Raw genomic sequence first — 230,686 nt, forward strand, 5'->3', positions numbered from 1 at the left:
TTTAATCTCTGTGGTTGTCCCGTCTTGCGACGAGACCGATTGTGTCTCAAAGAAAAATTCAGAGTTACACAAGGTAATTCTTCATCTTTCGTTTGTGAGCACTTGATACAAACTTGTGGCGATCCCCGAAGGGTTCGACTCGCTCATTCCAAGCGCCCACACTTATCGGCTGTTAATTGTTAAAGAGCAGTGACAGTTGCCTGTCGTTCTACTGACTAACCCGGCTGGCTTGTCGCGCTTAGCGCTTCGTGCCTTGCTGTGTTAGCAGCAGAGAAACGAGATTATGAAGCAGATCAGGCAGTGTGTCAAGCGTTTTTTTGAAGAAGCTAGAAAGTTTTAAAACCGTCTAACCTATCCCGCTTAAACCAGAACTTTCGTTCTGTCCTACCTACTGAACAATCAACCGTGAGGCTAACCATCCAACTTCACAAACAAGGGTAAATTTTCAAATTCGTTTCAACCTTCGAAACCGCTTAAAAACTTAACGCTGCGTTCTCTGGAGCAGAACCTAGAACTTTAACACAGAATTTTCTGATTTGTCAAGCTCCGGGTTTTACACCCTGTCAGTTTCCTGACCAGTCATTCAAGCTTCGGTGCGGGCCTCTTGGCCAAGGCGGTGAAACTTGTCTAACTGCTCTCTGCGGCGCTTCGGGGAAAACCCTGTGTGCTGCAGCGAGAAAAGAACTATAGCACGACGATTTTCCGCTTTGCAAGCGTTTCATGGGGTTTTTCTAGGTATTTCAGGAGAGAAAACTCCGTAAAACGATGTAGCTGATTGATAACTATGAAGAATAACTATAAAAATAATTTTTAGCTTATTTCGACTTTTTGCCTTCAGGCAGGAGGCTTCAAGCTTCTTCAGAGCAAAATATGAACAGAAAGCTATTTTCCTCACGGAAATTCGTTAAATCATCTCGCCCGTCCTCTGACCATTCCTCCCTCTATCCTCCTTCTATATTGATAGGGGAGCCCCCCCTCCCAAAAATAGTCGCCAGTCGATGGGTTGGTTGGTTGGTTGGTTGGTTGGTTGGTTGGTTGGTTGGTTGGTTGGTTGGTTGGTTGGTTGGTTGGTTGGTTGGTTGGTTGGTTGCTGGATGGATGGATGGATGGATGGCGGACAAAAGAACGGCCACACGAACACTGCATCGGCCCTGTGCCTTCAACCAACAGTGTCTATATATAGATAACGAGTTGAATGGCCTCCAAGATCGAGCATTATGCAGGGCTGCTAGCCACTCGGGGCCCCGGGACCGGGTGTTGGGGCGAGTCAGAGTACTTGCCGCAGTCGGAGTCACAATCGGGGATGCAAGCAGTCTGCTGTTTGAGTCCAAAGTTTGTGATTGGTCCGGGGGACCAATCACTGGGCGAGTTCAGACTGCGCCCCGATTGTGACTCCGACAAGGGGACCGGCGCATTGCGCCGGCAAGTAGTCCGCCCCAACACCCGGTCCCGGGGCCTCGAGTGGCGACCTACATAGAGCGGCTAGCATCATAAACATCCCCAAGCAGTCTCCGAAACAAAGACAAGCGAAGCATTCATCCTCCCTAAACTCTCTATATAGTCATAAAGGCATAGCAGCCTCACCGACTTGGCCCTACACTAGCCCGGAACAGATATTCCTGAGCGAAATTACTATGCATGAAGACATCCTGATTAACGTCACTCCGTTTGAAACCCGTGTTGCCCTGGTCGAGCAAGGTGCTGTCCAGGAAATTCATATCGAACGCAGCATCCAACGCGGTTATGTGGGGAACGTCTATCTGGGAAAAGTGGCGCGGGTTTTGCCCGGCATGCAAAGTGCCTTTATTGATATTGGCCTGGAACGCGCGGCGTTTATCCATGTCGCGGACTTACGCCAGAATCGCACCGAGCGTAATCAGGGTAGTCCCACCACGCCGATTGAAAAGCTCTTGTACGAAGGTCAGTCTCTATTAGTACAAGTCATCAAGGATCCATTGGGTACCAAGGGTGCTCGTGTATCAACACAAATCAGTATTGCGGGCCGCATGTTGGTGTATCTGCCTTTTGATCCTCATATTGGCGTATCGCAACGGATTGGTTCGGATGCAGACAGGATCGAGCTGCGCGAGCGTGTCAGTCGTCTTATGCCCAAGGATGAGAAAGGCGGTTTCATCGTACGGACTCAGGCCGAATGCGCGACGGATGAAGAGATCAGTGCAGACCAGCAGTATCTGCGTACTTTGTGGACACGTATTCAGGAACGTATCCGCGAGCAAGGCGCCCCCTCTGTTCTTTATACGGACTTGAGCCTGGCGCAACGTGTTTTACGCGATATGGTGACGCCCAACACCCAATCCATCATCGTGGACTCACGCACCGTCGTGCAGGAGATGAAGGAGTGGGCACAGATTTACACGCCCTCGGTGCTTGAGCGCATCAGTCACCACAAAGGCAGTCGCGCTCTGTTTGATACAGCCCATGTGGATGAAGAAATCAATCGCGCCCTGTCGCGTCGGGTGGATTTGAAGTCCGGCGGCTATTTGATTATCGATCAGACCGAAGCACTCACTACGGTGGATGTGAATACCGGCGGTTTCGTCGGTGGTCGCAACTTTGACGACACGATCTTCAAAACAAACCTGGAAGCAGCGATTGCCCTGGCCCGCCAGCTGCGTCTGCGCAATCTGGGTGGCATCATCATCCTGGACTTTATTGATATGGACGACCCTGCTCACCGGGAGTCTGTCTTGCAGGAGCTGCAAAAAGCGCTGGCCAAAGACCGCACTCGCGTGACGATCAATGGCTTTAGTCAATTAGGTCTGGTGGAAATGACGCGCAAACGTACGCGTGACTCTTTGGCGCACCAACTATGCGAGCCCTGCCCCACCTGCCAATCGCGAGGTTCCGTCCGCACGGCCCGCACAGTCTGCTATGAAATCTTGCGCGAGGTCCTGCGCGAAGCCAAACAATTCAATCCCAAAGAATTTCGTATTTTGGCGGCTCAAGAGGTCGTGGACCTGTTTCTGGAAGAAGAAAGCCAGCACCTGGCCGTGGCGGGCGACTTTATTGGCAAGCCCATTTCCCTGGAAGTAGATCCACACTACTCCCAGGAACAGTACGATATTATTTTGCTGTAATTGGTCAGCGTTGGGGTTGGCTGAGTAGCCAATCCCCTGCATTAGCTCTTGTACGGCAAGTCTACGGCCTGCTCGGACACGCTCCTACACTCGCAAAGCTCAGGCACAGATACAAGCAAACCAGCAAACATCTTCTGGCACGCGGCAACTACCAGCAGAAAAACACGCCCCGGCTTATTCGCTAATCTGATGGCGAATGATATGAAAGCCCTCTGACTCCTGAGGTGCCACAAAGTAAGAGCTGAACAAATCAAACTGCGCTTCGGTCGTCTCAAAGGGATGCTCACCACTGGCATTACGGGCATGCAAACGTGCTTTGCACAGTTCATCTGCCACATCCAGATAATGCAGTTCATGAGCCACAGCCGATTTTTCAATCAGCTCCCGCGCCCAAGCGCGTGTTGCCAAGGTATTGGACGGAAAATCCAGCACTACAGACATCCCAGCCTGCAACAAAGCAGTAATATGCGGTGCCATGGCCGCCCGCAACTGCGCTGAACAGCGCGCGTAATCTTCCAAAGACGCAATTTGACCGGGGTATACGTTAGCCAGCCAAACGTCTTCGCTGATTAGTACGGTCTTGGGCTGCTCGGACAGCTTTTTAGCAAGGGTGGATTTACCCGCCGCAATCTTGCCGCAAATCAGATAAAGCATCGCTGCTGTCGAGGCTGTCTGTCTGACTGGGGGTGCAGAGGCAAGATCCATAATCATCTCTGTTCATTGAGAGGGACTGAAAACAATAAACCCGCCTGAAAAAGCGGGTCACGAGCAGGACAGATTTGTCCTGCGATCAGGGCGCCTCATGTGCTGAGCGAGTTGCCCAGCACAAAGCTTGAACACTTACAGCGGCGCAACCGGTACAAAATCATCCTCGGGCAGCACTTCTTTTGGTGCATCGTCCGGATTGCACACACCTGGAGCACGAATTGAAGTGAAGATCTCCTGAATCTCTCGCTTCACATCAGCGCGGTAAGCGTAAACCTTTGCGTCTACCCAACCCTTTTGCATCATGGTCAGATCGATCAGGATACTTTTATCCCAGCCCGCCCCCGGTTCCAGTTCGTAGCGCAAAGTGCCGTAGCTGGCCTGACGCTCATCCATTTTGAAAACCGCTGCTTTGCCACACTCGGCCTGATGCTTGAACAAGGCACGCTGAATACCCACAAAGTCCGTATTGATGCGGCGCTCCGTCTTGAAGTAACTGGGACGACGCAAATCCTGTTCTCGCAGTTCCGCACCCTGCTTGGCACACCCTGCCAACACAGCCAGCCCGGCCAGCGCAAGAATGATTTTCTTCATGATGTTCCTTATCGTGCAGCCCCAGGCTGCTTATTCGTTGAACTGAAACTGCATTTGGTAGAAACCGGCGTACACACCGTTGCGGGCCAGCAATTCGTCGTGACGGCCCTGCTCAATAATCCGCCCTTCGTCCAGCACCAGGATTTGATCCGCATTTTGTACGGTAGACAGACGATGCGCAATCACCAAGGTACTGCGGCCCTTCATCAGGGTCTCCAGCGACATCTGAACCTGACGCTCGGACTCATTATCCAGAGCCGAGGTGGCTTCATCCAGAATCAGAATGGGAGCATTTTTAATCAAGGCACGGGCAATGGCCAGACGCTGACGCTGGCCGCCAGACAGGGAATTGGCATTCTCGCCCACCATCGTATCCAGACCTTGTGGCAAGCCTTCCACGAACTCGCGCAGATTGGCTGCCTCCAGCGCTTCCCAGATACGCTCCGGCGTAACATCGGCTCCTGCACCATAGGCCACGTTTTGGCCAATCGTCGCCTCAAACAGCACCACGTCCTGGCTGACCAAAGAAATCTGGCTACGCAAGCTACGCAAGGTCAGCTCTTCGGAGGGAATGCCATCTACCCGCACTTGCCCACTGCTAGGAATCAAGAAACGCGGCAACATATTGGCCAGTGTGGTCTTGCCACTACCGGAACGGCCAACCAGGGCAATGGTCTGGCCGGGCTGCACCGCAAAACTGACCTCGGACAAGGTATCGCGATGCGCGTTGGGGAAACGATGTGACACCGAGTCGAACTCGATATGCCCATGCACAGGCTGCGTGAACTCTCGAGTCCCGGTATCGGGCTCAGGGTCCTGGTCAACCAGCTTGAAGACACTTTCTGCCGCCACCAGCATGCGCTGCATCGTGCCGGTGATATTGGTCAAACGCTTGATAGGGTCAAAAATCTGTCCCAGGGCAGCCATGAAAGCAGCAAAGCTACCGATAGTCAGCGTGCCGGTATTGGCCTGGTAAAGAGCGACAAAAATCACTCCGGCCACGGCAATCGACACAAACAACTGTGTGATGGGCGACAAAGCGGCATCCGCAGAAGCTGCACGCATGGCGAAGCGGCGCAGGCGCGCATTCACATACATGAAACGGGTGTTTTCACGCTCGTAGCCATCAAACAGCTTGATGACACGTTGGGCATCGATAGCTTCACTGACCACACGAGTCAGCTCGGCATTCATGTTCACGGTATCGCGGTTGATGCGGCGCAGGCGACGCGACACCAGTTTGGCCACAAAGACCGAGGCGGGCATGACCAGAAACACGATCACGGTCAATTGCCAGGACATGTAAAGCAAAACACCCAACAAGGCGATCACGGTCAAGGTTTCACGCACTACGACGGTGACCACCTCGGTGGCCACACCAGTCATGGTGCCGGCATCAATCGTGAAGCGGTTCAGCAAACGGCCAGTATCCCCCTGCTTGAACTCCGAATCGGACAATCCCAGCAAGCGGGAGAACATGTCACCACGTAAAGTCAGCAACATTTTGTTGGCGATCCAGGCAAACAAATAAGAACTGCCGTAACTGGTCACGCCGCGCACAAACATCAGCCCGATCACCGCCAGCGGGATGGACCACATATAGTCCGGATTGGCACCCGTAAAGCCATCATCCAGCAAAGGCTTCATGATCACCGCCAGCACTGGCTGGGTAGCCGAGGAGATACTGACCAGGATCAGCGCCAGCACCGCCACCTTCCAATAAGGCAGCAAACGGCTATAAATGCGCTTCCAGAGATCGGATTTGACAGGATCGTGCCCAGCAGGCTTGATTTTGGTTTCTATGGCGTTGGACAACGAGGACACCCTATATACTATCTAATTGTGTTTATTCTAACGCTCATTGCCTGAGTCGAGCGCCTCCGCACTTGTTGGTTCTGCCTAGTTGTCCTGTTCATGTCTGATCCCTCTGCCCTTTATTTACGATTGCCTAATTGGCTAGGCGATGTATGCATGAGCCTGCCGTGTTTACAGGCTCTGCTGGATACCGGTTTGCCCGTCGTGGTTTGCGCCCGTCCCTGGGCCCGCGAACTGCTGTCGGCTTACCCCTTGCATGGCTTCATCCCCATGAGCAGCCACTGGCACCAGGATGCCAAGGCCATACGCCGTTATCGTCGCCAACACGGCCATCGCCAAGCGTATGGCCTGCTGCTGCCCGATTCGCTGAGTAGTGCCCTCAGCTTCAAACTGGCAGGTCTGCCAGCCTGCGGTTACCGGGACGACGGCCGTAGCCTTTTATTACGATGGCCGTTAAATAAGCCGCAAAAGCAGTTGCATGCGGTGCAATCCTGGTTCTATATTGTTCAGCAGGCTTTGGCGCTGTGGAAATTGAACCCGGCGCCTGAACAAGCCCCAGCCACCCTGGATTTGACGCTCAGCCCCCTGCAACGGCAAGAAGGCGACAACAGTCTGCGCCAAGCCGCCCTGCGCCCCGGTGACTATATTCTGATCGCCCCTACCGCAACGGGACTGCACAAAGGCCGCGTCAAAGTCTGGCCGTATTTCGACCAACTGACCCGCCATCTGCAAGCCCAAGGCAAAACCGTCATTATGTGCCCCCCGCCCAACGAGCATGAGGCTGCCCTGCAAAATGCGCCCAGCGCACGTTGCCTGCCGCCCCTGCCTTTAGGAGCGTTTGCGCGGCTTTGCCAACAGGCGCAGTGGGTTATTTGCAATGACTCTGGCGTCTCCCATGTCGCGGCAGCCATCAAGGCCCAGCAGCTGACCTTATGTGGCGTCACCAACCCTGAAGACACCGGTCCCTGGTCGCCACGGGCGATTTGCCTGGGGCGCGATGGCCAATGGCCAACGCTGGACGAGGTGGTGCAAGTGCTGGAGTCAGAGCGGGAGCACCCATGAATGTATCGAGCATCCTGACCAGCCTGGTCATTCCGCTGAATTTGTTTGCCGCCCTACTACTTGTGGCGGTGCTGCTCTTTATCTTGCGCCTGCGCAAAACCGCCGCCGCTCTGGCCTTGGCCGGACTGCTCTGGACCGGCGCCTGGTCCCTGCCTGCCACCAGTCTGTATGCGGGCGGTTATCTGGAAAAAATGTATCCCTATCAGCCGGCTGAGCAGGTAACGCAAGCCGATGCCATTGTGGTTCTGGGCGGCCACACCGCTCAAAACCGCAGCAATTGGTTCTTGCCCCAAACAGCACAGAAAACATCGGCGCGGGTAGAACGAGCGGCCGATCTGTATAAAGCGGGCCGTGCACCTTACATTGTCTTGTCGGGAGCCGCGCTGGACGGCGGCATCAGTGAAGCCAAGGTCATGGCCAACACCCTGACTAATCTGGATGTGCCCGCCTCGGCCACACTGATGGAAAACGAAAGCCTGACCACCCAGCAAAATGGTGCATACACCGCCCAGCTACTGCAAGAAAAGCAGGCCAAGAAAGTCTTGTTGGTAACCTCTGCCCTGCACATGCCACGCGCCATGGCAATTTTCCGCAAGCAAGGGGTCGATGTCATTGCGGCTGGTGCCGCCCCACAGCTAACGGTTCCGAACAGCCCCGAGTTTTCCATGTGGAAACCCAATCTGATGGCCTTGCAATCCAGCCGCTCCATCATCAAGGAATATGTCGGGATTCTGGTGTACTGGTCCCGAGGCTGGGCATGATTTGCCGTTCTGAATGTGGGGCCTGCTGTATCGCCCCCTCTATCTCCAGTCCTATCCCCGGCATGCCCCACGGCAAGCCTGCGGGTGTGCCCTGTATTCAGCTGGACGAACAGCTACGTTGTCGGATTTTTGGCCAACCCGAACGCCCTGCCTGTTGCTCGGGCTTACAAGCCTCGCCGGAAATGTGTGGAGAAAAGCGGGAAGATGCCTTGATCTGGCTGACGGAGCTGGAAACACTCACTGCTCCGTCCCTCAACAACTAAGCATAAAAAAAGCGTTCTGAAATACACTCAGAACGCTTTTTACTACAGGCTTGGCCTCTGCATCTGACTTTATAGCGCCCGCGCCTTCAAATAGGCCTGATAAGTATCCACCGAAAAACGCTGCGCATCAAAACGATTTTCTGCGCGCTGCCTGGCACGCTTGCCCACGGTATGCAAGCAGTACTTCTGACATAACATGTCTCGAACATGCGCCTCAATGGCTGCCACGTCTCCACAAGGCACCACCCAACCCTCATGCAGATGCTCGATGCTTTCCGGTAGACCACCCGCATTGGAGATCAAGACGGGCAGCCCCAAAGCCAAGGATTCGTAGCACGCGTACGAGGCCGACTCTTTGTATGAAAGCACAAACCCCACATCACAGGCAGCCAGGATCGACCGCACATCCTTAACCAAGCCGGGGAAAACCAATTGTTCGGCACAGCTCAAAGCCTGCACTTGCTCCCGAACAGCCTGCGCAGGTGGATCACCTGCTACCACAACCCGAACGCGCTGCTTGAGTTCCGGCTCCAGACGGGACACTGCTTCAACCAGCAGCAACCAACCTTTTTCCAGATCCGTGCCACCCACTGAGCCCAGCACCAAACTGTTCTCTGCCAAATCAGCGCCGAAAAGTGCTTGGCGTGCAGCCTGCTTTTCCTGCGCGGAAACCGGGGAATAATGCGCCAAGTCCAGACCGTGATAAATCCGCTCAACGTTGCAACGCCGATAATCAGAATTGGCGAGTTGGCGGGCAACATAATCGCTGACAGCAATGCAAAGATCAGTCCCAAAGCGCGCCCGCAAACGGTTACCCATGCTGTGTAGACGCTTGGTATTGTGTTTGGTCCAGATAATAACGGGAGGATTCGACAAGGTTTTGCAGGCGATCATGACATGACGATGATCGGTACTGCCATTGCAATGCACGATATCGAAGGCTTCGCGCTGCAAAAAACGGCGCAGGTTCCAGATTTCCGACAAGGCCGTCCCGATACGGGCGGTATACAGGCCTGGCAACACTCTTACACCGGGTATCTGCGACGCTTCCCGATACAGTCGGCCCGTTGCCGGTGCCGCCAGAGTGAATTCACACTGATGGGCCAAACCGCGCAACAAACCCAGAATATAGGTGACATGGCCACCGCCATTACCATGGTGAATATCAGTGATCAGGACCTTCAAAACTCGCTCCGTCAGCGGCTGTGAATGACAGACAAATACTCAGATCGAGCATCTACAGGCCACAAAGTGTATCCGCTATTGCGTAAGCTGAACAATGACTGAACAGCAGTTTTGACGATTTAATCTCGGTAAAAGAGAAAACCTGGCTGCACCTGCCTTTAATCTTGGCGGCGAAGCAACACTTTTTGATACAGGTCCTGATAGCGAGTCGCGACGGCAGGCCAGCTGAATTGCACCAATAACTCACGCGAGTTCTCGATCAGGTTCCTGGCCATGGCCGGGTCCTTGCTGATTTTCTCAATCGCCTGAGCCAGTTCCTGAGCATCCTCCGGATGGCTGAGCAGCAGTGCGTGATAGCCGCCCTGCACATATTGGGCAAAGCCGCACCACGGAGCCGGGCTCAGGACAACCGGCAAGCCATAGGACATGGCTTCCAGCGGTGCCATGCCAAAGCTGTCATTCAGGGTGGGATGCACGTAAATATCGGCAGCGCGATAAAAAGGTTCGACGTTAGAGGTTTCACCCTGCAGGATAACGCGATCCTGCATATTCAGAGTCTGAAGCTGCTGGCGTATCTGGTCACGCAAACCCGGTTTTCCGCCCACCACCAGCAATCGATAATGAGAAGGCAGTTTCGCCAAGGCTTCCAGCACCGTATTCAAGCCTTTACGCAGCGGATTACGAGCCACCAACAGGCAGACAACCTGATCGTTCGCAAAACCCAAAGACTCGCGAACCTGGGTGCGCTCCTGGCCTTGGGCATCGGCTTGCGGCAAGGCCACACCGGGAGCAATGACGGGATAGTCGTGCACGCTGCCATAGGCTTGCTGCAATTGTTCGGCAATCAGGCCCGAAACGGCGACTACGGCATGAGGACCAGGGCGCAAACGACGTTTTTCCAGGCCCAGATACCCCCAGACCCTGGGGCTGAAGTAGGAGCCCAGTTTTTTCAATAAAGGCAAAGGCCGCACGCGCCAGTTAAACCGCACGGGGGTGACATGCACTACTTCCACGTCCCCGCACCAGCCGTTCATGTGCGAGTGCACAATATCAAAACCTTGCGCCGTGGCCTTGGCGGCCTGACGGGCAAACAGGATGCCGCGTATCCAGCCCGGCCAATGCGACCAATGTCGAATAGGCACATAGGCCAGCTTCAAATCACAGCGACTGTCATATTCGCGCGCAAACACGGTGATTTCGTGTTTTTCGGCCAGCTCGCGCATCAGTTCCACCCCATACGCTTCAGCGCCGCCAAAGCGGTTACCGAAACGGTCGACCACAAAAGCGATGCGCAGGCGCTCGGGAATCGCAGCGGAAGTGTCGCGGGTTTGATCTGAGCTCATGAGCGGGAAACCGTACGACGCTTGTCTTCCAGGCGTGTCACGCACTTTTGCACGAAGCGCAAAATATTGGTGGAACGCGAGACCGTCACACGGGGCAAGTCAAATAAATCATCGTCTGAACGGGCCAGACCGCGATTGGTCGTGGTGGCATTCAGATAACCAGCCTGACGCACCTGCTCACGAATAGCCTGATTCTGATCGCCATAGGGATAGCAAAACGCGCTGACTTCCACTTGCAGCACGTCTTGCAGCTCTGCCTTGGATTGCACGATCTGGTAATGGGCGATTTCCGAGGACACATCGGTCAGATGCACATGGTCCAGCGTATGCGAACCGGCTTCATGACCGGCGTTCACCCAGGCGCGCAGTTCTGGCAAGGACATCAGACCGGAATGCGGCACTCCTTTGGGTTGGTCCCAGAAGTTCGAACCGTCCAGATGCCGCGCCACAATGTAATTGGTCGCCGTAAAGCCCAATTCATCCAGCACCGGCATGGCGTTCTGAAAGACGTTACGGTAGCCATCATCAAAGCTGATTCCCACAACCTTGCCCTGCTTTTCACCCCGCAGGTACGGCATCAGTTGCGCCATGGATAAACCACGGTAACCCAAGCGCTTGAGCCAAGTCATCTGGCGCCGAAAATCAGTAGGATGCACGGTCAAACCACGGTAAGGCGAGCCCTTGGGAGCAGGCACCCCGACCTGGTGGTACATAAGAATCGGAATCATAGGCGGCATTATAAGGGGCTAATCAGACTTCTGACGGGTGTAATACCACAGCTTACTATATCGAAACAGGCTGCCAGAAGCGGCCATACACGCCAGAATGAAGCCTTGCGGGCCATCCAGAAATCCCCGTCGAACAATATAGTGACGCACGAAGGTCCAGCTGGCATGGCCAGCAATGCCCGGCAGGCTGGTGGTCTTGCCCTTGGCCTGCATTTGACGGGCCGCATCCGAGGAATAACGGTTGATCTTGTCGATAAAGACTTCAAGGCTGGCGTAGGGGTAATGCAGAAAATGCCCATCCAAGATCAGGACTGGATGCTCGGTCTGCACGCTTTCATGGACTTTGGCGTCGTTAAAGCGGGCTGTACCACGCTTGAACAGTCGTAATACCCGGTCTGGCCACCAACCGCTATGGCGCATCCAGCGGCCAGCGAACTCTGACAGGCGGGCAATCCGGTAAGCCGCACCACGCGGCTGGATCATTTCCTGCTGAATCAGTTGTGCAAGCTCGGGCGTAACGCGCTCGTCCGCGTCAATGGACAGCACCCACTCGCCCGTGGCCTGATCCAGTGCCCGATTCTTCTGCGGCCCAAAACCGGGCCAATCCGGGGTGACCGTCACGTTCGCTCCCATGGAACGGGCGATTTCCACCGTCTCATCCGTACTGCCCGAGTCCACCACAATAATCTCGTCCGCAAAGGCAACGGATTCCAGGCAGGCACGAATATGCGCCTGCTCGTTTTTCGTAATCAGGATAACGGACAGGCGCTTGCCAGAACTCGACGCGGCGCTTTGCCCTATTTCTGTCGTTGACGACGACGCCATGCTTTCCACCAGTTGAAAATCGGACCGATCACGGGATGTACCGCAACATTCAGCCTGCGTCCTACCGATACGCCCGTCGTGTCACGCACGGCGAAACGATAAATGTGCAAAGGATCGCTACCAGGCTGGTTGGAGCCGAAGGCGCGCGTTGTATACAGATAGCGGAAACCGGCTTGCTGGGCGACCTGCACATAATCAGGATCAAAATAGCCTTGCGGCCAACACAGCTGGTCAGAGACCATACCCATATTGGCCTTCAAGGTCTGACGGGATTGCTCCAGTTCCCAACGCATCTTGTCGTTCTTTTGATCGCGCTGTTCGCTCAGGTCCCAGCGAGTATGGGTATGAGTATGACTGTGGAACTCGAACACACCATCAGCCTGCATGGCGTGGATTTCACTCCAGCGCAAAATCACCTCGTCGCTGCGACCTTGCTCGATACGCGCTTCACATTCACGATGATCCGGGCATTCGGGCACGTCCTGGCCCTGGCCCAGATAAGGGCGCACAAGCCCCTCATTGATCCAGCTTGTCACCAGGAAAATCACGGCATTGAAGCCATATTTTTTCAACAAGGGATAAGCGTAGACCCAGTTATCCAGGTAGCCGTCATCAAAGGTAATCAGCACCGATTTGGGCGGTACGCCCTGCCCTTGCAAATGGCCTACAAATTGCTCAGTTGTCAGGCTGGTCCAGCCGTTTTTCTTCAACCATTGCAAATGCTGCTCGAAATGCTCGGGACTGGCATTGATCATGCCCCCTTCCGGGGTGACATGGTGGTACATCATGACGGGCACAGTGCTTGCCACTTTCATCCCTGAAGCTCCTTTAACCAAGCATAATAAGCGCCTTCCAGCCGGTCGCCCATGGCAACCGGGGTAAAGCGCTCGTCGCTACGACAAAACAGGCGCCCTGCGGCTCCCATTTCCTGACGCAACTCCGTGCTCCGGATCATTTTTTCCAAGGCGGCACGCCACTGCTCCGGGTCGTGCAAATCCGCCAGCAAACCGCTGCGGCCTTCTTGCATCATCTCCGGGACCCCGCCAACGCGGCTGCCCAGCACAGGAATGCCGGCGCTTCCAGCCTCTACAAAAACAGTGCCCGACGCTTCCATATGGGTCGCCAAGGCAAAAATATCCAGATTGGGCAGAATCGAGGGCACATCTGCACGAGCGCCCAGCATATGAATCCGCCCTTGCAGTCCCAGCTCCGCGATCAAGGCCTGCAACTGTTCATAACCCGGAGAGCCGCCCCCCACCAGCACCAAGTGCAATTGAGGGTAGCGATCAAATAAAGGCTGCATGGCGGCGATCAGTTCATGATGGCCTTTTTCGCGCCGCAATACGGCAACGCAACCTACCAGCAAGGTATCAGACGCCAAACCCAACTGGGCACGCAAATCCAGGAGGGGCGCTGAATCAATCACGCTGGGATCGACACAGGGATAGACCACCCGAACATGCCCAGGTTTCACGCCCCGCTCGATCAGGTGATCGCGCACATAATCGCTGGGCGTAATCACCCGTTTGGGCACGATGGTGTAAGACATCAAGGAGCCCACTTTCTTGGCCAGATGGCGCGTACGCACAATCAAGGGGGTTCCCGCCAGGCGCCCGGCCACACCGGCCAGCATGGTGTCACGGCGGCTATGGCTGTTCAGCACATCAAACTGACCTTGGCGCAATACCCGACGCAACTGGCGCACACCGCGCATGTAATTGGCCGGGCCATCCATCAACAGGGTATGAACCACAAAACCCTCGTCGCGCAGGCGCTCGGTCAACTGGGCGTGGGGTTGGCAGGCGGCCTCCACCTGATGCCCCCTTTCGCGCAAGATGCGCATGGCTCGCAGGATGTAGTTTTCCTGACCACCAAAGCTGGTGGCAGCTTCCGAGTGCAGAATGCGCAAGGGCCTCATCGGTAGCTGATCTCCACCTCGCGCGTGGCGTCCCAGCCTTCCAGCTGCTCCAGCAAGGAATCCGCCAGACGAACACGCCACTGCGGGCCCAACTGCACCACGCACTCATAATCGGGACGCAGCAGTTGTACCTCGACCGGCACCCCGCCCTGCTCCTGGGCACGGTGTGGTGCCAACAAGGTTTGCAGACGCTGTGCGTCGGCATTATTGTTCAGGCCGATGCTCAGGCAACTGGCACGGGCTTCACGGGCGAGCTGCAAGTCAAAAATAGCATCAGCATTGATACGCAAGCCGCCGGTGTAATCGTCGTTGCTGACCTTGCCCTGGATGATGATCAACTGGTCTTCTTTCAGACGCTGGCGATGCTCTTCAAACAGCTCATTGAAGATGGCCACTTCCAGCTGCGCCGAGCCGTCATCCAGCATGGCGTAAAGCATCTTGCCGCGACGTGTCATGCGTACACGCACCGCTGACAGCACACCGGCAAACCACTGCGGACTGCGCGACGCTTCCAAACGTGCCAACGGTGTCGGTGCAAAACGGCGGACCTCATCACGCCAGGCGTCAAACAAATGGCCGCTGAAGTAAAAGCCCAGTGCCGTCTTTTCCTGACGCAAGCGATCTTGCAGGCTCCAGGGAGCCACTTTCGCAACCTCGCCTTCCACAATATCGTTGGAGTCGTCATCAAACAGCGAAGACTGGTTGGCGCTACGTTCGGCCTGTTCGGCAGCTTCGGTAGCGGCACCGATACTGGCCAGCAAAGCGGCGCGGTTTTCATCAATCGTGTCAAAAGCGCCGGCACGCACCAAGGCTTCAATGGTGCGCTTGTTCACCTGATGGCGGTCTACACGACGGCAGAAATCAAACAGGCTGGTGAAAGGACCGCCTTGCTTGCGAGCATCCACAATTGCTTCAACCGCAGCCTGACCGGTCCCCTTCACGGCGCCCAGACCGTAGCGCATGGTGCGTGGCGGCAAGCCTTTTTCCGTATAGCTGTCCTGCACAGGCTCAAAGCGATAGTTGGACGCATTGATATCTGGCGGCAAGACTTCCACGCCGTTGGCCAGCGCGTCTTTCCAGAAAATCTGGACCTTGTCGGTATCGTCCATATCGGACAACAAAGTCGCGGCCAGGAACTCGGCCGGATGGTGGGCTTTGAGCCAGGCCGTCTGATAGGCAATGAGAGCATAAGCAGCGGAGTGACTCTTGTTAAAGCCATAGCCCGCAAACTTTTCCATCAGGTCAAACAGCTTGACCGCCAATTCAGGGTCGTGGCCTTTCTTGACCGCCCCTTCCTCAAACAGAACCCGGTGCTTGGCCATCTCCTCGGGCTTTTTCTTGCCCATGGCACGGCGCAGCAAGTCGGCACCACCCAGCGAGTAGCCACCGATAATCTGCGAGATCAGCATCACCTGTTCCTGGTAGACGATGACTCCGTAGGTGCTGCTCAAGGTGCTTTCCAGATCCGGGTGGAAGTAATCGACCTCGGCTCGACCGTGTTTACGGTTCACGAAGTCCACCACCATGCCCGACTCCAGCGGCCCCGGACGATACAGGGCCAGCATGGCGATAATGTCTTCAAAAGTGGAAGGCCGCAGACTGCGCAGCAGCTCCTTCATCCCACGCGATTCCAGCTGGAACACCGCTGTCGTATTACCTTCGCACAACAGCTTGTAGGAGGCGTCGTCATCCAATGGCAAGGCCATGATGTCGAACTCGCGCTTGTCCGCATTGAACTGGCGTACATAGCGCACGGCCCAGTCCAGAATCGTCAGGTTACGCAGCCCCAGAAAGTCGAACTTGACCAGGCCGGCAGCCTCCACGTCGTCCTTGTCGTATTGCGACACGGCGTTGGCGTCCGGGCCAGACTGGGCATACAGCGGGCAAAAATCGATCAATTTGCCGGGCGCAATCAAGACCCCCCCGGCGTGCATGCCCACACTACGGGTCAGGCCTTCCAAGGGACGGGCCAGATCGATCAGGGCTTTGACTTCCTCGTCGTTCTCGTAACGCTCGCGAAAGGCCGGCTCATCGGCCAGCGCACGTTCCAGCGTCCAGGGATCGGCGGGGTTGAAAGGAATCAGTTTGGACAAGCCATCGCACAGGCTGTAAGGCAATTCCAGCACACGGCCTACGTCGCGCACCACGGCTTTTGCGCCCAGAGTACCGAACGTGGCGATCTGGCTGACGGCCTGACGGCCATATTTCTGTTTAACGTAATCAATAACGCGTTCGCGGTTGTCCTGACAAAAGTCCACGTCAAAGTCAGGCATGGATACCCGCTCGGGGTTCAGGAAACGTTCGAACAGCAAGTCATAGCGCAAGGGATCCAGATCAGTAATCCCCATGCTGTAAGCCACCAGGGAACCCGCCCCCGAACCCCGGCCCGGCCCTACGGGCACGCCATTGTGCTTGCCCCAGTTAATGAAGTCCGCCACGATCAGGAAGTAGCCGGGAAAGCCCATGGAAATAATGGTGTTGCACTCCCACATCAAACGCTCTTCGTAAGTGGGGCGTTGCTTCTCGCGCTCCTCGGGGTCGGCATACAGCTGCTTCAAGCGGATTTCCAGACCGTCTTTGGCCTGTTGAATCAGGAAGTCGCCCAGCGACATGCCATCGGGCGTGGGAAAATCGGGCAGATAGGGTTTGCCCAGTTCCAGCTCCAGGTTGCAACGCTTGGCAATTTCCAACGTGTTTTCCAGCGCAGCAGGAACGTCCGCAAAGCGCTGCTGCATTTCGTCCGAGCTTAGAAAATATTGCTCTTGCGTAAAACGCTTCACACGCTTGGGGTTGGCCAGCTGTTCGCCTTCGGCAATACACACCCGCACCTCATGCGCGCGGAAATCGTCCGGGGCAATAAACTGAATCGGGTGCGTAGCAACGACAGGCAGGTCCATCTCTGCTGCCAAACGCATGGCAGCTTGTACATACAGCTCATCGCCGTCCGCACCGCTGCGCTGCAGTTCAATATAGAAGGTGCCGGGAAACAGGTCTGCCCAATGACGGGCGCAATCACGGGCCAAATCCAGATTGCCATCGGCCAGAGCCTGGCCTACATCACCCATACGAGCACCGGACAAGGCAATCAAGCCACTACATTCTTTCAGCCAGGCGCGCTGTACCTCTGCCCGCCCCTTGTATTGGTTCCCCAACCAGGCGCGGGTCAGAATGTCACACAGGCTCAAGTAACCGGCCTCGTTTTGCACCAGCAATAGCAAGCGCGACGGTTTTTCGCGGTCTTCCTCGTTTTGCAGCCAGATATCACAGCCCATGATGGCTTTCAGCCCGGCTTTACGCGCCGAGGTATAGAACTTGATCTGTCCAAACAAGTTGCACAAGTCCGTCAAAGCCAGTGCAGGCTGCCCATAAGCCTGCGCTTTCTTGATCATTTCGGGAATACGGGCGATGCCGTCCACCACGGAGAACTCCGAGTGGGATCGCAAATGGACAAAGGAAGGGGTGGTTTCGCTCATGATGGAATTGTACTGAAGCCTATGGACATTGTTGAGGCTGAAATGGCGCTACGGGTGAATACCTTGAAACGTATTGCAAGGCATTCAAACCCAAAGCACATGATCTGCAAGGGCGCATCCCAATGCCCAATATCGCCCTGCAGATCTCAAACGGCTACCGTCTTAGCGTTGCAGCGCCGCCCAGGCTTTTTCCAGACGCTTGACCGAAACCGGCATGGGGGTGCGTAACTCTTGCGCAAACAAGGACACGCGCAGTTCCTCCAGCATCCAGCGAAAATCCCGCAAACCGCTATCGGTCGCACCTTTCAGCGCGGCAACGGCACGCTGGTACTTGGTCAGCAGAACCGACATATCCTGCATCAGGCGTTGATCGCGAGCCGGATCGGCACGCAGCTTGTCCACCCGTGTTTGTACCGCTTTCAAGTAACGCGGCATATGCGCCAACTGCGCGTATTCATTGCTTTCCAGAAACAAGGTCGGCATCAAGGCGTTCAATTGCTGCTGTATGTCTTTCAAAGCCTCGGGGTGGGCCTTGATTTGCGCCAGTTTCTTCTGGGCGGCACTCCATTCAGTCAGAATCTGCCCGGCCAGACGCGCCACTTCCTGGGCCACCAGACCCAGACGGCTGCGGCCCTCCTGCACGCGAGCCTCGAACTCGGCCTGGTTCTTGGGCCAGGGCTCCATCATGCAGGACTGCTCCAGAGCCACATCAATGATCTGATCACGCAATTGTTCCTGCGTCCCCAGATTGATGTACAGCATGCTGATACGAGTCAGGTCCGTAATGTTCTTTTCCAGAAAGCGCACCTGCTCGCGCAGGGCCAAACGGAACAAGCGGCGCAAACCCTGACGGTGCTGACGCTGGGCCTTAGCCGGGTCATCGAACACATCCAGATCGCAATGGGTTTTCTTGTCGATCAAGGCCGGGTAGCCAATAAAGCTGCGCCCCTTGCGTTTGATTTCCATCAGCTCGGGCAGTTCACCAAAGCTCCAGCTGGTCAGTTGCTCGTGATCCAGCACTTGCGCTACCTGTTCGTCGCTGGCGGCCATTTGCTGGAAGGAGGCCTGGGCCTGACGGCCATGCTCGGCCTTGAGCTGATCCAGATTGCGCCCGCCCGACAACATGCGGCCATGCTCGTCAATGACCCGGAAGTTCATGAACAAGTGCGTCGCCAGCGTCTCGGGTTTGAAGTCACTGCGCTGCGGCCTTTGCTTGAGCTGAGTCCACATATCCTGCGAAATGGCGTCCAGCAGGCTCATGCCCGGATCGGCTGCTTTTTCAAACCAGCGTTGGTGAAAGGCGGCAGCATAATCGGGCAGCGGCACACAATGGCGGCGGATGCGTTGTGGCAAGGATTTCAGCAAAGCCAGCACTTTTTCTTTCAGCATGCCGGGCACCAGCCACTCGCAACGCGCAGCGTCGATCTGATTCAAGGCGAACAAGGGAACACTCAAGGTCACCCCATCGCGCACCGAGCCCGGCTCGAAGTGATAATCCAGCGCCATCTTCACGCCCTGCCATTCAACGGAGCGCGGAAAGACCTCGGTGGTGATACCCGCTGCGTCGTGCTGCATCAGCTCGTCGCGGTTCAGCTCCAGGCCCTTGGCCTCCTCTTTGGACAAGCCCTTGAACCACTTTTCCAATGTGGCGGTCTGGTACACGTCCTTGGGGATGCGCTGATCGTAAAAGGCGTAGATCAGTTCCTCATCCACCAGAATGTCAGGACGGCGAGATTGGTGTTCCAAACGCTCTACCGCCTGTATCTGCTGACGGTTATGACGCAGGAAAGGCAGGTTGGAGTCGATCTCGCCTGGCACCAGAGCCTGGCGCAAGAACAACTCGCGGGCCTGCACCGGATCAATGCGGCCAAAGTGAATGCGACGGCCACTGTAAATCAGCAAGCCATATAAGGTAGCGCGCTCATTGGCCACTACCTGCCCGGCTTTCTTCTCCCAGCGCGGATCGCCCCAGGTTTTGCGCAGCAAATGGGCACCGACTTTTTCAATCCACTGCGGCTCGATACGCGCCACACAGCGGGCAAAGAGCCGCGTAGTTTCCATCAGCTCGCCCGCAAGTATCCAACGGCCTGCTTTCTTGACCAGCTTGGAGCCGGGGTGAATCACAAAGCGCAATTCACGCGTGCCTTGGTAGACACCCGTTTCTTCACTCTTGTAGCCAATATTGCCGATCAAGCCCGTCAACAAGGCCAGATGCACCTGCTCATACGTGGCTGCCGAGGGGTTGGCGACCCAGCGCTGCTCCTGTACCAGACTGCGTAATTGGGTATGAACATCTCGCCATTCACGAATACGCAAAGGGGACAGCAAAGCCTGTTTGACGCTATTGGCAAACTTGCGCTGCGAGCTTTGTTCCTGCGACAGCTCTTCCAACCAGTTCCATAGCTTCACATAGGACAGGAACTCGGACTTGTCGTCATTGAAACGGGCATGGGCCTGATTGGCTGCTTCACGCTCATGGACAGGACGATCACGCGGATCTTGCACGGACATGGCCGAGGCCACGATCAGCATTTCCGTCAAACAATGATGTTCATGACCGGCCAGAATCATGCGGGCCACACGCGGGTCCACGGGCAGCTTGGCCAGGGAACGGCCCACCTTGGTCAGGCGCTGCTGTTCATCCAGCGCACCCAGCTCTTGCAAAATTTGATAGCCATCGGCAATCGCCCGGCCAGTGGGCGGCTCCACAAAGGGGAAGGTTTCCACATCGTCCAGATGCAAGGCCTTCATGCGCAGAATCACCGAGGCCAGCGAGGAACGCAGAATCTCGGGATCCGTAAAGGGGGGGCGGCTCTTGAAATCCTGCTCGTCATACAGACGAATACAGATACCGGGCCCAATACGACCGCAACGCCCTGCCCGCTGGCTGGCCGAGGCCTGACTGATCGCTTCAATACGCAGTTGCTCGACCTTGTTGCGCCAGGAATAGCGCTTGATACGCGCCAGACCACTATCGACCACAAAGCGAATGCCGGGCACGGTCAGCGAGGTTTCTGCCACATTGGTCGCCAGCACCACACGGCGCGCATTGCCTTTGGGTCGGAAAATACGTTCCTGATCCGCCTGCGACAGACGCGCAAACAAGGGCAGGATCACGGTATTGATGGGCTTTTCTTTTTCCAGCGCCTCGGTGGCTTCGCGGATTTCACGCTCACCAGGCAGGAAGACCAGAATGTCGCCCGTACCATGCCGGGCACATTCCTGCACCGCATCCACAATGCCTTGCATCAGATCCCGCTCCTCCTCGGAGGCGGAACGGCGTTCTTCGGCATCGACCAAAGACGGGTCCAGAATCGGGCGGTACACAATATCGACGGGATACAGACGGCCCGACACTTCAATGACAGGCGCCTTCCTGCTCTTGTGGGCAAAGTGCTGCGCGAAACGCTCGGCATCAATTGTGGCCGAGGTAATAATCAGCTTCAGGTCCGGACGACGTGGCAACAGTTGCTTTAAAAAGCCCAGCAGAAAGTCGATGTTCAGACTGCGTTCATGGGCCTCGTCAATAATGATGGTGTCATAGCGGCTTAACAGGGGATCGCGCTGGGACTCGGCCAGCAAGATCCCGTCTGTCATCAATTTGATGGCTGAGCGCGGTCCGGTCTTGTCGTTAAAGCGGATTTGGTACCCTACCCAGTCACCAATCTCCGATTGCAGCTCCTGGGCAATACGCTTGGCGACCGACGTGGCGGCCAGACGGCGCGGCTGAGTATGACCAATAATCTTGCCCTGCAGGCCACGGCCCAGCTCCAGACAGATTTTGGGTAATTGGGTGGTTTTGCCCGAGCCGGTTTCACCACACACAATGACCACCTGATGGTCTTTGATCGCCTGCGCAATTTCGGCCCGTCGGGCGCTGACTGGCAGGTCATCAGGGTACGAAATTGTTGGTAAAGAGTGTGGGTTTTCAGTCAATTCGTCGGACTCGTGCATGAAAGGTAGTTTCTGGTACAGACATCATTATAATTTTGGCTTGAAACCATTTGGACGCAAAGATCCCCCGCAATGAACACAGACATCCCCGACTCGTACAACGCCATCGAACCACCTGATGAATCCCAGGCACAATTTGTGCGATGGTTCAGGGAAGTGGCGCCTTATGTACACGATTTTCGTGGCAAGACGTTCGTGGTGGCCTTTGGGGGCGAGCTCATCAACGATGGACTGCTCTACACCCTGATCCCGGATTTGTCGCTGCTGTCAGCACTGGGCATCAAGCTGGTGCTGGTGCATGGCTCCCGCCCCCAGGTCAATGAGCAACTGCGCCTGAAAGGCGAAACCACGCAATTTGGTCGCGGTACCGAGCCAACCAGTGCGGTCGCTCTGGAATGCGCCAAAGAAGCCGCTGGTGAAATTCGCCTGGACATTGAAGCCGCATTCAGCCAGGGTTTGCCCAACACCCCCATGTCACATGCCCAGATTCGCATCATTTCGGGCAACTTTGTGACCGCGCGTCCGGTGGGCGTGATTGATGGCCTGGACTTCAAGCATTCTGGCGCGGTACGCAAGCTGGACGTGGACGCCATGCGGCTGATCATGAGCCAAGGAGCGCTTATTCTACTCTCCCCATTGGGTTTTTCTCCAACTGGCGAGGCCTTTACCCTGGACATGGAAGATCTGGCCACCAGCACGGCCATCGCCCTGCGCGCTGAAAAGCTGATTTTCCTGACCCCGGAGCATATCGGGCACTCCAATAATCTGGATATCGATTCGGAGCTGGCTCGTGCCGATGCCGACTCCCTGCTGGCCTCGGGCAAGCTGGACGAGGACTGCTCCACCTTCCTGCGCTACGCCTCGCAAGCCGTCAAACGCGGTATTGCCCGTGCGCACCTGGTGCCCTACAAGCAGGACGGCAGCATTTTGCTGGAGATCTTCACCCACGATGGGGTGGGCACCATGGTGGTGGAAGACACACTGGACGATTTGCGCCCGGCCAATCTGGACGATGTGGGTGCAATCGTGCAACTGATCGAACCCCTTGAAATTGACGGCACCCTGGTCCCCCGCGGCCGTTCGGTCATCGAGCGCGAGGTGGAGCAGTTCACGGTTCTGGAGCACGACGGCATTATTTACGGCTGTGTGGCATTAATTCCGTACGAAGAAGAAAGCATGGCCGAAATGGCCTGTCTCATCGTGCACCCGGAATGGCAAGGCTCGGGCGAAGGTGAAATTCTCTTGCGCCATACCGAAGCCAAGGCCCGTGCGGCCGGCTTCAAGCGTCTTTTTGTGCTGACCACCCGCACGTCTCACTGGTTTATCAAGCGTGGCTTTGTACAAGGTGGCGTGTCCGATCTGCCCAAGGGCAAGCAGTCCCATTACAACCGTTCGCGCAACAGCATGGTCTTTATTAAAAAGCTGTAAGCCGGTTTGACCCTCCTGCGCCCCTAAGTACAATACGCCCATCCAAGCATTTGATTGAAAAGGAACACATATGGCACGCATGATTCACTGTGTGAAGCTGAAACAGGAAGCCGAGGGCCTGGAGTTTCCCCCCTACCCCGGCGAGCTGGGCACCAAGATCTGGCACTCGATTTCCAAACAGGCCTGGGCCAACTGGATGGACGTGCAAACCCGTCTGGTGAACGAGAACCGCCTGAACCTGGCCGATGCCCGTGCCCGCACGTATTTGAAAGAACAGATGGAGCAGTATCTGTTTGAAGACAAGGACGTGGAAGCCGACGGTTTTACCGCCCCTTCCGCTTAAGTCCCGATTCAGGACACGCACGCAAACCCCGGAGCATTACCATCGTGCTCCGGGGTTTCTTTATTTTTGCCCCCGCCTTTCCCCGCATTCTTATCAAATAGCCCCACCTTCAGCACGCAGCCAAAACGTAATTAAATGAAACGCTGCGCGACAAGTTAGTTTCAGACTGGTCAAAAATCAAAAGAAATGGGATTTTTCTACAGTTACCTGAAGCCCTAAGGCACAAAATCACGGCTGGCCTTGATGCGCATACAGTGCCCAAGCCACACCGGCCCATCACGTGTCCATGTCTGAGCAGCCTTGCGCCGAGCCCTGCACAGCACCGCCGCTTACTGCTTTACCCACAGGAAAAGAAGTTCATGTGCCGCCTAGACCTACCCGAGATTGACCAGTACTCCACTCACTTGCGCCTGTGGCTGGTCAACCTGAGCTATTTGGAGGCTTTGTATGGGCCGCAGTTTCATGCTTTTGTGCTGGATACCGTGCAGCAAAGGCTGCTGGACTGTGGGCTGACTGCCAATGAAATCTTTATCCGGGGAGATTTTGTCCTGATTGCCTTGAAGCAGTTGGGCAAGCAACACCGCTTTCAGCGTACCCATCCCAATGCCCTGGCCCAATTGCTGGGTGCGGCACTGGAGTGTGACCCCATCACCCAGGATGAGCACCGCATCTACCTGCACACCCAGATGGCTTACCACTACGATAGCCGTCAGTACGACACGAATCAGCTCCACCCTCCCGCTCCCAACCCCTGCTCTCATAATCACCCAGCCACGCTGGCCGCCTGGCACAAGGTCTGGGCCAAGACGTACCGGGACGATATGAGTCTGGCAGTTCGCATGCTGGATGATTTACAGAATGGGCTGCTGGCCCTGGCCTTTCAGCCCATCTATCACCTGGGCGAAAAACACAAGAACAAGAACTTTTATGAAGAAGCCTTGATTCGTCACTGCGGCACGGCGGATTACTCTTTACCCGAGGCCATCGCCGCTCTGGAGCGGCTAGGTCTGGTGTCCCGGCTGGATCGCAGTGTCTTGGGCAGTGTGGTGGAGCTGCTCAGTACAAAACCCGGTCTTTGTCTGGGAGTGAATATCTCCGCAGGCTCCCTGCAGGACGATTTGTGGTGGCAGGATCTGTTCAGCTATCTGGACAGTCGCCCGGATGTGGCCCAGCGCCTGATTCTGGAGGTGACGGAAACCGGCACCATCGCCCACAAGCCCACGGCGCTGCGCCTGATTGCCCAACTGCAAAACCTGGGGGTACGGATTGCTCTGGACGACACGGGATCGGGTAATAGTACCCTGGCCTTTCTGGTGCAGACCCATGCCGACATTATCAAAATTGACCGCTCGATCTTGCTGCGGGCACGCAGCCCCGGTCAGCCAGCCCATTTGCTGCGCAATCTGGTCAATGTCTGCGCCGATTACAGCCCCTACGTGGTAATCGAAGGTGTCGAGGACGAGGCTGATCTGGAGTTTGTGCGCCAGTCCGGTGCGCACGGCGTGCAGGGCTATCTGCTGGCCTTGCCAACGCTGACCCCGCCCTGGTGGAACTCAGCAGTATTGATTACGGTGCAGGATGCGGTACTGCTACGTACCCAGTTCTATCCTGACCGAGCCCCCCAAGGCTACGGCTTTAGTTTTTGAAAAGCAAACAAGCCTTGCATGGTGTCATGCAAGGCTTGCAGCAAGAAGGCCCGGGTCGGAATCAGGCTTTGTCTTCGGATTCCGGTTCTGGCAAGGGTTCACCACGTGCAGTACGCTCGGTGTTCTTCACACCGGTGTGACGCACGTCGTCACCACGCACCATGTAGATCACGCGTTCAGCCATGTTCTTGGCGTGGTCGCCAATACGCTCCAGCGCACGGGCGATAAAGATCAGATCAATGGAGTGCGAAATCGTGCGTGGATCTTCAATCATGTAAGTGATGATGTGACGCAGCGAACCCTTCCACTCACGATCCACTTCCTTGTCGCTACGCACAATCTGTGCTGCGTGTACGGCATCCTGGCGCGCAAAGGCGTCCAGCACATCGTTGATCATGCCAGCGACTGAGGAGCTCATGTGGCGCAGTTCCACCACGGGCTCGTAGCCAGCGGTACCTTCGTGCAGACGGCGAGCCATCTTGGCGATGCGCTCGGCCTCGTCCCCGCAGCGTTCCATATCGGTCAGCATTTTGGAGATGGACAGCAGCATGCGCAAGTCAATGGCAGTGGGTTGATTACGGGCGATCAGGTTGGTGATACGCTCGTCAATTTCCACTTCCAGGCGGTTGATTTCTTTTTCACGCTCGCGAACCTGGTCAACCAGCGACATATCCCCGGTTTGCAGGGCTTCGGTCGCACTGCGAACCATAGATTCAACAATACCGCCCATCTGCAAGAACAGCGAACGGGTGGCCTCCAGATCGGAGTGAAACTGCTTATTGGTATGTTCGTTCATAGTGGCCTTCTGTAACAGCAAAATGGCTCGCGCCAGCGCTTAATCCGTGCATAGATTAAGCACCGATTATGACAGAGACATTAAAATTCAGAAACCGTCGCCAGGCAGGGTACGCACACCCTGTTGACCGGCAATCAAGGCCACGCTGGCTGGGGTAATCGCGAACAGGCCACAGCACACCACACCGGGCATATTGTTGATCTGGGCTTCCAGAGCAGCCGGGTCTGCAATCGACAAACCGGACACGTCCAGAATCAGGCCACCGTTATCGGTGACAAAGCCCGTACGCTCGACGGGATTACCGCCCAAGGCGCGCAATTGGCGAGCCACGGCATTCTTGGCCATGGGGATGACTTCCACCGGCAAGGGGAACGCACCCAGGCGATCCACCAGTTTGGAATCGTCCACAATGCACAGGAACTTGTCCGAGACCGAAGCCACGATTTTCTCGCGGGTCAAAGCGCCACCACCGCCCTTGGTCATGTTCAACGCCGCATCGATTTCGTCGGCACCGTCCACATACCAGTCCATGCGTTCGATGGTGTTCAAGTCTTGCACTGCAATACCCAGACTTTGCAGGCGAGCGGTCGAGCGCTCCGAGCTGGAAGCAGCAGCCTTGAAGGCATGTTTGTGCGCCGCCAGAGCATCAATAAACAAATCAACCGTGGAACCCGTACCCACACCCAGAATGGAATCCGGGGTCAGGAAAGGAAGGACGTAATCAACCGCAGCCTGAGCCACCTGTTGTTTGAGTTCGGTCTGTGTGTACATGGCAGATATAAAAATGGGGGGGCTTGGCCCCCCTTGGTTTACTTAAGAAAACGAGCGGCAAATTTGCCTTCGTTGAAACCCACGCTGACCTCGCCCTCGGGCGTAATCAGCAAGGGGCGGCGCACCAGCGCCGGAAATTCAGCAATCAAGGCCAGCCATTGGGCATCGTCCTGCGGCTCTTTACGTTCTGCAGGCAGATTACGCCAGGTCATGGAGGCACGGTTGACCAGCTTGGGCCAGCCACCCAGCTCCTGCGCCCATTGTTGCAGGCGGGCCGCTTCCAAGGGATGTTCGCGGTAATCCACAAAGTTCAAAGGCAGACCGTTTTGCTCAAACCAGGCAATCGCCTTTTGGCAGGTGCTGCAATTTTTCAAACCATACATCGTGAACACGGCAATACTCCTTATCAATCAGGCGCGACGCTCGCGGCGTACCTGCAAGCGGCTGGCGACCACAACAAAAATACCAATCACCAAAATCAGCAGGGTCGCCAACGCGTTGATCTCGGGCTTGAGACCCAAGCGTACGCGCGAAAACACTTCCACCGGCAAGGTGGTAAAGCCCGGACCGGACAGGAAGGAGGCGATCACCACATCGTCCAGCGACAAGGTAAAGGCCAGCAACCAGGCCGCCATCAAGGCAGGCACGATCGAAGGCAGGACCACCTGGAAAAACGCCCTCAAGGGGGTGGCACCCAAATCAAGCGCCGCTTCTTCCTGAGAGCGATCCAGCTCACGCATACGCGATTGCAGAATCACGGTCGCGTACGCGGTGCACAGCACCACGTGACCAATCCAGATAGTGAAGATACCGTTCTGTTCCGGCCAGCCAAACAGGGAGTTCAGCTCCACAAACATCAGCAGCAGGGAAATACCCAGCACCACTTCCGGGATGACCAGCGGTGCACTGACCAGACCGATATACAGAGCGAAGCCCTTGAAGCGTCCCATACGGGCCAGTACATAGGCGGCCCAGGTGCCCAGAATGGTGGCCATGGTCGCGGTCAGCACGGCTATCAGGAAAGACAGCTTGGCAGCACTGAGCAGCGCTTTATCCTGAAACAGGGACTCGTACCAGCGGAAGGAAAAACCCGACCAGGACGTCATGATGGCCGATTCATTAAATGAAAAGACGATCAGGAACAGGATAGGAATGTACAGAAAACCAAAGCCCAGCGTCAGGACGATGGCACGCAGCCAGGGATTAGGCTTGGTCATGAGCGGCCTCCCCGTTGCGCTTCCATCTGTCGCATCTGGCTGTACTGGAAGAAAATCAAGGGAATGATCAAGAGCAGGACCATCACGCAAGTAACGGCAGCAGCCATCGGCCAGTCCGCATTATTGAAGAACTCGGTCCACATGACACGGCCCATCATCAAGGTGTCAGCCCCACCCAGCATTTCCGGAATCACGTACTCACCTACGGCCGGAATAAACACCAGCATGGCACCGGCAATCACGCCGGACATGGACATGGGCAAGGTGACATTCCAGAACGCCGACCAGGGACGCGCGCCCAGATCGTAAGCCGCTTCCAGCAAGCGCATATCCAGCTTTACCAGATTCGCATACAAAGGCAGGATGAAAAATGGCAGATAGGCATAGATCAAACCGATATAGACGGCCAGATCGGTGCGGTAGATTTCCAGCGGCGCATCAATAATACCTATCCACAGCAAGACCTGATTGAGCAGGCCATCGCCACGCAAAATGCCTACCCAGGCGTAGACACGCAGCAGCATGGAGGTCCAGAAAGGCAGAATCACCGCCAGCAACAACAGACTACGCACGGCGGGTGAAGAGCGCGCAATGTAGTAAGCCACCGGGTAGCCGATCAAGATACAAAAGATCGTGGTGACGGCAGCCATCTTCAAGGAGCTGACGTAGGTGGCCAAATACAGATTGTCGCTGAACAGCAGGATATAGCCGCGCAGGTTCAGTACAAAGGAAATGCTTTCCTCGGCAAACTGAGCCAAGGGCGTATACGGCGGCACCCCGAAATCAAGATCGGCAAAACTGATCTTGAGCACGAGCAAAAATGGCACCAGCAGAAACAGGATCATCCACAGGAATGTGGGTGCGACCACCAGCGTGCGACTGGTAGGCAGCAGTTTGCGCCAGGACAGGTTCTTCATGTGCTCAGTACCGTTGCGCTATCGTCGGACCAGGACACGTAGACCTCTTCGTCCACGCCGGGAGCATCTGGCTGGGCCAAGGTGCCACTGGGCATTTGCGCTTCGATCAGCATGCCGGCGTCCAGACGAATCTGGTAGCGGGTGTAGCTCCCCATCCAGGACACGTGGGTCACAATGCCGTGGCCCCAGTTGGTGTCCTCGGAAGGCAACTCACGACTCACCTTGATCTGCTCGGGACGAATGGACACATACACGTCCATGCCCAGCGGTTCGCTGATCCCGTGGCTGACATACAAGGGGCGGTTTAACTCCTCGCACTCGATATGAACGTGGTCCGGTTCGTCCACCGTCACTACGCCGGTGAACAAATTGGTGGAACCGATAAAGCCCGCTACAAAGCGCGAGTTCGGGAAGGAGTACACATCGTAAGGCGTACCGGACTGGATGATCTGCCCATCGGACATTACCGCCAGTCGGCTGGCCATGGTCATGGCCTCTTCCTGGTCGTGAGTCACCATAATGCAGGTCACTCCCACACGCTCCAGAATCTTGACCAGCTCAATCTGGGTTTTCTGACGAATCTGCTTGTCCAATGCGGACATGGGTTCGTCCAGCAAGAGCAGCTTGGGACGCTTGACCAGGCTACGCGCCAAAGCGACACGCTGTTGCTGCCCGCCTGACAACTGATTGGGTTTGCGGCGTGAAAAACCCGCCATCTGCACCAGATCCAGGGCTTCAAATACGCGTTCGTGGATTTCGTTGCGGGGCACGCCTTCCTGCTTCAAGCCAAAAGCCACATTGGCCTCAACCGACATGTGCGGAAACAGCGCGTAGGACTGGAACATCATATTGACCGGCCGCCGGTAAGGCGGCAGGTCGGTAATATCCTCGTTGTCCAGATAAATCCGACCGGAAGTCGGCTCCTCGAAACCTGCCAGCATACGCAGCAAGGTGGATTTGCCACTGCCTGAACTACCCAGCAGCGCAAAAATTTCGTGACGGGCGACGTCCAGACTTACAGACTGGACGGCCACCGTATCGCCAAAAATCTTGACGACTTCGTCCACACGCACGAAAGCATCCTCGCCATCCATCCAGGGCGAGGTTCCGGTACGGATATCTTGCATGATGCCTTAACGTCCAGACTTGAGTTCAGCCCACAGGCGCGTTTGCAGACGCTGCACCTTCAGTGGCTGTGGTTTGATGACGAACAAAGTCTTGGAGACTTCGGGCGAAGGGTAAATCATGGGGTTGTCAGCTACTTCCTTGACCACGAACTCGCGCGCATCTTTATTGGCGTTCGGGTAGAACATGGTGTTGGTAATGGCGGCATGGACTTCCGGCGTTTCAATGTAGTTGATGAAGGCGTGAGCCTCTTTCACATTGTTCGCGCTCTTGGGAATGGCCATGGTGTCAAACCAGACCGGCGCCCCGCCTTGCGGAATGTAGTAGTCGATGGCGTACGGCTTTTTAGCCTGGCGCGCACGGTCAGCCGAAATCATCACGTCGCCGGAGAAACCGTAGACCATGCACAGATCACCCGCAGCCAGCTCGTCGATATAGCCCGAGGAGCTGAACTGACGCACGTAAGGACGGATTTGCTTGAGCAAGTCCAGGGCTTCGCGATAATCGGCTTCATTGCTGCTGTTGGGGTCTTTGCCAATGTAGTGCAGCACGGCCGGGAACACCTGGGCGGCTTCGTCCAGAATGGAAATGCCACAGCCTTTCAGCTTCTCGGCGTTTTCAGGCTTGAACAGCATGTCCCAGTTGCCCAGGTCCACCTGCTCGCCCATGATTTCCTTGACCTTGGTCACGTTGTAGCCCAGGCCATTGGTGCCGTAGCCCCAGGGAATCAGGTATTCATTGCCGGGGTCCACATCGGAGAGCAGCGCCATGATGTCCGGGTCCAGATGGGACCAGTTGGGAATCTGACTTTTATCCAGCTTCTGGAACAAACCGCCTTCGATCTGACGCGCTGCGTAATGCGTGGAGGGAACCACCACGTCGTACCCCGACTTGCCCGTCAACAACTTGGCTTGCAAGGTGTCGTTATTATCGTAAACGTCATAACGCACGGTAATGCCCGTGGCTTTCTGAAAGCCGGACAAGGTATCGGGGGCCGTATATTCAGCCCAGTTATAGACGTTAACAACCTGATTTTGTGCCTGTGCAACAGGCATGATGGCAGCAGCGGCCAGCAGGCCGGCGAGTACCTGTGGTGTGTTCATCCCAAAAGACATCACGAGTCCCCTTCCTATCGAAAGCGAAAAACCCAAAAGGCGAGATGATAAAGCTTTTTTAAAGCCCGTAGTCGTAATTAACGCTGCGTTTGGTGACGGTAAGCAGAAAACATCTGCTGCCACCACTGATCGCCACGCGGCCCACACACTTTGAGCAAAGATCGTCTCAGGCGTTGCACATTACCCAGCGCCTGGGCGGGGCTGACGGGCCCCTGTCGTGCACGGTCAAAATCGATCAGCCAGACTTTGTCATTCGCATCCAGCAAAATATTGTAGGCGTTAAGGTCAGCGTGCCAAACCTCGAATTGGTGCATGCGGACAATCTCGTGTGCCACCGCTTCGGGGGAGGCACGGTCCAGGCACAAAGTCAAAGGCTGCACATCGGGCACACGCTGGCTTATCAGGGCCGCATGGTACCAAAAACCCTGTTGCCACCATGCGCCCGCCAGCACTTTGGGGACGGCCAAGCCCTTGTTGTGCAAATAAGACATCACCTGAAATTCTCGCCAGCTGCGAGTCCGCGATGCCCCTTGCCACAAGTAGGAAGACTCATTGAAGCGAGCCACCAGGCCACCACGGCGGTAGTGACGCAGCACCGCCTGACCAAAGGGCCCGTTCACAAACCAGGCTGCCTGACGACCGCCCTGTCCCACCTTGCTGGCCTGGTCGCCATACGAGGCGGCCTCGAACCAGCGCTGCAAGGCCTCGGGTTCCAGATCCAGCTGATTGGCCAGCTCCGGAGCCAACAAGGCACCGCCACCGGGCAAAGAATAGACAGTTTCGGATTGGGTGCTCACAGCAGCTCCTCAGGCACGAACCAGCAACAGGGCCATGATCAATACCAGCATGCAGGCAAAAATAAACTTCAGACGATTCTCGGGCAAACGATAGGCCAAGCGCACGCCAAACGGCACCAGCAGCAGGCTGCCTATCGCCATCGGTATGCCGACCTGCCAGGTAGCCTGACCATGAAACGCGTACGTCGCCAAGGCGACCAATGTGCCGGGAATAATCATGGACAGTGCCAAGCCTTGCGCACCGGTCTGGCTATAACCCATACGGCTGGTCAGGAACGGCACCACCAGCACCGCACCGCCCACACCAAACACGCCTCCGGCCAAGCCCGCCATCATGCCTACCGCGATATACCACAGCTGGCCAAACGACTCCGGGTCCGGACGCGGCTTGTCACTGCGACGACGCCGCCGGGAAAAACCCAAACTCTGGTCGAAATAATACAGGGCAATGGCCATCACAAATACAGAGTAAATGCGACGCAGCAAGATCGCATCCATGCCCAGAGCCAGACGTGCGCCCAGCCAGGTAAAGATGATGGAGGAGATCGCCCCCAATGCTGCCCGACGAAAATCAATATGGTTGCGACGATGGTACTGACGCACGGTCAGCAGCACCGCAGGCACCACCATGATCAAAGCCGTACCTTGAGCGGTTTGCTGATCCATACCCAGAATCAGGCCCAGCAATGGAATAGCCAGCAAGCCGCCACCGATCCCCAGGACCCCGCCGGTATAGCCAATAAGCGCGCCTCCCAGCAAGCAGGCCAGGATCAACTCAATACTTATCATGGCGGTTACAGATTACGCAGACGGTCGACAGCGTCTTCCACCCGGTCTACCGCCCAGATTTCCAGGCCTTCGATCGCCTGACGCGGGGCGTTGCTCTTGGGAATCAAGGCAATGCTGAAGCCTAATTTGGCCGCTTCGCGCAAACGCTCCTGCCCACGCGGGGCCGGACGAATTTCACCGGCCAGGCCGATTTCCCCAAACACGACCAGGCCACGTGGCAAGGGGCGGTTATTCAGGGAGGACAAAATAGCCAGCAACACCGCCAAGTCAGCGGCTGGCTCGGTAATCTTGACGCCCCCTACAGCGTTCACGAACACGTCCTGATCGTAAGTGACCACGCCAGCATGACGATGCATCACCGCCAGCAGCATGGCCAGACGGGAGCTTTCCAGCCCCACAGACAGGCGACGCGGATTGGGTACATGGGCCGAGTCCACCAAAGCCTGAATTTCCACCAGCAAAGGCCGTGTGCCTTCCTGAGTAGCCATGACGCAGGAACCGGCTACTGACTGGGAATGCTGGGACAAGAACAGGGCCGAAGGATTGCTGACTCCTTTCAAGCCTTTTTCCGTCATGGCAAACACGCCCAATTCATTTACCGCACCAAAGCGGTTCTTGAACGCGCGCACCATGCGGAAGGAGGAATGGGTATCCCCCTCGAAATACAGCACCGTATCCACAATGTGCTCCAGCACACGCGGACCGGCCAAGGTCCCGTCTTTGGTGACGTGACCGATAAAAATCATGGAAGTACCGCTCTGCTTGGCCAGACGGGTGAGCTGGGCCGCACATTCACGCACCTGCGATACCGAGCCTGGGGCCGCACTGAGCTGATCGGAATACAGGGTTTGAATCGAATCGATTACCACCACGCTAGGCTGGTGCGACTGCAAGGCCTGGCTGATGGATTCCAGACGAATTTCAGCCAGCAGATCCACACCTTCGGTAGGCACGCCCAAACGGCGAGCACGCAAGGCGACCTGCTCGGCGGACTCCTCGCCCGTCACATACAGAACTTTGGTTTGCTGGGCCAAGGCTGCCATGGCCTGCAGCAGCAGCGTGGATTTACCGACACCGGGATCGCCCCCGATCAGGATCACGCCGCCTTCCACCAGGCCACCGCCCAGGACACGATCGAACTCGCCTATGCCTGTGGGCACACGCGGCAGTTCCCGTGCCTGCACATCGGAAAGACTTTGGACCGGGCTGGAGCCAGCCAGGGAAGCAAAACGATGCGCACTGGCCGCAGCCGGTGTCTCTACCGTTTCCTGCAAACTGTTCCAAGCCCCGCAGGCCGGGCATTTGCCCGCCCACTTGGGTGTATCTGCCCCGCACTCCGTGCAAACAAATACAACTTTGGCCTTGCGGGCCGCACGAGTACTGGTGGCCATAGAAATTCCTTAACGTCCGGCCAAGCTGCCACCGCCATCCACGCCCAGGTTCTGGCCGGTGATATAAGCGGCTTCATCGCTTAGCAAGAAGGTAACCGCAGCAGCCACTTCGGCCGCCTGCCCAAAACGTCCCAAAGGAATGGAGGACAGGCTGCGCTGTTCGGCTTCGCTGCCGACGGGATGATTGGCACGGAACAATTCGGTTTCGATCGGACCAGGAGAGACCGCATTGACGGTAATGCCGTAAGGAGCCAATTCCAGTGCCCAGGTGCGGGTACAACCCAGCAAGGCACTTTTGGCCGCGGCATAGCTGGTGCGATCGGAACCGCCGTGCACAACACGACTGCAAATATTGACGATGCGGCCTTCCTTGCGCGCTTTCATCGAAGGGATGAAAGCCTGGGCCACTTGCACCGCCACACGTACATTCAGGTCAAACACCTGATAAAGATTGCCCAGGTCCACCTGACCAATCGGTTCGGGCGCGACCATACCTACGTTGTTCACTACCGCATCAACGGGATATTTTTCGCGGATAACGCGCAGCATTTCCTCGGTTTCGCCTGCATTGCTCAAATCGCAGGAGTACAGATATCCGGGGAAATCAATGCTTTCGGTGTGGCGGGCCAGACCCACAACGTGGGCCCCGGCATCGGCCAGCCTTTGGCTGATTGCCCAGCCGATTCCTTTGGTAGCACCGGTAACGAGTACACATTTATTTTTCATGGCTATGCCTTGTTGTTGTTAATCCTGGATGACGCGCGGCACGCGTGGGGCGACCGCGCAAATCAATTCGTAGCCCAGGGTTCCGGCTGCCGCAGCAACCTCATCCACACTGGGCCCGCCTTGACCGAACAACACCGCCTGACTGCCTACACCGGCGGCGGGCACCGGGGTCAGGTCGACTGCCAGCATGTCCATGGACACACGACCGAGCAAACGAGTGCGCACCCCATTCACGGTAATCGGGGTGCCAGTTCCCGCGTGACGCGGGTAACCGTCGGCATAGCCACAAGCCACCACGCCAATACGCATGGCCTGCTCGGCAATGTACGTATGGCCGTAGCCAATGCCCTCGCCCTGCTTGACGCCGCGCACGCTGATCAGCTCTGCGGCCAGAGTCATACCAGGCTGCAGGCCGAAGTCCTCGGCGCTGATGTCCGCAAAAGGAGAGCTGCCGTACAGACAGATACCGGGGCGTACCCAGTGATCCGGACCGGAGGGCATGTATGCACCCAGGTCAGGGCTTAGTGTTGCCGCTGAATTACACACACTGACCGGGCCCGGCAAGCCGTCGGTGATCCGGTTAAAGCAGCGAATCTGCTCCAGCGTGGCGTCGATATTGTCGTCAGCGCGCGCAAAGTGCGTCATGCGCCCCACGGTTCCCAGCTTACCTGCCTTTTGCAGACGCTGAGCGCGCTCGAAGGCGGCGGGGTAATCGTCCACGCTGAAACCCAGACGGTTCATGCCGCTATTGAGCTTGACCATGGCATTCAAGGCCACCCCGCCCTTCCACTGCTCCAGCATCTTGAGCTGCTCGTGGCAATGAATGACAGTGGTCAGGCCGAACTCGGCCAGCACATCCAGATCTTCAGGCTGGAAAAAACCTTCCAGCAACATGATGGGGCCGGTCCAACCGGCAGCCCGACAACGTATGGCTTCTTTCAGGTCCAGCATCGCCATGCCTTCGGCGGCACTGAATGCCCGCACTGCATTTTCGATGTCATGACCGTAAGCATTGGCCTTCATGACGGCCCAGATATGGGGCCGTTTTACGCCGGATGGAGCCGTGGCGTTATTCAGGCTCTGAATAACCATATCGAGATTGTGACGCAGTGACGCAATATGAATGGTGGCCGAGATAGGACGTGGCATGGTTCTCCCCGAAGCAATACGAAAGTCTAAACCAGCCCTAGTGGAAACGAAAGCCGTATACTGGCGGACTATGTCTATCGAGCACTATGAAAACTTCCCTGTCGCCTCTGTGCTGCTACCTCGTCGGCTACGCCGACCGGTCACCGATATTTATCGTTTTGCCCGCAGCGCCGACGACATTGCTGATGAAGGCGATTTAAGCGCTGCCGAGCGCCTGGAACTGCTGGCGCAGTTCGAAGCCGGAATAGAACAACTGCAATATCACCAGCCCGTCCTGGCCGATACCCAGCACAGTGAAATTTTTGTCCCTCTGGCCAGCAGCATCAGCAACTTCCAGTTGCCTCTCAAGCCTTTTCTGGACCTGCTGTCTGCGTTTCGCCAGGATGTCACCACTCATCGCTATAGCGATATGGCCCAGGTGCTGGATTACTGTACCCGCTCGGCCAATCCGGTCGGCCGTTTGATGCTGCATCTGTATCAAGCCCACAGCCCGGAGCTGGTCGAGATGGCCGACTCCACCTGTACCGGGCTGCAACTGGTTAATTTCTGGCAGGACGTGGCACTGGACTGGCACAAGAACCGTGTCTATATCCCGCAAGACCTGCTGGCCCAATATGATCTGGATGATGATTACATCCAGGCCCGTACCCAGCTGCTGCGTCAGCCCGAGGCCGATGCCCGCTGGCAGGAAATGATGCAGTTGCTGGTTACCGATGCCCGTCAACGCCTGCAAGCCGGGCTGCTGCTGTCCAGCCATCTGTCCGGGCGCATCAGCCTGGAACTGAAAATGATGGTATTGGGCGGCCTGCGTATTCTGGAACGCCTGGAAGCGGTAAAGTTTGATGTCTTCAGCCATCGTCCCACCCTGTCCCGCCTGGACTGGCTACGCCTGATTACCCGCGGCTTGAGCCGTACCCCTTACCGACCCTGAACGTCCATGAGCCCAGACGAGTATTGTCAGAACAAGGCAGCCCAGAGCGGCTCCAGTTTTTACTACGCCTTTTTGTTTCTGCCGCCTGAACGCCGCCGTGCCATCACGGCGCTGTACGCGTTTTGCCGCGAGGTGGACGACGTGGTGGACGAGGTTCACGAGGAATCGGTTGCCCGCATGAAGCTGGTCTGGTGGCGCACGCAAGTGGCCGATCTGTACGAAGGCCGTGCCCATCACCCGGTCATGCAGGCTCTGGCGCCCCATATCAAAGCGTTCGACCTGCCTCAGGACGAACTGCTGGCCGTGATTGACGGCATGGAAATGGATCTGGACCAGGTGCGCTACCAAAGCTGGAGCGAGCTGGAACGCTACTGTTGGCACGCCGCCAGCGTGGTGGGACTGCTGTCGGCGCGTATTTTTGGCCAAACCCAGGAACAGACCAGCGATTATGCCCAAAAACTGGGCCTGGCTTTTCAGTTGACCAATATCATCCGTGATGTGGGCGATGACGCTCGTCGTGGCCGCATCTACCTACCCCAGGAAGATCTGGACAAGTTTGGTGTGTCACCTCACGAGATCCTGGATCAACAGCATTCGGAGCGCTTCGAGGCCCTGATGGCCTTTCAAACCGAACGCGCCCAGGACTTGTACCGCCAGGCCATGCGTGCCCTGCCCGCTGTGGATCGCCGGGCACAACGCCCAGGCCTGTTGATGGCCGCCATCTACCATGCCCTGCTGGTGGAAATTGCCAATGATCGTTGGCATGTGCTGGAACAGCGCATTTCGCTGACACCCATTCGTAAATTCTGGTTGGCCTGGAAAACCTGGGTATCGGGCGGCCGCAGCTTGCAACGCAAACTGGGCCGATGAAAGTCGCGGTTATCGGGGCGGGCTGGGCGGGCTGTGCTGCCGCCTGGCGGCTGAAGACGCAAGGCCATCAGGTCAGTGTCTTTGAAGCCTCGCGCCATATAGGCGGGCGTGCCCGCCGCATCCACAGCCCCAATCTGGGGCGTGATACCGATAATGGCCAGCACATCATGCTGGGCGCCTACTCCGTCATTCTGGGTTTGATGGGGGAAATCGGACTGGACGAAGCATCCCGTCTGGAACGCAAGGATCTGGACGTGATCTCGGCCGATGGGCGCTTTCGCCTGCGCAATCGCCCCTTGCCTGCCCCCTTCCATTTATTGACTGGCCTGCTGGGCGCCCAGGGCCTGAGCTGGTCGCAGAAAATCAAGCTGGCACGTTTTTGCCGCTGGCTGATGAAACAGCAATGGCGCACCCCGGATGGTCTGACGGTTTTGCAGCTCCTGGAGCAGCATCAGCAAGACAGCCATGTCATCCGTTTGTTCTGGCAGCCGCTCTGCGTGGCGGCCATGAACACGCCCATTGAGCAAGCCTGCGCCCAACTCTTTGCCCATGTCTTGCGCGACAGCCTGGGCGGTCCCCGGCAAGCCAGCCAAACCTTGATTCCCTTGATGGATTTAAGCCAGCTCTGGTGCGAGCCCGCCCTGCGTGACATTCAGCTACAGCTGGGCCACAGAGTACAAAGACTGGAACTGACAGAGTCAGGTGTACAAATTGACGGCCTGCAGTTTGATGCAGCCATTGTGGCCTGCCCGCCCGTCCAGGCTGCGCGCCTGCTGCATAGCCTACCCAGCAGCCCGGCCAGCGAACAACTGCTGGCCGATCTGGAAGCCTTCAGCTACATCCCTATTGCCACCCTGTATCTGGACTTGGAACAGGCCTGGAATCTGCCCCATTCCATGTTGATGCTGGACGATAAAAGCGGCAGTGGTGGCCAATGGCTGTTTGATCACAGCGCCCTGAAACCGGGCAGCGGTGAAACGCTGGTGGGGATCGTCATCAGCGATGCTGTGCGCCTGCAAGCGCTGGACCGCGAGCAAGCCATTGCCGCGATCATCGAGCAGGTACGCAGCCAGACCCGGCACCTGAAAGCCATGCCTGCCATACGGGCCAGCGAGCTGATTATCGAAAAACGGGCCACGTTTGCGGCTGTGCCCGGTCTGCGTCGCCCTTCGGTAGCGACACCTTGGCCAGCTATTCGCCTGGCAGGCGACTGGACCGATACCGGCTACCCCGGTGTGCTGGAAGGCGCTGTGCGCAGCGGTCTGAAAGCGGCACATCTATAAGCACCAGCTCTGAGCGCATCACAGCTGGAAAGAATCTGCCGAGTAACCGTCTTCCCTGCCACCCGTTTATCCAGCTCTTGCTCTACCGCCGACCGAGCTCTGCTTGGTGTAGCCTGGCTTGAACCGTGGGCTCGGCTTTGGCAACTACTCTGACTATTACGACATCCGACCTTTGCAAAGCGGTCCTGCACAAACCAGCAAACACTCACTACGCATCAAGGCAATCAAACAGAGTCATGCCCAGAAACCCGGCCATCAGCGAAGGCCTCGTTTAAGACACCCGTAACACAAGCGCTATTGAGGCAAAACACTATTGTGCCGACGGTGTCAGCAAAGTTTGCGCAGGCTTATGAGCGGCCAGAAACTCCGATTGAAACAGGCACATGCGCACCACATCCCGATATTGGCCGTTAATGAAGAATTCGTGCTTGAGCTCGCCTTCCACCTGAAAACCAAACTTCTGATAAATGTGAATGGCCTTGTGGTTTTCCTTGTCTACAATCAGCACGATCTTGTACAGGTTCAGCACTCCAAAGCCGTACTCGATAGCCAGCTTGGTCGCCCGCGAGGCAATGCCCTTGCCCTGGAACTCCGGCGCAATAATGATCTGGAACTCTGCCCGGCGGTGTACATAATCAATTTCCACCAGTTCCACCACGCCGGACGGCTGCCCTTCCCACTCCACAACGAAACGACGTTCACGCTGATCGTGAATATGCTCATCGTACAGAGCCGCCAGCTCGCCATAGGTTTCGTAAGGTTCCTCGAACCAGTAGCGCATCACGCTGGCGTTATTGTCCAGCAAATGCACAAAGCGCAAATCTTCGCGCTCCAGCGGGCGTAATTTAACGTGAGTCGTTTTACTCATGATTTTTCTATCCTTTCTCTATGTTCGATAGACGAGCCGCCTATCTGCCTATACCAAAGGCCATAGACATCATGCCCGCATATCGTGTGTTTTTGATGAAGGCCTGATAGAAAAAGTTCAGTTGGCTGCAAAACCGCAGCCCGACCAGTCTTGCGGCAAAACCGGCCAAAAACGCAAAAACCCCGATTTCTGCTTTCCTGCATAGCAAACTGAACATCAGTCAGGCCAGCAGGAATATCAAAATCGGGGTTTGAAACTACTACCTAGCCGCTATGGCTGCGCCAGCCCGGAGCTAGCGCAGGTAGCGGGCATCAGGTTGGGGCGTGTTCCTCGATGTAGCGACGTACTTGAGCTACATCCGAATCCATCACCACCACCTTCTGTGGCAAGTCTGCCAGACCGGTCAGGTGCGCAGGCACCGGAGCGGGCTGACCAATCGCTTCTTCGATTGTCTCGGAGAACTTGGCAGGCAGCGCGGTTTCCAGCACCAGCATGGGGATGCCTTCTTCGCGGAAGTTCTGAGCCACCTTGACGGCGTCTGCCGTGTGCGGGTCGATCAGAGTCTGGTACTGCTTGTTCACCTGAGCAATGGTGTTCAGACGATCCTGGTGCGAGCTGGCACCAGCCACAAAGCCGAACTCTTCCTGGAAGCGTGGCAGATGCTCGCTCAGGTCGAATTGGCCTTCTTTGGCCAGCTGCTCCCACAATGCCTTGACCTTGCTACCATCACGGCCCAGCAAATCAAACACAAAGCGCTCGAAGTTGGAGGCACGGGAAATGTCCATGGATGGGCTGGACGTGGCGTAAGTTTGCTCGGAACCACGGGGACGATAAATACCGGTGCGGAAGAACTCTTCCAGCACGTTGTTTTCGTTGGTGGCCAGAACCAGCTTGGCGATAGGCAGCCCCATCTGACGAGCAATGTGGCCCGACAGAATATTGCCGAAGTTACCCGAAGGAACGGCAAAAGAGACTTTCTGACCCGCCTGGCTGGTGCTTCGCAGCCAGCCCCAGAAGTAGTACACCACCTGAGCCGAAATGCGGGCCCAGTTAATGGAGTTCACGGCGCCCAAATGCCATTTGGACTTGAACTCCAGATCACCCGCCAAGGCCTTGACGATGTCCTGGCAATCATCGAACACACCTTTCACCGACAGGTTGTGGATGTTTTCGTCTTGCAAGGAGTACATCTGAGCGCGTTGGAAAGCACTCATGCGACCGTAAGGCGAGAGCATGAACACGCTGACGCCACGCTTGCCGCGCAAGGCGTATTCAGCCGCCGAACCCGTGTCGCCAGACGTGGCACCCACAATGTTCAAGGTGCTGTTGCGCTGTGTCAGCACGTATTCGAAAACCTGGCCCAGGAACTGCATGGCCATGTCTTTAAAAGCCAGGGTTGGGCCTTGGGACAAGCCCAGCAAGGAGAAACCGGGTTCCAGTTCCTTGACCGGTACCACCTGCTCGCTGTCGAACACGCCGGGGGCATAAGCACGTGCCGTCAAGGCGGACAGTTCATCAGCCGGAATATCGGTGACGAACAGGCCCAGCACTTTGGCGGCCAGTTCGGGGTAGCTCAGGGCGCGCCAGGACTCCAGCGTTTCTGCACTGACTTGAGGGTAGCTCTCTGGCATGGCCAAACCGCCATCCGGAGCCAAGCCTTCCAGCAAGATGTCCGAAAATGGCTGGGCCTTCATGCCGCCACGAGTAGAGATGTAATTCATTACAGGTTCTCCACGCGCAGACGGGTCACGGCAGACTGAACAAAAGGCAGATTCTGAATCTGGCTGATCGCGCCATTGATGGCACCTTCACGCGCTTCATGCGTCAGGAAGATGATGTCAGCCTGTTCACCGGCTGGCTCCTGGAACATGGAACCGATCGAGATCGAGGCTTGCGCCAGAATGCGAGCCACGTCAGCCAGCACGCCAGGACGGTCATCCACACGCAAGCGCAGGTAGTACGAGGACACCACTTCATCCATAGGCAGGATGGGCGTATCGGACATGGCGTTGTGCTGGAAGGCCAGGTAAGGCACGCGATGTTCCGGTTCTGCCGTTTGCAGACGGGTCACATCCACCAGGTCCGCCACCACCGCCGAGGCGGTTGGCAAGGCGCCGGCACCGGCACCGTAGTAAACGGTTTGGCCCACGGCATCGCCATGCACCAGCACCGCGTTCATGGCACCTTGGACATTGGCCAGCATGCTTTGCAGTGGAACCAGTGTGGGGTGAACGCGCAGTTCGATACCTTCTTCACGGGCGCGGGTAATACCCAGCAGCTTGATGTTGTAGCCCAGGCGTTGTGCGTGTTGCAGGTCTTCCAGTGCCAGGCTGGTAATGCCTTCCACGTGAGCCTTGCTAAATTGCACGGGGATACCAAAGGCCAGGGAGGCTAGCAGGCTCAGCTTGTGCGCAGCGTCCACACCTTCAATGTCGAAAGTAGGATCGGCTTCGGCGTAACCCAGACGCTGGGCATCGGCCAGGGCTTCAGCAAAGCTGACACCACGGTTGCGCATTTCGGACAGGATGTAGTTGGTGGTGCCGTTGATAATGCCGGCCAGCCACTGAATACGGTTGGCCGTCAGGCCTTCGCGAATTGCCTTGATGATAGGAATACCACCGGCCACAGCGGCTTCGAAGGCCACCATGACGCTACGCTCGTGAGCAGCGGCAAAAATCTTGTTGCCATGCTTGGCCAGCAGCGCCTTGTTGGCGGTGACCACGTGCTTGCCCTGGGCAATGGCTTCCATGACCCACTCGCGTGCCAGGGTGTCGCCACCCACCAGCTCGACCACAATATCGATCTCGGGGTTGCGCACCACATCCATGCCGTCTGTGGTCAGGGTGACGTCGTCCCCAACCAGCGCACGTGCCTTTTCCAGGTCACGCACAGCAATAGCGACCACCTCAATACGGCGACCGGCGCGGCGAGCAATTTCATCTGCATTGCGTTTCAATACGTTCCAGGTGCCGCTGCCAACCACACCCAAACCCAGCAAACCTACTTTGATAGGACTCATTGAACAAATCCGTCCTTACGGAACATTTCTTTGATGCCGCGTACCGCCTGACGGGTACGTTGCTCGTTTTCGATCAGCGCAAAGCGCACATAGTTGTCGCCATACTCACCAAAGCCGATGCCGGGGGATACGGCTACTTTGGCATCGCTCAGTAAGCGCTTGGCAAACTCCAGCGAACCGATGTCCTTGTAGAACTCGGGAATCTTGGCCCAGATATACATTGATGCCTTGGGGACATCGACCATCCAGCCTGCTTCATGCAGGCCCTTGGCCAATACGTCGCGACGGCGGCGGTACTGCTCCACCACCTCGCTGACACAATCTTGTGGTCCTTCCAGCGCCGCAATGGCGGCCACCTGAATCGGTGTGAAGGTACCGTAGTCGTGATAGCTCTTGATACGTGCCAGGGCATTGACCAAGGACTCGTTCCCCACCATGAAGCCAATACGCCAGCCGGCCATATTGTAGCTTTTGCTCATGGTAAAAAACTCGACCGCGACATCGCGCGCACCATCCACCTGCATGATGGAGGGGGCCACGTAGCCGTCAAAGGTAATGTCGGCATAGGCCAGATCGTGCACCACCAGAATATTGTGCTCGCGTGCCAGCGCCACAATACGCTCAAAAAAGGACAGTTCCACACACTGGGCCGTCGGATTGCTGGGAAAACCCAGAATCATCATTTTGGGCTTGGGAATGGACTCCCGCACGGCTTTTTCGATTTCCTCGAAAAAGTCCACGCCGGGGACCATGGGCACCGAACGGATATTCGCGCCGGCAATGACGGCACCATATATATGAATCGGGTAGCTGGGGTTGGGCACCAGAACGGTGTCGCCCTTGTCCAGGGTTGCCAGCATCAAGTGGGCCAGACCTTCTTTGGAACCGATGGTAACGATCGCTTCACTATCAGGATCCAAGTGCACATTGTAGCGGCGCTCGTACCAATTGGTCACGGCTCGGCGCAGACGCGGAATGCCTTTGGAGACAGAATAACCATGAGTGTCCGGGCGGGTGGCCGCCTCGACCAGCTTTTCCACGATGTGCGCCGGTGTCGCGCCGTCCGGGTTCCCCATGGACATGTCGATAATGTCCTCGCCACGACGGCGGGCGGCCATTTTCAGCTCGCCTGTAATGTTGAACACGTAAGGCGGCAAACGCTCGATGCGCGGAAAGCGAATCATGACATTCCTTGAGAAGAAAACAGCGAAGACCCAAACCAAAAGGTGCGAAGTAAATCAAAGAGTTTAATCCATGATTGACTTACTGAGAATCACTGCAAACAGATCAGGTGCCGCATCGTCCCTGACTCTTTGCGCTATCATCGACCCTGTAACGGGAGAGACTCATCGTGCAACTGCAACGCGAACACAATCCAGCCATGAATGCCATCACCGCTTACGGTGAGGACTATGTGGCAATCAACTTTCAAAACCACGATCATTCCATCTTCTTTAGCCCTGAAGGTCCTGTGCAGGACCTGGCCATTCAAAGCGCAACCGAGCTGACAGCCCCGTTGCTGCGCCGGATTGCCGGACTGGAATCGGTCAAGCAAGACCCCATGGCCTTTCTGGACGACGCCCCACCGGCGCGCCCTGACAACGCCCCCGAATTGATTTTGATTGGGACTGGCCAGCGCCAACACTTCTTGCACCCGGCTGTCACGCAGGAAATGCTGCAGTGGGGCATAGGTGTGGAAATCATGGATACCCAGGCCGCCGCCAGAACCTACAATATCCTCATGTCCGAAGGCCGCAAAGTTGTCGCCGCCTTACTCATACAGGAAAAAGCATGACAGCCCTACAAATTGGTGCCCCCATCCCCGACTTTTCCGTGCCCTCCACCCAGGGCGAGTTCAGCGCCGCTGACCTGAAAGGAAAAATGACAGTGTTGTACTTTTACCCCAAAGACAACACGCCGGGCTGCACCACCGAGTCCCAGAATTTCCGCGATGCCCTGCCCGAATTTCAGGCTGCAGGCGCACAAATCATTGGCGTTTCGCGCGACTCGCTCAGTTCGCACGAACGTTTTATCGACAAGCAAGCCCTGACTTTCCCTTTGCTTGCCGACACCGAAGAGCGCTTGTGCGAACTGTTTGGGGTCATGAAAATGAAAAACATGTACGGTAAACAGGTACGTGGCATCGAGCGCAGCACCTTTTTGATCGACGCCCAAGGTGTGTTGATTCAAGAATGGCGTGGCATCAAAGTGCCCGGCCACGTCCAGGCTGTATTACAGGCTGTTCAGCAAGCCGCCTGAAACCTTACCGTGCCGACTTGCAGGTCGGCACACAACCAGGAGTACGTGTTATATGCCGCTACCAACGTTGCCCACCAAGCTGGGAACCCTGCTTAGCGAAAAAGATGACAGTGTCATCCTTGCCGATCCACCCGTACCACTAGACGAACCCGACACTCCCCCCGCCAGCCCCAAAGCCGCCCCCAGTAAAGCGGCTGCTACGCCACGCTCCAAAAAGCCTGCGCCCGTCAAAACGGCGCCCGCGGCCCCCGCAGCAGCGCCTGCGCCCGCCAGTGTGGCCAAAGCAGCTCCCAGCAAAAGCGCTGCCGCCAGCCCTGCCCAGGCTCCCAAGCCTGTCGCCGGCGCAGCCAGCAAACGCACCCGTCTGGCCCCCACCCAGCGCAAATTGTTTGTGCTGGATACCAACGTCTTGCTGCACGACTCCAATTCGCTGTTCAAATTTGAAGAGCACGACATCTTCCTGCCCATGATGGTGCTCGAAGAGCTGGATCACCAGAAAAAGGGCCTGTCCGAAGTGGCCCGCAATGCGCGTCAGGTCAGCCGCTCCCTGGAAGGTCTGGTGGGCGATCATGGTCTGGACAAACCCATCAATCTGGATGGCATCGGCAATACCGAAGCGCGTGGCGCCGTCACCTTCCAGACCAGCGCTCTGGATACCACCCTGCCTATCCAGCTGCCGCTGGGCAAGGCGGACAACGCCATTTTGGCCGTGGTCAATGCCCTGACCCAGAGCATGCCCAAACGCGAAGTGGTGCTGGTGTCCAAAGACATCAATATGCGCCTGAAGGCCAAGGCACTGGGCCTGCTGGCCGAAGACTACCGCCACGATCACGTTCTGGATGACTCCGACCTGCTGTATGACGGCGTCATGCCCTTGCCGGACAATTTCTGGACCAAGCACGGCAAGAACATGGAGTCCTGGCAACAGGGCGGCACCACCTTCTACCGTATCAGCGGACCGCTGTGCAGCCAGTTCATGGTCAACCAGTTCGTATTTACCGAAGGCGACGATCCCTTGTATGCCCAGGTACGCGAAACCGCTGGCAATACCGCAGTACTGGCCACCTTGCGCGACTACAGTCACGGCAAGAACAACGTCTGGGGCATTACGGCTCGCAACCGCGAACAGAACTTTGCCCTGAACCTGTTGATGAACCCGGATTTTGATTTCGTGTCCCTGCTAGGCCATGCCGGTACGGGTAAAACGCTGCTGGCCCTGGCCAGTGCGCTGACCCAAACCCTGGAGACCAAGCGCTACAACGAGATCATCATCACCCGTGCCACCGTGCCTGTCGGAGATGACATCGGCTTCCTGCCCGGTACCGAGGAAGAGAAAATGCAGCCCTGGATGGGTGCGCTGGAAGACAACCTGGAAGTCCTGCACCTGGGCACCGGCAAGTCCTCCAGCAACCTGAACAACCCACAAGGCACCGAGGCTCCGCGCAACTCCACCATGGAACTGGTGCGCTCCAAGATCAAGGTCAAATCCCTGAGCTTCATGCGCGGTCGTACCTTCATGAACAAGTTCCTGATCATCGACGAGGCGCAGAACCTGACGCCCAAGCAGATGAAAACACTGGTGACGCGCGCCGGTCCAGGAACTAAAATCGTCTGCTTGGGCAATATTGCCCAGATCGACACGCCCTACCTGACCGAGGGCAGTTCGGGGCTGACCTACGTAGTAGATCGATTCAAAGGCTGGCCGCATGCAGGCCACATTACCTTGCAACGTGGTGAGCGCTCCCGTCTGGCCGATTACGCCAGCGACGCACTCTAAACCGAATCTCTACTCACTCAAACCGGGTCCTGGACCCGGTTTTTTTTTACCGCCAGGCTGCATCAAGGCCAACAAGCACAGCAAAGACGCAGCGTGGGGGATTTTTAATGACTGTTATGAAACGTACCGCACAGCCCATCGGGCTTACCATGGGCGATGCCGCTGGCATAGGCCCGGAAATTATTGCCCGCCTGATTGTTGAAGGCCTGCCCCACCCCGCCGTAGTCTATGGCGATGCGGGTGCGCTGCGCCGTGCCCTGACGCTGATTGGCGCCGACCAGGACTGGCACGTCGAGGAGGTGGAGCAGCCTGTTTGCACACCCAAGGGGCTCATTGCCGTCCTGAATCGCTGGCAAGCCCTGCCCGACGATCTTCCCTATGGCGAAGTTAACGCTCAGGCCGGACGCGGCGCCTACGAATACCTGTGCCACGCTATTGATGATGCCCAAGCCGGTCTGATCCGTGCCATCGTCACCGCCCCACTGAACAAGCTGGCCATGCAAAAAGGCGGTATCGATGCCCCTGGCCACACCGAGATTCTGGCCGAGCGCAGCCACACCGAGCACTACGCCATGATGCTGGCTAACGAACACTTGCGCTCCATTCTGGTCACCATTCACGAACCGCTGGCCCATGTCCCCTCCCTGATTACTAAAGAACGAGTCTTGCAAACCATTCGGCTGGCACAATTGGCCTGCACCCAGGCCGGGATCGCCAAGCCCCGTGTGGCTGTGGCAGGCTTGAACCCACATGCCGGTGAGGGTGGCAAATTCGGCTCTGAAGATATTGAGCAAATCACACCAGCCATTGAACAAGCCTGCGCCGAAGGCATCCAGGCCAGCGGCCCCTGGCCTGGCGATACGATTTTCATGCGAGCTCGTCAGGGAGAGTTCGATATTGTGGTGGCCCAGTACCATGACCAAGGGCTGATTCCCATCAAGCTGCTGGGTCTGGACGAAGGCGTGAACGTGACAGTGGGCCTGCCCTTTATCCGCACCAGTGTCGACCACGGCACCGCGTACGACATTGCCGGACAGGGTAAGGCCGACGCCTCCTCCCTGGGCTACGCCTACCGTATGGCTCTTTCCATGAGCGCGCATCAAGCATGATCAAGCGCTTACCAATTGACCCGTTTTTGCTGAAGCTGTTTGCCACTGTTGCTCTTGCCAGTCTGCTGCCCGCCCAAGGTTGGGGCGTGCCTCTGTTCCAACACATCACGCAGATCGCGATTGCCCTGCTGTTCTTTCTGCATGGTGCCCGCCTGTCTCGTGAGGCTATCTGGGGCGGCTTGTCCCACTGGCGTTTGCACCTGTTGATTCTGTCCGTCACCTTTGTGCTCTTCCCGATTCTCGGCAGTGGCGTGGCTGCCGTGCTGCGTCCCTGGCTAACCGACAATCTGTACCTGGGAATTCTGTTTCTGGCTTGCCTGCCCAGCACCGTGCAATCTGCGGTGGCGCTGACCGCAATGGCTAGAGGGAATGTGCCGGTGTCGATTTGCAGCGCCTCGGCCTCCACCTTGCTGGGGGTGTTCATCACTCCCCTTCTGGTCGGCATCATGCTGGCAGGTGCCACCAGCGCCCAGGCCACCGTGTCGCTGGAGGCGGTGGGAAAGATCATGCTGCAGCTATTTTTCCCCTTTGTCTTCGGGCATATGCTGCGTCCCCTGATCGGAGCCTGGGTCATGAAGCACCAGCAACTGCTGAAAGTCGTGGATCAGGGATCGATTCTGCTGGTGGTGTATACGGCCTTTTCGGGCGCGGTGGTGGGCGGCCTGTGGTCCTCCACCCCATTGAGTGCCTTGGGACTGATTGTGCTGTCCAACGCCGTTCTGCTGACCTTGGCGCAAGTGCTGGCCTGGAACCTGGGGCGCTGGCTGGGCTTTTCCTTTGAGGACCGTGTCAGCCTGCTGATGTGTGGTTCCAATAAAAGCCTGAGCAGCGGCATCCCGATTGCCAATGTCATTTTCCCCAGTGCCATGGTCGGGCCTATCATCTTGCCGATCATGTTGTTTCACCAGTGGCAGCTACTGGTGTGTGCATGGCTGGCGAAACGGCTGGCGGCTCGGAGTGAAAACTAAGAGAACGACGAACCTCTTCGCCTGACTACCCATACACGCTGAACGATGAATAAAAAAGAGGCATACCAAGGTATGCCTCTTTTTTGTCCTGACATGTGGCAAACGGCCTCGAAAGCCCGCGCACTGAAGCAGCCACTGTGCTTCTTAATTGGGCATGTAATCCAGAAAGCGCGTGCTGGCTCCGGCGAAGGTCAAGCGAACCGAACCAATAGGACCGTTACGCTGTTTACCAATAATAATTTCAGCCGTGCCTTTATCGGGCGAGTCCGGGTTGTAGACCTCGTCACGGTAAATAAACAAGATCAAGTCAGCATCCTGCTCAATAGCGCCGGATTCGCGCAAGTCACTCATCACTGGGCGCTTGTTGGGCCGTTGCTCCAGGCTTCGGTTCAACTGCGACAAAGCAATCAAGGGACAGTTCAATTCTTTGGCCAGACCTTTCAAGGAACGACTGATTTCAGAAATTTCCGTTGCCCGGTTCTCGCCACCGCTTGAGGACATCAGCTGCAAATAGTCGATGATGATCAAGCCCAGTTGGCCACACTGTCGTGCCAGACGTCGAGCCCGTGCACGCACTTCCATGGACGACAGGCCGGGCGTTTCATCAATGTAAATCTGGGCTTCCTGCACCTGCTGCACGGCATGTGTCAGACGTGGCCAATCGTCGGCTGTCAGCTTGCCGGTACGCATACGGTGCTGGTCCAGCAAACCGACCGAACCGACCATACGCATGGCCAACTGTACCGCGCCCATTTCCATGGAGAACACGGCAACGGGCAAACCCTGGGCAATCGCAACGTGCTCGCCAATATTCATGGAGAACGAAGTTTTACCCATGGAAGGACGACCCGCCACAATCACCAGGTCGCCTGGCTGCAAGCCTGACGTCATCTTGTCCAGGTCAATAAAGCCAGTTGGGACCCCGGTTACTTCCGAATCGCCTTCGCGGTGATACAGCTCGTCAATACGTTCCACCACCTGGCTTAGCAGGGGCTGGATTTCCAGAAAGCCCTGCGAACCACGCGCCCCTTCCTGGGCAATCTGAAACACACGGGTTTCCGCCTCGTCCAGAATCTGCCGGGCCTCCTTGCCCTGCGGATTGAAAGCGGCCGAGGAAATATCATCAGCAACGGTGACCAGCTTGCGCAGCGTGGAACGTTCGCGAACGATCTCGGCGTAGCGACGAATATTAGCCGCCGATGGCGTGTTGTGAGCCAGCGCATTCAAATAGGCCAGCCCACCCACCTCTTCCTGCTTGCCTGCAACCGACAAGGACTCAAAGACCGTGACGACGTCAGCAGGACGGGCCAGACCAATCAAACGGGTAATGTGTTGCCAGATCAGCTTGTGATCAAAACGATAAAAATCCTCGTCGGTGACAATATCGGCCACCCGGTCAAACGCGGCATTATCGAGCAACAAGCCACCGAGCACCGACTGCTCCGCCTCAATGGAATGAGGCGGGACCCTGAGGTAATCCAGCGTTGAATCGGATTTGGCTGACTTGCTTTCCATGCATATACCTTCAAATCAAGGAAAAAAATCGACGCCGCAGCCAACAGAATGTGTTGTGCGGGCTTGAACAGTATGTGTATCTGGGGTCAGAACAGTCAGGCTCAACAGCGTGCTGGGCCGACAGGACCGAATGCGGCAATACAGTCACGCCGCAGGCGTGCTGGCTCTCTTCAAACAGAATGAAGAGAAAACAAAAAAGCCGGCTTGCACCGGCTTTTTTGAGCTTGGCAGATACACTCCATGAAAGAATGTACCATGCGTCAACGCGCTAGGCTTAGGCTACGTCGCCTTGAACCACAACGTTGATTTCAGCGATCACGTCAGGGTGCAGAACAACCTGAACGGGGTACTCGCCAATGGCTTTCAGGTGACCGTCTGGCAGACGAACCTGAGTCTTGACCAGGTCGGCAAAGCCGGCATTTTGCAATGCATTGGCGATGTCCATGGTGGTCACGGAACCAAACAAACGACCGTCCACGCCGGCTTTTTGAACCAGGGTGAAAGCTTGGCCGTTCAACTTTTCGTTCTGAGCCTGAGCAGCGGCCAGCTTTTCAGCTTGCAGCTTTTCCAGTTCGGCACGGCGTGCTTCGAACTCTTGCAGAGCGGCAGCCGTAGCACGGCGAGCAACTTTGCGTGGCAGCAGGAAATTACGGGCGTAACCATCACGTACGCGCACAACGTCACCCAGATTACCCAGGTTGGCGACTTTTTCGAGCAAAATAACTTGCATGACTAAGGTTCCTCTGGATTATTTGTGGTTGTCGGTGTACGGCAACAGAGCCAGGAAACGAGCGCGCTTGACAGCGGTGTCCAGCTGACGCTGGTAGTGAGCTTTGGTGCCCGTCAAACGTGCAGGGATGATCTTGCCATTTTCCTGGATGAAATCACGCAGGGTGTCCAGATCTTTGTAATCAATTTCTTCAACGCCAGCGACGGTGAAGCGGCAGAATTTGCGGCGCTTGAACAGTGGGTTCTGTTGTGCAAATTTGCGTTTTTTGTCTTTGCCTCTACGGAAAGCCATTTTGTGCCTCGTTAGTAACCGGGCTATACCCGGAAGAATTCAGTGTGAAGCGAGGTGTTGAACACTTCGCGACGATCGAGCCAGACCAGTCAAACCGTAACAGAGCCTTGTCCCGGAAAGTGACGCTGATATTGCTGTACATGCAGCACCAGACGCGTCGAACCTTTACGGGCTGGGGCAATAAAACCTTGTAGCTGCAAACGGGCTCCCAAAGGAGTGTCTGCCAGACCCAGTGCATTATTCCCCAATGCCACTACCTGCATCGTCAAAGCGATTTGCCGGGAGTGACCGGCTTCCATTACGGAAGATTCGTGTTCCAGGACCAATTCCAGAGCTGGGACACCAGCCGGCGTATAACGCAAGGGCTTGATGTCGACAAGCTGACCGGCAAGAGAGAACTGGTTCACGTAGTCGGAGCTATTACTCTTCAGCTTGAGCTTCGGCTTCAGCAGCTGCAGGAGCGCTGGCTTCAGTACTTGCTTTACGTGCTTCTTCGCGTTCGACGGACTTCATCATGACCGAAGCGCCTTCAGGGGCTTTCTTCGTGCCAGCGACGAGGTAACGCAAGATAGCGTCGTTGTAGCGGAAGGAATGCTCCAGCTCGTCCAGGGTGGACTGACCGCATTCGATGTTCAGGCACACGTAGTGAGCCTTGACCAGTTTCTGGATTGGGTAAGCCAGTTGACGGCGGCCCCAGTCTTCCAGACGATGAATAGCACCGCCTTCGGAAGTAACAATCGCCGAATAGCGCTCGATCATGGCGGGCACTTGCTCGCTTTGATCGGGATGCACAATGAACACTACTTCGTAGTGACGCATGGAACAACTCCTTGTGGATATCGCCTACTACCCGCTGTAAAACCAGTCAGGCACCAAGCGCGACAGCCCGCCCATTCAATCCGGGTCGAGCAAGAAACCATAGATACTAGCACCAAGAAAGGCTGGCTGACAAGCCAAAAGCCTTAGCCCTGCACGCTTGCGTAGGCAGAGTGATTATGAATCGACTCAAAATTCTCGGCTTCGATGCTATAACGCAACACTCCGGGCAAGCTGCGCACGCTGACGGCTACATCACGCACCAGGTCTTCGACGAATTTGGGATTGTCGTACGCGTATTCGGTAACGTACTTTTCGTCAGTGCGCTTGAGCAAGCCCCACAGCTGGCAGGACGCCTGCTCTTCAACCGATTTGATCAGCGTAGGCAAGTCCAGCGCAGCCGGATCCGCAAACACGGCCTGCACGGTAACGTGCGAGCGCTGATTATGCGCACCGTACTCTGAAATTGCCTTGGAGCACGGGCACAGGCTGGTCACCGGAACCAGCACGGACAACTCAAATTCGGGCTGGGCATCCACACCGACACGTGCTGTCCAGCTGACGGTGTAATCCATCAGGCTGGCCACACCGGATACGGGCGCCACTTTTTCCAGGAAAACGGGGAAGGTGGCTGTCATGTCGCCACGCCCGGCATTGAGCAAAGGCAACATGGCCTGGGCCATCTGCACAAAACCGGCGGGCGTCATGGCTTGACGGCGGTACTCTTCCAGCAAAGCCACAAAGCGCGACATATGGGTGCCTTTTTCTTCGGGCGGCAAGGCCACCGTCAACTCCCATTGCGCCACGGTGGGCACGGCCTGCCCTTGCAGGTCCAGCATCATCGGATGCCGCACCCCGCGCACACCCACGCGCTGAATCGCAACACGGCGTGTATCCGTGCTGCTTTGCACATCTGGCATGGCCAAAGGCGATTCCGACACTGTATTCATATCCATCAGGTTCAGCTACGACAGAGCCGCAACCGTAAATAAAAACAATAATGAATTATTATCTTACGCTTATCGCAAGCGAGGTTCGATAACCTTAATAAGAACGCGCATATTGGGGTATTTAAACCCTAAACTGTGCAGAAATTGCCTCACGCCTCAAGCAAACTTGAGAAACGTTCACGAATGGAGCGCTCGATGCCTGCGGCATCCAGGCCCAGATCCTGAGCAATTTTTTTCTGATCGCCGTGGTCGATGAACTCGTCGGGGTAGCCCAGTTGCAATACCGGCATTACCAGCGCTTCACGACTGACAAACTCCAGCACCGCGCTGCCTGCGCCCCCCATCAAACAGCCCTCTTCCACAGTCACAAAAGCCTGATGGCCTTGTGCCAGCTCTTGCAGCAAGGCTTCGTCCATAGGTTTTACAAAACGCATGTCTACCACGGTAGCGTCCAGAACCTCGGCTGCTTTCAGCGCCTCGTGCAACACGGGACCAAAAGCCAGAATGGCCAAGCTCTTGCCCTGACGGCGCAGATTGGCCTTGCCCAGCGGCACGGTATGGAGCTCCTGATCCACTTCAGCACCGATACCCGCTCCGCGCGGATAGCGCACCGAGCTGGGCCCTGGGTGCTGATAACAACAGGTCAGCAGCAAGCGGGTTTCGTTTTCGTCCGACGGCGTGGCCACCACCATGTTCGGAATGCAGCGCAGAAAGGCGATGTCGTAATTACCGGCATGCGTTGCCCCGTCTGCGCCCACAATACCGGCGCGATCCAGCGCAAAAGTGACATCCAGATTCTGCAGGGCTACATCATGAATCAGTTGATCGTAGCCGCGCTGCAGGAAGGTGGAGTAAATCGCCACCACTGGCTTTTGCCCCTCACAGGCCAAACCACCGGCAAAGGTCACGGCGTGCTGTTCGGCGATACCCACATCGAAATAACGACGAGGGAATTGTTGCTCGAACTCCACCATGCCACTGCCTTCACGCATGGCGGGGGTAATACCGTACAGACGCTGATCCTGCCTGGCCATATCGCACAGCCACTGACCGAAGATCTGTGTAAAGGTAGGGCGCGGCTTGGTCGTAGGCGTCACCAAACCCACAGAAGGATCGAATTTGCCTGGACCGTGGTAGAGCACCGGATCGGCTTCAGCCAGCTTGTAGCCCTGCCCTTTACGGGTCACCACATGCAGGAACTGCAAACCACCCAGATCACGCAGATTGCTCAAGGTAGAGACCAGCGCATCCAGATCGTGGCCATCAATCGGGCCTACGTAGTTAAAACCCAGCTCTTCAAAAAGCGTGGCCGGAGACAGAATCCCCTTGGCGTGGCCTTCAAACTTGCGCGCCAGTTCCAGCACAGGCGGGACATGCTGCAAGACAGTACGGCCTACATTCTTGGCAGCGGCATAGAATCGGCCCGACATCAGGCGAGCCAGATAATGATTCAGGGCCCCTACAGGCGGCGAGATCGACATGTCGTTGTCGTTCAACACCACCAGCACATTTACATCGGGCGTCACACCGGCATTGTTCAGGGCCTCAAACGCCATACCGGCCGTCATCGCGCCATCACCGATCACGGCAATGTGCTGACGCTCGATCCCGGCATTGCGCGAGGCCACGGCCATACCCAGCACTGCGGAAATCGAGGTTGAGGAATGTGCCGTACCAAAGTCGTCATACTCGGACTCGGAACGCTTGGGAAAACCGGAGATGCCATCTTGCTGACGCAAGCTACCCATCTGATCGCGGCGGCCAGTCAGAATTTTGTGTGGATAGGACTGGTGACCCACATCCCACACAATACGATCGTGGGGAGTCTCGAACACATAGTGCAAGGCAGTGGTCAATTCAACCGTGCCCAGATTGGACGACAAATGCCCACCGGTTTTGGATACGGATTGCAGAACAAACTCGCGCAGTTGTCGTGCCAGCTCGGGAAGATCACGTTGATCAAGCTGGCGCAAGTCGGCGGGAGACTGGATCTGCTCTAGGGAAACGGTTGTCATACTAAAGACGTCTATCCGGGCAAATAAGTGAAACGACTGTCTAAAAACAATCGCCAATCGGCTATTGTAAAACGCTTCGCGGCCTGTGCCAAAGTAGCACAGGCCCGCGTCGCTTAATGATTGCGACCCACGATGTAATCAGCCAGTTGCGTCAGACGTGCCGCAGCAGGTCCCAAAGGACGCAAGGCCAACTGGGCCTGCTCATTCAGAGCACCGAGCAACTCGCGCGATCCGTCCATACCCAGGATGGAGACATAGGTGGGCTTGTTATCGGCGGCATCTTTGCCAGCCGTCTTGCCCAGCGTGGCGGTGTCAGCCGTCACATCCAGAATATCGTCCACGACCTGGAAGGCCAGACCCACAGCCTGGGCGTACTCTTCCAAACCATTACGCACGGTAGAGGAAGCACCCGCCACAATACCACCCAGCAAAACGCTGGCTTGCAACATGGCGCCAGTTTTCATGCTGTGCATCTCTTGCAACTGATCACGGTCCAGGGCAATGCCCACGCTGGCGCAATCAATAGCCTGACCACCGGCCATACCGGCACTGCCGGCGGCCTGCGCCAACTGGGTAATGGCTTGCACAATCAGCGCAGGGGCAATCGGCATTTGTGCCAACAACTCAAAGGCCAAGGGCTGCAAGGCATCGCCAGCCAGCATGGCGCACGCTTCATCAAACTGAACATGGGTGGTTGGGCGACCACGCCGCAATTTGTCGTCATCCATGCACGGCAAGTCGTCGTGAACCAGCGAGTAGGCGTGGATCAATTCCACCGCTGCCGCTGCCAGCTCCAGGGCTTTCAGTTGGGCAGCCGCCATGGGCTTGCCTTGCAAGGCGGCCTCACCGGCGGCGTAGACCAAAGCGGCGCGCACGCGCTTGCCGCCACCCAGCACCGAGTAGCGCATGGCTTCGTGCAAACGAGCAGGTTCCTGGCTGACAGGGGGCAGCAATTGTTCCAGTACGGTCTCAGTCTGCTCAACCCGCGCCTGCAGCCAATCAGAAAAACTGGTAGAACTCATCTTAACTATCTCCAACAGCTTCATCCCCGGACAAGGGGCGCAGCAGATTGCCTTGCAATACGCTGACTTGTTCTTGTGCAAGGTCCAGCTTGCGCTGACACAATTGGGCTAACTCCACGCCCTGCTCGTAAGCCTGCAAAGCCTGCTCCAGCGGCAATGCCCCGCTTTCCATGCGAGCGACCAGCGCTTCCAGTTGTGCCAGAGCGGACTCGAAATCCTGCTGGGCTGGCGCCTGGGCGCTTTGATTATCATCGCGAGATTTAACCATAACTATTCCTGATCAATGAGGGCCGTCAGGACTGGCTGAGACCCAATTGGAAGTGGCATTGTACGGGAGGCGGCGGCTTGCTGCCCTTCCCAAGGAGTACTTTCTACTTTGGGACCGCTCCACAGCAAAAAAGCCGCTCCGGAGCGGCTTTCTCAGCACCAGAAACTCAGGGCATTGAACTAGCTGCGCGCAACAGGTCGGCTGGCGTCACTCACCCATTCACTCCAGGAGCCGGGATAAATGCTGGAGCCAGACAAACCGGCCAACTCCATGGCAAAAAGATTGTGACAAGCTGTAATACCGGAACCACACTGGTGCACAACCATCTCTGCCGAAATCGCTCCCAGCAAGTCCTGAAACTCCTGGCGCAGCTGATCGGCCGGTTTGAAACGCCCCTGTTCACCCAGATTATTCAGGTGCGACCGATTAAGCGCATCGGGGATATGACCTGCGACCGGGTCCATCGGTTCCACGTCACCGCGATATCGCTCGGCAGCACGTGCGTCCAATACGGTAAAGATAGGTTTGGACAGGTTTTTCAGTACCTGCTCGGTCTGCACAGTAGGCATGGCAGCCTGCTCAGGCACACTCAATTTAGCAGTTGCTGGTACAGGCTTGGCCGGGCCGCTTTCTTCGGCTCCGCCCAACTGCTGCCAGGCCTGCCAGCCCCCATCCAGAATGGCGACTTGAGGATGCCCCAACCAGCGCAACATCCACCACATATGGCTGGCGAATAAAGAACCTTGGGCGTCGTAGACCACGACCTGCATACCATCACGCAAGCCGTTTTTCTGCAAAAGCTGCGCCAGCTCCTGACGGCTGGGCAAAGGATGACGGCCATTCAGACCCGTCTTGGGTGCAGCCAGATCCAGCTCATGATCCAGAAACACGGCACCCGGAATATGCCCCTGTTCGTAAGCGCGTCGTCCTGCCTGATGGTCGGCCAAATCATGGCGTACATCCAGAATCAGCCACTCCGAATTATTCAGATTGGCCTGGACCTGCTCTGCGCTAATCAGAAATTCAAACACGTTCTGCCTCCTTGACGGGAGCCTGCTCCGCTGTCGCGGCCTGACCTCGCAAGATACGATCCTCGCTGTAGGTACGCCAGGCCGACAACAGACCAGACCCAATAATCAATGCCATACCTGCCCAGGCTAACCAGTCAGGCACATCCCCCCAGAAAGCAATGCCAATCAGGGCGGCGAAAATAATGGTGGTGTATTGCAAGGCTGCGGTCAACAAGGCCGAGCCCAAGCCAAAAGCACGCGTCATGGTCAATTGCCCGAACAAGCCGGACAGGCCCACGCCCAGCAAGGCCAGCCACGCGCGCCAGCTCAGCTCGCGCCAGCCTTCCCACAAAAGTCCAACCAGGCTGGAACAGACGACAAAACAGGAGAACAGCAGCACGGTGCGCCATTCCGGCTCGCCAGAGCGCCCCAGGGCACGTACCTGCATCATGGCCACCGCGCTCAAGGCGCCGGCACACAGGCCCAGCATGGCGGCCCACCATTGGTCTGGCGTAATGCTGGGGCGCAGGACACCGATCACGCCCATAAAGCCCAGCAACACGGCAATCAGACGCACAGGGTCACGCTGGGTGCCACCCCAGGCAAGCATCCAGAAAGCAATAAACAAGGGAGCGGTGTAGTTCAGGCTGACCGCGGTGGACAAGGGCAGATTAGCCAGAGCCAGAAAGCCCAGCCACATGGAACTGACCCCGGAGACATTACGCCGGACATGCAGTTTCCAACTTTGAGGAGCCAGCCTCAAACCACGGCTTTTAGCCCAGAACACCAGAAGAAGAACCGAGGGCACACCCCGGAACAAAACAATTTGCGCCATCGACGCCCCGGCATCGGCGGACACTTTGACACAGGCCCCCATAATGGCAAACATGGCGCAGGCTACCAGCATCCATAATGACTGCATGTGATCAAACCAGATTCAGTAATAAGGGAAAGCCATTACTATACTCCCCACCTTGTAAAAGTGGACCGGTAACCCCATATCCAGACCACTTACGCAACAGCAAGAACCTCGGCGCAAGAAACTATCTTGCCCGGAAGCTGACTAAAAGCTGAATATTTTATTTTCACGCCTGGAATCAAGGCTAAAATTCGCGCAGATCGTGTTCTCACGATCACGATTTTTTCTGTTACACCGGAATCCGCATTCATGAAACGAATTGTCCTTTTCTTAATCACCAACCTGGCCGTCATGCTGGTGCTCAGCGCCTCCATGAATATTTTGGGTGTGGGACGTTACCTGAACGCGCAAGGTCTGGACCTGACTCAATTGCTGATCTTCTCGGCTTTGGTCGGTTTTACCGGCGCCATTATCTCCTTGCTGATGAGCAAATGGATGGCCAAGCAAAGCGTGAACGCCCGTGTCATTGACCCGAATGCCCCCGCCAATGCCGAAGAGGCCTGGCTGGTCGATACCGTGCACCAACTGGCCGACCGTGCCGGTATTGGCCGCCCCGAAGTGGCCATTTACGAAGGCGAGCCCAATGCCTTTGCCACCGGCGCTTTCAAGAATGATGCTCTGGTCGCCGTGTCCACCGGCTTGCTGCGCGGCATGACCGAAGAAGAAGTCATGGCGGTGCTCGGCCACGAAGTTGCCCACATTGCCAATGGCGACATGGTCACCCTGACCTTGATCCAAGGCGTGGTGAACACCTTTGTGATCTTTCTGGCCCGTCTGGCCGGCTACTTTGTTGACCGCGTGCTACTGCGCAATGATCGCGATGTGGGCATGGGTTACTACGCCTCGGTCTTTGTGTTTGAGCTGATTTTTGGCGTGCTGGCCTCCATCATCGTGGCCTGGTTCTCGCGTCAGCGTGAATACCGTGCTGATGCCGGTTCCGCTCAGTTGCTGGGTTCGCGTCAGCCCATGATTCACGCGCTGGCCCGTCTGGGCGGCATGGCTCCTGGCGAACTGCCCAAGAACTTTGAAGCCTCCGGTATTTCGGGTGGTCGTTCGATCAGTGCGATCTTCGCCTCCCACCCTCCTATCGCTGCACGTATTCAGGCTTTGCAAAGCGCTCAATCAGTCTAAGATCCCAGGCGGCCTGAACGGCACAGCCAAATAAAATGCCCCAAAAGCCTGTGTGCTTTTGGGGCATTTTTTATGCCTTGGCGCAAAGTTAGCGTATGGGCTGCCGGACAATCATCTTGTGCCGACTCGACGACGCTTTGCTCCAATCACTCAGATAGATCTCGTGATACACGCCCAAAGGCTCCAGCCCTTCCTGCGGCAGGAACTTCGTATAGAGCTGCGACAACAAAGCTGACAGATCGGCTGGGGAGCCCACATGCATCACCTGCACGCACTTGCCCTCCGTCACGGCTTCCCACCTGGGAGCTGGAGCGTTCCCCAACTGAGCACGCATCTGGGCCACCGCGCCTTCCAGACCCGCCTTATCGGTCCATACAGGCAAGGTCACTTGTACACGCCACTGCCAGTTTTCCCGCCGCCCTGCTTCCACATCTTTCGGATCCGCAGCCCAGTACAGAACTTCGACCGGCGCTTCCATAAAGTCACGCCCCATGCGTTGGCGTGCCTCTCGACGGATAGGCTCAATAGCAAGCTGCAAGGTCTTGATAGCCGCCCCCACCGCAACAGGCTCGGGAGCACCTTTGCCATCCAGAATGGCAAACGGCAAAGTGGGCACATCCAGCACCCGAAAATGGTGCTGCAAAGGCGCATACAACATCTTCAGGGCTGGGATATCCTGGCTTAAATCGATCATGTTTTCGTAAGCCATAAAAAGGTCTCACCTAACTCCAAACCTAATCAGCAAAGTGATATTCCAAAATATCGTCACCGAACTCATCACGCTGGCCGCTTTCGGTCCAGCCTAAATGACGATAGAAACCATAGGAGCGCACCTGAGGATCACTATTACAAGCCAGGAACAGGCGCGTAAAACCACGCCCCTGCAAGTCCTGCATCATCTGTGTCAGCAAACGACGGCCCAGACCCAGGCTTTCATAGTCGGGCAACAGCGCCAGCACCATGATCTCGCCGCTCTCGCTATCACCGAAGCAATAGCCAGCCATCTGCTCATCGACCAGGGCCACATAGCCGGGGCAACTACCATCCTCAATACCTGCGGCCCAGCTTTCTGCGGTAACTCCCAAGGCGGCCAGATCCTCTTCAGAAAAAGCATTTTCACGAGTCAGTCCCCGGATACGCAGGCATTCGCGGGCGTCATCAGGCACTGCAGCGCGCAAGACTATCTTGCTCATTCACTACTCCAATATAAAAAGGGCAATGACGGCAAATCATCACGTCATCGACCATACAAAAGACTTAAGGGGTGTCAGTGTTGAGTTGACTCAACCACTGGGCAATGTCGCCCACGACCTGGGGCATGGCCGAGCTGCCATCGGCCTGCGTCATGACGTGATCCAGATCGGGATAGCTGCGCCACACCACATGCGGGTTATCCACCTGTGCCACCATCTGGGCAGCGGCTTGCGGCGAGACCGAGGTATCGCGCCCGGACTGAATCACCAGAGTGGGGATAGCAACCCGTCGCAGCACCTCGGCCTGATCCAGATTCAGCATCTGCTGCCACCAATCGCGTCCATGTCCGCTCATCCGAGTATCCAGGCCGGCCCTGGCCTGCCTCAAAAATTCGCCCAAGCCATCAAGCATGGTTTGCTTGTCGGCAGCCGGCATCTCTTGGATTGAGGCGCTATAGAGCACATCATCCTGGAACCAGCGCCCGCCGCCATTAAAACTGATGGCCGCATCCAGATGCGAAGTCTGGGCCGCCAGCAAATGAACAATCACCGCTCCCTCGCTGCCACCCAAGGCAAAAAGCTTGTCATAGCGGGTCTGACTTTGCAGCTGTTTTAAAACCGCATCCAGATCAGCCACACGCTGTTGGGGCTGGTCGCGCTGAATATAGTCTGTCGGGCAGTCGCTACGCTCGGGATCGTCGCTATCAGGCAGCGCGGCCGTCAGCGCATATTTTTCCACCGCCAGCACCTGGGCTTGTGGACGAGCCTTGGCCAGGGTTTCCCAAACAACTTTCTTGTGCGCCACGCTATTGCAATCCGAGCCTTGCACAATCAGAAGCAGCTCATGCACACCTTCTTGAGGGGCGATGGCAGGCTGGACGTAATAATGAATGGTGCTGCCATCTGCACGCGCCAATTCATGTAGCTGCGTTTGAGCATGAGCCTGGCTGCCCAAGACCCCAGAGATAGCAAGGCCCGCCAGGCGGGCCAGAGAAATTGAATAATCCATGCCGCACTGTGGCACAGAATGATGAAGATTTGATGGAGAAAAATGGCGGACTCGCCGCCATGAAAAGGGACCAGCAAGCAAAGAGCTGACCTGACCGGGGGAGACATCAAGCCATCACACCCTTTGCTGGCTGGTGTTCCGCCGCCGGTCGCCATTTGCCCAAAAAGACGACCGGACTGGCAAGACTCAAGGCTTCATGGGATTGGTCTTTTCTGGATTGATTTGATAGCGCTGCAAAGCATCGCTGACCAGCGAGCGAGGCACCGAACCTTCGTCGGCCAAGGCCTTCAAGGCCGAGACCACGATAAAGTGCCGGTCCACTTCAAAGAACTCGCGCAGCGAGGCCCGTGTGTCGGAACGCCCAAAGCCGTCCGTCCCTAGAACCAGCAAACGACGCTCCGGCAAAAAGGGCCGGATCTGCTCGCCCACAATCTTCATATAATCCGTGGCAACCACAATCGGGCCTGCATGCCCTTCCAGGCAAGACTGCACATAAGGGATACGCGGCTCGCTTTCCGGGTGCAAGGTGTTCCAGCGCTCCGTATCCAGGCCATCACGACGCAGTTGGTTCAGGCTGGGCGCACTCCACACATCGCTGGCCACACCAAAGTCCTCTTGCAGCAATTGTGCGGCAGCCAGCACCTCCATCAAGATAGAGCCACTGCCCATCAACTGCACACGCGGGGCCTTGGCTTTTTGCTGCGGTCCCGCCTGCAAGAGATACAGCCCTTTGATAATGCCCTGCTCCACCCCTTCCGGCATCTCGGGATGCGGGTAGTTTTCATTGAGCACGGTAATGTAATAGAACACGTCCTCCTGATCCTGATACATGCGACGAATACCATCCTGCATGATCACGGCCAGCTCATAGGAGAAGGTGGGGTCGTAAGAGCAGCAGCTAGGCACCACGCTGGAGAGCACATGGCTATGACCATCATCGTGCTGCAAACCTTCGCCCATCAAGGTGGTGCGACCCGACGTTGCACCAAACAAGAAGCCTCGTGTCCGTGCATCCGCCGCAGCCCAGATAAAGTCCCCTACTCGCTGAAAACCGAACATGGAGTAGAAGATAAAGAGCGGAATCGTGGGCACACCATGATTGCTGTAGGCCGTGCCTGCTGCAATCCAGGAGGAGATTGCCCCGGACTCATTCAGGCCTTCCTGCAAGATCTGCCCGTCCTTGGCTTCTTTGTAATAGCTCAACTGGCCAGCATCCTGTGGCGTGTACAGCTGCCCCAAGTACGAGTGAATACCAATCTGGCGGAACAGACCTTCCATACCAAAGGTGCGCGACTCATCCGGCACGATGGGCACAATCAATTTGCCCAGTACCGGGTCTTTCAACAAGGTGCTCAAAATACGCACAAAGGCCATGGTCGTGGACAAACCACGCTCCCCTGTGCCTTTCAACTGGGCCGCAAAGCTGTCCAGCGTGGGCACCGTCAAGGCCGGAACAGAGGTTCTTCGCGATGGCACAAAGCCACCCAAGGCAGCACGACGCTGCTGCAAGTACACCGCTTCCGGGCTGCCTGGCTCGGGGCGCAGATAAGGCAGCTCTTCCAGTTGTTCATCCGTAACGGGTAGCTGGAAACGATCCCGGAAGGCACGCACTGCATCTGCGCTCATTTTCTTGAGCTGGTGATTGATGTTCTGGCCTTCACCAGCCTCGCCCATACCAAAACCCTTCACGGTTTTCACCAGAATTGCGGTCGGCCCGCCATGGCTGTTACGTGCGGCTTGGGCATAAGCGGCGTAGACCTTGTCGGGATCGTGACCACCACGGGCCAGGGCCCAGATGTCGTCGTCCGACAAATCCGCTACCAGTTCCAGCAGCTCGGGATATTTGCCAAAGAAATGCTCACGTACATAAGCGCCACTTTGGGATTTGAAGGTCTGATAATCCCCGTCCACGCATTCCATCATGCGCTTGCGCAACAGACCGGTTTTATCCTTGGCAAGCAGCTCATCCCAGCCCGCGCCCCAAATTACCTTGATGACATTCCAGCCTGCCGCACGGAAGTTCGCTTCCAGTTCCTGAATGACTTTACTATTGCCACGCACAGGGCCGTCCAGACGTTGCAAATTGCAGTTGACCACGAAGATCAGGTTATCCAGCTTCTCACGCCCACCCACGGCAATGGCGGACAGGGACTCGGCCTGATCCATTTCCCCATCCCCCAGGAACGCCCAGACCTTGCGACCATCCATAGGCTTCAAACCACGGAAATCCAGATAGCGCATATAGCGTGCCTGATAGGCAGCCATCAAAGGCCCCAGGCCCATGGACACCGTGGGAAATTGCCAGAACTCGGGCATCAGGCGTGGATGCGGGTAAGACGACAAGCCACGACGCCCCGCCTCACGACGGAAGTTGTCCATCTGTTCATCATCCAGACGCCCTTCCACATAAGCACGGCCATAAATACCGGGGGCGGAGTGACCCTGTATATAGACCAGGTCACCATCAAAGCTTTCTGTGCGGCCCCGGAAAAAATGGTCAAAGCCCACGTCGTACAGAACGGCCGCGGACTGATAAGTAGCAATGTGTCCGCCCACATTGGAGTGCCGACCGGCACGCAGCACCATGACCATGGCGTTCCAGCGCACATAGGCATTGAGCTTGCGCTCCAGTTCCTTGTCACCGGGATACGGGGTTTGCTGATGCACCGGAATGGTATTCACATACGAGGTGGTCACGCGTGTGTACAGGTCACCGTGATGACGCGCATCGAAATCCAGCAATTGATCAATCAGATAGTGGGCACGGGGGCGTCCTACTGCCGCCGTGACCGATTCCAGGGCATCCAGCCACTCGGTCGTCTCTTGCGGGTCCACATCCGCGATCTGCAAAGCGTGATTCATAACAATCTCCAGGTGGATAGGCCGGATCCGCCACGCGACGTCCTCACGGCCTGAACAAGACGCAGGGCAGGACAGACCCTCACCCATACGATTGCAATTGCAACTACTTTATGAGCGCATCTTATCCGCGTATAATTGCATTTGCAACTAAAAAATAAATTCCTGGGGGAAAGAACGATGAGTCGCTCCGACACTGATCTGTGGTTTTCCTTTGTGCGCGCGCACCGCAGCATCCTGAAAGAAATCGAACGCAGACTGGCTGCCGAAAAGTTGCCACCCTATGCCTGGTACGACGTGTTGTGGGGACTGGAAAGCGGGCCGGAGGGAACCCGACGCATGCATGAACTGGCCGATCGACTGGTCATAGAACGCTATAACCTGACGCGACTGATCGACCGGCTGGAAGCCCAGGGGCTGGTCCAGCGCAGTCGTTCCTCGGAAGATGGCCGGGCCGCCTTTGCCAGCATCACGGATGAAGGCCGGGCCTTGCGCAAACAGATGTGGCAGATCTACCAAAGCGCTGTGCAGGAACTGTTTCTGTCGGCCTTTTCCGATCAGGAACAAACGCAGTTTGCACACGGGCTGGATCAGGCTGCCCGACAAGCACGGCAATCCTCCAACACCTAGATGTGTCTAACTGATACCTGAGGCTCACGCTTGTAAGAGGCGCTGGGCTATTATTTAGCAATGAAAGAAATCTTCGCACTTCTCGATTTCGGGGGTTATATCGCCTTGCTCCTGTGGGGTATCCACATGGTGCAAAGCGGTGTGCAACGTGCCTTCGGTGCCGAACTGGGCATCTGGATGGGTCATGCCCTGGGGCGTCCCCGCCGTGCTTTTGTTGCCGGAGCGGCCATTACGGCCGCCATCCAAAGCAGTACCGCCACCGGGCTGATGATTACCAGCTTTGCCGCCACCGGCATGGTCGCCCTGGTTCCGGCCCTGGCCGCCATGCTGGGCGCCAATGTGGGTACGACGCTGATCGTGCAACTGCTGTCCTTCAAAATGACCGCACTGGCCCCGGCCCTGATTCTTCTGGGAGTCTGGCTGTTCCGCTCGCAGGAGCCTGGACGCCGTCGTGACCTGGGTCGCGTCTTTATTGGTCTGGGCCTCTTGCTGCTATCCCTGCATGAACTGGTGGGCTTGTTCTCCCCAATTCAGGACGCCCCCCTGCTGCAAACCATTCTGGAAGCGCTGGCAGGCAGTCCCATGACGGGCATGTTGCTGGCCGCTTTGCTGACCTGGGCCGCACACTCCAGTGTGGCCATTGTGGTGCTGATCATCTCGCTGGCCAGTCACCAGCATATGGACCCGCAACTGACCTACGCATTGGTGCTGGGTGCCAATGTGGGTACCGCTATCAACCCGATTCTGGAAGGGGCTGGCGGCTCCAAGGACCCAGCCAACAAACGTCTGCCCATCGGCAACTTGGGCACACGTGTGTTTGGTTGTCTGGTCGGCATGATTTTGCTGCCCTGGATTCCGGATTTGATGAGCTGGTTCACCAATGACCCAGCTCGTGCTGTGGCCAACTTCCATACCTTCTTCAACCTGGCCGTGGCAGCCTTGTTCCTGCCTTTACTCAAACCCTATTCGCGTCTGCTGAGCCGTTATCTGCCCCGCCGCACCGACCCGGATGATCCCGGCCTGCCCTTGTATCTGGACCAGTCCGCTCAGGAAGTGCCTGCCGTGGCCTTGGGCAATGCAGCGCGTGAAGCGCTGCGTCTGTCCGATATGCTGCAGGAAATCCTGGATACGGCCCGTCAGAACATGCTGAACAATAGCGCCCAAAGCATTAACCATGCGCGCTATATCAGTAATGCCGTCAACCGTCTGGAGCCGCTGATCACCACCTATCTGGCCAGTATGGACCAGGAAAACCTCAGCAAGAAAGATACCCGTCGTCTGAACGATATTCTGACGTTCTCCACCAATATCTCGCACGCCGCCACGATCAGCGTCAATGGCTTGCTCAGCCACACGGCCAAGCTGCGTAAACAAGGCTGGATACTGCAATCGGAAGAACAGGCCGAAATCGGCAAAGTCATGGACAGGCTGATTCGCAACCAGCGTCAGGCAGCAGCCCTGTTTGTGGCCGAAGATGTAAAAACCGCCCGCTTCCTGGCCTTTGAAAAAGACTTCTTCCGCGAACTGGAAGTAGCGGCGGGAGATCGTCATATTCGCAAGATCAAGGCCGGTCAGCTGGACTCCGCCGAGCAGGGCTCCTTGTACCTGGAGATTTTGCGCGACGTGCGTACCATCAACTCCTATCTGGTCAGCGCCGCCGCCTATCCAATTCTGGCCAAGCACGACGAGTTGCTGCCCAACCGAGTACGCTCCAACGAGGAATAAACAGACTGCAGCCAGGCGGTGAAAACAAGCCGCTCTGCTACTTAAAAAAAAGGCGACCATCAGGTCGCCTTTTCCTTTAGCTTGCCAGGAAGCCTTAGTGAGCCTGTTCCCAGTTATCACCCACGCCGACTTCAGCCACCAGCGGCACATCCAGCTTGGCTACATTGCACATCAGGCCCGGCAGGTTTTCACGCAGGACATCCAGCTCGTCTTCGGGTACATCGAATACCAGCTCGTCATGTACCTGCATCACCATCTGCGTGCGCAGCCCTTTTTCTTCCAGCCAGCGCTGCACAGCCACCATGGCCATCTTGATCAGGTCGGCCGACGTGCCCTGCATCGGCGCGTTAATGGCGGCACGCTCTGCACCGGCCATGCGTGGCCCTTTCGCGCCCTTCAGTTCAGGTAGCCACAGACGGCGACCAAACACGGTTTCCACATAACCCTGCTCATGCGCCTGCGCCTTGATGCGCGTCATGTAGCTGGCCACGCCAGGATAGCGGGCGAAGTAGCGATCAATATAGGCACGGGCTGCATCACGAGTAATGCCCAGATTGCTGGCCAGACCAAATTCGCCCATGCCGTAGATCAGACCAAAGTTGATCGCCTTGGCCGCACGACGCTGGTCCGAGCTGACGTCCTTGGCATCCACACCGAAGATCTCGGCAGCGGTTGCCGTGTGCACGTCCCCACCCTGCTCAAACACCTGCTGCAGATTCTCGTCGCCCGATACATGGGCCATGACACGCAATTCGATCTGGGAATAGTCAGCCGACACCACTTTGCCCAGTTCAGACACGAAAGCGGCGCGAACACGGCGGCCTTCTGCGGTACGCACTGGAATGTTCTGCAAGTTGGGATCGGAGGAAGCCAGACGTCCGGTAATGACAGCAGCCTGTGCGTAACGAGTATGCACACGGCCACTGTCCGGGTTCACCATTTTGGGCAGTTTGTCCGTATAGGTGGACTTGAGCTTGGCCAGGCCACGATATTCCAGCAGTACCTGGGGCAAGGGGTAATCCTGAGCCAAACGGGTCAGCACATCCTCATCGGTAGAGGGGGCACCGCTGGCGGTTTTACGAACCACCGGAATACCCAGCTTGCCGAACAGAATCTCGCCCACTTGCTTGGGGGAGTTCATATTAAAAGGTTGGTCGGCCAGCTCGTAAGCCTTGTTTTCCAGTTCCAGCATTTTCTGGCCCAGCTCGTGGCTTTGGCGCGCCAGAGTAGGCACATCAATCTTGACGCCATTGCGCTCCACAATGGTCAGCACGTCCGACGCCTGCACTTCCAGCAAATAGATACGCTCCAGCCCCTCTTCCTTGGCTACTTGAGGGCGCAGGCACTGATGCAGACGCAAGGTGTAATCCGCGTCTTCACAAGCGTATTGCGAGGCCACGGGAATATCCACCTCGTCAAAGCCGATCTGCTTGGCCCCCTTGCCGCAAATATCCTCGTAAGACGCGCCTTTCAGACCCAACCATTGCAAGGCCAGCTCTTCCATGCCGACACGCTTGTGCGATTGCAGAACATAAGCCTGCAACATGGTGTCCTCGCGAATACCGCGCAGGCTGACTTTTTCATTCAGCAGGACATGGGTATCGTATTTGGCGTTATGCAGGACCTTGGCCGCCTCTGCGCTTTCCAACCAGGGGCGCAGCGTTTCCAAGACATAGTCTTTATCCAACTGTTCTACATCCAGCGAGCCACGATGAGCCACCGGCACATAAAAAGCCTGCCCCGCCTTGACCGACACCGACAAGCCCACCAGACGCGCCATCAAGGGGTCCAGGGAGGTGGTTTCGGTATCCAAGGCCACCAGCTCGGCCTTTTCCAGCAGGCCTAGCAGGGTCTGTAATTGTTCTTTCGTCGTGACGGTCTGGTAATCCAGCTCGGCAGGCGCAGCAGGTGTTTCAGCCTCGACACGGGCATCCTGGGCGGGAACGCGCTTGGGATCATCTGTCAATTCACGCAACCAGGTGCGGAAACCGAAGGTCTCGTAGATATCCTGCAACACGGCGTTATCACGGGGCTCTGGCTCCAGCGCCTCGAAATCCCCCGTAAACCCAGGCACTTCGCAATCAAGTTTGACGGTGACCAGTTTGCGCGTCATTTCAAAGTTGGAGCTGAAGTCGCGCAGATTCTGGCCGGCCACCCCCTTGATTTTGTCGGCATGCTGCAACAGTTCATCCAGACTGCCATATTCGCCCAACCACTTGACAGCCGTCTTGGGCCCCACCTTGGGAACGCCGGGAATATTGTCCGAGGTGTCGCCAATCAACATCAAATAATCGATAATCTGATCTGGGCGTACCCCATACTTGCTGGTAACGCCTTCTACATCCAGCTTTTCGTTACTCATGGTGTTGACCAGCTGCACATGCTCATTGACCAGCTGGGCCAGGTCCTTGTCCCCGGTAGACACCACGGTCTCGATGCCATTTTCTGCCGCCAGACGGGAAAGCGTGCCGATGATATCGTCGGCCTCTACGCCAGGCTGACAAATCAGATGCCAGCCCATGGCGCGTACCGCTTTATGAATAGGCTCTATTTGCACCGCCATATCTTCGGGCATGGAGGGCCGGTTAGCCTTGTATTGATCGTACAGATCGTCCCGGAATGTGCGGCCTTTGGCATCAAATACGCATACCATATAGTCCGCTTGATAATCCTGTAGCAGACGGCGCAGCATATTGATGACCCCGTACAAGGCGCCTGTGGGCTGGCCTTGCGCGTTTCGCAGATCGGGCATCGCATGGTACGCTCGGTACAGATAGCTGGAACCATCAACGAGCAACAAGGTTTTTTTCATGTCTAACAATAAAATCGTCCGTTTACCGGCCTCTGAGCAGATTCCTACCATCATGAAGGAGCTGCAAACTGCGGTCGATACATTAAAAGAAATGGGTGCTGGCGTTAGTGTTTTCGGCAGCGCACGCATCAAACCCGGTCATCCTTACTACGAACTGGCCCAGGAACTGGGCCGTCGTCTGGCCGAAGCGGGCGTCACCCTGATTGCTGGCGGTGGCCCTGGCCTGATGGAAGCCGCCAATAAAGGCGCGTACGAAGCAGGCGGGCAAAGTATTGGCCTGAATATACGCTTGCCTCACGAAACCACCAACAACCCTTACCAGACACAAAGTCTGCAGTTCGAGTACTTCTACTCGCGCAAGGCCACCTTTTTCATGCACAGCTGGGCCTACATTGCCCTGCCTGGCGGTTTCGGTACCCTGGACGAGCTGTTTGAAGTCATGACCCTGGTTCAAACAGGCAAAGTCCCACCCGCACCCATTGTACTGATCGGCACTTCCTTTTGGTCCGGCCTGATCGAATGGATTGGTGACCAATTGATGGAGATGGGCCTGATTGGTCCGAAAGACCTGAATTTGCTGGTCCTGACCGACGATCTGGACGAGGTCATGGGCTACATCAACCAGTGCTGCGTACTGCCTAGGGCGGAACCCGCATTGCCCCAGTAAGGCGTACGGGTTAAATTTGCAGTCTTTCTTCGGCCCTCCATCAGCAGGGCCGAATTTGTATTGAATGCCACAAGCTAGTCGATATTTGCCGGAGTCCTCCACATGAACAAAATGCTTGCCCGCCTCCTGATGGTGGCTTTTTGCAGTGCCTTGGTGCCCGCTGCTGCCCATGCAGCCGGGCCGTCCGAAATCCGTTTTGCCACTGAGGCGGGTTATCCCCCCTTCGAGTTTCTGGACCCCAGTGGCGAGCTGCAAGGCTTTGACATCGACATCGGCAACGAAATCTGTAAGCGCCTGCAAGCCAAGTGCGTGTGGATCGATCAGTCCTTTGACAGCTTGATCCCCGGCCTGCAAGCCCGCAAATTCGATCTGGCCAACTCCACCATGACCGCCACCGAGGCACGCGCCAAGGTGATCGACTTTAGCGAGCCCATGTATATCGTGCCGGTTCGCCTGGCCGCCCGCAAAGGCAGCGGTCTGGAGCCCACCGCCGAATCCCTGAAAGGCAAGCGTGTCGGTGTGCAGCAAGGCACCACCATGGAAACCTATGCGCGCCAGAACTGGGCCAACAACGGTGTCACCATCGTGGCTTACCCCAGCTACACCGACGCCTTCAATGACCTGGCCGGTGGCCGCGTGGACGCCACCTTCCAGGAAGCCCAGAATGCCGTTGAAGGCTTTTTGACCAAGCCTGCCGGTGCCGACTTTGAGCTGACCGGCAGCACCGTGGACGACAGCCCCATCCTGAACGAGCCTATCGCCATGGGTATTCGCAAGGGCAACAAGAAACTCAAGAAAACTGTTGATGAAGTTCTGCGTGAAATGAAGGCCGATGGCACCATGCAGACCTTTGCCGACAAATACTTCCAAAAAGAAAACATTCGCATCGCGCCCTGACCTGGATACCTGAACCATGTTGCTTTACGGTTATGGGCCGCAGTTGCTGGTCGGCACCTGGGAAACCATCAAACTGGCAGTGCTCTCGCTGCTGGTTTCCCTGGTGCTGGGTCTGGTCGCTGCCCTGATGAAACTATCCCGCACCTCGCTGCTGCGATGGGTGGGCGGTTTGTATACCACCTTGATCCGGGGCGTCCCGGATCTGGTGCTTTTGATGTTGTTCTTTTTCAGCTTGCAAATCTGGCTGAACGAACTGACTGACTGGCTGGAATGGGACATGATCGAGATCGATCCCTTCGGAGCCGGTGTGGTCACGCTGGGCTTTATTTATGGTGCTTACTTTGCCGAAACCTTCCGTGGCGCCCTGATGGCTATCCCCAAGGGCCAAATGGAAGCGGGCAAAGCCTGTGGCTGGAGCGCCTGGCAAGTTCTGCATCGCATCCAGATTCCTCAAATGATGCGCTACGCCCTGCCCGGACTGGGCAATAACTGGCAAATCCTGCTCAAATCCACCGCGCTGGTGTCCCTGATCGGCCTGAGCGATGTGGTCAAGATTGCGCAAAATGCCGGTAACGCGACCTTCAACTCCTTCCTCTTTGTGGGCATCACTGCCCTGATCTATCTGGGCCTGACCGCCGTCAGCAATATTGGCCTGGGCTACCTGGAACGACGCTACAACATTGGCGTGAAAGGAGCACAGTTCTAATGGATGTTCTGAACGAATTCTGGCGCGCCTATCTGTACCAAAGCAATGGTCAGCTCTCGGGTCTGGCCATGACACTTTGGCTGCTGGTGATCTCGGTTGCCATCGGCTTTTTCCTGTCGATTTTCATGGCCATTGGCCGTGTCTCGGGCAAGGCCTGGCTATCGCGCCCTATCGGTGCCTTCACTTACTTTTTCCGTGGCACCCCCTTGTACGTGCAGATCCTGCTGATCTACACCGCCATGTACAAGCTGGCCATCGTCAAATCCGTACCTGCACTGGAAGCCTTCTTCATGAGCGGCTTCAATTGCATGATTCTGGCACTGACCTTGAACACTGTTGGCTACACCACCGAGATTTTTGCCGGAGCCATCCGCTCCATGCCTCCCGGTGAAGTGGAGTCGGCCCGTGCGTATGGCATGTCCGGCTGGACCTTGTACCGCCGCGTGATTCTGCCGCAAGCCCTGCGTCGTGTGCTGCCTGCTTACAGCAATGAAGTGGTGCTGATGCTGCATGCCACCTCGCTGGCTTTTACCGCTACCGTTCCTGACCTGCTCAAGATCGCACGCGATGCCAATGCGGCCACCTACCAAACCTTCACCTCCTACGGGATTGCTGCACTGATTTACCTGTGCGTGTCCTTCATTCTGGTGGGCATTTTCCGTATCGTGGAAAAGCGCCAAATGGCATTTTTGAATCACTGAACGCTGAGGTGCTGAGATGCCGAACAAGAAAAAAGGGCCGCTTTCACAAGCCGCCCTTTTTTCTTTAGCGATACAGCGGCCGTGTCAGTCCCCCGTGTGATCCAGATTCTGATAACGCATCTGGCGCCCCATCACACCGGCCATCATCAAAAAGAAAGTCAGGCCGCGACGCACTTCCGGCTCCTTGGCCAGTCGTATCAGGCCCATCAGGGTCGGTGTGGTCTCCGTGGCCCGCACCTGATCCGAAGCCATACGTGCCGCATTTCCAACCGACCAGGCGGCCCCTATGCCCTCCTCAAAGCCCTTCATAAGCTTTTCGAGCATATAGTCGTCCGTCATATCCACCAGATCGGCCAGCAGGGACACCGCATCCACCACCCGATTAAGGCGACCACCGGCCAGCAAAGGTTCGATCTTGCCGATCAGTTCATCCAGGCCCTTGATGCCTGGATCCTCTCCAAGCAGGCTTTCCAGAGCAGAAGGAGACTTCTGAGCAGCGCCCGCATCACCGGGATTCAAGGATTTATCCGATACCGAATTCATCTGTCTCTCCTGAATTAGACCAAGCCACGGGCCACGGCCCAGTAAATACCCCGGTTAAAACCCTTGCGCAGCAGTCCACCCAGTTTGGTGGGCGGCGTGGGATGCACATCCTCCTTGTAGTCGTACCAAAGCGGCATACCGCCCTCCAGACCCATTTGGGCTACCGCCACCACACGGCCATCGTATTCGTCGCTGGTGCGCCCAAATCGCAACTCTGAGGCCAGGTTGTTGACCACTACGGGCGATTGGTTATGGCAGGAGCCGCCCGCTTTACTGATAGGCAGGTCCACCGTGTCACCCAGCACGTATACATTGTCCAGCCCCAGCACCTTCATGGTTTGGTGATCGGTGGGGACCCAGCCTTCGTTGTCGGCGGCTTGAGAAATCCCCGAGTCACGCACAGCAGGCACCGCCGTAATGGGAGGAGTCGCCATCAGGAGGTCGAACGGCTCTTCTGCGCCCTCTTCGGAATAGGCAATCTTGCGTTCAGGGTCTACACGGCTCAGGGTAAAACCGCGTTGATGCTTGATGTCACGATCCTCAAAAATGGGCGGCAAGACCTGACAAACCTCGTTCTGCATGAACAGACAATTACGCAAAAGCTGGGAGGTCGTGGGATAGGTATAAGCAATCTCTACCTTGTCGCGTACACCACGACGACGCAGGTACTCGTCCAGCATCAAGGTTGTTTCTACCGGTGCAATACCGCACTGGTGAGGAACGTTATGAGTTTTGGGGAAGGTGACCGTTACCAGCACACGGCCCTTTTCCAGCTTGCTCAGGCGGTCCGCCAATTGGCGCGCAGGCGCATGCTGATAGAAATGATCACCGCCCTCTTTCAGGCCTTCGATTTTTTCCGGTGAGGGGACGCAGCCGGTAGACAGAACCAGGTAGTCATAGTCGATCTTCTTACCACTGGCGCAGTGCAGACGGCTGGCCTTGAAGTCAAAACCACTGACTTCCTCTAGCTGAAAATCAATTTCGGGGCGCAAAAGTGAAATTTGCGGACGTCGCAACTCGTCCCTGAAAAAAGCATCAAAAGCCACGTACATAAAAGCGGGCTTGTAATAATGCCAGGGAGAGTTGGACAGCATGGTAATGCGGACTTTACCAGAACGAATTTCCGGGTATAGCTTGGTCACTAAATGATTGGCGGTCATCGTACCGCCAATACCACCACCTACAATCACAATATGCTGCACCATCAGTATTCTCCTTAATGGGGGAAACTGCGCACCGGCTCTTGCAATGAAAAAATCTTTTCAAAAACAAGAAGATGCCCAGCTACAACTGAGACTTTGCAAAGCGAGCTTGGTAATGTGTCCAGCCAGTTTGTATCAAGCAGGTATTAAGCAGAAATTAAAGCAACCCATCAGACTCAATAAGCCACTTAATCAATTTTATTTATCCCACACCCTTTCTTGAATTTAAAAATCAAGCTGGGGTGCTTATGCATACACCCCAGCTTTTTAATACCGCGTTCTAAATCCGGCTGACGCCAACCATAGTAAGACAAAAAAAACGCCTGCATCAAGCAGGCGTTTTCTCGTATCGCTAAACCCGAAAAATTAACTTTCGCGTTGGCTGCGACGGCGCTCGTGTTCTTTCAGGTAACGCTTGCGCAAGCGAATGGACTTGGGAGTCACTTCAACCAGCTCGTCGTCATCCAGGAAGTCCACGGCATATTCAAGAGTCAGACGAATAGGTGGAACCAGATCAATGTGCTCGTCCTTGCCGGAAGCACGCACGTTGGTCAGTTTCTTTTCCTTGATGGGGTTAACCACCAGGTCGTTGTCGCGGCTGTGAATACCGATGATCATGCCTTCGTACAGAGCATCACCCGGGGACACAAACATGCGACCACGATCCTGCAGCTTCCACAAGGCGTAGGCCACGGCATCACCGTCGTCCTGGCTGATCAGCACGCCGTTACGACGCTCGCCAACCGTGCCTTCGCGCATGGGGCGGAACTCGTCAAAGGTGTGGCTCATCAAGCCGGTACCGCGTGTCAGCGTCATGAACTCGCCCTGGAAACCGATCAGGCCACGGGCGGGAATACGGTACTCCAGACGTGTACGACCACGGCCATCAGCAACCATATCCTGCAAGTCACCACGACGACGACCCAGTTCTTCCATCACGCCGCCTTGGTGGCCGTCTTCGACGTCCACGGTCAACTGCTCGTAAGGCTCCATCTTGACGCCGTTCTCTTCACGAATCAGCACGCGTGGACGCGACACGGCCATTTCATAGCCTTCACGACGCATGTTTTCGATCAGAATGGTCAAGTGCAACTCACCGCGACCGCACACTTCAAATACGGTGTCGTCGTCGGTTTCGTTAACACGCAAAGCCACGTTGGACTTCAATTCACGGTCCAGGCGATCACGCAGCTGACGGCTGGTCACGAACTTGCCTTCACGGCCTGCCAGAGGCGAGGTGTTCACCATGAAGTTCATGGTCAGTGTAGGCTCGTCAATGCGCAGCAAAGGCAGAGCTTCCTGGTGAGCAGGATCGGTCACCGTGCAACCAATGCCCAGCTCTTCAATACCGTTGATCAGCACGATGTCGCCGGCTTCGGCTTCGTCCACCGATACACGCTCCAGGCCCTTGAACTTCAGAACCTGATTGATACGGCCTTTGATGACTTCGCCATCAGGACCAAATTTCACGACCACATCCTGGGCAGCGCGCACGCGGCCACGGTTCACACGGCCTACACCGATCTTGCCCACGTAGGAGCTGTAGTCCAGCGAACAGATCTGCAACTGCAACGGTGCGTTGACGTCGTCCTCACGCTGGGGCACATGCTCCAGGATAGCGTCGAACAAAGGACGCATATCGCCTTCACGCACGTCTTCGGTCAAACCGGCGTAGCCCGACAGACCCGATGCGTAAATGATGGGGAAATCCAGCTGTTCGTCGGTCGCGCCCAGTTTGTCGAACAAGTCGAACGTGGCGTTGATCGCGAAGTCAGGACGGGCGCCGGGACGGTCAACCTTGTTGACCACCACAATCGGACGCAGACCCAGTTCCAGAGCTTTGCGAGTCACAAAGCGGGTTTGAGGCATGGGGCCTTCAACCGCATCCACCAGCAACAACACGCCGTCAACCATGGACAGCACGCGTTCGACCTCACCACCAAAGTCAGCGTGACCGGGGGTGTCGATAATGTTGATGTGGGTGCCTTCGTATTCAACGGCACAGTTCTTCGCCAGAATGGTAATACCGCGTTCTTTCTCGATATCGCCCGAGTCCATGACACGTTCGGAGATATGTTCGTTGTCACGGAACGTACCTGCCTGTCTCAACAATTGATCGACCAGGGTGGTCTTCCCGTGGTCAACGTGGGCAATAATGGCCACATTGCGCAATGCGCGTCTCATAACTCATCCTTCTGATTGAAGTTTTTTGGGCAAAATCTCGGTAGGCAAGCTCTCGATGGCCAGCAAGGCCGACATCGGGTCTTCCATCGCCTGCAACCCGTCCAGGGTGTAGGCGTCGTCGATATGAAAAGGTCCTAATTCTGTCCGGCGCAAGGCCGTCAGATGGGCAAAACACCCCAGAGCACGTCCAATGTCTTGCGCCAGGGTCCGGATATAGGTTCCCTTGCTGCAACGTACAAACAAACGCGCCGATTGCGGCGTAAAGTCTTGCACCTGCAAATCGTGAATCACGAGATGTCGTGCCTCACGTTCCAGCTCTATACCCTGACGGGCATATTCATACAGGGGCTTGCCATCGCGCTTGAGCGCGGAATACATGGGCGGCACCTGGGTAATGGGTCCTCGGAAAGCAGGTAGAACTGCCTCCAGCGCCTCGAGGGTGACACCGGCAAAATCTGCCGGAGCCTGGGACACCACATTGCCGGTCAAGTCACCTGAATCGGTTTCCTGTCCAAACTGCAAGGTAGCTTCATAGGCTTTGTCTGCTTCCAGCATCGTGGCGGAAATCTTGGTAGCCCGGCCAAAACAGCAAACCAGCAGGCCCGTTGCAAACGGGTCCAGGGTTCCAGTATGGCCAGCTTTGCGGGCATCCAGAGTGCGGCGGGCACGCTGCAAAGCGTGGTTGCTGGACATTCCGTCGGACTTGTCCAGTAGCAGCACACCATCAATCAACTGCCCGCGTTTTCGCGTAGCCATCGTGTGTCAATCCGTGAAGAAACAACAGCCGCGTCAGGGCTGTTCGTCTGGCTCGTCCGATTTGGAAGCAGAGCCAGTCAATTCGCTATCGGCCTGGTTGGCGCTGTCGATGAGCTTGGAGAGCTCCATGCCGCGTTCCAACTGCCGGTCGTGATGAAAATGCAGAGTAGGAACCGTGTGGATGTGCAGCAGCTTGAACAGCAGCGAATGCAACCAACCGGCCTTCTCGGTCAAAGCCGCCTGAGCGACTTCGGGCTCGGCGCCCAGCACCGAGTAATACACTTTGGCGTGTGCGTAGTCTGGAGACAGCTCCACGCCGGTCAAGGTAATCAGACCAGCGCGGGTCATGTCGATCTCGCGCTGGATCAGAACCGCCAGATCCTTCTGGATCTGGTCGGCCAGGCGCAGGTTGCGCCCTGGGTTTGGTTTGGACTTGTGTCGTGCCATAAATTACAGTGTCCGGGCGATCTCTTTGATCTCGAAGATCTCAAGCTGGTCGCCCACTTGGATGTCGTTGTTGCCACGCAGCGTGATACCGCAATCGAAGCCGGAACGCACTTCCTTGACGTCGTCCTTGAAGCGGCGCAGGGAATCCAGGTAGCCACTCCAGTGCACGACGTTGTTGCGCAGCAAGCGAACTTGCGAATCGCGACGGACCACGCCTTCGGTAACCATACAACCGGCGATATTACCAATACGCGACACGTTGTAGACTTCGCGGATTTCAACCATACCGATGACTTCTTCGCGCTGCTCGGGAGCCAGCATGCCGGACAGGGCTGCTTTGACCTCGTCAACCGCATCGTAAATGATGTTGTAGTAACGCAGATCAATGCCGTTGGCTTCAGCCAGTTTCTTGGCGCTTTGCTCGGCACGGACGTTAAAGCCGATCACTACCGCGTTGGAGGCAATCGCCAGGTTGACGTCGCTCTCGGAAATACCACCCACGGCGGCGTGTACAACCACCACACGCACTTCGTCGGTAGACAGCTTGACCAGCGACTGTACCAGCGCTTCTTGCGAGCCCTGAACGTCGGTCTTGATGATGAGCGACAGGGTTTGCATGCCTTCGCCCAGATTGTCGAACATGGACTCCAGCTTGGCGGCCTGTTGACGCGACAGTTTCACATCACGGAACTTGCCTTGACGGAACAGCGCGATCTCACGAGCTTTACGCTCGTCAGCCATCACAACCAGTTCATCACCCGCAGCGGGCACTTCAGTCAGACCCTGGATTTCTACAGGAATCGACGGACCAGCCGAACTCAGCGACTTGCCGGTTTCGTTCAGCATGGCGCGAACGCGACCGAAGGAGGCGCCGACCAGCACGCTGTCACCACGGTTCAAGGTACCGCTTTGAACCAGGATGGTGGCCACAGGACCGCGGCCCTTGTCCAGACGGGCTTCAATAACCGTACCCTTGGCAGGTGCGTCAACCGGAGCCTTCAACTCCAGCATTTCGGCCTGCAGCAGCACGTTTTCCAGCAATTCGTCGATGCCCTGGCCGGTTTTGGCCGACACAGGAATAAAGGGCACATCGCCACCGTATTCTTCAGGCACCACTTCTTCGGCTACCAGTTCCTGCTTGACGCGTTCCGGGTTGGCTTCAGGTTTATCAATCTTGTTGATCGCCACCACCAGCGGCACGCCAGCGGCGCGAGCATGGTGAATGGCTTCACGGGTCTGGGGCATCACACCGTCATCGGAGGCCACCACCAGAATCACCACGTCAGTGGCTTTGGTACCGCGAGCACGCATGGCCGTAAAGGCTTCGTGACCGGGGGTATCCAGGAACGTAGCCGTGCCACGTTCTGTCTTGACGTTGTACGCACCGATGTGCTGTGTAATACCACCGGCCTCGCCCGAGGCGATCTTGGCACGACGGATGTAGTCCAGCAGCGAAGTCTTACCGTGGTCAACGTGACCCATGACAGTTACCACTGGAGCACGGGGCTTCAGTTCGGCGTCGTTCTGAGCATCGGTATCGACCAGGAAGGCTTCAGGATCGTCCAGCTTGGCAGCAATCGCCTTGTGACCCAGTTCTTCGACCAGAATCATGGCTGTTTCCTGATCCAGAACCTGGTTGATGGTAACCATCTGACCCAGCTTCATCAGGTGCTTGATCACCTCGGCAGCCTTGACGGCCATCCGGTGAGCCAGATCGCTGACCGAAATGGTTTCCGGCACGTGCACTTCACGGGCAATGAATTCTGCCACTTGTGGTTCACGGCGCTCGGCCTGAGCGTTGCGGCCACCACGACCACCCTTGCCACGACCTGCCTTGGCATTGGCTTTCCAGCCTTCACGACCACCACCGGCACCGGCGGAAGCCACATCAGCCTTGGAAGGCTGCTTCTTGCGGCTGGCATCGCTGGTCCAGCCAGGGGTGCTGTCAGTCTTGACGGGTTTGCCCGGGGCCTTCTCGGTCTTGGAGCCTTTGGCGTCTTTCTTCTGAGCGCCCTTGGCACCTGCCTTGCTATCAGCCTCTGGCTCGGGAGCACGCAAGACCTTACGAGGACGGTTCAACATATCGCGCAACGCAGCGGCTTCGGCCTCTGCGGCCTTACGGGCGCGATCACGATCCTGGTCTTGCTCCACATCGGCGGCAACAGGAGGAATCACCGGGCCACGCACTGCACGGCGCTGACCAGTAGCAGCCATATCCCGAGGTTTTCCAGTCGAAGTGGGCGTTTTAGTCCCTTGAGGGTGCTGATTTTTATTCACAGAGTTAGCTTGACGGGCGTCGTTTACAGATTTAGTAGGTTCCACGGGCTTTTCTTGGGCCGTAGGAGAGGGAGCCGATTCGGCCTTTTCCTGAACAGGCGCTGCCGCGGCTTCGGATGGCTCCGTTGCAGCAGGTGCTTGTTCCTGAGGCTGAGGCTCGGGTTTCTTTGTATCTTCCTGAGCAGCCTCAACGGGCTGTGCAGGAGCAGCAGGTTCGGGCGCAGGCTCGGCAACAGGAGTCGGCTCGGGAGCAGCGACCACTTCGGGCTCAGGCTCTGGCTTGGGCTCAGGCTTGGGCTCGACAGGGGCTTGCTCTTTCACAGGAGCTTCAGGAGTTGCTGCCACAGGATCTACGGGCTTGCTGACAGGCGCGGCAGGCGCCTGTTCAACAGCTTGCTTTTCCTGACTGGCCGCTTGGGCCTGAGCAGCTTGCTCCTTTGCATTTTCCTGTGCCAATGCCGCATTGGCTTCTGCCACCAGCTCGGAGGGATCACGCTTTACAAACACGCGTTTTTTGCGTGTTTCCACCTGAATCGTGCGGGAGCGACCCGATCCGTCATCCTGACGGATCTCCGATGTTTGACGGCGAGTCAGGGTGATCTTGTTGCCTTCCTGACTGCCGTGCGAGCGGCGCAACGATTCAAGCAGCTTCGCCTTATCCGAATCAGTGATGGCGTCATCAACTGATTTGAGCTCAATACCTGCGCTACGCAACTGCTCCAGCAGAACATTCGCAGGCATTTTCAGTTCTTGAGCGAACTGGGCGACAGTGTTACTCGACATTCGACTCTCTCTTGCTTTACTACAACTATTCTTAATGAATACAACGCGCGGGACCTAGCTAGACATATCAGGCCTCGTCGTCAAACCAGTGGGCACGGGCACGCATGATCAGTTCGCTGGCCGCATCTTGCGCCAGGCCGGTCATCTCGGACAGTTCGTCCGTTGCCAGTTCCGCCAGTTCATCCAGCGTTGTAATCTCGTTTTCGGCCAGTACGGCGATCAGCTCAGGCGTCATGCCCTCGACTCCTGCCAGTTCCTTGACCGCGGTCTGTACCAATTCTTCCTTGGCGATGGCCTCGCTCAGCAGCGCATTGCGGGCGCGGGCACGCAGCTCGTTGACGGTTTCTTCGTCAAAGGCTTCGATGTCCTGCAATTCCTGCAGAGGCACATAAGCGATTTCTTCCAGACCGGTAAACCCTTCGTCGATCAGAATATCGGCCACGGCTTCGTCCACATCCAGACGGGACATGAAGGTAGCGCGCAATTCTTCGCGCTCTTCGTCCTGACGGTTGCGGCTTTCTTCCGGTGTCATGATGTTGATCTGCCAGCCCGTCAATTCCGATGCCAGACGCACGTTCTGACCACGCGAACCAATCGCCTTGGGCAGGTTTTCTTCGTCTACCACCACATCCATGGCGTGCTTGTCTTCGTCCACCAGAATGGATTCGACGTGCGCCGGTGCCAGAGCACCGATCACGAATTCGGCCGGATCATCGGCCCACAACACGATATCGACCTGCTCGCCGCCCAGTTCGTTACGCACCGCAGTCACGCGCGAACCTCGCATGCCCACACAAGTACCGATAGGATCGATACGCTTGTCGTAAGCAATAACAGCGATCTTGGCGCGCACACCCGCATCACGGGCAGCGGCCTTGATTTCCAGCAGGCCCTGTTCGATCTCGGGTACTTCGTTCTCGAACAGTTCTTTAATGAATTCAGGTGCTGTACGCGACAAGATGACCTGCTGGCCACGTGCTGCGTAGTCCACCTTCTGTACCCAGGCGCGGACACGGTCGCCCACGCGGATATTTTCCTTGGGGATCATTTCCGAACGAGGCAAACGTGCTTCGATCTTGCCCATTTCGATAATGGCATCGCCCTTGTCCATGCGCTTGACCGTACCGGAAACGATGGTCTCACCACGCTCCAGAAAGTCGTTGAGCACTTGCTCGCGCTCGGCATCACGGATTTTTTGCAGGATGGCCTGCTTGGCAGCCTGGGCACCGATACGGCCAAACTCGATAGGCTCGAGTGGCTCTTCGATGTAATCGTCCACTTGCAGCTCGGGATCGATCTCCTGGGCGTCCGACAGCATCTCCTGCTTGTCGGGCTCTTGCAGACCGGCCTCGTCGGGCACGACCAGCCAGCGCCGGAAGCCTTCGTGGGCGCCGGTTTCCCTGTCGATTTCCACACGGATATCGACATCTTCCTTGAAGCGCTTTTTCATGGCCGAGGCCAAGGCGCTCTCGAGCGCGGTGAACACGACATCACGCGCTACGGATTTTTCACGCGCCAGCGCATCGACCAGCAATAGAATTTCGCGACTCATCGCTTCTTACCCTTGAAATCAAGAACGGGATCCAATTTGGCACGATCCACCTGGTCATAGGTGAATTCGACCTGCGTCAGCTTGCCCGATGCTTCGTCCAGTTCCAGCCTAAAAACGGTATCCAGCGGAACACTAGCCGGTAGCGCCCCTTCAGGAGCGTGGAGCGTACCCACAAACACTTTCCGATTGTCGAGCGCCTCGTGCAGGCGCACCTGCACCCGACTGCCCGCAAAGCGCACGTAATCGCCAATACGCAACAAGGGGCGATCTATCCCCGGCGAGGCCACTTCCATGCGCTTGTAATCCACGTTTTCCACTTCGAAAACGCGTGATAATTGTTTAGACACCCATTCACAGTGTTCGATACGCACCCCTTCCGGGTGATCGATGACGATGCGTAACAAGCCTAGCGGCGCACGCTCCACGTCCACCAGTTCGTACTCGGTACCCGCCAGGGTCTCTTGTGCCAAAGCTAGAATGTCTGCCATAAAATCCAAAAAAAATGGGCTGTACGCCAGCCCATGGTCACCATGCACGCTTGAGAATCAAGCGGGCCCTGGTCTTGCGCATTGCCAACGTCAAATCGGGATAGTTGCAGGCGCAACCGAACCGGATGATCCACGCGGTCTCTGCCTTGAAAGACCGCCCTATTCGCTGGCGCGCAGCATCAAAAAAGACCCAGCCGACACAAACGTCTCTGAGCCAAGTTCTATATTCTACCAGAAAACCGGAAAATACGTGCATTCACACGGCCTTACAGGCCCAAACCGCAGGGTTCGGGCCACAAACTCAAAGTCCGTGCGTCCTGGCTTTACCGGCGCCCGCGTCCCAGGTGGGATTCATGGGCCGCCGAGCTGGCTGGCTGCCAGTCATCATCACGACGGCTGACACGGCGCACCACCGTTGTTTTCTTCACATGAGCCTTGGGCGTTTGCCCGGCTCCGGCACGATCGGAAGCGCCGCGACGGGCCGAAGGCGCACGTCCTTCCTGAGCACCGCGAGCGTGACCACCACGGGCCTGATCACCACGCCCCTGCTCACCGCGCGCCTGATCGCCACGCACTGGACGGCGGCCATTGTGCACACGCGCACCTTCCTGCGAACGCCCCTCGCGACTGCGACCTTCATGCGCGCGTCCTTCCGAAGAACGCCCTTCCGCCGAACGACCGCGTTGCTGGCCACCACGTACACCCTGACCGCTACGTGGAGCACCACGCCCTTGACCACCGTGTTCACGACGACCACCATCAGGATGGCCATTGGCCAGACCACCGCTAATGAACAAGGCACCGCTGACGGATTCGTTTACACGCACATTATTTGAGGAGCGACCGCGACCTGCCACACGACCACCACGCCCCATGCGAGCGCCACTCAGACCGTTGTGCTCCAGCGTACCGAAACCGGGAGGCAAAGCGCTGTCGTGGGACAGAGGTTGACGTTCGCGACGCTGGTGGGTGCCTTCGTCATCCGACTCTTTCACCAGCCCCAGGCGCAGCATGAATGCCATCACCACATCAGCATCCAATTCTTCCCAACGGCCACGGCGCAGATTTTTAGGCAGACCCACATCCCCAAAACGAGTGCGAATCAGACGGCTGACCGTCACACCCATCGCTTCAAACATACGGCGCACTTCACGGTTACGGCCTTCATGAATAGTGACGCGATACCAACGGTTGCTGCCTTCGCCACCCAAAAATTCGATCATGCCGAACTTGGCCACACCGTCTTCCAACTGCACGCCATCGCGCATGGATTGCATTTGCTCTTCGCTCAGCTCACCCAGAACACGTACAGCGTATTCACGCTCGGCACCGTAGCGCGGATGCATCATGCGGTTGGCAATATCACCCGATGTCGTGAAGATCAGCAAACCCTCGGTATTCAAATCCAGTCGACCGACCGACAACCACTTGCCCACTTTCAGGGAAGGCAGGCGACCAAACACGGTGGCACGGCCTTCGGGATCGTCGTGCGTGACAATTTCGCCAGCCGGCTTGTGATACAGAATCACGCGCGGAGGGCGCTTGGTGTTGGCACGATTGATCAGTTGACCATTAATACGCACCTTGTCATCGGCACTGACACGTTGACCGATATGGGCAGGTTCGCCATTCACGGAGACACGACCTGCAACGATCAGTTCTTCCATATCGCGGCGCGAACCGATACCGGCTTCAGCCAGCACCTTGTGCAATTTAGGCTGCACCAAGTCGCTGCCCATGTACTTACCCAGGCGCTGCGACAAACGACTTTGCTTGTCCAGATGGCTGAATGCGATGTCATCATCACCATCCAGAATCACAACCGGAGCGTCGTCAGCAGGGTTGGAGTAACGAGCGGCCTGGGTGTTGCCTGGTCGCTTGTTGGCGCCACCGCGTGTATCTGGACGACGACCAGCAGCCGCAGGTTTGCGTCGATTGTTTTGTGGGCGAGCTGGGCGGGCCTTGGCCTCACCAGGAGCGGCCGCCTGGACCTCTTCATTCTGGCGGGGAGCCGACTCTTGCGTGGCATCGCCACGACGGCGGCGAAACGGCGTGCGCAGCTTGCGCCCCTGGCCCTTCGCGCGGGGATTCTTGGGGTCGGCCGCGCCAGAGGCGTCCGACATGGAGGCTGTGTTCGTCTCGTGCGAATCAGTCATTTTTAATCATTTACTCCAGAGTTTTTTATTTCGTCCGGTACCTGTATATCCGATAGGCCAGCCGCAGCCTGGGCCTCATCCACGGGGTCCGGTGTCGTATTCACTTCAGCTTGTTCGGTTTGTGGCAGCTCCGCTTCTGAAACTGCCTCAAGCAAATCGTCCTGACTGCCTGGCTCGGAATCCGGTTCGGACTCCAGCTCAAGCTGAGCAACAGAGGCCTGTAGCGGCTCCATGCTCACTTCCAAAGCAGCGTCTTGCTCTGCTTCTAGTTCTATTTCTTGCCCTGCTTCGGAACCAGTTTGCTGCCCTGCCACAGATGCAGACTCTTGCTCTACACCCTGCTCTGCCGCTTGCTCCTGGCTCTGATCCTGATGATCCCCGCCCTGCTGTTGATCTTGCTGTTGATCCTGTTGCTGATCCCGTTCTTGATCCAATTCTTTGTTCTGCTCCTGATCAGCCGACGCAGCTGCTTGCCCGTTTGGCAAGGAAGCCAAGGCATCCAGGGAGTCCAGAGTTTCAACCGAAGGCAACTCATCCAAAGAGCGCAGACCCAGATCATTCAGAAACTGACGGGTCGTTCCCAGCAATGCCGGGCGTCCGGGCGCATCACGATAGCCCAGCACTTCAATCCAGCCCCGATCCTCCAGGGTACGCACAATTTGAGTCGATACGCTCACACCACGTATGTCCTCAATATCCCCACGGGTAACAGGTTGCCGCCAAGCAATAATCGCCAAGGTTTCCAGCACGGCCCGCGAATACTTGGGCGCGCGCTCCAGACTAAGACGGGACAAAAACACTTGCATGGCCGGGCGACTTTGAAAGCGCCAACCCGAGGCAACCTGAACCAATTCCAGGCCACGCTCTTTCCAATCCAATTGCAAGATAGCCAGATAACGGCGCAGATCATCCGCGCTCAGCGGCGGGGAGACAAACATTTTGCGCAACTCGGCGCTGTTCATGGGCTGCTGTGCACACAGCAAAGCCGTCTCCAGGACTCGGATTATTTCACTTTCAGTCACTGCTGGGAAGCCTCACTTTCTGGCGATACTTGCATAAAGCAAAAATTCCATGTTAGTATTTATCTTTTCCGGCGCGGGGTGGAGCAGCATGGTAGCTCGTCGGGCTCATAACCCGAAGGTCGTAGGTTCAAATCCTGCCCCCGCAACCATCACCCGGAACTGCTTAGCAGAATCAAACAAGCCAGCCAATTTGTGCTGGCTTTTTTGTTGTCCGCTGTTTTGATCTGCAATCTTGCGCGCGGCGCAGCCCACAGCCAGAACACGCAGGCCAGCCATCAGCAATGTGGCAACAACCCCAGCCCAAACAAAGGCCACCACAGCAGCCGCAGCACGCATCCGAATCACCATCGTCGCCATCGTCGGGCCTTTTTGCATCGGGCCGGACGCGCACGCAAGCCCGCCGCCCTGGCTCAAACCAGAAACAGCCGCTTTAAAAGCAATTAAAAATGTTGTGTAAGCACACATGCTGATGATGAGTATGTCCGCAAGCCCTATCGGACTGGATTTGAATTGGCGCTCCGGATTGGCGGAACGCGAAAACAGCACAACAACGTTTGGGGCAATAACTGATCGGGGCGACAGGTCTACATTGTCAAATGCCAACATCAAGGCACCAACAGACCACCGCAGGGCTTATCGATTGCCTAAACCTGAAGCAAAGCCAGAAACAGAGAAATTCGTTTTGCCGGGACATCCCGCCTAGTAGGGGAGCCGACTGCTATCAAAGCCAGATGCCAGCCATCAAGAACTGGTCGCTATACAGGAAGCCGCTTGCGCGTTTGAACTTTTTGAAATGCCAGTCCGGCTGAACCTGTAAGCACAGTTCGTATTACACCATTGCGACCAGCAAGACGCAAGAAAATTGAGGATCGTTTTATCCAGCCTTTATGCCCCTTCCAGCGGCAATCGCCAAATATTAATGAAATAAACACGCCACACTATGTACATAATCAAAAACTATGTTATAGTTACTTTTCTGACGCGGGGTGGAGCAGCATGGTAGCTCGTCGGGCTCATAACCCGAAGGTCGTAGGTTCAAATCCTGCCCCCGCAACCAAATTCATTTATCGGCCTCTTGCAGATAAATTTGAAAAAACCGGATTTATTCCGGTTTTTTTTATGCCCGTTGTTTTTAAATAGTCCGGCTTCGTCAAAACAATAAACAAGGCGAACCCAAGACAAGCCCCCCCTTCCTGCAGTAACTCCCATCCCGCCAGTACGCCCCCATCTACTTCAAGCACGAAATGTTCTTGACGACCGCAGTCTCACCGTGCGATAAACCTTCCCGTGCGGGTGATTAGCCAGCTTGAGCATGACCAGAACACAGAATAACAAGTCAGCTCCAGCCCCTCTAATCGCGCTTCAAATCCCGCCAATCAGCTTGTTTGTGCGTGAACACAGTGACGCCTCATGGGCGTGGTCTACGCTGCACGCTCACGCCTCACAGCCAAGCTGAGTTTCAAGAAAGACGAAATCCCTTACGAAAGCCAGGCCACCTCTTCTCCAGCGTTGGAGCCAAGTACGTGCCTGCGCGATCCCAGGATGAGTCGTACTTTTTGCAGTCACTCACACACAAGCAGAATCGGCTGGAGACAGCCGACTAAAGGATCAAGACATGAAACGAGTACCCGCAATCGCAGGGGCCGCTCTGGCCTTGCTGATGGCCAGCACCAGCACCTTTGCTGCCACCACCTATTTGACTTGCGAGTTTGCCGACCCGTCGGGCAAGCCCCAGGTTTTCAATTTCGCCCTGAATCAAGAGGCAGGAACATTTGGGGTCTACGTTCCTGCTTCGGGCAGCGAAAGAATGGAGCGAGGCACCTTTGCCGACAACAAGGCCAGCCTGAATGAAGGCGCAATTGCCTGGGAGATTGACTTGGCAAGCGGCACCATCATCCGCGATCGCCGCATGGTAGGCGAAAAAGACCAGGGCAGCTGCAGCGCCATTTCTGCCGAGCGCAGTGGCTTCGAGCAGTAACCCCCCCTCCCCGAAAAGACCTGTCTCTGTCCCTTTCCCCAGGGGCAATGCAGCTTATCTCTACAGCGCGAAAATGAAGAAACTTACAAGTATTGTGATCCTGGGCGCGATCGGCATTGCCATCGGCGCCTACGCCAGCGGCCAATTCAACACCTGGCTGCCACAGGAAATGAAGGTCGGCACCTCTGGCAGTTCCCTTCTGGGCAATGGTGAAGTGAGCCTGCAAAAGCAGGATATGCAACTGGCCGAGAAACTGCAGCCAGTAATTGCCTGCCTGAATGACGTCGCCAGCCCCTTGAGCCAGCATGCCCAGAAATACATCAAGGAATATCAGAACCTTGTCGCTACCCCCGGCTCCACCCGCATTGCCGCCAGCTTCAAGATCAAGGTGTACGAGCAGAACAACTCCATCTCGCGCGAATGCATCACCCAAATGCGCAATGCCATCGCCATGCCGCCAGCAGACGCTGGACTGGACAAGCCTGGTCAAGTGTTTGCTGACACGCTGGAAAAGCTGATTCCCGTCATGAATGAAGCGGATCTCTATTACAGTCGCAAGGACAATATTGACGACCAGATGAAGAAAGGCCGCGAGCTGGACGAGCAGATCATGCCTCTGTTCATCAGCTTCTTTGATGCGGAAGACACGCTCAGACAAACAGTCTCGGAGCGCAATCACAGTCTGCGGGAAAAACAGCTGGTAGCGATTGAAGAGGCTTACGGCACCGAGAACTTTGCTTGGCACACGCTGAATGTCTCTCTGGCCGCCCGCCGCGCCGTTGATGCCATCAGCACGTTGGCAGAGTCCGAGCAGCTCACTGGCCAGTCCATCGAGAAAATCGAGCAAGCGTATCAAGCCGCCTTCGACAAGGCTGATGCCTTTGCCAAAGCACATCCCGACACCAAAACGCAACTGGGCAACGCGCCCAAGTGGTTTGCCCTGTCCAGCAACTTCAATACCTTCCTGGTGGGCTTGAAGGATCTGCGCCGAGCCCTGGCATCGGACGCAAAGCAAGCCAATGTGGAGTACCAGCTCTCCAAGCTGGAGAACGACTACAACAGCATGATCAGAAACTACAACATGCTACCCGACGCCTGACGAAACCAGGCTAATGGCTGCGTTTTCCGTAAGCAGGAGAGCGCAGCCTGCGCACTGGCAATGGCAGACCCCAAGCAAGATGGGGTTGGTCCGGTATTACAGGGCCTCCCGCCACCAGGGCCAAACGCTCATTAGCGCGCCGCGTCATCCTTGCGAAGATCGAAAAACCGCAAACCATCACGCAGACGATCACGCAGCCACACATAGACAGACGGGGCTTCTTGCCCTGTATTGAATCTGGCTTGCACCTTCATGCCAGACATCAATTTACGCACCTGATCCACAGACAAGCCAGACTCCAGACGTGCCGCTGGCCAAGGGGGATCCATTGTCATATTCAACGACAAGCGCCCCTGAGGCGCGGGTAGCTGAGCAATAAATGCCAGCAAGGCATCGCGGCTGTCCCGATCCGCCACCGAGTCAGGCATCAACTGCACGGAAGTGCGTGCTGCCAACAAGGCCTTCTCAATACCGGGGCGCGGGTCTTCGTACATGCTCATGTTCATGACCAGGGCTGGCATGATCATGGACTGGATCAGATTCTGATTATCCAGGTACAGATTCAGACTTTTAAGCTCCGCCTGCTCAAGATCATCGGCACCCAAGGGGCGTCCTGCGGCCAACTCAATCCCGAATTGCGCCTGAGCACGAACCTCACGCAGGTACTGACTACGCAGTCGAACCTGCTCCAAATTCAATTGCGCCAAGGCCGAGTCCCACTTGTACTTGAAAGTAAAATCCATAGGCTTGGCTTGCAGGCGCATTACGTAGTCCTGCCCTGGCAAACGTCCCGTCAGAACATAGATCCCGCTTACTTGTAGATCCATGGAGTCTGGAATAACTTGCCGCTCGGACAAGGATGCCAAGCCTTCATCACGCAAGACCAGCTCATCAAAGGCCAGCAGCATTGACGAAAAACCGGCCGACCATTGTCCGTTCTGAACCAGACAAGCCCCCTCCCGATCCTGCATCTGCAGCTCGTCTCCGGATTGCGGCTGTAAAGCGACATAATTACGCAAATACTCACAAGCAGGACCCGCTTGAGCCGAACCTGCCAGCACCATCCACGTACCCAGCGCCAAGGTAATTTTCTTCATGAATTCCTCTTATTGGGCAAGCGCTGGCAACAATACCAATCAAGCCTTCCCTTTGTATGAAACGCTGGCTAGTATACAAAGCCGTCAGGGTCTATGCCCTAGTCCTGTTTCAAGTTGAGCTTACCGACGTACTCCTTGCCATGGTCAGCACTGAACCGATCCAATTTTCACTTTGCACACAGCTGAGTCAGCTCGACGCAGCACACTGGGACGCGCTCTCTGGCCATCACCTGTTGCTCAGTCATGCTTTTCTGACGTCATTGGACGAAGCTGGCTGCGCCATTCCACAGACAGGCTGGTCGCCACATTACCTCTTGATGCATCGTGGACAGACGCTGTGTGGTGCCGTGCCCCTGTATCTGAAGCACCATTCGCGCGGCGAGTATGTGTTTGATCAGGGCTGGGCTCAGGCTTATCAACGCCATGGGCTGGACTATTACCCCAAGCTGCTCAGTGCCGTCCCCTTTACGCCCGTTAGCGGCCCACGTCTGCTGGCGCACACACAAGAGGATCGCATCCTGCTGGCCAGGCAACTGATCCAGCTGACGCAAAGTAATCAGCTGTCCTCTGTGCATGTCCTGTTCCCGAATCCAGAGGACAGGCAAGCTCTGGAGCAGGCGGGCTTCATGATTCGCCACGATGTGCAGTTTCACTGGCAAAACCAGAACTACGCCAGCTACGAAGACTTCCTGGCTTCCCTGACCCAACAAAAGCGCAAAAAAATGCGACAGGACAGCCGCAAGGTTTACGAGCAGGGGCTGTCCTTTGAACACAAACAGGGTCAGGAGATTAGCGAGCAGAACCTGGACTACTTTTACCAGTGCTATGCCAATACCTATCAGGAGCGCGGACAACGCCCCTATCTGAATCAGGATTTCTTTGCGCGCCTGCACGAACAGCTACCCGACTCTCTGGTACTGATTCTGGCACAACAAGATGGGCAAGATGTAGCCTGCGCCCTGTCGCTGCGGGACGGACACACACTTTATGGACGTTACTGGGGCTGTACTCGATACGTGCCAGGCCTGCATTTCGAGACCTGCTACAACCAGGCAATTCAGTTCTGCATTGCGCAGCAACTGCGTTTCTTTGAAGGCGGTGCTCAAGGGGAGCACAAGCTCTCGCGAGGTTTGCTGCCCACTCCCACCAGCTCGGCGCACTGGATTGCTGACCCCCGCTTTGCCCACGCCATTGAAGAGTTCCTGCATGAAGAAGCGGGCCATGTGGCCCGCTATCAGGAAGCATTAAGCAGCCATACCCCGTTTAAAACGCTGGCAGGCTAAAAATCAGTCTTTCTTGTCTTTGCCTGGTGGCGCAAAGGGAAAGACCGAGAACATTTGCCGGGTCTGATCCTGCATCTGGTCCTGCATTTGCACAAACAGATTCTTGCTTTGATCGATATAGCTGTTCATGACGGTTTGCATCACAGGCGCCTGTATGCTCATGAACTGAGCCCAGGCTTCGGGGCCGAACTGACCGCCGTAGACGCCTTTGGACTGTTCAGTCATGCGCTCCTGGATTTCCATGAAGGCCTGAATGTTCTTTTCCAGATACGAACCCATCACCCCCTGCATGGCATTGCCATAAAAGCGGATGATCTGCATCAGCACCGGAGTGGAGAACATGGGGATACCCCCGCTTTCTTCCTCAAGAATGATCTGCAACAGAATACTGCGCGTCAGGTCCTCGCCGCTTTTGGCATCGACGACCGCGAACTCCTCTCCTGACAGGACCAGTTGCTTGACATCGACCATAGTGATGTAAGCGCTGGCCTGCGTGTCGTACAAGCGACGATTGGGGTATTTCTTGATGAGTCGAGGGGATCCCATGCTGGTGCTTACTTCCTAATCAATAAATCAAAAACACGCGCTATGCACTGCAACAAGCCTTAGCTCATGTGCAAGCCACCGTTCAAGGAGAAATCCGCACCCGTGGCAAAGCCGGAATCACCCGAGGCCAGCCAGGCCACCATAGAGCCAATTTCATCCGGTGTACCCAAACGGCCCACTGGAATGGTCGCCACGATTTTCTCCAGAACGTCGGGGCGAATCGCACGCACCATGTCCGTACCAATATAACCGGGGGAAATAGTATTGACCGTCACCCCCTTATTGGCAACCTCCTGGGCAAGAGCCATGGTAAAGCCATGGATCCCGGCTTTAGCCGTGGAGTAGTTGGTCTGGCCAAACTGCCCTTTCTGCCCGTTTACTGAACTGATGTTGATGATGCGGCCCCATTGGCGCTCTACCATGCCATCAATAACTTGTTTGGTCACGTTGAACAGGCTGTTCAGGTTGGTGTCGATTACCGCACGCCAGTCTTCCTGGCTCATTTTACGGAAGGTACCGTCGCGTGTAATCCCGGCATTATTGACCAGCACGTCCACACGACCAAACTCGGCAAAGACCTTTTTAAACGTCTCAACGGTCGAGTCCCAGTCTGCTACGTTGCCCACCGAAGCATGAAATGTGTAGCCCAGCTCGGCCTGCTCGCCCAACCATTTCTGAAAATCGCGGTTGGGGCCGCAGCCTGCAATAACGGTAAAACCGTCTTTGGCCAGACGCTGACAAATGACTGTCCCTATCCCTCCCATACCACCAGTGACGTAAGCTACTTTGCTGCTCATATACTTCTCCTGAAAGGGGTGACAAAGCTCGATCCCTGGGCCGGCCCGGGCAATGAAAAAGCCTGGCGTCGGGATAATGGAAGCAGGCAGACCGCCCTGCTCCCGAAACCTGAAAAATTGAAAATTAACTGGCGCGCACTTTCACATAACTGCCGGGCGCATCCTCCAGCACGGGATAACGCGCATGGCCCAGACGACGTTTTGCGCGACGCCGCGAACCCGACAAGGGCGCAAGCCACGCAATCCAATCGGACCACCAGCTACCAGGTACGGACTGAGCCCGCTCCATATACTGCTGGGCATCCAGCGTGGCGACTGGCTCGCCATCTTGCAGCACCCAGTAATTACGGCGCTGCTTGGCAGGCGGATTGATCACGCCTGCGATATGGCCCGAGGCCCCCAGCACAAAACGATGCTCAGCCGCAGGCAGTGCCTGCAAGGACGCATAGGCCGACTGCCAGGGCACGATATGGTCTTCTTTCGAGCCATACAGGTACACAGGCAAATCCAGTTGGCTCAGATCGGCGCGGTGCGCCCCCACGGGGACACCACCTTTTTGAACCAGACGATTTTCCAGATAGGTGTTGCGCAAATACCAGGCAAAGAAAGGACCGGGCAAATGGGTGCCGTCGGAGTTCCAGTACAGCAAGTCAAAGGCAGGTGGTTTTTTACCCTGCAAGTAGTTACTGTTCACATAGTTCCAAACCAGCTCGGCGGGGCGCAGGAAAGAAAAGGTACTGGCCAGCTCACGGGCATTGAGCAATCCACCCTGCCCCAACTGCCACTCCCGAAACGCAACCTGTGCTTCGTCAATAAAGACATTCAGCATGCCCACGTCGGTGAAATCCAACATGGTGGTCAGCAAGGTCATGGAAGCGGCTGGGTCCTGACCTTTATCGCGTGCCAGTGCCAAAGCGCTGGCCAGCAAGGTGCCACCGATACAAAAGCCCAGCGTATTGATTTTTTCCTGGCCCGACAGCTCCTGGCTGACACGAATCGCCTCCAGCACGCCCTGCTCCAGATAATCCTGCCAACTCAGTGCATGGATATGGGCCGCGTCATTCGGCTGGGGATTGCGCCAGGACATCAGATATACCGTCAGCCCCTGATCCAGAGCGTGGCGTACAAAGGAATTCTCCGGCTGCAGGTCCAGAATGTAGAACTTGTTAATGCAAGGCGGCACGATCAGCAAGGGCACGGCATGGACCATGCTGGTAGTAGGTGCGTATTGAATCAGTTGAAAAATATCGTTCTGGAACACCACGGCACCGGGGGTGGTTCCCACGTTTTGCCCCAGTTGAAATTGGCTTTCATCCGTTTGTGTCAGACGGCCTTTTTGCCAGTCGTCCATAAAATTGGACATCCCTTCCAGCACGGACTGGCCGCCCGTATCCATCATGGTTTGCAGGGCCTGGGGGTTGAGCATCAAATAGTTGCTGGGCGACATGGCCTCAGCCCACTGCATCATGGAAAAGCTCAGGCGCTCACGCTGCGCGGCTTCCAGCTCCATCGAGTCCAGCATCTCGTTCATGGCCTGAACGCTAAGCTGCCAGATATGGGCATTGAACAAGGCGGTGGGATTGCTCTGCCAGGCGGCATCCGCAAACCGGCGATCCTGGGGAGGTGGCAAGGCACCGCGCTGGGCCTGGTCCCACAACTCCTGCCACTGTTGCATATAGCGAGCTTGCAGTTCAGCACAGCGGGTGGCATCGATCGGTTTGCCAAAACCTTGAAAAGCTCTGTTGTTACTCGACATCTGCCACCTGTAAACGAATTGCAAATACGCTTAGAGCATGACGTTCGTAACAAAAGCAGTCAATTGGGGTAATTAATTAGGCTGGCACGCCAATAGACGGAATTAAAGATTCCATATCGTATTTAATACGATCAAAAAACCGTTAAAGCAGGTTCAAGCGAGCAATGGTGGCCTGTCGGCCGGTCAAGGGCGAGCGGCGGTAGGAATAAAACAATTCATTCTCTTGAAACGTACACAAGCCACTTAAGTGCACAGTCATTTTTCCAGGGCTTAATTTTTCCAAACGGTGGCGGGCAATACCAGGCAAATCCGCCTGCCATTTTCCAGGACGCTTTCCCTGAATAAAAAAGGCGGCCAATTCCGGCTCATCCTGAACATAGGCATCAAAGACCTCCTGCCCGACTTCGAAGTGCTCCTGACTGATTGCCGGACCAATCCAGGCTTGCCAGGATTGCGCTTGGGGACAACGGGCGGCCATCGCCTGCCAGGTACGCTCCAGGACTCCGGCTTGCAGACCACGCCAACCGGCATGGGCCACACCCAATACCTGAGATTGCTCGTCCCAGATCACCACCGGCAGGCAATCAGCGGTCAGAATGGCCAGGGTACGATCCCGGCGTGTAGTGATGGCAGCATCAAACTCTCTGGGCACGGCAGGCAACACATCCTGATCCGCATCCAGCACGTCTGTGCCGTGTACCTGTGCCAGCCAGACTGGCTCCGAGCCCAGGAAGTCCGCCAGCCGCTGGCGGTTAACCTGCACCCGCTCCGGATCGTCGCCGGTATTCAGGCCCAGATTCAGGCTGTCACGCTCGTCCTGGCTGACGCCCCCAGCCCGAGTCGTACAGAAATAAAGCAGCCCCGCTTGTTCGGGGCCGCTAACACCAGGAATCAGCTTTGAGTGTGCCATTCAATCGCCTCTGCAACAGACTGATAGTCAGACGGTGGCTCCGCCGAGAAGCGACGGCGCTCGCCCGTATCGGGATCATCAAACTCCAGCACATGGGCATGCAGCATTTGGCGCTGCGCCCCCGCGACAACGCGGCCACCATATAAGGTATCGGCCAGCAGAGGATGCTTGATTGAGCTCAGGTGGACACGAATCTGGTGGGTACGCCCTGTCTCCAGTCGGCAAGCCACCTCGGTCACCGCTTCCTCGCCTGCATAACCCTGACGCAACATTTGATAATGCGTTACAGCATGCTTGGGAGCGACGGACGGCCCAGTACTCATGCGCACTGGCACGCGCAAATCGCGTCCAATCGGCTCATCGACCGAGCCCTGGCCCGGCAAGACGCCATGGACCAACGCCAGATACTGGCGTCCCATGCTACGCTCTTGCAATTGTCGGACAAAGTGAGTTTGTGCGACTTCCGTTCGGGCCACGACCAGCAAGCCGGAAGTGTCTTTGTCCAGCCGGTGTACAACACCGGCACGGGGTACCTGACGCAGATTGGGGAAGCGAAACAGCAAACCATTGAGCAAGGTGCCACGCCAGTTACCCGCGCCAGGATGCGTGACCAGACCCACTGGCTTGTTAACCACCAGCCAGGAGTCGCTTTGAGCCACAATCTCGAAGTCCACGTCATCGGGTTCGAAGGCCATGTCTTCTGGGGCCTGTTGCTCCCAGACCAGCACGGTATCACCGGGGTAAACCGTATGCTTGACCTTGACGGCCTGGCCGTTGACGAGAACATGCCCACTCTCGACCCAGGACTGTAGACGGCTGCGCGAATGCTGTGGCAGTAAACGCGCTAAAGTCTTGTCCAGACGATCGGGAGACGCAGTGATGGGAAGGATAAAACGCAGTGCGTCGGAAGAAACAACACTATCTTTTTCAGTATCTGTGTCAGGCATGGCGACAAATCATATAATTGAGCAGCAATGCTAACACCAAGGACGCTTTTGTGACTCGCCTGAACCTGAACTTGCCACGTATTCGTGGTACCAAGCTGGCCCAAGTAGCCGCATTAATGCTGGCTGCCACTTTGCTTGCTGGCTGCGGCACTACCAAAAAAGAAGTTGACCCCACCTCGGGTTGGACCGCCGAGCGCCTGTATAAAGACGCCCGTGAAGAAATGTCCGCCGGCAACTGGAAAGACGCGCGTACCCGCCTGGAAGCCGTCGAGTCCCGCTACCCCTTTGGCACTTACGCACAGCAATCGCTGATCGACCAAGCCTATATCAACTGGAAAGACGAAGAGCCTGCCAAAGCCCTGGCCGCTATCGACCGCTTCCAGAAGCAGTACCCCAGCCACCCCGGTACCGACTACATGCTGTACCTGAAAGGGCTGATCTCCTTTACGCCTCCTAGCGCTGCCCTGTCCAACATTACCCAACAGGACCCCAGCGAGCGTGACCCCAAAGGTCTGCGTGAATCCTACGAAGCCTTTAACGATCTGCTGCAACGCTACCCCAATAGCCGTTACGCACCGGATGCCGCCAAGCGTTTGACCTGGCTGGTCAGCACCATCGCCCAGAACGAAGTACACGTAGCCGAGTACTACTACAAGCGTGGCGCTTACGTGGCTGCTGTGAACCGTGCGCAAACCGTGATTACGGACTTCAAGGGCGTGCCTATTGCTGAACGCGCGCTGTACTTGATGTACCTGTCCTACGACAAGATGGGTCAAACCGAGCTGCGTGACACCACCAAACGCGTGATGGATCAGAACTTCCCGGACTCCACCTACTTCAAGGACGGTCTGGATGCCAAGGTTAACTACTGGAACCCGATTAACTGGTTCTAAACCTTGAGGCAAAGCAGCATAAAACACAGGCTGCTTTTGTGAAGCGACAATAAAACGTCTCACAGAACGCAGTCAAAAAAAGGCCGAATCCCATACAGGATTCGGCCTTTTTAGTTCTCCGGCTTCAAGCTGATATTCCTTACCAGCCTGCTCTGCCCTGCTCATCAAAACAGTAACGACAAGCCAGGTAGCTCCTTAGCCTGCAGCCATCTAAACACACCCCGCCCCCACAGGCCCCAGAGCATCCTGAATATCACCCCACCTTCTTGGCATTGTCCTTTTGCACGCTATACATACGCTCTGCAAAAGCCTTGGCCTTGGCTGGGTCCAGGGGCTGGCCTCCCAGAATCTTCATGGTGTCGTCCAGATACACCATGCGGTCTTCCAGCTCTTCCTGCAGGCCAATCAGGTAATAGCCAATCTGACAAAAGTACGTCGTCCGGGCTCGGGTCTGGGCTTCAATCTCTTCCAGACCCATACGCTGAAAGAAATTGGCCAAGGCATTCATGCAGGCCTTGTCCGCCCGCGCGACGGCCTGACGCACTCGCTCGGAGCGCCTTGCCCAATCCCGCATGGCCATATCCAGGCCCGGCTCAAAACGGGACACATCCAGCCAAGTGGAGAACAGGGACAACATGCCATCTTGCAGATTGTCCACATTCTCCAGCGCCAACATGGTGGAGCGCATATTCTTTTGTTCCCAGAAACCGACCAACCCATCCAGCAGATCGTCCCTGTCCTTGAAATGCCAATAAAAACTGCCTCGCGTGACGGCCATGACCTGCGCCAGGCGAGTGATGCGCACCGCCTCCACGCCTTCCTGCATAAACAGGCGAATGGCCGCCTCCAGCCAGTCCGCCCGCGTCAAATGCACATTGGGCTCGGTCAGCGCGCCGGCCTGGGCCACACGTTCAATCAATTCCTTATCGCTCATATCGCCTGCTTGTAGAGTCGCTTTAGTCGCCAAAGTATACCGGCGCTCCTCTTATAACAGGCCCAGCATTCGTGGAAACGCCAAGGAAACAGCGGGCACGAAGGTGGTGATCAATTGAATCGGAATAGCCACAAACACGATCATGGCGATGGCCGGGCCAAAGGAACGATGTACCGTCACTTTGCTGATACGGCAGGACATGTACAGCACAGGAGCCATCGGCGGGCTGTTCGAGCCCACAATCACCGCACACGCCACAATCGCGGCAAACTGTATCGGATTGACATCGGCCACGCCCACCAAAGGCAGCAGCAAGGGAGCCACCACCACGGTCAAGGACACATCGTCAATAATCATGCCCACCAGAATCAGGAACACATTGACCATCAAGAGAATGCCGATGGGGCTGTCCACCAGACCCGTCACAAAGGCGGTCAAGTCCTGTGGCACACCTTGCGCAACCAAAATACGGCCGATCAGAAAGGAGAACAGCAAGATCAGGATAACGGTGCCCGTAGTCTCTGCCGTACGTACGAAGCTGTCGCGCAGCTTGCGTAGGGTCAGTTCACGATACACAAAACAGCCAATACCAATCACCAGCACAACCGCCACCGCTGCCGCCTCTGTAGGCGTAAATACGCCCCCGTAAATACCACCCAGAATCAAGGCGGGAATACACAAGGCGGGCACGGCATAAAGCAAGGTCTTGAGGGAAGAACGACGGGATTGCTCATCAGCAGGCTGTGCAGGCAACTCCTTGAACCAGCGTCCAGCCACCACATAGTTGAACAGCGTCAGCCCGACCATCAACAGAATCCCTGGCCCGATCGTGGCTGCAAAACACGCCACTACCGACTGCTGCGTCACCACCGCGAACAGAATCATGGTGATGGACGGCGGAATCAGAATCCCCAGCAAAGAGGAAATCCCCAGCAAGGCCGCCGAGTACTGACGCGGATAACCGCGCTGCTCCATGGGATCGACCAGAATGGTGCCAATGGACGCCACCGCCGCCGAGGCCGTACCCGAAATCGCCCCGAACACCCCGGAAGCCAGCACCATGCTGGCCCCCATGCCACCACGACGATTCTTGACCAGCATTTCGGCAAAACCCACCAAACGGTGCGCAATCCCGCCTGCCTGCATCAAGTATCCCGCCATGATGAACAAAGGCAAAGCCAGCAGAACCAGGGAGTTCAAGGAACGGAAACCTTGCAGCATCAAGGTGTTCAAGTTGACGTCATACACCAGCGTCAACATCAGCAGCGTGCCGGCAAAGGACCAGGCCACTGGCACCCCGATACCCAGCAGGCACAGGAGCAAGAGAACAGAAAATCCAGCATGCATAATCAATGGCCTCCATGGCGCAAGGCCATCAAAGACTGATAAACATCGCGCAAGGCATAGATCAGGCTACCGACGGCGTTCAGACCAATAGCGGCTTGCGGCACCCAGACAGGAATTCCCAGTTCGGCCATCGTGGTCGAGAACCGGGAACCCCACATGAACATGCGCAAGGTCCAATAGGCAAAAGCCACCACAATGATCAGCACCAGTACGGACACGATGAAACGATGGATAGCACGCGCCCGTGGAGTCTTCAAACGATGCGACAGGTAATCCACCACCAGATGCTGACGGGACTGGCTGGCAATCAAGGCCCCCGTCATATACAGCCAGATCGCCGCCACCATCACAATGGTGTGCACACCGGCTGCCGGCCAATTCAGGTAATAACGTGCGGCCACCACATAGGCCAAACCTGCCGCCACCACAACGCTGGACGCAATGGCCAGCCATTCCAGAGCGATCAGGGTCGGCCCTCGCTTGATCAGAGGGTCCTCACTCACATTCATACTCCCTTGTTCCAAGGTATTCACTTGAGAGCCGAGGCGTTTTTCTCGATATGGGCCATGATGCTGTCGCCCACTTCAGCGTGCATCGCAGGCCAGACCTTGGCACGCACATGGGTGCCCAAAGCAGCCAGTTGATCCTTGTCGAGCTCAAGGTAGGTTTTACCCAGCGCTTTCCACTTCTCCACAATGGCCGCGTCCGCTACCTGGGCCTTGGAAAACTGATCTTGCATGATGGTGATGGCCGAGGTCTGGATCACTTCCTGCTGCTCGGGCATCAAGGCTTCCCAGGCTTCCAGGTTCATGGACAGCACACCGGTAATGAACTGCTGCTTGCTGCGCACGTAGTAATCCAGCGTGTCGCGGAAATATTCGTAGTCGTAATAAATGACGTTGGCTGCATCGCCATCCACCACACCGGTCTGAATTGACGTAAACACTTCGCCCCAGTCAATGGCTGCCGTCTGATAACCCATGGCTTGCACGGACTGCTGCATCATGGAGATTGGGGGGACACGTACCTTGATGTTCCTGGCGTCCTCTACCGTCACCGCATGTTTGCCTTTAGTGGCGACGCCATTGAATCCTTCAGGCCAGGCACCGAAGAACTTCAAGCCGTTCTCTTTGTAGATACCGTCCAGCGTTTCATTCAACCAGCCACCGGGCTGGTACGCGGCCAAGGCTTCTTCCCAGGTGGTGAACATGTAGGGCGTGTAGATCACCGCAATGCGCTTGTCGTAGGAAGTCATGGGCCAGTTCAGCATCAACTGCACATCACCGGCTACATGCTGGTCGAACACCTCTTCCTGACCACCCAACTGGTTTTGATAGAAAACGCGTGGCGACACCGCGCCTTGCGTACCCTCCTTGATCAGCGCAGCCCATTTCTCGATTGCATCACCGCTAGGCGAGCCTTGCGCGCCCGAGTCCGTTGCAATACGCATGGTTTGTGCGGACACAGTGGCCGCGCTCAGGCTGAACATCACCGTCAGCAAAGTCTTGCTCAAAAGCTTCATAACTCCTCCTGGGTATGTCTTTTAAATTTATTGTTCAAACGTCGGCTATCAGGCTTCCGCCCGGTGCCGCCATAACTCCCAGCCCAAACGGGCCCGGACACCCACATCCAGAAACGGACGTGGCGGCAAGGCATCGGGTTGCCCCAAAGCCTGCATATCGGCAATCAAGGGATTGTCCACACCGCAAGCCAGATCGGCGACCAACATGCCGGAAATCGTGCCCTTGGTCAGACCCACCCCGTTCTGACACACCGCGGAATACACATGCGGGGCCACCTGCCCAAAGCCTGGGGAACCATTACGGGACAGACAGATAAAGCCCGTCCAGGTGTGCTCCATTTCCACGTTCTTCAGATTCGGGAAACGCTCGTCAAACAGGGTTTTGTGCTCGATGCGCACGCAGCGACGGCTCTCGTCATCGCTACGCAAATTGGGGGCGTACGTCATGTGCTGACGAATCAGAATGCGCTGGTCATTGGTGCGACGCATGGTAATGCCCACAAACGCGTTGGCGGGCGTCAAACCCCAGCTGGGCAAACCACCCAATTCGCGCTGTTCGCTTTCCGTCAGGCAACGGGTCAAGCTGGCATGAGCCGCCATCGGCATCAGCTTGCCGCTGTAAAAACCGAACTGCTCGGCGAACACATTCACGGCCAGAATCATCTTGCCTGCACGAACCTTGCCACCGGGGGTTTCCAGCGTGACACCGTCGCCTTGCTGCAAGGACAGCACGGGCGTTTTTTCGTAGACGGTAACGTTGGGAGGCATATTGTCGGCCAGACCACGCGACAGACCCGCCGGGTTCAGCAACACCGTACCGGGGGTGTAAATTCCTGTGCGGAAATGCTTGAACCCCAGCTTGTCGTGCAAGGCTTTGCCGTCCAGCCACTCATGCGGTTCCTTCAAGGACTCCAGCACCTGCAGCGTAGGCTTCAAGGTTGTGCGTACGCCTTCCTCGGAAACCGCAGCGTGGAATTTCCCGATGGGGCTCCAGTCGCACTCGATACCGTAACGCTCGACCTGGGTTCTTAGATAAGCAATCGCCGTACGCGCCAGGCGCACATGCGAACGGGCGGCGTCCAGTTCGCCCATGGAACTACCGACGTTATGAGGGCTATCAATCGCAAAGCCGGAGTTTCGGCCTTGAGCGCCCTCGCCCACCAGATCGGCCTCCAGCACCACGATGCTGTCACCGGGGCGGTTCTCTGCCAGGCGACGGGCAGCCGCCAAACCGGCCAGGCCACCGCCGACAATCACCCAATCCGCCTGTATGTCTTTAGCCAGGGACGGTTTGGGGATGCGAGGAGTCAGCAGCCGACTCCACCCATTGGTCTTGTCGTTCTCCGGCAAGCGCGTGATTTTCCGGATGCTCATGCCGTCGTCCGTGCGCTGGCCCAGTTGCTGGGATGCAGGCAGTAATGGATCAGAGCAGATTCTGCTTCATAGATCAGGGGCGTGCCCGCTGGCAACCACACACAATCACGTGGACCGGCTTCCAGAATGCCCTGCGGCGTATGAATGCGCATGCTGCCCTCGACCACCGTCACGACCTCGTCATACAGCACGGTCCATTCGATGCGGGCCTGGTTCAAGCGCGCATACCCCGCCCCCAAAGGCGTCCCATCTTCCTCACCCACGATTTCCGCCAACTGCGCCATCTCCGGTTTTTCCTGTCTGGGCTGAAAGACCAAATCGTCAAAACGCATTACTCGCGGCAAAGTTTTTTCTGTTGTCATGTGGATCACCAAACATAAGTGGTTTTAGAACATACATAGTTGTATGTTGTGATGGTAATGAGCCGAATTTGACGCGTCAATGCGTGGAGAGATGGGGATTACCCTGCGTTCCAAGCGGGAGAGCTTTATATTTAAATAATTAAATTAGCCTTGTAACAGGATCTGAAAGCAGGGTTCTTGGTAGCGCTTTTGGCTGTTTTCTGCGCAACGCTTCTTCCAGCTTTTCACGCCCTTCTCCCATCAGCCAAGAACGCAGCGAGACAAGTTCAGGATTGATTTCTCGCATCAGACCGAGGTCCACCTGTTCTGCAAGAGGGCCATCCTCCAGACTTGACGCCATATGCCCCAAATCGGCGTTGGCAGCTAATACTTCATCAGGGAATCGGGCATAAGTGATAGAGCGACCTGCGGCTTCAGAAAAGGCGGCCTCCAGCTCCTGGCCGGTCACACGGTCACTGGCGATCTTCAAGGCCATCCCGGCAAAACGTGCCCTGTCCGCAAACAGGGCGGCAACGATTTTCCCTATGTCTTGCACCGCAGTGAGTTGGATCGAATGATCACGGTGTATCAGAGAAACCAACCGCCCTTCCTCCAGGCCAAAGCCCGGCCGCACAAGCATCTCCATGAAGATCATGGGACGGATGATGGTTGCAGTCAGCGGCAGTTCGCGAATATGTGCCTCAATAAGAGGCTTGGCATCAAAGCGCGCAACACCTGTCAGTTTGTCCCCAGCGCCAGCCCCCGAGGAATAGATGAAATGCTCGACGCCATTTTTTGCCGCCAGATCAGCAAGACGTGTGCCATAACAAACCTCCTCTTCTGCTGATAGGTTCGCAGGCATCACGCTAAATACGCCATACACATCCTTCATGGCCGACGCGATAAGATTGGCATCGTCCAATGACCCTTGCACGAGTTCAGCGCCTGCTTCCCGCAGAGCGATTGAAGCCGGTTTGGATGGAGATTGCACAAAAGCGCAGACAGGCCAGTGAGCCTCCAGAAGTGCTTTGGCCACCGATCCACCTTGCCGGCCTGTGGCTCCGAAAACCAGAATGGGACGATGTACTTTATTCATGATTCAGCTCGAAAAAAAAGAGAATGTCGTATTCTTTCCTCGATATCTGAATTGCGGAAGACGGCACTTTTTTGAACCTCAGGCACAAAAATGAAACCCATAGATCCAGCAGAGTCGGATGCTCTCAAGGAGAAACCCGACAGCGACTCATCCTTCCAGCCAATTCCATTGAATGGAGTCTGCACACGCCTCGGTGACAAATGGACCGTGCAGGTCATCTGGCGCCTTGCCATCGCGGGTGATCGTAGACTGCGATTTTCCGAAATCAAGCGTGAGGTGGAAGGAATCACACAGCGCATGCTGACGCTGACACTCAGAAACCTGGAACGAGATGGCTTGGTAGAACGCCATTATTTTCCCGAGGTGCCCCCGCGTGTGGAATACGAACTGACGGAGATGGGGAAAAACATGCTCGATGCGCTGAAAGGCATCAATGTGTGGGTCAGAGAGAACCTTCCGCGTATACAGAAATCACGTCAAACGTACGATGCCAAAAAGCCTTGATGTAGAACGGAGAACGACGCGAAATTGAAGTCCAAGCTTATGATGCTGCGACTTTATACAATGTCGTGCCCCGTGCCTGGTACTGTGCAGCACCTAGCTCAAAACTCCACCGTGGCAAGCAATGGCTGAAACCTGTCCTAAGTTGTTGGCCCGTAAGACCCACTACTCCGCTTCCCGACGTCACAAGAACATGAAAACAGACATTTTCCAATGTCCAAGAATGCCCCTTTCATAAAACATACTCCATGAACCACGAACAAGCAGAAACACGGGTACTAGAAGCCATTCCTGTACTGGCAAAGGATCAAAGTATTGAGGAGTGCATCGCTCAACTGCAAGCCAGCGGCCTGTCTGAAGTCCGTGCGACCAAGCTTTGCGTGATGATTCCCGAAGCCTTCGGGCTGGCACTGGCCTGGCGCCTGGGTGCAGCACTGCCTGATGAAGAGCAGATGTTTGATGTGCACAATCGCGCAGGCGAGACGGTTCAGGTCCCCATGCTGGGCCAGCATGTGTTTTCCGTCGCGCTGGCAATGGCGGTAGCGGTGCTCAAAAAAGGCTGGTTTACGCCTATCACTCGGGAAGCGTTTGAGGCAGTCAGCAATCGCAGTGCCGTCATGTCCGTTCTTCAGCAGATAGAGGGCAGTCTGGAAGGCGCTGGCACACCCAGCCTGTTCTTATGGGGCCTGGTGGCAGAGGACATCGTCGCAGACGAGTCCTTACCCTAGTTTTAATAGACGCAATACGCTCAAGCCTGCTCCGAGCTGTCGTTCAGCTCCACATCACTGACCTGAGCGCTCTGCCGCTTCGCTTTCTGCTCCCGCAGAAACGCCAAGGCACGAGCAGGATCACGCGTACGGGCAAAAGGTGGCAAACCACGCCATAGCAGTTTGCCGTAGGGCTTCTCGACAATACGGGTGTCGCCCACCATCAGCACGCCCCAGTCGCGCTCGGTACGAATCAGACGCCCTGCCCCTTGCTTCAAGGCAATGGCGGCTTCAGGCAACTGGTATTCCATGAAGGGATTACCGCCCCTGTCCTTGCACTCCTTGATACGCGCTTCCAGCACCGGATCATCCGGCGGAGCAAAGGGCAGCTTGTCGATAGCAACCAGCGTCAAGGCATCACCGGGCAGGTCAATCCCTTCCCAGAAGCTGGCACTACCCACCAACACCGCATTGCCACGGGCACGGAACTCGTCCAGCAGAACTTGCCGTGAACGCTCCCCCTGGCGCAGCACATTGCGTTCGATGTCTTCCCGATCAAATCGGTCCCGCAGCATATCTGCAATCCGCTCGACCGAGCGCAAGGTGGTACAGAGCACCAGCACACCACCCTGACCCGCCTTGATCAGCGGAATGAGCGCATCCACGAAGGCCTGATTGAAGTTGGGATGGCTAGGAAGCGGCAAGGTGCTGGGGACGTAGAACAGCGCCTGATTCGGATAGTCGAACGGCGAAGCCCAGGCTTCGGTGCGAGCATCAAACAAACCCAGTTGACGCTTGAAGTGATTGAAATCGCCATGCACCGACAAGGTGGCCGAAGTCAGCACCCAGGACTGCTCCTTGCCTCGGTAGCGCGAGAAAATCTTGGCGACCGACAAAGGGGCACTGTGCAGGCGCAGATAGTGCTGACCGCTTTCTACCCAACGCACGAACTCGTCGGGCTGGTCTTCGTCTTTTTCGCTTTCTGGCAAATAGGCGTGACGGCCTTGACGATCCGGCTGGCTCCATTGGAACAAGCGCGCACGTAACTCCAAGGCGCTTTTATGCGCCGCCGTCAGATCAGGATGGCGCTCAGCCACCATGGCCAGCATCTTGATGACCTTGTCGAAGGTCTCCAGCAAATTCTCCAGCGCTTCATCAAACAGCTCGGGCTCGGGCAAGGCCTGGAAAGTGGCGCGACCACCCTGTGCCGCCAGCGACGCAGTACGCAAATGCAAATCCCGAGCCGCTTGCTCCAGCTTGCGGGCCACCTGACTCCAGTCTACGGTCTCACGTGCCTGGGCCAGACCCGCCGCTTCTATCTGCCGACACAAATCCGTCAATTGATACAAGGACACGCTACTACCCAGAAAACGAGTGGCCACGTCGGGCAGTTGGTGTGCCTCGTCAAACACCACCAGATCCACGCTAGGCAGCAAATCCGTCACACCCTCTTCGCGCAAGGCCAGGTCCGCCATGAACAGAGCATGGTTCACCACTACTACATCCGCATCCTGGGCATGACGGCGCGCCTTCATCACAAAGCAGTCGCGCACAAAGGGGCAATCCTGTCCCAGGCAATTATCGCGTGTGGAAGTGACTCGGTGCCAAATATCCGCGTCCTCCGGGACTTCGGCCAACTCACCCTTGTCGCCGCTACGGCTGCGTTCAGTAAAAAGCTGGATGGCCCGCAGATAAGCAATTTCCGCACGGGACTTCAGGGCTCGATCATCCTGACCCAATCGTTCCAAATGGTAATGACAAACGTAGTTGCTGCGCCCCTTGAGCAAGGCCACATCCACCGGCAAGGCCAGCGCTTTACGCAGGTGGGGAATATCCCGACGGAACAATTGATCCTGCAAGGTGCGCGTCCCGGTCGAGACCAAGGCTTTGCCACCTTGCATGAACACAGGCACCAGATAGGCCCAGGTCTTGCCCGTGCCTGTGCCCGCCTCGGCAATCAATACGCCGGACTCGGCGACCGTCTCGCTGATGGCTTGGGCCAGCTCCAGCTGAGCCTGCCGCGGGCGATAGTGCGAGACAGACTCTGCCAGAGGGCCTTGGGGAGAAAAGATATCGGAATAATCCTGCAACAACATGGGGCAAAACCGCTCAGGGAGAGGTGACGAATGACAGAACTGTCTACAATCACAGTGGAATACATACAAGATGATACCTGCCAATTCTGGGTCGCTGCCGGTCTTTATGGCAAAATGCGGCGCTTGCAGACCCTTTTACAACGATGGACCCATAACTGAAATGACTGTGGAAACCCTCGCCCAGCAACAGGATCACCAACAGATTCTGGCGCTACTGGCCTCTGAACTGAACATCCGCATCCAACAAGCCGCCTCTACGGTTGAGCTCTTGGACAACGGGGCCACGGTCCCTTTTATTGCCCGTTACCGCAAGGAAGCGACTGGCGGCCTGGACGATAATGTCCTGCGTGATCTGGAAGTGCGCCTGATCTATTTGCGCGATATGCAATCGCGTCGTCATGCCATTCTGGAATCGATCCGCCAGCAGGAAAAACTGACGCCCGAGCTGGAGCAAGCCATTTTGGCGGCTGACACCAAGCAGCGTCTGGAAGACTTGTACGCCCCTTACAAGCCCAAGCGCCGTACCCGTGCCCAGATTGCCCGCGAAGCCGGCCTGGAGCCGCTGGCGGACGCCATTCTGGCCCAGAAGGATGCAGACCCTGTGGCGCTGGCCGAAGGCTATCTGAATGCCGAAGCCAAGATCGACACGGCCAAAGCCGCCCTGGACGGTGCCCGCGACATTCTGGCCGAACGCTTTGCCGAGCAGGCCGACCTGCTGGAAGCCATGCGCGACTATCTGTGGAAGTCCGCTCACTTGTACTCCAAGGTTGCCGAAGGCAAGGAACAGGAAGGCGACAAGTTCCGCGACTGGTTCGACTTTAACGAAGCGCTGCGCCAACTGCCTTCTCACCGCGTGCTGGCTTTGTTGCGCGGTCGTCAGCAAGGTGCACTGGACCTGCGCCTGGGCCTGAACCCCGAGCAGGATGCGCTTCTGCCTCACCCTTGTGTACTGAAAGTCGCCGAGCTGACCGATATTGGCGCTGACTTTTCCGCCGACGCCAGCCCACGCGACCATTGGCTGGCCGAGGTTTGCCGCTGGACCTGGCGCGTCAAGTTGCTGACAGCATTCGAATCCGAGCTGATTGGCCGTCTGCGCGAAGAAGCCGAGCAAGAATCTACCCGCGTGTTTGCCGCCAATCTGCGCGATTTGCTGCTGGCAGCCCCCGCTGGCAATAAAGCCGTTCTGGGCCTGGACCCAGGTATTCGTACCGGCGTGAAAGCTGCTGTGATCGATGCAACCGGCAAGGTGCTGGATACGGCCACCGTCTATCCCTTTGAACCCCGTCGTGACCGCGAAGGCGCCATTCGTACCCTGGCCGGCCTGGCGACTCGCTACCAAGTTGAACTGGTGGCGATTGGTAACGGCACAGCGTCACGCGAAACCGAGAAACTGGTTGCCGACCTGCAATCCGCTTTCCCGCAGTTGCCTTTGACTCGCGTAGTCGTGTCGGAGGCGGGCGCTTCGGTGTACTCCGCCTCTGAACTGGCCGCACAAGAATTCCCGGATATGGACGTCAGCCTGCGCGGTGCTGTTTCCATCGCCCGCCGCCTGCAAGACCCACTGGCCGAGCTGGTCAAGATCGACCCCAAATCCATTGGTGTCGGCCAATACCAGCACGACGTGAATCAGCGCGAACTGGCTCGCAGCCTGGACGCCGTGGTCGAGGATTGTGTGAACGCCGTAGGTGTGGATGTCAACACCGCTTCTGCTCCCCTGCTGGCGCGCGTTTCGGGCCTGAACAACACGCTGGCCAAAAACATCGTTACCTGGCGTGACGAAAACGGTGCCTTCCAAAGCCGCAAGCAGTTGCGTGAGGTGCCGCGCTTTGGTGAAAAAGCCTTTGAACAGGCAGCGGGCTTTTTGCGTATTCCCGGTGCAGCCAACCCTCTGGACGCCTCGGCGGTTCACCCCGAAGCCTACCCGGTTGCCGCCCGCATTCTGGAGCGCCTGCAAACCGAAGCCAGCGATGTCATGGGTAAATCCGGCGCATTGAAAGGCTTGTCGCCTTCCGACTTCACGGATGAGCGCTTTGGTTTGCCCACCGTGCGTGATATTTTTAATGAAATTGAAAAGCCCGGTCGCGACCCTCGCCCTGAATTCACCACCGCCAAGTTCCAGGAAGGCATCAACTCCCTGAACGATTTGACGCCCGGCATGATTCTGGAAGGCGTGGTCACCAATGTGGCCAACTTTGGTGCCTTTGTGGACGTGGGTGTGCACCAGGACGGTCTGGTGCATATCTCGGCCCTGTCCGAGACCTTTGTCAAAGATCCGCGTGATGTGGTTCGCGTTGGGCAGACCGTTAAGGTTAAAGTCCAGGAAGTGGATGTAGCTCGTAAGCGTATCGGCTTGACCATGCGCCTGAACGACGACAGCGGCCCTGTGCGTGGTTCCAGCAACACCAGCAACGCACCCCAGCGCCGTTCCGGAAACAATCGCCCCAACCGGCAAGCTGAACCGGCACCGACAGGTGCTATGGCAGCCGCCTTTAGCAAACTTCGGAGATAAGCCATGACTGAGACCGAGCGCCTTTCCCAACTGACGCGTCTGCTCAATCTGCTGACCGGATTTGATCAGAAGGAACAGGATATTGCAGCCATCAGCCAGTCCGTGCTGACAGCCAGCGCCAGCCCGACAGCGATGGGTGAGGCGTATGGCAAGCACGCCCAGAACTTGATGGAACACGATCCGGATGGCGCTCTGATCCTGGCCATCAGCTACGAGCTGGACGACTATCTGGCTCTGGCCGATACCGTGGACGAACTGTGGGAAGAGATTCTGGCTGCCTTTGAAAGCCAGGATCTGCCCGCCTTTCCCTACGACGACATGCCTTTTCAGGACGTGGACGGCTTTTTCCAATGGGCGAACGAGCAGTTGCAGGAGTTTCACCCCTCCTACTGCCTGCTGGAATTTGCCCAAAGCTATGACGAGGAATTTCAGCTGATCGTGGTCAAACGCGAGAACCTGGAAGAAATTCTAAGTCTGTGTGAAAAACTGGATATTCCCGCTCAAGCAGCCGAATAAGGCCAGTAATCCCGGCCCAAACGCACCAAGCCCTGCGTGAGCATTCATGCAGGGCTTGATGCTTTTGGCCCGCTTGAATGCCAAGCAGCTCAAAGCGCATTAGACTAGTCCCGCCATCAACATCAGCAAGCGAGCCTCTTGTGCTCGCTTGGCTGCTTGGCCCAAACATGAACACCCACTTTGCCGGGACCGGCGCAAAGTCAGTTCCCGCGCGGCAAGGTCCAGAAGGAGAAACATGGAGCAAAAACACTGGTCGCAGGTCGAACTCCTGCACGAAACCGTATCCAATCCCAATATTCACGTACGCGGCACACACAGCTATTACAGCCATGCCTGGACAGACAGTTTTGAAGAAAGCGTAGTGCGTTACCTGTACGGGGACGAATACAGCCGCAAGGCCTGGACCTCGCAATGGCCGGTAGACCAGCTGCATATTGGCGACTACGTGTGCATCGGTGCCGAGGCTGTCATTCTGATGGGCGGCAATCACACACATCGCATGGACTGGTTCAGCCTGTACCCCTTCGTGGACAAGATTACGGAGGCTTACGTCGGTAAAGGCGACACCCATATTCACGATGGTGCCTGGATCGGCATGCGAGCCATGATCATGCCCGGTGTCGTGATTGGTGAAGGCGCTGTCGTGGCCTCGGGAGCGATTGTGACCAAGAACGTGGCACCCTACACGATTGTGGCTGGCAATCCTGCTGTACCCGTGCGAAAGCGCTTTGATGAGGCAACGATTGAGCAATTGCTGGGTCTGAAGATGTATGAGTGGCCGGAAGAGAAGTTCACGGCGTTGCGAGATTTGATCTGCGCAGAAGATATTGCAGCATTGGAGCTGGCCAGCCAGGACTGGGATCAGAAGTCCAAAGCCTAAGAGCGACTGGCCCAGGCTCAAGTCCAGGTCTTAAGTCCGAATCCAGATTTCGGGCTCAGAATTCAGAGTTCACGTTCGGATCAGATCTGGTTTGGTTTGGTTTGGTTTGACCTGACCTGATTTCAAGAATGAATTCAAGGCCAAAGCCGATTACACGAGCAGGGTCAAGCCAAGCTCCAGCTTGATCTTCTGCACACGCTCAGTACAACGCATAAAGAACAGCCCCAAAAGTGAGATAGGTCTCTCTTTTGGAGCTGCTCATTTTCAAGCAATCCTCAAGCTGAAGCGCTGCTGCTCAAAGAAGCTTGCTGCCTCCACTGCGGCATCAATCCTGAATAGCAGATCAATCCCACAGTAGACAAACCACTTAGTCGCGCATCGAATCCAAAGCGGCTGCAACGGCATCACGCAGATCTGCCGATACTCGTGCCACTTCTTCACCGGCACAATGGATTTGCAACTCCTGACCGTCCTGCTTGGCAACTTCGGCAAAAGCCGCAGTCTGCAGTGCCTTGATCGCCACACCAGCCTGTTTTGGGTCTGCGTAAGAGCGAGACAGAAACAGCTCTTGTCCAGCAGCATCTTGCAGGCGGAAACGGAAGGTGCCGTCTTCGTCGCGGAAGTTCACAAAACGAGCTTTACGAGCCTTGGCTTCAGTCTTGCTAACTGCCACGCTCAAGGGGTCACGCAGGCCCACGGCCGCCTTCAATTCATGGATGAAGGGGGTAGCGTAGGCACGAGCCTTGCGCGCGCCAACTTGCAGCAAATCCTCAATATCCTGGGGACGAGCCATCAAGGCTTCGTAGCGATCGCGCATGGGCGCAATCATGGCTTCCAGCAACTGATGCAAGGCATCCTTGGCCTCGCCCCAGGCCATGCCGTCGATCAACTGCTGACGGAAGGCTTGGGTCTGCTCGGGTGTCGCAAATGCCTTGTACAAGGCCGTCAGGTGCGAATCATCGGGATCTTTAGACTCGCCGGGACCTTTGGAGTCCGTCACGATGCGGGCAATGGCCGCCTTCAGTGCCTTGGCACCACCCTCGAACAGAGGAATCGTGTTGTCGTAGCTCTTGGACATCTTGCGGCCATCCAGACCGGGCAAGAGGGCCACGTCCTCTTCCACCTGTACTTCAGGCAATACAAACAGCTCCTTGCCACGGCCATACAGGTGGTTGAAGCTCTTGGCGATATCGCGTGCCATTTCCAGGTGCTGCACCTGATCCCGGCCCACGGGCACCTTGTGAGCATTGAACATCAGGATGTCGGCCGCCATCAGTACGGGGTAGCTGAACAGGCCCATGGTGACGCCATCATCAGGCTCTACACCCGCCGCTTCATTCTTGTCGACAGAAGCCTTGTAGGCGTGGGCACGGTTCATCAAGCCCTTGCCGGTTACGCAACCCAGCATCCAGGACAGCTCCGGAATTTCCGGAATATCGGATTGACGGTAGAACGTTACTTTTTCCACATCCAGGCCGCAGGCCAGCCAGGTAGCAGCAATCGCACGGCGCGAAATGGCTACGCGCTCCGGATCGTCACATTTGATCAGGGCGTGGTAGTCCGCCATGAAGAAAAATGCGTCGACATCGGCTTGCTGGCTAGCACGGATAGCAGGACGAATCGCCCCGGCATAATTACCCAAGTGTGGAATACCGGTCGTTGTAACGCCGGTCAGTACTCGTGTCGTCATGATAAAAAATACGCTTATAAAACTACGTGTCAGGGTTCAGGAATCAGACGCGTGGCCAGTGGCCGCGCCCAGCATCCTACAAAATAACTGCCTGGCGCCGTTCTGACTCCAGGTACTCCCGCGATTGCATTTCCATCAAACGCGAGACAGTACGGTGGAACTCATTGGCCATAGGGCCATCCACATACAATTCTTCTTCAGGCACCGCTGCGGACATGATGAACTTCACCTTGTGATCGTAAAAAACGTCGACCAGCCAGGTGAAGCGTCGCGCCGCAGAGGCATCACGCGCTGTCATGCGAGGCACATCAGACAAAATCACGGTCTGGAAGCGATTCGCCAGTTCCAGATAGTCGTTTTGCGAACGTGGGCTGACGCACAGGGTCTCGAAATCAAACCAGACGGCTGAACCGGACAAGGCGACCGCTTTTACATCCCGGTTTTCAATACTGAGCACCGGCTCTTGAGGGGCCGTGTCCGACAAGGCCGTGAACATGGATTGCAGCTCTGCGGTGGTCTGCGGGCCCAATGGCGTCAAATAGGTTTTCACCTGCTCCAGAGCACGACGGCGATAATCCACGCCCGTATCCACGTTCATGATGTCCATGTTCTTCTGAATCAGCGCAATGGCGGGCAGAATGCGATCGCGGTGCAGGCCTTCCGGATACAGCGTGGAGGGCTCGTAGTTGGACGTCATCACAAAGGACGTGCCGCGCTCGAACAGACCCAACAGCAGCTTGTACAGAATCATGGCATCAGCCACATCCGAGACATGGAACTCGTCAAAACAGATCAGGCGATAACGCTTGGCGATACGCTTGGCGACCTCATCCAAGGGATCACTCATGCCTTTGACCTGATTCAGCTCTTTGTGCACGCCGCGCATGAACTCATGGAAGTGAATCCGAGTTTTGCGCTTGAGCGGCACCGTCAGGTAGAAGGCGTCCATCAGAAAGCTCTTGCCGCGCCCTACACCACCCCACAGGTACACACCACGCGGCACTTCCGGGCGGGAAAACATGCGACGTAAGGTACTGGAGCGCATTTTGCGATACTCCACCCACTCGTCGTAATAGCGTTGCAGCCGGTCTATAGCTTGCTCCTGCGCCTGGTCGGCACGGTAGCCTTTTTCCGCTAAAGCCTGATGGTAATACTCGCGAACATTCATATCACTGAAAATAAAAGAACCTGTCCAAGACAGGTAGTGGTCTGCCAGCATGCACTGCGATCCACAGCAGCACCGCTTTTGATGCAGGGTCTGAGCATACTGCGCGGTCAATTATCTCACGCATCACAGCCTGTACAGACTGCTTTGATCAGCCTTTCGTGACGAAAAAAAGGGCGAGCCCGTGCCCGCCCTTTTCCAACAACACCCTGAAAGTCTATCAGAAGTTCAGAGCGCGTTTGTCAACTGCCAAGGCCGCTTCTTTCAGGGCTTCGGACAGGGTTGGGTGAGCATGGCAAATACGGGCGATATCTTCCGACGCGCCACGGAATTCCATGATCGCAACAGCTTCAGCTACCAGCTCGGAAGCCACAGGGCCCACAAAGTGCACGCCCAGGACCTCGTCCGTCTTGGCATCCGCCAGAACCTTCACAAAGCCGGTCGTGTCACCCAGTGCGCGGGCACGGCCGTTAGCCAGGAAGGGGAAGCTGCCAGCGCGGTAAGCACGGCCTTCGGTCTTTAGTTGCTGTTCGGTCTTGCCAACCCAGGCGATTTCGGGCGAGGTGTAAATAACCCAAGGCACGGTGTCGAAGTTGACGTGAGGTTGCTGACCAGCCAGACGCTCGGCCACAGCCACACCTTCCTCTTCAGCTTTGTGAGCCAGCATAGGACCACGCACCACGTCACCCACCGCCCAGATACCTGGCAGGCTGGTGGCACAATCGTCGTCCACAACCACGAAGCCGCGCTCGTCCAGTTTCAGACCGATGGTGTCTGCACCCAGACCGGCAGTGTTAGGCACACGGCCGATGGACACGATCAGCTTGTCGGCTTCCAGCTTGTGCTCGGCACCAGCGGCGTCCACGTAGTTGATGGTGACCTGTTTGGCGGACTTCTTGATCTCGCCAACTTTCACGCCCACATTGATCTTCAGACCTTGCTTGGTGAAAGCCTTCAGGGCTTCCTTGGCAACGTCGCGATCCACGGCGGACAGGAACTCGGGAGCACCTTCCAGAATTGTCACTTCGGCACCCAGGCGACGCCACACGCTACCCAGTTCCAGACCAATCACACCGGCACCGATAACGGCCAGCTTCTTGGGAACCTTGGGCAGACGCAGTGCGCCGTCGTTGGACAGAATTTGCTCTTCGTCGAACTCGGCACCGGGCAAGGCACGAGCCGAGCTACCGGTCGCGATAATGACGTTCTTGGCAACCAGCTCTTCAGCGTTGGCACCGGCCACGTTCACCGACCAGCCGCCGTCAACCTTGGCGCCAAAGGAAGCGGTGCCGTGGAAGAAAGTGACCTTGTTCTTTTTGAACAGGTACAGGATGCCGTCGTTGTTCTGCTTGACGACCACATCTTTGCGACCGATCAGCTTGTCCAGATTCAGCGATACGCCCTTGACGTCCACACCGTGATCAGCCAGATGCAGATTAGCGTGCTCGAAGTGCTCGGACGATTGCAGCAAGGCCTTGGAAGGAATGCAACCAACGTTGGTGCAAGTACCGCCAGGAGCGGGTTTGCCTTCAGCGGTGGACCATGCGTCCACGCAAGCGACGCTCATACCCAGTTGAGCAGCACGGATGGCGGCGATGTAGCCACCAGGGCCTGCACCAATCACGACAACATCAAATTGCTTAGCCATAAAAAATCCCATAAATGTGAAAAGGCACGCTGGACCGTCCAGAAGTCAGACGGGAAAGTATCAGGTGGCGAACGCCAACCCCCAGAGCCTTAAACAAAGTCGGCCAAGGCTTAGAAGCAAGCACTTGGCCGTAAACATACTAGACCGAAACTACCGCGTGCTTAGACGTTCAACAGCAGACGCTGTGGATCTTCCAAGGCTTCCTTCATGGCCACCAGACCCAGAACGGCTTCGCGGCCGTCGATGATACGGTGGTCGTAGGACATGGCCAGGTAGTTCATGGGGCGAATCACGATCTGACCGTTTTCCACAACAGCACGATCCTTGGTGGCGTGGATGCCCAGGATGGCGGACTGAGGTGGGTTGATGATGGGAGTGGACAGCATGGAGCCGAACACACCACCGTTGGAGATCGAGAAGGTACCGCCTGTCATTTCTTCCAGGGTCAGCTTGCCGTCGCGGGCACGGGCACCGAAGTCAGCGATTTGCTTTTCGATGTCAGCGATGGACATTTGATCAGCGTTACGCAGGATAGGCACCACCAGACCACGTGGGCTACCAACGGCCACACCGATGTCGAAGTAACCGTGGTAGATGATGTCTTTGCCATCAACCGAGGCGTTCAGTACGGGGTATTTCTTCAGGGCGGCAACAGCAGCCTTGACGAAGAAGGACATGAAGCCCAGTTTCACGCCGTGCTCTTTCTCGAACTGATCTTTGTATTTCTTGCGCAGATCCAGCACAGCTTGCATGTTGACTTCGTTGAACGTGGTCAGCATGGCGTTTTCGGACTGCGACTGCAGCAGACGCTCGGCGATGCGAGCGCGCAGACGGCTCATGGGCACGCGCTGCTCTGGACGGCCGTCCAGGGACAGGGTTGGAGGGGCAACAGGAGCAGCTGCAGGCTTGCTGGCGGCAGCGGCGTTGGCTTCCAGAGCGTCACCCTTGGTGATGCGACCACCACGGCCGGAACCTTCCACGGAGCTGGCTTCCACACCCTTTTCAGCCAGGATCTTGGCAGCTGCAGGCGAAGCAACCGAAGAGGCGGCGGAGCTGGCAGCAGGAGCGGCAGCGGCTGGGGCAGCAGCAGGAGCGGCTTCTTGTGCAGCGGCGGCAGGAGCGGCAGCGCTGGCCTTGCCTTCGGAGTCAATACGGGCCAGCACGTCGCCGGAGGTAACGGTGCTGCCGTTGGCCTTGACGATTTCGCTCAGCACGCCCGAGGCAGGAGCGGGAACTTCCAGCACAACCTTGTCGGTTTCGACTTCGATCAGGATTTCATCAGCCTGGACCATTTCGCCAGGTTGTTTTTTCCACTCCAGCAAAGTGGCTTCGGAGATGGATTCAGAGAGTTGGGGAACCAGAACGTCGGTAATTGCCATGATTATATTTTCCGTATTTAAAATTTAGGGTGCGTTATTTGGTCAGCATGAAGCCTTTGCGAGCGCCGAAAGCCTGCTCCAGCAGCGCCTTGTGTTGTTCCTGGTGTTTGGCCAGGTAACCAACGGCAGGCGAAGCGGACGCGGCACGGCCGGCGTAACCCAGCTTCTGACCTTCGGTCATGTTCTCGTAGATGTGATGCTGAACGTAGAACCATGCACCTTGGTTTTGAGGTTCGTCCTGAACCCAGATAACTTCCTTGGCGTTGCTGTACTTGGCCAGCTCTGCCTGGAAGGCCTTGTGGGCAAACGGATACAACTGCTCCACACGGATAATGGCAATATCGTTGCGCTCCAGCTCTTTACGGTGGTTCACCAGATCGTAGTAAACCTTGCCCGAGCAAGCCAGAACACGTTTGACAGCGGCTGCATCAATCGCCTGATCGGTCTCGCCGATCACCGGCATGAAGTGACCCTCAGCCAGATCGCTCAGTGGCGAGGTAGCGTCTTTATTACGCAGCAAGGACTTGGGCGTCATGATGACCAAAGGCTTGCGGAAAGGACGGATCATCTGACGACGCAGCACGTGGAAGATCTGGGCGCCGTTGGTGGGCTGAACAACCTGGATATTGTTGTCAGCGCACAGTTGCAAGAAGCGCTCGATACGGGCCGAGGAGTGCTCCGGACCCTGACCTTCGTAGCCGTGTGGCAGCATCAGAGTCAGACCGCAATGACGGCCCCACTTGGCTTCACCCGACGTAATGAACTGGTCGATCACAACCTGGGCGCCGTTGGCGAAGTCGCCGAACTGAGCTTCCCAGATAGTCAAAATGTTGGGCTCTGCCGAAGCGTAACCGTATTCAAATGCCAGCACGGCTTCTTCGGACAGAACCGAGTCAATCACCGTGAAGTTGGCCTGCCCTTCGGAGACGTTCTGCAAAGGAATGTAGGTGCCGTCGTTCCAGCGCTCACGTTTTTGATCGTGCAGCACAGCGTGACGGTGGGTAAACGTACCACGGCCCGAGTCCTGGCCGGTAATACGGATGGCGTAGCCATTGTTCACCAAGGTTGCAAAGGCCAAGTGCTCGCCCATGCCCCAGTCCACCTGAGCTTCGCCACGTGCCATGGCACGACGGTCGTTCAGCATGCGGTTGACCAGGGGGTGAACCGTAAAGCCTTCTGGCACGGTGGTCAGTTTTTCACCGATGCGTGTCAGTTCAGACATAGGCAAGGCGGTGTCAGCCTGGTCAGTCCATTTGGCGCCCAGGAAGGCAGACCAGTCGGTGGCGTACTTGTTCTTGTAGTCTGTCAGAACAGGTTCAACCGTGCGCTTGCCATCTTCCATCAGTTGACGGTAAGCCTTGACCAGATCTTCGGGTTCGTTCTCGGACAGAATGCCTTGAGCAACCAGCTTGTCGGCGTACAGTTTGCGCGTACCGTTGTGCTGACCAATCTTCTTGTACATCAGCGGCTGGGTCATCGAGGGAGTGTCTTGCTCGTTGTGGCCCAGTTTGCGGAAGCAAACAATATCAACTACCACGTCGTGCTTGAACTCGCGGCGGAAATCCAGAGCCAGCTGAGTCACGAACACCACGGCTTCAGGATCGTCGCCATTGACGTGGAAGACAGGGGCTTCAATCATCTTGACCACGTCCGTGCAATACAGCGTGGAGCGTGTATCGCGGGGGTCAGAGGTGGTGAAACCGATCTGGTTGTTGATCACGATGTGCAGCGTGCCACCGGTACCGTAGCCTCGGGTCTGGGCCAGGTTCAGTGTTTCCATGACCACGCCCTGACCGGCAAAAGCCGCGTCACCGTGAACCAGCACAGGCAGAACCTGGCTGCCGTCTTCGTCGCTACGACGATCCTGACGAGCACGGACCGAACCCTCGACCACTGGGTTAACAATTTCCAGGTGGGATGGGTTAAAGGCCAGAGACAGGTGGACTGGACCGCCGCGGGTGGACAGGTCGCTGGAGAAGCCGTTGTGGTACTTCACGTCGCCGTCGGTCAAGCCTTCAGCGTGACGGCCTTCAAACTCGGCAAACAGGTCACCGGGCATCTTGCCCATGATGTTGACCAGCATGTTCAGACGACCACGGTGAGCCATACCCACGATGATTTCCTGAACGCCGTTCTCGCCAGCGTGGTTGACCACTTCATCCATACAAGCGATGAAGCTCTCGCCACCTTCCAGGGAGAAGCGTTTCTGACCGACGTATTTGGTGTGCAGGAAGCGCTCCAGGCCTTCGGCCTCGGTCAGCTGCTGCAAGATGTTGCGTTTTTGGTCAACGTTGAAAGAACCTGTGCCATGCACCGACTCCAGGCGCTGCTGAATCCAGCGCTTGACGACCGGGTCGGAGATGTACATGAATTCTGCGCCCACCGAACGGGAGTACGTATCACGCAAGGCCTTGAGCATGTCGCGCAGCGTCATGGTGTCGGCTTTGGTGAAGTAAGTGTTGGTGGCGGAGTAGACCTGGTCCAGATCTGCTTCGGTCAAACCGTAGAAAGCAGGGTCCAGTTCAGGGATGCTGGGGCGTTCGGAGCGCTTCAGGGGATCCAGATCAGCAATGCGTGCACCCAGGGAGCGGTAAGCAGCAATCATGGACTGAATCGACACTTGCTTCATGGCAACTGTCAGGTCCGGTGCTTGGGCGCTGGTCAGGAAGGCATTGGCTTTGGCACGCTGAGCGAAGGACTCGACGATGGGAGCGTGAGCTTGATCGCGGGTGCTGTCGCGGCCGTCAGTCGCAGGCTGGTGCTGCAGCTGGTCGAAGTACTCGCGCCATTGGTCGGCGACAGAGCCTGGATTGTCGAGGTAGGACTCGTAGAGTTCTTCGACGTAAGGAGCATTGCTCCCGAACAAATAAGAGTTACTGAGCAGTTCTTTTTGCGATGACATTATTACGCTTCACCTATCCGAGTGTTTCACTCGTGTTGAGATGCAGGAAAACCTTCCGCGACACGGACCTCGCCGGTTAGCGGATAGCAGGAGCAGAAGGCAACGTAGGACGCCTTATACAAGCCGTATTGATCTAGTATAACGCCGCACACAAAAGGCGCAATTAATGACATCTAAAATGCTTGGCGACTGCGTCATACCGTTGGCATTAACAAACACATCGATCTATCACGAGGGCGAATTCTTACAAAAGAAGCGCTCCAAATCATGATTGACGCCCCTTGGCTGCCCCACATGAAGGAAAAATTCCGATATGCTAATCGGGTGCAGCAAGTACGCGCTTCGCGGGCCCCTTTTCCACCAAACCGAGCCCAGCCTGCCCTTGGTCACCTTGAGGCAGGCAACAAGCGTTGCCATGACATATGCTGCCTATAACAAATCAGCACCTACCTGGTGACTGTATTTCTTATAAATTAGATTCACTTTTACACTAGAAAATCCTATCAGGAGCTTTACCAAAATGGATGCCAACGCCGATCTGGCCAAACTTGCGCTGGACTATCACGCGTATCCCACTCCCGGGAAAATCTCGGTGGTCCCTACCAAGACCCTAGCCAATCAAGATGACCTCTCGCTAGCCTACTCCCCCGGCGTCGCATCTGCTTGCATGGCCATCCACGCCGAAGGCGAAGAAGCCGCCGCCAAGTACACCTCGCGCGCCAACCTGGTTGCCGTGGTTACCAACGGTACCGCCGTGCTGGGTCTGGGCAATATCGGCCCCCTGGCCGCCAAGCCCGTCATGGAAGGCAAAGGCTGCCTGTTCAAGAAATTCGCCGGCATCGACGTGTTCGATATCGAACTGAACGAAACCGATCCGGACAAGCTGGTCGACATCATTGCCGCACTGGAACCCACCCTGGGTGGTGTGAACCTGGAAGACATCAAGGCCCCTGAATGCTTCTACATCGAGAAGAAGCTGCGCGAGCGCATGAGCATTCCCGTGTTCCACGATGACCAGCACGGTACCGCCATCATCTCGTCCTCCGCTGTTCTGAACGGCCTGAAAGTCGTCAACAAGAACATCGCCGACATCAAGCTGGTTTGCTCGGGCGCTGGCGCTGCTGCCATTGCTTGCCTGGACTTGCTGGTTGCCCTGGGCGTGAAGCTGAGCAACATTTTCGTGGCTGACTCGCGCGGCATCATCTGGAAAGGTCGCGACGAGAACATGGAGCCCAACAAGGCTCGCTACGCTCAAGAAACCGACGCCCGTACCCTGGCTGATGCCATGGTTGGCGCTGACGTGTTCCTGGGTTGTTCTGCTCCTGGCGTATTGTCCGCCGACATGGTCAAGACCATGGCCGACAAGCCCCTGATTCTGGCCCTGGCCAACCCCGAGCCTGAAATCCGCCCTGAAGTAGCCAAGGCTGCCCGCCCTGACTGCATCATCGCGACTGGCCGTTCGGACTACCCGAACCAGGTCAACAACGTGCTGTGCTTCCCCTTCATCTTCCGTGGTGCCCTGGACGTTGGCGCCAGCGTGATCAACGAAGAAATGAAGCTGGCTTGCGTGAAAGCCATTGCCGAGCTGGCCCAGGTCGAGCAAAGCGACGATATGGCCACTGCCTACGGCGGCGAAGATCTGCGTTTTGGTCCTGAGTACATCATCCCCAAACCGTTCGACTCCCGTCTGATCGTTCAGATCGCTCCTGCCGTGGCCCAAGCTGCGATGGACTCCGGCGTTGCCGCCCGTCCTATCGAAGACATGGACGCCTACCGTCAGAAGCTGATCGCCATGACCTACCACACCGGCCCGCTGATGCGTCCGTTGTACATGCAGGCCAAGGCTGCGCCCAAGCGCATCATTTACGCTGATGGCGAAGACGAGCGCGTATTGCGTGCCGTGCAAACCGTCGTGGACGAGAAGCTGGCCCAGCCTATTCTGGTGGGTCGCCCCAGCGTGATCGACATGCGCGTCAAGAAAGCTGGCCTGCGTCTGGAAGCGGGCAAGAACGTGCAAATCGTTGATCCTGAAGACGACGATCGCTTCACCGAGACCTGGACTGCCTACTACAAGCTCAAGGCACGTGAAGGCGTGACTCCAGACATCGCCAAAGCCATGATACGCAAGCACAACTCGCTGATCGGCGTGATGCTGCTGCAACGTGGTGATGCTGACGGCATGATCTGCGGCGTGGCCAGCAACTACGACAGCCAGCTGCACTATGTTGAGCAAGTCATTGGCCTGAAGAAAGAAGCCCAGACTTTCGCCGCCATGAACGTGCTGATGCTGCCTACACAAACTCTGTTTGTGTGCGACACCCACGTCAACGAGAACCCCACTGCCGAACAGATCGCCGACATGACGATCCAGGCCGCTGACGAAGTCAAACGCTTCGGTGTGGTGCCTCGTGTCGCACTCTTGTCGCACTCGAACTTTGGCAGCCGCCAGACCGAGTCGTCCCGCAAGATGGCCAAGGCTCGTCAGATCCTGGCTGAACGCGCTCCCGACCTGGAGGTGGACGGCGAAATGCACGCTGACTCCGCCCTGTCCGAGAAAATCCGCCTGAAAGCCTTCCCCGACAGCACGCTGCGCGGTTCGGCCAACCTGCTGATTACTCCTAACCTGGACGCCGGCAACATCACCTACAACATGCTGAAGATGACAGGCAGCAACGGTGTGGCCATGGGCCCCATCCTGCTGGGTGCGGCTCGCCCCATCCACATCCTGACCACCAGCGCTACGGTGCGTCGCATCATCAACATGACAGCCCTGGCTGTTGTGGATGCACAGCAAGAAGCCCAGCAAAACAGCTAATCCTGTTTAGCTGAATAAAAACCGGATGCAGCGTAAAGCGGCATCCGGTTTTTTATTTCATGATGACTTTGGCACCCAGTTTCGCTGAACAAAGCTGTCGCCTGACCCAACAGAGTATCGGTGCTCAGGATCAAGCTCATTTAGCCACAATGGACACAACACAGCCGCGTCTCCTCTCTCAGGGTTGGCGGGTGCCCGGAGTTTTGTGCAAGTTCGCTCCGTCAACCGCGAAGTGTCCGAACCAGATGAGCAGACATCGCACTCCAAGTGCGGCCTATTTCCGCACCCGCCCTGCTCGCACAGACAAAGGCCAACTGATTCGGCGATGCTGATCGGGATCACCCCACTGCTTGCGCAACTCCACTTCTACTGCGCTCAAGGGATTGGCGCCCAGCGCTTTTTCAGCCGCTTTCACAGCCGACCAGGTTCTGATGTATCCCAGGAGCTGTGGCAAACTCCAATCCACCTCCATGGCCAAAGGCGGCAAGCTCAGCTCCTGAAAAGGAAAGGCCAGGCTGCGATACCCCTCTTCCACATGACGACGCTCCGGTGGCCAGTAAGCGCCGATGGTTTCATAGTAGAAATGCTGCATGACGCTATCCACTTCACCCTCCACATGCAAGACGCCATAGGTGATCAAAGCCAGCAAGGCATCGGGGCGAGCGATACGCTGAACCTCGGCATAGAAAGGCCCCAGATCCAGCCAATGAGCCGCTTGCGCGACGGTGATCAAATCCACGCTGTTATCAGCCAGACCGCTGTTGTCAGCCAAAGCCGTGCGATAGCTCACACCCTCTTGCGGCTGCGCCTGAGCAATCTGATCGGCGCTGCCATCCGTGGCAATCACTTCCTTGAATCGCTTGGCCAGCAACACAGAAAGCTGCCCAGTCCCGCAGGCACAATCCAGCGCCCTATCCTGTGCGGGACTCAGTTCGGCCAACACATCCGCCAGCTTTTGCGGATAACTGGGGCGGTAACTGGCATAGTCGGCTGCAACTTGGGAAAAGTGATCTTTGAACTGGGAGTCTGCCATCGCTTCACCTTTGTCTCTTGATATCAAGCCATATAGTAGTTTGCTAAACGCGGAGCCTGGAAACCAGCGTAAAAAAGAGACTATTTTTAAGCAGGCACATGAGGCATCCCTAGCTACTCGCTCACCGAGTGGCCGACTGACTGACTGACTGACTGACTGACTGACTGACTGACTGACTGACTGACTGACTGACCCAGCTCAAACAGGCCGACGAAGTTTGAACTTGCGATGACCCACACGTTGCGCATGATAGATCCCTGCATGCCCCGAGAACACATAGGCTGCTACACAAGCGATCGCCGCCAAAGGCCCCAGTTCTGCACCAAACAGCTCCATCGCCATCAGTGTGCACGCAATCGGTACATTGGCTGCGCCGGCAAAGACGGCCACAAAGCCCAAGCCCGTCATCATGGAAAAAGGCATGTGCAGCAAGGGAGCCAAAGCATTACCCAGAGTCGCCCCGATGTAGAACAAGGGCGTGACCTCCCCTCCTTTAAAACCGGAGCCTAAAGACAGGACAGTAAACCCCAGCTTGCCCAGAAAATCCCATGGCTGCATAGGCTCGTGGAAAGAGCGCACTATTTCCGGAACACCCAGGCCAATGTACTGGTAGGCATCCAACGCCCAGACAGCTATCGCCACCACCAGCCCGCCCCAGAAGGGTCGCATGGGTGCGTACTTGATGCTCTTTTTCATCCAGGCGGAAAGCTGGTGAGTCAGCATGGCGAACAACATGCCGATCAGGCCGAACAGAACCCCAGCGATCAACACAGCCAGCATGCTCCAGCCGTCTAGTGGCACGACGTACTCAACGACGTAATGGGTATGCTGCACGCCCCAGATCAGGCCCACCTGGTCGGCAACAATCGCAGCGATCAGACAAGGAAACAAGGCGTTGTAGCGCATACGGCCTATCGCCAGCACTTCCATGCCAAACACGGCTCCGGCTAAAGGCGTGCCAAAGACAGATGAAAAGCCGGCACTCATACCTGCCATCAACAGAATGCGTCGATCCTCCCGGCCCAGGCGAAACACATGGGTTAGCTGGTCCGACAAGGCGGCACCCATTTGTACGGCGGTGCCCTCTCGGCCTACCGATGCACCGAACAAATGGGAAATCACGGTTCCGCCAAGTACCAAAGGCGCCATGCGCAAAGGCACCACTTTCTTGGGGTCGTGAATTTCCTCGATCAGCAGGTTATTACCTGCACTAACAGACTGCCCTACGCGTTCATACACCCAGCCTACGGCCAAGCCTGCCAGCGGCAGTAGCCAGATCAGCCAGGCATGCTGTATCCGCCAGGAGGTAGCCTGCTCGAGTGAAAAAAGGAAAAAAGCGGAAGCGCTGCCTGCCAGCACGGCAATCAGGCAAGCGAGCACAAACCATTTGCCGTAATACGACAGCAGGTTTAGCAAGAGTGAGGTTTTGAGTCTGTTCATGGGTTGTAAGCTCAATGGAATCGGGCTGACCACAAACAGAAGATGTAAACGCAGACGCCTACAGCCCCGACGGTGGTCAGGTCACTGTAGACGTCATCAGCTGCTTCAGAACGAAACGGCGGTTAAAGGAGGAACGTCATCTCCAGGAAGAAATTGTACAACGACTCCTTTAAGCCGCAAATAAACAGAGCAAAATTTTCAAGCCATGGCCGGTGTCATCTGACGGCCCCGGGACAGGCTCAAGCCCCCTATGGTCAGTGCCAGGAAGACTGCGGCAGCTATCCACCAGCCCATGGCACCAGTAATCAAGGCCTGGCCGATCAGGCCTGCCTGAATGACGTAATACACCATGGGTATCAAGGTCTTGCGAACAATCTCGCCCTCACGTCCCAACATGCCGACAACCGCACCGGCAGCCACCACGTTATGGACGCAAATCATATTGCCAGCTGCTCCACCTACCGCCTGCAATGCAACCACGATAGCGGACTGGTCCACACTCAAGCCAATTTGCTGAGCGGTAGAGAACTGGAAGTACGAAAACATCATGTTGCTAACAGTATTGGAGCCTGCAATAAATGCCCCCAGACTGCCCACCCAGGGTGAAACCGTAGGCCATGCCTGCCCAACCGCCGACGCGGCCCCTTGAGCCAACACCAGCGGCATGCTGGCAATGGAACCATCAGCCGCTGCCGAGTTGATAAACACCTGCACCATAGGCACGGCCAACAACAAAGCAGGAGCTGCGCTGCCCATGGTACGCAGCGATGCTTTCACACCGACAACATACTGCTGACTGTTCATGCGAAAAATCGCAATGCAGGCCAGTGAGACCAGAATCAAGATGGCCCCTGGCGAGAACAGCAACTGAGCCGACGTAGAAATACCAGTGCCCAAAATACCTTCCACCTTGATTGTGGCCGAAGGCCCCGTCAACCAGGCTTTTACCGCAGGAACAGTACGAGTAAAGATCAAAAGTGCAACCACCAGCACATACGGCGAGAAAGCCCGCAATACCGAAAAGCGTTGCTGCGATTCCGTGTTATCCATCGCTACTGTGCCCAGCCAGTGGGACGGCCATTGACTGCGATCCGGAAAATCAAAGGTTTTGCGAGGTGCAAACCAGCCCTTTCGAGCTGCGCTCACCACGATTACCAGTCCGACCATCGAACCCAGCATGGAGGGGAACTCAGGGCCCAGGGTAATGGCAATCAGGTAGTACGGAACGGTAAAGGCCAAACCGGCAAACAAAGCAAACTTCCATGCCCCCAGTCCCTCGGCAAAGGAGCGGCGTTCACCGAAAAAGCGAGTCAACAAACCGCAGAGCAACAGTGGAATCACAAAGCCGGTCATGGCATGAATCAAGGCGACGTTCTCGACGATCTGCTGCAAATACTCAAGCGGCTGCAGGGGCGAAATAGCAGCTGCAACATCAACCTTGTTATCAATACCCGAGCGCACTCCAACCAGCATGGGTGTACCAACCGCCCCGAAAGACACAGGCGTGGACTGGATAACCAACACAGCCATCACCGCGGCCATGGCAGGAAAGCCCAGAGCCAGCAGCAAGGGAGCCCCAACAGCGGAAGGCGTACCGAAACCCGACGAGCCCTCGATCAGGGAGCCGAACAACCAGGCAACAATAATGACCTGAATGCGACGATCCGGCGATACATCCATAAAGCCCTGGCGAATCGCACTTAATGCTCCGCCCACCTTGAGCGTATTCAAAAGCAGCACGGCACCAAATACAATGAACAGCAGGGTCAATGCGGTAACAATGCCGTTGATCGTGGCTGCAGCAATAACTTCGGCCTGGCTCCCCCATACAAATAAAGCGAGAATCGCCGTAACCAGATACGCGGCCCCCATCGATAGTTTGGCTGATCGCCCCATCACCACCATCAATAGAAAAACAACCAATAATGGCGTCAGAGCCAACAAGGTGTATAAAAGACTCATCCCGAATTCTCCTTTGTGTGACTGCACATATAGGAGGAAGAGGTTTTGTTGGTGAACAAAATGCGGCTAGGAGCCCGGCCCTGGGCAGCGCGACCACTTCCCGTTTTGTATTTTTGAGCATCATAGCGGTATTACCACCTTTGCATTACCAGCAGAAACCCTGACTAGTTTGGCGCCTCAAGGCCTTAATACGATTAAAAAACCAATAAAGTGGTAATACCAAATTTAAAGAAGCGTCTTATATGACTATGAATCCCAGCACTCGCCTATCGGACCTGGTTGCTGAAAAAATCCGGCAACTTATACAGGATGAACAGTTGCAACCCGGTGACCGGATCCCGTCCGAGCGTCAATTGGCTGAACGGCTGGATGTGTCGCGTGTACCGATACGGGAGGCCTTGCGCTCGCTAAGCTCTGAAGGCTTGCTGGTTACCCGCCGTGGCGGGGGTACTTATGTTCAAGACAGCGAGTTGATCAACTGGCCAGCCCAAAGCATTGCGCCTCTGGAGGAGCTGATCAATGAAGACCCCTTGTATCGCTATGATGTCCTGGAGGCACGTCGGGCCTTGGAAGCCAGCACAGCTTGGCATGCGGCACAACGAGCAACAGATGCGGACAAAAAGCGCATTGAACAGTGTTTCCAAGTGATGGTTCGGCATCAACAAAACCAGGATGCAGACCTGTCGGCACGTGCAGACGCCCAATTTCATCTGGCAATTGCCATGGCTTCTCATAATGTCGTGCTGGTACAACTGATGAACGGCTTGTTCCAGTTAGTGTTCTCTACAGTGAAAGAGAACCGGCGCGCCATGTTCGAGTTCGACAATGCACGGGAAGTGGAAATTTTGACCGAGCAGCACGCGGGAGTCATGAAAGCTATTTTGGATGGTGATGCAGAACGGGCTCGCGAGCTGATCGGGCACCACCTGGATCATGTCCAGGCCAAAGTCCGATTTTCTGAAGAGAACAAAGCTCGTGAACAGCGGATTTTCCGCTTCAACAACCACCTGTCTCAGCCTTGAAGCCTAGCCTGTCAGGCATTTGGGCTGCTGCATGTTGACGTGCATATGGTGGTGACAATGCCAACAGCAATGCCAGCGACTCTGGCGATGCGGGCAGTGTTGGTGATCGCTGTGGCTGTGGCTGTGGCTGTGGCTGTAGCCATAACAATACAAAGATAACAGGCAAAAAAAAGTGCACCCAATGGTGCACTTGACCTTCCAGCTACTGCTTCATAACGCTACGGGCTACATGAAGACCCGGGGCACGCCCCAGGGATCGCAGCCCGACAGCATTAACGTTGAGCAGGTACGTCGCGCTGAGTTGGGCCCACGTACAGCTGACGTGGACGGCCAATCTTGTAATCTGGATCGGACAGCATTTCGTTCCACTGAGCAATCCAGCCTACGGTACGAGCCAGGGCGAAGATAGCGGTGAACAAGGATGTTGGGATGCCGATAGCGCGCTGAACGATACCCGAGTAGAAGTCTACGTTGGGGTACAGCTTGCGTTCGACGAAGTATGGATCTTCCAGAGCAATACGCTCCAGTTCCATGGCCAGCTTGAACAGAGGATCATTCTCCAGGCCCAGGGCTTCCAGAACTTCCTTGCAGGTTTCTTGCATCAGCTTGGCGCGTGGGTCGTAGTTCTTGTAGACACGGTGACCAAAGCCCATCAGGCGAACGCCCGAGTTCTTGTCCTTGACCTTCTCCATGAACTCGCCAACCTTGTCGATGCCGCCGTTGGCTTGCAACTCTTCCAGCATGTTCAGGCAAGCTTCGTTTGCACCACCGTGGGCAGGACCCCACAAGCAAGCAACACCCGCAGCGATCGCAGCGAAAGGATTGGTACCCGACGAACCGCACAGGCGCACGGTGGAGGTGGAGGCGTTTTGTTCGTGATCTGCATGCAGGATGAAGATACGGTCCAGAGCGCGCTCAACCACTTCGTTGACCTTGTAGTCTTCGCAAGGGGTAGCGAACATCATGCGCAAGAAGTTGCCGGTGTAGGACAAATCATTCTTGGGATAGATGAAAGGCTGTCCCAAAGAATACTTGTACGCCATCGCAACCAAAGTAGGCAGCTTGGCGATCAAGCGAATAGCCGACACATGACGGTGATGAGGATTCGTGATGTCCGTGGAATCATGGTAGAACGCCGACAGGGCACCGACCAGACCGGTCAGTATTGCCATGGGGTGAGCGTCCGGACGGAAGCCGCGCAGGAAGTGCTGCATCTGTTCCTGAACCATGGTGTGGTTCGTGACCAGGGAGTCAAATTCCTGCTTCTGATCTGCGTTGGGCAACTCGCCGTTCAGGATCAGGTAGCACACATCCATGAAATCGCACTTTTGTGCCAACTGGTCGATCGGGTAACCACGGTACATCAACTGGCCCTTGTCGCCGTCAATGTAGGTGATACCGGATTCGCAAGCCGCCGTTGCCATAAAGCCTGGGTCATAGGTAAACATACCTGTCTGACCGTAGAGCTTACGGATATCGATCACGTCCGGACCTACGGTGCCCTTGTGTACAGGGAACTCAACCGAAGGGCTACCGTCGGAGAAGGATAGCGTGGCTTTTTTATCTGACAATTCCATCACTTTTTTCCTCAATGGTTATAGCTTTCGCATAATGTCTACTAGTCGCTGAATGTCCGGTGTGGCGTACTGCCCTTCTGGCTCGGAGCGAGCCAGAAGGACATCCAGCAAAACTGTATCGTCCATTTCGAACAAGCGGGTCAGGGCCGAGACGTCCTGATCAGTCAGCTCGTTTTCGTATTGATCCAGAAAACGGGTGATCATCAAGTCGTTTTCAAGCAAGCCCCGGCGCGCACGCCAGCGCAGGCGCGCACGCTCCAATTCCGTCAATGTTCTCATCGGTACATACCCACCTTTTTAGATACTGCGACGCACCAGCATTTCTTTGATCTTGCCGATGGCATGCGACGGGTTCAGTCCTTTTGGACAGACGTCCGTGCAATTCATGATCGTGTGGCAGCGGAACAAGCGGTATGGATCTTCCAGATTGTCCAGACGCTCGCCCGTTGCTTCGTCACGCGAGTCGGCAATGAAACGATAGGCTTGCAACAAACCAGCAGGACCGACGAACTTGTCGGGGTTCCACCAGAACGATGGGCAAGAGGTCGAGCAGCAGGCGCACAGAATGCACTCGTACAGACCATCGAGCTCCTCACGGGCTTCAGGCGTTTGCAAACGCTCTTTCTCGGGAGGAGGAGCATCGTTGATCAGGAACGGCTTGACCGAATGGTACTGATCGAAGAAGTGGGTCATGTCCACGATCAGGTCACGGATAACCGGCAGACCTGGCAGTGGGCGCAGAACCACAGGCTCTTTCAAGTCGCGCATATTGGTGGTGCAGGCCAGACCGTTCTTGCCATTGATGTTCATGGCATCGGAACCGCACACACCTTCACGGCAGGAGCGACGCAGCGCCAGGCTGTCGTCCATGTCGTTTTTAATGCGCAGGATCGCATCGAGCAGCATCTTGTCGGTGGGCTCCAGCTCGACTTCGATCTTCTGCATGTAGGGACGCTCGTCCTTGTCAGGATCGTAGCGGTAGATTTCAAATTTGACCTTACGTTTTTGGCTCATGTCAGTATCCTGCTTAGAAAGTCCGGGCCTTGGGCGGAATCGTTTCGGCTGTCAGAGGCTTCATCTGGACAGGCTTGTACTCCAGACGGCTGCCTTCCGAGAACCACAAGGTGTGACGCAGCCAGTTTTCGTCGTCACGTTCTGGGTGGTCGTTCAGGGCATGAGCACCGCGACTTTCAGTACGATTGGCGGCCGACTTCGTGGTGGCGCGAGCCACTTCGATCATGTTGGCCACTTCCAGAGCTTCAATACGGGCGGTATTGAACACCTTGGACTTGTCTTTGAAGTAAATATCCTTGACTTCGGGAACCAGGGATTCGATCTGGTCGACACCCTTGTGCAACAGATCCAGGGTACGGAACACACCGCAGTGAGCCTGCATGGCCACACGAATCTTGTTGCCCACGTCCTGTGCCTTTTCGCCCGATGTACGGGATTCCAGACGGTTGACGCGGTCCAGCGAGTACTCGATGGAGGACTCGTTGATTTCCTGGTGCGCGTGCGTTTTCTCGGGGTGCGAATCCACAATGTGGTTGCCGGCAGCGCGACCGAACACGATCAGGTCCAGCAGGGAGTTCGTACCCAGACGGTTGGCACCGTGCACGGAAGTAGCGGCACATTCACCGATGGCGTACAGACCGTTGACGATCTTGTTCTCGCCCGTTGGCGTTTGGGTCACAACCTGACCGTAGTAGTTCGTGGGGATACCGCCCATCTGGTAGTGGATGGTTGGAACTACAGGGATTGGGTCTTTGATCGGGTCCACGTTACCGAACTTGATCGCGATTTCGCGAATCGAAGGCAGACGTTTCTTGATGACGTCAGCGCCCAGGTGATCCAGTTTCAGAACCACGTAGCTGCCGTCGCCACAACCACGACCTTCCTTGATTTCCTGGTCCATGGAACGGGACACGAAGTCACGTGGGGCCAAGTCTTTCAGGGTGGGAGCGTAACGCTCCATGAAGCGCTCGCCGTCTTTATTGAGCAAGATACCGCCTTCACCGCGTACGCCTTCGGTAATCAGCACGCCAGCACCGGCTACGCCAGTGGGGTGGAATTGCCAGAATTCCATGTCCTGCAAAGGCAGACCAGCACGAGCAGCCATACCCAGGCCGTCACCGGTGTTGATGAAGGCGTTGGTGGAAGCAGCCCAGATACGGCCAGCACCACCGGTAGCCAGCACCACGCGCTTGCCTTCCAGAACGTAGATTTCGCCGGTTTCCATTTCCAGAGCGGTTACGCCCAGAACGTCGCCAGCTTCGTTACGCAGCAGGTCCAGCGCCATCCATTCCACGAAGAACTGGGTGCGGGCTGCAACGTTACGCTGGTACAGGGTGTGCAACATGGCGTGGCCGGTACGGTCAGCAGCGGCACAGGCACGTTGAACAGGCTTTTCACCAAAGTTGGCAGTGTGACCACCAAATGGACGCTGGTAAATCGTACCGTCCTGGTTACGGTCAAACGGCATACCGAAGTGCTCGAGCTCGTACACAGCGTGTGGAGCTTCACGGCACATGAATTCGATGGCGTCCTGGTCGCCCAGCCAGTCCGAACCCTTGACGGTGTCGTACATGTGCCAGTACCAGTGATCCTCGCTCATGTTACCCAGGGAAGCACTGACGCCACCTTGAGCCGCCACGGTGTGGGAGCGGGTTGGGAACACCTTGCTGAGCACGGCCACGGACAAGCCAGCCTGAGCCAATTGCAGGGAACAACGCATACCGGCGCCACCGGCACCGACCACCACTACGTCAAACTGACGGCGGGGCAAAGATTTTGTGATGGAAGCCACGGTTTAGAGACTCCAGATAATTTTTGCAAAAAAGACGACACTGGCGACCAGCCACAGCAAGGTCAACACTTGCAGGAGCAAGCGCAGACCAGCGGGCTTGACGTAGTCCATCCAGATGTCACGCACACCAATCCAGGCGTGCCAGGACAAAGACAGGAAGAACAAGGTTGCCAGCAACTGACCCAAAGGCAGGGAGCCGACCGTGAACGAGAACAGGCCGCGCCAGGTCTCGAAATTCAGTTCACTGCTAAACAGGATGCCGCCGATGATGACCAAGGTGTAGATGGCCATGATGACTGCGGTGACACGCTGTGCCAGAAAGTCCAAGGTACCGTAGTGGGCACCCACTACCAGGCGGTTTGCGCCAATGCGCTCACGATTTGCCATTACCACACCCCAAACAGTTTCAAACCAAACACAACGGTCAGCGCCAGGCTGACCCCGAACACCATACCGGCCGACTTCTTGGCGGACTCTTTATCGTTACCCAGGTGCAGGTCCAGTGCCAGATAGCGGATGCCGGCACAGAAGTGGTGCAGGTAGCCCCAGATCAGGACCAGAAGGATCAGCTTACAGACAGGGTTGTCGACGTAGCTGCGCAAGGTCTCGAAGGACTCTGGAGAGCTGACGCTCAAAGAGAACAGTGGCAATAGAACGAGCGGCAGGCAAAGAAACAGCAATGCACCACTGACACGATGCAAAATCGACGATTTTGCAGCCAGGGGCAAGCGGTAGCTCAATATCTGCGGCACGCTGATATTGCGATACTGCGGACGCTGCTTGGGTGCGGTATCAGACATGATGGCCTCGAAGTAGATAAAAAAAAGTCATAAAATTTTTAACCTTGGTATTTTCACCTATTTGACACTACGGTGCAGTATCAAATACCGTATGCCGCCGAACTAGCTGAGCGTGTTTCGGTAATGGAAGCGCTCAGTCAGGTACAAGCCCCGGCGCAACTCCATCGGTCGATCACCATAGGTATAGGACACGCGTTCCACGTGCAGGAGCGGCGAACCGGCAGCGACCTGCAAGACCGAGGCGGCCTCTTCGGTGGCACTGACAGCACCAATCTTTTCATCGGCGCGCACCATGCTCACGCCGAATTTGCTCTCGAACCAGGCGTACATCGGGCCCTTGTTCTGCTCAACGGCCTCCAGGGTCAAACCCTTGAAGACGGAGCCAGGCAGCCAGATATCGTCATAAATGGTCGGGACCTGATCAAAGGACAGAACCCGGCGCAGGTTCACCACCATGTCGGAGGTGCGCAAATCCAGCAGCACGGCAACATCCGTAGGCGCTTTCATTCGACGCACATCCAGAATACGGCTCTGGGAAGCCACAGGCTTGCCATCATCCGGGGCCAGGCGCAGGAAACGAAAGCGCACACGGGCTTCGTGGTGAGTAGCCACAAAGGTACCCTTGCCTTGACGACGGATCAGGAGGTTGTCGGCGGCCAGCTCATCAATGGCCTTGCGCACCGTGCCCTGGCTGACCTGAAAGCGGGCAGCCAGCTCCAGTTCACTGGGGATGGCTTCGCCGGGCTTCCACTCGCCACGATCCAGCCCCTGCAGCAACAAAGCCTTGATCTGTTGATACAGAGGGCTATAGGCCGCGCTAGGAGCGGATTTTTCGATTTCCTGGGTGCGTAGCGGCGGCACGTTATCAGACATGGGGCTCATAAAAAATGCGCGACAGATACAGCTTGGAACGCGCATTTGTTCATAAAATAGACAGTGCACTAATTTTCGCATGACCGGCCCCGAATGTCTAACGCTCTTATGTCTTATATAAGATATAAGACGTTTGACGCCGCTATCGTTTTGGTCTAGTCTGCGCAGTGAAAAAAGAGGCTTTTCCTCTTGCGAAAAACCGTTTTCCACGCCAGCCGCCCGGTCTGCAAAAGATTTAAACTGTGTTTTTCGTCACCGTCTTCAAACCCAAAAACGGAGTCTTACTCTCATGTCCAAACCCGCAATGCGCGTCGCCGTTACCGGCGCTGCTGGCCAGATTGGCTACGCCCTGCTGTTTCGCATCGCTTCTGGCGAAATGCTGGGCAAAGACCAGCCTGTAATCCTGCAGCTGCTGGAACTCGCCGACGAGAAAGCCCAAAAGGCCCTGAAGGGCGTCATGATGGAACTGGACGACTGCGCCTTCCCGCTGCTGCAAGGCATGTCCGCCCACAGCGATCCTGAAACCGCCTTCAAAGATGCTGATATCGCCCTGCTGGTCGGTGCCCGTCCTCGTGGCCCAGGCATGGAGCGTAAAGATCTGCTGGCCTTCAACGCCCAGATCTTCACAGCACAAGGCCGTGCCCTGAACAAAGTGGCCAGCCGTGACGTGAAAGTGCTGGTGGTCGGCAACCCAGCCAACACCAACGCCTACATTGCCATGAAGTCCGCTCCTGATCTGCCAGCGAAGAACTTCACCGCCATGCTGCGCCTGGACCACAACCGCGCCCTGTCGCAGTTGGCGACCAAGTCCGGCAAGGCTGTTGCTGACATCGAGAACCTGATCGTTTGGGGCAACCACTCACCCACCATGTACCCAGATACCCGTTTCGCTACCGTGAACGGCGAGAAGATCGACGCGATCATCAACGATCAGGCCTGGAACCGCGAAACCTTCATCCCCACCGTGGGCAAACGTGGCGCCGCCATCATCGAAGCCCGTGGCCTGTCCTCGGCTGCTTCGGCTGCCAACGCCGCCATCGACCACGTGCGCGACTGGGTGCTGGGTTCGAACGGCAAATGGGTCACCATGGGTGTTCCTTCGGACGGCTCCTACGGCATTCCTGAAGGCATCATCTACGGCGTGCCTGTGACCACCGAAAACGGTGAGTACAAGCGTGTTGAAGGCCTGGAAATCGACGCCTTCTCGCGTGAGCGCATGGACCACACCCTGAACGAGCTGCTGGAAGAGCGTGACGGTGTGAAAGACCTGCTGGGTTAATTGACCCGCTAGTCTGCAAAATCCCCGCCTGATTGGCGGGGATTTTTTTTGCCTGAGGGCTAGCCTGCCTGCATCAGAAGTCGTAACGCAGATTCAGGAATGCACTGCGTGGCGCACCGTAGTGGCCGTAGCTGCCGCCCATGCCCTGATAGTAAGTCTTGTCGAACAAGTTATTCACGTTCAGAGTCGCCGCAAATTTCTTGTTGAACTGATAGCGCGCCATCAAGTTCACCACCGCATAACTGTCCTGCTCCACGGTGCTGTTGTAGCGGCTAAAGCGTAAGGAGGTCTTGGAGTTCCAGTTGACACCCCCGCCTACCGTCAAGGCACTCCATTGGCCTGGTAAACGGTATGTCGTCCACAAGCGCAAGGTGTTCACGGGCAGCACTGTCAGCAACTGCTCGCCTTGGGCATCTTTGGTCTTGGAGTGGCTGAAACCGAAATGCACATTCCAATCCGGCGTAATCTCCCCAGCCAGTTCCAGGTCAATCCCCTTGGTCTTGGCCCCATCCACAGAGCGAAAAGCCTGGGTATTCTGACCTGGCACCGTAAAGCCCGCGTCTTCCTCGGCCACATTATCTTTTTGGGACTGATAAAGGGCGATATTCGCGTTCAGACGACGATCCAGAAACTCGCCTTTCCAGCCAAGCTCCTGATTCTTGCCAATAATTGGATCCAGGACCTTGCCATTACGATCCTGCGCGGACTGAGGCTGGAAAATATCCGTGTAACTGGCATAGATGGTTTGCTCAGGCGTCAGGTCATAAACCAGGCCAACATAAGGCGTGATTTGGTCACGCTCACGCATGCCATAGGTCTGCAAGAACTTGTCAGTTGGGCTGGCGTAATAGTAGTCGTAGTCATAGCTGGAAACCCGCGCACCCACAATCAAATGCGTCCTTTCAAGCGGATTGAAACGCACCGCGGCATAAGCACCTGTCTGGCGAGACTTCACATTAAAAATCTCTCCTACCTGCCCCGTATTCGCAGGACGTTCCAGCTCGTTATTCCAGGTATAGAAATTGACTTTGGAAACGCCCACATCCCAGCCCGTATGCTTGTTTTCATAGTTCTGGAAATTGAATCCGGCAATGAAATCGTGTTGACGCCCGCCCAGCTCGAAAGGCCCTTGCAAGGTAACATCCACACCTTTCTGGCTTTGCGTAGCCCCTGCGCGATAGCGCAGCATTCCTGCACTGCCTGTTTCCTTATCCAGGAAAGAACGCCCCGAGCCGACCTGGTAGGAGCCATTCAGATTATCCCGGTCCACATCCATGTAATTGGCCGCCACCTTGAACTGCCAATCATTGGGTAAATCCTGTTCCAGGTTCAGCGTGTAGTTGGTCGTTTTGAACTCGTCATACATCCACCGGGCACCCGTGCTGGTCGAGCGCGAGAAATCGGTTGCTTCACCATTGGTAAAGATCAAGGGTACGCCAGGCGCGCCCTTGGCCTTGTAGCGCTGATGATCCACGCTAAGGCGTAGCAAGGTGGTCTCTGTCAGGTCCGCCTCCAAAGCGCCATAGAACAGATCCTTGTCCTGCTTGTAGGCATCCATGAAGCTGTTGTTGTCCTGCTTGGCAAAAACCAGTCGCCCTCGCAGGTTGCCGCTTTCAGTCAGGGGCCCGGACACATCCGCTTCTGCCCGATAAAAATCCCAGGAGCCCGCCCCCAACTGCACGTGGGCCTGGAACTCCTTCGTTGGGCGCTTACGTATCAAGTTCACCGTTCCGCTGGGGCTGCCCGCTCCCGTCATCAGACCGGTTGCCCCGCGCACCACCTCTACCCGGTCATACAGCGCCATATCCAGCAAGGTGCTGGGCATGGTGCGTGTCTGATTCACTTGCGTCGTGGTCACACCATCGAGCTGATAGGTATCAATGGCACTACCACGCGAATAAATATTGAAGCGCTGGCCACCATCCTGCGCCATGGTCACACCCGGCGTCTGCCCCAGGACATCCGTCATCGTATTCAACTGCTGATCTTCCATTTGCTGACGAGTAATCACGCTGATGGATTGCGGCGTATCCTTGATCGACAAGTTCATCTTGGTTGCGGTGTTGGTCAGCGGCGTTGTGTAGGAGCCCGTACCTTCCGTGGTCGGGTCCAGGCTGGCCTTGACCTGAATAGGCGCCAGCTGTGTAGCCTCGCTCTGAGCAGGACGCCGCAGCGATACATTTTTTCCGGATCGCACAAACTCGATCCCGGTACCCGCCAGAAGGCGACGCAACCCTTCCTCGGGAGACAGGCTGCCTGTCAGCGCCGGAGCGCTATATCCCTGCACCACATCCTGGGAGAAGAAAATCTGCAAAGAGGCCTGCTCACCAAATTCCAATAGCGCCTTGCTCAATGACTGAGCCGGTATGTGGAACTGAATGCTTGCTGATTGAGCGACTGCAGCTTGAGGCAGCGTACCCAGCGCAAGCGCAATAGACATGGCCAAGGCCGACATGCTGAACTGCATGCTCGATAAGGGCGTGCGCGATGCCGCACGTAATGATGCCGTTTTCACAATCCTGCAAATTCCATAAATGAAGTTTCGCGTCTGACGCAGATATCCCTTTGGCCAAAGGTGTTTTCAGGGGACTGTGCGCAAATCGCAAATCCTCCCCCCTCATGTCTATAGACGAGCCAGCCCCGCAAACATCGGATGGGAAATGAGAATCATTTTCGAAACAAAGTGTAACAGCAGACGAGAACAGAAAGCTCACACCACGGCTCGCGCATTACAGGAAATTATTTGGCGACGATGCGCAGGCGCCCATCCGGGGCACGCACCACAAGCACCGGAGCGAAAACCGGCAGCATCTCAAGAAACGATTGGGGGTCATCCACACTGAAAATACCCGCGATCTGATGATCTCGTAGTGTCGGTGCATCCAGCACTACGGGACGATCCAGATAACGGTTGATCTCAGCAACAGCGCGGAACAAAGGCGTATTTTCAAAGACGATCTTGCCGCGTCGCCAAGCCAGCGTGCTGTCCAGGTCAGGCAGGTGCACCGGCCCCAAGCCCAACTCGTCCGACACAGCCAGCCCCTGCCCTTTTTCCAGAGCTCGTGACTGACGATTCCACCACGGCCCATTGAACACATTGACCGAGCCCGACTCCACACTGACTTGCGTGGTCTGAGCGTCGTAACGCACATTAAAGCGCGTACCTGTTACCACGATTCGGCTCTCGCCCGCCTCCACCACAAAAGGGCGGGATGGGTCATGTTGCACTGAGAAGAAGATCTCCCCTTCAAGCAGCTGAACCACACGCTTGCCTTCGTAAAGGCGCGCTGTTGCGCGTGCACCCGAGTTCAGCTCCAGCACGGAACCGTCCGGCAAGCTCATCTGCTTTTGCTCACCACGCTGGGCAAATAAGCTCATGGTCTGTTGCGGCGACTCCAACCAGCCACCACTCAGGGCCACGCTTCCTACCACGGCCGCGGTACACATGCCCGCCAGCCCCCAGGCAAAGCGTCGACGCGTCAGTGCAGGGACGGGCTTGGGAGCCTCGCGGCGCGATAGAATCTCGCTCCATTCTTCCTTGGGAATATGCAGGCTGGCATCCCAAATACGCTGCACATTGCGGTACTGCCGGTCATGCTCGGGATTCGCCTGTCGCCATTGCTCGAACGCACGCCAATCCTCCGACGAAGCATCGTCAGAATGCAAATAGGCAAACCATTGAGCGGCGAGCTCGTCCGGTTCTACCGAGGAGGAAGAAGCGTTCGGTGGTTTCATCACAGCACAACAAGAGAGCAAGCTGCACAACAAAGCAGCCGCATGGAAATATACCCCTTCATACCTATAGACGTTCGAGAAGGGGCAAGACCCGAACAATTTGTCGGTTCAAGAGGCATATTTCTGTAACTTTTTATTCAAATGGCGCAGCGTGCGGCTCATGTGCTTTTCGACGACCGAGCGGGAAATGCCCATGGCACTCGCGATCTCCGCATGCGTCCAGCCTTCAATGCGATGACGCACATAGACCTGCTGACACACCAAAGGCAACTCATTCAGAGCGCTTTTCAAGTCTGCCAGCATTTGCCGCGAGACCAACTCCGACTCCAACTCCGGGGCCTGCGGATGCTCATGCTCGTCCAGTTCGTGCAAAGGAGTGGTAGGCAAAATCGCCTGGCGGCGATAACGGTCAATAACGCCGTTGGCGGTGCTGCGCTTCAGATACGCGCGCGGATTGTCAACCGTAGCCGCAGCATTTTCCAATAAGCGCAGCGCTGCATCCTGCATAGCGTCTTCGCTATCTTCATGAGGTGCCTTCCGACGCCACGCCGCAACCAGCTCAATGTAATGAGCGAGCCACGTTTTCTTGGGCGCGGATGATCGGGGCATACGGAACAAGCTGCAAAAGAATGAAAGCCGACATAATAACAATGATTCTCATTCATAATGAGCTGACGTATCAATTTATCGTTTCCGAGCACAGGAGCGACCCGATAGCTACTCCGTTTTACGCAACTTCCGCCACAAGGTACTACGGCTAATCCCCAGCCGCTGTGCCGCCAAGGCGCGGTTGCCACCACACTCTTCCAGTACTTTGGCCAAATGCTCTTGTTCACTGCGCTCCTGCTGATCACGCAAGGCTGGCAAGGCGGGCTCGCTCACCACGGCCCGCAACTCAGGCGCAATATCTTCCAGCACCACAGCCTGATCCCCTTGCACTGTGCCCAACACCATCAAACGTTCAATCAAGTTTTCCAGTTCGCGAATATTGCCCGGCCATGTGTAGTGGCGGCCTAGTTCGAGCAGCTCCGCCATCCACTGCGAGTTGAGCGTGATTGCACCACCCAGACGTTGGGCAACCTTGGCCAATAAATGCTCCACCAACTCCGGCAAGTCCTGCGTGCGCAGACGCAAAGGCGGCAAACGCAGCACCAGGATGTTCAGTCGATAAAACAGATCCTGGCGGAACACGCCTTCTTTAACCTGCGCGGCCAGATCGCGGTGAGTAGCCGCAATCACGCGCACATCCACCGGCGTTGGCTCAATCGCCCCGATACGCAGCACTTCTTTTTCTTGCAGCACACGCAGTAAACGGGTTTGTAGCGGCAAGGGCATTTCGCCGATCTCGTCCAGAAACAGGGTGCCGGTGTGAGCCGCTTCCACCAGCCCCACCTTGCCACCTCGACTGGAGCCGGTAAATGCCCCCTCCACATACCCGAACAACTCGCTTTCCAACAGGCTGTCCGGGAAAGCCGCGCAGTTCACGGCCACAAAGGGTTGCGCGCGTCTGGCGCTGGCGCTGTGAATGCCTTGAGCCAGCAATTCCTTGCCTGTGCCGCTTTCACCAATAATCAAGGTTGTGGCTGTACTTTGAGCGCAAGCCTGGGCTTGAGCACGCAGCTTGCGCATGGGCGAGCTTTGCCCCACCAGATCAGATAGCTCGTAACGGGCATGACGCGATGCGGCTTGCTGACTGCGTGAACGCAAGCTGCGGTCCAGTCGTTGAATCGCTGCCGGGTCCTGGCAAAGTAGCACTGCCCCGCTCAAGCGCCCCTGCTCCAGAATCGGCATGCGGGTCACGATCGCGGTACGGCCACCTACTTGCTGCACCGTATCCAACTGCACTTCCAGACTGCGCAGCGTGCCAGCCAGATCCAGCTCGGGATACAAGGAACCCAAACGACGGCCAATCATGGCTTGAGCCGGTTGGCCCAACCAGGCTTCCATCGCCGGGTTCACGGTTTCAATCCGCTCGTCCCTGTCCACTGACACCACGCCGTCACGCAACTGCGCCAGAATCGTATTCAAGCGATCCCGGCGAGCGGCCTCAGCGCGAGCCACGCGAGCCAGTTCGATAGCGGATTCCAGAGCCTGTCGCACCGCTCCTTGTGAGTACAGCAACACGCCTTCCATCTGATTCTCGCGCGCCAGATCCACCACCAGACCGGGTGCCAGCACCCACTCCACGCCCAGTTCTTTCAAATCCTGGACACAGCTACGGGCGTCGGCTTCACTGCGATAGCTACGTAGCTCCACAGGCAGATCAAAACGCTGCACGAACTCCAGTAGCTCCAGCGGCATTTCGCCATAAGTCACCACGGCTTTGCGCTCTGCCTGTGCCGAGGCCAGACTGCCCATAATGTCGAAGCCACCGGGATGGACCAACACCACTGGCAAGTCCAGGTGTTCGCGCAAATAACTGCCGTTGGAACCGGCAGACACCAGCACGTCAATTTCGCCTGTTTGTCGCAAAACCTGCACGGCCTCCACGGCCTCGCCATAGGCTTTGTCCACAATCAGTATTTCGGCCTGGGCGCGAAACTGCGGCACCAGCTCTTCCAATAGAGAACGCAGTCCATGCAGGCCAAAAGCTACCAGACGCAGACGCGCAGGCGGGGAGGAAGGATAAGGCATATGGTTTCACCCGGGCTTCAATAATGCGACACTGTTTCAAATTACGTTTCAATATTGAAACACAAAACAGAAAAAGACAATATTCCTGGAAGGGAGCGACGACATCGCTCCACGCGAGAAATCCCCGCCTCCTCTGGGTTCAGGCTTTTCATCGCCCCCATATTTGAACTTGGCACAGCATTTGCTTTAGTAGAACCAACCCATCGCAGCACTACGCTGACGACATTTTTATATCTTGTGATCTGGAGCCCCAAATGAGCCAAAACCAACTGACATCGGCAGGCGCCCGTTTCCGCCAGGCCCTGCGTGAAGAACAGCCTTTGCAAATCATCGGCGCCATCAACGCCAACCACGCTTTGCTGGCCCAACGCGCCGGCTACCGCGCCATCTACTTGTCGGGTGGCGGTGTCGCGGCTGGCTCTTTGGGCTTGCCTGATCTGGGCATTAACACGCTGGACGACGTGCTGACCGACATTCGTCGCATTACCGATGTGTGCGATCTGCCTTTGATGGTGGACATTGATACCGGCTTTGGCGCTTCGGCCTTCAACATTGCCCGCACGATCAAAAGCCTGATCAAGTTCGGCGCTGCCGCTTGCCACATTGAAGATCAGGTTGGCGCCAAGCGTTGCGGTCACCGCCCCGGCAAAGAAATCGTCAGCACTGGTGAAATGGCCGACCGCGTGAAAGCCGCTGTTGACGCCCGTACCGATCCCGAGTTCTTCATCATGGCTCGTACAGACGCGATTGCCGTCGAAGGCGTGGACGCTGCTCTGGAACGTGCCCAGGCTTGCGTGGAAGCAGGTGCAGACGGCATTTTTGCTGAAGCTTGCTACGACCTGGACACCTACCGTCGCTTTACCGAAACGCTGGATGTCCCCGTGCTGGCCAACATTACCGAATTCGGCCAAACCCCATTGTTCACGGTGGAAGAGCTGGCTTCGGCCAATGTCGCCATGGTGCTCTACCCCCTGTCTGCCTTCCGCGCCATGAACAAGGCCGCCGAAACTGTCTACCAGGCGATCCGTCGTGACGGACATCAAAAAAATGTCATCGATTTGATGCAGACTCGTGAAGAACTGTACGATCGTATCGGCTACCATGCTTACGAGCAAAGCCTCGACAAGCTGTTCCAGAAAAACAAGAAGTCCTGAGCCACCACAGGCTCCCGCCCGGCCCCTTGACTGGGCCGTCGCGCGGGTAAAACCCCATTCAGCAGCCAGCCTCGTGCTGGCTGCCCAGCAACCAGGAGACCTTTATGAGCAGTACTGAGAACACCCCTAGCACTGGCTTCAAGCCCAAGAAATCTGTTGCCCTGTCTGGCGTTGTTGCAGGCAATACCGCCTTGTGCACGGTCGGTCGCAGTGGCAATGATCTGCACTACCGCGGCTACGATATCTTGGACCTGGCCCAGGCTTGCGAATTTGAAGAAGTGGCTCATTTGCTGATCCACGGCAAATTGCCCAACCGCGACGAACTGCGCGCGTACAAACAAAAGCTCAAGCGTCTGCGTGGCCTGCCTCTGGCCCTGCAAACCGCGCTGGAAACCCTGCCTGCCCACAGCCACCCCATGGACGTGATGCGTACTGCCGTGTCGGTTCTGGGCTGCGTGCTGCCTGAAAAAGACGACCACAACCTGCCCGACGCACGCGACATCGCCGACCGTCTGATGGCTTGCCTGGGTTCGGCCCTGCTGTACTGGTACCACTACAGCCACAACGGCGAGATGATCGACGTACAGACCGACGACGACAGTATCGGCGCGCACTTCCTGCACCTGCTGCATGGTGAGAAGCCATCGGCCGAGTGGGAAAAAGCCATGCATGTCTCGCTGAACCTGTACGCCGAGCACGAGTTCAACGCCTCCACCTTTACCAGCCGCGTTATCGCCGGTACGGGTTCGGACTTCTACTCCGCGATTGCTGGTGCGATCGGCGCCCTGCGCGGTCCCAAGCACGGCGGTGCCAACGAAGTGGCTTTTGAAATCCAGAAGCGCTACGAGAACCCCGATCAGGCTGAAGAAGACATCCGCAAGCGCGTGGAAAACAAGGAAGTCATTATTGGCTTCGGTCACCCTGTCTACACCATCTCCGACCCACGCAACGAAGTGATCAAATCGGTGGCCAAAGAGCTGGCCGTAGCCGATGGCAACACCCGCATGTTCGACATTGCCGAACGTCTGGAAAGCGTGATGTGGGAAGTGAAGAAAATGTTCCCCAACCTGGACTGGTTCTCGGCCGTGTCCTACCACACCATGGGTGTGCCTACTGCCATGTTCACGCCTTTGTTCGTGATCGCGCGTACGGCTGGCTGGGCGGCTCACATCATTGAGCAGCGCGTGGACAACAAGATTATTCGTCCTACCGCCAACTACATTGGCCCTGAAAACCAGAGCTTTGTGCCTCTGGATCAGCGCCCATAAGTCACAGATCCTGGGCTATTATTTGCCTGTGATCTAACCCACACGGCCCCGCTGCATTGCGCACGCGGGGCCGTCTTGCTGGTGACTTCAATGCTCTCTGAATTTGTACGCTACGCCCTGCCGCTGGCCGGCACCTTGATGATTGCCTGTGCCTTGACCAGTCTGGTCTCCGGCGCTTATTTACTGCTTTTCAATCTGCGCCGCAGCAACCAGGTGTTGCGTCACCCTTATCTGGATCAGTACCCCTGGGAAAAACTCAGTTTTTCGCTGAAGGCAGGCGTACTGCTGGATTATTTTTTACGTCTGAATTTCCCCAAACGCCAAAACTCGCTGTTTGGCAATGCCAACCGGCTACTCAAGCACGTGCAACCCGATGATGTCCCCATGGGCATCAAATGGCCCCTGATGGGGCTGTGGGGCGGCTGCTTTCTGGGCATGATCGCCATGCTGGCTGTTTGGATTCTGATCGCCCTGCACTCCAACCCCACTTGAAGGAGTCTGCCATGACTACCGAGATCCACCACGACCCGCAAGCGCGTCTGTTTTACTGCGACATTGAAAACCGCCGCAGCGTGATCGAATACGAACTGGACGATGCTGTCATGAGCATCACCCACACCCGTGTGCCGCCCGAGCTGGAAGGCCGCGGCATTGCGGGGCAACTGACCCGCTTCGCATTGGAAACGGCAAAAAACCAACAGTGGAAAGTGCGCCCCGTTTGCAGCTATGCCGTGGTCTATTTCCGCCGCCACCCTGAATACGCCGACTTGCTGGCCTGAGCCCGGCAATATTCAGGTTCCCGTAAGTCTTATATAAGATATAAGACCATTGCTTCGCTGCGCGCTTCAAATTACAATTGGGGCAACACGCGATTTATTGCATTTTCATATCAACCATTTACCGATAGGCACCCGCACTATGCTGGACTCTTACCGCGAACATGTTGCCGAGCGCGCTGCTCTGGGCATTCCCCCGCTGCCTTTGTCGGCTCAGCAGACCGCCGAGCTGATCGAGCTCATCAAGAACCCACCTGCCGGTGAGGAAGCATTTCTGGTCGACCTGCTGACGCACCGCGTCCCCGCCGGTGTGGACGATGCTGCCAAAGTGAAAGCCTCCTACCTGGCCGCCATCGCGCTGGGCACAGAAACCTGTGCTTTGATCAGCCGCGAGCGTGCCACTGAGCTGCTGGGAACCATGCTGGGTGGCTACAACATCAGCCCGCTGATCGATCTGCTGGATTCGCCTGAACTGGGCCAGATCGCCGCCAACGGCCTGAAAAACACCCTGTTGATGTTTGACTCTTTCCACGATGTTCAGGAAAAAGCCGAAAAGGGCAATGCCTTTGCAAAAGAAGTGCTGCAAAGCTGGGCCGACGGCGAGTGGTTCACCAGCCGTCCTGAAGTTCCAGAAAGCCTGACCGTGACCGTTTTCAAAGTCACCGGCGAGACCAACACGGACGATCTGTCCCCCGCCCCTGACGCCTGGAGCCGCCCGGACATTCCGCTGCACGCTCTGGCCATGCTGAAGAACCCGCGCCCAGGTATCGAACCTGAAGAGCCCGGCAAGAAAGGTCCTGTCAGCTTTATCGAATCCCTGAAAGAAAAGGGCCACCTGGTTGCCTACGTGGGCGACGTGGTCGGTACCGGTTCTTCGCGTAAATCGGCCACCAACTCCGTGTTGTGGTTCACCGGCGAAGACATTCCTTTCGTTCCCAACAAGCGCTTTGGTGGCGTGTGTCTGGGCAGCAAGATTGCTCCCATCTTCTACAACACCATGGAAGATGCCGGCGCTTTGCCTATCGAACTGGACGTTTCCAAAATGGAAATGGGCGACGTGGTGGAACTGCGTCCCTACGAAGGCAAGGCCTTCAAGAATGGCGAACTGATCTCCGAATTCCAGGTCAAGTCCGACGTCCTGTTTGACGAAGTGCGCGCCGGTGGCCGTATTCCCCTGATCATTGGCCGTGGCCTGACCACCCGTGCTCGCGAAGCACTGGGTCTGCCCCCAACCACCCTGTTCCGCCTGCCACAAAGCCCTGCCGACTCCGGTAAAGGCTTCTCCCTGGCCCAGAAGATGGTTGGCCGTGCTTGCGGTCTGCCTGAAGGCCAGGGCGTGCGTCCCGGTACCTACTGCGAACCACGCATGACTACCGTTGGCAGCCAGGACACGACTGGCCCAATGACTCGCGACGAACTGAAAGACCTGGCTTGCCTGGGCTTTTCGTCCGATCTGGTAATGCAGTCCTTCTGCCACACCGCCGCTTACCCCAAACCTGTTGACGTTAAAACTCACCACGAACTGCCTGCTTTCATCAGCACACGCGGTGGTGTTTCCCTGCGTCCAGGCGACGGTATCATCCACTCCTGGCTGAACCGCATGTTGTTGCCCGATACCGTGGGCACTGGCGGCGACTCGCACACCCGTTTCCCTATCGGCATCAGCTTCCCCGCTGGTTCCGGTCTGGTGGCCTTTGCCGCTGCTACCGGTGTGATGCCTCTGGACATGCCAGAATCCGTGCTGGTGCGCTTCAAGGGCGAAATGCAGCCCGGCGTCACCCTGCGTGACCTGGTTAACGCCATTCCTCTGTACGCCATCAAGCAAGGCTTGCTGACCGTCGAGAAAGCCGGCAAGAAGAACATCTTCTCCGGTCGCATTCTGGAAATCGAAGGTCTGCCCAACCTGAAGATCGAACAGGCTTTCGAGCTGTCCGACGCTTCGGCCGAGCGCTCCGCTGCTGCATGTACCGTGCGCCTGAGCAAAGAGCCCATCATCGAATACCTGAACAGCAACATCACGCTGCTCAAGTGGATGATTGCCAATGGCTACGAAGACGAGCGCACTATCTCCCGTCGTATCAAGGGCATGGAAGCCTGGCTGGCCAACCCGGAACTGCTGGAGCCCGATGCAGACGCTGAATACGCCGCTGTGATCGACATCGATCTGGCTGAAATCCACGAACCTATCGTGGCTTGCCCGAACGACCCAGACGACGTGAAGACGCTGTCCGACGTGTCCGGCACCGTGATCGACGAAGTGTTTATCGGTAGCTGCATGACCAACATCGGTCACTTCCGTGCCGCTTCCAAGCTGCTGGAAGGCAAGCGCGACATTCCAACCCGTCTGTGGGTCGCTCCTCCGACCAAGATGGACCAGCAACAGCTGAGCGAAGAAGGCCACTACGGCGTTCTGGGCGTAGCTGGTGCTCGTATGGAAATGCCCGGTTGCTCGCTGTGCATGGGTAACCAGGCACAGGTTCGCGAAGGCGCCACCGTCATGTCCACCAGCACCCGTAACTTCCCCAACCGTCTGGGCAAGAACACCAACGTGTTCCTGGGTTCGGCTGAACTGGCTGCCATCTGCTCGCGTCTGGGCCGCATCCCGACCCGCGAAGAGTACCTGGCCGACATGGGCGTTCTGCAAGCCAATAGCGAAGACATCTATCGCTACATGAACTTCGACCAGATCGAAGAGTTCAAGGAAATTGCTGACTCCGTAGGTCTGTAAGCCCTAGCGCTTGCAAAAAACGCCTTCGCCGCTTCATGCGGCGAAGGCGTTTTTCTTTGCCTGTTTGAAATGACTTTCCTCTCAAGAGGCCTGTAGAAAGCCTGTTCAGCACAGCCCACCCGTCGCTAAAGGTGCACACACTCACGCTTATCTGCCCACGGGTATACCCCTATCATCATTGTGGTTACTCCTTATGTACGGCCAGTGTTCGAATCGCATATAAAGCTGAAAGCAAACTGAAAGAAGACTGAAATAAAGCTGAAAACACATCAGATTGCTGCAGTTTGCTCTCGAACGCTTACAGCCACTTCGGAGACACACCTCATGAGAAACAGGATCAAAAAAAGCACCGCGCCTCAAGCACAAACTGGCGCATCCCGGCGCAAGTTCCTGAGCGGTGCTGCAGCCGGCACCGCGGCTGCAGCAACGATGGGCTTTCCTGCCATCGCTCGCGCGCAGGGTCCCATCAACTTCCGCTTCCAAAGCACTTGGCCCACCGTCGACATCTTCCACGAATTCGCTCTTGATTTCGCCAAGAAGATCAACGACATGACCGGTGGAGATCTGAAAATCGAAGTTTTGCCCGCAGGGGCTGTTGTACCGGCCTTTGGCCTGCTGGATGCCGTCTCCAAGGGAACGCTGGACGGGGGCCACGGCGTGCTGGGTTACAACTACGGCAAGCAGAACGCCCTGGCCTTGTTTTCGTCAGGACCGGCCTTCGGCATGGACGCCAATATGGTGCTGGCATGGCACAAATACGGCGGCGGCAAGGAGTTGCTGGCCAAGCTGTACGATGCCATCGGTGGCAATGTCGTCTCCTTCCTGACCGGCCCGATGCCCACGCAACCGTTCGGCTGGTTCAAAAAACCTATCACCAAGACTGAAGATCTCAAGGGTCTGAAGTTCCGCACCAATGGCCTGGCTATCGACCTGTTCACTGAAATGGGCGCGGCCGTCAATGCTTTGCCGGGCGGTGAAATTGTTCCGGCACTGGACCGCGGCCTGCTCGATGGTGCGGAGTTCAACAACGCCGCCTCGGACCGCGCTCTGGGCTTTCCGGACGTGTCCAAGGTCTGCATGTTGCAAAGCTTTCACCAGGCCTCGGAAACCTTCGAGATCATGTTCAACAAGGACAAGTACAACGCCTTGCCGACACAGCTGAAAGCCATCGTCGACAACGCCGTGGAGGCCGCATCGGCCGACATGTCCTGGAAGGCGGTGGACCGTTACTCGCAGGACTACCAACGCCTGCAAAAGGAAGACGGCGTCAAATTCTACAAAACGCCCGACACCATCCTGCAGCAACAACTGGTCGTGTGGGACCAGATCGTTGCCAAGAAGGCCGAGACCAACCCCCTTTTCAAGGAAATCGACGCATCGCAACGAGCGTTCGCGGCACGCGCCATGGCGTGGGACATGGATACCAACAATAACCGCCGTATGGCCTACAACCACTACTTCGGTCGCAAGGCCCCCCAAGCCAAGAGCTGACCCCTAACGGCAATTGCACTGCGTCATCCCATCCAGCCGGATGTGGATGACGTCTCCTTCCCCACTCCAGGCCGGCCGCGCCCCAAGCCGCAGCCGACACGCATCAGACCCTTTCCGCGCTAGCAAGGTGAACCTACCATGCAGAAAATTCTGGTCTTTATCGACCGGTTCAATACGTGGATAGGCCAGTTGTTCGGCTGGCTAGTCCTGGCATTGACCCTGTTCGTTTCCTTCGAGGTCTTCTCTCGATACGTACTCTCCAACCCACACGCCTGGGCCTTTGACATGATGAACATGCTGTACGGTGGCCTGTTCATGATGGCCGGTGCCTACACGCTCTCCAAGAACGGCCATGTGCGCGGGGATGTGCTGTACGGCTTTTTTCCACCCCGTCTGCAGGCAGCCCTGGATCTGATCCTGTACATCCTGTTCTTCATCCCTGGTGTGGTCGCCATGTTCTGGGCCGGTTACTACTTCGCAGCCGAGTCCTGGGCCATCACGGAGCACTCCAATATCACGGCAAACGGACCGCCCATCTACCCGTTCAAGGCCATCATCCCGCTGGCCGGTTTCTGCCTTCTGCTGCAAAGCTTCGTGGAAATGGTGTACTGCGTACGCTGCTTGCGAGACGGAAAATGGCCTTCGCGCGACAAGGACGTTGAGGAAGTCGATGTCGACAAGCTCATGGATATGGTGGACGTCAAAAGCGATGACATTGAGAAACTGGATGCCTTTGTCACAGGCGACGGCAAGAAAGGGAGTCCAACATGAGAAAAGAAATCTGGTTCGGGCTCACCATACTGATCGGCATTGTCCTGAGCATTGCCATCTTCATGCCAGCGCCAGCAGACATGAGCAACGGCCATTTGGGCCTGCTCATGCTGGCCCTGATTGTCGTCACCATCATGCTGGGCTTTCCCACTGCCTTCACCCTGATGGGGATGGGGGTGATCTTTACCTGGCTGGCCTATCGCGACATGGGCACGCAGCAAGCAATCCAGCAGACCCTGGACCTGATGGTTCTGCGCACCTACGCCGTCATGACCAACGACGTGCTGATTGCGGTGCCTCTGTTCATCTTCATGGGTTACCTGGTTGAACGCGCCAACCTGATCCAGAGCCTGTTCCAGGGCATGCACCTGGCCATGGCACGAATTCCAGGTTCGCTGGCAGTAGCCACCATTGCCACCTGCGCCATCTTTGCCACGGCCACGGGCATTGTGGGGGCCGTGGTGACTCTGATGGGGCTACTGGCCATGCCCGCCATGCTGCGAGCGGGTTACAGCGTGCAGCTAACGGCTGGCTCCATTACCGCTGGGGGCTGCCTGGGCATTTTGCTGCCCCCCTCCGTACTCCTGATCCTGTACGGCGCCGTCGCGGGTGTCTCGGTCGTGAAACTGTATGCCGGGGCCTTTTTCCCCGGCCTGATGCTGGCTGTCCTGTACGTGGTGTACGTCATCATTCTGGCCAAGCTCAAGCCCAGTGTCGCGCCTCCGCTTTCCGCGGAAGACCGGATCGTGCCTCTGCCAGCCTTCGCACAAACCATCAAGGAGACCATTACAGACCGTGCTGTACCCGGCCTGATCAACGCCATGAAGGGGCCTCGCAACGTCGACGTGCCCATGAAGCTGCTGGTCAAGAATCTGGCCGTGGCCTTGCTGCCCGCTGTGATCTTCATCGCTGTCATGGGCTTTAGCTATCAGTCAGTCACTGCACCCAAAGTAGCCGAGCACTACGAGCTGCAGGAAATGGGCGGCGGTTTCAACAACTTCGACAGTGACTACAGTGGCGGTGGGCTGGCAGAACCTCCGGGTGCTGGCGGTTTATCCGAACCTGAAGGCAGCGAGCCACTCGTGGCGCTGGGTGCCAGCGAACCGGGCGCAGAAGCTCCCGCAGCTGCAGCAGAGGCAGCCGAAGAAACCACTACGGCAGAGCGCCAAGCCGCGCCAATGACATTCTGGATCTTTCTGATCGTGGGCAGTCTGGCCTTGTTGTGCTACTACGCCATGCTGAACTTCGCACGGCTGGAAATCTTCAAGATGCTGCTCAGTTCCTTCTTTCCGCTGACCATGCTGATCCTTGCCGTGCTGGGCAGTATTATCGTTGGCCTGTGCACTCCCACCGAGGCGGCGGCCTTGGGTGCCTTGGGCGGCATCCTGCTGGCCTTCGCCTATCGCCGCTTGAATTTCTCCATGGTGCGCGAATCGGTGTACCTCAGCGCCAAGACCAGTGCCATGGTCTGCTGGCTGTTCGTCGGTTCCAGTATTTTCTCGGCCGCCTTTGCCCTGCTGGGTGGTCAGGAACTGATCAATGGCTGGGTGCTGTCCATGGATCTGACACCCATTCAGTTCATGATCCTGGCGCAGATCGTTATTTTCCTGCTGGGTTGGCCGCTGGAATGGACAGAGATCATCATCATCTTCATGCCCATCTTCCTGCCACTGCTGGCGCACTATCAGATCGACCCTCTGTTCTTCGGCCTGCTCGTCGCCCTGAACCTGCAAACCGCATTCCTGTCACCACCGGTTGCCATGTCGGCTTTCTACCTGAAGGGCGTCTCGCCACCCCATGTCACCCTGAACCAGATTTTCCTGGGCATGATGCCCTTCATGGGCATCCAGATCCTGGCGATCATCATCCTGTACCTGTTCCCTGGCATCGGCCTGTGGCTACCTAGCGTGTTGTACTGATCGCAAACTGCCAACATCGGACCGGGCCCGGTGCCTCCCCCGCTATCACAGGGGAAGCACCGGGTGCATGGAGGCGGCCCCCCGCGTACATGCCTGATAAGGCACAAATTATCGCCAGCCTCTATTTTGCAAGCACCAGAACTCTACCAGCCATCCCCTAGGGGCTACCCTCATTCACACACCCCGGTCGTGGCAAAGGGTAAACTAGCTTGTCCCTCTCTCGGTTTTGTATGTCCATGTCGCAACTCAATTCCAAACTGCTCGCCCAACAACCCAAAGAAATCCAGCGTCTGATCAATTACACCGACGCACTGGTACGTTCCGGCTCGCAGATCGAAGATCGCTATTGGCAAGGGCTGACCGCTCAATTGCTGGACAAGCTCTATAGCGGGCGCCGCAATACAGCGGTTGAACAGACACTGGAACTGCTGGGCAGCCAGCAACAAAACCAGCATTACGAAATCCTGATGGAACTGGCCGAGTCCCACGCCGAGTGTCAGCAAATCGAGCATGACGGTGTGCTGTACGACGCCCTGCTGTTTTCGGCCCCGCTGACCGCCTGGACACGCTATCAACTGCCCCAGGGAGTATTGAAACCCCAGCAACACAAGGAACTGGAAGAGGCCTTGCGCGCCACGGTTCTGGCCGAAGGCACAATGTGCGCCCTGCTGCCCAATCTGGTCAATTACGACGAGATGCCGCAGACCTACCAGCAGGCTTACGCCTGGACGCGCAGCCTGACTGCGCAAGCTCTGGGCCGCAGCCAGGAGCCTGCTCCACTGAACAAACCCGAAGAAGCCAGCAGCCTGTTGGCCGACGCCCGCTTTCTGATTGGTGTCGTCATGGCTCCGGTCGGTCAGCCCCTGTTTCGCTGGCAGCAATCCAGCGACAATCTGCAAGCCGACCACCTGCGCTGGGTAGAGCAATGGGTGGAGCGTTACTCCGCCATCGTCACGCCGTTGTTTACCGGCTGCCAGCTGCAGTTTCTGGCTCCCAACGCTTATTACGTCAATAACCGCGAGTCGGACCGCGAGATTCGCCCACTGGCCCTGAAGGCCGGTATCACCTGGCTGCAAACAGCCGTGAAGCTCTCGCCCGACCATTTGCGTGCGGTCATCGTTGCTTGCGGTGAAGAACAAGTCGAAGAATATCGCGTGGGCTTTAGCACCATTTCCTCGCCCACTGTGATTTATGGCTGTATCTGGCCTGTGTTGAGCCAGGAAGAAGCCGAGTCCTCTTTCCACAGCGACGACCATATCGACATTCCGGACGTGATTGCCGCCCTGCTCAGCACCCTGGGTCTGGTCCAGATTCAGCGCCTGCCCGGCCTGCACTCCACCGAGACCTGCGACGATTGCAACGCGCCCTTCTTCCCGGACATCAACGGCGAGATGCAGCACCCGGAACTGCCGGACGAAATCGATCTGGACCCCGTACAGCTGCACTAAATTGAACACCGCTACTGCTTCCCAACCTGTATCCATAGACCTGTTTTGCCGTGTTATCGACAATCTGGGGGATATAGGCGTGTGCTGGCGGCTGGCCCGTCAGTTAGCTGCCAAACCCGAGGTCGCCCAGCTACGCCTGTGGGTAGATGATCTGCACAGCTTCAGCCGTATCCAGTCCGAAATTCAAAGCGAACGGCAAAGCCAGCAACTGCAGGGCGTAGATATTGAGCATTGGCACGACGCGCGCCAAGAATACCCCGCAGCACATCCCTTCGTGATCGAGGCCTTTGCCTGCGAACCGCCCGAAGCCATGACACGGCAACTGACGGCAGATAGCCATGTGTGGATCAATCTGGATTACCTGAGCGCCGAGCCCTGGGTACAGGGCTGCCACGGCCTGCCCTCCCCACAAGCCGGTGGTGCGAACAAATATTTCTTCTTTCCCGGTTTTGTCCCGCAAACAGGGGGGCTGCTGCGTGAAAGCGATCTGCTGGCCCGTCGCGACGCCTTTCAAAGGGACGATGCTGCCTACCAGGCCATGCTGAGTCGTCTGGGCGTGGCGCAGGAGCACATTCAAGCCCTGCTCCAGGGCGAGATGCAGCAAATGTTCCTGTTCTGCTATCCCGATGCGCCCGTGCTGGCCCTGCCCGAAGTGCTATCCACGCTAAAGCAGAAAACCCTGCTGCTGGTGCCCGAGTCTGTTGCCCAAGGTATCCCGGATCTGGAGCAAGGCCACTTGCACGTTCAGCGCATCCCCGCTGTGAATCAGGCCGATTTTGATGCCCTGCTCTGGCGTAGCGCGCTGAATATTGTGCGTGGCGAGGACTCCCTGGTACGCGCCATCTGGGCCGCTCAGCCCATGCTGTGGCAGCCTTACGTACAGGAAGAACAGGCCCATCTGGACAAGCTGCAAGCCTGGCTGGATACCGGCAATTTGCCCAAGCCGGTTCAAGCCCTGCATCTGGCCTGGAGCAGTGCCGATCAGGCCGGCGCCGCCACTGCCTTGAGCCGCTGCCTGGACCCCAAGGTGTTGCGTCTATGGCAACAAGAAGCCCGTACTTATAGTGAAAAACTGGCTGAACAAGCCGATTTGGCCAGCAGTTTGCTGAGTTTTTACACCCAAGTCGCCCGAAAACGCTAAAATAACGGATTACCTCTTAAAAGCTCCCTGACACTGCGTTTGGCGGAGCCTGTCCCATTCGGAGTTTTTTTAATGAAAACCGCACAAGAACTGCGCGTTGGTAACGTCGCGATGGTTAATGGCGACCCTCTGGTCGTTCAGAAAACGGAATACAACAAATCCGGTCGCAACTCCGCCGTTGTCAAATTGAAGTTCAAGAACCTGCTGACCGGCTCGAACAGCGAAGCCGTGCACAAAGCTGACGAAAAATTTGAAGTGGTTCAGCTGGAAAAGCGCGAATGCACTTACTCCTACTTTGCTGACCCCATGTACGTCTTCATGGACGAAGAGTACAACCAGTACGAAATCGAAGCTGAAAGCATGGGCGACGCCCTGGATTACCTGGAAGAAAACATGTCCGTTGAGGCCGTTTTCTACGAAGGCCGTGCTATTTCGGTTGAACTGCCCACCATCATCGTGCGCGAAATCACCTACACCGAACCTGCCGTGAAAGGCGATACCTCCGGTAAAGTGCTGAAGCCTGCCAAGATCAACACGGGCACCGAAATCAGCGTGCCTTTGTTCTGCAACATCGGTGACAAGATCGAAATCGACACCCGCACTGGCGAATACCGCAGCCGCGTGATGTAAGAAAGACGTCGTACCGTCCAGTGCGGTACGCGCAAAAAAAGGGGCTGTTTTTACAGCCCCTTTTTCCTGCCTGCTCGAATCACCACATCATCCTCAGGCCAGCAAGCCGGTGTTAACAAAACCACCGTCCACGCTGATGACCTGCCCGGTCATATAGGCTGTTTTTTCGGTATCCAGCAAAAAGCAGATCGCCTGCGCTACCTCACGCGGCGTGCCATAGCGATGCATGGGCACGGCAGATTTCCAGGTTTCCTGCACCTGCTCCGTGTGCACCTGCATGGCCAATGGCGTCATGATCGGACCAGGACACACACAATTCACCCGTATGCCTTCCTGGGCCAGCTCATTGGCCATGACCTGCGTCAGGTTGATCAAACCCGCCTTGGTAATGCCATAGGCGGCACGCCCACGATTACCAAGCAGACCCGACACCGAGGAAATATGTACAATCGCGCCCTGCTTGTACTCGCGCATCAACAAGGCCGCTTCCCGGCTGATGCTGAAAGCCGCCAGCACATTGACCTCGAAGGTTGCCCGTAGCAAGGCCGAGTCCGTTTCCAGAAACGTCACATCACGTCCAAACCCGGCAGAATTCACCAAGCCGCCTACAGGACGTTGGGCGTGATAGCGTTGTAGCAACGGGCTAATGCGTGCTTCGTCAGTAATATCCAGCAGCTCGACGGCCAGATGATCACCATAGTGCTTGAACTGCTCCGTCAAAGCGGCCAGTTTCTCGACATTATTATCCAGAGCCAGCACATACGCGCCCTGCTCCAGCAACAGCTCGACGGTTGCCAGCCCAATACCCGACGCCGCCCCCGTCACTACCATCCAGGAATGTTGCATCAGGCTGCCTCCAGAACCATTTCAAAAGTCACCAGCACCGAGTTCACCTCCGGTTTGAGACGGCCACGATGCACGCCATGCTGATAATCAATAATGATCACGTCCAGCTGAACCTGCTGCTCGGCGGGCAGAGCAAGATCAATACGCCCTTCCTCAATCAGCACCTCAGTGACGAAAGGCTCGACAACGATCTCCGGTTCCAGAATTGCCCCCACCAAACTCCCGACACCACCGCGGATGACGGCACGCGTCAGGCCCAGCTCCTGACAGATATCCCGCAAGACGGCCGAGATGCTCTGATTCGGAGCCAAAGTCACAATCCAGCTTTTAGGGCTTTCAGACTGATCCAGGGCCGACAAGGTCTCGGGTCTGGCCACAGGCGTGAACAAGCTGAAATTCGTTTCCGGGCAAGGCAGAGTCTCAAAGGCTGCGCCGCGGACATAGCTAATATCCAGCTCCGGCGAACCACCCAAAATCGTTTGGTCCGGGAGAATATGCCCGGCCTGCAACTGTCCTTCAGAGTCACGCCAGGCGGCATGACAGTGCAGCCATAACTGACCATCTGGTTTGCGCCCCAGAGTCACACTGGCCTGCTCAATCTGAACCGGACCGGGGTGTGTATAAAGCTGGCTGTAGTACACCGAATGATCGGGCGAGGAAGACAGCGCCGGCATCACATAATGCAGGTCCGCAAACTGCCCGCCTTTGAAACGCCCCACCGCGCTATACAAACCATGTGCCTCCCCCGCCAGGCGGAAGGCATCCAGCAAGGAATGCCCGGCGCGCAAGGTCTGGGTATGACTTTCCGTCTGGCAAGGGGCCAGCATATAAGGCTGAGCCCGCTGAACGCCAGGATGCTTGACCTCTCTTAGCATGGTGCCTCCTGTGCCAGCTGCGGCAGACATTTCATCAGCTCATCTTTCACCATGCGCTTGGGCACTTTGCCGTAGCCGGACTTGGGCAGGGAATCCCAGAACTGGATGTACTTGGGCATTTTGTAGCGAGCGATGCGCTCGCTCAGCCAACTGCGCAGCTCAGCCTCCGTCAAGGCGGCCCCTTCTTTCAAGACACACACTGCCACTCCGACTTCACCCCACTGACGATCCGGCACACCCACCACCGCCACTTCAGTAATTGCACCGTGCAGCAGGATGTATTCCTCAATCTCGCGCGGGTAAATATTGGAGCCACCCGAGATGTACATATCGGAAGCACGCCCGGTCAGGTACACATAGCCACGCTCGTCCATATGACCGATATCGCCCGTGCGAAACCAGCCATTGCGGAAGGACTCGGCATTGGCCTTGGGATTGTTGTAATAGCCCGCAAACACGGCTGGGCCAATTACGCAAACCTCGCCAGTTTCGCCATACGCCACTTCCCGACCTTGTTCGTCCTGAATGGACACCTGCATGCCCGCACGCTCGTAGCCACAACTGGCGGGATGGCTGATACGACCATCGGCATCTTGATGATCAAAAGACGGCAGCACGGTGATATTGCCCGTCACCTCGCCCAGGCCGTAGTACTGCACCAGCACCGGACCGAACTTCTCCAGCGCCAGACGCAGATCCGCCTCGTACATGGGTGCACCGGCATAGATCACATGACGCAGGCTGGAGTGATCGTACTGATCGATATGCGGGCACTCGGCCAGCAACTTCAAAATCGTCGGTACTGTGAACAAGGTGCTGAGCTTGTACTTTTCGATCAAGGCAAAGGCTTGTTCGGTACTGAGGCTGTCGCCCGGCAAGAGCACGGTTTTTGCGCCACGCAACACCAGATTCAACTGATGCACACCTGCACCATGCGACAAGGGAGCCAGCACCAGACCACCATCTTCGCTGCGAGTACCAGGCAAGAGATCAGCCAGATGATTGGTCAGGACAAAGGCCATTTGCCCATGCGTCAACACGGCGGCTTTGGGCTTGCCTGTCGTACCGGAGGTAAACAGCAGCCAGCAAGGTGAGTTGGAAAATACATCAGCATTCGGCGTAACGGCACCCGCATGATCCCTTAACAGATCTGCCACCAAGGGGCGCGAATCTGCAGGTGCTGGTGTACCACGCAACCACAGCAAGTCCATCTTCGGGAAATGCTTGCTGACGGTTTCCGCATGTTCAGGAAAGTCCGTCTGGCACAGGAATACCGTGCTGCCAGACACCTCCACCATATGCAGCAACTCTTCGGGCTTGACGCGGAAGTTGGTCGGCACCCAGATCGCCCCCAGACGGAAAGCGGCAAACATGGAGAGGAACATCTCGTTGCTGTTTTTGGAGTGCACCAGAATCGCACTGCCAGCCTGCACGCCACGGGCTTGCAGGCCCGCCGCCAAGGCCGAGACCTGAGCATCCAGTTCCCGCCAATCCCAGCTTTCCTCACCCCAGATCAGCGCAGGCTGATCCGGCAGACGACGCGCATTCTGGGTCAGCAGGTGCGACAAGTTCATGGCCCGATTCGACATGGGCTGTACTACGGCATTTGTCATCATTTCAAGCGTTCCAGAATCGACACATAGTTAGCCACAGCCGCACCACCCATATTGAAGATGCCAGCCAGTTCTGCCTGCGGCAACTGCATGTCACCCGCTTCCTGAGCCAGCTGCATGGCGGCCATCACGTGCATGGAAACACCGGTTGCGCCCAGAGGGTGACCGCGAGCTTTCAGGCCACCGGAGACGTTCACCGGCAACTGACCATCCTTACGGGTGCGACCTTCCAGAATCACTTTCCAGCCCTCGCCACGCGGAGCCAGACCCATGGCTTCGTACTCCAGCATTTCGGCGGTAGTAAAACAGTCGTGGGTTTCCACCAGATCCAGATCCAGAATGCCGACACCAGCTTTCGACAGAGCCTGCTGCCAGGCACGATGCGCCCCTTCAAACGCAATCGGGTCGCGGCGCGACAGAGGCATGAAATCATTGACCTGCACTCGGGAGCGGAAGCGAATCGCGCGGCGCAAGGCACGGGCGGTTTCTTCATCTGCCAGAATCAGCGCGGCAGCCCCGTCGGACACCATGGAGCAGTCGGTGCGGCGCAGCGGGCCGGCCACCAGAGGGTTCTTTTCCGAAACCTGATCGCAGAACTCCAGACCCAGATCACGGCGCACATGGGCGTAAGGGTTGGCCAGGGCATTCACATGATTCTTGGCGGCAATCTGCGCCAAAGAGTGGCTCTGGTCGCCATAACGATCAAAGTAAGCCTGGGTGATCTGACCAAAAATCCCCGCAAAGCCCAGCGGATTGTCCTCTTCCTTGCGATAGCAGCCGGAGCTGAGAATTTCAGGAATACGGCTAGGAGGCACGCCCGTCATTTTTTCCGCACCGACAGCAATACCAATGCGGGCACGGCCGCTTTCAATCGCATCCATCACGCTATGAATAGCGGCACTACCCGTGGCGCACGCATTTTCTACGTGCACGGCAGGTGTGAAACGCAGATCAGGCTGATGCAGGGACAGCAATCCGGCCTCGAACCCTTGGGGATTCAAGCCATTGTTATAGACACCCACGGCCGCAAAATCGATGTCGCTAGCCTGTATGCCGGCATGCGCAATCGAATCCCTGACCACGGCTTGAATCAATTCTTCAATGTCGATGTTATCCAGCTTTCCAAACGGGGTATGTGCCCATCCCACAATACATGCGTGTCCAGACATAGTTTTCCTTGAACGTAGAAATTTGATCAATGAATCGCTCGCCCCTGAAAAGCTGAAATAGCTGCTCAAGGGCCCGTAACTTGTTCCCCAATCTTCAGGGACTCGATGTACGCCTTCTCTTCCAACAAAAGCGCCACCAGCTCCTCATGTCGCTTGTTGCGCAAGCGGCTCTCTACACTGGCGATGGCCAGGGAAGCCGGCATGCCACTGGTGGGATGAGAAACGCAAACCGCCACCCCCCAGGAACCTTCAAAAATAAAACCACGGTTAAAGGCATAGCCTTGCTCACGCGTCTCGGCCACCAGATCCCACAGAATGTCGGTGCTCAACTGGGGGTACTGGCGCAGGCGCTCGGCATTGACCTCCAGGGCTTCGCCAATCTGCTCATCCGTCATGGCCGCCAGAAATGCAATCCCACTGGCGCCACAACCCAAGGGGTGACGATCCCCCGGCTGCAACACATGCGAGCGCAAGGGATGATGCCCTTCCTCGCGAGCCAGACAGACGGTTTCATAGCCGCGCTGCACGCTGAGCAGCGCGCTGTCACCCGACACCTTGGCAATACGCGCCAAGCTGCGTTCGGCAATGCGCTGAATGCCAAAACGATGCGCTGCCATCAACCCCAAGGAATACAGCTCGGGGCCGGGAAAATATTTGCGCGATACCGGGTCCTGCTCAATCAAGCCATTGCCCATCAAAGCCAATAACAGGCGACGGGTGGTGGGCTTGGTCAGCTCAACCTTTTTCACGACATCACTCAAGCCTATGCCCTGGTTACGCAGGCCTACGACCACCTGCATGACTTGCACGGCCCTATCCAGGGTTTGGCTGGAAGAAATCGACTCTGGGCTCTCTTTGGAATCCATTTTCACACTCTTGATAATATAGGTCCGTATATTGGACCACTTAGTGATTCAGACTGGAATACGTGAACCGCCCTTTAGCGAAGTATTTTGGGCAGTATATTAAATATTTACGTAAATCCTGTAGGTAAAAATACTAGGTTGTCCTAATTTCAGGCCTGTCTTGTAATGCAGCAGGTCAGCTTACATAAATCTATAGGTCCATTAAATGGACCCCACAGGAGATTAAAAAATGAAGCGTCGCACATTTCTGAAAACAGTTGCTGCCAGCAGCACCCTGCCCTGGACATTGAGCTTTTCCAAATCTGCTCAAGCTGCCGAATTCGAGTATCGCATTGCGCACAGCGTGCCCACCCATCACCCCTTACATATCCGCATGGTTGAAGCCGCAGACCGCATTCGGGAACAAACGAATGGGCGCTTTGACCTGCGCATCTTCCCCTCGGACCAATTGGGTTCGCAGACCGATGTGATGAGCCAGATCCGCTCGGGCGCTATTGATTTCCTGTGCTTGTCCGGTGTGGTGCTCTCTACCCTGGTTCCCTCCAGCGCCATCAGCGGCCTGGGCTTTGCGTTCAAAGATTACGACCAGGTCTGGAAAGCCATGGATGGCGGTCTGGGCGAGTTCATTCGTGCCGAGATCGCCAAAACCCGCTCCCTGTTTGCCTTTGAACAAATCTGGGACAACGGCTATCGCCAGATCACCAGCTCGGGCCGCGCCGCCGCTACTCCGGCTGACATCAGCGGCATGAAAATTCGCGTTCCGCCCTCCTCCATGTGGACCTCGCTGTTCAGCTCCTTGGGTGCTGCTCCGGCCACCATCAACGCCAACGAGCTGTACTCCTCCTTGCAGACCAAGATTGTCGATGCCCAGGAAAACCCGCTGGCCGTGATTTCCACCCTGAAGCTGTACGAAGTGCAGCAGTACTGCGCCATGACCAACCATATGTGGGATGGTTTCTGGCTGCTGGCCAACCGCCGCAACTTCGACGGCCTGCCCGAGGACATTCAGGAAATTGTGCGCAAGAACCTGAACCAGAGCGCCGTACAGGAACGTGCCGACTTGTTGGCCCTGTCCACGCAATTGCAAAGCGATCTGGAAGGCAAAGGCATGCAATTCGTCCAGGCCGATACCGCCGCCTTCAAGCAGCGTCTGATTGATGCCGGTTTCTATGCCGAATGGAAGAAGAAGTTCCCGGCAGCAGGTTGGGAGCAATTGGAATCCGTCGTCGGTAGTTTATAAGCCAGGGGAACAGCACAATGACAAATGACAGTCAGAACCTGCAGATACAGGAACAGCCACCGCTGTGGCAGAAATTTGAAACTTGCTTGTTTAAAGCGACGGCCTTTATCAGTGCGATTCTGCTGGCCTTAGTCATTGTTCTCTTGCTCTCGGGCGTGGTGTCGCGCTATGTATTGCACGCACCACTGACCTGGTCCGACGAGCTGGGCGGCATTCTCTTCCTGTGGCTGACCACCTTTGGGGCCGCCCTGGCGACGTATCGCTTTTCCCATATGCGCATGACCGCCGTGGTCTCGCGCCTGGGCAGCGAATGGGAGCCCTTCTTTACCGCTTTTGCTATCACCGCCACCACACTGTTCTTCGCCCTGATCCTGTACCCGGCGATTGATTTTGCGATGGAAGAGGCCTTCATCACCACCTCTGCCCTGGAAATCTCCAATGCCTGGCGTGCCTCGGCCTTGCCGGTCGGTTTCGGGCTGGCGCTGATCTTTGGTCTGGGTAAGATGGCGGAAGTAATACGCCAGCCTAAAGCCATCTGGGCTGTCTTGAGCGTATTTGCTCTGGCTTTAGTGGTCTGGCTGATCAAGCCCTACCTGCAAGGGCTGGGCTACCTGAACCTGGTGATCTTCTTTGTGTTGATTGTGGGCGTCAGCGTACTGACCAGCGTACCTATTGCCTTTACCTTTGCCCTGGCCACACTGGGCTATCTGGCCCTGACCACCCGCGTTCCCGTCATGACCCTGGTTGGTCGCATGGACGAGGGCATGTCGCACCTGATGCTGCTGGCCATCCCCACCTTTATTTTCCTGGGCCTGCTGCTGGAGATGACCGGCATGGCACGCGCCATGGTGCAGTTTCTGGCCAGCCTGTTAGGTCATGTAAAAGGTGGCCTGTCTTATGTGCTGATTGGTGCCATGTATCTGGTGTCCGGCATCTCCGGCTCCAAAGCTGCTGATATGGCCGCCATCGCACCCGCGCTGTTCCCGGAAATGACCAAGCGCGGCGCCAAGGAAGGCGAACTGGTCGCCCTGCTGTCCGCAACTGGCGCGCAAACAGAAACCATCCCACCTTCTATTGTGTTGATCACGATTGGCTCGGTTGCCAGTGTATCTATTGCCGCCCTGTTTACCGGCGGTATGTTGCCCGCCTTGGTGCTGGGCATCGGTCTGTGTGTAGTCGTAGGCTGGCGCAATCGCCACGAAGACTTGTCCAACATTCAGCGCACACCCGCCAAAGAAGCCCTGAAGCTTTTTCTGATCGCCCTGCCTGCACTGGCCCTGCCCTTCGTCATCCGCGCTGCTGTTGTTAAAGGCGTGGCCACGGCAACCGAAGTCTCCACCATCGGCATCGTCTACGCCATGATCGCGGGCCTGGTCATCTACCGCCAATTCGACTGGCGCAAGCTCTACCCCATGCTGGTGGATACCGCTGTACTGTCGGGAGCCATCCTGATCATCATCGGCGCAGCCTCCGGCATGGCCTGGGCCTTGACCCAATCCGGCTTCTCCCGCGAGCTGGCCCAATTCATGCAAACCCTGCCCGGTGGTCGCATGGGCTTCCTGATCGTGTCGGTAATTGCCTTCATCATCCTGGGCAGCCTGCTCGAAGGCATTCCAGCCATCGTGCTCTTTGGCCCCCTACTCTTCCCCATCGCCCGAGTCATGGAAGTGCATGACGTGCACTACGCCATGATCGTGATTCTTTCCATGGGCCTGGGCCTGTTCGCGCCACCCTTCGGCGTCGGTTACTACACCGCCTGCGCCATCGCCCGCGTCAACCCGGATGAAGGCATCCGACCGATCTGGGGCTATATGCTGGCCCTGCTGATTGGCCTGGTCTTTGTAGTCGCCTTCCCCTGGATTTCGATTGGTTTTCTGTAAGAGATATGGCTATGACACAGCAACACGACTCCGCCGTTTTCACGCAAAGCTTGCAAGGCAAAACAGTATTGGTCTTTGGGGCGGGCGCGCCTTTAGAGGATTGGAACAACGGGAAAGCGGCGGCGGTGGCTTATGCCAGGGCTGGAGCGCAGGTGGTTTGTGTGGATAAGGACTTGGCAGCGGCGAAACGCAGCGCGGATCATATTCTTGGGGAAGGTGGAGAAGCGCTGGCTTTGGAGGCGGATGTTTGCGATACCGAGACAGTGGAAAAGACAGTAGCTTTAGCACTAGAGCATTTCGGAAAAATTGACATCCTGCATAACAACGTAGGAATTGCACCCGCTGGTGGTCCATTAGATATAGACGATGCGCTCTTCCAAAAGACCATGGATATTAACGTCGGATCCATTCTGCGAACCACCCGCGCTGTATTATCGCACTTTCTGAAACAAGGCTCGGGAGTGATTACTAATATATCTTCCCTGGCTTCAATCCGTTGGAGTGGCTACTCTTACTTCGCTTATTACGCGTCTAAGGCGGCACTGAATCAGGCTACTGTTGCTACGGCATTGGAGTTTGCTGATAAAGGAATACGGGCGAATGCCATTTTGCCAGGGGTGATTGATACACCACTGGTTTATCAGCAGATTGCGGCTCAATATGATTCGATTGAACATATCAAGGAGCAGCGGGCTAATGCGGTGCCGATGAAGAGGACGGGGACACCGTGGGATATTGCGAATGCAGCGGTGTTTTTAGCTTCGGATGCGGCGGGGTTTATTACAGGGGTTTGTCTGCCGGTGGATGGGGGGCATTCTTGTGCTATGCCGGGGATGAGGTGAACCAAAACCTGATGAGACTCAATCTATCTCACCTCATAAAACTAAAACCTTAACCGGTAAAACAGATTCCACAAAAAACCACGCCCAACCAGCAGTAGCCACTCAATGCGTGGCTCGATTAGTGCTAAGCAAATTTCCTAAAAACATCCGCAAATCAACTTATATTGCAAAGATGAGCACCTTATCAGCCATCATGCCGAACGACGCGACGTGAGGGTTTTAAATTGGGAAATCACTCTTCACCACCTACTCTTATTGCGCACAATTAAATACTTCAACATGTAACCCAACATCTAAACGTGGTGATCCCGATGTCAGACGATCAATTCAGCTCCGAGTATTCAGAAAATAGTTTTTGGGACAAGGTCAAAACATATGCCAAAACAGCTGGTGAGGGTGTTCTTGAGCCTGCGCTAAAAATGTATTATGCAGCCCTAGACGCAGATACACCCACTTGGGCTAAAACTACTATCATCGCCGCGCTTGGATATTTCATTTCACCTGTGGATGCAGTACCAGATGTACTGCCAGTCGTGGGATACACAGACGACCTAGGTGTCCTTGTCGCAGCTGTAGCTGCAACAGCAGCTCACATTAAAGATGAGCACACCCATAAAGCTAAAGAAGTCCTATTGCGGTGGTTCTCCTAACAATCTCCGGAAAGCTTCTTTAGTTTTGAACCCACTCACAAAATCAGTGATGTAGTGTAGCCCTGCAGATCCAGGCCTCCCGGTAAGACGGGAAGAGCTTTCAGCTCTTCCCCTCAACACCTACCTACCTCACCCCAAACGCCTCTTCAAAAATCCCCATAATCGTCTTCTTATCCGTCTGAATCGGATTAGTTGCACCGCACACATCCTTGAGCGCGTTATCGGCCAGAACCGGGAAATCCTCTCGCTTCACGCCCAGTTCTTCCAGCGACTTCGGAATCCCCACAATATCGGCCAGCTTTTTAATCGCTGCGATAACATCCAGGCCTTTCAGATCTGCATTGTTATCCGATAGCAGCTTGCCGATTTCATTCAGACGTTCCTCCGCCACCTGCATATTGAATGCCTGCACATGCGGGAGCAGCAGTGCATTACAGACACCGTGGGGCAGATCGTAGAAACCGCCTAGCTGGTGCGCCATGGCATGGACATAGCCCAGCGACGCGTTATTGAATGCCATACCTGCCAGGAACTGCGCATAGGCCATTTGTTCACGTGCTTTTTTATTATGTGGCTCGCGCACGGCAGTCGGTAGGTATTTGGCGATCAGCTCTACCACTTTCACCGCACAGGCGTCGGTGATGGGGGTGGCGATTGTGGAAACGTAGGCTTCAACTGCGTGGGTCAGTGCATCCATGCCAGTAGCAGCAGTTAGCGATGCGGGCATGCCTTCCATCAGGTCGGAGTCGTTCACTGACAGGAACGGTGTGATGTGGCGGTCGATGATCGCCATTTTTACGTGGCGGGTTTCGTCGGTAATGATGGTGAAGCGCGTCATTTCCGACGCTGTGCCTGCTGTGGTGTTGATAGCCAGCAGCGGCAATTGCGGCTTGGCGGACTTATCTACGCCTTCGTAGTCAGCGATCTTGCCGCCGTTGCTGGCGACCAGGGCTACGCCTTTGGCACAGTCATGCGACGAACCACCACCCAGGGACACGATCAGGTCTGCGCCGTGCGCTTTCAAGGCATCCAGGCCAGCATTCACATTACCAACGGTAGGGTTAGGCTGCACCTGATCAAAAATCGCTGTATTGATGCCCTGCGCAATCAACTTGTCAGCCACCAGCTTCGCCATACCCAGCTTGGCCAGATCGGCGTCAGTAATGATCAGAGCTTTTTTGAAGCCCATTTTCCCGACAATCGGCATGGCCTGGTCCAGTGCGCCGGGGCCAAGAATATTGTGCGAGGGGATAAAGAATTCCGAGACTGTCATGGTGCGTATTCCTTATTAATGATCGAAGAGAATCCCTGCGACCTCGGGGGTATACGAACTGAGAGCGCGCAAGGAGGGAATCCCCCCATATTGCATGGGGGGAGGTCTTACAACACTACGAATAGATCAAAGGATCAGAAGAAGCCCAGGGCGTTCGGGCTGTAGCTGACCAGCAGACACTTGGTTTGCTGGTAGTTATTGAGGGCCATCTTGTGGGTTTCGCGGCCGATACCGGATTGCTTGTAGCCACCGAAAGCGGCGTGAGCAGGATACAGGTGATAGCAGTTGGTCCAGACTCGGCCAGCTTCAACGCCACGGCCTACGCGGTAGGCACGCGAGCCGTCGCGGCTCCAGACACCAGCGCCCAGGCCAAACTCGGTGTCGTTGGCGATGGCAATGGCTTCTTCTTCGTCCTTGAAGGTAGTGACGGCAGCCACTGGTCCGAAGATTTCTTCCTGGAAGGTGCGCATGCTGTTCTTGCCCAGCAGCATGGTGGGACTGATGTAGTAGCCATTATCCAGACCCTGGCCCAGACGATTGCGTTCGCCGCCAGTCAAGGCTTGTGCGCCCTCTTCCCGACCGATATTGATGTAGCCCAGGATGCGCTCCATCTGTTTCTCGGACACCTGCGCGCCCACCATTGTCCCGGCGTTGAGGGGGTTGCCGGTCTGGATACGTTTGACTCGCTCGACGGCACGCTCGATAAAGCGCTCGTAGATGGATTCCTGAATCAGGATACGCGATGGACATGTGCAAATCTCGCCCTGGTTCAGAGCAAACATGCTCAAACCTTCCAGGGCTTTGTCCAGGAAGGCATCATCAGCCTGCATCACATCTTCAAAGAAGATATTGGGGCTCTTGCCGCCCAGCTCTACCGTAGCGGGGATCAGGCGGTCGGCAGCCGCGTGCAGGATTTCTCGGCCGACGGGGGTGGAGCCAGTGAAGGCGATTTTGGCGATGCGCTTGGAGTTGGCCAAGGCATGGCCTGCTTCTTTACCGTAGCCGGTGACGACGTTCAGTACGCCCGCGGGCAGCAGATCGCCGATGATTTCCATCAGCAGCAAAATGGAAGCGGGGGTTTGCTCGGCGGGTTTCAGGACGATAGGGCAACCGGCGGCCAGGGCAGGAGCCAGTTTCCAGGCGGCCATCAGTAGCGGGAAGTTCCAGGGGATGATCTGGCCGACCACACCGATAGGCTCGTGGAAGTGGTAGGCAACAGTGGTGCTGTCCACATCCGAGATGCTGCCCTCTTGTGCGCGCAAGCAACCGGCAAAGTAGCGGAAATGGTCGACGGCCAAAGGCAAGTCAGCCGCGCGGGTTTCACGGATGGGTTTGCCGTTGTCGATCGTTTCGGCAACCGCCAGACGTTCCAGGTTTTGTTCGATACGGTCAGCAATGCGCAGCAAGACGGCGGAGCGCTCGGCAGGCGGGGTATTGGCCCACTGGTGGCGCACCTTGTGCGCGGCGTCCAGAGCCAGGTCAATGTCCGCTGCACCCGAGCGGGCTACCTGGCAAAACACCTGCCCGGTGACGGGCGAGACGTTATCAAAATACTCGCCTTCGACCGGCGGCACCCAACGTCCACCAATGTAGTTGTCGTAACGGGATTTGAAAGGGAATTCCAGATCCAGGCCCATGGATTTGAGATCGGACAGATTCATGATGTCTCCTTATTGATTTAGTTCGGTGTCACAAGACGTGCACCGCAGGGAAAGGTTAGGGGTGCCTTTATCCTGATTTAACTAAAGCAAATAACGTGCCAAACTAGCTAGCGATTGTCCCGACTCGATCCTGAGCTCGCCCGCCTCCATAATGGAACGACCTCCAGTCGCAGGCTGCGACAGCTACTGTCGCAAAAAGCGAGCACTGTCGCAGGATGCGACACCCCTCCCGGAGCACACTCATGACTTCTCTACACTCGTTTTGCCCGCAGACCAACGAAACCATGTGGCGTCAGTCCTGGGAGCGCTGTCAGACGATGGAGTCGGAGTTAAGCGCGGAACCTCGGGACATGAGCCAAGGTGCACTGCGACAGTTGCTGGAACAACAGCATCACTTGTTGCATCACTCCTCGGCAGCGGTACAGGATCTAGCGGCGCTGGTGCACCCGCATCGCAGTCTGGTTTTATTGTGCGACGCACAAGGCACGGTGTTGCAACAGGCGGGGGACCCACACTTTCTGCAGCGGGCCGAACAGGTTGCCTTGCGTGCGGGTGTGAGTTGGGCGGAGAACCATCGCGGCACCAATGCTATTGGTACGGCTCTGGTCTGCGCACAGCCCATCAAGATTCACGGCAGCCAGCACTATCTGCCTGACAACCGGATTCTTAGCTGCCACGCCGCCCCCATTTACGACCCTTACGGCCAGATTATTGGGGTGCTGGATATCTCCGGGCCTTCGGAGCTGGAACATCACTACGCGCTGGATTTGGCACAGCTGTACGCCCGCCAGATCAGCCGCCAGATGCTGGAGTCACTGTGCACGCCATCGCGCCGCCTGCTGCATCTGCATACAGACCCCAGCCTGCTCAATAGTGCTTTTAGTGGTCGACTGGTTCTGGAGGACGACACCATTGTGGCTGCCGATGAGTTGGCCGCCCGCATGTTGCGCCAGGACTGGCAGGAGCTGCCCGGCCAGGATTTAAGTTCGGTACTGGAACAGGCAAAAAGCACGAGTCGGCCCGTAACGCTGCACCTGAGCACGGCCGCTAAAACCCCGGCTCCGGCCCGTGCGGTACAGACTCGGACCAAGACAGCAGAAACGACACAACTGTCCCCTCAACAGGAAAAGGCGCTGGAACCGGCGTTGCGCGCCATGCAGATGGGCTTGTCCATCTTGCTCAGCGGTCCTAGCGGCTCGGGCAAAGAGCGTATGGCGCGTGAGCTGCATCGCCGTCACAAGTCGCAGTCCGGTCCTTTTGTAGCAATTAACTGCGCCGCCCTGCCCGAAACCCTGATCGAAGCCGAGCTGTTTGGTTATGAAGCCGGTGCGTTTACAGGTGCACGCCGTCAGGGCTATGCAGGCAAATTGCGTCAGGCCCATGGCGGTGTGCTGTTTCTGGATGAAATTGGCGATATGCCTGTAGGCTTGCAAAGCCGTCTGCTACGGGTTCTACAAGAGCGCGAGGTGCAGGCACTGGGTTCGGAACGCACACACAGGCTGGACTTCCAACTGATCAGCGCTAGTCATCAGCCGCTGGAAAAGCTGGTGCGCGATGGCCGCTTTCGTGCCGACCTGTACTTCCGGCTGCAAGACTATATCTGCACAGTCCCCAGCCTTAGGGAACGCAACGATCTGGGCGACTACATTTCCAGAGAGCTGACCGTTCTGGCACAAGGCCAGGCTGCGCCCCAGCTACACCCCGAAGCCCTGCAAATACTGCAGGACTACGACTGGCCAGGCAATTACCGCCAGTTGCGATCGGTGCTGCTGCAAATCATTGTGCAAGATTCTCCGGGGCGGCTCTGGTTGGCCCAGGACCTGCCTGCCTTGCCATGCTTGAATGCAGAACACCCGGTGCTGGTCCAAGAGCCTGCCATCCCGGAGGTCCGGAGCATGACGGAAACCAGCTCCCTTGACTCCCCAAAGCCACAAACCCTGAAGGAACAGGAATACGCTGCCGTGCAGCAGGCTTTGAAACAGCATCAGGGAAATATTTCACAAGCGGCGCGCGCCTTGGGACTGCATCGCAGTACCTTGCACCGCAGGCTGAAAGAAATGTCGCAGTTATTTACTGCAGGCGGTCATCATCCAGAAAGTCCGGAATCGGCATGGCAATAATGCCGTCGTCGGCCAGTTCCTGATACTCCTGCACCGTGGCCTGACCACGGATTGCGCGCGGCTCAATGTCGCCCTCGTGCATGCGGCGTGCTTCCTGGGCAAACTGGGTGCCCACATTGTCTGACTTGCGTATCACCGAACGCAGCTCTTGTAAAAGCTGACCTTGAATCGCCCGCATTTGCGCTTCGGTAGGCATGGTTGAAGGCAAGGGAGGCGGAACTGGAGCACTGGCAGGAGCGCCAAGGCTTTCCTGCGCACCTACATTGATACGTGGAGCCGAAAGTTTGCGTTTGACCTCGTGGCTGTCGCAGACGGGGCAACACAAGAGCCCACGACTGATCTGCTCATCGTAACTTTCGCGTGAGCTAAACCAACCCTCGAACACATGGCCGTGTTCGCATTCAAGATCAAAAACCTTCAGACTCATAATGTGTTTATCAATGGGCGGACAGACCGCCGTATTGTGACATAGAAGTGCCGGACTAATTATGGCAAGTCCGGCATGTGGCGCGGCTTAACGGGGAACAGCGGCCAGCAGACGCTGCGTCAACTCTTCCTGCGGATGGAACAGAACGTGCTGTGCGCTGCCCTGCTCCACGATGCGTCCCTTGGCCATGATAGCAATTCGATCGGCCAGATACTCCACAACCCCGAAATTATGGGTAATGAACAAATAAGCCAGCCCCAGTTCCATTTGTAACTCACGCATCAAATCCAGAATCTGCGCTTGTACGGACACGTCCAGGGCCGAGGTCGGTTCGTCGCAAATCAGAACGGCGGGTTCGACTGCCAAAGCCCGCGCAATGGCGATGCGCTGACGTTGCCCACCAGAGAACTCATGCGCGTAACGATCCAGGGCGTTCTTGGGTAGACCGACTTGGTCCACTAAAGTTTCAATTCGTTTGCGACGCGCCTTGGTGTCCAGCTCGGGACGCAGCGCGGTCAGGCCTTCCAGGAGAATATCCCCCACCATCATGCGCGGATCCAGCGACCCATAGGGATCCTGAAAAATGATCTGCAAACGTGAGCGCAGTTGCCGCAAGGCCTTGCCTTTCACTTGCAAGACGTTCTGCCCCTGCATCTGCACCTGCCCGCTAATCTGAGCCTGATGATCCAGCAAGCGCATCAAAGTACGTGCGACCGTGCTTTTACCGCAGCCCGACTCGCCGACCAAAGCCAGGGTTTCGCCCTTGTGCAGTTGCAGGCTCAAGTCTTTGACCACGGGAATGACAGGCAGGCGTCGCCACCAGGAGCCAGCCTGCTTATAGGAAACAGACAAGCCCTGAATATCCAGCACCAGCTCTTTGCCGCTATTGCGCGGGGGGACTGCTTCAATGGGCGCAGGGGCACGGGACAAGGGACGCCCACGTTTCTCAAAAGTGGGAATGGCATTGAGCAATTCACGAGCATAAGGATGGCTAGGGCGTAAAAAGAACTGGCTTGCCAGCCCGGCTTCCACTATTTGTCCGTGCCGCATCAAGGCCACATAATCGGCATACTGTTTGACCAGCAGCAAATCGTGCGTAATCAGCAAGATAGCCAGGCCCATCTCTTTCTGTATATCGGCCAACAACTGCAGAATCTGCGCCTGAACCGTTACATCCAGCGCGGTAGTTGGTTCGTCAGCCACCAGCAAATCAGGTTCCGCCGCCAAGGCAATGGCAATCATGATGCGTTGCTTCTGGCCGCCGGAGAACTGGAATGGAAAGTCATCGTAACGCTGTGCGGCACCGGGGATGCCGACACGTTCCAGCCATTTGATGGCCCTTGCCCTTTCCTGCCCCGCAGGAGCCACACCATGACGACGAATCACCTCGCTGATCTGCCGGCCAATGGACATGACCGGATTCAGGCTGGTGGACGGCTCCTGAAAAATCACGCTGATGCGTTTACCGCGCACATCCTGCATTTGCTGTTCAGGCAAAGGCGGCAGTTCCAACCCGTCCAAGGCAATTTGACCGGACTGCATCCAGGCGGCTTCGGGCAAGAGGCGCAGGATCGCCATGGCCGTCATGCTTTTGCCGCAGCCGGACTCCCCCACCAAGGCAAAGGTTTCACCGCGCTGCACGGCCAAAGACAGATTACGCACCACACTTTGCACACCGGCATCGGACTGCACACGCAGTTCCAGACCCTCGATACTCAGCACGGCAGGCGTTGCAGCGGGCTTCACGGCGGAGACATTTTCAAGCTCGCTCATACCTTGGCTCCTCCTGGACGACGTACTCGCAAAGCCTTGAAGCGACGAGTACGAGGGTCAAACGCCGTTTGCACCGCATCGGCAAAAATGTTCGCAGACAGAACCAAACCCAGCATCATCACAAAAGCCCCGGCCAGGCCCCACCAGATGATCGGGTCGCGGGACAGCTCGCTACGGGCGGCGTCAATCATGCGCCCAAAGGATGGCATGCTGGGGTCCACACCAATACCCAGATAAGACAGCACAGCCTCGTACAGCACCAGGCCGGAGAACTCCAGAATCAGGGTGATCAGCACAATGTGCATGACGTTAGGCAGCAGGTGACGGAACATGATGCGCAGATGACCGACACCAAAGGCTTGGGCTGCCTGAACGTAGTCCAGCTCGCGCAGCTTCAACACCTCGGCCCGCAGCAGGCGGCACAGGCCCGCCCAGCCGGTTAACCCCAGAATCAGGCACAGCATGAACAAGCGCAGATCTGCGCGAGCGGCCACGGTGTCGAAGCTGTCGGGATGGGTGTCGATATAGACCTGCATCATCAACACGCAAGCGGCGATCAGCAGCACGCCAGGGATGGAAGTCAGCGTGGTGTAAATGTATTGAATGACATCATCCACCCAGCCCCGGAAGTATCCAGCGGCCAAGCCCAGAATGATGGCAGGTGGCAGCATGGCGAAGGTGGTCAAGGTGCCAATCACCAAAGCCGTGCGCACGCTTTTCAAGGCTTGCCAGATGATGTCGTTACCCGTGCGATCCGTGCCCAGCACGTAGTAATTCGCGCTAAGGCTCAGCACCAGGCATAGCAGTATCACCAGCACGCAGGCACTGAACCAGACCAATCGCCAATTCACCAAACCCTGCCCTTGCCACCAATAACGCCAAGCCGCGCCCCAACCCGGCTCCATGGATTGCTTGCGCCCCCAAAGCGTCAGCAGAACAGCCAGTAGCACGCTGCCCAGCACACCCCAGGCCAAACCTTTGGCGCCTAGCTGCAAAATATCGTGTCTATGCGCGGCAGGTGTATCCATACCCACCCCGGCATTGACCAGACGCGGAAAGTCCCGCACGGGCTTGCCATCTATCAGCATGCTTTCTTTGGTCAGTTGAAAGCGGGCCAAGGGAGCAGAATAGGTTTTTTCCACCTCGGCCAGCCCGGCTTTCTTCAGAATATCATCCAGCGCAGAGCGGGCGACGGGGGCATAGCTGGCTGTGCTGGCTTCCTGCCCAGGGGCAGCCGGCAATAAAGGCCGGTAGTGAATGGAGTCCAGTAAACCGATCAGCAGGAAAAAGACCAGAAAAACAGCAGCGCACATGGCCGAGGGCGTACGTGCCACACTGGCCCAGGCCGAGCGCAAGGCAGGCCGCTTGACGACGCGCCAGGTGTAGAGCGCCATGGCCAGAAACAGTGCCAGCACAAAGGTATCGGTCCAGAGAAAGACGAACTGTGGCATGGCGGGCTCAACTAAAACGAATGCGGGGGTCAACCAGGGTGTAGGAGATATCGGCCAGAATCAAACCGGCGATATAAAGCATCGATCCTAAAAACACCATGGCACGCACAATGGAGAAGTCCTGGGCATTGATGGCATCAATGGTGAAGCTGCCCAGACCCGGAATACCAAAAAAAGACTCCGAAATCAGGCTGCCCATGAACAGCAGGGGCAAAGCCGATACGGTACCCGTCAGAATGGGCAAGAGCGCATTGGGCAAGACATGGCGGAACAAAACGGTAGATTCCGCCAGCCCCTTGGAGCGCGCCGTACGCACATAATCACGGCTGGCCTCTTCCAGAAACAGGCTGCGATAAAAGCGCGATTCCGCCCCGATACGCGACAAAATCCCCACCAGCACCGGCAAGACCAGAAAGCGCCAGTTATCCATCCCTTCTACCCAGCCCGAAAACGGCACCCAGCGCAGCACCCGTGCAAACAGCCATTGCCCGGCAATGATGTAGAACAGGCCCGAAATGGACATCAACACGACGCACAGCACAACGGCGGAAAAATCCAGTCGGGTTCCCCGAAAGAACACCATCAGCAAGGCAAAACTGATACACACCCATAAGCCTAAAAAGAAGGTGGGCAAGGCCAGCGCCAAACTGGGCCCCATGCGTTGCTTGATCTGATAGGCAATATCCTGCCCCTGGTCGGACAAGCCAAAATCCAGGCGCAACAAAGGAACCGAGCGCTCGTAGAAAATCGTGTCGGTAAAGGTTTTGGAGCCTTCCGCTTGCGCGTTATAAAACAACGGCTTGTTATAACCGCGCTCTGCCTTCCAGTTTTCAATGGCCGTCTGGCTGACGCGCTGCCCACCAATGGACAAACGGGCCATATCGTCAGGCGTGTTCACGGCAAAGAACAACACAAAGGTCAGCAGATTGACCCCTATCAGAATCAGCACGCCATACAGAATGCGCCGCAGCATATAGGAAAACATCAGTCTTTCTCCTTGCGCAGAGCCACATGGCGACGACGCGCCTGAGCCTGCGAGCGCACCACCCACACCAGGATCAAGGCCAGCAAGCCCAGCGGAATGGCGGGCCACCAGACGGGGCGGTTCCAGCGATCAATTCGCTCCACACGCTGTTCGGGGTCGATACGGTAATACTGGATGCTGTCGCGCACCATCATGGACGGCTTGGCATTGCGCACCCAGCTTTGGTAGGCACCACCCGCATTGGGCACATAGCCAAACATCCAGGGGGCATCATGCTGGACCAGATGGATCATCTGCTGCACCACCGCCTGCTTGTCCGGGCCGTCGTTCAGAAAGCGCATTTGCTCGTACAGGCGATCAAACTCCGCGCTTTGGTAATTGGCGGCGTTCTCACCACCAAAATCTTTCTTGGCCTGGGGGCCATACAGCAAGGTGAAGAAGTTTTCGGCATCCGGGTAGTCGGCTACCCAGCCCCACAGAAATAGCTGTGCCGCGCCCCGCTTCATCTTGTCCTGAAAGCGGTTGTAATCGGTAGCGCGCACTTCCAGCTGCAAGCCTACCTGGGCCAGCTGACGGCGCATCCAGTCCACCGTGGCATCCGAGCCCATACCCATCATGGAGTCGTAATACAGAATCAGGGGCTTGCCGGTACGGCTGTCCCGTCCATCGGGATAGCCCGCCTGTCGCAGCAAATCACGCGCTTCGTCCAGACTGCGGCGTTTCACCACGCCATTGTCCTTGGTGTAGACATAAGGGTTGGCACCCTGGGGCAGCGGCTGATAGCCTGGCACGCCAGGCGGCAAAGGACTATGCGCGGCTTCTCCTTGGTCATTCATGAAAATGGAAACGTACTGCTCCCAGTCGAACACAATGCTGATGGCCAGGCGCAGCTTGCGGTTTTTCTCGAACTGCTCGGGCGTATCGCCCTGGCCGACCACCGGGTCATGCCAGTTAAAGCCCATATAAAACAATTGCGCTTCAGGTGCCGTGCGCAATTGCAGGCCGCGCTCCTGATACAGATTGGCTTTGTCGACCGAGTCCTGCGCGGCTACTGTCATGGCGACACCGTACTCGCCCCGCTCCACCTGCGGAATGTCGTAATAGCCCTGCAGGAACTTGCCCATCAAGGGGACGCCCTCTTTTTCCAGAGAGAACACCACTTTGTCCAGAAAAGGCATGGGCTTGCCGCAATCTTCGAGTAAACCAGCAGCCTGGTCGCCGGGCTCGCCCACACAAGGGTATGGCTCCCCCCGATAATTGGGGTTACGGCTCAGAACGTGACGGCGATTGGTCAGGGATTCTGTCAGCATGAATGGGCCTGTGCCCACGGGCCAGCTATCCAGTGTCAGATTGTGCTGCGCCATGCGCGGCTGGCTATAAAAGCGCTCGGCCTCCCAGGCCATGGGCGCGGTAAAGGTCATGGCCAGCCAGTACTTGAACTGTGGGTACTTGCCATTCACCTCGATGCGCAAGGTGTGTTTATCCAGCGCTCGCACACCCGGCAAGGTGTAGGGCCGTAAATCCAGCCATTGTGGACGCGGCTCCTGCTTGTCGATACGGGCCAGTTCTTCGCTGAACTCCTTGAAGCCCCGGATGTGCTCGGCCATCACACCCAGCACAGGAGAGGCCAAGCGCGGGCTGGCCAAACGCTTGAAGGCGTAAACGTAATCGTGAGCCGTCAGCTCGCGCGAGCCGGTATGGGCGAAGTCGGCAATGCTGAAAGCATCGTTCAGGTCCGGCGCCCGCATGGGGTAATAGCGGTACTCGCCCTGTTCATCCAAGGCAAAGGCCGGATGCGGCTGAAAGCGAATGCCTTGCTTGATGGGAATATCGTAACGGCTGACTGCCACCTGTTCGCCCGGCACATCAGCAGGCAAACGATTACCCTGCTCATCAAGGTATACAGGCTCTACCAGCTCGGCCGCCGCCTTGGGAATCAGGCGGTAGGGACGGTCCAGATAGTGATAGCCGTACAGCGGCTCATAAATCGAATACGTAAACGGTGTCTCGTCACCGGAGTAGGACAAGGCCGGGTCCAGGTGATTGGGGGAGCGGGTCGTGAACGCGCTGTAGAGCGTGTTTTCTGCTGCGCTGCCTTCCTGATAAGGGCTGTTAACGGGTTTGGAGCAAGCTGCCAATCCGACGCACAACAAGGCCAGCCCCATCCGCCGCAAAGGGCTTAGCATTGCCCTTGCTGCCAGCAGTCATAACGCCATTTCCATGGCGGGACAGGACTGGGCTCTGACCAGATGCCTACACCGGCTTCCTTGGCTTCGCGCTCCAGCTGATCAATACGAGGGTCGCGCAGGAAGCGGCCGCGTTTTTCACGATTGGCCATGGCCATTCCAGCCCGTACCAGTTTCTGGTTGGCGGTTTCGCCATCGGCCAAAGGCACATCGCATACAGCGCGACCGTGGCGGTCGCGCTCATAGCAAGACAGGGTCAAATGTTTACCGGAAACCAAATCCGACAGGAAGCGCCGCGAGGCCACCGCAAAGGGCTGGCCGGGACGACGGCTGTCTTTGGTGGTTTCGGGAGCATCGATACTGGCCAGACGCACGCGCACCTGCCTGTTATTGCTGGGCAGAATCGTCAGCGTATCGCCGTCGGCCACCCGCACCACGCGCCCTGTCAGCTCGAAGTCTTGAGCCTGAACAGGCAAGGCCCAGACAGCCATCACAGCCGTCAAGCCAGCACAAACGGCTGTGCGCCGCGTCAAAGAAGAAAAGCCGGACAGGGAAAACACAGTCATGATGCGGACAACACTCCAGGCGGGTAGCAGAAACAAGGCTAACAAATTATAGATACTGCGCACCGCCTGTCCAGAGCAATGTCCCTAGTAGGCAGGCCTGCATCAAGACGCCTGCAGGCGGGGCCAGATGCGATGCAAATACCAGGAAGCCTGCTCCACACCTTCCAGCCCGAATACGGTAGCCGGACCTTGTTGCAGACGATGGGTCGCGAACAGATCCGCGACGGCATCGGGAGCCACGTGGCGCATCAGGCAGGCTTGGTACAGAAGGGCCAGTTTCTGCGTCCAGACACGGCCTCCGGCCTGGGAAACCGTGCTCAACAAATCCTGCGCCGCTTGGCCCAGTTTCGCATCATCTCCCGTACGGGCACGCAAGTCTGCCTGCAAGGCCTCCAATACGCCTTCCTGACTCAAGGCGCGCTGCACATCCAGGCACATCACATTGCCTGAACCTTCCCAAATAGAATTGACAGGAGCTTCGCGCAGCAAGCGCGGCATGGGGCCATCCTCGATATAGCCGTTGCCGCCCCAGGTTTCCATGGCTTCGGCACACAGGGCGATGGCCCGACGGCATACCCAGAACTTGGCAGCTGGAGCCAGCACGCGTAGCACCGCCTGCGCCACGGGATCATCAGCCCGCTCCTGCAAATCCACCAGGAACAGGGCCAGATGGGTGGCCGCTTCGCTTTCCAGGCTCATATCCAGCAGTACTGCCTGCATCAAGGGCTGCTCGATCAATTGTTTGCCAAAGCAGCGTCGGTGCTGACAGTAATGCAGGGACTGCACCAAAGCCTGCCGCATCAGGGCGGCACTGCCCAGCACGCAATCAATACGGGTACGGGCCGCCATTCCGGCCAGCAGAGCAATACCGCGACCGGCTTGGCCCACGCGCCAGGCCAGCGCACCATCAAAATCAATTTCGGCACTGGCGTTAGAGCGGTTGCCCAATTTGTCTTTCAGCCTGCGTATATACCGGCGATTCAAGCCATATTCGGTATAGCGCGGCATCAGGAAACAAGAAAACTGCTCGTGCTCACGAGCCAGTACCAGATGCCCGTCCGCCTGCGGCACGGAGAAAAACCATTTGTGCCCGTAAAGACGAAACGCCTGAGCCTGGGGATGCGCTTCAGTGGTGCAGCCGCGCAGATCAGAGCCGCCCTGCATTTCCGTCATGCCCATGCCCAGCAGCACGCTGCTTTTTTCTGTCATCAACTGATCAGAAGAGTCGTACTGATTGATGTCCAGCTTGGCCGCCCATTCCTGAAACGGATCAGCCTGCAGTAAGGGCGCAGCGGCGCGCGTCATGGTCAAGGGACACAAGGTGCCCGCCTCAATCTGACCATGCATGTAAAAGCCCATGGCTCGTTGCAGGTGCCGGCCAGGTTCGGACTGATGGGGCCAGATATGCAGGCCCTGCTCCATGCCCAGGCTCATCAATTGATGCCAGGCGGGATGAAAATCCATCTGATCAACTCGTTGCCCTTGAGCAGACCAGCCTCGCCATTGCGGCGGCTGGCGATTGGCCAAGGCACCTTGTTCGCGCCAATGGGCAGAGCCCAGTTTCTGGCCGTAGTCCGCCAGCGCTTGCCGAGCCTCCTGGGAGGCCAGCTTGCTTTGCCAATGTTGTAAAGCCGGATCTTCGCCAAACAGATCGTCATGCATCAAATCCGGCACCTGATTCTGTAACTGCTGTTCCAGACCCATCTCGCCTCCTTGATTCCGGCCGTCTTGCCCCGTCTCTTAATCTAGAGCCATTTGGCCTTTTTGAATTTCCAGTACAAAAATCCGCACACGCTGCCCATCAGGCCCAAGGCCAGGGGGTAGCCCAGCGTCCATTCCAGCTCGGGCATGAATTTGAAGTTCATGCCGTAAATCCCCGCCACCGCGGTCGGCACGGCCAAAATGGCCGCCCAGGCCGCCAGCTTGCGGGTAGTGTCAGTCTGCTGCATCTGCCCTATCATCAAGCCACCTTCAAAGGCGAAGGCCAGGGCTTGCCGCAGGCTGTTAATAAATTCGGAAGTGCGGGCAATGCGGTCTGCCACTTCACCGAAATATGCCCGACTTTCCGCATCCACATACGCCAGCTCGATGCGCGACAAACGACGGCTTAGCTCCGCCAATGGCGTTACCGCGTTATACACGCGCAGCAAATCGCGCCGTAAACGATAAATACGCCGTACATCGTTTTCCTTGAAGCCCCGAATCAGAAATTGCTGTTCAATGGCCTCTACCGCCTTTTCGGTTTGTTCCAGGCAAGTCTGATACTGGTCCACAATCAGATCCAGCAACTCCGAGGCGACAAAATCACTGCCCCGCTCCAGCAAGGCCGGTGTGCTTTCCAGACGGGCACGCAGCTCTAAATAGCTGCTGTTGGAACCACGCCGTACCGTCAGCAACAAGCCGTGGGCAATCAGAATCTGCGTAGTACCAAAAAGTGGGCGCAGATCTTTCAGGCCCAAGGTTACCGCCACCACAATCAGGCAATTGCTGAACTCCAGCAATTTGGGACGACGATGAGGGGCAATCAATTCTTCAACGGCATTGTCTGGCAGACCCAGTTGCGCCCCTACTTCGCGCAAGGTCGCCTCGCTGGGGTCTTTCAAACCAATCCAGATAAAGCCGTCCTTCAAGGGATCGTGTACAGGCAGGTGATGAATATCCAAAGCCTGTGCTGGCTGGCCAGACTGATAGCGATACGCGGCCACCACAACGTCTTGTGCATCAGGGGCGACCGGAGCTATTTCTTGCATGCTGTCTCCTTGCAGACAAAGCCAATTTTTTTGTTCGATAATAGCACTGGCCTCCCTCCGCGCTGCGACCGCAGCGACTTGCAAGGAACGACATGAAATCACGATCCATTCTGTGCCTGGGCACACTGATTATGGCCTTGGGCGTAGGCCTGGGCGCGTTTGGTGCCCACGCCCTGCGCGCCATGGTTGACGCTTCGGCATTGGCAACCTGGCACACGGCCGTACTGTATCAATTGCTGCATGGTCTGGGCTTGCTGCTGATTGCCGCGTTGGGCTCGCAATTGAATGCGACCTGGCAGTCGCGCAGCGCAATTCTGATGCTGGCTGGCGTACTGATTTTCAGCGGCAGCCTGTACATTCTGGTGCTTAGCGGCGTGAAATGGCTGGGCGCGATTACCCCTATTGGCGGAGTAGCCATGATTCTGGCCTGGCTCTTTCTGGCCATTGCCGCCCTGCGTGGCAAGGACGCCTGACCCCAGGCCTTTGCCTTCGTATAATGGGGCGCATATTCTGCCTACCAGGAGCGCCCCGTGTCTGATTCCGCCTTTTCCCTACGCGAATTTACCCGCCAACTGCCCAAGGCTGAACTGCACCTTCATATCGAAGGCACGCTGGAACCGGACTTGATCTTCAAGCTGGCCCAGCGCAATCACATTACGCTGCCCTATCCCGATCAGGCCAGCCTGCACGCCGCCTATCAGTTCACCGACTTGCAATCCTTTCTGGACCTGTACTACGCCGGGGCGGGGGTTCTGATCACCGAGCAGGATTTCTTTGACATGACCTGGGCCTACTTTCTGCGCGCCCAGGCCGATGGCATTGTCCACACGGAAATCATGTTTGACCCGCAGACGCACACGGCACGCGGGATCGCCATGGAAACCGTGTTTGCCGGGATTGCCCGCGCCGCCCGCCAGGCCAGATCCGAGTTGGGGATCAGCAGCTATCTGATCTTGAGCTTCCTGCGCCACCTGAGCGAAGCCGAGGCGTTTGACACCCTGGAAGCCGCCTTGCCCTTGCGCAATCAGTATTCCGACCTGTGGATTGCAATTGGCCTGGACTCCTCGGAAAAGGGCAACCCGCCCGCCAAATTCGAGAAGGTTTATGCCCGTTGCCGAGAGCTGGGTTTCCGACTGGTCGCCCACGCGGGTGAGGAAGGCCCGGCCAGCTATGTACGCGATGCCCTTCAGCTTCTGAAAGTAGAACGCATCGACCATGGCGTGCGCAGCCAGGACGACCCGGCCCTGATGCAGTATTTGGCCGACCACGCCATTTCCTTGACAGTCTGTCCGCTGTCCAACATCAAGCTCAAGGTTTTTGATAGCCTGCACCAGCACAATCTGAAGCATTTGCTGGATCGCGGCCTGAATGTCTGCGTGAACTCGGACGACCCAGCCTATTTTGGCGGCTATCTGCTGGACAACTACCTGCAAACCGCCCAGGCCCTGAATCTGCGGGAGGCCGATTTACGCACTCTGGCAGCCAATAGCTTGCGCTCCTCCTTTTTACCCAAGGAGCAAAAGCAGGCCTGGTTGAACAAGCTGGAGCAGACTCCCGGAAATGACTGAATCCGCGCTGTACCTGCCACGTGCGTTCTTTGCCCGTGATCCGCGTTACGTTGCCCTGGAATTGCTGGGCAAAACCCTGGTTTTGAATGACGAGCGCGGGCAGCGCTGCGCCACCATTGTAGAAACCGAAGCCTATCTGGGTCCCCAGGATCAGGCCGCCCACAGCCGACGCGGTATCACCGAGCGCACGCGACTGATGTTCGGCCCGGCAGGCTACGCCTATGTGTATTTGATCTACGGCCTGCACCACTGCATGAATATCGTCAGCGGTGTTGAAGGCGATGGTACGGCGGTCTTGCTGCGGGCGGCGCAATGGACGTCGCCTGAGGATGGCCCGTCCCTGTCAGGCCCCGGACGATTGTGCAAAGGGATGGGTATAGACAAAGCTTATAACGGTGCAGATGCCTGCGCCCCTGCCATGCATTGGCTGGACGCCCCCGCCCTGCCGCCGGAGCAAATTCTGATCAGCCCGCGCATCGGCGTAGAGTACGCGGGCGCCTGGGCCAAGGCCCCCTTGCGCTACTCGATTGCCCAGCATCCCGAGGTGTCCGTCAAGCCGGGCAAAACCACCACAAAACGCAGTGTCAAAGGCCTTAAACGCCCCGCCTAGAACAGGTATTATTAATCCTTCAAGCTGAATGCTTCCCAGCTGCTTTTAAGGATTTCCCATGCGACTCTCCGTACTACTTAGCGTCCTTCCCGCCGTTTTGCTGGCTGCTTGCACGGCCACGGGCAATAGCGCGCAAACAAGCTCGACTTCTTCGTTCAGCGACTCTTCTGGTGGTCTGTGCAATGCGGACGCCTTGAATCCAGCCGGTCAAACCGCCAGCCAAAGCCAAGTTGAACGTCTGGTCAAACAGGCCGGTGCGGCAAAAGCCCGCGTCCTGGCTCCGGACCGCATGTACACCACGGACTACGATCCCACCCGTTTGAACATCCGCGTGGACGAACAAAACAAAATTACCTCTGTTTACTGCGGCTGATCCCTGATGAATCTTGAGCAAAGCCAACACTTACTGGACACGCTATTTGCCCCTTGGGTGCAAGCCCTGAAATTGCGTGTAGAAAACATGAATGAAGACGGCGTGGTTCTACGCCTGCCTTTTTCAGATCAATTGACGCACGTGGCCGGTGTGGTCTGCGGTCAGGTGTATATGGCGGCAGCCGATACCGCCATGGTGCTGGCCGTCAGTCAAAGCCTGGGGGAGTTTCGCCCCATGACTACAGTTTCACTGAACACCAGCTTTGTACGCCCGGTTAGCCAGGGGGATGTGCTGGTACACGCCCAAGTGCTGAAGCGTGGCAAAAGCATGGTCTTTGGCGACATCAAGCTGCTGGACGAGCAAGGTCGACTGGCCGCCCACGCCACCACCACCTACGCCCTGCTGCCAGGCTGATGCTCCTCGGGACGGCCACCCGCTTTGCAAGACAGACTCTGACACAAAACAATCCGTCCAGGGGTTTGGCAGAGCGGGCGTGGCACGACTATCATCGTCATAGCAGCTGCGCCCCGGCTTAGCCCTGTGGCCGCTGCCCCGTCCGATTCCTTGTTGATCGCTTTTCTGGAGAAGTTCAAATGGCAAAAGTCCTGGTTCTCTATTACTCCGCCTATGGCCACGTAGAAAAAATGGCCCAAGCGGTTGCCGAAGGTGCACAAAGCGCTGGCGCGACGGTGGACATCAAGCGTGTCCCCGAACTGGTCCCGGAAGCCGTGGCCCAGAAAGCGAATTTCAAGCTGGATCAAGCCGCCCCGGTAGCCACTATTGGCGACCTGGAAAACTACGACGCCATCATTGTCGGCACCGGCACCCGTTTCGGGCGCATCAGCTCGCAAATGGCCAGTTTTCTGGATCAGGCCGGTGGCCTGTGGGCGCGCGGCGCACTCAATGGCAAGGTAGGCGGTGCCTTTACCTCTACCGCCACCCAACACGGTGGGCAGGAGCTGACGCTACTGTCCATTATTCATAACCTGATGCACTTTGGCATGATTGTGGTGGGCCTGCCTTACAGCTTTGCAGGCCAGACACTGCTGAACGAAGTCACTGGCGGCAGCCCCTACGGCGCATCCACCATTGCCGGTGGCGACGGTTCACGTCAGCCCAGCCAGAACGAGCTGGACGGCGCCCGCTACCAGGGCCGTCATATCGCTGAAATTGCAATCAAGCTGAAAGGCTAAAACGGAGTACACAGATGGGCATGATGATAGATGGACAATGGCATAGCAAAGAGCCTGTCAGCAGCACCCAGTCCGATACATTTCAACGTGCCCAGTCTGCCTTCCGGGACTGGATTACCGCCGACGGCGGCCCCGGCCCGGACGGCCAGGCAGCGCAGCCTGCCCAGGCCAATCGCTATCATCTGTATGTCTCGCTGGCCTGCCCCTGGGCGCATCGCACCCTGATCATGCGTGAATTAAAGGGGCTGCAAAAGCTGATTTCAGTGTCAGTGGTGAACCCCATCATGGGCGATCAGGGCTGGACCTTTGAACCGGCGGATGGCGTGGTGCCGGACCCGGTCATGGATGCGCAGTTCCTGCATCAGCTCTATGCCAAGGCGGACCCGCAATTTACGGGGCGTATTACCGTGCCCGTACTGTGGGACAAGCAGCGCGGCACAATCATCAATAACGAGTCGGCCGAGATCATGCGTATTTTCAATAGCGCCTTTGATACTTTGGGCGCGCGCAGCCTGGATATGGCACCTGCCGAGCTGCTAGGCGAAATCGACAAGATCAATGCCCATGTGTATGACACCGTCAATAACGGGGTCTACAAAGCAGGTTTTGCCCGCTCACAAGCCGCCTACGACACGGCAGTTCATGCGCTGTTCGACAGTCTGGACGGGCTGGAAGCTCGCCTGAGCCAGCAGCGCTACCTGACTGGCACGCAACTGACCGAGGCCGACTGGCGCTTGTTCACTACCCTGATTCGCTTTGATCCGGTCTATGTTGGCCATTTCAAATGCAATCTGCGCCGTCTGATTGATTATCCGAATCTGTGGAACTACATGCTGGAGCTGTACCAAATGCCTGGCGTGGCCAGCACGGTCAGCCTGGATCACATCAAGACCCATTACTACAGCAGTCACCGCCATCTGAACCCGACGGGTATTGTGCCGGCTGGCCCTGTACTGGATCTGAACGGGCCCCACGGACGAGGTCATTTACCCGTCCAGCCAGGGCCCTTGCATATCGGTCTTCAGTAACCGGGACGATCGAAAATATCGGGATTGAGCAAGATGGAGCGGTCTACCTGATTGATATCGGTACGACCGCAAAACGCCATGGACACGTCCAGCTCATTCGCCATCAATTTCAGTAAACGGGCCACACCGGCCTGCCCCGCCGCACCCAAGGCATACAGGAAAGCACGGCCAATCATGGCACCTTGAGCGCCCAAGGCGCGGGCACGCAACACATCCTGACCGCTGCGAATACCACCATCGACCAGCACTTCGATCTTGTCACCTACCGCCTTGCTAATCGCAGGCAGGCAGGAAATTGAGGATGGCGCGCCATCCAGCTGACGGCCACCGTGATTGGACACGATCAAGGCATCAGCCCCGCTATCCACGGCATAACGTGCATCGTCCGCATCCATAATGCCTTTCACAATCAGCTTGCCGCCCCAGGCATTCTTGATCCACTCGATATCTTTCCAGTTCAGGCTCGGGTCGAACTGCTCAGCCGTCCAAGTAGACAAGGAGCGCAGATCCGACACTCCCTTGGCGTGGCCGACGATATTGCCAAAACTGCGACGATGCGTGCGCAGCATATTGCGGCACCAGTACGGCTTGGTCGCCAGATTCAGCAAATTAGGAATAGTCAGGCGTGGAGGCGTGGTCAGGCCATTTTTAATATCTTTGTGACGCTGCCCCAAAACCTGCAAGTCCAGGGTCAGGACCAGCGCCGAACAATTAGCCGCCTTGGCACGCGCAATCAGGTTTTCAATAAAGCTGCGATCACGCATCACATACAGCTGGAACCAGAACGGGGCACGGGTAGCCTGGGCCACGTCCTCCAGCGAGCACACGCTCATGGTGGACAGGGTGAAAGGAATACCAAAATCCCGTGCGGCCAAAGCCGCCAGCATTTCACCATCGGCGTGCTGCATGCCGGTCAGACCGGTAGGGGCAATAGCCACGGGCATGGCCACATCCTGACCCAGAAGCTTGGTCTTCAGACTGCGATGGTCAATGTCCACGGCCACGCGCTGTTTGAATTTCAGCTTGTGAAAATCCTGCTCGTTCGCATGATACGTGCCCTGCGTCCAGGAGCCGGAGTCGGCGTAGTCATAAAACATCTTGGGCACGCGGCGTTTGGCCGCCAGGCGGAAATCTTCAGTGCAGGTAATTTTCGACAGATCCATTACATTGGGCTCCAAAACAATGGCGTAATAATGCGACTTTGTGCCCTGTGGGGCAAGTCATCCGGGGCAGACTGTTCGAAGTTTCTGTCTGGCGCGCCTAAAGGACCACCAAGACGAGCCCCCAAGACCAAAAATAAAGAGATTCACTGTTGTCCCGCTGCACGCCTTGCCATCTCTGGCTTTAGAGCCTGCCCGCCGACCCCAAAAACATAAAAAAAAGACGATTTCAGTAAAATTTGTTGATATTTTGGTGACAAGTAAAAATAGCCGTGCTATATTTCTACTTCTTTAGCGGCTGTAGCTCAGTTGGATAGAGTACTTGGCTACGAACCAAGGGGTCGTGGGTTCGAATCCTGCCAGCCGCGCCATATTCAGTAAAAAAGCCATTTCTTCGGAAATGGCTTTTTTGCTTTCTGCTCTCGGACAACAGGCAGGAAAAAGACCCACTACGCTGCCAGCCACCACCCAAACCCCACCCACAATAGCAATACGAGCAGGCTGGAACGAAGAAATAGAATGAGCAGTAGTGGCTTTTTATGTAGACAGGAATAACTCCTGCACGACCTTATCGCCTTTCTGACAACTCAATACCCTCACCGTCCCCAAAGCCATCATGCACCCACACCGTCACGGGGACGGCATAGCTCCATCCACCCGCTTTCCACCAGCATTCTGCAAACCACGCTTTGGTGGTGTTAGCCGCGATACTCAGTCCATCCAAGCCTTCATCCAGGAAATAGTCTTCGTGGAAGGTGTCCATCTTGTCCAAACCCAGAGACAGTTCCAGGGCTCTACCGGGAAAGAGGGAAGGGTCGCTGCTATCTACTTTATTATTTTCACCGCTGTAGTAAATCCATGCCGACGGGGTTTCCAGGCCATCTTCACCAAAAAAAATTTGCACCTGGGCATCCGCAACGCTATCTGGCACAGGCAAGGCGAACAAGGTACGTAACTCGGTAATGAGATGCTTTGAAGCTCGTTCCAGACACCGCCTGTAACGCTGCTGAAACTGTGCCGGACTTAAGCCAAATGGGACCATACCTGTAACTCCTGGGGCTTTGAAACTGCAACTAATTGACTTGGGGCTGCGTCATCATCACGCTTGATGTTGACGCAGCCGCCACGAAGAACAATAGTTCCTCTCCCCAGTCAGCAAGCCACTCTTGCATTGGCAAGACTCTGAATGCCACTGCTCACTCCTGATCTCGGCTATAGCTCAAATCACTCAGGTACCTGGCGACGAATCGGAGACCTGGGGTCACGTCCTGCCAGATGGACTATCCCTACAAACAAATAACAGACGTGCAAAAGCGGCGCTACCTGTTAGCGCCGCTTTTTTTACAACCCAAAGCAGACGCGCTTAGAAGCGGGCTTGCACATTCACCATAAAGTTACGTGGCTCGCCATAAATCAGGCCGTTATAGAAACCGAACTCTCGATAGTATTCCTTATCGAACAGATTATTGACGCGTGCCGTCACGCTCAGATTCTTGTTCACGTCATAACGCGCCATCACGTGGGCCAGCATGTAGCCGGACTGACGAATCGGGCTGTTATCAAAGCCGCCGCCCGCCAAGGGACGACCGGGCATAGGCGTGGACGTCGTGGAGCTGTCGTAGCTGATACTGGTCCCCAACGTCAGCTTGTCGGCCAGCACGTTCGGACGATACGTGGTGCTGACACGGAAGCTGTGACGCGGGTCCTGACGTGGACTGCTATTGGGACTGGAATCCACCACATTCATATAGGTGTAGCCAGCATACACATTCCAGCGATTGGTCAGTGCCCCCGCCAGTTGCAAGTCCAGGCCAGTAGATTTGATACCCGTAGCATTGGCCACATACGCCTGATCGCCGGTATCCAGTACGGTACGATCATCATCCGCCTTGGCGACGTTGGTCTGCTTGGCATGGAACACCGCTACGGTGCTGGACAAGCGATCATCCAGCCAGGAGCTCTTGATACCCGCCTCGTAGCTGGCCCCCGTAATTGGCTTGATGATATTGCCTGCCACATCGCGCTGGCTTTGCGGTTTGAACACGTCGGTATAGCTGGTGTAGAGCGTGTGATTCGGCGTGACATCAAAGGTCAGGCCTAGATAGGGTGTCCATACCTTCTTGTCCAGCTCGGAGCGACGGGCGCTTTTGACATTGTCCTTGTCGTAATCGTAGGCATAGGTTTTGTAGTAGCTATAGCGCGAACCCAGAATGACTTTCAGATTGTCAGCCAGCTCCAGACGGGTGGCGATGTACGGGCCGTAATTGGTCGTCCGTGTCACACCGCGCGCATCGGTACGGAAGGTTTGCGGCGCACCGTACTCATTACCATTCCAGGTCTGCCAGTTGGCCGGCAGATCCAGACGGTACTGACATCCACGAGCAGGCACATGACCATCAATATGGCAGTTCCCCAAGGCCCCACTGAACTGATAGGAAGTCTCCTCTGAGCGCTGGCCGTTAAAACCCAGAATCAACTCATGCTCGCGACCCAATAGTTTGAATGGCCCGGTGACATTCAAGGAAAAGGCATGCTGCGTGCCCTCGCTCTCCGAATGCAGGCTGTTCAAATACGCCAGGCCCGTTTCTCTATCAAACAGGCCCCATTTGGAACCGGCGCTATTGGCTTTCAACACCCCAAAGCTGTTGATGCTTTCCAGGTCGCTATAGCTGTAGTTGGCGTCGGCATGCCAGCCACCGCCCAGGTTCTGCTCCAGGTTTGCAAACCAGGTGTGATTCTTGCGCTGGGTGTAGCTCCAGTCCGCAACCGGGTGATAGCTGCGATCGAAATCCGTACGGGTGCCGTCCGAGAACCAGATAGGCACGTTCGTGCCCCAGGATGTGCCCTTATGCTTTTTATAGGTGTACTCGTACCCCGCCGTCACGCTGGTGTCGGGCGAGAAGTCGTAAGTCACGGTAGCCAGCAGGCCAAAGCTCCTGGGGTTCTCATTGTCGCGGAAGGTATGGCTGTCATCCCCGCTAAGCACCAGACGCGCCCGCAAATCCCCATCTTTGCTCAGGGGAGTATTGATATCCCCCATCAGGCGTCGTTTACGCCAGCTACCCAGCTCGACATTGCCTTGCAAGCCAAATTCCCGGTACGCCTTTTTACGGGACAGGGAAATACTGGCCGACGGATCACCCGTACCGCCCAGCAAGCCGTTGGCCCCGCGCAAGACGCTGACGTCTTCGTACAGGTCCATATTCACCGCCCCGCCTATGCCGGAAAAACCGGACTCGCCATTGAACTCCAGGCCATCAATCTTGTAGTTATTGATGTTGAAGCCACGCGCCCTGTAGGTTGTACGCGAGCCAATATCCACCTCATTGACACTGATACCCGACACCGAGGTCAAGGCATCGTCCAGCGACTGAATGTTTTGATCCTCCATTTGCTGGCGCGTAATGTTGGTGATGGCCTGCGGCGTATCTTTTTCTTCCATGCGCAGCCCGGTCGAGCTTTTGCTGTAAATCTTTTGGTAGCTGTCTTCGGGCTCTGCCTGCTCGTGCCCCTTGACCGTAATGGGCTTGAGCATGGCGGGCGCATCTTGTGCCCAGGCTGCCTGCCCACTCAGGGCAAGAAGAATCAAGGCCGCAAGAGGCTTGAGTGGTGGACGGGATGAAGGGAACGGCAAAACATGACTCCTGTTTAATAATGAGAACAATTCTTGTTCGCCGTAAGATTAGCGTGTATGGTTTCAGGCGATGTTTCGCCTTATGTTCCCGCCCAATCGCAATGTAATGGTATGTAATGACAGGTTTTTCCAGCCCCCAACGCCGTGTATTAATCATTGAAGATGATGTAGAACTTGCCGAGCTGACCGCCCAGGAATTGAGCTTTGGCGGATTCACCACGTACATCGCCGAAAGCGGTGCTCAAGCGTTTGAACTGCTCAAGCGCCACCCGATTTCTCTGGTCTTGCTGGACCTGATGCTGCCCGGCGAGGATGGCCTGGAACTGTGCAAACAATTGCGCGGCATCGACGATCCTCCAGCCATCATCATGGTGACAGCCCGTAATGAACTGGCCGACAAGGTGGCGGGTCTGGAGCTGGGCGCGGATGATTACGTGGTCAAACCCTTTGAATCACGAGAACTATTGGCACGCTGCAAGGCGGTGATTCGGCGCCATGCAGCTCCACAGGCCCAGGCAGAAACCGCCATCGCGGATGCTCCGCCCTCGCGCTATCACTTTCTGGGCTGGCAGCTGGACCTGAATGCACGCCAGTTGTATTCGCCCCAAGGCGTCACCATCTCCCTGCCCAATTCAGACTTCCATGTGCTGTTGTCCTTGCTGGAAGCCCCCAATAAAGTACTGTCACGCGCCCTGCTGCTGCGCCGCGCCTTTGGCCGCAATCTGAACTACGAAGACAGGGCTATTGATGTGTGCATCAGCCGTATCCGCCATTACATAGAAAAGGATCGTTCCAAGCCGGAGATCGTGCGCACCGTCCGCAACGAGGGCTACATCCTGTACATAGACCCGCAATCCCTGCACGCTGAATAAAGCATGGCTGTTTCACCCTCAAGCACGTGGCCGGAGAAACTGCGCCGCACCTTCTGTTTTTTCTATCCCGAACGATTACGCAGCAAGATCACTCTGGTCGTAGTCGTGGGGCTGCTGGTGGCCCAGATTCTGACCGGCACCATGTGGTCGCAAATGCGCCGGCAGGTCTTGATAGAAACCCCGGCCCGTATTGCTGCCGTGCGTTTTTCAGACTGGTATCTATATGCCGAGTCCCAGCTAGCCCATGGCGCGGACATTGACTCCAGCCTTCTGTCAGGCGTATCCGCCACACCCGTCAGCGCAGATCTGCCACTGGATTACCAGTCCAATATGGGGGAGGACTTTGGGCTGTTCTTTGAAAAAGTCATTCAAGAGCGCACCGGAGCCTGCAAGAATTTTCATCTGCTGTCGGTGAACAAGGCCAGACCTACAGACAAGGAGGCGGGCATTCCTTTGCTGGACGCCTTTTCGCGCGAACTGAATCTGGTGGATGTGTCTTTCTCCGCCGTATTCAAGCTGTCCAATGGCCAGCACTGGCGACTGCATGTGGTGGAAAACCAGGGCTGGAGTTCCATCGGCAATCTGAAATTCACCTACGACTATTTCCTGCGCATCTATTTCTTCCGCCTGATTCTGGTGGTCATCGCCCTGACCCTGTGCCTGAACTTCATTTTTCGGCCACTGAAAAAGCTGGAAAAAAGCGTGCTGGAAATGGATGTGAACCGTAATCAGGAAAAGATACAGCTGGGCGGCTCCAAAGAGTTCAAGCGGCTGGGCGTGGCCTTTAACAATATGGTGGAGCGTGTACAAAAGCATATTGAAGAGCGTGCCTATTTCTTCTCGGCCGTATCCCATGATTTGCGCACACCCATCACACGCCTGAAGCTGCGCGTACAGAAAGTGCAGGACGAGGCCTTGCGCCTGAGCCTGAAGCGGGATGTGGAACAGCTCAATGAACTGGTCAACTCCACGCTGGAACTGATGAGCTTTCAGACCTCTGACGAAGCCTTTGCCGAAGTCGATGTTGCCGCCCTGCTGACGACGGTCAGCGTGAACCGTCAGGACCTGGGAGAAAGCATCGCGCTGGCAGAACTGGAGCCAGCCATTCTGAACATACAGATTCAGCGCTTTCGCCGTTGCCTTGAAAACCTGATCTCCAATGGCTTGCGCTACGGGCAGCACGTATACATCTCCGCACAAAAAGCAGCGACGGAATACATCATTACCGTGGCCGACGAGGGCCCCGGCATTCCTCTGGACGAGCAAGCCAAGGTCCTGCGCCCTTACTACCGCCTGGAGACCTCCCGCAATCGCTCCACCGGGGGCTATGGTTTGGGCTTGAGTATTTGCGATGAAGCCCTGCGCGCCCATGGTGGACGGCTGGAGTTTGGACACCAGGAACAGCGTTTTTGTGTACGCATCCATTTGCCCTTGCAGCCAGCAGGATAAAGACATTACAAAGTGCCGGGTTAAATCTGTGCCACAAGGGGCTCCGGCCCCTCTCCAAGCCTGATTTTTAGTGCTTTTCCAAACTATTTTGCATTTATTTCTAGAAAAATGCTTTTTAGGCTTGTCATTCAGATAAATAGTCTGCTATAGTTTCACTTCTTTAGCGGCTGTAGCTCAGTTGGATAGAGTACTTGGCTACGAACCAAGGGGTCGTGAGTTCGAATCTTGCCAGCCGCGCCATATTCAAGTTGATTTCTTTACCGAGATCAGCGACCAGAGTTAGAACTCGTGGGGTCAAACCCAATGGATGAGACTCTGAAAAGATCAGCCCTGATGACGATGTCATCAGGGCTTTTTCTTTGCCTGCTGCTTTTACCCTGCATACCGCCGCTTGCCTGCAAACAGATCAAAACTCCACGACTGCAGACCGGGCACAATGTCTGTTGCACTTTCCCGCCCCTGCGGCCTCAACCGTAAAGGGACAAGCGGTGTAAAGTAGCGACTTCCGCCCAGACAGAGCCTGCCTGCTCTTGCTAGACCACAGCGTCTGCGCGGACCTCTTCTTAATCGACAGGATTGACCATGTTTGAGCGCACAAAACTTCTTTTGCCTTTAGCGGCCCTCCTTCTGGCCAGCGCCAATAGCTACGCCCAGGATAGCGGCCCTGCCATTCAGCTGGCGCAAATGGGCGGAGCCATGCACGCTGCCGCCGAAGTTTGCGGTGACTACAGCCAGACCCAGCTTGATGAGATGAAAAAACAGCAGAAATCCTCTATTCAAAGCATGGGCCTGAACGACGAGGACTTTGATAAAGCCTTTGAGCAAGGTCTGGACCGTGGCCGTCAGGATCTGCAAAAAGCCACTGCCGAACAGCGCAATCAGATGTGCGAGCAATTGCGTTCCGGCCCCAAGTTCTAAATTCGCTCTACTCAACAAGAAAGCGCTCTGGCCCGCAAGGAACCAGAGCGCTTTTTACTGCCAGCGCAAAGACCGAATCGTCTTACAGCGCTTTGACCATATCTTCGATGGTCTTTTTGGCATCGCCAAACACCATCATGGTCTTGTCCATATAGAACAGCTCGTTATCCAGACCAGCATAACCAGCAGCCATGGAGCGCTTGTTCACGATCACGGTGCGAGCTTTGTAGGCTTCCAGAATCGGCATGCCCGCAATCGGCGAAGCCGGATCGTTCTTGGCGGCCGGGTTGACCACGTCGTTGGCACCCAGCACCAGCACCACGTCCGTTTGAGCAAACTCGCTATTGATGTCGTCCATTTCAAAGACCTGCTCGTAAGGCATTTCGGCCTCGGCCAGCAAGACGTTCATATGGCCAGGCATACGACCGGCGACCGGGTGAATGGCGTAGCGCACATTCACACCCTGGCTGGTCAGCTTGTCCGACAGCTCTTTCAAGGCGTGTTGAGCACGGGCCACGGCCAAACCATAACCAGGCACAATCACCACGGACTCGGCATTGCTCATCATGAACGCGGCATCTTCAGCACTGCCGGATTTCACCGAACGATTGCCCTGATCTGCACCACCCGCAGCCGCTTCCGGATTGGCACCAAAACCGCCCAGAATCACGTTGAAGAAGGCGCGGTTCATGGCCTTGCACATGATGTAAGACAGAATCGCACCGGAGGAACCCACCAGCGAACCGGCAATGATCAGCATGGAGTTGTTCAGGGAAAAACCAATCCCTGCTGCTGCCCAACCCGAATAGCTGTTCAGCATGGACACCACCACGGGCATGTCTGCGCCGCCAATCGGGATGATCAGCATCACGCCCAACAGGAAGGACAAGGCCAACAGTACGCCAAAGGCCCACCATGCTTGCGTCATCACAAAAACCACGCCGCAAGCCAGGGCCAACAGCCCCAGCAGCAGGTTCAGCATGTGCTGACCTTTGAAGGTGACGGGGGCGCCCTGGAACAGTCGGAACTTGTACTTGCCCGACAGCTTGCCAAACGCGATCACCGAACCGGAGAAGGTAATGGCACCGACCAGCGCGCCCAAAGCCAGCTCCACACGGTTACCCATGGGCAGAGCCACCTCGGCCGAACCAATCCCGAAGGCCACGGGTTCCAGCACCACGGCAATCGCAATGGCCACCGCCGCCAGACCAATCATGCTGTGCATGAAGGCCACCAGTTCCGGCATCTTGGTCATCTCGACACGGCGTGCCATGACGGTGCCCAGCACGCCACCAATCAGCAGACCAATCAGAACCCGCAACAGGCCAGAGAGCTCTTTGCCTTCAGGAGCCAGGCTATAGATCAGCACGGCTGTGGTCGCAATGGCCAAGGCCATCCCCACCATGCCGAACAGATTGCCACGACGCGAACTGGCTGGATGCGACAAGCCTTTCAGGGCCTGAATGAAACACACCGAGGCCAGCAAATAGCACAAGGTAACGGTATTCATGGAAATCATGACTGCCCTTCCTTGGGCGTATTTTTAGCGCCCTTCTTTTTGAACATTTCCAACATGCGGCGGGTTACCAGGAAACCACCAAACACGTTTACCGAGGCCAGCGCGGTGGCGATAATACCCATCGCCTGCGCCCAAGGGCTTTCGGTCAGGGCCGCTGCCAGCATCCCGCCCACAATAATGATGGCCGAAATCGCGTTGGTCACCGCCATCAAGGGCGTATGCAAAGCGGGCGTTACTGTCCAGACCACGTGGTAACCCACGTAAATGGCCAGCACAAAGATGATCAGGTTAATGACCAGGGGAGAAATAATATCCATGGCGTCAGGCTCCCTGCTGTGGAAAGAGTCGTTTGCCACCCTGTACAACACGGCTGGCATTCACAATGTCGTCGTCCGCAGGGATATGCAGCTCGTCAGACTGATCCTTGAGCATCAAGCCCAGGAACTGTTGAATATTGCGTGCATACAAGGCAGACGCATCCGCAGCCACACGGGCCGGGAAGTTGGTCTCGCCCACCAGGGTCACGCCATATTTCTCCACAATCTGGTCGGCTTCGGTCAAGGCGCAGTTGCCGCCACGGGCCGCAGCCAGGTCAACAATGACCGAACCTGCCCGCATGGACTGCACCACTTCCTCGGCAATCAGACGCGGGGCGGGCCGCCCCGGAATCAAGGCCGTAGTAATGATGACGTCGGCCTGGGCGCAACGCGCCGCCACCACCGCCGCCTGCCGTTGCAACCAGGAAGCGGGCATGGGACGGGCATAACCGCCTACCCCTTGTGCCGCTTCGCGCTCTTCATCGGTCTCGTAGGGCACATCAATAAACTTGCCGCCCAGGGACTCGATCTGCTCACGCGCGGCAGGACGCACATCAGAGGCTTCTACCACCGCCCCCAGACGACGTGCCGTGGCAATCGCCTGCAAACCGGCCACACCCGCGCCCAGCACCACGACACGGGCCGCTTTGACGGTACCCGCCGCGGTCATCATCATGGGAAAGAACCGGGGATATAAGGTGGCTGCTTTCAGCACAGCGGCATAACCCGCGATATTGGCCTGCGAGGACAGAACGTCCATGCTTTGCGCCCGCGTGGTACGCGGGATCAGCTCCAGGGCGAACGCCTGGCAGCCCGAAGAAGCCAGCCTGTCCAGACCCTGACTCTCGTAAGGGTCCAGCATACCGACGACCACATGCTCGGCACGCAAACGCGCCGAATCCACATCAGCCGGGCCCACTACCAGCAGCACGGTGGCTTGATAGGGATCTCCTATCGTTGCCCCTGCTGCCTCGTAATCGGCATCCGAGCTGGCAATCCCCTGTCCGGCACCCGCCTCGATAATCACATCATGGCCCGCCTTGCGGTAAGCCTTGATGGTATCGGGCGTGGCCGCTACCCTCTTTTCCCCGGTCCCCCGGGGGCTTAGTACACCCAGTCGCATCTTCAATCTCCAGTTAATTAACTAACTTCTACGATCTCTGACGACGTGCAGTACCCGGATGGGTGAGTCTGTCACCACGTGGACACGACCCAACAACCTCTCCGGCCCGGTGTGTGTTTGCCCTCAACACCGGAACACCATCTATAAATTCGGATGTGCAAAAAACAGGCCTGGTGCAGACCGGCCTGAACAGGATAGAAACCTACCCTTTAGTATCCCTCTCCCACTCCTGCCCCTTGCAGGAAACTGTCATTCTTTTTGAACTCACTATAAGGGCCTTTATTTGACACAAGAAACCCCGACCCGCACTAGACCGCTTTAGACGAAAAAGCAAGACACATTACTACCACCTGATTATCGCAATATGATGCCTGTCCGACGGGATTTTTTTTGCTTGCCCACTGGGTAACACTGAGTAGATCAGCCTTTGCTACGGACTTAGACGCCTGATAATTAAAACTACAAGCATTGGCCTGCTGCTAAGATAGCAACTTCCTATAAAACTTGTCACTAACTTGTAATTAATGTTCGTGTTCACGCCCCGGTGATGTTTGCGTCGCTACTGGCCGCTGAACCACTTCTTTTTAAAGCCTAGGCAACCGCCCCCTTGATACGCGGTTTACCTGCACTACTCAGTCCCAGGCTGATCTATCCCCATGGCAGACATCCACATCGATCACGTAGTGAAACGCTACGGCAGCAATACCATCATCAATGAACTGAGCCTGCAAATCCGGCATGGCGAGTTCTTCACTTTATTAGGGCCCAGCGGCTGCGGCAAAACAACCTTGCTGCGCATGATTGCCGGTTTCATCATCCCCGATGAAGGCCGCCTGTTTCTGGACAAGGAAGACATTACCTACCTGCCCGCGCACAAGCGCGAGACCGGCATGGTGTTCCAGGACTATGCATTGTTCCCCGATAAAACCGTGTTTGACAATGTGGCTTACGGCTTGCGGGTACGCAAAGTCAGCAGCAGCGAGATCAAGAAAAAAGTCGCCTACATTCTGGAGCGTGTGGAACTGGGGGGCATGGGCGAGCGTTACCCGGCTGAGCTGTCCGGAGGCCAACGCCAGCGTGTAGCCCTGGCCCGCGCCCTGGTGATCGAACCCCGTGTTCTGCTGATGGATGAACCTTTGTCCAACCTGGATGCCAAGCTGCGTATTCAAATGCGCCAGGTCATCCGCGAATTGCAGCAGGAATCCAATATCACGGCTATTTTCGTGACGCATGATCAGGAAGAAGCCCTGTCCATGTCGGACCGTATTGCCTTGCTGCGTCAGGGCCGTATCGACCAGCTCGATACCCCCGAAGCCATGTACTCCACACCACGCACTGCCTATGCTGCCGACTTTATTGGTGCGGCCAACCTGATCGACACCCTGGGCGTGCATGTGGAAGCTGATCACACCACCGTCAGCATTGCCGGTGGACACATCATGGTGAACAACCCGCCGCCTGCCGGCCAGGTACTGCTGGCAGTGCGCCCTGAAAACATCACTTTGCATACCGAAGCCCAGGCTAGCAGCATTCCGGCCCAGATTGTGGCTCGCCAATATCTGGGAACCAAAACGGCCTACAGCCTGAAACTGAGCGATGGTAAGCAAATTATTGCCGACGTTGCCGCTGCCCAGGACCCGCATCTGTCTGCAGGTGCTTCGGTGAACCTGAGCTTTAGCCCTGAATGTCGTCTGGTCGAGGCGTAAGACCCATGGCTATTGCTGCAAGACCCCTGGCCCTTCGTTCTCCCTGGTTCCTGCCCGCCCTGGTCTGTCTGGTGGTGCTGGTGTTCTGGGTTGTATGGCCACTCGCCTCCCTGTTCTATCAAAGCGTGATCGACCCGGCAACGGGCATGCCCAGCCTGCACGGCTTTGAAACCTTCTTTAGCGACCCTCGCTATGTTGAGGCCTTCTTCAACACCATCAAGCTGGGGCTGATCTCCACGATAGGGACGCTGCTGCTGGGTGCGCCGCTGGCCTATGTGGTGGCTCGCTACGACTTCCCCGGCAAGGCCATTGTGGCCATCCTGCCCCTGACCACCATTGTGCTGCCGGACATCATCGTCTCGCAGGCCTGGCTGATGCTGCTGGGCAATAACGGAGTGGTGCGTCTGGCCCTGGAAAGCATTGGTATTGACCTGCCCAGTTTCTACGGCTGGTTTGGCATGTCCTATGTGCTGATCCTGAACGATTACACCTATGTGTATATCGGCATGCTGGCTGCGCTCAAGGCCATTGACGGCACGCTGGAAGAAGCCGCCGTGAACCTGGGTGCCAGCAATTTCAAGCGCGCGCTCAGCGTCACCTTCCCGGTACTGATGCCTGCCCTGCTGGTCAATGCCATGATTGTGTTCACGCTGGCCGTGGACAACTTCTCCATCCCCATGATTCTGGGCGGTCAGGTCGATGTGCTGTCCTCGCTGACCTACACCACCTTCCTGTCCGAGATGAGCGGTAACCCCACCATGCAAGGTGTGCTGGCCGTGGTGTCCGTGATTCTGGTCGGTGCGGTGCTATTCATTCAGAAACGGGTACTGGAACGCAAGACCTTCCAGATGCAGCAAGGCCGCGCCCCACGTCCGGTTCGTGCTCAAGGGCTGGCCGGCATCTTGCTGACCGTTGGTGCGGTGCTGTTTGTGACCTTCTCGCTGATTCCGGCCTTTATCGTGCTGATTGGTGCCTTCACCAAAGCCAGCGGCCCGGTCATGCAATACGGCACCTTCACGCTGGACAATATGGAGCGTGCCCTGCGCTACGCTCCCGAGCCCATCTTGAACTCACTGATGCTGGCCAGTGTCGCCACTATTGCAGGCACCTGCTTTGCCACGATCTGCAGTTACCTGATCGTGAAAAAGCGCCTGTTCGTGGTCACCGCGCTGGACTATATGGTGATGCTGCCTTTGGCCATTTCCGGCACCGTGCTGGGTATTGCCCTGATCCAGACCTACAACAGCGGCATGCTGGTGCTGACTGGCACCTGGGTGATCATGGCCGGTGCGTACTTTGTGCGTAAAGTGCCCTTCTCCATTCGCTCGGCCTCGGCCTCGCTCTACAACATTCCCGACTCTATCGAAGAGGCCTCCATCAACCTGGGTGTCAGCCCCTTCAAGAGTTTCTTCAAAGTGGTTCTGCCCTTGATGAAGCCCGCCATTCTGGGTGCGGCCATCCTGATGTGGGTCACTTCGCTGGCTGAAATTTCCGCCACTATCGTGCTGTATTACGGTGGTATGGAGACCATGCCCATCCAGATGTTCCGTCAGATCGACGCCGGCTTCCTGGCCCGCGCTTCGGCTTACGGGGTGATCTTGATGGTCGTGATTCTGGTGCCGATTTATCTGGCTATCCGTTTTCTCAAGCTGGATCTGTTTTCCAGCCGCTAATCTAAAAAGGCTCACTATGCTGACTACACGTTTTCTGAAAACTGGTCTGGCACTCTCCCTCAGTGTCGGCGCCCTGTCCCTGTCCGGTGCCGCCATGGCCGCCAATGCCGTGATATACACGCCTAACAATGTGCAAACCATTGATACGGCGCTGGAAATTGCTCGCAAGACCGCGTCTGACCTGTCCATTCAACAAGTGACCTCCGGCGCTGGTGCCTTGATGAAGCGTATCGAAGCCGAAGCACAGAACCCGCTGGGTGACGTGGTATGGGGCACTGGCTACGGCACCATGGCCGCTTTCCAGCAGAACTTCGAAGCCTACGAATCGCCCGAGAACAAGGCCATTCCTGAAGCCTTTCATGGCAAGGACAGCCTGTGGACCAGCTCCAACGCCCACGTCATGGTCATCATGGCCAACGAGCGTCAACTGAAAGGCCAGGCCGCTCCCAAAACCTGGTCCGATCTGTTCGATCCTCAGTGGAAAGGCAAGGTCATTATTGGTGACCCAGCATCATCGGGCAGCGCCTACGACCAGGTCTATGGCATCTACCAACTGTACGGTGCTGAAGGCCTGCAAAAGCTGGCGGCCAATGTGATCGTGTCCAAGAGCTCGGGCCAGGTCTACAAAAGCGTGGCTAACGGCGAGTACCCCTTGGGCGTGACCATGGAATACGCGGCCTACGCCTACGTGGCCGGTGGTCAGAAAGGCATTGAGCTGATCTACCCTGAAGACGGTACCTTCATTGCTCCTGAAGGCGTGGCCGTGATCAAGAACCCCAAGAACGGCCAGGAAGCGGCTCGCAAACTGGTCGACGTTCTGCTCTCCAAAGAAGTACAGGAAGCTGAACTGGTGGAGAACTTCCGCCGTCCTACTCGCAGCGACATCAATGTGGCCGAGCTGACCAAGTTGCCTAACCTGGATCAGATCAAAGTGGCCAACATCGATCCTTTGAAGGCTGCTGCCGAGTACGAAACGGTCATCGAAGCCTGGAAACAGGCTTTGGCTGCAGCTGGCAAATAAGCCGGAGAAATTCAGAGCGCAACAGCAATGCGTGGTGGGCCTGCCCCACCCGCCTGCTGGTCCGCACTGAATGGACAAACCCCTTGATGCTGGATTCTCATCCGGCCCTCAAGGGGTTTTTTATTGCCTGAAATACGTGAGCAAAAACGGCTGCTGGGTGACGTATCCCAAGCACTCTCAGACCGGCTCCGAAACTGCGTTGCGCTCGGCAAGCAACAAGCCTGGAGAAAGACAGAGCTGCCTCATTTATCCACTGGATAAATCTGATCTTCACGCAGGCGTGGGCGATCGGCTTCCACTTCGGTCAAAGGCTCCACACGCTGCATGGTTGCCAGTGAACGCTGGGCCAGACGCTGGTACATACGTGTGCCGAAAAACTTGCCATCAATGGCTTTCTGATCCAGCTCCTTGACCACCGTCGCGGGAGAACCGGCCACCAGACTGCGGGGCGGCACTTGCATCCCTTTCTTCACAAAGGCCATGGCGCCGATAATGCTGTCTGCACCGATGTCGGCAGCATCCATCACCACGGCATTCATGCCCACCAGCACGTTACGACCGATCACGCAGCCGTGCAGCACTGCTCCGTGTCCGACATGACCATCCTCATGCACCACCGTGTCCTGATAAGGCGTGCCGTGAATAACACAGGTGTCCTGAATATTGGAGCCGGCCTTCATGATGATGCGCCCGAAGTCCCCGCGCAAGCTGGCCAAAGGACCGATATACACGCCCTCGCCAATAATGACGTCACCAATCAGTACAGCGGTAGGATGAACATAGGCCGTGGGGTGAACCACTGGCACCAGCCCATCAATAGAATAAATATTTTGCATACCTGCCTCGTACAAAAAGCCTGCACCCACAGCCGGCCCAAGGTCCGGCCAAAAATACGATCATAGCTGCTGCAGACCGATATAATGCGCCGTACTCTTTCTTTTTGCATCCTATGAGCATGTTGTATTACTGGCTGGCCTTTTCCCTGGGCATGGTGTTTTACGCCGCCTACTTGTCGCAGTCCTTTTTGCTGTCGCAAGGCATTATCTATATGAAGGAAAAAGATCAATCGCCGCCCCTGCTCTGGCTGTTCACCCGCCTGATCGGCTTTATCCTGCGTGCCATTCCCGGCCTGCTGATGCGCCCTGTCCCCCTGATTTTGTGGGTCGTGGGCCTGGGGTTGACGGTGCAATACAGTTTCGCGCTTTAAGCCAGACGAGCCGCACTTTTCTCGTTCACTGCACGGACATCCGGGTCAGGATTGAGGGCTTCCTGCCCCCCACGTCTGCGACTCTCAGTCAAGCCTTCTGCGCCTGTCAGTCAATTCAGCACTGCCCTCCCCTCCTAAACTGACACAAAACAGGATGGCCGGGCTCTGTAAGCAGCACGGCCTGGCGATCAAGATCGCGGATACCGCGACAAGGAGGATGTATGCAGACAAGGAAAATCGTCCGGGCAGCCGCCGTACAGGCCGCCTCTCCCAACTACGACCTGGCAGCAGGTGTTGATAAAACCATTGAACTGGCTCGACAAGCGCGTGATGAAGGCTGCGACCTGATCGTATTTGGTGAAACCTGGTTGCCAGGCTATCCCTTCCACGTCTGGCTAGGTGCGCCGGCCTGGTCACTGAAATACAGTGCTCGTTACTATGCCAACTCACTCTCGCTGGACAGTGCAGAGTTTCAGCGCATTGCCCAGGCTGCGCGAACCTTGGGCATTTTCATCGCATTGGGCTATAGCGAACGCAGCGGTGGCAGCCTGTATCTGGGCCAATGCCTGATCGACGACAAAGGCGAGATGCTGTGGTCACGTCGCAAACTCAAACCCACGCATGTAGAGCGCACCGTATTTGGTGAGGGTTATGCCCGTGATCTGATTGTGTCCGACACAGAACTGGGACGCGTCGGCGCTCTATGCTGCTGGGAGCATTTGTCGCCCTTGAGCAAGTACGCGCTGTACTCCCAGCATGAAGCCATTCACATTGCTGCCTGGCCGTCGTTTTCGCTATACAGCGAACAGGCCCACGCCCTCAGCGCCAAGGTGAACATGGCCGCCTCGCAAATCTATTCGGTGGAAGGCCAATGCTTTACCATCGCCGCCAGCAGTGTGGTCACCCAAGAGACGCTAGACATGCTGGAAGTGGGTGAGCACAACGCCTCTTTGCTGAAAGTAGGCGGTGGCAGTTCCATGATTTTTGCACCGGACGGACGTACACTGGCTCCCTACCTGCCTCACGATGCCGAGGGCTTGATCATTGCCGATCTGGATATGGAGGAGATTGCCTTCGCCAAGGCGATCAATGACCCCGTGGGCCACTATTCCAAACCTGAAGCCACCCGTCTGGTGCTGGACTTGGGGCACCGAGAACCCATGACTCGGGTGCACTCCAAAAGCGTGACCAAGGCAGAGGCTTCCGAGCCAGGTGTGCAAAGTACGGCTACCTCAGTCGCTATCAGCCATCCCCAGGACTCGGACACACTGCTCGTGCAAGAGCCGTCCTGATCCCAAGAGATGACAAGGCCCGGACAGCTTGCCCGGGCCGTGATTCCTTCTGCTCCCCGGTCCTGCATCCGCGTCGTCCTGGTCGGAAATTATCGCCCTCCGCCACTCTTTCTGGTCTGGCTCAAACCAAAGATCTTGCCTGATACTTAGTCAGTCCAGTTGATCGCAGTCCCTGCCGTCAGCCTTTGGACCCACGACGGAGAGATCATCAATGGAGCAATGGTCCACCACGGCAGTTCCCGCTACCCGGCGCGCCCCCTATTGGATGGAGGCCGTCAACAAAGCTTATGTGCAGCTGGAATGCGCCGTCCCCTCCCGTTCCGCTACCCCTTTCTTCGGGGCCATTACGCGACGTGAACTGGCAGAGGTCAGCCTATCTCGTATCTCCTCGACCACCCAGACCGTGCTGCGCACGCCACTGCAAATTTCCAGAGCATCCGAGGATATTTTTCTGCTCAGTATTCAAGTGGCAGGAGCGGGACAACTAGTTCAGGATGAAAAGATCGCTAAGCTGAAACCCGGCGATCTGGCCCTGTACGACTCCACCCGCCCCTATCAACTCCTGTTTGACCAGGACTTTGAGCAGTATGTCCTGTCTTTGCCCGGCTCCATCCTGCGCAAGCGTTTGCGCAATGCCGAAGATATGACAGCCTGCAAAATAACCAGCGCCCAATCCGGCACGGCACGCCTGCTCGCCTATATGGTGAGCGAGCTGATGGCCTGCCCACCAACCGGCGGGCCTATTGTGGATCTATCACTTGCCGACAGCCTGGTCGGTATTCTGGTGGCAGCGCTGGCCGAGAATCTGGGCAGCCCGTCCTTAAAGGACGATACGGGAACCGTACGGCGCGACCGGATCAAAGCCTATGTCTTGGAGAATCTGCGCGACCCCGAGCTGAATGTAGGCAAGATTGCCAATCGCCTGGGCCTGACAGCCAGCACTGTGCATCGCGCCTGGGAAGGCGAGGCCGATTCACTGACAAACTGGATTTGGTCCATGCGCCTGCAAGGCGCTGAACAGGATTTGCGCCGTCTAGCCCATCACCACAAGACCATCACTGAAATTGCGTATCACTGGGGCTTCAGCAGCTCTGCCCATTTCAGCCGGGCATTTCGGCAGCGCTTTGGTGTGCCGCCTAAAGAGGCCCGCGAAAGTATGCGGGCCCAGGTCCAAACAAACACGATGCCTATCTGATCCGGCGGTCCGGCGATCCGGCGGTCCGGCGATCAGGCAATCGCCTTGCCGTCATTCAGAGCCAGCAGGCCCTTGATCAGCCGATACAGAATCCACACGCTGACAATCACGATGGTCACGAAACCGACCAGAATCGCCATCAACAAGAAAGACAGCGCCACACCAAGCAATCCCCACCAGAACGTACGGATTTGCCAATCAAAGTGCGATTCCAGATAGGTGCCGCGCACTTCATCGCGCTTGATGTAGTTGATGATGATGGCGACCAGGGCGGTGATGCCGCCAAACATGGACAAGATGTACAGCGCGTAATTGATCAGAGTCAGATTACGCAGACTGACCAACTGGTTTGTACCGTCGCCTTGTGGGACCGGGTTCCTTTCCTCATTCATCCGTAACTCCTTGGAAAAATAAACGGTAGCGTTACCTATCCCGTAACGCTACCGAAGAAAACCTGTTCAGGTCAGTGACTGCCTGGAGATCAACGCAGTCCAATAAATGGCATGGCGGAACCGGGAACCAGACTTTCTGGCAACTTACCGTCCCATTTTTCCACCGCATTCAAATTGACCAGATTGGTATTCTGGGCCAATGCCTGGGCCCTGGCAGAAATGGCCTTGGCTTCGGCGTCACCACGCAGGCGAATACCGTCAGCTTCGGCCATATAGCGTTCGCGCTGAGCGCGGGCTTCTGCTTCAGCCTGAACCACTTTGATTTCAGCCTGAATGGAAGCAGTTTCTTTTTGCTGGCGGGTGGTTTCAATTTGAACCTGGGCCAACATGCGGTTTTCAATCGATTGCTCATAGGCTTTGGAGAACGACACTTCCTCAACCTGCACGCCCATCATTTGCAAAGGAGCGGACTCCAGGGTCACGCGCATGGCTTCGTTGATGTCAGCACCCAGCTTCTCGCGATTCTGAATCGACTGAGCAGCAGTGTACTTACCGAACACGTTCTTGATCACATCCAAAGCCTTACGCTCGAGCAAGCGAGCTTCCAGGGCATCGAGTGAACCGTACTCGGAGTACAGCTGAGCCACATCAGTTTCAGGCACGCGGTACGTTACCGAAGCCACCATGGAGGCGGACTGCTGGTCAAAACTGTACGCCTCAAGCTGCATGCGAACCGTGTGATCACGTACCGAAATGGTACGTACCGTGTCAAAGAACGGAACCTTGAAGTCCAGGCCAGGTTCGGCCACGCGAACCAGCTTACCGTTACGCAGCACCACGCCACGTTCACCCTGGTCTACCTGCAAGAACGAGCCCATGGAGGCCACGATCAGGATCAGGAAAATAACAACCGCCGCTCCCAGGAAACCCAGTCCCTTGGAGTAGTTGGCAGTGCCACCTTCTGGCTTTGTTTTAGCAGCCAATTTAGTAAATGGATTTTTATCAGTGCTCATCACGGCTTCCTTTATGTGGCTGACGCGTCTGGTCTTTTAATTGACGACGTTCCACCATCAGTTGCCGTATGCCTTTGGCAATCAGGTAGGCCAGCACAGCGGCCCCCAACAAAATCAAGATGATACGCATGACGCTTCAGTCTTCCCACTAGATTTCAGTCAGAGCGCAATTATCCCCGATTCCTTCTGTCACGCTCAGAAAAGAAGCGTCAAAATATGACAAATGGACAGTATTGCTGGTAACAAATCTTGAACAGGCGCCATTGCGACGCCCGTGAAAATGGAAAAAGCGGATTAGTTGCTTATTCGAGGGAAGCCAGGGCAGCGTCCAGTTCAGCCAGATGAGCCTGTACCGGCGGTACATCGCTACGGGTTGCAACCAGGCGCAGAATATGGTTTTTACTGATCTGGAAGGTACGCATCAACTGCTCCAGTTCAGCCGTGGAGTATTGGCGTGCGTTATCGCGCAAGGCCGCTTCCAGCGCATCCAGCTGCTCGTAAACCGAGTCCAGATCTTCACGCTCCTGGATATAGAGACGAGTCAGCCAGATATGGCGTCCCACGCTATCCCATTGCTCCAGTCCGGCAAAGCCATACTTTTGCGTCAGACTGTTCAATTGACGGTAAATGTCGGAACCGCGCTCGACCTGATCCACCTCCAGCATGGGTGGGAAACCGTCTGGCAGACCGCCATCCCAAACCGGCTCGCTACGCTCCACGGTTTGCAGCACCGGCAAGATTTCACCCAGGCTTTGCACATAACGAGTCACGACCTGGTCATCCAATGCCAGCTCAGTTGACGATGCCAAAAAAGGCAGGCCCATCAAGGCCATGCTACAGATACAGAGGACTCGTTTAATCATCGCTCGCCCTAAAAAACAAGACCACCCGTCTTGAACGACGTAAAACACATTGGTCGATTGTAAGCACGGGAATGACTGCTTTTCTTTGCCTGTGCCAAAAACGACACAGCCTTTTCAATCCTCAACAGTCTTGGACTGAAAAGCCTTGCGCTTTAACAATCCATGCTGTTTGAAACGCTGCTGCCAAGGACACTCTACCGTTTCACTTCGCCTGAGTGGGCAAAATAAAAAAGTAACAATTATTTTTTGTTCTTGTGTTTGGAAAAGTGTGATGCCCGTCTTGTTGTCGCCATTACTGCCTGAACCAGGACCGGGTTTGCACAAAGACAAGCTTGAGCGTGGGTCCGAACATTGGCGACACTATGCGTCAGACAATAAAAAAAGCCCTTGAAAACAAGGGCTTAATTTAATTCCAGCTGGCGGAGACGGAGGGATTCGAACCCTCGATACGGGTATAAGCCGTATGCTCCCTTAGCAGGGGAGTACCTTCAACCTCTCGGCCACGTCTCCAGCTCTAGGAAAGAAGTAACTATAGCATTTTTAAAAAACCAATGCAAATAGCTAAAGGGATTATTTTTCCTGATCCAGCTCGAACGTCTTGTGCAGAGCACGCACCGCCAATTCCATGTACTTGTCGGCAATAATCACCGAGGTCTTGATCTCGCTGGTGCTGATCATCTGGATGTTGATGCCCTCTTCGGACAAGGCGCGGAACATGGAGCTGGCAATACCAGCGTGGTTACGCATGCCGATACCAACGATGGACACTTTGCACACGGCTTCATCAAACACGATTTCGCCAGCGCCCACAGCCGGGCCGACCTGGTTCATCAGCAGTTCCTTGGTACGCAGCGCGTCGTTGCGGCTGACGGTAAAGGAAAAGTCTGTGGTGCCCTGAACCGACAGGTTCTGCAAAATCATGTCGACTTCGATGTTGGCCGCTGCGATGGGGCCCAGAATGGAATAGGCCACGCCGGGGGTGTCGGGAACGGCACGCAGGGTGAACTTGGCTTCATCACGGCTGAAGGCGATGCCAGAGACAACGGCAGCTTCCATTTTTTGGTCTTCCTCGAAAGTAATCAGCGTACCCGAAGACATTTCTTCTTCGAGCGAAATCATGGGGTCGGTCATGGAGGACAAGACGCGCACAGGCACCTTGTACTTGCCAGCAAATTCCACAGACCGGATTTGAAGAACTTTGGAGCCCAAAGAGGCCATTTCCAACATTTCTTCAAAGGACAGCACTTTCATGCGACGTGCTTCGGGCACGACGCGCGGGTCGGTGGTGTAGACACCATCCACATCGGTAAAGATCAGGCATTCGCTGGCCTTCATGGCAGCGGCAACAGCCACCGCGGAAGTATCCGAGCCACCACGACCCAGGGTCGTGATATTGCCTTCATCATCCACCCCCTGGAAGCCGGTCACAACGACCACACGGCCTGCGTCCAGATCCTGGCGAATGCGGGTGTCATCAATAGAACTAATGCGGGCACGGGTGTAGGCATTGTCGGTCTTGACGGGAACTTGCCAACCGGCGTAGCTGCGGGCGGGAACGCCCTGGGCAGCCAAGGCCATGGCCAACAAAGCGCTACTGGCTTGTTCGCCCGTAGCGGCCAGCATATCCAGCTCGCGCGGATCAGGCTGAATACTCAGTTCTTTGGCCAGGCCTAGCAAACGGTTGGTTTCACCGGACATGGCCGAAGGAACCACCACAACTTGGTGCCCGGCGGCATGCCATTTGGCAACCCGACGCGCCACATTCTGGATGCGCTCGATCGAGCCCATCGACGTGCCGCCATATTTATGTACGATCAGGGACATCTTTTACTCTGCATCAAAGGGCTAAGGTCTGGGATAGACACAAAACCCAACTATTCTAACGACTTTCTGTGCCCCAAGCGCAGGCTCTACCACATACACACGCAAAAAAACACATACTTTGTCGACTCAACACCATAGCCCACGCTCCTGCCACAGGCCACCCCAAACTACTTACTTGCTTGATCGGCCACCCGGCCTGCTTGCTGGTCGCCTGGACCGGCAGATTCGATCTGCACCCGGCCTCGCACACAGCGCACCAGGTTCTGTCCATGCTTCCACATCAAATTTCTGTCGTGCCCCCGGGCATGCAGCCCGCGCAGTTGCTTGAGCAGTTCTGCCAGACGCGCTTGCGTAGGCAAGCCAGCGCCCTGCTCCTGCAACCAATAACGGAGCACCAGGCTTTGCCGCGCTGGCTCCAGGCTACGCCAGGCCACCAAACTGAAACTACGTCCTGCCTCATCAGGTTCCAGTGTCAACCAGTCCTGGCTGGCCACACTGTCCAATACTTCCTGCGTTTCGCGGCTTAGCTGTGCCTGGCGCTGCAAACGGCTTTGCCAGCCCGGCCAGCGCTCGTCGAGCACAGGCGTGAGCAAATCGCGCACTGCGCCACGGGTGTAATCAGGATTGATATTGGTGGGATCTTGTACCGCATGCCAGCCTGTGGCTGCGGCAAACGCATCACTGGCTTGAAGAATAAGTGCCCTGGGCTGCTCCAGCCAGGGTCGCCAGTACTGCAATTGATCGCGCTGCATACGGGGTGCCATCGCCCCCAGGCCGGTTGTGCCCGTGCCACGCAGCAAACGCATCAGAACCGTTTCGGCCTGATCGTCTTGATGATGGGCCAGCAGTACATGCTGCAAGCCAACAAAGCGCGCCAGTTCAGCCAGGCCCTGATAACGGGCATCACGCGCGGCAGATTCCATGCCATCAGCGCTTAGACGGTGGGACTGCACCTGGACCCGCAAGCTGTGACAGGGTCGCTGCAAACGCGCAGCCAGGTCATGCACATGCGCTTGCCACTGATCGGCAATGGCTTGCAGGCCGTGATGAATATGGAAAAAATGAAGTGTGACTTTGCGGCGGCTGGCCCAAAGATGGGCATGTACCGCCAGCATTGCCGAGTCCGCACCACCACTTAAGGCGACAGCGACGCAATCGCCGCTTTTGAAACTTAAGTGATGGTTAAGCGCCTCCAGCAGCGGGGGTGAGGGGCTAAAGCCCCCCAGCTGACTGGAAGGCAATGGATCAGGCACGAACTTCCTGATAACGACCGTAGGCCAATAGACGTTCCATACGCTGCGCCAGCAGTTGTTCGGTGCTCAGGCCCGAGACCTGACGCAAGGCGTCGGCCAGGGCACGGCCCAATTGACGCGCCATCATGGTGGGGTCGCGATGTGCGCCACCAATGGGCTCGTTGATCACACGATCAACCAGGCCCAGTTCTTTCAGACGGGGAGCGGTAATGGCCAGGGCTTCAGCCGCCACAGGAGCCTTGTCTGCGCTGCGCCACAGAATCGAGGCGCAACCTTCGGGCGAGATCACGGCGTAGGTGGAGTATTGCAGCATGGAGACCACGTCACCCACGGCAATCGCCAACGCACCACCCGAACCGCCTTCACCAATAATGGTGGAGATGATAGGTACACGCAGTTTGGCCATGGCAAACAGGTTATGACCGATTGCCTCGGACTGACCACGCTCTTCAGCGCCAATACCAGGGTAGGCGCCGGGAGTATCAATGAAGGTAAAGACAGGGATACCAAATTTTTCCGCCAACCTCATCAAGCGCAGGGCTTTACGGTAGCCTTCGGGGCGCGGCATGCCGAAGTTGCGACGGGCGCGCTCTTTGGTATCACGACCTTTCTGGTGACCAATCACCATGCAAGGCGTACCGTTGAAACGGGCCAGACCACCCACAATTGCCAGGTCGTCCGCATACATGCGATCGCCATGCAGTTCGTGAAAGTCCGAGAAGATCTGGTTTACATAGTCCAGGGTGTATGGACGTTGTGGATGGCGAGCAACCAGGGCCGTTTGCCAAGGCGTGAGCTTGGCGTAAATGTTCTTGGCCAGCGTCTGGCTTTTTTGCTGCAGACGGCTGAGTTCCTCTGAAATATCCACAGCGGAATCAGATTGCACATAGCGGAGCTCTTCGATTTTGCCTTCGAGCTCGGCCAAAGGCTGCTCAAATTCCAGGAATGTATTTCGCATGTCGGTTCTTAAGGTTTAGGCCTAATTTAATATCGTACCGCAACTGTGTTCAGACTGCGCCACAGATGCCAGGTAGCCACCGTGCACCACGGTGCCCACGCTTGAGCAACTTCACGCGCCTCGAACCGGGAGACCGGCTCGCCGCTGAAATAGTGCTGAGAGATTGCCTTGAGCAGGCCCGCATCATCCAAGGGGAGAACATCGGGTCTGTGCAAGTTGAAAATCAGAAACATATCTGCCGTCCAGCGGCCTACACCACGAATGGCGCACAGGTCCGCAATAACGGCTTCGTCAGACAGGGACTGCCATGCCTGGGGGTCGATTTTACGAGCATCAAAGTGAGTCGCCAAATCAACAATATATTCGGCCTTGCGTTTGGGCAAACCCAAACCATGCAGGGCCTCGTAACCCAGTTCCAAAATAAGCTCAGGCGAGAGCGCCTGGCCACAGCCGTCCAGCAGTTTGCGCCACAGCTGATCCGCCGTACGCGAGGCCAGTTGCTGGCCCACGATGGAACGCACCAAGGTGGTGAAAGCCGGTGCCTGATGTTGCAGCCAGTAGTCGCCATGCTGGGGGATGAGCTTGCGCAAGATACGATCGCGCTTCATCAGCTGGGCGCACGCGTCGTCCCAGTAATCAGGTTTGCCCACCAAACGAACTTGAGGGCCGGATTGAACGCCGCTTAGGCCCTGCGCCATTGTGTTGCTCCACCTGGCCGATCTTCCAGCTCTACGCCCTGCTCTTTAAGCTGCTCACGGATGGCGTCGGCGCGCGCAAAGTCGCGATTCTGTTTAGCCTGGCCGCGTTCCGCCAGAAGCTCGTCAATCTGGGCGTCGCTCAAGGAGTCGGCACCGGTCACGCTGGCCGCCTGACCAAAGCGTGTGCTGGCGCGCCAGTAGACGGCGGGGTCCACCTGCAAAAGACCAATCACGCCACCCAGGGCACGCATCAAGCCAGCGGCCTGCGCATCCTTGTCGCGGTTGGCCTGGCCAGCCAGCTCAAACAGAACGGCAATAGCACCGGCAGTATTGAAATCGTCATTCATGGCTTCGGCAAAAGCCAAAGCGGGGCCTTGAGTCCAGTCAATTTGGACGTCGGCGGCAGGAACGTGTTGAAGGGTCTGGTACAGACGGTCCAAAGCCTGCTGAGCATCGCGCAGATTATCTGGTGCGTAGTTTTGCAGGCTGCGGTAATGGTTGCGCACAATAAAGAAGCGCAACATTTCAGCTTCACGCGGGTTGGCGATGTAGCTGCTTTCTTCGTCGGCCAGACCTTCGGGCGCCACGGTATCGCGGATGCGACGGAAATTGCCCAGGGACTTGGACATTTTCTCCGAGTCCACCATCAGGGGGCCGCAGTGCATCCAGACATTGGCCAACTGACCGCCAAAGGCGCCTTCCGTTTGGGCAATTTCGTTCTCGTGGTGAGGGAACTTCAAATCCGGGCCACCGCCGTGAATATCCAGGGGCAGACCCAGCAGCGCCTTGCTCATGGCCGAACATTCGATGTGCCAGCCCGGACGGCCCAGGCCGTAGGAAGACTCCCATTTGGATTCGGCGGGTTCGTCTTCTTTAGCCGACTTCCACAGCACAAAATCCAGAGGGTCACGCTTGGCCGAGTTCAGGGCAACACGCTCACCGGCGCGCAGATCATCCAAAGAGCGACCCGACAATTTGCCGTAGCCGGGGAACTGACGCACGGCGTAGTTCACATCACCGTCTTCGGACTGATAGGCCAGGCCATTTTCTTCCAGCTTGGCAATAATGCCCAGCATATCGGGCACGTGCTGCGTGGCGCGTGGTTCCGAGTCAGGACTTTGCACACCCAGAGCCTTTTCGTCGGCATGCATGGCGGCAATATAGAAGTCCGTTACCTGAGACATCAGCTGCTTGCGCTCGACGGCACGGCGGATGATCTTGTCATCAATATCGGTAATATTGCGCACATAGGAGACGCGATAGCCGCTTGCTCGCAACCAGCGCTGCACGATGTCAAAGCTGACCAGCATACGAGCGTGTCCCAGGTGACAGAAGTCGTACACCGTCATGCCACAGACGTACATACGCACGTGGCCCGGTTCAACCGGAGAAAACACCTCTTTAGAGCGTGACAACGAGTTATAAATGCGCAACATGGCCTGTAATCGTCATAAAATCGGAACCTTGTGCCAGAACAATTGCCCTTGGATCAGGTTCCGTATTTCCCGCCCGGCAAGAGGCAAGGTTAGAATGATGGTCAATAAGTATAGCAAGCAGACCTCGTTAAAGGCAGCAATCTACCAACCTTCCTGGTCTTCAAGCCAGATTTTATAGGCGCCCCCTCTGTGTTCAGTACACCTAGACGGACTCGGTTTCTCGCTCCTTGCACCCTGGCCCTTTTTCTGGCCCTGGGTCAAAACGTGAGCGCCCAATCCCTGCCCGATTTGCCCCCGCCCAGTGCGCGGGTGAACGATCCCTTGCTGGATATCGCTCCCGAACCTGAACGTGGCTGGAAGGGTCTGGCCCGTGCTCTGGACGTGCTGGCCCCCAGCGTCGATACCTCTTTGCCGCTTAGCGCCGCTGAAGTCAGCCAGCGCATCAGCACCTTGATTGCCCAGGGCCGTCATGCCGACGCCTTGCAGGCGATCGAAAAACAGCTGGAGCAACGCAAGGACCGGGGCGAGCCCGGTGCCAATGTGCAGTTGCTGTTTTTGAAGGCACGCGCCCTGTCGGCCAGTGGTGACCACAATGGCGCCATCAGCCTTTACCAGAACATGACCACCTATTACCCGGAGTTGCCCGAGCCCTGGAATAATCTGGCGGCCGAGTACATTGCGCAGGACAAGCTGGACCTGGCCCTGGAAGCCCTGAAAATGGCTTTGACCGCCGATCCCTCCTACGCACTGGCCCGCGCCAATATGGGTGAAGTCCAACTGATGCTGGCCAATGATACCTACCGTCAGGCCGCCGCCAGTGGTGTGCCCAAAGCAGCCCAGCGTGCGCAACAAACTGGCCAAATTCTGCAACAATAAGATTTTTCTTTGACTGGGTTGTCCCTATCTTATGTTTGCAAGCACATTTCAATGGTGTGATCAGGCTCGCAGCTTGCGCACCCTGCTTATTGCTGCCTGTATGGCTATGCCTATGATGAGCAGTCCGGCTATGGCAGCAGATTCTTCCACTTCTTCTGAAGGCACTTCTATGAGCACCTCTCCACGCGTCCAACTGCAGACGAACCAGGGCACCATCCTGATCGAACTGAACGCAGAAAAAGCCCCCAACACCGTAGCCAACTTTGTGGACTACGTGTCCAGCGGTTTTTACGACGGCACCGTGTTTCACCGTGTGATCAACAACTTCATGATCCAGGGCGGCGGCTTTGAGGCCGACATGAAGCAAAAAGCCACCAACGCTCCTGTCAAGAACGAAGCCGACAACGGTTTGAAGAACGACAAGTACACCCTGGCCATGGCTCGCACCTCCGACCCACACTCGGCTACGGCTCAGTTCTTCATCAACGTGGCTGACAACGACTTCCTGAACTTCACCGCTCCTACCGCCAATGGCTGGGGCTACGCCGTATTTGGCCGCGTGATCGAAGGCATGGACGTGGTCGACAAGATCAAGACCGTGCGCACCGGCAACAAGGGCTTCCACCAAGACGTGCCCGTTGAGGACGTCGTTCTGGAAAAAGCCACGCTTGTCGAATAAGCTCACGCTTGCGGGCAACATCTGGATTGCCGCGGACCTGCATCTGGGTCCGGACAATCCAGACACCGTCCAGGATTTCCTGCAGTTTCTGCACTCCGCCCAGCATCAAGCTCATGCCTTGATCCTGGGCGGTGATATTTTCAATGCCTGGATTGGTGACGATCAAATCGCCCACCCTGCTCCCTGGCTTGCTCAAGTCAGTGAGGCGCTGCGCACATTCGCGCAGCAGCATCCGCTGTATCTGATGCGCGGCAATCGCGATTTCCTGCTGGGCCAAACCTACGCCCGCCATGTTCACGCCACGCTATTGCCTGATCAAGTCGTTCTGGATACTTCTGCCGGCCTGATTCTGATGTCGCACGGCGACGAGTACTGCCTGGACGATCTGGCCTATCAACGCTTTCGCCATTGGGTACGCAAACCCTGGCTCCAGAAACTCTATCTGGCCTGCCCTTTAAGCTTGCGTCAGCGTATTGCTGATTCAGCCCGCGCCGGTAGCCAGCGCGGCAAGCAATACAAGTCCAAAGACATCATGGATGTGCAGCCTGCAGCTATTGTGGCAGCCTGCGAGGCGCATCCTGTGCAGGCCATGGTTCATGGCCATACACATCGCCCTGCAGTACATGACATTCCCGGCTTTGAGCCGGTACGCCGCTGGGTACTCCCGGATTGGGAGTCTGACTCCTCGGAAGGAGGACGACGGGGCGGCTATATCAGCATTGAAGGTGTACAGCTCTGCCTGCACCAGTGGGGGCAAGAGGATCAGTGTCAGACACTGGGACCTCATTAAGAGTGACTTCACCTACAGCCAGCTAGGTTTAAGCTCCACGTCTTTTTATACCTTCTTGCGATAAAACCTGTTTTTCTTCACACGGTGCTGGTGGCAAGAATCAAGGTGGCTGCATAAGCATTTTTGAGGGGGCAGTTGGGCTCGACTTGGCGGGTCTCTGGCCCGTGCTGCGCACGGGTTCCCTGGTCTCTTGCAGTATCCAGGCGCCCTGTGAACTCGCGGGGTGGTTCGTCCCCCGGACGAACCACAAGCGCCCCGCTCAAACAGCACAGGGCTTGCATCCTGGATACTGCAAGAGCCTGCGGCCAGAGCCCTGACTCGCCCGTCGAGCCCAACTGCCCCCTCAAAAACGCAAAAAAGACCGTGATTTTTGCCAACAAGATACTTTCGCTCGCGGCAACCAAAGCGGACCACCGAAGGCTGGTCTCGTGCCCGAACACCGATTCTTGGCACCATGAGCAGCAAGGCTGCTTGTCCCTTCCTCACTGTGAGCCTCTCGGTTCGTCTGCCCCGGTATCCGGGCGGTTCAGACTGCTTGCCGCAGGCGGTGTTCGGATACGGGGTGCAAGCGCCCTTCTGTTTGAGCGGGGCGCTTGTGTCTTGTCCGGTGGACAAGACACCCCGCGAGTTAAGGGCGCGCCCGTATCCGAACACCGACTAGGGTACCGGTGCGCAGCACCGGCAAGTAGTCAGCCCGGATACCGGGGCAGACGAACCGAGAGGCGTCTTGCTGAGACCAAGCTCCTTTCAATAAGCAGCAGCGTATCGAAACCGAACCAGGCCAGACCAAATGACGGGCGACAAACCCGCTATTTGCCAACAAACCCTTGAACACAATAATCACCAAAAAAGTGCCCATCAAATTGGTACATCGCTAGATACGCGGACAGACAGACGGATAGACAGCTAGACAGATAAATAGATAGATAGATAGATAGGTAGATAGGTAGGTAGGTAGGTAGGTAGGTAGGTAGGTAGGTAGGTAGGTAGGTAGGTAGGTAGGTAGAGTATGTGCGTGAAAAGACGACATTTACCGAGCCTCCCTGAAAAGAAAAATCCCCGCTGGCAGATCAAGCAAGCGGGGATTTCAAAACATCTCAGGCGGCAAAGGTCTAAGTCATCAGCCACACAAACAATACTCCGCCCAACGCAATCCGATACCAGGCAAAAGGACGATAGGTGCGACTGGACACAAAGCGCAGCACGGCCTTCACCAGGAACAAGGCGCTAAAGAAAGCAGCAACAAAGCCCACAATAATCGCGGTGCTTTGATCTGCACTCAAGGACGCACCGTTGCGATACAGGTCATAAACCGTAGCAGCCAGCATGGTTGGCATGGCCAGGAAGAAAGAAAACTCCGTGGCGGTCTTGCGCTGAATACCGGCCAGCATGCCGCCGATAATAGTGGCGCCCGAACGTGAAGTACCTGGCACCATGGCAATACATTGGGCAAACCCAACCACCAAAGCCTGCTTCCAGGTGATCTCTTCCAAGGCAAAGGCGGTAGCCTTTTGCGAGGTGGCGGTTTCACTCTGATCCAGCTCCGACGTGTTCTTCGCGTACTGCGGTTTGCGCTCGACCCACAGCATCAACAAACCACCCAATACCAGCGTGAACACAAACACAATCTGGTGATGGAACAAGGCTTTGACGTACTGAATCGTCAAAGCACCAATAACGGCAGCGGGCAAAAAGGCAATCAGCAGATTGCGAGTGAACATCAGCTCGGTACGATCTCCGCGCAAGACCCCGGTGATCAGCTGAATCAAACGGGCGCGAAAAATCCAGATCACGGCCAGAATCGAACCAAACTGAATGACAACCTCGAAGACCTTGGCATCACCCGAGGAAAAATCAATCCAGGAGCCCAGGATCAGCAAGTGCGCCGTACTGGAAACCGGAATGAATTCCGTGATGCCCTCAACAATCCCCAGAAACAGGGCTTTCAACAAATAGAGAGTTTGCTCAGTCATGTTGTCCGAATCAAAGCCAATAAAAATTAAGACGCCAGAAATGGATCGATTTGTTCATCATCGTATGGCACACGTTCCAGGCTGACCTGCGAAATGCGACGCCCTTCCAGCTCTTCCACCTTGAAGCGATACACCGCATCGCTTTGCTCAAGCACACACACATCGCCCACCTTGGGCAATTGTCCGAAACGCGTCAGCAGATAACCGGCCAGGGTGGCATATTCTTCCTCTTCATCCACCAGACCATCCACACCCAGCATCTGTTCCAGATGATGCAAGTCGGTGGAGCCGTCCAGGAGCCAGTGGTCCTGAGACTCCTGGACAATATCGGGGGTTTCGTCCTCGCTGGGGAAGTCGCCTGCAATCGCCTCGAAAATATCCAAAGGCGTCACCAAACCTTCAATAGTGCCGAACTCGTCCGTCACCATGACCAACTGCCCGCGGCTTTGCTTGATGGTTTCCATCAGGTCCAAAATCCCGATGGACTCATACACAAAAACCGGCTGACGCAATTGGTCCAGACGGATATGACCATGAATCAGCAGGTCTGCCAGTAACTCTTTGCTTCGACCAATGCCAATAACCTCATCGAGCGAACCGCGACACACTGGCACCATGCTATGGGGTTCATGTGTCATCTTTTCGCGCAGGACCTCAGGATCGTCCTGCACATTCACCCAGGTAATCGCATTGCGCGGCGTCATCACCGAATGCACCGTGCGCTCGGACAAGGTCAATACACCACTGACCATATTGCGCTCTTCCTGACCGAACACCATTTGCGCCGCCGCACCGGGCAGATCCGGCCCGATGGCCGTTTCACCGGAAGCGGGACGCTTGCCCAACATGCGCAGCACAGCCTCGGCCGTACGCTCACGCATGGGACGACCAGCCTGCAGCATACGCAACTTGCGACGCGCCAGCTGATTGAACATTTCGATCAGGATGGAGAAGGAAATGGCCGCATACAGGTAACCCTTGGGTACATGTACGCCAAAGCCTTCCACCAGCAAGGAGAAGCCGATCATCAACAAAAAGCCCAGGCACAGGATCACCACCGTGGGGCGACTATTGATATAAGCCGTCAAGGGTTTGGAAGCAACCAGCATGATGCCAATGGCAATGACCACCGCCGCCATCATGATGGGCAGGTGCTCGACCATACCCACCGCCGTAATGACCGCGTCGATGGAGAACACGGCATCCAGCACCACGATCTGCGCGACGATGACCCAGAAGCTGGCATACATGCGCGAGCCGGAAGCATGAGCGCTGCGGTTCTCAATACGTTCGTGCAGCTCCAGCGTGCCCTTGAACAGCAGGAAAAAGCCACCCACGATCATGATCAGATCGCGGCCTGAGAAATCCAGGCTGAATATGGAGAACAAAGGATCGGTCAGCTGCACCAGATGGGACATGACCGTGAGCAAGCCAAGGCGCATCAGCAAGGCCAGTGACAGGCCCAGCACACGAGCCCGGTCGCGCTGCGCCGGAGGCAGCTTGTCGACCAAAATTGCAATGAACACCAGGTTATCGATGCCCAGCACAATTTCCAGAACTACCAGTGTGAGCAACCCAACCCAGGCGGTCGGGTCCATCAACCACTCCATCTCAGCTCCTTGGCGCTGTGATTAAAAGAACACCCCGGCAATGCCGGGGTCTAGGTTCTTAATCTTGCAGGTGCGACAGCATCTGAATAAAGATCTTCGGACTGGCGGCAATCACATTGCCAGTCTCTTTCCAGGTTTGTTCGCCTTCAAAGTCGCCCACCAGACCGCCGGCTTCGGTCACCAGCAAGGTGCCGGCAGCCAGATCCCAGGGTTTAAGGTTAACGGCGCAGAAGCCATCCAGACGGCCTGCGGCCACATAAGCCAGATCCAAAACCGTTGCACCCACGCGACGCACGGCAGCACATTCGGCCAGCATATCGGCAAATGGGGAGGTGGGTTTCACGCCTGCACCCGAATCCGGCACGTGTGCACCGATCAAGGCATCGTGGTAACGGGTCTGGCCCGAGACACGAATACGACGGTCATTCAGGAAGGCACCACCGCCACGGCTGGCCGTGAACATTTCATTGCGGTTGGTGTCGTAAATGACGGCATGGGCAGCCTGGCCACGGTGCATCAAGGCAATCGAAATTGCGTAGCACGGAAAGCCGTGGATAAAGTTGGTGGTGCCATCCAGAGGATCAATGACCCACTGGTATTCGGGAGCACCTTCGCCTGCGGGTTCCAGCGGTGGGCGCTCGCCCGTTTCCTCGCCGATAAAACCGTGGTCGGGGTAGGCTTCGCTCAACACTTCAATGATGGCTTCCTCTGCTGCGCGATCCACTTCCGTGACATAATCTTTAGGGCCTTTACGCGCAACCGACAGGTGCTGGAGGTCCAGACTGGCGCGAGAGATAATGGTGCCGGCACGGCGAGCCGCCTTGATGGCGGTATTGAGCATCGGGTGCATGGAAATTCCGTTTTTTTAACAATAATTGAGCCTGCCTGGCGTGCCCTGTTGCAGGGCAAAATCGCGTGAGCAGACACAGGAAGCGTAGCTTCAAAGTAGCTATTTTAAATGACTCAGACGCAAGCATCGGCATTTGATGATAATTTTCACCGGGTTCGCTTCATTATGGTGCAACCCAGCCACCCTGGAAACGTGGGCGCAGCAGCGCGAGCGATCAAAACCATGGGCTTTGGCGACTTATGTCTGGTCGACCCGCTAGACCCGGACGTTGCACAAAACCCTCAGGCAATCTCGCTGGCCAGCGGTGCCGTCGACGTTTTGGAGCAAGCAACTATTGTTCCCACTCTGGCACATGCACTGGAACCGGTCACTCTGGCTTTTGCCCTGACGGCCCGCCCCCGCTATTTAGGACCGCCAGCCGCCGATATACGTCAGACTGCCGAACTGAGCCGTGAGCATCTGCGCCAGCACGCCGGAACCGTCGCCATTGTGCTGGGGACCGAACGCGTGGGCCTGACCAATGATCACATCAGCCAGTGCCAATACGTCTGCCATATTCCGGCCAATCCTGAATACAGTTCCCTGAATGTCGCCCAGGCTTTGCAACTGGCTGCCTGGGAATTGCGCTATGCCTTGCTGGCTGAAAGCGGTGCCAGCCTGCTGCCCAATACGGATGGCAAGGCAGACCCTGGCAAGGAGCTGGCTCCCCAAGCCAAGGTGCAAGCCTTGCTGCAGCACTGGGAACAGGCCATTGAAAGCGTCAAGTTCCTGGACCCCAAACACCCCAAGAAGCTGGTGCCCCGCATGCAGCACCTGTTCGGTCGCGCCCAGCTTAGTTTGGACGAAGTGGATATGTTGCGCGGCCTGTGTACCGCCATGATCAAGACCGCTAAAACAGCGGGCCACCCCATCCCTGAGCAACGTAAAGACGAATCGGCAGGCCCGGAACATCGCTAAAAACTGCCTTCAAACGCGCTACCCCTCTTGCCCGCTGCACCCAGCGGGCATTGTCTTTTATGAGCGATCACACAGTGGACACTTTCTTGGCTGGCGTATATTCTTACTGAGTTACTTTTTCGGTAAGCAATAGCTGTTTTCAAGCATGAACACTCCCGAGACCGTAGAACCGCAGGATCAGGCCGGGCCGCGCACCTTGCAACGCGGCCTGCTGGTGCTCAAGACTTTGCAGAATCATCAAGGCAAAGGACTGAGCGTCACCGACCTGTCGCGCGCCACGCAATTACAGCGCCCCACCATCTACCGGCTGCTGGCCGCCCTGATCGATCACGGTCTGGTTCAGAACAGCAGCCATAGCCGTCGCTACAGCGCCACGCGCCAGGATCAGGGCCTGTTTGGACTGGACCCGCGTGTCACCATCATGCAGCCCATCATGCAAGAGCTGGCTCAACAGACTGGCGACGCGGTCTTTCTGGTGGGCCGCGATGGCGACGACTCCGTTAGCCTGTGGCGCGAAATTGGCCCCTACCCGGTACAGATTCTGGCCACTTATGTCGGCAAGCGTCAGCCTTTGGGCGTGGGTTCGGGTGGCATGGCCTATCTGGCCACACTTGGGGACGAAGCGATCGAGCAGATTATCGAACGCAATGCCAATCAGCTGGATCAGTACGGTGGCATGACTCAGCGCGAGATGCGCCAGTTGGTCACCAACACCCGTATCCGGGGCTACTCGGTTGTAGGCAATTACGCCGTACGCGGTGCTTTGGGTGTGGGCTGCGCGCTGTGCGACCACAAAGGCCGCCCCATTCTGGCCATGAGTGTCACGGCCATTACCGAGCGCATGCCGGCGCCACGGCAAAAAGAAATTGCCGGTTTGCTGCGCGACGCGCTGGATTCGGTCGCCGACAAGTTTTAAATCTGGGCGGATTTCTCCCCCTGAATGGTGTCGGGATCGTTAACACCCTCATCCGCACACAGCCTGCCCTGTGTGCTTTTTTACGTCTCGAAGTTCATTCCCTCTGTCTGCTTTTCCAATCAACGCAGGTGGCTCCTCCAGGCTCAGCCTGTCAAAAAAAGAGAAACTACGCTGGCTATAAGCCCAGTCCCTTCCCACGCCGCACTCCCCCAGGTTGGCGTATGAAAAAAAAGCAGTTCCGTTTCAAACAGCGCCCTATCCGCAACTCAAACTGATCCTCTAATCAGTTCGTTTTAGCTAAATATCCCCATCTCCCGTAAAACACGCGGCTTTATACCCAAAGCCGCGTGTCGCAGCATTCGCACGCCCTTTCCCCCTAGGGTTAACGCGTCATCGTTTCGCCGCGCGTAAATAAAACAACATTTGCTTTATTGATCCACGCACTAGCCTGTCGCTATCTTGTGGGCACAACGATAAGCCCCCTAAGGGGCACACCATAAAAAAGGAAGGCGAGATACAGGCAACAGTCATTACCGAGGAGTACGCGCTAGCGGGACTGTGTATCCAGCATCCACATCCATCAGCCGACCCACTAGCCAGGTCGGGGAGACAAAAACAAGGATAAGTTCATCATGAACACCACTGCTACCCTCTCGGCCAAACCCAGGCCAAACTTGCTGACCCGCTTTACCAATATCTGCGTGCGTTACGTAGAAAAGTGGATGCCGGACCCGTATCTGTTCGCCGTCATCCTGAGCTTGCTGGTTGTAGGACTGATTGCCCTGTTTGTCGATGGCGCCACCCCTGGAGGAATGGTGGATGCCTGGTATCGCGGGGTGTGGGGCCCCAAAAGCATTTTCACCTTTGCCCTGCAAATGGTGCTGATTCTGGTAACGGGCTACACCCTGGCCGAAGCACCGCCCTTGAAACGCGCCATCATCTGGTTGGCCTCCCGTGCCCGCACACAAGTTGAAGGCGCCCTGTTGTGCTTTGCCGTGGGGGCGATCTTCTGCCTGCTGAACTGGGGCCTGGGTCTGGTGGCTGGTGCCCTGGTTGCACGCCAGGTTGCCCGCCGTCTGCCCAATGTGCACTTTGGTTATCTGATTGCCTCGGGTTATATGGGTTACCTGCTCTGGACTCAAGGTCTGTCCAGCTCGATTGCCCTGGCCAATACCGATCCCAACAGCCCCATCAACGTCATCCATCAACTGACCAGCATGACGGTGCCGTTCAGCCTGACCATTTTCCAGCCCTATAGCTGGATTCCGGTCGTGGCCCTGATCATCCTGCTGTTCCTGACGATCTGGCGCATGGAGCCGGACTACGCCTTACCACCCGACCCGGCCGTCTTTGCGGACATTGAGAAAGACCTGCCCAAAACCAAGCCCAGCACCCCAGCCGAAAAGCTGGAAAACCTGTGGATTCTGAATGTGCTGTTCTTTGCCGCGGGTATGTACTACTTCGTGCGCAGCGGTTTTGCGCTGAACATCTCATCCATGATCATGCTGTTTACCGTCACCGGTGCCCTGCTGCACTGGACGCCTATCCGCTTTATCAAATCCTTTGTCGAGTCCGCCAAAACGGCAGGCCCGCTGATTCTGCAGTACCCGCTGTATGGCGGCATCATGGGCCTGCTTGCCTATATCCCCATGGAGGGCGGTCGCGCCCTGGAAGAAATTCTGTCCTCCGCGCTGGTGACTGGGGCCAATGAATACACTCTGCCCTTCCTGACCTTTATCGCCTCCATCATCATCTCGCTGTTTGTTCCTTCCGGTGGCGGACACTGGGGTGTGCAAGGCCCCATCGCCGTGCAGTCGGCCCTGGCCATTGGTCAGGACGGACCCGCCTACCTGGGCCTGATGTCCATGGCCGTGGCCTTTGGTGAAGCGGTGGCCAACATGATCCAGCCCTTCTGGCTTTTGCCTGTGCTGGCCATTGCGCGCCTGAATGTACGACAAGTGATGGGCTTTACTGTCGTGGCCTTTCTGATTGGCACCGTCATTTTGACGATTGCTATTCTTATCGCACCCTTCACGATCTAAGGACGCGCCATGTCTGTGAATGATTTCGCTACCCGAAACAGGACATCTAGCCAGGAGGCAGCAGAGGCAGCAATTGCCCGCTACGAGCAAACCGAGGATCTGATTCAGGCCTTTGCCCATCTGGACAAGGAGCAGGTACGGCGTGTCGCCCAAGAGCAGGAGAACAACACCGGCCCTTTAAAGGGGCTGGTCATCGGCATCAAGGATTTGATCAATACGGCGGACGCTCCAGCCACCTATGGTTCGCCCATTTATCGCGACAACCGCCCCACCCAGGACGCTGCCATTGTGCAGGCCCTGCGTGCGGCCGGTGCCGTGCCTTTTGGCAAAACCGTCACCACGGAATTTGCGCTGTTCAGCCCTCCCAAGACACGCAACCCCTGGAATCTGGAGCACACGCCGGGTGGTTCGTCGTCCGGCTCGGCCGCTGCCGTGGCCGCCAATGTGGTGCCGGTAGCTTTGGGCACCCAGACAGCGGGGTCCGTGGTGCGCCCCGCCACGTTCTGCGGAATTTATGGCTTCAAACCCAGCTTCGGCGCCCTGCCCAGCAGCGGCTTGAAAACCATCAGCCCGTCTCTGGACACCTTGGGAATTTTGGGCCAGCGTCTGGAGGATGTGCGCCTTGTGTTCAACGCGCTGCGCAGCACGCCGGAAGTATCGCAAGTCCTGCAGCAAGCCCCTTTGCGCCTGAGCTTTTTGCACACGCCCTGGTGGGAGGACATTGCCGAGGATTTGCGTGATCGGCTGGAAGCGACCGTGACTCACCTGAAAATGGATGACGGCCAGTTTGAAGTTCAGCTTAGCGACAGGGACAGTCTGTTTGGTGAACTGACCCACGCGCAGCAAGCCATCATGGGAGCTGAAGTACTGGCCCATTTAAGCCATGAACGCCAGCAACACCTGGAACTGCTCTCGCCTGCTTTGCAGACTTATCTGGATAAATGCGCACAGACTCAACCTGCCGAACTGATTCAGGCTCAAGGCCTGATCAATCAGGTCAAGCGCCAACCCGAGCTGATCTTCGGCGACGCAGACCTAATCCTGAGCGCCGCCGCCTTGGGCGAGGCTCCCACACGCGACACCACGGGCGATCCCGTGCTGTGCCGTGCCTGGACGGCATTGGGCATTCCATGCATCAACTTGCCCATCGGCTTTGGCAGCCACGGGCTTCCTTTAGGACTGCAAGTGGCTGCCCGCCCTGGGCAAGATGACCTGCTACTGGAAGCGGCCACCCGCATTGCCCATCGCCTGGGCACATTAACTATCGCGCTGCCTGAACTCCGATCCTGAAGGGTCGGGCAGCTTACTCAACGGATCACATCGACAGAGGTAGGACAGGGAAACCCAATGACGGACAGCAACTGGAATCTTAAGAATCAAGCCCGCCAGCAAAGACTGCAACGTGCCAGCCGCGCACTGGGAGACTCTTTGCAAGGCAAGATATGCAGCACGGATAAAGCCAGCAGCTTGCTGGAAGCCGTATTACAAGTAGGAGATCGAGTATGTCTGGAAGGCAATAACCAGAAGCAGGCCGACTTTCTGGCCGACGCACTGGTGGGCGTCGACCCAGCGCAGATTCATGACCTGCACATGGTGCAATCCGTGCTGGCCTTGCCCCAGCATCTGGATGTGTTTGAAAAAGGCATTGCCAACCGCCTGGACTTCAGCTTTTCCGGCCCGCAAGGTGCGCGCCTGGCCAGGCTGGCCTCGGCAGGACGACTGAACATCGGTGCCATTCATACCTATCTGGAGTTGTTTGCCCGTTACTTTGTAGATTTGACCCCGAATGTCGCGCTCATCGCGGCCCAGGCCGCCGATGAGCACGGCAATCTGTACACCGGCCCCAATACCGAGGACACCCCGGCTATTGTGGAAGCCACTGCCTTTTCCGGCGGCATTGTCATCGCCCAGGTCAACGAGCTGGTCGACAGCAAGACCACCCGCCTGCCGCGTGTGGACATTCCCGCCGACTGGGTGAACTTTGTCGTGCCCGCTCCCCGCCCGCACTTTATCGAACCGCTGTTTACCCGCGACCCAGCCCAGATCAGCGAAATCCAGGTCTTGATGGCCATGATGGCGATCAAGGGCATCTACGCGGAATACGGTGTGCAACGCCTGAACCACGGCATCGGTTTTGATACCGCCGCCATTGAATTGTTGCTGCCCACTTACGGCGAATCACTGGGCCTGAAAGGCAAGATTTGCCAGCACTGGGCCTTGAATCCGCATCCCGCCCTGATCCCGGCCATCGAAGCCGGTTGGGTGCAATCGGTGCACTCCTTCGGCTCCGAGCTGGGCATGGAAAACTATCTGCGCGCCCGCTCCGATGTGTTCTTCACCGGCCCGGATGGCAGCATGCGCAGCAACCGCGCGTTCTGTCAGGCGGCTGGCCACTACGCCTGTGACCTGTTCATCGGCTCCACCTTGCAGATCGACCTGCATGGCAATAGCTCCACCGCCACGCTGGGCCGTATTGCCGGTTTTGGTGGCGCACCCAATATGGGCGCGGACGCACGTGGTCGTCGCCACGCCAGCCCCGCCTGGTTGAAAGCCGGGCAAGAGGCACGCCAAGGACGCCAAGGTGCAGCCGGTACGCCACGTGGTCAGAAGCTGGTGGTGCAGATTGTGGAAACCTTCCGCGAACACATGACGCCCGCCTTTGTGGACACCCTGGATGCCTGGACCCTGCAGGAGCAGACCGGCATGGATCTGCCGCCCATCATGGTGTACGGCGACGATGTCACTCACATCCTGACAGAAGAAGGCATCGCCAATCTCTTGCTGTGCCGTACCGACGAAGAGCGCGAACAAGCCATACGGGGTGTTGCCGGCTATACGCAAGTGGGCCTGGGCCGAGATGCCCGCATGGTGGAGAACCTGCGTGATCGCGGCATCATCCGTCGCCCTCAGGATCTGGGCATAGACCCACGCCAGGCCACCCGTAATTTATTGGCCGCACGCAGCATGCGGGATCTGGTTCAAGCCTCCGGCGGGCTGTATCAACCTCCGGCACGCTTCCGTAACTGGTAATGGCCCGTCACGCTATTTGCATTAGGAGATCACGATGACAAACATTCCTCACGGCCTGGAAACCCTGGCCTATAGCTTCAAAGGACAAGAGCCTATTGGCACCTTCCAGCCTGTGCTGGTGGGCGTGGTAGGTTCGGGCAATCTGGAAGTGCTGGCCGAGCCCAAGGACAGCGCCGAATGCACCATCCATATTCATACCTCGGCACGTGGTTTCTCCACGATCTGGGATGCGGTGGTGCGGGACTTTCACCAGCGCCATCCGCTGGCCGGTATTCACTTTGACATTAACGATATGGGGGCCACCCCTGCCGTGGTCAGTCTGCGTCTGGACCAGGCCGCCAGCGAAGCCCTGGCACGCAGCCAAGCACAAGGAACACAGTCATGAGCAGTTATCTGGAATGTTCTGCCCGCCAGCGCGTCCAGGCTCTGTTTGACGCCAACAGCTTTCACGAATGGCTGCCCCCTGCACAACGCTTGAGCAGCCCCCATCTGGCCCAGTTGGGAGTGCCTTCTTCCTTTGATGATGGCGTAGCTATCGGCCGCGCTTTGCTGGAGGGGCAGACCGTGTATGTGGCGACGCAGGAAGGCGAATTCATGGGCGGTGGCGTGGGCGAAGTCCACGGCGCCAAGCTGGTGGGCCTGCTGCGTCGAGCCATGACTGACCGTCCTGCAGGCGTAGTGCTGCTGCTGGAGTCCGGTGGTGTGCGTTTGCACGAAGCCAACGCCGGTTTGATAGCCGTCTCGGAAGTGATGCGCGCCCTGCTGGACACGCGTAATGCCGGAGTGCCTGTGATTGCTTTGGTCGGCGGGCAAAACGGTTGCTTTGGAGGTATGGGCATTGTGGCCCGCTGCACCAACCACCTGATCATGAGCGACGTCGGCCGTCTGGCCATGTCCGGCCCGGAAGTGATTGAAGCCTCCCACGGAGTCGAAGAATACGACTCCAAGGACCGCGCTTTGGTCTGGCAAACCAGTGGCGGAAAACACCGCTGGCTGACCGCCGATTGCGACGACCTTGTACCGGACACCGTGGCCGCTTTCCGCGCCGCTGCCGTACAAGGCTTGAAGAATCCAGCTCGTGGTCCCGTCACCCTGGAAGAGCTGGAACAGGAACATCAGCTGCTGGCACACCGCGCAGCCCTGCTGCCTGTGGAGCAATGGGACCAAACTGAAAATCAGGCCCAAGCCTTGTGGCAAGCACTGGGGCTGGAACAAAGTGATCAAGTCGGGCAGATGGATGCTGCAGCCGTCAAAGCATTACGCAGCCAGGAGGCGCTGTCATGAAATGGGAAACACTGGTGCAATCGCTGTTCGATACGCAGCACAGCATTAGCGAACAGGATTTGTTCTTGCAGGGCGATGCCCAGTTTGATGGCGAGACCTTGGCCGTGATCGGCACGACGGAACACGCCCCCATCGGCGTGTCCCTGGCCTTGACCCAGGCACAGGCCGTGCTGGACACCATCAAGAACCATCCTGGCCGTAGCCTGCTGCTTTTGGTCGATACCCAGGGCCAGCAACTGCGCCGCCGCGATGAGCTGCTGGGCATCAACCGTGCCATGGCTCACTTGGGCATGTGCCTGGATCTGGCCCGACGCAAAGGCCACAAGGTCATTGGGCTGGTGTACGACCAGGCCCTGTCCGGTGGCTTCATCACCTCCGGCCTGATTGCCGATGCCTGCTATGCCGTGCCCGAAGCCGAAATTCGCGTCATGCGCATTCCTGCCATGGCCCGCGTGACCAAGCTGCCCGAAGCCATGCTGGAAGAGCTGGCGCAGTCCAATCCGGTCTTTGCGCCCGGCGTAGGCAACTACGTGGCCATGGGAGGCATTCAGTCTGTCTGGGACAGCAGTTCGCCAGAGCAACTGCGTGCTTCCTTGCGGGCAGCACTGGCTCAATCCAATGATCAGGATCGCCGCGCCAGCGATGGTGCCGAACGTGGTGGCCGCCGCCTGGCTGCCCAGATCATTGAACAGGTCTTGCAGGCATCCTGATGAACGCCCAGCTGCCCGCTCGCCGTCACCACCTGATCACGCTGGACAACACAGCCTGGGATCAGGTGTTGGCTGATCTGGAGCCGACCAGCCACGCCTGCCAGAGCCTGCGTCAATGGCAGGCTCGAGGCTGGCCGCTGGTCGTCAGCCGTCAGCCAGGCGAACTGCGTAGCGGACAGTTGCAAGTGGGCATTCCTTTACCGAGCGATTGGGGGCGGCAACGTCTGTCCCTGATCGTTTCCCAGAACCAGAGCCTGTCTTGGGGCAGTTTCCCCCCCGCCCACGAAGCCCAAACCTTATTGCCAGCCTCCTTGGCGCAAGACTGGCTGAGCTTATGTCAGCGTATGCAAGCACATGGCTGCACGGCTCTGGTCTATGGCAGTTATGGCTGGGAGCTGATCACAGGACAGGGCTATGTGCGTGAAGGTTCAGACCTGGATTTGCTGCTACCCGTGCAGAGCGCCACGCAAGCAGATCGTCTGGTGGAGCTATTAAGTGCAATCAGCGAATTGTCCGGTTTGCCCCGCCTGGATGGAGAGTTGCTGTTCCCGGATGACGCGGCCATCGCCTGGCGTGAATGGCAGCAATGGCGCAGCGGTGCCAGCAGCAAAGTCATGATCAAACGCACTCATGGTGTACGTATTCAGGCGCACTCGGACTGGCCCGAGCACGCTCCTGCTCCGGAGTCCTCTCATGCTGCTTGATGCAATTGAAACCAGAACATTGGCGCATCGCCCCACTGCCCCCGACTTCATGGATCCATCCCGTTCCTGGAGTTGTGCGGCCATAGGCCGTGCGGCGGTTCTGGCGCTGTATGACGAGCTGATTCTGGCTCCCAAACCGGGGCTGGTTTCCTTGCTCGACAGCGGCAGCCATGACGATATGGATGCCAGCACTTTTTATCGCAGTCTGTTTGCCCTGCGCCATTATTTTTCTGACATGGCGGCTCTGGGCCAACAGCGTGTTCCATTCAGCCAGCTGCAAACTCGCGGGATTGCAGCGGAGGCTCGCATGCAGGCGGCAACCGGGGGCATCAATACCCACCGTGGCGCCATCTTCATGCTGGGCCTGCTGTGCGCAGCCGCAGGCGCTTGCCTACCTTTTCGCACCCTGACTCCCGCCACGATTCGGGACCAACTTCAAACATTATGGGGGGCGACTTTACAGGCCCGCAGCCTGCAAGCTTCGTCCGCACTGCCGGGCGGACGGGCGGTACGCCGCTACGGCTTGCAAGGCGCGAACCAGGAAGCAGCCCAGGGCTTTCCCACCTTGTTTGAAACGGCCTGGCCCGCCTGGCAAGTCGCTGTCAAAACCTTGTCTCCGCACAGCACACCAGTGGCAGAACAGCAGTTGCAAACCGTAGGTCTGCATACCTTCTTTTCTGTTATGGCGGTCCTTGACGATAGTAATCTGGCCCATCGTGGCGGACTGGAGGGGCTACACTACGCGCGCCGCTGCGCCATGCACTACCTGCAAGCAGGCAGTGCATTCAGCCCCGATGCGGTGCAACGCGCGCAAGCCTTGCATCAAGCCTTCATGAAGCGTCGCCTGTCCCCCGGCGGCGCGGCCGACACCTTGTCGGCCTGCTGTTGGCTGGATCGCTTGCAAGCCTATGCACCCGGCAGTGCCAGCCAGCGTCGCCCTACTGGAGCCTGACTATGAAAATCGCCCTGCTGTTTTCCGGGCAAGGCATGCAATACGCAGACATGCTGCCCTGGATAAATCCGGCCAATCCCTTGCTGCTGCAAATGCAGGAGCAGTTGCACGTTCCCGATTGGCGCGCTGCCATGCGCGATACCCGTTGGGCCAGCACCAATGCCCATGCCCAAGTTGTGCTGACAGCTTGCGCCTTGGCCGCTTGGCAGGAATTGCAGGAGCACGTCCCTGCCCTGCAAACCTCCAGGCGATCTTTGGTGGCTGTGGCGGGCTACAGCATTGGTGAACTGGCAGCCGCTTGTGTAGCGGGTGTGTTATCTGCCAGTAATACCATCC

General features: G+C 56.7%; 202 protein-coding genes, 5 tRNA genes, 1 pseudogene and 1 riboswitch (1 of these 209 cut by a window edge). Of the genes and pseudogenes, 84 read left to right on the top strand and 124 right to left on the bottom strand.

Annotation, left to right across the window (positions count from 1 at the left end):
- Positions 1–909 precede the first annotated feature (909 nt).
- Positions 910–1,104 (bottom strand): PT domain-containing protein, encoded by a 195-nt coding sequence (locus tag M2Q46_RS18755; RefSeq protein ID WP_367997723.1) that lies wholly within the window; start codon positions 1,102–1,104, stop codon positions 910–912.
- Positions 1,014–1,361 (bottom strand): annotated as a pseudogene (locus M2Q46_RS18760) (PT domain-containing protein); the annotation flags it as partial. The pseudogene M2Q46_RS18760 and the gene M2Q46_RS18755, both read right to left, overlap by 91 nt.
- Positions 1,362–1,634: 273 nt before the next feature.
- Here M2Q46_RS18760 and rng point away from each other — a divergent pair.
- Positions 1,635–3,098 carry a ribonuclease G gene (gene rng, locus M2Q46_RS08195; protein WP_009461688.1) on the top strand — a complete coding sequence of 488 codons (1,464 nt, stop codon included), beginning with the start codon at positions 1,635–1,637 and terminating at the stop codon, positions 3,096–3,098.
- 174 nt (positions 3,099–3,272) lie between these two features.
- On the opposite strand, the gene M2Q46_RS08200 is transcribed toward rng, so the two are convergent.
- The 3 genes from M2Q46_RS08200 to msbA all read right to left on the bottom strand — a co-directional run bounded on the left by M2Q46_RS08200 (position 3,273) and on the right by msbA (position 6,212).
- A complete protein-coding gene (locus M2Q46_RS08200) occupies positions 3,273–3,752 on the bottom strand; it encodes an ATP-binding protein (protein WP_115634060.1) in 480 nt (159 codons plus the stop codon).
- 186 nt (positions 3,753–3,938) lie between these two features.
- Positions 3,939–4,397: a hypothetical protein gene (locus tag M2Q46_RS08205; protein ID WP_009461686.1), complete on the bottom strand. Its 459-nt coding sequence runs from the start codon at positions 4,395–4,397 to the stop codon at positions 3,939–3,941.
- Between the two features lie 30 nt (positions 4,398–4,427).
- The gene (gene msbA / locus M2Q46_RS08210; RefSeq protein ID WP_031233031.1) at positions 4,428–6,212 is read right to left on the bottom strand and encodes a lipid A export permease/ATP-binding protein MsbA; all 1,785 of its coding nucleotides are present in this window, start codon (positions 6,210–6,212) and stop codon (positions 4,428–4,430) included.
- A gap of 156 nt (positions 6,213–6,368) precedes the next feature.
- Here msbA and M2Q46_RS08215 point away from each other — a divergent pair, with 156 nt between their 5' ends.
- From M2Q46_RS08215 to M2Q46_RS08225, 3 genes are read left to right on the top strand one after another with little or no spacing between them, the layout of a single operon-like run.
- Entirely contained in the window at positions 6,369–7,274 is a 906-nt protein-coding gene (locus M2Q46_RS08215; RefSeq protein ID WP_035270695.1) for a glycosyltransferase family 9 protein, read from the top strand.
- Positions 7,271–8,035: a YdcF family protein gene (locus tag M2Q46_RS08220; protein ID WP_009461680.1), complete on the top strand. Its 765-nt coding sequence runs from the start codon at positions 7,271–7,273 to the stop codon at positions 8,033–8,035. Before M2Q46_RS08215 ends, M2Q46_RS08220 begins: the two co-directional genes overlap by 4 nt.
- Positions 8,032–8,298, top strand: a complete 267-nt coding sequence (locus M2Q46_RS08225) for a zinc/iron-chelating domain-containing protein (protein WP_009461678.1) — start codon at positions 8,032–8,034, stop codon at positions 8,296–8,298. Before M2Q46_RS08220 ends, M2Q46_RS08225 begins: the two co-directional genes overlap by 4 nt.
- A 69-nt stretch (positions 8,299–8,367) precedes the next feature.
- On the opposite strand, the gene M2Q46_RS08230 is transcribed toward M2Q46_RS08225, so the two are convergent.
- From M2Q46_RS08230 to hrpA, 8 genes are all read right to left on the bottom strand, one after another.
- Positions 8,368–9,483, bottom strand: coding sequence for a glycosyltransferase family 4 protein (locus M2Q46_RS08230; protein WP_302357054.1), 1,116 nt, complete (start codon positions 9,481–9,483; stop codon positions 8,368–8,370).
- A gap of 158 nt (positions 9,484–9,641) precedes the next feature.
- Positions 9,642–10,826, bottom strand: a complete 1,185-nt coding sequence (locus M2Q46_RS08235) for a glycosyltransferase family 4 protein (RefSeq protein WP_302357055.1) — start codon at positions 10,824–10,826, stop codon at positions 9,642–9,644.
- Positions 10,823–11,563 carry a polysaccharide deacetylase family protein gene (locus M2Q46_RS08240; RefSeq protein ID WP_170978585.1) on the bottom strand — a complete coding sequence of 247 codons (741 nt, stop codon included), beginning with the start codon at positions 11,561–11,563 and terminating at the stop codon, positions 10,823–10,825. The genes M2Q46_RS08235 and M2Q46_RS08240 overlap by 4 nt, the downstream gene beginning before the upstream one ends.
- Positions 11,564–11,572: 9 nt before the next feature.
- On the bottom strand, positions 11,573–12,379 hold the full coding sequence (locus M2Q46_RS08245; RefSeq protein ID WP_302357056.1) for a glycosyltransferase family 2 protein: 807 nt from the start codon (positions 12,377–12,379) through the stop codon (positions 11,573–11,575).
- Positions 12,352–13,194, bottom strand: a complete 843-nt coding sequence (locus M2Q46_RS08250) for a polysaccharide deacetylase family protein (protein WP_302357057.1) — start codon at positions 13,192–13,194, stop codon at positions 12,352–12,354. The genes M2Q46_RS08245 and M2Q46_RS08250 overlap by 28 nt, the downstream gene beginning before the upstream one ends.
- Positions 13,191–14,297, bottom strand: a complete 1,107-nt coding sequence (locus tag M2Q46_RS08255; RefSeq protein ID WP_083053968.1) for a glycosyltransferase family 4 protein — start codon at positions 14,295–14,297, stop codon at positions 13,191–13,193. The genes M2Q46_RS08250 and M2Q46_RS08255 overlap by 4 nt, the downstream gene beginning before the upstream one ends.
- Positions 14,294–17,770 carry a DNA polymerase III subunit alpha gene (gene dnaE / locus M2Q46_RS08260; protein ID WP_302357058.1) on the bottom strand — a complete coding sequence of 1,159 codons (3,477 nt, stop codon included), beginning with the start codon at positions 17,768–17,770 and terminating at the stop codon, positions 14,294–14,296. The genes M2Q46_RS08255 and dnaE overlap by 4 nt, the downstream gene beginning before the upstream one ends.
- Positions 17,771–17,932: 162 nt before the next feature.
- Positions 17,933–21,724 (bottom strand): ATP-dependent RNA helicase HrpA, encoded by a 3,792-nt coding sequence (gene hrpA / locus M2Q46_RS08265; protein WP_302357060.1) that lies wholly within the window; start codon positions 21,722–21,724, stop codon positions 17,933–17,935.
- Positions 21,725–21,796: 72 nt separating this feature from the next.
- On the opposite strand from hrpA, the gene argA reads away from it, so the two are divergent.
- The 3 genes from argA to M2Q46_RS08280 all read left to right on the top strand — a co-directional run bounded on the left by argA (position 21,797) and on the right by M2Q46_RS08280 (position 25,141).
- Entirely contained in the window at positions 21,797–23,152 is a 1,356-nt protein-coding gene (gene argA / locus M2Q46_RS08270; protein ID WP_009461662.1) for an amino-acid N-acetyltransferase, read from the top strand.
- Between the two features lie 70 nt (positions 23,153–23,222).
- Positions 23,223–23,495: an oxidative damage protection protein gene (locus M2Q46_RS08275; RefSeq protein WP_009461661.1), complete on the top strand. Its 273-nt coding sequence runs from the start codon at positions 23,223–23,225 to the stop codon at positions 23,493–23,495.
- A 359-nt stretch (positions 23,496–23,854) separates the two neighbouring features.
- Complete coding sequence (locus M2Q46_RS08280; RefSeq protein WP_302357061.1) at positions 23,855–25,141, top strand: EAL domain-containing protein; 1,287 nt, start codon at positions 23,855–23,857, stop codon at positions 25,139–25,141.
- Between the two features lie 61 nt (positions 25,142–25,202).
- Here M2Q46_RS08280 and phoU read toward each other — a convergent pair whose 3' ends face one another.
- The 12 genes from phoU to alr form a co-directional block, all read right to left on the bottom strand.
- Positions 25,203–25,937: a phosphate signaling complex protein PhoU gene (gene phoU, locus M2Q46_RS08285; protein ID WP_009461659.1), complete on the bottom strand. Its 735-nt coding sequence runs from the start codon at positions 25,935–25,937 to the stop codon at positions 25,203–25,205.
- Positions 25,938–26,024: 87 nt separating this feature from the next.
- The gene (rpiA, locus tag M2Q46_RS08290) at positions 26,025–26,708 is read right to left on the bottom strand and encodes a ribose-5-phosphate isomerase RpiA (protein ID WP_009461658.1); all 684 of its coding nucleotides are present in this window, start codon (positions 26,706–26,708) and stop codon (positions 26,025–26,027) included.
- A 38-nt stretch (positions 26,709–26,746) separates the two neighbouring features.
- Complete coding sequence (locus tag M2Q46_RS08295; protein WP_161808944.1) at positions 26,747–27,106, bottom strand: Spx/MgsR family RNA polymerase-binding regulatory protein; 360 nt, start codon at positions 27,104–27,106, stop codon at positions 26,747–26,749.
- A 12-nt stretch (positions 27,107–27,118) separates the two neighbouring features.
- Positions 27,119–27,925, bottom strand: coding sequence for an ABC transporter permease subunit (locus tag M2Q46_RS08300; RefSeq protein WP_009461654.1), 807 nt, complete (start codon positions 27,923–27,925; stop codon positions 27,119–27,121).
- Positions 27,922–28,842 carry an ABC transporter permease subunit gene (locus M2Q46_RS08305; protein ID WP_026484352.1) on the bottom strand — a complete coding sequence of 307 codons (921 nt, stop codon included), beginning with the start codon at positions 28,840–28,842 and terminating at the stop codon, positions 27,922–27,924. Before M2Q46_RS08305 ends, M2Q46_RS08300 begins: the two co-directional genes overlap by 4 nt.
- Positions 28,839–29,969 (bottom strand): ABC transporter ATP-binding protein, encoded by a 1,131-nt coding sequence (gene potA, locus M2Q46_RS08310; RefSeq protein WP_009461650.1) that lies wholly within the window; start codon positions 29,967–29,969, stop codon positions 28,839–28,841. The genes M2Q46_RS08305 and potA overlap by 4 nt, the downstream gene beginning before the upstream one ends.
- A gap of 6 nt (positions 29,970–29,975) precedes the next feature.
- A complete protein-coding gene (locus M2Q46_RS08315; RefSeq protein WP_060185758.1) occupies positions 29,976–31,082 on the bottom strand; it encodes a polyamine ABC transporter substrate-binding protein in 1,107 nt (368 codons plus the stop codon).
- A 77-nt stretch (positions 31,083–31,159) separates the two neighbouring features.
- Positions 31,160–31,879 carry a 3-deoxy-D-manno-octulosonic acid kinase gene (locus tag M2Q46_RS08320; RefSeq protein ID WP_060185757.1) on the bottom strand — a complete coding sequence of 240 codons (720 nt, stop codon included), beginning with the start codon at positions 31,877–31,879 and terminating at the stop codon, positions 31,160–31,162.
- 9 nt (positions 31,880–31,888) lie between these two features.
- Complete coding sequence (locus tag M2Q46_RS08325) at positions 31,889–32,668, bottom strand: sulfite exporter TauE/SafE family protein (RefSeq protein WP_009461644.1); 780 nt, start codon at positions 32,666–32,668, stop codon at positions 31,889–31,891.
- A 5-nt stretch (positions 32,669–32,673) separates the two neighbouring features.
- Entirely contained in the window at positions 32,674–34,059 is a 1,386-nt protein-coding gene (gene radA, locus M2Q46_RS08330) for a DNA repair protein RadA (protein ID WP_009461642.1), read from the bottom strand.
- A 9-nt stretch (positions 34,060–34,068) separates the two neighbouring features.
- Positions 34,069–34,785 carry an SDR family oxidoreductase gene (locus M2Q46_RS08335; protein ID WP_009461640.1) on the bottom strand — a complete coding sequence of 239 codons (717 nt, stop codon included), beginning with the start codon at positions 34,783–34,785 and terminating at the stop codon, positions 34,069–34,071.
- A gap of 18 nt (positions 34,786–34,803) precedes the next feature.
- Positions 34,804–35,934: an alanine racemase gene (gene alr / locus M2Q46_RS08340; protein WP_009461638.1), complete on the bottom strand. Its 1,131-nt coding sequence runs from the start codon at positions 35,932–35,934 to the stop codon at positions 34,804–34,806.
- Positions 35,935–36,004: 70 nt separating this feature from the next.
- Between alr and hpnC the strand changes: the two genes are divergently transcribed.
- From hpnC to hpnE, 3 genes are read left to right on the top strand one after another with little or no spacing between them, the layout of a single operon-like run.
- A complete protein-coding gene (gene hpnC, locus M2Q46_RS08345; RefSeq protein ID WP_302357062.1) occupies positions 36,005–36,865 on the top strand; it encodes a squalene synthase HpnC in 861 nt (286 codons plus the stop codon).
- Between the two features lie 6 nt (positions 36,866–36,871).
- Complete coding sequence (gene hpnD, locus M2Q46_RS08350) at positions 36,872–37,735, top strand: presqualene diphosphate synthase HpnD (protein ID WP_009461634.1); 864 nt, start codon at positions 36,872–36,874, stop codon at positions 37,733–37,735.
- Positions 37,732–39,018 carry a hydroxysqualene dehydroxylase HpnE gene (gene hpnE, locus M2Q46_RS08355; RefSeq protein WP_302357064.1) on the top strand — a complete coding sequence of 429 codons (1,287 nt, stop codon included), beginning with the start codon at positions 37,732–37,734 and terminating at the stop codon, positions 39,016–39,018. The genes hpnD and hpnE overlap by 4 nt, the downstream gene beginning before the upstream one ends.
- 310 nt (positions 39,019–39,328) lie before the next feature.
- Here hpnE and speG read toward each other — a convergent pair whose 3' ends face one another.
- The 4 genes from speG to alaC form a co-directional block, all read right to left on the bottom strand.
- Positions 39,329–39,886: a spermidine N1-acetyltransferase gene (gene speG / locus M2Q46_RS08360; protein ID WP_009461630.1), complete on the bottom strand. Its 558-nt coding sequence runs from the start codon at positions 39,884–39,886 to the stop codon at positions 39,329–39,331.
- A 311-nt stretch (positions 39,887–40,197) separates the two neighbouring features.
- Positions 40,198–41,607 carry a threonine synthase gene (gene thrC, locus M2Q46_RS08365; RefSeq protein ID WP_060185754.1) on the bottom strand — a complete coding sequence of 470 codons (1,410 nt, stop codon included), beginning with the start codon at positions 41,605–41,607 and terminating at the stop codon, positions 40,198–40,200.
- A complete protein-coding gene (locus M2Q46_RS08370) occupies positions 41,607–42,905 on the bottom strand; it encodes a homoserine dehydrogenase (protein WP_094196014.1) in 1,299 nt (432 codons plus the stop codon). The genes thrC and M2Q46_RS08370 overlap by 1 nt, the downstream gene beginning before the upstream one ends.
- On the bottom strand, positions 42,902–44,089 hold the full coding sequence (gene alaC, locus M2Q46_RS08375) for an alanine transaminase (protein ID WP_257724219.1): 1,188 nt from the start codon (positions 44,087–44,089) through the stop codon (positions 42,902–42,904). The genes M2Q46_RS08370 and alaC overlap by 4 nt, the downstream gene beginning before the upstream one ends.
- Positions 44,090–44,256: 167 nt before the next feature.
- On the opposite strand from alaC, the gene M2Q46_RS08380 reads away from it, so the two are divergent.
- The 5 genes from M2Q46_RS08380 (at position 44,257) to M2Q46_RS08400 (ending at position 49,018) form a co-directional block, all read left to right on the top strand.
- On the top strand, positions 44,257–44,700 hold the full coding sequence (locus M2Q46_RS08380; RefSeq protein ID WP_009457563.1) for an Mth938-like domain-containing protein: 444 nt from the start codon (positions 44,257–44,259) through the stop codon (positions 44,698–44,700).
- Positions 44,697–45,164, top strand: coding sequence for a peroxiredoxin (locus tag M2Q46_RS08385; protein WP_009457565.1), 468 nt, complete (start codon positions 44,697–44,699; stop codon positions 45,162–45,164). Before M2Q46_RS08380 ends, M2Q46_RS08385 begins: the two co-directional genes overlap by 4 nt.
- Positions 45,165–45,216: 52 nt before the next feature.
- Entirely contained in the window at positions 45,217–46,941 is a 1,725-nt protein-coding gene (locus M2Q46_RS08390) for a PhoH family protein (RefSeq protein WP_060185752.1), read from the top strand.
- Positions 46,942–47,057: 116 nt separating this feature from the next.
- On the top strand, positions 47,058–48,050 hold the full coding sequence (pdxA, locus tag M2Q46_RS08395) for a 4-hydroxythreonine-4-phosphate dehydrogenase PdxA (protein ID WP_302357357.1): 993 nt from the start codon (positions 47,058–47,060) through the stop codon (positions 48,048–48,050).
- A complete protein-coding gene (locus M2Q46_RS08400) occupies positions 48,047–49,018 on the top strand; it encodes a bile acid:sodium symporter family protein (RefSeq protein WP_302357066.1) in 972 nt (323 codons plus the stop codon). Before pdxA ends, M2Q46_RS08400 begins: the two co-directional genes overlap by 4 nt.
- Before the next feature lie 144 nt (positions 49,019–49,162).
- Here the strand turns inward: M2Q46_RS08400 and M2Q46_RS08405 are convergent, their stop codons facing one another.
- From M2Q46_RS08405 to M2Q46_RS08460, 12 genes are all read right to left on the bottom strand, one after another.
- Positions 49,163–50,533 carry a replicative DNA helicase gene (locus M2Q46_RS08405; RefSeq protein WP_009457570.1) on the bottom strand — a complete coding sequence of 457 codons (1,371 nt, stop codon included), beginning with the start codon at positions 50,531–50,533 and terminating at the stop codon, positions 49,163–49,165.
- A gap of 274 nt (positions 50,534–50,807) precedes the next feature.
- Entirely contained in the window at positions 50,808–51,263 is a 456-nt protein-coding gene (gene rplI, locus M2Q46_RS08410) for a 50S ribosomal protein L9 (protein ID WP_009457571.1), read from the bottom strand.
- An 18-nt stretch (positions 51,264–51,281) separates the two neighbouring features.
- Entirely contained in the window at positions 51,282–51,554 is a 273-nt protein-coding gene (gene rpsR, locus M2Q46_RS08415) for a 30S ribosomal protein S18 (protein ID WP_003802444.1), read from the bottom strand.
- Positions 51,555–51,643: 89 nt separating this feature from the next.
- The gene (priB, locus tag M2Q46_RS08420; RefSeq protein ID WP_009457572.1) at positions 51,644–51,961 is read right to left on the bottom strand and encodes a primosomal replication protein N; all 318 of its coding nucleotides are present in this window, start codon (positions 51,959–51,961) and stop codon (positions 51,644–51,646) included.
- 13 nt (positions 51,962–51,974) lie between these two features.
- Entirely contained in the window at positions 51,975–52,373 is a 399-nt protein-coding gene (gene rpsF / locus M2Q46_RS08425; RefSeq protein ID WP_026484337.1) for a 30S ribosomal protein S6, read from the bottom strand.
- Between the two features lie 143 nt (positions 52,374–52,516).
- Positions 52,517–53,320, bottom strand: coding sequence for a GTP cyclohydrolase FolE2 (gene folE2 / locus M2Q46_RS08430; RefSeq protein WP_026484336.1), 804 nt, complete (start codon positions 53,318–53,320; stop codon positions 52,517–52,519).
- Positions 53,321–53,469: 149 nt separating this feature from the next.
- Positions 53,470–55,335, bottom strand: coding sequence for a 1-deoxy-D-xylulose-5-phosphate synthase (gene dxs, locus M2Q46_RS08435; RefSeq protein ID WP_088450773.1), 1,866 nt, complete (start codon positions 55,333–55,335; stop codon positions 53,470–53,472).
- Positions 55,336–55,448: 113 nt separating this feature from the next.
- Positions 55,449–56,357, bottom strand: a complete 909-nt coding sequence (locus M2Q46_RS08440) for a polyprenyl synthetase family protein (RefSeq protein WP_022983568.1) — start codon at positions 56,355–56,357, stop codon at positions 55,449–55,451.
- Position 56,358: 1 nt separating this feature from the next.
- Positions 56,359–56,625 (bottom strand): exodeoxyribonuclease VII small subunit, encoded by a 267-nt coding sequence (locus M2Q46_RS08445; RefSeq protein WP_003802451.1) that lies wholly within the window; start codon positions 56,623–56,625, stop codon positions 56,359–56,361.
- Between the two features lie 179 nt (positions 56,626–56,804).
- Entirely contained in the window at positions 56,805–57,644 is an 840-nt protein-coding gene (locus M2Q46_RS08450) for a sulfurtransferase (protein WP_239055676.1), read from the bottom strand.
- A 4-nt stretch (positions 57,645–57,648) separates the two neighbouring features.
- Complete coding sequence (locus M2Q46_RS08455) at positions 57,649–58,557, bottom strand: DMT family transporter (protein WP_080655545.1); 909 nt, start codon at positions 58,555–58,557, stop codon at positions 57,649–57,651.
- A gap of 89 nt (positions 58,558–58,646) precedes the next feature.
- Entirely contained in the window at positions 58,647–58,805 is a 159-nt protein-coding gene (locus M2Q46_RS08460; RefSeq protein WP_155624324.1) for a hypothetical protein, read from the bottom strand.
- Here M2Q46_RS08460 and htpX point away from each other — a divergent pair.
- The gene (htpX, locus tag M2Q46_RS08465) at positions 58,804–59,685 is read left to right on the top strand and encodes a protease HtpX (RefSeq protein WP_009457574.1); all 882 of its coding nucleotides are present in this window, start codon (positions 58,804–58,806) and stop codon (positions 59,683–59,685) included. The genes M2Q46_RS08460 and htpX overlap by 2 nt on opposite strands.
- Before the next feature lie 88 nt (positions 59,686–59,773).
- Here htpX and M2Q46_RS08470 read toward each other — a convergent pair whose 3' ends face one another.
- From M2Q46_RS08470 to aceE, 4 genes are all read right to left on the bottom strand, one after another.
- Positions 59,774–60,394 carry a GyrI-like domain-containing protein gene (locus tag M2Q46_RS08470; RefSeq protein WP_035270757.1) on the bottom strand — a complete coding sequence of 207 codons (621 nt, stop codon included), beginning with the start codon at positions 60,392–60,394 and terminating at the stop codon, positions 59,774–59,776.
- A gap of 25 nt (positions 60,395–60,419) precedes the next feature.
- On the bottom strand, positions 60,420–60,878 hold the full coding sequence (locus M2Q46_RS08475) for a GNAT family N-acetyltransferase (RefSeq protein WP_009457575.1): 459 nt from the start codon (positions 60,876–60,878) through the stop codon (positions 60,420–60,422).
- Between the two features lie 64 nt (positions 60,879–60,942).
- Positions 60,943–61,887 carry a lysophospholipase gene (locus tag M2Q46_RS08480; RefSeq protein ID WP_257113170.1) on the bottom strand — a complete coding sequence of 315 codons (945 nt, stop codon included), beginning with the start codon at positions 61,885–61,887 and terminating at the stop codon, positions 60,943–60,945.
- A gap of 186 nt (positions 61,888–62,073) precedes the next feature.
- Entirely contained in the window at positions 62,074–64,749 is a 2,676-nt protein-coding gene (gene aceE / locus M2Q46_RS08485; RefSeq protein WP_254002832.1) for a pyruvate dehydrogenase (acetyl-transferring), homodimeric type, read from the bottom strand.
- 177 nt (positions 64,750–64,926) lie between these two features.
- On the opposite strand from aceE, the gene M2Q46_RS08490 reads away from it, so the two are divergent.
- Positions 64,927–65,376, top strand: coding sequence for a MarR family winged helix-turn-helix transcriptional regulator (locus tag M2Q46_RS08490; protein ID WP_035270761.1), 450 nt, complete (start codon positions 64,927–64,929; stop codon positions 65,374–65,376).
- Between the two features lie 60 nt (positions 65,377–65,436).
- On the top strand, positions 65,437–67,101 hold the full coding sequence (locus M2Q46_RS08495; RefSeq protein ID WP_035270762.1) for a Na/Pi cotransporter family protein: 1,665 nt from the start codon (positions 65,437–65,439) through the stop codon (positions 67,099–67,101).
- A gap of 94 nt (positions 67,102–67,195) precedes the next feature.
- Here M2Q46_RS08495 and polA read toward each other — a convergent pair whose 3' ends face one another.
- On the bottom strand, positions 67,196–69,913 hold the full coding sequence (polA, locus tag M2Q46_RS08500) for a DNA polymerase I (protein WP_203144979.1): 2,718 nt from the start codon (positions 69,911–69,913) through the stop codon (positions 67,196–67,198).
- Between polA and M2Q46_RS08505 the strand changes: the two genes are divergently transcribed.
- The 4 genes from M2Q46_RS08505 to hisM all read left to right on the top strand — a co-directional run bounded on the left by M2Q46_RS08505 (position 69,912) and on the right by hisM (position 72,884).
- Positions 69,912–70,580: a TIGR00730 family Rossman fold protein gene (locus M2Q46_RS08505; RefSeq protein ID WP_009457591.1), complete on the top strand. Its 669-nt coding sequence runs from the start codon at positions 69,912–69,914 to the stop codon at positions 70,578–70,580. The two genes, polA and M2Q46_RS08505, sit on opposite strands and share 2 nt — an antisense overlap.
- Positions 70,581–70,682: 102 nt before the next feature.
- A complete protein-coding gene (locus M2Q46_RS08510; protein WP_009457593.1) occupies positions 70,683–71,477 on the top strand; it encodes an ABC transporter substrate-binding protein in 795 nt (264 codons plus the stop codon).
- Between the two features lie 16 nt (positions 71,478–71,493).
- Positions 71,494–72,183, top strand: a complete 690-nt coding sequence (locus M2Q46_RS08515; RefSeq protein WP_009457595.1) for an ABC transporter permease — start codon at positions 71,494–71,496, stop codon at positions 72,181–72,183.
- Positions 72,183–72,884, top strand: a complete 702-nt coding sequence (gene hisM / locus M2Q46_RS08520; RefSeq protein ID WP_022983563.1) for a histidine ABC transporter permease HisM — start codon at positions 72,183–72,185, stop codon at positions 72,882–72,884. The genes M2Q46_RS08515 and hisM overlap by 1 nt, the downstream gene beginning before the upstream one ends.
- Positions 72,885–72,968: 84 nt before the next feature.
- Here hisM and M2Q46_RS08525 read toward each other — a convergent pair whose 3' ends face one another.
- The 10 genes from M2Q46_RS08525 to scpB all read right to left on the bottom strand — a co-directional run bounded on the left by M2Q46_RS08525 (position 72,969) and on the right by scpB (position 86,294).
- Positions 72,969–73,427: a DUF1641 domain-containing protein gene (locus tag M2Q46_RS08525; protein WP_035270768.1), complete on the bottom strand. Its 459-nt coding sequence runs from the start codon at positions 73,425–73,427 to the stop codon at positions 72,969–72,971.
- Between the two features lie 14 nt (positions 73,428–73,441).
- On the bottom strand, positions 73,442–74,632 hold the full coding sequence (locus M2Q46_RS08530; RefSeq protein WP_035275100.1) for an FAD/NAD(P)-binding oxidoreductase: 1,191 nt from the start codon (positions 74,630–74,632) through the stop codon (positions 73,442–73,444).
- 363 nt (positions 74,633–74,995) lie between these two features.
- Positions 74,996–76,813, bottom strand: coding sequence for a translational GTPase TypA (typA, locus tag M2Q46_RS08535; RefSeq protein ID WP_009457601.1), 1,818 nt, complete (start codon positions 76,811–76,813; stop codon positions 74,996–74,998).
- Between the two features lie 3 nt (positions 76,814–76,816).
- The gene (gene truB / locus M2Q46_RS08540; protein ID WP_022983561.1) at positions 76,817–77,569 is read right to left on the bottom strand and encodes a tRNA pseudouridine(55) synthase TruB; all 753 of its coding nucleotides are present in this window, start codon (positions 77,567–77,569) and stop codon (positions 76,817–76,819) included.
- A gap of 33 nt (positions 77,570–77,602) precedes the next feature.
- A complete protein-coding gene (gene rbfA / locus M2Q46_RS08545) occupies positions 77,603–78,016 on the bottom strand; it encodes a 30S ribosome-binding factor RbfA (protein WP_009457603.1) in 414 nt (137 codons plus the stop codon).
- Positions 78,017–78,019: 3 nt separating this feature from the next.
- Complete coding sequence (infB, locus tag M2Q46_RS08550) at positions 78,020–81,076, bottom strand: translation initiation factor IF-2 (protein WP_203144981.1); 3,057 nt, start codon at positions 81,074–81,076, stop codon at positions 78,020–78,022.
- 67 nt (positions 81,077–81,143) lie between these two features.
- Complete coding sequence (gene nusA, locus M2Q46_RS08555) at positions 81,144–82,628, bottom strand: transcription termination factor NusA (RefSeq protein ID WP_026484319.1); 1,485 nt, start codon at positions 82,626–82,628, stop codon at positions 81,144–81,146.
- A complete protein-coding gene (gene rimP, locus M2Q46_RS08560) occupies positions 82,625–83,116 on the bottom strand; it encodes a ribosome maturation factor RimP (protein WP_009457607.1) in 492 nt (163 codons plus the stop codon). Before rimP ends, nusA begins: the two co-directional genes overlap by 4 nt.
- Positions 83,117–83,439: 323 nt before the next feature.
- Positions 83,440–85,272: a 23S rRNA pseudouridine(2605) synthase RluB gene (rluB, locus tag M2Q46_RS08565; RefSeq protein ID WP_083053985.1), complete on the bottom strand. Its 1,833-nt coding sequence runs from the start codon at positions 85,270–85,272 to the stop codon at positions 83,440–83,442.
- A gap of 2 nt (positions 85,273–85,274) precedes the next feature.
- Complete coding sequence (gene scpB / locus M2Q46_RS08570) at positions 85,275–86,294, bottom strand: SMC-Scp complex subunit ScpB (protein WP_302357069.1); 1,020 nt, start codon at positions 86,292–86,294, stop codon at positions 85,275–85,277.
- Positions 86,295–86,366: 72 nt separating this feature from the next.
- On the opposite strand from scpB, the gene M2Q46_RS08575 reads away from it, so the two are divergent.
- The 4 genes from M2Q46_RS08575 to M2Q46_RS08590 all read left to right on the top strand — a co-directional run bounded on the left by M2Q46_RS08575 (position 86,367) and on the right by M2Q46_RS08590 (position 89,371).
- Positions 86,367–86,443, top strand: a tRNA-Met gene (locus tag M2Q46_RS08575).
- Positions 86,444–87,274: 831 nt separating this feature from the next.
- A tRNA-Met gene (locus M2Q46_RS08580) sits at positions 87,275–87,351 on the top strand.
- 558 nt (positions 87,352–87,909) lie between these two features.
- Entirely contained in the window at positions 87,910–88,272 is a 363-nt protein-coding gene (locus tag M2Q46_RS08585) for a hypothetical protein (RefSeq protein ID WP_035270780.1), read from the top strand.
- A 73-nt stretch (positions 88,273–88,345) separates the two neighbouring features.
- Complete coding sequence (locus M2Q46_RS08590; RefSeq protein WP_035270781.1) at positions 88,346–89,371, top strand: DUF3829 domain-containing protein; 1,026 nt, start codon at positions 88,346–88,348, stop codon at positions 89,369–89,371.
- Between the two features lie 131 nt (positions 89,372–89,502).
- Here the strand turns inward: M2Q46_RS08590 and M2Q46_RS08595 are convergent, their stop codons facing one another.
- On the bottom strand, positions 89,503–90,468 hold the full coding sequence (locus tag M2Q46_RS08595) for a hypothetical protein (RefSeq protein WP_302357070.1): 966 nt from the start codon (positions 90,466–90,468) through the stop codon (positions 89,503–89,505).
- A 140-nt stretch (positions 90,469–90,608) separates the two neighbouring features.
- Between M2Q46_RS08595 and M2Q46_RS08600 the strand changes: the two genes are divergently transcribed.
- Positions 90,609–91,751, top strand: coding sequence for a GNAT family N-acetyltransferase (locus M2Q46_RS08600; protein ID WP_257113162.1), 1,143 nt, complete (start codon positions 90,609–90,611; stop codon positions 91,749–91,751).
- 3 nt (positions 91,752–91,754) lie between these two features.
- On the opposite strand, the gene phaR is transcribed toward M2Q46_RS08600, so the two are convergent.
- The 5 genes from phaR to M2Q46_RS08625 form a co-directional block, all read right to left on the bottom strand.
- Entirely contained in the window at positions 91,755–92,297 is a 543-nt protein-coding gene (phaR, locus tag M2Q46_RS08605) for a polyhydroxyalkanoate synthesis repressor PhaR (RefSeq protein WP_009457627.1), read from the bottom strand.
- A gap of 59 nt (positions 92,298–92,356) precedes the next feature.
- Positions 92,357–93,094 carry an acetoacetyl-CoA reductase gene (phbB, locus tag M2Q46_RS08610; RefSeq protein WP_088450794.1) on the bottom strand — a complete coding sequence of 246 codons (738 nt, stop codon included), beginning with the start codon at positions 93,092–93,094 and terminating at the stop codon, positions 92,357–92,359.
- Between the two features lie 124 nt (positions 93,095–93,218).
- Positions 93,219–94,850 carry an alpha/beta hydrolase gene (phaC, locus tag M2Q46_RS08615; protein ID WP_302357072.1) on the bottom strand — a complete coding sequence of 544 codons (1,632 nt, stop codon included), beginning with the start codon at positions 94,848–94,850 and terminating at the stop codon, positions 93,219–93,221.
- A 142-nt stretch (positions 94,851–94,992) separates the two neighbouring features.
- A complete protein-coding gene (gene pgeF, locus M2Q46_RS08620; RefSeq protein ID WP_083053993.1) occupies positions 94,993–95,760 on the bottom strand; it encodes a peptidoglycan editing factor PgeF in 768 nt (255 codons plus the stop codon).
- Positions 95,742–96,707, bottom strand: a complete 966-nt coding sequence (locus tag M2Q46_RS08625) for an RluA family pseudouridine synthase (RefSeq protein ID WP_026484310.1) — start codon at positions 96,705–96,707, stop codon at positions 95,742–95,744. Before M2Q46_RS08625 ends, pgeF begins: the two co-directional genes overlap by 19 nt.
- Positions 96,708–96,802: 95 nt before the next feature.
- Between M2Q46_RS08625 and M2Q46_RS08630 the strand changes: the two genes are divergently transcribed.
- Positions 96,803–97,600 carry an outer membrane protein assembly factor BamD gene (locus M2Q46_RS08630; RefSeq protein ID WP_026484309.1) on the top strand — a complete coding sequence of 266 codons (798 nt, stop codon included), beginning with the start codon at positions 96,803–96,805 and terminating at the stop codon, positions 97,598–97,600.
- Positions 97,601–97,853: 253 nt separating this feature from the next.
- Here M2Q46_RS08630 and M2Q46_RS08635 read toward each other — a convergent pair whose 3' ends face one another.
- From M2Q46_RS08635 to M2Q46_RS08665, 7 genes are all read right to left on the bottom strand, one after another.
- On the bottom strand, positions 97,854–98,534 hold the full coding sequence (locus M2Q46_RS08635) for a TetR/AcrR family transcriptional regulator (RefSeq protein WP_052362930.1): 681 nt from the start codon (positions 98,532–98,534) through the stop codon (positions 97,854–97,856).
- 51 nt (positions 98,535–98,585) lie between these two features.
- Positions 98,586–99,881, bottom strand: coding sequence for a TRAP transporter large permease (locus tag M2Q46_RS08640; RefSeq protein WP_302357073.1), 1,296 nt, complete (start codon positions 99,879–99,881; stop codon positions 98,586–98,588).
- 2 nt (positions 99,882–99,883) lie between these two features.
- Positions 99,884–100,390, bottom strand: coding sequence for a TRAP transporter small permease (locus M2Q46_RS08645; RefSeq protein WP_302357074.1), 507 nt, complete (start codon positions 100,388–100,390; stop codon positions 99,884–99,886).
- A 20-nt stretch (positions 100,391–100,410) separates the two neighbouring features.
- Positions 100,411–101,403 (bottom strand): TRAP transporter substrate-binding protein DctP, encoded by a 993-nt coding sequence (gene dctP / locus M2Q46_RS08650; RefSeq protein WP_302357075.1) that lies wholly within the window; start codon positions 101,401–101,403, stop codon positions 100,411–100,413.
- A 48-nt stretch (positions 101,404–101,451) separates the two neighbouring features.
- The gene (locus M2Q46_RS08655; protein WP_302357076.1) at positions 101,452–102,777 is read right to left on the bottom strand and encodes an FAD-binding oxidoreductase; all 1,326 of its coding nucleotides are present in this window, start codon (positions 102,775–102,777) and stop codon (positions 101,452–101,454) included.
- Positions 102,774–103,139, bottom strand: coding sequence for an ethanolamine utilization protein EutQ (locus tag M2Q46_RS08660; protein ID WP_230940588.1), 366 nt, complete (start codon positions 103,137–103,139; stop codon positions 102,774–102,776). The genes M2Q46_RS08655 and M2Q46_RS08660 overlap by 4 nt, the downstream gene beginning before the upstream one ends.
- Positions 103,140–103,278: 139 nt before the next feature.
- Positions 103,279–104,214 (bottom strand): NmrA/HSCARG family protein, encoded by a 936-nt coding sequence (locus tag M2Q46_RS08665; RefSeq protein WP_302357078.1) that lies wholly within the window; start codon positions 104,212–104,214, stop codon positions 103,279–103,281.
- 90 nt (positions 104,215–104,304) lie between these two features.
- On the opposite strand from M2Q46_RS08665, the gene M2Q46_RS08670 reads away from it, so the two are divergent.
- Together M2Q46_RS08670 and M2Q46_RS08675 are read left to right on the top strand one after the other, a co-directional pair.
- On the top strand, positions 104,305–104,718 hold the full coding sequence (locus tag M2Q46_RS08670; RefSeq protein WP_302357079.1) for a helix-turn-helix domain-containing protein: 414 nt from the start codon (positions 104,305–104,307) through the stop codon (positions 104,716–104,718).
- A gap of 245 nt (positions 104,719–104,963) precedes the next feature.
- Positions 104,964–105,443, top strand: coding sequence for a hypothetical protein (locus M2Q46_RS08675; protein ID WP_083054000.1), 480 nt, complete (start codon positions 104,964–104,966; stop codon positions 105,441–105,443).
- Positions 105,444–105,463: 20 nt separating this feature from the next.
- Here M2Q46_RS08675 and M2Q46_RS08680 read toward each other — a convergent pair whose 3' ends face one another.
- Entirely contained in the window at positions 105,464–107,518 is a 2,055-nt protein-coding gene (locus tag M2Q46_RS08680) for an ATP-dependent DNA helicase (protein ID WP_083054001.1), read from the bottom strand.
- 160 nt (positions 107,519–107,678) lie between these two features.
- Between M2Q46_RS08680 and M2Q46_RS08685 the strand changes: the two genes are divergently transcribed.
- The 3 genes from M2Q46_RS08685 to M2Q46_RS08695 all read left to right on the top strand — a co-directional run bounded on the left by M2Q46_RS08685 (position 107,679) and on the right by M2Q46_RS08695 (position 111,423).
- Positions 107,679–110,027, top strand: a complete 2,349-nt coding sequence (locus tag M2Q46_RS08685) for a Tex family protein (protein ID WP_060185728.1) — start codon at positions 107,679–107,681, stop codon at positions 110,025–110,027.
- Positions 110,028–110,030: 3 nt separating this feature from the next.
- A complete protein-coding gene (locus tag M2Q46_RS08690) occupies positions 110,031–110,543 on the top strand; it encodes a hypothetical protein (RefSeq protein ID WP_035270806.1) in 513 nt (170 codons plus the stop codon).
- A gap of 235 nt (positions 110,544–110,778) precedes the next feature.
- Positions 110,779–111,423, top strand: a complete 645-nt coding sequence (locus tag M2Q46_RS08695; RefSeq protein WP_115634087.1) for a CatB-related O-acetyltransferase — start codon at positions 110,779–110,781, stop codon at positions 111,421–111,423.
- A gap of 367 nt (positions 111,424–111,790) precedes the next feature.
- Here M2Q46_RS08695 and M2Q46_RS08700 read toward each other — a convergent pair whose 3' ends face one another.
- The 5 genes from M2Q46_RS08700 to M2Q46_RS08720 all read right to left on the bottom strand — a co-directional run bounded on the left by M2Q46_RS08700 (position 111,791) and on the right by M2Q46_RS08720 (position 120,207).
- The gene (locus M2Q46_RS08700) at positions 111,791–113,113 is read right to left on the bottom strand and encodes a tryptophan--tRNA ligase (protein ID WP_035270809.1); all 1,323 of its coding nucleotides are present in this window, start codon (positions 113,111–113,113) and stop codon (positions 111,791–111,793) included.
- A 76-nt stretch (positions 113,114–113,189) separates the two neighbouring features.
- Positions 113,190–114,281: a cell division protein ZapE gene (gene zapE / locus M2Q46_RS08705; RefSeq protein ID WP_302357359.1), complete on the bottom strand. Its 1,092-nt coding sequence runs from the start codon at positions 114,279–114,281 to the stop codon at positions 113,190–113,192.
- Positions 114,282–114,498: 217 nt separating this feature from the next.
- Positions 114,499–115,926 carry a dihydrolipoyl dehydrogenase gene (gene lpdA / locus M2Q46_RS08710; RefSeq protein ID WP_009457672.1) on the bottom strand — a complete coding sequence of 476 codons (1,428 nt, stop codon included), beginning with the start codon at positions 115,924–115,926 and terminating at the stop codon, positions 114,499–114,501.
- A 161-nt stretch (positions 115,927–116,087) separates the two neighbouring features.
- Positions 116,088–117,305 carry a 2-oxoglutarate dehydrogenase complex dihydrolipoyllysine-residue succinyltransferase gene (odhB, locus tag M2Q46_RS08715; RefSeq protein ID WP_302357081.1) on the bottom strand — a complete coding sequence of 406 codons (1,218 nt, stop codon included), beginning with the start codon at positions 117,303–117,305 and terminating at the stop codon, positions 116,088–116,090.
- Positions 117,306–117,339: 34 nt separating this feature from the next.
- Positions 117,340–120,207, bottom strand: coding sequence for a 2-oxoglutarate dehydrogenase E1 component (locus M2Q46_RS08720; RefSeq protein ID WP_035270812.1), 2,868 nt, complete (start codon positions 120,205–120,207; stop codon positions 117,340–117,342).
- A 520-nt stretch (positions 120,208–120,727) separates the two neighbouring features.
- Here M2Q46_RS08720 and M2Q46_RS08725 point away from each other — a divergent pair.
- On the top strand, positions 120,728–123,022 hold the full coding sequence (locus M2Q46_RS08725; protein ID WP_026484296.1) for an NADP-dependent malic enzyme: 2,295 nt from the start codon (positions 120,728–120,730) through the stop codon (positions 123,020–123,022).
- Positions 123,023–123,296: 274 nt separating this feature from the next.
- Here M2Q46_RS08725 and M2Q46_RS08730 read toward each other — a convergent pair whose 3' ends face one another.
- The 3 genes from M2Q46_RS08730 to M2Q46_RS08740 all read right to left on the bottom strand — a co-directional run bounded on the left by M2Q46_RS08730 (position 123,297) and on the right by M2Q46_RS08740 (position 127,457).
- Positions 123,297–124,055: a class I SAM-dependent methyltransferase gene (locus M2Q46_RS08730; RefSeq protein ID WP_302357082.1), complete on the bottom strand. Its 759-nt coding sequence runs from the start codon at positions 124,053–124,055 to the stop codon at positions 123,297–123,299.
- 198 nt (positions 124,056–124,253) lie between these two features.
- Complete coding sequence (locus M2Q46_RS08735; protein ID WP_302357083.1) at positions 124,254–125,495, bottom strand: voltage-gated chloride channel family protein; 1,242 nt, start codon at positions 125,493–125,495, stop codon at positions 124,254–124,256.
- Positions 125,496–125,575: 80 nt separating this feature from the next.
- A riboswitch (Fluoride riboswitch) is annotated at positions 125,576–125,648 on the bottom strand.
- Between the two features lie 45 nt (positions 125,649–125,693).
- Positions 125,694–127,457, bottom strand: coding sequence for an L-lactate permease (locus tag M2Q46_RS08740; protein ID WP_137431269.1), 1,764 nt, complete (start codon positions 127,455–127,457; stop codon positions 125,694–125,696).
- A 242-nt stretch (positions 127,458–127,699) separates the two neighbouring features.
- Here M2Q46_RS08740 and lldR point away from each other — a divergent pair, with 242 nt between their 5' ends.
- On the top strand, positions 127,700–128,479 hold the full coding sequence (lldR, locus tag M2Q46_RS08745; RefSeq protein ID WP_026484289.1) for a transcriptional regulator LldR: 780 nt from the start codon (positions 127,700–127,702) through the stop codon (positions 128,477–128,479).
- A 272-nt stretch (positions 128,480–128,751) separates the two neighbouring features.
- Here the strand turns inward: lldR and gltA are convergent, their stop codons facing one another.
- From gltA to M2Q46_RS08780, 7 genes are all read right to left on the bottom strand, one after another.
- Positions 128,752–130,056 (bottom strand): citrate synthase, encoded by a 1,305-nt coding sequence (gene gltA / locus M2Q46_RS08750; protein ID WP_022983549.1) that lies wholly within the window; start codon positions 130,054–130,056, stop codon positions 128,752–128,754.
- A gap of 18 nt (positions 130,057–130,074) precedes the next feature.
- The gene (locus M2Q46_RS08755) at positions 130,075–130,335 is read right to left on the bottom strand and encodes a succinate dehydrogenase assembly factor 2 (protein ID WP_003802528.1); all 261 of its coding nucleotides are present in this window, start codon (positions 130,333–130,335) and stop codon (positions 130,075–130,077) included.
- Between the two features lie 18 nt (positions 130,336–130,353).
- Positions 130,354–131,070, bottom strand: a complete 717-nt coding sequence (locus tag M2Q46_RS08760; RefSeq protein ID WP_003802530.1) for a succinate dehydrogenase iron-sulfur subunit — start codon at positions 131,068–131,070, stop codon at positions 130,354–130,356.
- Positions 131,071–131,083: 13 nt separating this feature from the next.
- The gene (sdhA, locus tag M2Q46_RS08765; protein WP_022983547.1) at positions 131,084–132,862 is read right to left on the bottom strand and encodes a succinate dehydrogenase flavoprotein subunit; all 1,779 of its coding nucleotides are present in this window, start codon (positions 132,860–132,862) and stop codon (positions 131,084–131,086) included.
- A 3-nt stretch (positions 132,863–132,865) separates the two neighbouring features.
- Positions 132,866–133,249, bottom strand: a complete 384-nt coding sequence (gene sdhD / locus M2Q46_RS08770) for a succinate dehydrogenase, hydrophobic membrane anchor protein (RefSeq protein WP_088450830.1) — start codon at positions 133,247–133,249, stop codon at positions 132,866–132,868.
- Positions 133,249–133,662 (bottom strand): succinate dehydrogenase, cytochrome b556 subunit, encoded by a 414-nt coding sequence (sdhC, locus tag M2Q46_RS08775; RefSeq protein ID WP_009457694.1) that lies wholly within the window; start codon positions 133,660–133,662, stop codon positions 133,249–133,251. The genes sdhD and sdhC overlap by 1 nt, the downstream gene beginning before the upstream one ends.
- Before the next feature lie 102 nt (positions 133,663–133,764).
- On the bottom strand, positions 133,765–134,535 hold the full coding sequence (locus tag M2Q46_RS08780; protein WP_009457695.1) for a GntR family transcriptional regulator: 771 nt from the start codon (positions 134,533–134,535) through the stop codon (positions 133,765–133,767).
- Between the two features lie 289 nt (positions 134,536–134,824).
- Between M2Q46_RS08780 and M2Q46_RS08785 the strand changes: the two genes are divergently transcribed.
- Complete coding sequence (locus M2Q46_RS08785) at positions 134,825–135,814, top strand: malate dehydrogenase (protein ID WP_022983546.1); 990 nt, start codon at positions 134,825–134,827, stop codon at positions 135,812–135,814.
- Positions 135,815–135,887: 73 nt separating this feature from the next.
- Here M2Q46_RS08785 and M2Q46_RS08790 read toward each other — a convergent pair whose 3' ends face one another.
- From M2Q46_RS08790 to prpR, 4 genes are all read right to left on the bottom strand, one after another.
- Entirely contained in the window at positions 135,888–138,254 is a 2,367-nt protein-coding gene (locus M2Q46_RS08790) for a TonB-dependent siderophore receptor (RefSeq protein ID WP_254002815.1), read from the bottom strand.
- A gap of 299 nt (positions 138,255–138,553) precedes the next feature.
- Positions 138,554–139,549 carry a FecR family protein gene (locus M2Q46_RS08795; RefSeq protein WP_083054010.1) on the bottom strand — a complete coding sequence of 332 codons (996 nt, stop codon included), beginning with the start codon at positions 139,547–139,549 and terminating at the stop codon, positions 138,554–138,556.
- Between the two features lie 108 nt (positions 139,550–139,657).
- Positions 139,658–140,158 (bottom strand): sigma-70 family RNA polymerase sigma factor, encoded by a 501-nt coding sequence (locus M2Q46_RS08800; RefSeq protein WP_035270828.1) that lies wholly within the window; start codon positions 140,156–140,158, stop codon positions 139,658–139,660.
- A gap of 108 nt (positions 140,159–140,266) precedes the next feature.
- A complete protein-coding gene (gene prpR, locus M2Q46_RS08805; protein WP_239055240.1) occupies positions 140,267–142,183 on the bottom strand; it encodes a propionate catabolism operon regulatory protein PrpR in 1,917 nt (638 codons plus the stop codon).
- 254 nt (positions 142,184–142,437) lie between these two features.
- On the opposite strand from prpR, the gene prpB reads away from it, so the two are divergent.
- From prpB to efp, 11 genes are all read left to right on the top strand, one after another.
- Positions 142,438–143,337 (top strand): methylisocitrate lyase, encoded by a 900-nt coding sequence (gene prpB / locus M2Q46_RS08810; protein WP_083054012.1) that lies wholly within the window; start codon positions 142,438–142,440, stop codon positions 143,335–143,337.
- A 104-nt stretch (positions 143,338–143,441) separates the two neighbouring features.
- Entirely contained in the window at positions 143,442–144,605 is a 1,164-nt protein-coding gene (gene prpC, locus M2Q46_RS08815; protein WP_009457712.1) for a 2-methylcitrate synthase, read from the top strand.
- A 90-nt stretch (positions 144,606–144,695) separates the two neighbouring features.
- Positions 144,696–145,097 (top strand): hypothetical protein, encoded by a 402-nt coding sequence (locus M2Q46_RS08820; protein ID WP_035270831.1) that lies wholly within the window; start codon positions 144,696–144,698, stop codon positions 145,095–145,097.
- 11 nt (positions 145,098–145,108) lie between these two features.
- Positions 145,109–145,384, top strand: a complete 276-nt coding sequence (locus M2Q46_RS08825) for a GNAT family N-acetyltransferase (RefSeq protein WP_009457716.1) — start codon at positions 145,109–145,111, stop codon at positions 145,382–145,384.
- 139 nt (positions 145,385–145,523) lie between these two features.
- Positions 145,524–148,109: a bifunctional aconitate hydratase 2/2-methylisocitrate dehydratase gene (gene acnB, locus M2Q46_RS08830; protein ID WP_022983544.1), complete on the top strand. Its 2,586-nt coding sequence runs from the start codon at positions 145,524–145,526 to the stop codon at positions 148,107–148,109.
- A gap of 324 nt (positions 148,110–148,433) precedes the next feature.
- Entirely contained in the window at positions 148,434–149,600 is a 1,167-nt protein-coding gene (locus M2Q46_RS08835; RefSeq protein ID WP_009457721.1) for a TRAP transporter substrate-binding protein, read from the top strand.
- 138 nt (positions 149,601–149,738) lie between these two features.
- Complete coding sequence (locus M2Q46_RS08840; protein WP_009457722.1) at positions 149,739–150,371, top strand: TRAP transporter small permease subunit; 633 nt, start codon at positions 149,739–149,741, stop codon at positions 150,369–150,371.
- Complete coding sequence (locus M2Q46_RS08845) at positions 150,368–152,290, top strand: TRAP transporter large permease subunit (RefSeq protein ID WP_060185716.1); 1,923 nt, start codon at positions 150,368–150,370, stop codon at positions 152,288–152,290. The genes M2Q46_RS08840 and M2Q46_RS08845 overlap by 4 nt, the downstream gene beginning before the upstream one ends.
- Positions 152,291–152,526: 236 nt before the next feature.
- A complete protein-coding gene (locus M2Q46_RS08850) occupies positions 152,527–153,738 on the top strand; it encodes a DUF2863 family protein (RefSeq protein ID WP_009457724.1) in 1,212 nt (403 codons plus the stop codon).
- 1 nt (position 153,739) lies between these two features.
- Entirely contained in the window at positions 153,740–154,879 is a 1,140-nt protein-coding gene (gene earP, locus M2Q46_RS08855) for an elongation factor P maturation arginine rhamnosyltransferase EarP (protein WP_302357086.1), read from the top strand.
- A gap of 72 nt (positions 154,880–154,951) precedes the next feature.
- Positions 154,952–155,509, top strand: coding sequence for an elongation factor P (efp, locus tag M2Q46_RS08860; protein WP_003802564.1), 558 nt, complete (start codon positions 154,952–154,954; stop codon positions 155,507–155,509).
- Between the two features lie 93 nt (positions 155,510–155,602).
- Here efp and M2Q46_RS08865 read toward each other — a convergent pair whose 3' ends face one another.
- The 5 genes from M2Q46_RS08865 to M2Q46_RS08885 form a co-directional block, all read right to left on the bottom strand.
- Entirely contained in the window at positions 155,603–156,355 is a 753-nt protein-coding gene (locus M2Q46_RS08865; protein ID WP_302357087.1) for an SDR family NAD(P)-dependent oxidoreductase, read from the bottom strand.
- Positions 156,355–157,230 carry a hypothetical protein gene (locus M2Q46_RS08870; protein ID WP_302357089.1) on the bottom strand — a complete coding sequence of 292 codons (876 nt, stop codon included), beginning with the start codon at positions 157,228–157,230 and terminating at the stop codon, positions 156,355–156,357. Before M2Q46_RS08870 ends, M2Q46_RS08865 begins: the two co-directional genes overlap by 1 nt.
- On the bottom strand, positions 157,224–158,846 hold the full coding sequence (locus M2Q46_RS08875) for an acyl-CoA synthetase (RefSeq protein ID WP_367997720.1): 1,623 nt from the start codon (positions 158,844–158,846) through the stop codon (positions 157,224–157,226). Before M2Q46_RS08875 ends, M2Q46_RS08870 begins: the two co-directional genes overlap by 7 nt.
- Positions 158,843–160,012, bottom strand: a complete 1,170-nt coding sequence (locus M2Q46_RS08880; RefSeq protein WP_083054018.1) for an acetyl-CoA acetyltransferase — start codon at positions 160,010–160,012, stop codon at positions 158,843–158,845. The genes M2Q46_RS08875 and M2Q46_RS08880 overlap by 4 nt, the downstream gene beginning before the upstream one ends.
- 65 nt (positions 160,013–160,077) lie before the next feature.
- A complete protein-coding gene (locus tag M2Q46_RS08885) occupies positions 160,078–160,878 on the bottom strand; it encodes an IclR family transcriptional regulator (protein ID WP_302357090.1) in 801 nt (266 codons plus the stop codon).
- Positions 160,879–161,107: 229 nt separating this feature from the next.
- Here M2Q46_RS08885 and M2Q46_RS08890 point away from each other — a divergent pair, with 229 nt between their 5' ends.
- The 4 genes from M2Q46_RS08890 to M2Q46_RS08905 all read left to right on the top strand — a co-directional run bounded on the left by M2Q46_RS08890 (position 161,108) and on the right by M2Q46_RS08905 (position 165,490).
- Positions 161,108–162,118 (top strand): TRAP transporter substrate-binding protein, encoded by a 1,011-nt coding sequence (locus M2Q46_RS08890; RefSeq protein ID WP_302357091.1) that lies wholly within the window; start codon positions 161,108–161,110, stop codon positions 162,116–162,118.
- A 17-nt stretch (positions 162,119–162,135) separates the two neighbouring features.
- Entirely contained in the window at positions 162,136–163,998 is a 1,863-nt protein-coding gene (locus M2Q46_RS08895; RefSeq protein WP_060185711.1) for a TRAP transporter large permease subunit, read from the top strand.
- An 11-nt stretch (positions 163,999–164,009) separates the two neighbouring features.
- The gene (locus M2Q46_RS08900) at positions 164,010–164,840 is read left to right on the top strand and encodes an SDR family NAD(P)-dependent oxidoreductase (protein ID WP_302357092.1); all 831 of its coding nucleotides are present in this window, start codon (positions 164,010–164,012) and stop codon (positions 164,838–164,840) included.
- Between the two features lie 311 nt (positions 164,841–165,151).
- Positions 165,152–165,490: a YkvA family protein gene (locus tag M2Q46_RS08905; RefSeq protein ID WP_035270839.1), complete on the top strand. Its 339-nt coding sequence runs from the start codon at positions 165,152–165,154 to the stop codon at positions 165,488–165,490.
- A gap of 124 nt (positions 165,491–165,614) precedes the next feature.
- Here the strand turns inward: M2Q46_RS08905 and M2Q46_RS08910 are convergent, their stop codons facing one another.
- Both M2Q46_RS08910 and M2Q46_RS08915 read right to left on the bottom strand, forming a co-directional pair.
- Positions 165,615–166,763, bottom strand: coding sequence for an iron-containing alcohol dehydrogenase (locus M2Q46_RS08910; protein ID WP_302357093.1), 1,149 nt, complete (start codon positions 166,761–166,763; stop codon positions 165,615–165,617).
- 134 nt (positions 166,764–166,897) lie between these two features.
- The gene (locus M2Q46_RS08915) at positions 166,898–168,424 is read right to left on the bottom strand and encodes an aldehyde dehydrogenase family protein (protein ID WP_239055233.1); all 1,527 of its coding nucleotides are present in this window, start codon (positions 168,422–168,424) and stop codon (positions 166,898–166,900) included.
- A 242-nt stretch (positions 168,425–168,666) separates the two neighbouring features.
- On the opposite strand from M2Q46_RS08915, the gene M2Q46_RS08920 reads away from it, so the two are divergent.
- Positions 168,667–170,544, top strand: a complete 1,878-nt coding sequence (locus tag M2Q46_RS08920) for a sigma-54-dependent Fis family transcriptional regulator (protein ID WP_302357094.1) — start codon at positions 168,667–168,669, stop codon at positions 170,542–170,544.
- Here M2Q46_RS08920 and M2Q46_RS08925 read toward each other — a convergent pair.
- The 8 genes from M2Q46_RS08925 to M2Q46_RS08960 form a co-directional block, all read right to left on the bottom strand.
- Positions 170,495–170,971, bottom strand: coding sequence for a DUF1178 family protein (locus M2Q46_RS08925; protein WP_026484274.1), 477 nt, complete (start codon positions 170,969–170,971; stop codon positions 170,495–170,497). The two genes, M2Q46_RS08920 and M2Q46_RS08925, sit on opposite strands and share 50 nt — an antisense overlap.
- A gap of 87 nt (positions 170,972–171,058) precedes the next feature.
- Positions 171,059–172,744, bottom strand: coding sequence for an ABC transporter ATP-binding protein (locus M2Q46_RS08930; RefSeq protein WP_203145006.1), 1,686 nt, complete (start codon positions 172,742–172,744; stop codon positions 171,059–171,061).
- Complete coding sequence (locus M2Q46_RS08935; protein ID WP_083054026.1) at positions 172,741–174,195, bottom strand: ABC transporter permease; 1,455 nt, start codon at positions 174,193–174,195, stop codon at positions 172,741–172,743. The genes M2Q46_RS08930 and M2Q46_RS08935 overlap by 4 nt, the downstream gene beginning before the upstream one ends.
- Positions 174,196–174,202: 7 nt before the next feature.
- Positions 174,203–175,180 (bottom strand): ABC transporter permease, encoded by a 978-nt coding sequence (locus M2Q46_RS08940; protein ID WP_009457740.1) that lies wholly within the window; start codon positions 175,178–175,180, stop codon positions 174,203–174,205.
- Positions 175,180–177,366 carry an ABC transporter substrate-binding protein gene (locus M2Q46_RS08945; protein ID WP_060185705.1) on the bottom strand — a complete coding sequence of 729 codons (2,187 nt, stop codon included), beginning with the start codon at positions 177,364–177,366 and terminating at the stop codon, positions 175,180–175,182. Before M2Q46_RS08945 ends, M2Q46_RS08940 begins: the two co-directional genes overlap by 1 nt.
- Positions 177,360–177,932: a thermonuclease family protein gene (locus M2Q46_RS08950; protein ID WP_230940585.1), complete on the bottom strand. Its 573-nt coding sequence runs from the start codon at positions 177,930–177,932 to the stop codon at positions 177,360–177,362. Before M2Q46_RS08950 ends, M2Q46_RS08945 begins: the two co-directional genes overlap by 7 nt.
- Positions 177,933–178,034: 102 nt before the next feature.
- The gene (locus tag M2Q46_RS08955; protein WP_302357096.1) at positions 178,035–179,636 is read right to left on the bottom strand and encodes an acyl-CoA dehydrogenase family protein; all 1,602 of its coding nucleotides are present in this window, start codon (positions 179,634–179,636) and stop codon (positions 178,035–178,037) included.
- A 41-nt stretch (positions 179,637–179,677) separates the two neighbouring features.
- The gene (locus tag M2Q46_RS08960) at positions 179,678–180,682 is read right to left on the bottom strand and encodes a magnesium and cobalt transport protein CorA (RefSeq protein WP_083054029.1); all 1,005 of its coding nucleotides are present in this window, start codon (positions 180,680–180,682) and stop codon (positions 179,678–179,680) included.
- Between the two features lie 92 nt (positions 180,683–180,774).
- On the opposite strand from M2Q46_RS08960, the gene M2Q46_RS08965 reads away from it, so the two are divergent.
- From M2Q46_RS08965 to M2Q46_RS08995, 7 genes are all read left to right on the top strand, one after another.
- Positions 180,775–181,155 carry a DUF423 domain-containing protein gene (locus M2Q46_RS08965; RefSeq protein ID WP_009457750.1) on the top strand — a complete coding sequence of 127 codons (381 nt, stop codon included), beginning with the start codon at positions 180,775–180,777 and terminating at the stop codon, positions 181,153–181,155.
- A 57-nt stretch (positions 181,156–181,212) separates the two neighbouring features.
- Positions 181,213–182,250, top strand: a complete 1,038-nt coding sequence (locus tag M2Q46_RS08970; RefSeq protein WP_035270853.1) for an adenosine deaminase — start codon at positions 181,213–181,215, stop codon at positions 182,248–182,250.
- A complete protein-coding gene (locus tag M2Q46_RS08975; protein ID WP_302357097.1) occupies positions 182,243–182,860 on the top strand; it encodes a DNA-3-methyladenine glycosylase in 618 nt (205 codons plus the stop codon). The genes M2Q46_RS08970 and M2Q46_RS08975 overlap by 8 nt, the downstream gene beginning before the upstream one ends.
- Before the next feature lie 58 nt (positions 182,861–182,918).
- Positions 182,919–183,233 (top strand): I78 family peptidase inhibitor, encoded by a 315-nt coding sequence (locus tag M2Q46_RS08980; RefSeq protein ID WP_022983535.1) that lies wholly within the window; start codon positions 182,919–182,921, stop codon positions 183,231–183,233.
- A 6-nt stretch (positions 183,234–183,239) separates the two neighbouring features.
- Positions 183,240–183,647 carry a PaaI family thioesterase gene (locus M2Q46_RS08985; RefSeq protein ID WP_302357098.1) on the top strand — a complete coding sequence of 136 codons (408 nt, stop codon included), beginning with the start codon at positions 183,240–183,242 and terminating at the stop codon, positions 183,645–183,647.
- Positions 183,648–183,826: 179 nt separating this feature from the next.
- A complete protein-coding gene (gene wrbA, locus M2Q46_RS08990) occupies positions 183,827–184,426 on the top strand; it encodes an NAD(P)H:quinone oxidoreductase (protein ID WP_009457766.1) in 600 nt (199 codons plus the stop codon).
- Between the two features lie 14 nt (positions 184,427–184,440).
- On the top strand, positions 184,441–185,454 hold the full coding sequence (locus M2Q46_RS08995) for a glutathione S-transferase family protein (protein ID WP_302357099.1): 1,014 nt from the start codon (positions 184,441–184,443) through the stop codon (positions 185,452–185,454).
- On the opposite strand, the gene M2Q46_RS09000 is transcribed toward M2Q46_RS08995, so the two are convergent.
- Entirely contained in the window at positions 185,448–186,617 is a 1,170-nt protein-coding gene (locus M2Q46_RS09000; RefSeq protein ID WP_009457768.1) for an alpha-hydroxy acid oxidase, read from the bottom strand. The two genes, M2Q46_RS08995 and M2Q46_RS09000, sit on opposite strands and share 7 nt — an antisense overlap.
- Positions 186,618–186,908: 291 nt before the next feature.
- Between M2Q46_RS09000 and M2Q46_RS09005 the strand changes: the two genes are divergently transcribed.
- Positions 186,909–186,985, top strand: a tRNA-Arg gene (locus tag M2Q46_RS09005).
- 197 nt (positions 186,986–187,182) lie between these two features.
- Here M2Q46_RS09005 and M2Q46_RS09010 read toward each other — a convergent pair.
- Entirely contained in the window at positions 187,183–187,656 is a 474-nt protein-coding gene (locus M2Q46_RS09010; RefSeq protein ID WP_302357100.1) for a hypothetical protein, read from the bottom strand.
- A 321-nt stretch (positions 187,657–187,977) separates the two neighbouring features.
- Positions 187,978–190,248 (bottom strand): TonB-dependent siderophore receptor, encoded by a 2,271-nt coding sequence (locus M2Q46_RS09015; protein ID WP_266108933.1) that lies wholly within the window; start codon positions 190,246–190,248, stop codon positions 187,978–187,980.
- 116 nt (positions 190,249–190,364) lie between these two features.
- On the opposite strand from M2Q46_RS09015, the gene M2Q46_RS09020 reads away from it, so the two are divergent.
- The 4 genes from M2Q46_RS09020 to M2Q46_RS09035 all read left to right on the top strand — a co-directional run bounded on the left by M2Q46_RS09020 (position 190,365) and on the right by M2Q46_RS09035 (position 193,487).
- The gene (locus M2Q46_RS09020) at positions 190,365–191,120 is read left to right on the top strand and encodes a response regulator transcription factor (RefSeq protein WP_035270868.1); all 756 of its coding nucleotides are present in this window, start codon (positions 190,365–190,367) and stop codon (positions 191,118–191,120) included.
- A 3-nt stretch (positions 191,121–191,123) separates the two neighbouring features.
- Positions 191,124–192,569 carry a cell wall metabolism sensor histidine kinase WalK gene (locus M2Q46_RS09025; protein ID WP_302357102.1) on the top strand — a complete coding sequence of 482 codons (1,446 nt, stop codon included), beginning with the start codon at positions 191,124–191,126 and terminating at the stop codon, positions 192,567–192,569.
- A gap of 163 nt (positions 192,570–192,732) precedes the next feature.
- Positions 192,733–192,809 (top strand) — tRNA-Arg (locus M2Q46_RS09030).
- A gap of 342 nt (positions 192,810–193,151) precedes the next feature.
- Complete coding sequence (locus tag M2Q46_RS09035; protein ID WP_009457770.1) at positions 193,152–193,487, top strand: hypothetical protein; 336 nt, start codon at positions 193,152–193,154, stop codon at positions 193,485–193,487.
- Positions 193,488–193,569: 82 nt separating this feature from the next.
- Here M2Q46_RS09035 and M2Q46_RS09040 read toward each other — a convergent pair whose 3' ends face one another.
- Genes M2Q46_RS09040 through M2Q46_RS09050 form a run of 3 tightly spaced genes read right to left on the bottom strand, consistent with a single transcriptional unit; the run spans position 193,570 to position 196,446 of the window.
- Positions 193,570–195,006 carry an NAD(P)(+) transhydrogenase (Re/Si-specific) subunit beta gene (locus M2Q46_RS09040; protein WP_302357103.1) on the bottom strand — a complete coding sequence of 479 codons (1,437 nt, stop codon included), beginning with the start codon at positions 195,004–195,006 and terminating at the stop codon, positions 193,570–193,572.
- The gene (locus M2Q46_RS09045) at positions 195,003–195,323 is read right to left on the bottom strand and encodes an NAD(P) transhydrogenase subunit alpha (protein ID WP_009457776.1); all 321 of its coding nucleotides are present in this window, start codon (positions 195,321–195,323) and stop codon (positions 195,003–195,005) included. The genes M2Q46_RS09040 and M2Q46_RS09045 overlap by 4 nt, the downstream gene beginning before the upstream one ends.
- Positions 195,324–195,327: 4 nt before the next feature.
- Entirely contained in the window at positions 195,328–196,446 is a 1,119-nt protein-coding gene (locus tag M2Q46_RS09050; RefSeq protein WP_026484257.1) for an NAD(P) transhydrogenase subunit alpha, read from the bottom strand.
- 656 nt (positions 196,447–197,102) lie between these two features.
- On the opposite strand from M2Q46_RS09050, the gene M2Q46_RS09055 reads away from it, so the two are divergent.
- The 3 genes from M2Q46_RS09055 to M2Q46_RS09065 are packed head-to-tail and all read left to right on the top strand — an operon-like array spanning position 197,103 to position 200,846.
- Positions 197,103–198,152 carry an ABC transporter ATP-binding protein gene (locus M2Q46_RS09055; RefSeq protein ID WP_083054035.1) on the top strand — a complete coding sequence of 350 codons (1,050 nt, stop codon included), beginning with the start codon at positions 197,103–197,105 and terminating at the stop codon, positions 198,150–198,152.
- A 5-nt stretch (positions 198,153–198,157) separates the two neighbouring features.
- Positions 198,158–199,825, top strand: coding sequence for an iron ABC transporter permease (locus tag M2Q46_RS09060; protein ID WP_115634110.1), 1,668 nt, complete (start codon positions 198,158–198,160; stop codon positions 199,823–199,825).
- Between the two features lie 16 nt (positions 199,826–199,841).
- Positions 199,842–200,846 (top strand): extracellular solute-binding protein, encoded by a 1,005-nt coding sequence (locus M2Q46_RS09065; protein WP_203145009.1) that lies wholly within the window; start codon positions 199,842–199,844, stop codon positions 200,844–200,846.
- Positions 200,847–201,088: 242 nt separating this feature from the next.
- Here M2Q46_RS09065 and M2Q46_RS09070 read toward each other — a convergent pair whose 3' ends face one another.
- Positions 201,089–201,682, bottom strand: coding sequence for a phenylacetic acid degradation protein PaaY (locus tag M2Q46_RS09070; RefSeq protein WP_035271432.1), 594 nt, complete (start codon positions 201,680–201,682; stop codon positions 201,089–201,091).
- A gap of 113 nt (positions 201,683–201,795) precedes the next feature.
- On the opposite strand from M2Q46_RS09070, the gene M2Q46_RS09075 reads away from it, so the two are divergent.
- The 3 genes from M2Q46_RS09075 (at position 201,796) to M2Q46_RS09085 (ending at position 204,540) form a co-directional block, all read left to right on the top strand.
- Positions 201,796–202,053 (top strand): hypothetical protein, encoded by a 258-nt coding sequence (locus tag M2Q46_RS09075; RefSeq protein ID WP_088450882.1) that lies wholly within the window; start codon positions 201,796–201,798, stop codon positions 202,051–202,053.
- A 221-nt stretch (positions 202,054–202,274) separates the two neighbouring features.
- The gene (locus M2Q46_RS09080) at positions 202,275–203,345 is read left to right on the top strand and encodes a nitrilase (RefSeq protein WP_060185692.1); all 1,071 of its coding nucleotides are present in this window, start codon (positions 202,275–202,277) and stop codon (positions 203,343–203,345) included.
- Between the two features lie 211 nt (positions 203,346–203,556).
- Positions 203,557–204,540 carry a helix-turn-helix domain-containing protein gene (locus M2Q46_RS09085; protein WP_302357105.1) on the top strand — a complete coding sequence of 328 codons (984 nt, stop codon included), beginning with the start codon at positions 203,557–203,559 and terminating at the stop codon, positions 204,538–204,540.
- Between the two features lie 32 nt (positions 204,541–204,572).
- Here M2Q46_RS09085 and M2Q46_RS09090 read toward each other — a convergent pair whose 3' ends face one another.
- The 10 genes from M2Q46_RS09090 to cysS all read right to left on the bottom strand — a co-directional run bounded on the left by M2Q46_RS09090 (position 204,573) and on the right by cysS (position 212,977).
- Entirely contained in the window at positions 204,573–204,932 is a 360-nt protein-coding gene (locus M2Q46_RS09090; RefSeq protein WP_009457799.1) for a hypothetical protein, read from the bottom strand.
- Between the two features lie 89 nt (positions 204,933–205,021).
- Positions 205,022–205,945, bottom strand: coding sequence for a prohibitin family protein (locus M2Q46_RS09095; protein ID WP_080655542.1), 924 nt, complete (start codon positions 205,943–205,945; stop codon positions 205,022–205,024).
- Positions 205,935–206,075, bottom strand: coding sequence for a hypothetical protein (locus M2Q46_RS09100; protein WP_022983530.1), 141 nt, complete (start codon positions 206,073–206,075; stop codon positions 205,935–205,937). Before M2Q46_RS09100 ends, M2Q46_RS09095 begins: the two co-directional genes overlap by 11 nt.
- Before the next feature lie 172 nt (positions 206,076–206,247).
- Positions 206,248–206,808 carry a hypothetical protein gene (locus tag M2Q46_RS09105; protein ID WP_230940584.1) on the bottom strand — a complete coding sequence of 187 codons (561 nt, stop codon included), beginning with the start codon at positions 206,806–206,808 and terminating at the stop codon, positions 206,248–206,250.
- 417 nt (positions 206,809–207,225) lie between these two features.
- Positions 207,226–207,318, bottom strand: a tRNA-Ser gene (locus M2Q46_RS09110).
- 60 nt (positions 207,319–207,378) lie between these two features.
- Entirely contained in the window at positions 207,379–208,632 is a 1,254-nt protein-coding gene (locus M2Q46_RS09115; protein ID WP_022983529.1) for an aspartate kinase, read from the bottom strand.
- 167 nt (positions 208,633–208,799) lie between these two features.
- Entirely contained in the window at positions 208,800–209,885 is a 1,086-nt protein-coding gene (gene tilS, locus M2Q46_RS09120) for a tRNA lysidine(34) synthetase TilS (protein ID WP_258866210.1), read from the bottom strand.
- Positions 209,878–210,843 (bottom strand): acetyl-CoA carboxylase carboxyltransferase subunit alpha, encoded by a 966-nt coding sequence (locus M2Q46_RS09125; protein WP_022983527.1) that lies wholly within the window; start codon positions 210,841–210,843, stop codon positions 209,878–209,880. The genes tilS and M2Q46_RS09125 overlap by 8 nt, the downstream gene beginning before the upstream one ends.
- Positions 210,844–210,869: 26 nt before the next feature.
- Entirely contained in the window at positions 210,870–211,541 is a 672-nt protein-coding gene (locus M2Q46_RS09130; protein ID WP_042483969.1) for a DNA-3-methyladenine glycosylase, read from the bottom strand.
- Entirely contained in the window at positions 211,526–212,977 is a 1,452-nt protein-coding gene (gene cysS, locus M2Q46_RS09135) for a cysteine--tRNA ligase (RefSeq protein WP_060185690.1), read from the bottom strand. The genes M2Q46_RS09130 and cysS overlap by 16 nt, the downstream gene beginning before the upstream one ends.
- A gap of 264 nt (positions 212,978–213,241) precedes the next feature.
- Here cysS and M2Q46_RS09140 point away from each other — a divergent pair, with 264 nt between their 5' ends.
- From M2Q46_RS09140 to M2Q46_RS09150, 3 genes are all read left to right on the top strand, one after another.
- Positions 213,242–213,853: a tetratricopeptide repeat protein gene (locus M2Q46_RS09140; RefSeq protein WP_226348582.1), complete on the top strand. Its 612-nt coding sequence runs from the start codon at positions 213,242–213,244 to the stop codon at positions 213,851–213,853.
- A gap of 169 nt (positions 213,854–214,022) precedes the next feature.
- The gene (locus M2Q46_RS09145; protein ID WP_045931048.1) at positions 214,023–214,532 is read left to right on the top strand and encodes a peptidylprolyl isomerase; all 510 of its coding nucleotides are present in this window, start codon (positions 214,023–214,025) and stop codon (positions 214,530–214,532) included.
- Complete coding sequence (locus tag M2Q46_RS09150; protein ID WP_060185689.1) at positions 214,522–215,322, top strand: UDP-2,3-diacylglucosamine diphosphatase; 801 nt, start codon at positions 214,522–214,524, stop codon at positions 215,320–215,322. The genes M2Q46_RS09145 and M2Q46_RS09150 overlap by 11 nt, the downstream gene beginning before the upstream one ends.
- A gap of 1,112 nt (positions 215,323–216,434) precedes the next feature.
- On the opposite strand, the gene M2Q46_RS09155 is transcribed toward M2Q46_RS09150, so the two are convergent.
- From M2Q46_RS09155 to M2Q46_RS09165, 3 genes are read right to left on the bottom strand one after another with little or no spacing between them, the layout of a single operon-like run.
- A complete protein-coding gene (locus M2Q46_RS09155) occupies positions 216,435–217,295 on the bottom strand; it encodes an undecaprenyl-diphosphate phosphatase (RefSeq protein ID WP_060185687.1) in 861 nt (286 codons plus the stop codon).
- Between the two features lie 26 nt (positions 217,296–217,321).
- The gene (locus M2Q46_RS09160; RefSeq protein ID WP_035270896.1) at positions 217,322–218,905 is read right to left on the bottom strand and encodes a TerC family protein; all 1,584 of its coding nucleotides are present in this window, start codon (positions 218,903–218,905) and stop codon (positions 217,322–217,324) included.
- Positions 218,906–218,963: 58 nt separating this feature from the next.
- Positions 218,964–219,755: an inositol monophosphatase family protein gene (locus M2Q46_RS09165; protein WP_060185686.1), complete on the bottom strand. Its 792-nt coding sequence runs from the start codon at positions 219,753–219,755 to the stop codon at positions 218,964–218,966.
- Between the two features lie 108 nt (positions 219,756–219,863).
- Here M2Q46_RS09165 and M2Q46_RS09170 point away from each other — a divergent pair, with 108 nt between their 5' ends.
- From M2Q46_RS09170 to M2Q46_RS09220, 11 genes are all read left to right on the top strand, one after another.
- On the top strand, positions 219,864–220,712 hold the full coding sequence (locus tag M2Q46_RS09170; protein WP_088450892.1) for an RNA methyltransferase: 849 nt from the start codon (positions 219,864–219,866) through the stop codon (positions 220,710–220,712).
- Positions 220,713–220,857: 145 nt separating this feature from the next.
- Complete coding sequence (locus tag M2Q46_RS09175; protein ID WP_022983524.1) at positions 220,858–221,628, top strand: IclR family transcriptional regulator; 771 nt, start codon at positions 220,858–220,860, stop codon at positions 221,626–221,628.
- A gap of 632 nt (positions 221,629–222,260) precedes the next feature.
- Positions 222,261–223,670: a short-chain fatty acid transporter gene (locus M2Q46_RS09180; RefSeq protein ID WP_035270901.1), complete on the top strand. Its 1,410-nt coding sequence runs from the start codon at positions 222,261–222,263 to the stop codon at positions 223,668–223,670.
- A gap of 9 nt (positions 223,671–223,679) precedes the next feature.
- Positions 223,680–224,960 (top strand): amidase, encoded by a 1,281-nt coding sequence (locus M2Q46_RS09185; protein WP_115634115.1) that lies wholly within the window; start codon positions 223,680–223,682, stop codon positions 224,958–224,960.
- 57 nt (positions 224,961–225,017) lie between these two features.
- On the top strand, positions 225,018–226,700 hold the full coding sequence (gene mdcA / locus M2Q46_RS09190; RefSeq protein WP_009457830.1) for a malonate decarboxylase subunit alpha: 1,683 nt from the start codon (positions 225,018–225,020) through the stop codon (positions 226,698–226,700).
- 34 nt (positions 226,701–226,734) lie between these two features.
- Positions 226,735–227,085: a malonate decarboxylase acyl carrier protein gene (gene mdcC, locus M2Q46_RS09195; RefSeq protein WP_009457832.1), complete on the top strand. Its 351-nt coding sequence runs from the start codon at positions 226,735–226,737 to the stop codon at positions 227,083–227,085.
- Positions 227,082–227,984, top strand: a complete 903-nt coding sequence (locus tag M2Q46_RS09200; protein ID WP_302357107.1) for a biotin-independent malonate decarboxylase subunit beta — start codon at positions 227,082–227,084, stop codon at positions 227,982–227,984. The genes mdcC and M2Q46_RS09200 overlap by 4 nt, the downstream gene beginning before the upstream one ends.
- A complete protein-coding gene (gene mdcE, locus M2Q46_RS09205) occupies positions 227,981–228,694 on the top strand; it encodes a biotin-independent malonate decarboxylase subunit gamma (protein ID WP_022983522.1) in 714 nt (237 codons plus the stop codon). The genes M2Q46_RS09200 and mdcE overlap by 4 nt, the downstream gene beginning before the upstream one ends.
- Positions 228,694–229,398, top strand: a complete 705-nt coding sequence (gene mdcG, locus M2Q46_RS09210; RefSeq protein WP_302357109.1) for a malonate decarboxylase holo-[acyl-carrier-protein] synthase — start codon at positions 228,694–228,696, stop codon at positions 229,396–229,398. Before mdcE ends, mdcG begins: the two co-directional genes overlap by 1 nt.
- Positions 229,388–230,350 carry a triphosphoribosyl-dephospho-CoA synthase gene (locus M2Q46_RS09215; protein ID WP_302357110.1) on the top strand — a complete coding sequence of 321 codons (963 nt, stop codon included), beginning with the start codon at positions 229,388–229,390 and terminating at the stop codon, positions 230,348–230,350. Before mdcG ends, M2Q46_RS09215 begins: the two co-directional genes overlap by 11 nt.
- A gap of 2 nt (positions 230,351–230,352) precedes the next feature.
- A protein-coding gene (locus tag M2Q46_RS09220; RefSeq protein WP_302357111.1) for an acyltransferase domain-containing protein crosses the window boundary here: on the top strand, positions 230,353–230,686 show its 5' end (the start). Its footprint extends 596 nt past the window's final position; only the first 334 of its 930 coding nucleotides appear in the window; its start codon is at positions 230,353–230,355; its stop codon lies beyond the right edge, outside the window.

Origin of the sequence: Alcaligenes sp. YSL9, from assembly GCF_030515105.1 — a bacterium.
Lineage (GTDB): Bacteria > Pseudomonadota > Gammaproteobacteria > Burkholderiales > Burkholderiaceae_B > Alcaligenes > Alcaligenes phenolicus.

Excerpts from the sequence above, each read along its gene's own strand:
- rng (WP_009461688.1), top strand. The coding sequence starts at position 1,635 with ATGCATGAAGACATCCTGATTAACGTCACTCCGTTTGAAACCCGTGTT.
- M2Q46_RS08200 (WP_115634060.1), bottom strand. The coding sequence starts at position 3,752 with ATGCTTTATCTGATTTGCGGCAAGATTGCGGCGGGTAAATCCACCCTT.
- M2Q46_RS08205 (WP_009461686.1), bottom strand. The coding sequence starts at position 4,397 with ATGAAGAAAATCATTCTTGCGCTGGCCGGGCTGGCTGTGTTGGCAGGG.
- M2Q46_RS08215 (WP_035270695.1), top strand. The coding sequence starts at position 6,369 with ATGAGCCTGCCGTGTTTACAGGCTCTGCTGGATACCGGTTTGCCCGTC.
- M2Q46_RS08220 (WP_009461680.1), top strand. The coding sequence starts at position 7,271 with ATGAATGTATCGAGCATCCTGACCAGCCTGGTCATTCCGCTGAATTTG.
- M2Q46_RS08225 (WP_009461678.1), top strand. The coding sequence starts at position 8,032 with ATGATTTGCCGTTCTGAATGTGGGGCCTGCTGTATCGCCCCCTCTATC.
- M2Q46_RS08235 (WP_302357055.1), bottom strand. The coding sequence starts at position 10,826 with ATGAGCTCAGATCAAACCCGCGACACTTCCGCTGCGATTCCCGAGCGC.
- M2Q46_RS08240 (WP_170978585.1), bottom strand. The coding sequence starts at position 11,563 with ATGCCGCCTATGATTCCGATTCTTATGTACCACCAGGTCGGGGTGCCT.
- M2Q46_RS08245 (WP_302357056.1), bottom strand. The coding sequence starts at position 12,379 with ATGGCGTCGTCGTCAACGACAGAAATAGGGCAAAGCGCCGCGTCGAGT.
- M2Q46_RS08250 (WP_302357057.1), bottom strand. The coding sequence starts at position 13,194 with ATGAAAGTGGCAAGCACTGTGCCCGTCATGATGTACCACCATGTCACC.
- M2Q46_RS08255 (WP_083053968.1), bottom strand. The coding sequence starts at position 14,297 with ATGAGGCCCTTGCGCATTCTGCACTCGGAAGCTGCCACCAGCTTTGGT.
- dnaE (WP_302357058.1), bottom strand. The coding sequence starts at position 17,770 with ATGAGCGAAACCACCCCTTCCTTTGTCCATTTGCGATCCCACTCGGAG.
- hrpA (WP_302357060.1), bottom strand. The coding sequence starts at position 21,724 with ATGCACGAGTCCGACGAATTGACTGAAAACCCACACTCTTTACCAACA.
- argA (WP_009461662.1), top strand. The coding sequence starts at position 21,797 with ATGAACACAGACATCCCCGACTCGTACAACGCCATCGAACCACCTGAT.
- M2Q46_RS08275 (WP_009461661.1), top strand. The coding sequence starts at position 23,223 with ATGGCACGCATGATTCACTGTGTGAAGCTGAAACAGGAAGCCGAGGGC.
- M2Q46_RS08280 (WP_302357061.1), top strand. The coding sequence starts at position 23,855 with ATGTGCCGCCTAGACCTACCCGAGATTGACCAGTACTCCACTCACTTG.
- phoU (WP_009461659.1), bottom strand. The coding sequence starts at position 25,937 with ATGAACGAACATACCAATAAGCAGTTTCACTCCGATCTGGAGGCCACC.
- rpiA (WP_009461658.1), bottom strand. The coding sequence starts at position 26,708 with ATGTACACACAGACCGAACTCAAACAACAGGTGGCTCAGGCTGCGGTT.
- M2Q46_RS08300 (WP_009461654.1), bottom strand. The coding sequence starts at position 27,925 with ATGACCAAGCCTAATCCCTGGCTGCGTGCCATCGTCCTGACGCTGGGC.
- M2Q46_RS08305 (WP_026484352.1), bottom strand. The coding sequence starts at position 28,842 with ATGAAGAACCTGTCCTGGCGCAAACTGCTGCCTACCAGTCGCACGCTG.
- potA (WP_009461650.1), bottom strand. The coding sequence starts at position 29,969 with ATGCAAGATATCCGTACCGGAACCTCGCCCTGGATGGATGGCGAGGAT.
- M2Q46_RS08315 (WP_060185758.1), bottom strand. The coding sequence starts at position 31,082 with ATGTCTTTTGGGATGAACACACCACAGGTACTCGCCGGCCTGCTGGCC.
- M2Q46_RS08325 (WP_009461644.1), bottom strand. The coding sequence starts at position 32,668 with ATGATAAGTATTGAGTTGATCCTGGCCTGCTTGCTGGGAGGCGCGCTT.
- radA (WP_009461642.1), bottom strand. The coding sequence starts at position 34,059 with ATGGCCACCAGTACTCGTGCGGCCCGCAAGGCCAAAGTTGTATTTGTT.
- M2Q46_RS08335 (WP_009461640.1), bottom strand. The coding sequence starts at position 34,785 with ATGAAAAATAAATGTGTACTCGTTACCGGTGCTACCAAAGGAATCGGC.
- alr (WP_009461638.1), bottom strand. The coding sequence starts at position 35,934 with ATGCCACGTCCTATCTCGGCCACCATTCATATTGCGTCACTGCGTCAC.
- hpnC (WP_302357062.1), top strand. The coding sequence starts at position 36,005 with ATGTCTATCGAGCACTATGAAAACTTCCCTGTCGCCTCTGTGCTGCTA.
- hpnD (WP_009461634.1), top strand. The coding sequence starts at position 36,872 with ATGAGCCCAGACGAGTATTGTCAGAACAAGGCAGCCCAGAGCGGCTCC.
- hpnE (WP_302357064.1), top strand. The coding sequence starts at position 37,732 with ATGAAAGTCGCGGTTATCGGGGCGGGCTGGGCGGGCTGTGCTGCCGCC.
- speG (WP_009461630.1), bottom strand. The coding sequence starts at position 39,886 with ATGAGTAAAACGACTCACGTTAAATTACGCCCGCTGGAGCGCGAAGAT.
- thrC (WP_060185754.1), bottom strand. The coding sequence starts at position 41,607 with ATGAATTACATCTCTACTCGTGGCGGCATGAAGGCCCAGCCATTTTCG.
- M2Q46_RS08370 (WP_094196014.1), bottom strand. The coding sequence starts at position 42,905 with ATGAGTCCTATCAAAGTAGGTTTGCTGGGTTTGGGTGTGGTTGGCAGC.
- alaC (WP_257724219.1), bottom strand. The coding sequence starts at position 44,089 with ATGATTCGCTTTCCGCGCATCGAGCGTTTGCCGCCTTACGTGTTCAAC.
- M2Q46_RS08385 (WP_009457565.1), top strand. The coding sequence starts at position 44,697 with ATGACAGCCCTACAAATTGGTGCCCCCATCCCCGACTTTTCCGTGCCC.
- M2Q46_RS08390 (WP_060185752.1), top strand. The coding sequence starts at position 45,217 with ATGCCGCTACCAACGTTGCCCACCAAGCTGGGAACCCTGCTTAGCGAA.
- pdxA (WP_302357357.1), top strand. The coding sequence starts at position 47,058 with ATGAAACGTACCGCACAGCCCATCGGGCTTACCATGGGCGATGCCGCT.
- M2Q46_RS08400 (WP_302357066.1), top strand. The coding sequence starts at position 48,047 with ATGATCAAGCGCTTACCAATTGACCCGTTTTTGCTGAAGCTGTTTGCC.
- M2Q46_RS08405 (WP_009457570.1), bottom strand. The coding sequence starts at position 50,533 with ATGGAAAGCAAGTCAGCCAAATCCGATTCAACGCTGGATTACCTCAGG.
- rplI (WP_009457571.1), bottom strand. The coding sequence starts at position 51,263 with ATGCAAGTTATTTTGCTCGAAAAAGTCGCCAACCTGGGTAATCTGGGT.
- rpsR (WP_003802444.1), bottom strand. The coding sequence starts at position 51,554 with ATGGCTTTCCGTAGAGGCAAAGACAAAAAACGCAAATTTGCACAACAG.
- rpsF (WP_026484337.1), bottom strand. The coding sequence starts at position 52,373 with ATGCGTCACTACGAAGTAGTGTTCATTGTGCATCCCGATCAAAGCGAG.
- folE2 (WP_026484336.1), bottom strand. The coding sequence starts at position 53,320 with ATGAATACAGTGTCGGAATCGCCTTTGGCCATGCCAGATGTGCAAAGC.
- dxs (WP_088450773.1), bottom strand. The coding sequence starts at position 55,335 with ATGACAACCGTTTCCCTAGAGCAGATCCAGTCTCCCGCCGACTTGCGC.
- M2Q46_RS08440 (WP_022983568.1), bottom strand. The coding sequence starts at position 56,357 with ATGAGTTCTACCAGTTTTTCTGATTGGCTGCAGGCGCGGGTTGAGCAG.
- M2Q46_RS08445 (WP_003802451.1), bottom strand. The coding sequence starts at position 56,625 with ATGGTTAAATCTCGCGATGATAATCAAAGCGCCCAGGCGCCAGCCCAG.
- M2Q46_RS08455 (WP_080655545.1), bottom strand. The coding sequence starts at position 58,557 with ATGCAGTCATTATGGATGCTGGTAGCCTGCGCCATGTTTGCCATTATG.
- htpX (WP_009457574.1), top strand. The coding sequence starts at position 58,804 with ATGAAACGAATTGTCCTTTTCTTAATCACCAACCTGGCCGTCATGCTG.
- M2Q46_RS08460 (WP_155624324.1), bottom strand. The coding sequence starts at position 58,805 with ATGAATGCGGATTCCGGTGTAACAGAAAAAATCGTGATCGTGAGAACA.
- M2Q46_RS08470 (WP_035270757.1), bottom strand. The coding sequence starts at position 60,394 with ATGGCTTACGAAAACATGATCGATTTAAGCCAGGATATCCCAGCCCTG.
- M2Q46_RS08475 (WP_009457575.1), bottom strand. The coding sequence starts at position 60,878 with ATGAGCAAGATAGTCTTGCGCGCTGCAGTGCCTGATGACGCCCGCGAA.
- M2Q46_RS08480 (WP_257113170.1), bottom strand. The coding sequence starts at position 61,887 with ATGGATTATTCAATTTCTCTGGCCCGCCTGGCGGGCCTTGCTATCTCT.
- aceE (WP_254002832.1), bottom strand. The coding sequence starts at position 64,749 with ATGAATCACGCTTTGCAGATCGCGGATGTGGACCCGCAAGAGACGACC.
- M2Q46_RS08490 (WP_035270761.1), top strand. The coding sequence starts at position 64,927 with ATGAGTCGCTCCGACACTGATCTGTGGTTTTCCTTTGTGCGCGCGCAC.
- M2Q46_RS08495 (WP_035270762.1), top strand. The coding sequence starts at position 65,437 with ATGAAAGAAATCTTCGCACTTCTCGATTTCGGGGGTTATATCGCCTTG.
- M2Q46_RS08505 (WP_009457591.1), top strand. The coding sequence starts at position 69,912 with ATGTCTAACAATAAAATCGTCCGTTTACCGGCCTCTGAGCAGATTCCT.
- polA (WP_203144979.1), bottom strand. The coding sequence starts at position 69,913 with ATGAAAAAAACCTTGTTGCTCGTTGATGGTTCCAGCTATCTGTACCGA.
- M2Q46_RS08510 (WP_009457593.1), top strand. The coding sequence starts at position 70,683 with ATGAACAAAATGCTTGCCCGCCTCCTGATGGTGGCTTTTTGCAGTGCC.
- M2Q46_RS08515 (WP_009457595.1), top strand. The coding sequence starts at position 71,494 with ATGTTGCTTTACGGTTATGGGCCGCAGTTGCTGGTCGGCACCTGGGAA.
- hisM (WP_022983563.1), top strand. The coding sequence starts at position 72,183 with ATGGATGTTCTGAACGAATTCTGGCGCGCCTATCTGTACCAAAGCAAT.
- M2Q46_RS08525 (WP_035270768.1), bottom strand. The coding sequence starts at position 73,427 with ATGAATTCGGTATCGGATAAATCCTTGAATCCCGGTGATGCGGGCGCT.
- M2Q46_RS08530 (WP_035275100.1), bottom strand. The coding sequence starts at position 74,632 with ATGGTGCAGCATATTGTGATTGTAGGTGGTGGTATTGGCGGTACGATG.
- typA (WP_009457601.1), bottom strand. The coding sequence starts at position 76,813 with ATGAGACGCGCATTGCGCAATGTGGCCATTATTGCCCACGTTGACCAC.
- truB (WP_022983561.1), bottom strand. The coding sequence starts at position 77,569 with ATGGCTACGCGAAAACGCGGGCAGTTGATTGATGGTGTGCTGCTACTG.
- rbfA (WP_009457603.1), bottom strand. The coding sequence starts at position 78,016 with ATGGCACGACACAAGTCCAAACCAAACCCAGGGCGCAACCTGCGCCTG.
- infB (WP_203144981.1), bottom strand. The coding sequence starts at position 81,076 with ATGTCGAGTAACACTGTCGCCCAGTTCGCTCAAGAACTGAAAATGCCT.
- nusA (WP_026484319.1), bottom strand. The coding sequence starts at position 82,628 with ATGAGTCGCGAAATTCTATTGCTGGTCGATGCGCTGGCGCGTGAAAAA.
- rimP (WP_009457607.1), bottom strand. The coding sequence starts at position 83,116 with ATGGCAGACATTCTAGCTTTGGCACAAGAGACCCTGGCGGGTACCGAG.
- rluB (WP_083053985.1), bottom strand. The coding sequence starts at position 85,272 with ATGACTGATTCGCACGAGACGAACACAGCCTCCATGTCGGACGCCTCT.
- M2Q46_RS08585 (WP_035270780.1), top strand. The coding sequence starts at position 87,910 with ATGAAACGAGTACCCGCAATCGCAGGGGCCGCTCTGGCCTTGCTGATG.
- M2Q46_RS08590 (WP_035270781.1), top strand. The coding sequence starts at position 88,346 with ATGAAGAAACTTACAAGTATTGTGATCCTGGGCGCGATCGGCATTGCC.
- M2Q46_RS08595 (WP_302357070.1), bottom strand. The coding sequence starts at position 90,468 with ATGAAGAAAATTACCTTGGCGCTGGGTACGTGGATGGTGCTGGCAGGT.
- M2Q46_RS08600 (WP_257113162.1), top strand. The coding sequence starts at position 90,609 with ATGGTCAGCACTGAACCGATCCAATTTTCACTTTGCACACAGCTGAGT.
- phaR (WP_009457627.1), bottom strand. The coding sequence starts at position 92,297 with ATGGGATCCCCTCGACTCATCAAGAAATACCCCAATCGTCGCTTGTAC.
- phbB (WP_088450794.1), bottom strand. The coding sequence starts at position 93,094 with ATGAGCAGCAAAGTAGCTTACGTCACTGGTGGTATGGGAGGGATAGGG.
- phaC (WP_302357072.1), bottom strand. The coding sequence starts at position 94,850 with ATGTCGAGTAACAACAGAGCTTTTCAAGGTTTTGGCAAACCGATCGAT.
- pgeF (WP_083053993.1), bottom strand. The coding sequence starts at position 95,760 with ATGGCACACTCAAAGCTGATTCCTGGTGTTAGCGGCCCCGAACAAGCG.
- M2Q46_RS08625 (WP_026484310.1), bottom strand. The coding sequence starts at position 96,707 with ATGCCTGACACAGATACTGAAAAAGATAGTGTTGTTTCTTCCGACGCA.
- M2Q46_RS08635 (WP_052362930.1), bottom strand. The coding sequence starts at position 98,534 with ATGAGCGATAAGGAATTGATTGAACGTGTGGCCCAGGCCGGCGCGCTG.
- M2Q46_RS08640 (WP_302357073.1), bottom strand. The coding sequence starts at position 99,881 with ATGCATGCTGGATTTTCTGTTCTCTTGCTCCTGTGCCTGCTGGGTATC.
- M2Q46_RS08645 (WP_302357074.1), bottom strand. The coding sequence starts at position 100,390 with ATGAATGTGAGTGAGGACCCTCTGATCAAGCGAGGGCCGACCCTGATC.
- dctP (WP_302357075.1), bottom strand. The coding sequence starts at position 101,403 with ATGAAGCTTTTGAGCAAGACTTTGCTGACGGTGATGTTCAGCCTGAGC.
- M2Q46_RS08655 (WP_302357076.1), bottom strand. The coding sequence starts at position 102,777 with ATGAGCATCCGGAAAATCACGCGCTTGCCGGAGAACGACAAGACCAAT.
- M2Q46_RS08660 (WP_230940588.1), bottom strand. The coding sequence starts at position 103,139 with ATGACAACAGAAAAAACTTTGCCGCGAGTAATGCGTTTTGACGATTTG.
- M2Q46_RS08665 (WP_302357078.1), bottom strand. The coding sequence starts at position 104,214 with ATGAATAAAGTACATCGTCCCATTCTGGTTTTCGGAGCCACAGGCCGG.
- M2Q46_RS08670 (WP_302357079.1), top strand. The coding sequence starts at position 104,305 with ATGAAACCCATAGATCCAGCAGAGTCGGATGCTCTCAAGGAGAAACCC.
- M2Q46_RS08675 (WP_083054000.1), top strand. The coding sequence starts at position 104,964 with ATGAACCACGAACAAGCAGAAACACGGGTACTAGAAGCCATTCCTGTA.
- M2Q46_RS08680 (WP_083054001.1), bottom strand. The coding sequence starts at position 107,518 with ATGTTGTTGCAGGATTATTCCGATATCTTTTCTCCCCAAGGCCCTCTG.
- M2Q46_RS08685 (WP_060185728.1), top strand. The coding sequence starts at position 107,679 with ATGACTGTGGAAACCCTCGCCCAGCAACAGGATCACCAACAGATTCTG.
- M2Q46_RS08690 (WP_035270806.1), top strand. The coding sequence starts at position 110,031 with ATGACTGAGACCGAGCGCCTTTCCCAACTGACGCGTCTGCTCAATCTG.
- M2Q46_RS08695 (WP_115634087.1), top strand. The coding sequence starts at position 110,779 with ATGGAGCAAAAACACTGGTCGCAGGTCGAACTCCTGCACGAAACCGTA.
- M2Q46_RS08700 (WP_035270809.1), bottom strand. The coding sequence starts at position 113,113 with ATGACGACACGAGTACTGACCGGCGTTACAACGACCGGTATTCCACAC.
- zapE (WP_302357359.1), bottom strand. The coding sequence starts at position 114,281 with ATGAATGTTCGCGAGTATTACCATCAGGCTTTAGCGGAAAAAGGCTAC.
- lpdA (WP_009457672.1), bottom strand. The coding sequence starts at position 115,926 with ATGGCTAAGCAATTTGATGTTGTCGTGATTGGTGCAGGCCCTGGTGGC.
- odhB (WP_302357081.1), bottom strand. The coding sequence starts at position 117,305 with ATGGCAATTACCGACGTTCTGGTTCCCCAACTCTCTGAATCCATCTCC.
- M2Q46_RS08720 (WP_035270812.1), bottom strand. The coding sequence starts at position 120,207 with ATGTCATCGCAAAAAGAACTGCTCAGTAACTCTTATTTGTTCGGGAGC.
- M2Q46_RS08725 (WP_026484296.1), top strand. The coding sequence starts at position 120,728 with ATGGATGCCAACGCCGATCTGGCCAAACTTGCGCTGGACTATCACGCG.
- M2Q46_RS08730 (WP_302357082.1), bottom strand. The coding sequence starts at position 124,055 with ATGGCAGACTCCCAGTTCAAAGATCACTTTTCCCAAGTTGCAGCCGAC.
- M2Q46_RS08735 (WP_302357083.1), bottom strand. The coding sequence starts at position 125,495 with ATGAACAGACTCAAAACCTCACTCTTGCTAAACCTGCTGTCGTATTAC.
- M2Q46_RS08740 (WP_137431269.1), bottom strand. The coding sequence starts at position 127,457 with ATGAGTCTTTTATACACCTTGTTGGCTCTGACGCCATTATTGGTTGTT.
- lldR (WP_026484289.1), top strand. The coding sequence starts at position 127,700 with ATGACTATGAATCCCAGCACTCGCCTATCGGACCTGGTTGCTGAAAAA.
- gltA (WP_022983549.1), bottom strand. The coding sequence starts at position 130,056 with ATGGAATTGTCAGATAAAAAAGCCACGCTATCCTTCTCCGACGGTAGC.
- M2Q46_RS08755 (WP_003802528.1), bottom strand. The coding sequence starts at position 130,335 with ATGAGAACATTGACGGAATTGGAGCGTGCGCGCCTGCGCTGGCGTGCG.
- M2Q46_RS08760 (WP_003802530.1), bottom strand. The coding sequence starts at position 131,070 with ATGAGCCAAAAACGTAAGGTCAAATTTGAAATCTACCGCTACGATCCT.
- sdhD (WP_088450830.1), bottom strand. The coding sequence starts at position 133,249 with ATGGCAAATCGTGAGCGCATTGGCGCAAACCGCCTGGTAGTGGGTGCC.
- sdhC (WP_009457694.1), bottom strand. The coding sequence starts at position 133,662 with ATGTCTGATACCGCACCCAAGCAGCGTCCGCAGTATCGCAATATCAGC.
- M2Q46_RS08780 (WP_009457695.1), bottom strand. The coding sequence starts at position 134,535 with ATGTCTGATAACGTGCCGCCGCTACGCACCCAGGAAATCGAAAAATCC.
- M2Q46_RS08785 (WP_022983546.1), top strand. The coding sequence starts at position 134,825 with ATGTCCAAACCCGCAATGCGCGTCGCCGTTACCGGCGCTGCTGGCCAG.
- M2Q46_RS08790 (WP_254002815.1), bottom strand. The coding sequence starts at position 138,254 with ATGTCTATTGCGCTTGCGCTGGGTACGCTGCCTCAAGCTGCAGTCGCT.
- M2Q46_RS08795 (WP_083054010.1), bottom strand. The coding sequence starts at position 139,549 with ATGAAACCACCGAACGCTTCTTCCTCCTCGGTAGAACCGGACGAGCTC.
- M2Q46_RS08800 (WP_035270828.1), bottom strand. The coding sequence starts at position 140,158 with ATGCCCCGATCATCCGCGCCCAAGAAAACGTGGCTCGCTCATTACATT.
- prpR (WP_239055240.1), bottom strand. The coding sequence starts at position 142,183 with ATGCCTTATCCTTCCTCCCCGCCTGCGCGTCTGCGTCTGGTAGCTTTT.
- prpB (WP_083054012.1), top strand. The coding sequence starts at position 142,438 with ATGAGCCAAAACCAACTGACATCGGCAGGCGCCCGTTTCCGCCAGGCC.
- prpC (WP_009457712.1), top strand. The coding sequence starts at position 143,442 with ATGAGCAGTACTGAGAACACCCCTAGCACTGGCTTCAAGCCCAAGAAA.
- M2Q46_RS08820 (WP_035270831.1), top strand. The coding sequence starts at position 144,696 with ATGCTCTCTGAATTTGTACGCTACGCCCTGCCGCTGGCCGGCACCTTG.
- M2Q46_RS08825 (WP_009457716.1), top strand. The coding sequence starts at position 145,109 with ATGACTACCGAGATCCACCACGACCCGCAAGCGCGTCTGTTTTACTGC.
- acnB (WP_022983544.1), top strand. The coding sequence starts at position 145,524 with ATGCTGGACTCTTACCGCGAACATGTTGCCGAGCGCGCTGCTCTGGGC.
- M2Q46_RS08835 (WP_009457721.1), top strand. The coding sequence starts at position 148,434 with ATGAGAAACAGGATCAAAAAAAGCACCGCGCCTCAAGCACAAACTGGC.
- M2Q46_RS08840 (WP_009457722.1), top strand. The coding sequence starts at position 149,739 with ATGCAGAAAATTCTGGTCTTTATCGACCGGTTCAATACGTGGATAGGC.
- M2Q46_RS08845 (WP_060185716.1), top strand. The coding sequence starts at position 150,368 with ATGAGAAAAGAAATCTGGTTCGGGCTCACCATACTGATCGGCATTGTC.
- M2Q46_RS08850 (WP_009457724.1), top strand. The coding sequence starts at position 152,527 with ATGTCGCAACTCAATTCCAAACTGCTCGCCCAACAACCCAAAGAAATC.
- efp (WP_003802564.1), top strand. The coding sequence starts at position 154,952 with ATGAAAACCGCACAAGAACTGCGCGTTGGTAACGTCGCGATGGTTAAT.
- M2Q46_RS08865 (WP_302357087.1), bottom strand. The coding sequence starts at position 156,355 with ATGCAACATTCCTGGATGGTAGTGACGGGGGCGGCGTCGGGTATTGGG.
- M2Q46_RS08870 (WP_302357089.1), bottom strand. The coding sequence starts at position 157,230 with ATGCTAAGAGAGGTCAAGCATCCTGGCGTTCAGCGGGCTCAGCCTTAT.
- M2Q46_RS08875 (WP_367997720.1), bottom strand. The coding sequence starts at position 158,846 with ATGATGACAAATGCCGTAGTACAGCCCATGTCGAATCGGGCCATGAAC.
- M2Q46_RS08880 (WP_083054018.1), bottom strand. The coding sequence starts at position 160,012 with ATGTCTGGACACGCATGTATTGTGGGATGGGCACATACCCCGTTTGGA.
- M2Q46_RS08885 (WP_302357090.1), bottom strand. The coding sequence starts at position 160,878 with ATGGATTCCAAAGAGAGCCCAGAGTCGATTTCTTCCAGCCAAACCCTG.
- M2Q46_RS08890 (WP_302357091.1), top strand. The coding sequence starts at position 161,108 with ATGAAGCGTCGCACATTTCTGAAAACAGTTGCTGCCAGCAGCACCCTG.
- M2Q46_RS08895 (WP_060185711.1), top strand. The coding sequence starts at position 162,136 with ATGACAAATGACAGTCAGAACCTGCAGATACAGGAACAGCCACCGCTG.
- M2Q46_RS08900 (WP_302357092.1), top strand. The coding sequence starts at position 164,010 with ATGACACAGCAACACGACTCCGCCGTTTTCACGCAAAGCTTGCAAGGC.
- M2Q46_RS08905 (WP_035270839.1), top strand. The coding sequence starts at position 165,152 with ATGTCAGACGATCAATTCAGCTCCGAGTATTCAGAAAATAGTTTTTGG.
- M2Q46_RS08910 (WP_302357093.1), bottom strand. The coding sequence starts at position 166,763 with ATGACAGTCTCGGAATTCTTTATCCCCTCGCACAATATTCTTGGCCCC.
- M2Q46_RS08915 (WP_239055233.1), bottom strand. The coding sequence starts at position 168,424 with ATGAATCTGTCCGATCTCAAATCCATGGGCCTGGATCTGGAATTCCCT.
- M2Q46_RS08920 (WP_302357094.1), top strand. The coding sequence starts at position 168,667 with ATGACTTCTCTACACTCGTTTTGCCCGCAGACCAACGAAACCATGTGG.
- M2Q46_RS08925 (WP_026484274.1), bottom strand. The coding sequence starts at position 170,971 with ATGAGTCTGAAGGTTTTTGATCTTGAATGCGAACACGGCCATGTGTTC.
- M2Q46_RS08930 (WP_203145006.1), bottom strand. The coding sequence starts at position 172,744 with ATGAGCGAGCTTGAAAATGTCTCCGCCGTGAAGCCCGCTGCAACGCCT.
- M2Q46_RS08935 (WP_083054026.1), bottom strand. The coding sequence starts at position 174,195 with ATGCCACAGTTCGTCTTTCTCTGGACCGATACCTTTGTGCTGGCACTG.
- M2Q46_RS08940 (WP_009457740.1), bottom strand. The coding sequence starts at position 175,180 with ATGTTTTCCTATATGCTGCGGCGCATTCTGTATGGCGTGCTGATTCTG.
- M2Q46_RS08945 (WP_060185705.1), bottom strand. The coding sequence starts at position 177,366 with ATGCTAAGCCCTTTGCGGCGGATGGGGCTGGCCTTGTTGTGCGTCGGA.
- M2Q46_RS08950 (WP_230940585.1), bottom strand. The coding sequence starts at position 177,932 with ATGACTGTGTTTTCCCTGTCCGGCTTTTCTTCTTTGACGCGGCGCACA.
- M2Q46_RS08955 (WP_302357096.1), bottom strand. The coding sequence starts at position 179,636 with ATGGGTCTGGAACAGCAGTTACAGAATCAGGTGCCGGATTTGATGCAT.
- M2Q46_RS08960 (WP_083054029.1), bottom strand. The coding sequence starts at position 180,682 with ATGCAAGAAATAGCTCCGGTCGCCCCTGATGCACAAGACGTTGTGGTG.
- M2Q46_RS08965 (WP_009457750.1), top strand. The coding sequence starts at position 180,775 with ATGAAATCACGATCCATTCTGTGCCTGGGCACACTGATTATGGCCTTG.
- M2Q46_RS08975 (WP_302357097.1), top strand. The coding sequence starts at position 182,243 with ATGACTGAATCCGCGCTGTACCTGCCACGTGCGTTCTTTGCCCGTGAT.
- M2Q46_RS08980 (WP_022983535.1), top strand. The coding sequence starts at position 182,919 with ATGCGACTCTCCGTACTACTTAGCGTCCTTCCCGCCGTTTTGCTGGCT.
- M2Q46_RS08985 (WP_302357098.1), top strand. The coding sequence starts at position 183,240 with ATGAATCTTGAGCAAAGCCAACACTTACTGGACACGCTATTTGCCCCT.
- wrbA (WP_009457766.1), top strand. The coding sequence starts at position 183,827 with ATGGCAAAAGTCCTGGTTCTCTATTACTCCGCCTATGGCCACGTAGAA.
- M2Q46_RS08995 (WP_302357099.1), top strand. The coding sequence starts at position 184,441 with ATGGGCATGATGATAGATGGACAATGGCATAGCAAAGAGCCTGTCAGC.
- M2Q46_RS09000 (WP_009457768.1), bottom strand. The coding sequence starts at position 186,617 with ATGGATCTGTCGAAAATTACCTGCACTGAAGATTTCCGCCTGGCGGCC.
- M2Q46_RS09010 (WP_302357100.1), bottom strand. The coding sequence starts at position 187,656 with ATGGTCCCATTTGGCTTAAGTCCGGCACAGTTTCAGCAGCGTTACAGG.
- M2Q46_RS09020 (WP_035270868.1), top strand. The coding sequence starts at position 190,365 with ATGACAGGTTTTTCCAGCCCCCAACGCCGTGTATTAATCATTGAAGAT.
- M2Q46_RS09025 (WP_302357102.1), top strand. The coding sequence starts at position 191,124 with ATGGCTGTTTCACCCTCAAGCACGTGGCCGGAGAAACTGCGCCGCACC.
- M2Q46_RS09035 (WP_009457770.1), top strand. The coding sequence starts at position 193,152 with ATGTTTGAGCGCACAAAACTTCTTTTGCCTTTAGCGGCCCTCCTTCTG.
- M2Q46_RS09040 (WP_302357103.1), bottom strand. The coding sequence starts at position 195,006 with ATGATTTCCATGAATACCGTTACCTTGTGCTATTTGCTGGCCTCGGTG.
- M2Q46_RS09045 (WP_009457776.1), bottom strand. The coding sequence starts at position 195,323 with ATGGATATTATTTCTCCCCTGGTCATTAACCTGATCATCTTTGTGCTG.
- M2Q46_RS09050 (WP_026484257.1), bottom strand. The coding sequence starts at position 196,446 with ATGCGACTGGGTGTACTAAGCCCCCGGGGGACCGGGGAAAAGAGGGTA.
- M2Q46_RS09055 (WP_083054035.1), top strand. The coding sequence starts at position 197,103 with ATGGCAGACATCCACATCGATCACGTAGTGAAACGCTACGGCAGCAAT.
- M2Q46_RS09060 (WP_115634110.1), top strand. The coding sequence starts at position 198,158 with ATGGCTATTGCTGCAAGACCCCTGGCCCTTCGTTCTCCCTGGTTCCTG.
- M2Q46_RS09065 (WP_203145009.1), top strand. The coding sequence starts at position 199,842 with ATGCTGACTACACGTTTTCTGAAAACTGGTCTGGCACTCTCCCTCAGT.
- M2Q46_RS09070 (WP_035271432.1), bottom strand. The coding sequence starts at position 201,682 with ATGCAAAATATTTATTCTATTGATGGGCTGGTGCCAGTGGTTCACCCC.
- M2Q46_RS09075 (WP_088450882.1), top strand. The coding sequence starts at position 201,796 with ATGAGCATGTTGTATTACTGGCTGGCCTTTTCCCTGGGCATGGTGTTT.
- M2Q46_RS09080 (WP_060185692.1), top strand. The coding sequence starts at position 202,275 with ATGCAGACAAGGAAAATCGTCCGGGCAGCCGCCGTACAGGCCGCCTCT.
- M2Q46_RS09085 (WP_302357105.1), top strand. The coding sequence starts at position 203,557 with ATGGAGCAATGGTCCACCACGGCAGTTCCCGCTACCCGGCGCGCCCCC.
- M2Q46_RS09090 (WP_009457799.1), bottom strand. The coding sequence starts at position 204,932 with ATGAATGAGGAAAGGAACCCGGTCCCACAAGGCGACGGTACAAACCAG.
- M2Q46_RS09095 (WP_080655542.1), bottom strand. The coding sequence starts at position 205,945 with ATGAGCACTGATAAAAATCCATTTACTAAATTGGCTGCTAAAACAAAG.
- M2Q46_RS09100 (WP_022983530.1), bottom strand. The coding sequence starts at position 206,075 with ATGCGTATCATCTTGATTTTGTTGGGGGCCGCTGTGCTGGCCTACCTG.
- M2Q46_RS09105 (WP_230940584.1), bottom strand. The coding sequence starts at position 206,808 with ATGATTAAACGAGTCCTCTGTATCTGTAGCATGGCCTTGATGGGCCTG.
- M2Q46_RS09115 (WP_022983529.1), bottom strand. The coding sequence starts at position 208,632 with ATGTCCCTGATCGTACATAAATATGGCGGCACGTCGATGGGCTCGATC.
- M2Q46_RS09125 (WP_022983527.1), bottom strand. The coding sequence starts at position 210,843 with ATGCGAAATACATTCCTGGAATTTGAGCAGCCTTTGGCCGAGCTCGAA.
- M2Q46_RS09130 (WP_042483969.1), bottom strand. The coding sequence starts at position 211,541 with ATGGCGCAGGGCCTAAGCGGCGTTCAATCCGGCCCTCAAGTTCGTTTG.
- cysS (WP_060185690.1), bottom strand. The coding sequence starts at position 212,977 with ATGTTGCGCATTTATAACTCGTTGTCACGCTCTAAAGAGGTGTTTTCT.
- M2Q46_RS09145 (WP_045931048.1), top strand. The coding sequence starts at position 214,023 with ATGAGCACCTCTCCACGCGTCCAACTGCAGACGAACCAGGGCACCATC.
- M2Q46_RS09155 (WP_060185687.1), bottom strand. The coding sequence starts at position 217,295 with ATGACTGAGCAAACTCTCTATTTGTTGAAAGCCCTGTTTCTGGGGATT.
- M2Q46_RS09160 (WP_035270896.1), bottom strand. The coding sequence starts at position 218,905 with ATGGAGTGGTTGATGGACCCGACCGCCTGGGTTGGGTTGCTCACACTG.
- M2Q46_RS09165 (WP_060185686.1), bottom strand. The coding sequence starts at position 219,755 with ATGCACCCGATGCTCAATACCGCCATCAAGGCGGCTCGCCGTGCCGGC.
- M2Q46_RS09170 (WP_088450892.1), top strand. The coding sequence starts at position 219,864 with ATGACTCAGACGCAAGCATCGGCATTTGATGATAATTTTCACCGGGTT.
- M2Q46_RS09175 (WP_022983524.1), top strand. The coding sequence starts at position 220,858 with ATGAACACTCCCGAGACCGTAGAACCGCAGGATCAGGCCGGGCCGCGC.
- M2Q46_RS09180 (WP_035270901.1), top strand. The coding sequence starts at position 222,261 with ATGAACACCACTGCTACCCTCTCGGCCAAACCCAGGCCAAACTTGCTG.
- M2Q46_RS09185 (WP_115634115.1), top strand. The coding sequence starts at position 223,680 with ATGTCTGTGAATGATTTCGCTACCCGAAACAGGACATCTAGCCAGGAG.
- mdcA (WP_009457830.1), top strand. The coding sequence starts at position 225,018 with ATGACGGACAGCAACTGGAATCTTAAGAATCAAGCCCGCCAGCAAAGA.
- mdcC (WP_009457832.1), top strand. The coding sequence starts at position 226,735 with ATGACAAACATTCCTCACGGCCTGGAAACCCTGGCCTATAGCTTCAAA.
- M2Q46_RS09200 (WP_302357107.1), top strand. The coding sequence starts at position 227,082 with ATGAGCAGTTATCTGGAATGTTCTGCCCGCCAGCGCGTCCAGGCTCTG.
- mdcE (WP_022983522.1), top strand. The coding sequence starts at position 227,981 with ATGAAATGGGAAACACTGGTGCAATCGCTGTTCGATACGCAGCACAGC.
- mdcG (WP_302357109.1), top strand. The coding sequence starts at position 228,694 with ATGAACGCCCAGCTGCCCGCTCGCCGTCACCACCTGATCACGCTGGAC.
- M2Q46_RS09215 (WP_302357110.1), top strand. The coding sequence starts at position 229,388 with ATGCTGCTTGATGCAATTGAAACCAGAACATTGGCGCATCGCCCCACT.